Source organism: Enterobacter sp. 198 (genome assembly GCF_009025585.1).
In the GTDB taxonomy this organism is placed as follows: Bacteria; Pseudomonadota; Gammaproteobacteria; order Enterobacterales; family Enterobacteriaceae; genus Enterobacter; species Enterobacter ludwigii.
Window position 1 is genome coordinate 57,672 of record NZ_WCIM01000016.1, and the last position, 227,208, is coordinate 284,879.

Annotated in this window: 226 protein-coding genes, 3 tRNA genes and 1 other RNA gene (2 of these 230 running past the window's edge); 103 read left to right on the plus strand and 127 right to left on the minus strand. The window is 55.1% G+C overall.

Translation table 11 applies throughout. The features are described from left to right. Window positions 1-1,497 carry the 5' portion of a bifunctional [glutamate--ammonia ligase]-adenylyl-L-tyrosine phosphorylase/[glutamate--ammonia-ligase] adenylyltransferase gene (gene glnE / locus F8561_RS08055; protein WP_131494708.1) on the minus strand. 1,362 nt of this gene lie to the left of the window's left edge, so only the first 1,497 of its 2,859 coding nucleotides appear in the window; the start codon lies at window positions 1,495-1,497; the stop codon falls past the left edge of the window. A gap of 17 nt (window positions 1,498-1,514) precedes the next feature. Then, window positions 1,515-2,816 (minus strand): inorganic triphosphatase, encoded by a 1,302-nt coding sequence (locus F8561_RS08060; RefSeq protein ID WP_151887321.1) that lies wholly within the window; start codon window positions 2,814-2,816, stop codon window positions 1,515-1,517. A 229-nt stretch (window positions 2,817-3,045) separates the two neighbouring features. On the opposite strand from F8561_RS08060, the gene F8561_RS08065 reads away from it, so the two are divergent. Next, the gene (locus F8561_RS08065; protein WP_025203004.1) at window positions 3,046-3,666 is read left to right on the plus strand and encodes a TIGR04211 family SH3 domain-containing protein; all 621 of its coding nucleotides are present in this window, start codon (window positions 3,046-3,048) and stop codon (window positions 3,664-3,666) included. Between the two features lie 61 nt (window positions 3,667-3,727). Continuing rightward, window positions 3,728-4,969 (plus strand): multifunctional CCA addition/repair protein, encoded by a 1,242-nt coding sequence (locus F8561_RS08070; protein ID WP_049023325.1) that lies wholly within the window; start codon window positions 3,728-3,730, stop codon window positions 4,967-4,969. 10 nt (window positions 4,970-4,979) lie between these two features. Here the strand turns inward: F8561_RS08070 and bacA are convergent, their stop codons facing one another. Both bacA and folB read right to left on the minus strand, forming a co-directional pair. Then, the gene (gene bacA / locus F8561_RS08075) at window positions 4,980-5,801 is read right to left on the minus strand and encodes an undecaprenyl-diphosphate phosphatase (RefSeq protein WP_014171656.1); all 822 of its coding nucleotides are present in this window, start codon (window positions 5,799-5,801) and stop codon (window positions 4,980-4,982) included. 106 nt (window positions 5,802-5,907) lie between these two features. After that, complete coding sequence (folB, locus tag F8561_RS08080; RefSeq protein WP_020883629.1) at window positions 5,908-6,276, minus strand: bifunctional dihydroneopterin aldolase/7,8-dihydroneopterin epimerase; 369 nt, start codon at window positions 6,274-6,276, stop codon at window positions 5,908-5,910. 107 nt (window positions 6,277-6,383) lie between these two features. Between folB and plsY the strand changes: the two genes are divergently transcribed. The 10 genes from plsY to ureG all read left to right on the plus strand — a co-directional run bounded on the left by plsY (window position 6,384) and on the right by ureG (window position 14,159). Continuing rightward, a complete protein-coding gene (gene plsY, locus F8561_RS08085) occupies window positions 6,384-6,998 on the plus strand; it encodes a glycerol-3-phosphate 1-O-acyltransferase PlsY (protein WP_020883628.1) in 615 nt (204 codons plus the stop codon). A gap of 92 nt (window positions 6,999-7,090) precedes the next feature. Beyond that, entirely contained in the window at window positions 7,091-8,557 is a 1,467-nt protein-coding gene (locus F8561_RS08090; protein WP_020883627.1) for an MFS transporter, read from the plus strand. 116 nt (window positions 8,558-8,673) lie between these two features. Then, a complete protein-coding gene (locus F8561_RS08095; protein WP_151887322.1) occupies window positions 8,674-9,501 on the plus strand; it encodes an urease accessory protein UreD in 828 nt (275 codons plus the stop codon). A 10-nt stretch (window positions 9,502-9,511) separates the two neighbouring features. Beyond that, window positions 9,512-9,814, plus strand: coding sequence for an urease subunit gamma (locus F8561_RS08100; RefSeq protein WP_003862556.1), 303 nt, complete (start codon window positions 9,512-9,514; stop codon window positions 9,812-9,814). A 10-nt stretch (window positions 9,815-9,824) separates the two neighbouring features. Beyond that, window positions 9,825-10,139, plus strand: coding sequence for an urease subunit beta (locus F8561_RS08105; RefSeq protein WP_063214087.1), 315 nt, complete (start codon window positions 9,825-9,827; stop codon window positions 10,137-10,139). Then, on the plus strand, window positions 10,132-11,835 hold the full coding sequence (ureC, locus tag F8561_RS08110) for an urease subunit alpha (protein ID WP_151887323.1): 1,704 nt from the start codon (window positions 10,132-10,134) through the stop codon (window positions 11,833-11,835). The genes F8561_RS08105 and ureC overlap by 8 nt, the downstream gene beginning before the upstream one ends. 9 nt (window positions 11,836-11,844) lie before the next feature. Then, window positions 11,845-12,309 carry an urease accessory protein UreE gene (gene ureE / locus F8561_RS08115; protein ID WP_020883622.1) on the plus strand — a complete coding sequence of 155 codons (465 nt, stop codon included), beginning with the start codon at window positions 11,845-11,847 and terminating at the stop codon, window positions 12,307-12,309. Window positions 12,310-12,318: 9 nt separating this feature from the next. Then, window positions 12,319-12,858, plus strand: coding sequence for a HupE/UreJ family protein (locus F8561_RS08120; protein WP_020883621.1), 540 nt, complete (start codon window positions 12,319-12,321; stop codon window positions 12,856-12,858). Continuing rightward, window positions 12,858-13,532: an urease accessory protein UreF gene (locus F8561_RS08125; RefSeq protein ID WP_025202997.1), complete on the plus strand. Its 675-nt coding sequence runs from the start codon at window positions 12,858-12,860 to the stop codon at window positions 13,530-13,532. Before F8561_RS08120 ends, F8561_RS08125 begins: the two co-directional genes overlap by 1 nt. A 9-nt stretch (window positions 13,533-13,541) precedes the next feature. Continuing rightward, the gene (ureG, locus tag F8561_RS08130; protein ID WP_020883619.1) at window positions 13,542-14,159 is read left to right on the plus strand and encodes an urease accessory protein UreG; all 618 of its coding nucleotides are present in this window, start codon (window positions 13,542-13,544) and stop codon (window positions 14,157-14,159) included. A 40-nt stretch (window positions 14,160-14,199) separates the two neighbouring features. Here the strand turns inward: ureG and tsaD are convergent, their stop codons facing one another. Then, on the minus strand, window positions 14,200-15,213 hold the full coding sequence (gene tsaD, locus F8561_RS08135) for a tRNA (adenosine(37)-N6)-threonylcarbamoyltransferase complex transferase subunit TsaD (RefSeq protein WP_151887324.1): 1,014 nt from the start codon (window positions 15,211-15,213) through the stop codon (window positions 14,200-14,202). Between the two features lie 236 nt (window positions 15,214-15,449). Between tsaD and rpsU the strand changes: the two genes are divergently transcribed. The 3 genes from rpsU (at window position 15,450) to rpoD (ending at window position 19,523) form a co-directional block, all read left to right on the plus strand. Next, window positions 15,450-15,665: a 30S ribosomal protein S21 gene (gene rpsU / locus F8561_RS08140; RefSeq protein ID WP_001144069.1), complete on the plus strand. Its 216-nt coding sequence runs from the start codon at window positions 15,450-15,452 to the stop codon at window positions 15,663-15,665. 114 nt (window positions 15,666-15,779) lie between these two features. Then, window positions 15,780-17,525, plus strand: a complete 1,746-nt coding sequence (dnaG, locus tag F8561_RS08145) for a DNA primase (protein ID WP_025202985.1) — start codon at window positions 15,780-15,782, stop codon at window positions 17,523-17,525. A gap of 150 nt (window positions 17,526-17,675) precedes the next feature. Beyond that, complete coding sequence (gene rpoD / locus F8561_RS08150) at window positions 17,676-19,523, plus strand: RNA polymerase sigma factor RpoD (RefSeq protein WP_020883616.1); 1,848 nt, start codon at window positions 17,676-17,678, stop codon at window positions 19,521-19,523. 48 nt (window positions 19,524-19,571) lie between these two features. On the opposite strand, the gene F8561_RS08155 is transcribed toward rpoD, so the two are convergent. From F8561_RS08155 to mug, 4 genes are all read right to left on the minus strand, one after another. Beyond that, window positions 19,572-20,039 (minus strand): hypothetical protein, encoded by a 468-nt coding sequence (locus F8561_RS08155; protein WP_226778015.1) that lies wholly within the window; start codon window positions 20,037-20,039, stop codon window positions 19,572-19,574. Between the two features lie 14 nt (window positions 20,040-20,053). After that, window positions 20,054-20,659, minus strand: coding sequence for a hypothetical protein (locus F8561_RS08160; RefSeq protein WP_014171673.1), 606 nt, complete (start codon window positions 20,657-20,659; stop codon window positions 20,054-20,056). A 52-nt stretch (window positions 20,660-20,711) separates the two neighbouring features. Then, a complete protein-coding gene (locus F8561_RS08165) occupies window positions 20,712-21,212 on the minus strand; it encodes a hypothetical protein (RefSeq protein WP_151887325.1) in 501 nt (166 codons plus the stop codon). A gap of 202 nt (window positions 21,213-21,414) precedes the next feature. Further along, on the minus strand, window positions 21,415-21,921 hold the full coding sequence (mug, locus tag F8561_RS08170; protein ID WP_151887361.1) for a G/U mismatch-specific DNA glycosylase: 507 nt from the start codon (window positions 21,919-21,921) through the stop codon (window positions 21,415-21,417). A 124-nt stretch (window positions 21,922-22,045) separates the two neighbouring features. Here mug and F8561_RS08175 point away from each other — a divergent pair. Next, window positions 22,046-22,121, plus strand: a tRNA-Ile gene (locus F8561_RS08175). Window positions 22,122-22,202: 81 nt separating this feature from the next. Here F8561_RS08175 and F8561_RS08180 read toward each other — a convergent pair. From F8561_RS08180 to F8561_RS08300, 25 genes are all read right to left on the minus strand, one after another. Further along, a complete protein-coding gene (locus F8561_RS08180; protein ID WP_025202983.1) occupies window positions 22,203-22,403 on the minus strand; it encodes an ogr/Delta-like zinc finger family protein in 201 nt (66 codons plus the stop codon). Between the two features lie 67 nt (window positions 22,404-22,470). Then, window positions 22,471-23,625 carry a phage late control D family protein gene (locus F8561_RS08185; protein WP_151887326.1) on the minus strand — a complete coding sequence of 385 codons (1,155 nt, stop codon included), beginning with the start codon at window positions 23,623-23,625 and terminating at the stop codon, window positions 22,471-22,473. Further along, window positions 23,622-24,086, minus strand: coding sequence for a phage tail protein (locus F8561_RS08190; RefSeq protein ID WP_014171677.1), 465 nt, complete (start codon window positions 24,084-24,086; stop codon window positions 23,622-23,624). Before F8561_RS08190 ends, F8561_RS08185 begins: the two co-directional genes overlap by 4 nt. Before the next feature lie 11 nt (window positions 24,087-24,097). Then, window positions 24,098-26,545, minus strand: coding sequence for a phage tail tape measure protein (locus F8561_RS08195; protein ID WP_151887327.1), 2,448 nt, complete (start codon window positions 26,543-26,545; stop codon window positions 24,098-24,100). Continuing rightward, window positions 26,538-26,657 carry a GpE family phage tail protein gene (locus F8561_RS08200; protein WP_014171679.1) on the minus strand — a complete coding sequence of 40 codons (120 nt, stop codon included), beginning with the start codon at window positions 26,655-26,657 and terminating at the stop codon, window positions 26,538-26,540. Before F8561_RS08200 ends, F8561_RS08195 begins: the two co-directional genes overlap by 8 nt. Window positions 26,658-26,689: 32 nt before the next feature. Then, the gene (locus F8561_RS08205; protein ID WP_014171680.1) at window positions 26,690-26,998 is read right to left on the minus strand and encodes a phage tail assembly protein; all 309 of its coding nucleotides are present in this window, start codon (window positions 26,996-26,998) and stop codon (window positions 26,690-26,692) included. 56 nt (window positions 26,999-27,054) lie between these two features. Beyond that, on the minus strand, window positions 27,055-27,573 hold the full coding sequence (locus F8561_RS08210; protein WP_014171681.1) for a phage major tail tube protein: 519 nt from the start codon (window positions 27,571-27,573) through the stop codon (window positions 27,055-27,057). An 11-nt stretch (window positions 27,574-27,584) separates the two neighbouring features. After that, on the minus strand, window positions 27,585-28,772 hold the full coding sequence (locus F8561_RS08215) for a phage tail sheath protein (protein WP_025202978.1): 1,188 nt from the start codon (window positions 28,770-28,772) through the stop codon (window positions 27,585-27,587). A 124-nt stretch (window positions 28,773-28,896) separates the two neighbouring features. After that, window positions 28,897-29,418 carry a tail fiber assembly protein gene (locus F8561_RS08220; protein WP_192938252.1) on the minus strand — a complete coding sequence of 174 codons (522 nt, stop codon included), beginning with the start codon at window positions 29,416-29,418 and terminating at the stop codon, window positions 28,897-28,899. Continuing rightward, window positions 29,415-31,196, minus strand: coding sequence for a phage tail protein (locus F8561_RS24340; protein WP_226778016.1), 1,782 nt, complete (start codon window positions 31,194-31,196; stop codon window positions 29,415-29,417). The genes F8561_RS08220 and F8561_RS24340 overlap by 4 nt, the downstream gene beginning before the upstream one ends. An 11-nt stretch (window positions 31,197-31,207) precedes the next feature. Then, window positions 31,208-31,738 carry a phage tail protein I gene (locus F8561_RS08230; RefSeq protein ID WP_032678995.1) on the minus strand — a complete coding sequence of 177 codons (531 nt, stop codon included), beginning with the start codon at window positions 31,736-31,738 and terminating at the stop codon, window positions 31,208-31,210. Then, entirely contained in the window at window positions 31,731-32,639 is a 909-nt protein-coding gene (locus F8561_RS08235; RefSeq protein ID WP_151887329.1) for a baseplate assembly protein, read from the minus strand. The genes F8561_RS08230 and F8561_RS08235 overlap by 8 nt, the downstream gene beginning before the upstream one ends. A 5-nt stretch (window positions 32,640-32,644) precedes the next feature. Continuing rightward, the gene (locus F8561_RS08240; RefSeq protein ID WP_047956125.1) at window positions 32,645-32,995 is read right to left on the minus strand and encodes a GPW/gp25 family protein; all 351 of its coding nucleotides are present in this window, start codon (window positions 32,993-32,995) and stop codon (window positions 32,645-32,647) included. Then, window positions 32,992-33,633, minus strand: a complete 642-nt coding sequence (locus F8561_RS08245) for a phage baseplate assembly protein V (RefSeq protein WP_151887330.1) — start codon at window positions 33,631-33,633, stop codon at window positions 32,992-32,994. Before F8561_RS08245 ends, F8561_RS08240 begins: the two co-directional genes overlap by 4 nt. Window positions 33,634-33,742: 109 nt before the next feature. Then, window positions 33,743-34,210, minus strand: a complete 468-nt coding sequence (locus F8561_RS08250; RefSeq protein ID WP_151887331.1) for a phage tail protein — start codon at window positions 34,208-34,210, stop codon at window positions 33,743-33,745. After that, window positions 34,173-34,418: an Rz1-like lysis system protein LysC gene (lysC, locus tag F8561_RS24345; protein WP_072126476.1), complete on the minus strand. Its 246-nt coding sequence runs from the start codon at window positions 34,416-34,418 to the stop codon at window positions 34,173-34,175. Before lysC ends, F8561_RS08250 begins: the two co-directional genes overlap by 38 nt. Continuing rightward, window positions 34,318-34,731, minus strand: coding sequence for an Rz-like lysis system protein LysB (gene lysB, locus F8561_RS08260; protein WP_192938253.1), 414 nt, complete (start codon window positions 34,729-34,731; stop codon window positions 34,318-34,320). The genes lysC and lysB overlap by 101 nt, the downstream gene beginning before the upstream one ends. Continuing rightward, window positions 34,728-35,237 (minus strand): lysozyme, encoded by a 510-nt coding sequence (locus F8561_RS08265; protein WP_047956126.1) that lies wholly within the window; start codon window positions 35,235-35,237, stop codon window positions 34,728-34,730. The genes lysB and F8561_RS08265 overlap by 4 nt, the downstream gene beginning before the upstream one ends. Then, window positions 35,221-35,442 (minus strand): HP1 family phage holin, encoded by a 222-nt coding sequence (locus F8561_RS08270; RefSeq protein ID WP_014171693.1) that lies wholly within the window; start codon window positions 35,440-35,442, stop codon window positions 35,221-35,223. The genes F8561_RS08265 and F8561_RS08270 overlap by 17 nt, the downstream gene beginning before the upstream one ends. Continuing rightward, complete coding sequence (locus F8561_RS08275; protein WP_020883600.1) at window positions 35,433-35,636, minus strand: tail protein X; 204 nt, start codon at window positions 35,634-35,636, stop codon at window positions 35,433-35,435. Before F8561_RS08275 ends, F8561_RS08270 begins: the two co-directional genes overlap by 10 nt. A gap of 123 nt (window positions 35,637-35,759) precedes the next feature. Next, window positions 35,760-36,200, minus strand: a complete 441-nt coding sequence (locus F8561_RS08280; RefSeq protein WP_053058888.1) for a DinI-like family protein — start codon at window positions 36,198-36,200, stop codon at window positions 35,760-35,762. A 109-nt stretch (window positions 36,201-36,309) separates the two neighbouring features. Then, window positions 36,310-38,505 (minus strand): replication endonuclease, encoded by a 2,196-nt coding sequence (locus tag F8561_RS08285; RefSeq protein WP_151887362.1) that lies wholly within the window; start codon window positions 38,503-38,505, stop codon window positions 36,310-36,312. A 7-nt stretch (window positions 38,506-38,512) separates the two neighbouring features. Beyond that, the gene (locus F8561_RS08290) at window positions 38,513-38,734 is read right to left on the minus strand and encodes a TraR/DksA family transcriptional regulator (protein WP_044857473.1); all 222 of its coding nucleotides are present in this window, start codon (window positions 38,732-38,734) and stop codon (window positions 38,513-38,515) included. Continuing rightward, entirely contained in the window at window positions 38,734-38,961 is a 228-nt protein-coding gene (locus tag F8561_RS08295) for a DUF2732 family protein (protein WP_040018794.1), read from the minus strand. Before F8561_RS08295 ends, F8561_RS08290 begins: the two co-directional genes overlap by 1 nt. Before the next feature lie 67 nt (window positions 38,962-39,028). Next, window positions 39,029-39,367, minus strand: coding sequence for a DUF5347 domain-containing protein (locus tag F8561_RS08300; protein WP_014171697.1), 339 nt, complete (start codon window positions 39,365-39,367; stop codon window positions 39,029-39,031). A 287-nt stretch (window positions 39,368-39,654) separates the two neighbouring features. Here F8561_RS08300 and F8561_RS08305 point away from each other — a divergent pair, with 287 nt between their 5' ends. Both F8561_RS08305 and F8561_RS08310 read left to right on the plus strand, forming a co-directional pair. Continuing rightward, window positions 39,655-40,230: a phage repressor protein CI gene (locus tag F8561_RS08305; protein WP_025202968.1), complete on the plus strand. Its 576-nt coding sequence runs from the start codon at window positions 39,655-39,657 to the stop codon at window positions 40,228-40,230. A gap of 271 nt (window positions 40,231-40,501) precedes the next feature. Continuing rightward, entirely contained in the window at window positions 40,502-41,671 is a 1,170-nt protein-coding gene (locus F8561_RS08310; RefSeq protein WP_047956131.1) for a DNA repair protein, read from the plus strand. Here F8561_RS08310 and F8561_RS08315 read toward each other — a convergent pair whose 3' ends face one another. Next, on the minus strand, window positions 41,672-42,436 hold the full coding sequence (locus tag F8561_RS08315) for a siderophore-interacting protein (protein WP_032680231.1): 765 nt from the start codon (window positions 42,434-42,436) through the stop codon (window positions 41,672-41,674). Window positions 42,437-42,582: 146 nt separating this feature from the next. Between F8561_RS08315 and F8561_RS08320 the strand changes: the two genes are divergently transcribed. Continuing rightward, window positions 42,583-43,077, plus strand: coding sequence for a PadR family transcriptional regulator (locus F8561_RS08320; protein WP_047956132.1), 495 nt, complete (start codon window positions 42,583-42,585; stop codon window positions 43,075-43,077). Here F8561_RS08320 and F8561_RS08325 read toward each other — a convergent pair. Together F8561_RS08325 and F8561_RS08330 are read right to left on the minus strand one after the other, a co-directional pair. Continuing rightward, the gene (locus tag F8561_RS08325; protein WP_014171702.1) at window positions 43,074-44,633 is read right to left on the minus strand and encodes a methyl-accepting chemotaxis protein; all 1,560 of its coding nucleotides are present in this window, start codon (window positions 44,631-44,633) and stop codon (window positions 43,074-43,076) included. The two genes, F8561_RS08320 and F8561_RS08325, sit on opposite strands and share 4 nt — an antisense overlap. 336 nt (window positions 44,634-44,969) lie before the next feature. Then, a complete protein-coding gene (locus F8561_RS08330) occupies window positions 44,970-46,490 on the minus strand; it encodes a PAS domain-containing methyl-accepting chemotaxis protein (protein ID WP_150343646.1) in 1,521 nt (506 codons plus the stop codon). 436 nt (window positions 46,491-46,926) lie between these two features. Here F8561_RS08330 and ygjG point away from each other — a divergent pair, with 436 nt between their 5' ends. Beyond that, window positions 46,927-48,306: a putrescine aminotransferase gene (gene ygjG / locus F8561_RS08335; RefSeq protein ID WP_020883590.1), complete on the plus strand. Its 1,380-nt coding sequence runs from the start codon at window positions 46,927-46,929 to the stop codon at window positions 48,304-48,306. Window positions 48,307-48,339: 33 nt separating this feature from the next. Here ygjG and F8561_RS08340 read toward each other — a convergent pair whose 3' ends face one another. After that, window positions 48,340-48,942: a helix-turn-helix domain-containing protein gene (locus F8561_RS08340; RefSeq protein WP_020883589.1), complete on the minus strand. Its 603-nt coding sequence runs from the start codon at window positions 48,940-48,942 to the stop codon at window positions 48,340-48,342. A gap of 42 nt (window positions 48,943-48,984) precedes the next feature. Between F8561_RS08340 and F8561_RS08345 the strand changes: the two genes are divergently transcribed. Next, window positions 48,985-49,671, plus strand: a complete 687-nt coding sequence (locus F8561_RS08345; protein ID WP_134179652.1) for a B3/4 domain-containing protein — start codon at window positions 48,985-48,987, stop codon at window positions 49,669-49,671. 12 nt (window positions 49,672-49,683) lie between these two features. After that, complete coding sequence (locus tag F8561_RS08350) at window positions 49,684-50,532, plus strand: dihydrodipicolinate synthase family protein (RefSeq protein ID WP_040018788.1); 849 nt, start codon at window positions 49,684-49,686, stop codon at window positions 50,530-50,532. A gap of 38 nt (window positions 50,533-50,570) precedes the next feature. Here F8561_RS08350 and lsrG read toward each other — a convergent pair whose 3' ends face one another. Genes lsrG through lsrA form a run of 6 tightly spaced genes read right to left on the minus strand, consistent with a single transcriptional unit; the run spans window position 50,571 to window position 56,257 of the window. Then, entirely contained in the window at window positions 50,571-50,864 is a 294-nt protein-coding gene (lsrG, locus tag F8561_RS08355; RefSeq protein ID WP_063214104.1) for a (4S)-4-hydroxy-5-phosphonooxypentane-2,3-dione isomerase, read from the minus strand. Next, window positions 50,861-51,748: a 3-hydroxy-5-phosphonooxypentane-2,4-dione thiolase gene (gene lsrF, locus F8561_RS08360; protein WP_014171710.1), complete on the minus strand. Its 888-nt coding sequence runs from the start codon at window positions 51,746-51,748 to the stop codon at window positions 50,861-50,863. The genes lsrG and lsrF overlap by 4 nt, the downstream gene beginning before the upstream one ends. An 11-nt stretch (window positions 51,749-51,759) precedes the next feature. Then, the gene (lsrB, locus tag F8561_RS08365; RefSeq protein ID WP_032679011.1) at window positions 51,760-52,761 is read right to left on the minus strand and encodes an autoinducer 2 ABC transporter substrate-binding protein LsrB; all 1,002 of its coding nucleotides are present in this window, start codon (window positions 52,759-52,761) and stop codon (window positions 51,760-51,762) included. After that, complete coding sequence (gene lsrD, locus F8561_RS08370) at window positions 52,758-53,741, minus strand: autoinducer 2 ABC transporter permease LsrD (protein WP_020883584.1); 984 nt, start codon at window positions 53,739-53,741, stop codon at window positions 52,758-52,760. The genes lsrB and lsrD overlap by 4 nt, the downstream gene beginning before the upstream one ends. Then, window positions 53,742-54,773, minus strand: coding sequence for an autoinducer 2 ABC transporter permease LsrC (gene lsrC / locus F8561_RS08375; RefSeq protein WP_151887333.1), 1,032 nt, complete (start codon window positions 54,771-54,773; stop codon window positions 53,742-53,744). Beyond that, window positions 54,770-56,257: an autoinducer 2 ABC transporter ATP-binding protein LsrA gene (lsrA, locus tag F8561_RS08380; RefSeq protein WP_134179648.1), complete on the minus strand. Its 1,488-nt coding sequence runs from the start codon at window positions 56,255-56,257 to the stop codon at window positions 54,770-54,772. Before lsrA ends, lsrC begins: the two co-directional genes overlap by 4 nt. A 215-nt stretch (window positions 56,258-56,472) precedes the next feature. On the opposite strand from lsrA, the gene lsrR reads away from it, so the two are divergent. From lsrR to F8561_RS08395, 3 genes are all read left to right on the plus strand, one after another. After that, complete coding sequence (gene lsrR, locus F8561_RS08385) at window positions 56,473-57,444, plus strand: transcriptional regulator LsrR (protein ID WP_020883581.1); 972 nt, start codon at window positions 56,473-56,475, stop codon at window positions 57,442-57,444. 33 nt (window positions 57,445-57,477) lie between these two features. After that, a complete protein-coding gene (gene lsrK, locus F8561_RS08390) occupies window positions 57,478-59,058 on the plus strand; it encodes an autoinducer-2 kinase (protein WP_020883580.1) in 1,581 nt (526 codons plus the stop codon). Between the two features lie 160 nt (window positions 59,059-59,218). Continuing rightward, window positions 59,219-61,240 carry an NADPH-dependent 2,4-dienoyl-CoA reductase gene (locus tag F8561_RS08395; protein WP_151887334.1) on the plus strand — a complete coding sequence of 674 codons (2,022 nt, stop codon included), beginning with the start codon at window positions 59,219-59,221 and terminating at the stop codon, window positions 61,238-61,240. Between the two features lie 61 nt (window positions 61,241-61,301). Here F8561_RS08395 and rlmG read toward each other — a convergent pair whose 3' ends face one another. Beyond that, a complete protein-coding gene (gene rlmG, locus F8561_RS08400) occupies window positions 61,302-62,438 on the minus strand; it encodes a 23S rRNA (guanine(1835)-N(2))-methyltransferase RlmG (protein ID WP_020883578.1) in 1,137 nt (378 codons plus the stop codon). Window positions 62,439-62,523: 85 nt separating this feature from the next. On the opposite strand from rlmG, the gene F8561_RS08405 reads away from it, so the two are divergent. The 4 genes from F8561_RS08405 (at window position 62,524) to sstT (ending at window position 66,805) form a co-directional block, all read left to right on the plus strand. Beyond that, window positions 62,524-63,027: a YgjP-like metallopeptidase domain-containing protein gene (locus F8561_RS08405; RefSeq protein WP_025202954.1), complete on the plus strand. Its 504-nt coding sequence runs from the start codon at window positions 62,524-62,526 to the stop codon at window positions 63,025-63,027. A gap of 70 nt (window positions 63,028-63,097) precedes the next feature. Beyond that, window positions 63,098-64,096, plus strand: coding sequence for a Gfo/Idh/MocA family protein (locus F8561_RS08410; protein ID WP_014171720.1), 999 nt, complete (start codon window positions 63,098-63,100; stop codon window positions 64,094-64,096). A gap of 263 nt (window positions 64,097-64,359) precedes the next feature. Then, the gene (locus F8561_RS08415) at window positions 64,360-65,328 is read left to right on the plus strand and encodes a TerC family protein (protein WP_025202952.1); all 969 of its coding nucleotides are present in this window, start codon (window positions 64,360-64,362) and stop codon (window positions 65,326-65,328) included. 235 nt (window positions 65,329-65,563) lie between these two features. Beyond that, complete coding sequence (gene sstT, locus F8561_RS08420) at window positions 65,564-66,805, plus strand: serine/threonine transporter SstT (protein WP_014171722.1); 1,242 nt, start codon at window positions 65,564-65,566, stop codon at window positions 66,803-66,805. 101 nt (window positions 66,806-66,906) lie between these two features. On the opposite strand, the gene F8561_RS08425 is transcribed toward sstT, so the two are convergent. Then, complete coding sequence (locus F8561_RS08425) at window positions 66,907-68,394, minus strand: UxaA family hydrolase (RefSeq protein WP_121339858.1); 1,488 nt, start codon at window positions 68,392-68,394, stop codon at window positions 66,907-66,909. A gap of 17 nt (window positions 68,395-68,411) precedes the next feature. Further along, window positions 68,412-69,824 carry a glucuronate isomerase gene (gene uxaC, locus F8561_RS08430; protein WP_040018780.1) on the minus strand — a complete coding sequence of 471 codons (1,413 nt, stop codon included), beginning with the start codon at window positions 69,822-69,824 and terminating at the stop codon, window positions 68,412-68,414. A 473-nt stretch (window positions 69,825-70,297) separates the two neighbouring features. Between uxaC and F8561_RS08435 the strand changes: the two genes are divergently transcribed. The 11 genes from F8561_RS08435 (at window position 70,298) to F8561_RS08485 (ending at window position 77,556) form a co-directional block, all read left to right on the plus strand. Further along, entirely contained in the window at window positions 70,298-71,596 is a 1,299-nt protein-coding gene (locus tag F8561_RS08435; RefSeq protein WP_014171725.1) for an MFS transporter, read from the plus strand. Window positions 71,597-71,713: 117 nt separating this feature from the next. After that, complete coding sequence (gene exuR, locus F8561_RS08440) at window positions 71,714-72,490, plus strand: transcriptional regulator ExuR (protein ID WP_014171726.1); 777 nt, start codon at window positions 71,714-71,716, stop codon at window positions 72,488-72,490. 344 nt (window positions 72,491-72,834) lie between these two features. Next, window positions 72,835-73,497, plus strand: coding sequence for a DedA family general envelope maintenance protein YqjA (gene yqjA, locus F8561_RS08445; RefSeq protein ID WP_014171727.1), 663 nt, complete (start codon window positions 72,835-72,837; stop codon window positions 73,495-73,497). A gap of 2 nt (window positions 73,498-73,499) precedes the next feature. After that, on the plus strand, window positions 73,500-73,883 hold the full coding sequence (gene mzrA / locus F8561_RS08450; RefSeq protein ID WP_020883575.1) for an EnvZ/OmpR regulon moderator MzrA: 384 nt from the start codon (window positions 73,500-73,502) through the stop codon (window positions 73,881-73,883). Between the two features lie 143 nt (window positions 73,884-74,026). Then, window positions 74,027-74,395, plus strand: a complete 369-nt coding sequence (locus F8561_RS08455) for a DUF1090 domain-containing protein (protein ID WP_014171729.1) — start codon at window positions 74,027-74,029, stop codon at window positions 74,393-74,395. A gap of 29 nt (window positions 74,396-74,424) precedes the next feature. Next, window positions 74,425-74,730, plus strand: a complete 306-nt coding sequence (locus tag F8561_RS08460; RefSeq protein WP_151887335.1) for a DUF883 family protein — start codon at window positions 74,425-74,427, stop codon at window positions 74,728-74,730. 1 nt (window position 74,731) lies between these two features. Beyond that, on the plus strand, window positions 74,732-75,130 hold the full coding sequence (locus tag F8561_RS08465) for a phage holin family protein (RefSeq protein WP_013098867.1): 399 nt from the start codon (window positions 74,732-74,734) through the stop codon (window positions 75,128-75,130). After that, window positions 75,127-75,423, plus strand: coding sequence for a YqjK-like family protein (locus F8561_RS08470; RefSeq protein WP_020883574.1), 297 nt, complete (start codon window positions 75,127-75,129; stop codon window positions 75,421-75,423). The genes F8561_RS08465 and F8561_RS08470 overlap by 4 nt, the downstream gene beginning before the upstream one ends. A 209-nt stretch (window positions 75,424-75,632) precedes the next feature. Beyond that, on the plus strand, window positions 75,633-76,025 hold the full coding sequence (locus tag F8561_RS08475; RefSeq protein WP_006178691.1) for a DoxX family protein: 393 nt from the start codon (window positions 75,633-75,635) through the stop codon (window positions 76,023-76,025). A gap of 72 nt (window positions 76,026-76,097) precedes the next feature. Continuing rightward, window positions 76,098-77,084 carry a glutathione S-transferase family protein gene (locus F8561_RS08480; RefSeq protein WP_020883573.1) on the plus strand — a complete coding sequence of 329 codons (987 nt, stop codon included), beginning with the start codon at window positions 76,098-76,100 and terminating at the stop codon, window positions 77,082-77,084. 106 nt (window positions 77,085-77,190) lie between these two features. Continuing rightward, window positions 77,191-77,556: a DUF805 domain-containing protein gene (locus F8561_RS08485; protein ID WP_014171733.1), complete on the plus strand. Its 366-nt coding sequence runs from the start codon at window positions 77,191-77,193 to the stop codon at window positions 77,554-77,556. Between the two features lie 40 nt (window positions 77,557-77,596). Here the strand turns inward: F8561_RS08485 and F8561_RS08490 are convergent, their stop codons facing one another. Further along, window positions 77,597-78,499, minus strand: coding sequence for a LysR family transcriptional regulator (locus F8561_RS08490; protein ID WP_014171734.1), 903 nt, complete (start codon window positions 78,497-78,499; stop codon window positions 77,597-77,599). Between the two features lie 103 nt (window positions 78,500-78,602). Between F8561_RS08490 and F8561_RS08495 the strand changes: the two genes are divergently transcribed. Continuing rightward, window positions 78,603-79,304, plus strand: a complete 702-nt coding sequence (locus F8561_RS08495; RefSeq protein WP_014171735.1) for a pirin family protein — start codon at window positions 78,603-78,605, stop codon at window positions 79,302-79,304. 42 nt (window positions 79,305-79,346) lie between these two features. On the opposite strand, the gene F8561_RS08500 is transcribed toward F8561_RS08495, so the two are convergent. From F8561_RS08500 to garL, 12 genes are all read right to left on the minus strand, one after another. Then, window positions 79,347-80,648, minus strand: coding sequence for a serine dehydratase subunit alpha family protein (locus F8561_RS08500; RefSeq protein ID WP_020883571.1), 1,302 nt, complete (start codon window positions 80,646-80,648; stop codon window positions 79,347-79,349). 20 nt (window positions 80,649-80,668) lie between these two features. Further along, on the minus strand, window positions 80,669-82,000 hold the full coding sequence (locus tag F8561_RS08505) for an amino acid permease (RefSeq protein WP_025202948.1): 1,332 nt from the start codon (window positions 81,998-82,000) through the stop codon (window positions 80,669-80,671). Between the two features lie 262 nt (window positions 82,001-82,262). Further along, window positions 82,263-82,673, minus strand: coding sequence for a Spy/CpxP family protein refolding chaperone (locus F8561_RS08510; protein WP_014171738.1), 411 nt, complete (start codon window positions 82,671-82,673; stop codon window positions 82,263-82,265). A gap of 151 nt (window positions 82,674-82,824) precedes the next feature. Beyond that, window positions 82,825-85,119 (minus strand): formate C-acetyltransferase, encoded by a 2,295-nt coding sequence (pflB, locus tag F8561_RS08515; RefSeq protein WP_138278321.1) that lies wholly within the window; start codon window positions 85,117-85,119, stop codon window positions 82,825-82,827. Window positions 85,120-85,134: 15 nt separating this feature from the next. Beyond that, window positions 85,135-86,343 carry a propionate kinase gene (gene tdcD, locus F8561_RS08520; RefSeq protein WP_151887336.1) on the minus strand — a complete coding sequence of 403 codons (1,209 nt, stop codon included), beginning with the start codon at window positions 86,341-86,343 and terminating at the stop codon, window positions 85,135-85,137. A 30-nt stretch (window positions 86,344-86,373) separates the two neighbouring features. After that, on the minus strand, window positions 86,374-87,705 hold the full coding sequence (tdcC, locus tag F8561_RS08525) for a threonine/serine transporter TdcC (RefSeq protein ID WP_014171741.1): 1,332 nt from the start codon (window positions 87,703-87,705) through the stop codon (window positions 86,374-86,376). Between the two features lie 10 nt (window positions 87,706-87,715). After that, window positions 87,716-88,705: a bifunctional threonine ammonia-lyase/L-serine ammonia-lyase TdcB gene (gene tdcB, locus F8561_RS08530; RefSeq protein ID WP_032679736.1), complete on the minus strand. Its 990-nt coding sequence runs from the start codon at window positions 88,703-88,705 to the stop codon at window positions 87,716-87,718. Between the two features lie 116 nt (window positions 88,706-88,821). Continuing rightward, window positions 88,822-89,742 (minus strand): transcriptional regulator TdcA, encoded by a 921-nt coding sequence (tdcA, locus tag F8561_RS08535; RefSeq protein ID WP_063156883.1) that lies wholly within the window; start codon window positions 89,740-89,742, stop codon window positions 88,822-88,824. Window positions 89,743-90,648: 906 nt separating this feature from the next. Next, window positions 90,649-91,027: RNase P RNA component class A (rnpB, locus tag F8561_RS08540), an RNA gene on the minus strand. Window positions 91,028-91,059: 32 nt separating this feature from the next. Further along, the gene (gene garK, locus F8561_RS08545) at window positions 91,060-92,205 is read right to left on the minus strand and encodes a glycerate 2-kinase (protein WP_151711697.1); all 1,146 of its coding nucleotides are present in this window, start codon (window positions 92,203-92,205) and stop codon (window positions 91,060-91,062) included. A gap of 60 nt (window positions 92,206-92,265) precedes the next feature. Continuing rightward, window positions 92,266-93,156: a 2-hydroxy-3-oxopropionate reductase gene (garR, locus tag F8561_RS08550; RefSeq protein WP_020883565.1), complete on the minus strand. Its 891-nt coding sequence runs from the start codon at window positions 93,154-93,156 to the stop codon at window positions 92,266-92,268. 21 nt (window positions 93,157-93,177) lie between these two features. After that, window positions 93,178-93,948, minus strand: a complete 771-nt coding sequence (gene garL, locus F8561_RS08555; RefSeq protein WP_151887337.1) for a 2-dehydro-3-deoxyglucarate aldolase — start codon at window positions 93,946-93,948, stop codon at window positions 93,178-93,180. Window positions 93,949-94,355: 407 nt separating this feature from the next. On the opposite strand from garL, the gene garD reads away from it, so the two are divergent. Continuing rightward, window positions 94,356-95,927: a galactarate dehydratase gene (gene garD / locus F8561_RS08560; RefSeq protein WP_104440394.1), complete on the plus strand. Its 1,572-nt coding sequence runs from the start codon at window positions 94,356-94,358 to the stop codon at window positions 95,925-95,927. Window positions 95,928-95,962: 35 nt separating this feature from the next. Here garD and F8561_RS08565 read toward each other — a convergent pair whose 3' ends face one another. After that, window positions 95,963-96,772, minus strand: coding sequence for a DeoR family transcriptional regulator (locus F8561_RS08565; RefSeq protein WP_020883561.1), 810 nt, complete (start codon window positions 96,770-96,772; stop codon window positions 95,963-95,965). Window positions 96,773-97,023: 251 nt separating this feature from the next. Here F8561_RS08565 and kbaZ point away from each other — a divergent pair, with 251 nt between their 5' ends. From kbaZ to F8561_RS08620, 11 genes are all read left to right on the plus strand, one after another. Beyond that, entirely contained in the window at window positions 97,024-98,319 is a 1,296-nt protein-coding gene (gene kbaZ, locus F8561_RS08570) for a tagatose-bisphosphate aldolase subunit KbaZ (RefSeq protein ID WP_226778019.1), read from the plus strand. 19 nt (window positions 98,320-98,338) lie between these two features. Next, window positions 98,339-98,812: a PTS N-acetylgalactosamine transporter subunit IIB gene (agaV, locus tag F8561_RS08575; RefSeq protein WP_014171751.1), complete on the plus strand. Its 474-nt coding sequence runs from the start codon at window positions 98,339-98,341 to the stop codon at window positions 98,810-98,812. A 10-nt stretch (window positions 98,813-98,822) separates the two neighbouring features. Beyond that, on the plus strand, window positions 98,823-99,602 hold the full coding sequence (gene agaW, locus F8561_RS08580; RefSeq protein ID WP_020883559.1) for a PTS N-acetylgalactosamine transporter subunit IIC: 780 nt from the start codon (window positions 98,823-98,825) through the stop codon (window positions 99,600-99,602). Next, a complete protein-coding gene (agaE, locus tag F8561_RS08585; protein WP_025202940.1) occupies window positions 99,592-100,470 on the plus strand; it encodes a PTS N-acetylgalactosamine transporter subunit IID in 879 nt (292 codons plus the stop codon). Before agaW ends, agaE begins: the two co-directional genes overlap by 11 nt. Before the next feature lie 15 nt (window positions 100,471-100,485). After that, window positions 100,486-100,920, plus strand: a complete 435-nt coding sequence (gene agaF, locus F8561_RS08590) for a PTS galactosamine/N-acetylgalactosamine transporter subunit IIA (protein WP_020883557.1) — start codon at window positions 100,486-100,488, stop codon at window positions 100,918-100,920. Continuing rightward, window positions 100,917-102,050, plus strand: coding sequence for an N-acetylglucosamine-6-phosphate deacetylase (gene nagA, locus F8561_RS08595; protein ID WP_151887339.1), 1,134 nt, complete (start codon window positions 100,917-100,919; stop codon window positions 102,048-102,050). Before agaF ends, nagA begins: the two co-directional genes overlap by 4 nt. A gap of 246 nt (window positions 102,051-102,296) precedes the next feature. Continuing rightward, window positions 102,297-103,445, plus strand: coding sequence for an SIS domain-containing protein (locus F8561_RS08600; protein ID WP_151887340.1), 1,149 nt, complete (start codon window positions 102,297-102,299; stop codon window positions 103,443-103,445). Window positions 103,446-103,457: 12 nt separating this feature from the next. Beyond that, window positions 103,458-104,330, plus strand: a complete 873-nt coding sequence (kbaY, locus tag F8561_RS08605) for a tagatose-bisphosphate aldolase subunit KbaY (RefSeq protein ID WP_059306053.1) — start codon at window positions 103,458-103,460, stop codon at window positions 104,328-104,330. A 118-nt stretch (window positions 104,331-104,448) separates the two neighbouring features. Further along, on the plus strand, window positions 104,449-106,020 hold the full coding sequence (gene malX, locus F8561_RS08610; protein ID WP_151887341.1) for a maltose/glucose-specific PTS transporter subunit IIBC: 1,572 nt from the start codon (window positions 104,449-104,451) through the stop codon (window positions 106,018-106,020). A gap of 12 nt (window positions 106,021-106,032) precedes the next feature. Beyond that, a complete protein-coding gene (locus tag F8561_RS08615) occupies window positions 106,033-107,205 on the plus strand; it encodes a MalY/PatB family protein (RefSeq protein ID WP_151887342.1) in 1,173 nt (390 codons plus the stop codon). Window positions 107,206-107,221: 16 nt separating this feature from the next. Beyond that, on the plus strand, window positions 107,222-109,111 hold the full coding sequence (locus F8561_RS08620) for an enterotoxin (protein ID WP_151887343.1): 1,890 nt from the start codon (window positions 107,222-107,224) through the stop codon (window positions 109,109-109,111). Between the two features lie 36 nt (window positions 109,112-109,147). On the opposite strand, the gene rsmI is transcribed toward F8561_RS08620, so the two are convergent. Then, window positions 109,148-110,008 (minus strand): 16S rRNA (cytidine(1402)-2'-O)-methyltransferase, encoded by an 861-nt coding sequence (gene rsmI / locus F8561_RS08625; protein ID WP_014171761.1) that lies wholly within the window; start codon window positions 110,006-110,008, stop codon window positions 109,148-109,150. Between the two features lie 62 nt (window positions 110,009-110,070). Here rsmI and F8561_RS08630 point away from each other — a divergent pair, with 62 nt between their 5' ends. Genes F8561_RS08630 through dolP form a run of 4 tightly spaced genes read left to right on the plus strand, consistent with a single transcriptional unit; the run spans window position 110,071 to window position 113,858 of the window. Beyond that, entirely contained in the window at window positions 110,071-112,308 is a 2,238-nt protein-coding gene (locus F8561_RS08630) for a penicillin-binding protein activator (protein ID WP_151887344.1), read from the plus strand. Further along, the gene (locus F8561_RS08635) at window positions 112,266-112,661 is read left to right on the plus strand and encodes a YraN family protein (protein ID WP_040018755.1); all 396 of its coding nucleotides are present in this window, start codon (window positions 112,266-112,268) and stop codon (window positions 112,659-112,661) included. The genes F8561_RS08630 and F8561_RS08635 overlap by 43 nt, the downstream gene beginning before the upstream one ends. A 21-nt stretch (window positions 112,662-112,682) precedes the next feature. Then, complete coding sequence (gene diaA, locus F8561_RS08640) at window positions 112,683-113,273, plus strand: DnaA initiator-associating protein DiaA (protein WP_003861754.1); 591 nt, start codon at window positions 112,683-112,685, stop codon at window positions 113,271-113,273. Between the two features lie 9 nt (window positions 113,274-113,282). Beyond that, a complete protein-coding gene (dolP, locus tag F8561_RS08645) occupies window positions 113,283-113,858 on the plus strand; it encodes a division/outer membrane stress-associated lipid-binding lipoprotein (protein WP_014171764.1) in 576 nt (191 codons plus the stop codon). Between the two features lie 51 nt (window positions 113,859-113,909). Here dolP and F8561_RS08650 read toward each other — a convergent pair whose 3' ends face one another. Next, a complete protein-coding gene (locus F8561_RS08650) occupies window positions 113,910-114,947 on the minus strand; it encodes a permease (protein WP_151887345.1) in 1,038 nt (345 codons plus the stop codon). Window positions 114,948-114,987: 40 nt separating this feature from the next. Next, complete coding sequence (locus tag F8561_RS08655; protein WP_020883547.1) at window positions 114,988-115,632, minus strand: NAD(P)H-binding protein; 645 nt, start codon at window positions 115,630-115,632, stop codon at window positions 114,988-114,990. A gap of 130 nt (window positions 115,633-115,762) precedes the next feature. Between F8561_RS08655 and F8561_RS08660 the strand changes: the two genes are divergently transcribed. Next, the gene (locus F8561_RS08660; RefSeq protein ID WP_014171767.1) at window positions 115,763-116,281 is read left to right on the plus strand and encodes a type 1 glutamine amidotransferase domain-containing protein; all 519 of its coding nucleotides are present in this window, start codon (window positions 115,763-115,765) and stop codon (window positions 116,279-116,281) included. On the opposite strand, the gene F8561_RS08665 is transcribed toward F8561_RS08660, so the two are convergent. After that, window positions 116,261-116,695, minus strand: a complete 435-nt coding sequence (locus tag F8561_RS08665) for a YhbP family protein (RefSeq protein WP_020883546.1) — start codon at window positions 116,693-116,695, stop codon at window positions 116,261-116,263. The genes F8561_RS08660 and F8561_RS08665 overlap by 21 nt on opposite strands. 14 nt (window positions 116,696-116,709) lie before the next feature. On the opposite strand from F8561_RS08665, the gene F8561_RS08670 reads away from it, so the two are divergent. Next, window positions 116,710-117,039 carry a GIY-YIG nuclease family protein gene (locus F8561_RS08670; protein WP_014171769.1) on the plus strand — a complete coding sequence of 110 codons (330 nt, stop codon included), beginning with the start codon at window positions 116,710-116,712 and terminating at the stop codon, window positions 117,037-117,039. Here the strand turns inward: F8561_RS08670 and F8561_RS08675 are convergent. After that, window positions 117,026-117,529 (minus strand): GNAT family N-acetyltransferase, encoded by a 504-nt coding sequence (locus tag F8561_RS08675; RefSeq protein WP_020883545.1) that lies wholly within the window; start codon window positions 117,527-117,529, stop codon window positions 117,026-117,028. The genes F8561_RS08670 and F8561_RS08675 overlap by 14 nt on opposite strands. Continuing rightward, window positions 117,523-118,047 carry a ubiquinone anaerobic biosynthesis accessory factor UbiT gene (gene ubiT, locus F8561_RS08680; RefSeq protein WP_020883544.1) on the minus strand — a complete coding sequence of 175 codons (525 nt, stop codon included), beginning with the start codon at window positions 118,045-118,047 and terminating at the stop codon, window positions 117,523-117,525. The genes F8561_RS08675 and ubiT overlap by 7 nt, the downstream gene beginning before the upstream one ends. A 211-nt stretch (window positions 118,048-118,258) precedes the next feature. Between ubiT and ubiU the strand changes: the two genes are divergently transcribed. From ubiU to F8561_RS08695, 3 genes are all read left to right on the plus strand, one after another. Next, entirely contained in the window at window positions 118,259-119,254 is a 996-nt protein-coding gene (gene ubiU / locus F8561_RS08685) for a ubiquinone anaerobic biosynthesis protein UbiU (RefSeq protein ID WP_020883543.1), read from the plus strand. Window positions 119,255-119,261: 7 nt separating this feature from the next. After that, a complete protein-coding gene (locus F8561_RS08690; protein WP_020883542.1) occupies window positions 119,262-120,140 on the plus strand; it encodes a U32 family peptidase in 879 nt (292 codons plus the stop codon). An 89-nt stretch (window positions 120,141-120,229) separates the two neighbouring features. Next, window positions 120,230-121,237 (plus strand): luciferase-like monooxygenase, encoded by a 1,008-nt coding sequence (locus F8561_RS08695; RefSeq protein ID WP_151887346.1) that lies wholly within the window; start codon window positions 120,230-120,232, stop codon window positions 121,235-121,237. Between the two features lie 45 nt (window positions 121,238-121,282). On the opposite strand, the gene mtr is transcribed toward F8561_RS08695, so the two are convergent. The 12 genes from mtr to F8561_RS08755 all read right to left on the minus strand — a co-directional run bounded on the left by mtr (window position 121,283) and on the right by F8561_RS08755 (window position 134,976). After that, window positions 121,283-122,527 (minus strand): tryptophan permease, encoded by a 1,245-nt coding sequence (gene mtr / locus F8561_RS08700; RefSeq protein WP_025202927.1) that lies wholly within the window; start codon window positions 122,525-122,527, stop codon window positions 121,283-121,285. Between the two features lie 142 nt (window positions 122,528-122,669). After that, entirely contained in the window at window positions 122,670-124,574 is a 1,905-nt protein-coding gene (locus F8561_RS08705) for a DEAD/DEAH family ATP-dependent RNA helicase (RefSeq protein ID WP_020883539.1), read from the minus strand. Further along, a complete protein-coding gene (gene yrbN, locus F8561_RS24610; RefSeq protein ID WP_100122156.1) occupies window positions 124,567-124,647 on the minus strand; it encodes a protein YrbN in 81 nt (26 codons plus the stop codon). Before yrbN ends, F8561_RS08705 begins: the two co-directional genes overlap by 8 nt. A 107-nt stretch (window positions 124,648-124,754) precedes the next feature. Beyond that, a complete protein-coding gene (gene nlpI / locus F8561_RS08715) occupies window positions 124,755-125,639 on the minus strand; it encodes a lipoprotein NlpI (RefSeq protein WP_013098912.1) in 885 nt (294 codons plus the stop codon). Between the two features lie 108 nt (window positions 125,640-125,747). Beyond that, entirely contained in the window at window positions 125,748-127,886 is a 2,139-nt protein-coding gene (pnp, locus tag F8561_RS08720; RefSeq protein ID WP_014171780.1) for a polyribonucleotide nucleotidyltransferase, read from the minus strand. A gap of 242 nt (window positions 127,887-128,128) precedes the next feature. After that, window positions 128,129-128,398: a 30S ribosomal protein S15 gene (rpsO, locus tag F8561_RS08725; protein WP_013098914.1), complete on the minus strand. Its 270-nt coding sequence runs from the start codon at window positions 128,396-128,398 to the stop codon at window positions 128,129-128,131. A gap of 155 nt (window positions 128,399-128,553) precedes the next feature. Further along, window positions 128,554-129,504 carry a tRNA pseudouridine(55) synthase TruB gene (truB, locus tag F8561_RS08730; protein WP_014171782.1) on the minus strand — a complete coding sequence of 317 codons (951 nt, stop codon included), beginning with the start codon at window positions 129,502-129,504 and terminating at the stop codon, window positions 128,554-128,556. Next, window positions 129,504-129,908 carry a 30S ribosome-binding factor RbfA gene (gene rbfA / locus F8561_RS08735; protein WP_014171783.1) on the minus strand — a complete coding sequence of 135 codons (405 nt, stop codon included), beginning with the start codon at window positions 129,906-129,908 and terminating at the stop codon, window positions 129,504-129,506. Before rbfA ends, truB begins: the two co-directional genes overlap by 1 nt. Before the next feature lie 88 nt (window positions 129,909-129,996). Then, window positions 129,997-132,684, minus strand: coding sequence for a translation initiation factor IF-2 (infB, locus tag F8561_RS08740; RefSeq protein WP_014171784.1), 2,688 nt, complete (start codon window positions 132,682-132,684; stop codon window positions 129,997-129,999). A 24-nt stretch (window positions 132,685-132,708) separates the two neighbouring features. After that, window positions 132,709-134,211: a transcription termination factor NusA gene (gene nusA / locus F8561_RS08745; RefSeq protein ID WP_014171785.1), complete on the minus strand. Its 1,503-nt coding sequence runs from the start codon at window positions 134,209-134,211 to the stop codon at window positions 132,709-132,711. 28 nt (window positions 134,212-134,239) lie between these two features. Next, complete coding sequence (gene rimP / locus F8561_RS08750) at window positions 134,240-134,692, minus strand: ribosome maturation factor RimP (protein ID WP_014833432.1); 453 nt, start codon at window positions 134,690-134,692, stop codon at window positions 134,240-134,242. Between the two features lie 207 nt (window positions 134,693-134,899). Further along, window positions 134,900-134,976, minus strand: a tRNA-Met gene (locus F8561_RS08755). Window positions 134,977-135,263: 287 nt separating this feature from the next. On the opposite strand from F8561_RS08755, the gene argG reads away from it, so the two are divergent. After that, a complete protein-coding gene (gene argG / locus F8561_RS08760) occupies window positions 135,264-136,610 on the plus strand; it encodes an argininosuccinate synthase (RefSeq protein ID WP_020883538.1) in 1,347 nt (448 codons plus the stop codon). A 165-nt stretch (window positions 136,611-136,775) separates the two neighbouring features. On the opposite strand, the gene F8561_RS08765 is transcribed toward argG, so the two are convergent. The 6 genes from F8561_RS08765 to rlmE all read right to left on the minus strand — a co-directional run bounded on the left by F8561_RS08765 (window position 136,776) and on the right by rlmE (window position 142,368). Beyond that, window positions 136,776-136,862: transfer RNA gene (locus F8561_RS08765), tRNA-Leu, on the minus strand. Between the two features lie 9 nt (window positions 136,863-136,871). Beyond that, the gene (gene secG, locus F8561_RS08770) at window positions 136,872-137,204 is read right to left on the minus strand and encodes a preprotein translocase subunit SecG (RefSeq protein ID WP_020883537.1); all 333 of its coding nucleotides are present in this window, start codon (window positions 137,202-137,204) and stop codon (window positions 136,872-136,874) included. Between the two features lie 223 nt (window positions 137,205-137,427). Next, on the minus strand, window positions 137,428-138,765 hold the full coding sequence (gene glmM, locus F8561_RS08775; RefSeq protein ID WP_014171789.1) for a phosphoglucosamine mutase: 1,338 nt from the start codon (window positions 138,763-138,765) through the stop codon (window positions 137,428-137,430). Next, window positions 138,758-139,606: a dihydropteroate synthase gene (folP, locus tag F8561_RS08780; protein ID WP_020883535.1), complete on the minus strand. Its 849-nt coding sequence runs from the start codon at window positions 139,604-139,606 to the stop codon at window positions 138,758-138,760. The genes glmM and folP overlap by 8 nt, the downstream gene beginning before the upstream one ends. Before the next feature lie 98 nt (window positions 139,607-139,704). Continuing rightward, the gene (ftsH, locus tag F8561_RS08785; protein ID WP_025202925.1) at window positions 139,705-141,639 is read right to left on the minus strand and encodes an ATP-dependent zinc metalloprotease FtsH; all 1,935 of its coding nucleotides are present in this window, start codon (window positions 141,637-141,639) and stop codon (window positions 139,705-139,707) included. A 102-nt stretch (window positions 141,640-141,741) separates the two neighbouring features. Continuing rightward, window positions 141,742-142,368 (minus strand): 23S rRNA (uridine(2552)-2'-O)-methyltransferase RlmE, encoded by a 627-nt coding sequence (rlmE, locus tag F8561_RS08790; RefSeq protein ID WP_014171792.1) that lies wholly within the window; start codon window positions 142,366-142,368, stop codon window positions 141,742-141,744. 127 nt (window positions 142,369-142,495) lie between these two features. Here rlmE and yhbY point away from each other — a divergent pair, with 127 nt between their 5' ends. Next, window positions 142,496-142,789, plus strand: a complete 294-nt coding sequence (gene yhbY / locus F8561_RS08795) for a ribosome assembly RNA-binding protein YhbY (RefSeq protein ID WP_003861814.1) — start codon at window positions 142,496-142,498, stop codon at window positions 142,787-142,789. Window positions 142,790-142,940: 151 nt separating this feature from the next. Here yhbY and greA read toward each other — a convergent pair whose 3' ends face one another. Next, window positions 142,941-143,417: a transcription elongation factor GreA gene (gene greA, locus F8561_RS08800; protein WP_014171793.1), complete on the minus strand. Its 477-nt coding sequence runs from the start codon at window positions 143,415-143,417 to the stop codon at window positions 142,941-142,943. A gap of 227 nt (window positions 143,418-143,644) precedes the next feature. Between greA and dacB the strand changes: the two genes are divergently transcribed. From dacB to pmrB, 3 genes are read left to right on the plus strand one after another with little or no spacing between them, the layout of a single operon-like run. Next, window positions 143,645-145,078 (plus strand): serine-type D-Ala-D-Ala carboxypeptidase, encoded by a 1,434-nt coding sequence (dacB, locus tag F8561_RS08805; RefSeq protein ID WP_063214126.1) that lies wholly within the window; start codon window positions 143,645-143,647, stop codon window positions 145,076-145,078. A 2-nt stretch (window positions 145,079-145,080) separates the two neighbouring features. Then, window positions 145,081-145,743, plus strand: a complete 663-nt coding sequence (gene pmrA / locus F8561_RS08810) for a two-component system response regulator PmrA (protein WP_014171795.1) — start codon at window positions 145,081-145,083, stop codon at window positions 145,741-145,743. Then, window positions 145,740-146,783 carry a two-component system sensor histidine kinase PmrB gene (pmrB, locus tag F8561_RS08815; RefSeq protein WP_020883533.1) on the plus strand — a complete coding sequence of 348 codons (1,044 nt, stop codon included), beginning with the start codon at window positions 145,740-145,742 and terminating at the stop codon, window positions 146,781-146,783. The genes pmrA and pmrB overlap by 4 nt, the downstream gene beginning before the upstream one ends. A 32-nt stretch (window positions 146,784-146,815) precedes the next feature. Here the strand turns inward: pmrB and cgtA are convergent, their stop codons facing one another. From cgtA to rplU, 4 genes are all read right to left on the minus strand, one after another. Next, window positions 146,816-147,988 carry an Obg family GTPase CgtA gene (gene cgtA, locus F8561_RS08820; protein ID WP_014171797.1) on the minus strand — a complete coding sequence of 391 codons (1,173 nt, stop codon included), beginning with the start codon at window positions 147,986-147,988 and terminating at the stop codon, window positions 146,816-146,818. A gap of 15 nt (window positions 147,989-148,003) precedes the next feature. After that, a complete protein-coding gene (locus tag F8561_RS08825) occupies window positions 148,004-148,969 on the minus strand; it encodes a DMT family transporter (RefSeq protein ID WP_014171799.1) in 966 nt (321 codons plus the stop codon). A 96-nt stretch (window positions 148,970-149,065) separates the two neighbouring features. Further along, window positions 149,066-149,323, minus strand: a complete 258-nt coding sequence (gene rpmA / locus F8561_RS08830; RefSeq protein WP_004385076.1) for a 50S ribosomal protein L27 — start codon at window positions 149,321-149,323, stop codon at window positions 149,066-149,068. Between the two features lie 19 nt (window positions 149,324-149,342). Continuing rightward, on the minus strand, window positions 149,343-149,654 hold the full coding sequence (gene rplU / locus F8561_RS08835) for a 50S ribosomal protein L21 (RefSeq protein WP_003025032.1): 312 nt from the start codon (window positions 149,652-149,654) through the stop codon (window positions 149,343-149,345). A 256-nt stretch (window positions 149,655-149,910) separates the two neighbouring features. On the opposite strand from rplU, the gene ispB reads away from it, so the two are divergent. Then, window positions 149,911-150,882, plus strand: coding sequence for an octaprenyl diphosphate synthase (ispB, locus tag F8561_RS08840; protein WP_020883532.1), 972 nt, complete (start codon window positions 149,911-149,913; stop codon window positions 150,880-150,882). A gap of 231 nt (window positions 150,883-151,113) precedes the next feature. Then, window positions 151,114-151,401: a DNA-binding transcriptional regulator SfsB gene (sfsB, locus tag F8561_RS08845; RefSeq protein ID WP_014171802.1), complete on the plus strand. Its 288-nt coding sequence runs from the start codon at window positions 151,114-151,116 to the stop codon at window positions 151,399-151,401. 61 nt (window positions 151,402-151,462) lie between these two features. Here the strand turns inward: sfsB and murA are convergent, their stop codons facing one another. The 7 genes from murA to mlaF all read right to left on the minus strand — a co-directional run bounded on the left by murA (window position 151,463) and on the right by mlaF (window position 156,256). Continuing rightward, the gene (gene murA / locus F8561_RS08850) at window positions 151,463-152,722 is read right to left on the minus strand and encodes a UDP-N-acetylglucosamine 1-carboxyvinyltransferase (RefSeq protein ID WP_020883531.1); all 1,260 of its coding nucleotides are present in this window, start codon (window positions 152,720-152,722) and stop codon (window positions 151,463-151,465) included. Window positions 152,723-152,772: 50 nt separating this feature from the next. Beyond that, the gene (gene ibaG / locus F8561_RS08855) at window positions 152,773-153,027 is read right to left on the minus strand and encodes a BolA family iron metabolism protein IbaG (RefSeq protein ID WP_008501458.1); all 255 of its coding nucleotides are present in this window, start codon (window positions 153,025-153,027) and stop codon (window positions 152,773-152,775) included. Between the two features lie 126 nt (window positions 153,028-153,153). Beyond that, window positions 153,154-153,447 carry a lipid asymmetry maintenance protein MlaB gene (mlaB, locus tag F8561_RS08860; RefSeq protein ID WP_014171806.1) on the minus strand — a complete coding sequence of 98 codons (294 nt, stop codon included), beginning with the start codon at window positions 153,445-153,447 and terminating at the stop codon, window positions 153,154-153,156. Further along, entirely contained in the window at window positions 153,447-154,082 is a 636-nt protein-coding gene (mlaC, locus tag F8561_RS08865) for a phospholipid-binding protein MlaC (RefSeq protein ID WP_014171807.1), read from the minus strand. The genes mlaB and mlaC overlap by 1 nt, the downstream gene beginning before the upstream one ends. Before the next feature lie 18 nt (window positions 154,083-154,100). Further along, window positions 154,101-154,649, minus strand: coding sequence for an outer membrane lipid asymmetry maintenance protein MlaD (gene mlaD, locus F8561_RS08870; RefSeq protein WP_025202923.1), 549 nt, complete (start codon window positions 154,647-154,649; stop codon window positions 154,101-154,103). Between the two features lie 4 nt (window positions 154,650-154,653). Then, on the minus strand, window positions 154,654-155,436 hold the full coding sequence (gene mlaE / locus F8561_RS08875) for a lipid asymmetry maintenance ABC transporter permease subunit MlaE (protein WP_010436044.1): 783 nt from the start codon (window positions 155,434-155,436) through the stop codon (window positions 154,654-154,656). Between the two features lie 7 nt (window positions 155,437-155,443). After that, complete coding sequence (gene mlaF, locus F8561_RS08880; protein ID WP_020883529.1) at window positions 155,444-156,256, minus strand: phospholipid ABC transporter ATP-binding protein MlaF; 813 nt, start codon at window positions 156,254-156,256, stop codon at window positions 155,444-155,446. A gap of 231 nt (window positions 156,257-156,487) precedes the next feature. Between mlaF and F8561_RS08885 the strand changes: the two genes are divergently transcribed. From F8561_RS08885 to npr, 11 genes are all read left to right on the plus strand, one after another. Next, window positions 156,488-157,465: a calcium/sodium antiporter gene (locus tag F8561_RS08885; RefSeq protein WP_020883528.1), complete on the plus strand. Its 978-nt coding sequence runs from the start codon at window positions 156,488-156,490 to the stop codon at window positions 157,463-157,465. Between the two features lie 13 nt (window positions 157,466-157,478). Further along, complete coding sequence (gene kdsD, locus F8561_RS08890) at window positions 157,479-158,465, plus strand: arabinose-5-phosphate isomerase KdsD (RefSeq protein WP_020883527.1); 987 nt, start codon at window positions 157,479-157,481, stop codon at window positions 158,463-158,465. 14 nt (window positions 158,466-158,479) lie between these two features. Further along, complete coding sequence (gene kdsC, locus F8561_RS08895) at window positions 158,480-159,046, plus strand: 3-deoxy-manno-octulosonate-8-phosphatase KdsC (protein ID WP_151887363.1); 567 nt, start codon at window positions 158,480-158,482, stop codon at window positions 159,044-159,046. Beyond that, window positions 159,043-159,618 (plus strand): LPS export ABC transporter periplasmic protein LptC, encoded by a 576-nt coding sequence (lptC, locus tag F8561_RS08900; RefSeq protein ID WP_014171814.1) that lies wholly within the window; start codon window positions 159,043-159,045, stop codon window positions 159,616-159,618. Before kdsC ends, lptC begins: the two co-directional genes overlap by 4 nt. Further along, window positions 159,587-160,141, plus strand: coding sequence for a lipopolysaccharide ABC transporter substrate-binding protein LptA (lptA, locus tag F8561_RS08905; protein ID WP_020883526.1), 555 nt, complete (start codon window positions 159,587-159,589; stop codon window positions 160,139-160,141). Before lptC ends, lptA begins: the two co-directional genes overlap by 32 nt. 6 nt (window positions 160,142-160,147) lie before the next feature. Beyond that, window positions 160,148-160,873, plus strand: a complete 726-nt coding sequence (lptB, locus tag F8561_RS08910; RefSeq protein ID WP_014171816.1) for an LPS export ABC transporter ATP-binding protein — start codon at window positions 160,148-160,150, stop codon at window positions 160,871-160,873. A gap of 47 nt (window positions 160,874-160,920) precedes the next feature. Further along, window positions 160,921-162,354, plus strand: coding sequence for an RNA polymerase factor sigma-54 (gene rpoN / locus F8561_RS08915; protein WP_014171817.1), 1,434 nt, complete (start codon window positions 160,921-160,923; stop codon window positions 162,352-162,354). 22 nt (window positions 162,355-162,376) lie between these two features. After that, a complete protein-coding gene (hpf, locus tag F8561_RS08920) occupies window positions 162,377-162,664 on the plus strand; it encodes a ribosome hibernation promoting factor (protein ID WP_014171818.1) in 288 nt (95 codons plus the stop codon). 82 nt (window positions 162,665-162,746) lie between these two features. Then, complete coding sequence (gene ptsN / locus F8561_RS08925) at window positions 162,747-163,238, plus strand: PTS IIA-like nitrogen regulatory protein PtsN (protein ID WP_014171819.1); 492 nt, start codon at window positions 162,747-162,749, stop codon at window positions 163,236-163,238. A 45-nt stretch (window positions 163,239-163,283) separates the two neighbouring features. Next, window positions 163,284-164,138 carry an RNase adapter RapZ gene (gene rapZ / locus F8561_RS08930; RefSeq protein ID WP_014171820.1) on the plus strand — a complete coding sequence of 285 codons (855 nt, stop codon included), beginning with the start codon at window positions 163,284-163,286 and terminating at the stop codon, window positions 164,136-164,138. Continuing rightward, window positions 164,135-164,407 (plus strand): PTS phosphocarrier protein NPr, encoded by a 273-nt coding sequence (gene npr / locus F8561_RS08935; RefSeq protein ID WP_003861872.1) that lies wholly within the window; start codon window positions 164,135-164,137, stop codon window positions 164,405-164,407. The genes rapZ and npr overlap by 4 nt, the downstream gene beginning before the upstream one ends. A 38-nt stretch (window positions 164,408-164,445) precedes the next feature. Here npr and mtgA read toward each other — a convergent pair whose 3' ends face one another. From mtgA to lptF, 5 genes are all read right to left on the minus strand, one after another. Next, complete coding sequence (gene mtgA, locus F8561_RS08940) at window positions 164,446-165,171, minus strand: monofunctional biosynthetic peptidoglycan transglycosylase (protein WP_032679051.1); 726 nt, start codon at window positions 165,169-165,171, stop codon at window positions 164,446-164,448. Next, a complete protein-coding gene (elbB, locus tag F8561_RS08945; RefSeq protein ID WP_032670144.1) occupies window positions 165,168-165,821 on the minus strand; it encodes an isoprenoid biosynthesis glyoxalase ElbB in 654 nt (217 codons plus the stop codon). Before elbB ends, mtgA begins: the two co-directional genes overlap by 4 nt. A 231-nt stretch (window positions 165,822-166,052) precedes the next feature. Beyond that, window positions 166,053-168,386, minus strand: a complete 2,334-nt coding sequence (gene arcB, locus F8561_RS08950; RefSeq protein WP_032679053.1) for an aerobic respiration two-component sensor histidine kinase ArcB — start codon at window positions 168,384-168,386, stop codon at window positions 166,053-166,055. Between the two features lie 135 nt (window positions 168,387-168,521). Beyond that, window positions 168,522-169,604, minus strand: coding sequence for an LPS export ABC transporter permease LptG (gene lptG, locus F8561_RS08955; protein ID WP_020883523.1), 1,083 nt, complete (start codon window positions 169,602-169,604; stop codon window positions 168,522-168,524). Then, window positions 169,604-170,704 carry an LPS export ABC transporter permease LptF gene (gene lptF / locus F8561_RS08960; protein WP_014171825.1) on the minus strand — a complete coding sequence of 367 codons (1,101 nt, stop codon included), beginning with the start codon at window positions 170,702-170,704 and terminating at the stop codon, window positions 169,604-169,606. Before lptF ends, lptG begins: the two co-directional genes overlap by 1 nt. 266 nt (window positions 170,705-170,970) lie before the next feature. On the opposite strand from lptF, the gene pepA reads away from it, so the two are divergent. The 5 genes from pepA to ahr all read left to right on the plus strand — a co-directional run bounded on the left by pepA (window position 170,971) and on the right by ahr (window position 177,622). Then, window positions 170,971-172,482, plus strand: coding sequence for a leucyl aminopeptidase (pepA, locus tag F8561_RS08965; RefSeq protein ID WP_014171826.1), 1,512 nt, complete (start codon window positions 170,971-170,973; stop codon window positions 172,480-172,482). A gap of 111 nt (window positions 172,483-172,593) precedes the next feature. After that, window positions 172,594-173,037, plus strand: a complete 444-nt coding sequence (gene holC, locus F8561_RS08970; RefSeq protein ID WP_008502815.1) for a DNA polymerase III subunit chi — start codon at window positions 172,594-172,596, stop codon at window positions 173,035-173,037. Next, on the plus strand, window positions 173,037-175,892 hold the full coding sequence (locus F8561_RS08975) for a valine--tRNA ligase (protein WP_151887347.1): 2,856 nt from the start codon (window positions 173,037-173,039) through the stop codon (window positions 175,890-175,892). Before holC ends, F8561_RS08975 begins: the two co-directional genes overlap by 1 nt. A 123-nt stretch (window positions 175,893-176,015) precedes the next feature. Then, window positions 176,016-176,519 (plus strand): GNAT family N-acetyltransferase, encoded by a 504-nt coding sequence (locus tag F8561_RS08980; RefSeq protein WP_020883521.1) that lies wholly within the window; start codon window positions 176,016-176,018, stop codon window positions 176,517-176,519. 83 nt (window positions 176,520-176,602) lie between these two features. After that, window positions 176,603-177,622, plus strand: coding sequence for an NADPH-dependent aldehyde reductase Ahr (gene ahr / locus F8561_RS08985; RefSeq protein WP_020883520.1), 1,020 nt, complete (start codon window positions 176,603-176,605; stop codon window positions 177,620-177,622). An 81-nt stretch (window positions 177,623-177,703) separates the two neighbouring features. Here ahr and F8561_RS08990 read toward each other — a convergent pair whose 3' ends face one another. Next, window positions 177,704-179,350: a dihydroxyacetone kinase subunit DhaK gene (locus F8561_RS08990; RefSeq protein ID WP_151887348.1), complete on the minus strand. Its 1,647-nt coding sequence runs from the start codon at window positions 179,348-179,350 to the stop codon at window positions 177,704-177,706. A gap of 137 nt (window positions 179,351-179,487) precedes the next feature. On the opposite strand from F8561_RS08990, the gene F8561_RS08995 reads away from it, so the two are divergent. Then, window positions 179,488-180,990 carry a helicase HerA-like C-terminal domain-containing protein gene (locus F8561_RS08995; RefSeq protein WP_151887349.1) on the plus strand — a complete coding sequence of 501 codons (1,503 nt, stop codon included), beginning with the start codon at window positions 179,488-179,490 and terminating at the stop codon, window positions 180,988-180,990. Here the strand turns inward: F8561_RS08995 and F8561_RS09000 are convergent. Continuing rightward, complete coding sequence (locus F8561_RS09000; RefSeq protein WP_106504349.1) at window positions 180,970-181,911, minus strand: TIGR01212 family radical SAM protein; 942 nt, start codon at window positions 181,909-181,911, stop codon at window positions 180,970-180,972. The two genes, F8561_RS08995 and F8561_RS09000, sit on opposite strands and share 21 nt — an antisense overlap. Window positions 181,912-182,593: 682 nt before the next feature. On the opposite strand from F8561_RS09000, the gene gltB reads away from it, so the two are divergent. Both gltB and F8561_RS09010 read left to right on the plus strand, forming a co-directional pair. Beyond that, window positions 182,594-187,054 carry a glutamate synthase large subunit gene (gene gltB / locus F8561_RS09005; protein ID WP_032679060.1) on the plus strand — a complete coding sequence of 1,487 codons (4,461 nt, stop codon included), beginning with the start codon at window positions 182,594-182,596 and terminating at the stop codon, window positions 187,052-187,054. A gap of 9 nt (window positions 187,055-187,063) precedes the next feature. Then, entirely contained in the window at window positions 187,064-188,482 is a 1,419-nt protein-coding gene (locus tag F8561_RS09010) for a glutamate synthase small subunit (protein ID WP_014171835.1), read from the plus strand. A 104-nt stretch (window positions 188,483-188,586) separates the two neighbouring features. On the opposite strand, the gene F8561_RS09015 is transcribed toward F8561_RS09010, so the two are convergent. The 6 genes from F8561_RS09015 to sspA all read right to left on the minus strand — a co-directional run bounded on the left by F8561_RS09015 (window position 188,587) and on the right by sspA (window position 194,597). Beyond that, a complete protein-coding gene (locus F8561_RS09015; RefSeq protein WP_032680188.1) occupies window positions 188,587-189,147 on the minus strand; it encodes a hypothetical protein in 561 nt (186 codons plus the stop codon). Then, window positions 189,144-191,564: a fimbrial biogenesis usher protein gene (locus F8561_RS09020; protein WP_151887350.1), complete on the minus strand. Its 2,421-nt coding sequence runs from the start codon at window positions 191,562-191,564 to the stop codon at window positions 189,144-189,146. The genes F8561_RS09015 and F8561_RS09020 overlap by 4 nt, the downstream gene beginning before the upstream one ends. Before the next feature lie 9 nt (window positions 191,565-191,573). Next, window positions 191,574-192,278 (minus strand): fimbria/pilus chaperone family protein, encoded by a 705-nt coding sequence (locus tag F8561_RS09025; protein ID WP_079231636.1) that lies wholly within the window; start codon window positions 192,276-192,278, stop codon window positions 191,574-191,576. A 120-nt stretch (window positions 192,279-192,398) separates the two neighbouring features. Further along, complete coding sequence (locus tag F8561_RS09030) at window positions 192,399-193,082, minus strand: DUF1120 domain-containing protein (protein WP_032679063.1); 684 nt, start codon at window positions 193,080-193,082, stop codon at window positions 192,399-192,401. 379 nt (window positions 193,083-193,461) lie between these two features. Further along, window positions 193,462-193,953, minus strand: coding sequence for a ClpXP protease specificity-enhancing factor (gene sspB, locus F8561_RS09035; protein ID WP_025202910.1), 492 nt, complete (start codon window positions 193,951-193,953; stop codon window positions 193,462-193,464). Between the two features lie 5 nt (window positions 193,954-193,958). Further along, window positions 193,959-194,597: a stringent starvation protein SspA gene (sspA, locus tag F8561_RS09040; RefSeq protein ID WP_014071978.1), complete on the minus strand. Its 639-nt coding sequence runs from the start codon at window positions 194,595-194,597 to the stop codon at window positions 193,959-193,961. On the opposite strand from sspA, the gene F8561_RS09045 reads away from it, so the two are divergent. Then, window positions 194,596-194,898, plus strand: coding sequence for a hypothetical protein (locus F8561_RS09045; RefSeq protein ID WP_136342246.1), 303 nt, complete (start codon window positions 194,596-194,598; stop codon window positions 194,896-194,898). The genes sspA and F8561_RS09045 overlap by 2 nt on opposite strands. A gap of 11 nt (window positions 194,899-194,909) precedes the next feature. Here the strand turns inward: F8561_RS09045 and rpsI are convergent, their stop codons facing one another. From rpsI to zapE, 3 genes are all read right to left on the minus strand, one after another. After that, the gene (rpsI, locus tag F8561_RS09050) at window positions 194,910-195,302 is read right to left on the minus strand and encodes a 30S ribosomal protein S9 (RefSeq protein WP_003860436.1); all 393 of its coding nucleotides are present in this window, start codon (window positions 195,300-195,302) and stop codon (window positions 194,910-194,912) included. A 15-nt stretch (window positions 195,303-195,317) separates the two neighbouring features. Then, window positions 195,318-195,746 (minus strand): 50S ribosomal protein L13, encoded by a 429-nt coding sequence (gene rplM / locus F8561_RS09055; protein WP_003860434.1) that lies wholly within the window; start codon window positions 195,744-195,746, stop codon window positions 195,318-195,320. A gap of 289 nt (window positions 195,747-196,035) precedes the next feature. Next, on the minus strand, window positions 196,036-197,160 hold the full coding sequence (gene zapE, locus F8561_RS09060; RefSeq protein WP_151887351.1) for a cell division protein ZapE: 1,125 nt from the start codon (window positions 197,158-197,160) through the stop codon (window positions 196,036-196,038). Window positions 197,161-197,349: 189 nt separating this feature from the next. Here zapE and zapG point away from each other — a divergent pair, with 189 nt between their 5' ends. The 3 genes from zapG to degS all read left to right on the plus strand — a co-directional run bounded on the left by zapG (window position 197,350) and on the right by degS (window position 200,445). Further along, window positions 197,350-197,748 carry a Z-ring associated protein ZapG gene (gene zapG / locus F8561_RS09065; protein WP_014171843.1) on the plus strand — a complete coding sequence of 133 codons (399 nt, stop codon included), beginning with the start codon at window positions 197,350-197,352 and terminating at the stop codon, window positions 197,746-197,748. A 169-nt stretch (window positions 197,749-197,917) separates the two neighbouring features. After that, entirely contained in the window at window positions 197,918-199,285 is a 1,368-nt protein-coding gene (gene degQ, locus F8561_RS09070; RefSeq protein WP_014171844.1) for a serine endoprotease DegQ, read from the plus strand. Between the two features lie 92 nt (window positions 199,286-199,377). Next, a complete protein-coding gene (degS, locus tag F8561_RS09075; protein WP_020883511.1) occupies window positions 199,378-200,445 on the plus strand; it encodes an outer membrane-stress sensor serine endopeptidase DegS in 1,068 nt (355 codons plus the stop codon). 84 nt (window positions 200,446-200,529) lie between these two features. On the opposite strand, the gene mdh is transcribed toward degS, so the two are convergent. After that, a complete protein-coding gene (gene mdh, locus F8561_RS09080; RefSeq protein WP_014171846.1) occupies window positions 200,530-201,468 on the minus strand; it encodes a malate dehydrogenase in 939 nt (312 codons plus the stop codon). A 397-nt stretch (window positions 201,469-201,865) separates the two neighbouring features. On the opposite strand from mdh, the gene argR reads away from it, so the two are divergent. The 3 genes from argR to yhcN (F8561_RS09095) all read left to right on the plus strand — a co-directional run bounded on the left by argR (window position 201,866) and on the right by yhcN (F8561_RS09095) (window position 203,354). Continuing rightward, window positions 201,866-202,336: a transcriptional regulator ArgR gene (gene argR / locus F8561_RS09085; protein ID WP_014171847.1), complete on the plus strand. Its 471-nt coding sequence runs from the start codon at window positions 201,866-201,868 to the stop codon at window positions 202,334-202,336. Between the two features lie 377 nt (window positions 202,337-202,713). Next, window positions 202,714-202,977 carry a peroxide/acid stress response protein YhcN gene (yhcN, locus tag F8561_RS09090; RefSeq protein ID WP_014171848.1) on the plus strand — a complete coding sequence of 88 codons (264 nt, stop codon included), beginning with the start codon at window positions 202,714-202,716 and terminating at the stop codon, window positions 202,975-202,977. Between the two features lie 110 nt (window positions 202,978-203,087). After that, the gene (yhcN, locus tag F8561_RS09095) at window positions 203,088-203,354 is read left to right on the plus strand and encodes a peroxide/acid stress response protein YhcN (RefSeq protein WP_014171849.1); all 267 of its coding nucleotides are present in this window, start codon (window positions 203,088-203,090) and stop codon (window positions 203,352-203,354) included. 67 nt (window positions 203,355-203,421) lie between these two features. Here yhcN (F8561_RS09095) and F8561_RS09100 read toward each other — a convergent pair whose 3' ends face one another. The 5 genes from F8561_RS09100 to aaeX all read right to left on the minus strand — a co-directional run bounded on the left by F8561_RS09100 (window position 203,422) and on the right by aaeX (window position 208,400). Further along, window positions 203,422-203,694, minus strand: a complete 273-nt coding sequence (locus F8561_RS09100; RefSeq protein ID WP_014171850.1) for a barstar family protein — start codon at window positions 203,692-203,694, stop codon at window positions 203,422-203,424. Between the two features lie 45 nt (window positions 203,695-203,739). Further along, window positions 203,740-205,194 carry an NAD-dependent succinate-semialdehyde dehydrogenase gene (locus F8561_RS09105; protein WP_086532057.1) on the minus strand — a complete coding sequence of 485 codons (1,455 nt, stop codon included), beginning with the start codon at window positions 205,192-205,194 and terminating at the stop codon, window positions 203,740-203,742. Window positions 205,195-205,283: 89 nt separating this feature from the next. Beyond that, a complete protein-coding gene (gene aaeB, locus F8561_RS09110; protein WP_014171852.1) occupies window positions 205,284-207,251 on the minus strand; it encodes a p-hydroxybenzoic acid efflux pump subunit AaeB in 1,968 nt (655 codons plus the stop codon). A gap of 5 nt (window positions 207,252-207,256) precedes the next feature. Then, the gene (gene aaeA, locus F8561_RS09115; RefSeq protein ID WP_151887352.1) at window positions 207,257-208,189 is read right to left on the minus strand and encodes a p-hydroxybenzoic acid efflux pump subunit AaeA; all 933 of its coding nucleotides are present in this window, start codon (window positions 208,187-208,189) and stop codon (window positions 207,257-207,259) included. Window positions 208,190-208,196: 7 nt separating this feature from the next. Further along, the gene (gene aaeX / locus F8561_RS09120; protein WP_003860416.1) at window positions 208,197-208,400 is read right to left on the minus strand and encodes a p-hydroxybenzoic acid efflux pump operon protein AaeX; all 204 of its coding nucleotides are present in this window, start codon (window positions 208,398-208,400) and stop codon (window positions 208,197-208,199) included. 179 nt (window positions 208,401-208,579) lie between these two features. Between aaeX and aaeR the strand changes: the two genes are divergently transcribed. Further along, a complete protein-coding gene (gene aaeR, locus F8561_RS09125; protein WP_014171854.1) occupies window positions 208,580-209,506 on the plus strand; it encodes an HTH-type transcriptional activator AaeR in 927 nt (308 codons plus the stop codon). Window positions 209,507-209,724: 218 nt separating this feature from the next. Beyond that, the gene (locus F8561_RS09130; protein WP_134179618.1) at window positions 209,725-210,339 is read left to right on the plus strand and encodes a YagU family protein; all 615 of its coding nucleotides are present in this window, start codon (window positions 209,725-209,727) and stop codon (window positions 210,337-210,339) included. A 51-nt stretch (window positions 210,340-210,390) separates the two neighbouring features. On the opposite strand, the gene tldD is transcribed toward F8561_RS09130, so the two are convergent. The 8 genes from tldD to csrD all read right to left on the minus strand — a co-directional run bounded on the left by tldD (window position 210,391) and on the right by csrD (window position 222,657). Continuing rightward, window positions 210,391-211,836, minus strand: coding sequence for a metalloprotease TldD (gene tldD / locus F8561_RS09135; RefSeq protein WP_014171856.1), 1,446 nt, complete (start codon window positions 211,834-211,836; stop codon window positions 210,391-210,393). A gap of 84 nt (window positions 211,837-211,920) precedes the next feature. After that, window positions 211,921-215,721: an AsmA2 domain-containing protein YhdP gene (yhdP, locus tag F8561_RS09140; RefSeq protein WP_151887353.1), complete on the minus strand. Its 3,801-nt coding sequence runs from the start codon at window positions 215,719-215,721 to the stop codon at window positions 211,921-211,923. Window positions 215,722-215,763: 42 nt separating this feature from the next. Then, window positions 215,764-217,233 carry a ribonuclease G gene (rng, locus tag F8561_RS09145; protein ID WP_014885432.1) on the minus strand — a complete coding sequence of 490 codons (1,470 nt, stop codon included), beginning with the start codon at window positions 217,231-217,233 and terminating at the stop codon, window positions 215,764-215,766. Next, window positions 217,223-217,816 (minus strand): Maf family protein, encoded by a 594-nt coding sequence (locus F8561_RS09150; protein ID WP_014171859.1) that lies wholly within the window; start codon window positions 217,814-217,816, stop codon window positions 217,223-217,225. Before F8561_RS09150 ends, rng begins: the two co-directional genes overlap by 11 nt. A gap of 9 nt (window positions 217,817-217,825) precedes the next feature. Beyond that, window positions 217,826-218,314: a rod shape-determining protein MreD gene (mreD, locus tag F8561_RS09155; protein WP_014071997.1), complete on the minus strand. Its 489-nt coding sequence runs from the start codon at window positions 218,312-218,314 to the stop codon at window positions 217,826-217,828. Next, window positions 218,314-219,330: a rod shape-determining protein MreC gene (gene mreC, locus F8561_RS09160; RefSeq protein ID WP_014171860.1), complete on the minus strand. Its 1,017-nt coding sequence runs from the start codon at window positions 219,328-219,330 to the stop codon at window positions 218,314-218,316. The genes mreD and mreC overlap by 1 nt, the downstream gene beginning before the upstream one ends. Before the next feature lie 61 nt (window positions 219,331-219,391). Next, window positions 219,392-220,435, minus strand: coding sequence for a rod shape-determining protein MreB (gene mreB / locus F8561_RS09165; RefSeq protein ID WP_000913396.1), 1,044 nt, complete (start codon window positions 220,433-220,435; stop codon window positions 219,392-219,394). A 281-nt stretch (window positions 220,436-220,716) separates the two neighbouring features. Further along, entirely contained in the window at window positions 220,717-222,657 is a 1,941-nt protein-coding gene (csrD, locus tag F8561_RS09170; RefSeq protein ID WP_014171861.1) for an RNase E specificity factor CsrD, read from the minus strand. Between the two features lie 182 nt (window positions 222,658-222,839). On the opposite strand from csrD, the gene F8561_RS09175 reads away from it, so the two are divergent. The 6 genes from F8561_RS09175 to accC form a co-directional block, all read left to right on the plus strand. After that, the gene (locus tag F8561_RS09175; protein ID WP_020883505.1) at window positions 222,840-223,814 is read left to right on the plus strand and encodes an MDR family oxidoreductase; all 975 of its coding nucleotides are present in this window, start codon (window positions 222,840-222,842) and stop codon (window positions 223,812-223,814) included. A 77-nt stretch (window positions 223,815-223,891) separates the two neighbouring features. Continuing rightward, the gene (gene msrP / locus F8561_RS09180) at window positions 223,892-224,893 is read left to right on the plus strand and encodes a protein-methionine-sulfoxide reductase catalytic subunit MsrP (RefSeq protein ID WP_086532055.1); all 1,002 of its coding nucleotides are present in this window, start codon (window positions 223,892-223,894) and stop codon (window positions 224,891-224,893) included. After that, the gene (msrQ, locus tag F8561_RS09185; protein WP_151887354.1) at window positions 224,894-225,493 is read left to right on the plus strand and encodes a protein-methionine-sulfoxide reductase heme-binding subunit MsrQ; all 600 of its coding nucleotides are present in this window, start codon (window positions 224,894-224,896) and stop codon (window positions 225,491-225,493) included. A gap of 234 nt (window positions 225,494-225,727) precedes the next feature. Next, entirely contained in the window at window positions 225,728-226,180 is a 453-nt protein-coding gene (gene aroQ, locus F8561_RS09190) for a type II 3-dehydroquinate dehydratase (protein WP_047956178.1), read from the plus strand. A gap of 21 nt (window positions 226,181-226,201) precedes the next feature. Beyond that, on the plus strand, window positions 226,202-226,663 hold the full coding sequence (gene accB / locus F8561_RS09195; RefSeq protein WP_014171866.1) for an acetyl-CoA carboxylase biotin carboxyl carrier protein: 462 nt from the start codon (window positions 226,202-226,204) through the stop codon (window positions 226,661-226,663). A 10-nt stretch (window positions 226,664-226,673) separates the two neighbouring features. After that, a protein-coding gene (gene accC / locus F8561_RS09200) for an acetyl-CoA carboxylase biotin carboxylase subunit (protein ID WP_020883502.1) crosses the window boundary here: on the plus strand, window positions 226,674-227,208 show its start. 815 nt of this gene lie beyond the right edge of the window; 535 of the gene's 1,350 nt are visible here — the first part of the coding sequence; its start codon is at window positions 226,674-226,676; its stop codon lies off the right edge, out of view.

Below are 227,208 nucleotides of genomic sequence, written 5' to 3' on the forward strand. Positions count from 1 at the left end.
GCGCGGACCAATGGCTCGTTTATTCAGTTCGAGACGGAAATCAGCAATTAACGCCACCACACGATGGCGATCGTCGTCGCTCAGGTGCGCCAGCACCGGCGTGGTGTCATCTTCCTGCAGCGCGTCCTGCCACAATTCGCGCCAGTGTTCAGAGAGCGTATCGTCCTGCGATTCACTTTCATCGTCACCAATCAGCGCGTTAAAGACACGGCGCACGCCGGCCATATGCGCGTCCAGTTGCCCGGTCAACGTTGACCAGTCGTCGACGTGCATCCCCCAGGCCAGCCGCGCCCGGTTCAGGTCATCGCCTGGCAAAGTCTGGGTCTGCTCGTCATTGATGCTTTGCAGCAGGTTTTCCAGGCGTCGCAGGAACAGATAGGCCTCACGCAGGATCTGCGCGTCGCCTTCCGGCAGCAGATGCAGTTGCTCTATGGCTGACAGCGTCGGCAGCAGCGAACGGGATTGCAGTGAGGGCTCACGTCCGCCGCGGATCAGCTGGAAGACCTGAACGATAAATTCGATTTCGCGAATGCCGCCCGCGCCGAGCTTGATGTTGTCCTTCAGACCCCGGCGACGCACTTCACGGGCGATCATTCCTTTCATGTTGCGCAGCGACTGAATAACGCTGAAGTCGATATAGCGACGGAACACGAACGGGCGCAGCATGGCGCGCAGCTCGTTGGCGTAGGCATCGTCGCTGTCTCCCATGATCCGCGCTTTGACCATCGCGTAACGCTCCCAGTCGCGCCCCTGCTCCTGGTAATAATCTTCCAGCGCCGCAAAGCTCAGCACCAGCGGACCGCTGTCGCCAAACGGGCGCAGGCGCATATCCACGCGATAGACAAAACCATCCTGGGTAGGTTGATCCAGCGCTTTAATCAGACGTTGCCCGAGACGGGTAAAGAACTGCGCATTGTCCAGTTCACGGCGGCCCCCGCGTGTGGAGCCGTTCTCCGGCCAGGCAAAAATCAGGTCGATATCCGAGGAGAAATTCAGTTCGCAGCCCCCGAGCTTGCCCATGCCCAGAATCAAGAGTGGCTGAGGAACCCCATCCTCATTGCACGGCGTGCCCCACTCTTTACAGCAGGCGGCATAGAGCCAGTCCCGTGCGGCAACAATCAGCGTCTGTGCCAGCTCGCTCAGCTGCTGCAGGGTACTTTCTTCGCTGACCAGTTCCAGCGCCTGAGCCCAGGCAATACGCACCATCACCCGGCGGCGGAACTGGCGCAGGACGCGCATCAGTGTCGCTTCATCCGCGACCTCTTCAAGTGCGGTTTGCAACCAGCCCGCATAATGCCGCCACTCGTCTGCCTGCGGGGGGGTGCTCTCAAGCGCCTCCAGCCAGTCCGGGTAAGCGGTGATACTTTCCTGCACAAAATCACTGAAGGTGAGCACGCTCCTGGCCTGCTCGCTTAACGATGACGCCGGTAATGACTCAGGCAGACGTTCGCAAACGGTCTGCCACTGCTGCTGTAACTGCGAAGAAAGCGGCATTATAGGGTTCCTTGCCAGAGTTAACGTTTTCCGCTGTGCAGCCAGAACGGCTCCTGCGAAATGGCTTCATTACGGAAATGCTCAATCTCAATGTGCTGACGGGTTTCGATAGCATGTTTCAGCCCCTGCCAGTTCTCCAGCCAGGCCTGCGCTTTAGGGCCGTCATAGGCACCCGACAACAGCAGCATGCTGTTGATATTGCGCGACAGGCGGATCAGCTGATCGCCATACTGGTCTCCCAGCGGATACGCAAAGGTGGTTTTAAGCTCCGCCGCGTGGCGTGAAAGATGGATATCCGCGAAACGTTTGAAGTTATCTTCAATTTTGGCCTGCACTTTTGCATCCAGGAAGGCACGCCAGCTACGCGTCACCAGAAACTCGGTCAGCGCCAGCCTGGCGGCGGCGTTTTGCGGGCTGTAGAGCGCCGTTTGTGCGGATACATCAGAGAGCAGCAGCGCTTCGGTCTGGGTCAGCAGGTCACGTAAGTGAGCGCTCGCTTTACGAGGTACGATGCCGCCGAACAGCGCCAGGGTATGACGCACAAGGCTCATCGCCGCTAACACGTGCGCTTTTGCGTTTTTCACATTACGCACCCACAGCTCTTCATGATAAAGCCACTGTGAGAGCGCCAGCTCCAGTGCCGCCTCCATGCCCTGCTCAACGCTGGCTTTCGGTGGCACGTGCAAAATAGTCGTCTCTTTCAGCAGGCGCGGCGCATTCCCGGCGGCCAGATGATACCCCCGCGCCGCTTTGCTCAGGCTACCCTGACGCAGGCCCGGCTGGCTTACCAGCTTACGCGCCAGCTTCAGTACGTCCTGGACTTCACCCTCCAGCAGTTCGAGCTCCAGCTCGCAAATCGGCTCCTGAAGCTCACCCGCTTTTACCTCACCCTGATCGAGGGCGATTTCAATGCGGCTTTTCCCTTCCGTTACCAGCCATTTTTCACGCCAGAAATCGGTACTAAACAGCGGTTTCACCTCGGCGGATAAGGTTTCTGGCAGCACGCCGTCCGGCCAGACTTCTGCCGGGAAACGATCCAGCTCAAGTTCTGGCTGATTGATGTCGATATTGTATTCCGGGCGCTGATGCAAACCGCCGACCACGCGGCCAGCGATTTTCATCGTCATCTCGTAACGCCCGTTCGCGCCACGGATGCGCAGTCCCATATCATGGCGGCGCAGCCAGTTGTCTGGTGTTTCGTAATAGATATTAAGCAGTTGTACCGGTTCATGGTGTTCGCCGGAAAGGGTCTGCAGATGCTGACGGAGTGCGTCAACGCTGTCTTTTTCGACGATAAATTTTAATTCGATTTCTTGAGCCATAGCCTTGTACTTTTGCAGGCGTCACAGACGCGTCAATGAGGGCGAACTTCCTCGCCATTTGTTTGTCAGTACATAGTATTTTGCGCCAAATTGCCACGCAATGAGCAATTTGACGGGCGTAAATGTTTAGGGTCGTGACACAGATGATTCTGATTGCTGACGAATGCTTTGCGTAGAGACACTGTTGCCACTACTATCGTTCCACTATTTATGAAAATAACGACTAATGATGCTTAAATTACGCCTGATTGGACTTACTTTCCTCGCTTTTAGCGCCGCAACCGCCGTGCACGCTGAAGAGAAGCGTTACGTTTCTGACGAACTGAACACCTGGGTACGCAGTGGCCCTGGAGATAATTATCGCCTCGTGGGTACGGTCAATGCCGGCGAGGAAGTGACGCTGTTACAGACCAACGCGGAGACCAATTATGGTCAGGTTCGCGACAGTACCGGCCGCACGTCCTGGATCCCACTGAAAGAGCTGAGCGCGGTGCCAAGCCTGCGCACCCGCGTGCCGGATCTGGAAAATCAGGTGAAAACGCTGACCGACAAGCTGAACAATATCGACGGTACCTGGAACCAGCGCACCGCGGAAATGCAGCAGAAAGTGGCCCAGAGCGACAGCGTGATTAACGGTCTGAAAGACGAGAATCAGAAACTGAAAAACGAGCTGATTGTCGCGCAGAAGAAGGTGAACGCCGCCAATCTGCAACTTGATGACAAACAACGTACCATCATCATGCAGTGGTTTATGTACGGTGGCGGTGTGCTGGGCGTTGGCCTGGTGCTGGGTCTGGTGCTTCCTCACCTGATCCCAAGCCGTAAGCGTAAAGACCGCTGGATGAACTAATTCGTCTTCTCTGCCAGACTTACGTATTATCTTGCGAAAAGAGAAAACGGGAGTACAGGGCGTGAAGAGTTATCTGGTCGGTGGTGCGGTACGTGATGCGTTGTTAGGTCTGCCGGTCAAAGATAAAGACTGGGTGGTGGTGGGAGCCACACCTGAAGAGATGCTTAACGCGGGCTACCAGCAGGTAGGCCGCGATTTTCCCGTGTTTCTGCACCCGCAAAGCCGTGAGGAGTACGCCCTGGCGCGTACCGAACGGAAATCCGGTTCGGGTTATACCGGCTTCACCTGCTATGCCGCACCGGACGTCACGCTGGAGCAAGATCTCCTGCGTCGCGATCTCACCATCAACGCGCTGGCGCAGGACGAAGACGGTCAGATCATTGACGCGTATGGCGGTCAGGACGATCTGCGTAATCGACTGCTGCGTCACGTCTCCCCGGCGTTTTCTGAAGATCCGCTCCGCGTGCTGCGCGTGGCGCGCTTTGCGGCGCGTTACGCGCATCTGAGCTTCCGCATTGCCGATGAGACCCTGGCACTGATGACCGCCATGACCGAGGCGGGCGAACTGGCCCACCTCACGCCAGAGCGCGTCTGGAAAGAGACGGAAAACGCCCTTACTACCCGCAACCCGCAGGTCTTTTTCCAGGTGCTGCGTGACTGTGGCGCACTGAAAGTGCTGTTCCCGGAAATTGACGCGCTGTTCGGCGTACCCGCCCCGGCGAAATGGCACCCGGAAATCGATACCGGCGTGCATACCCTGATGACCCTGAGTATGGCTGCCATGCTCAGCCCCGAGGTGGATGTGCGTTTTTCAACGCTGTGCCACGATCTCGGCAAAGGATTAACGCCAAAAGCCATGTGGCCGCGCCACCATGGCCACGGTCCTGCCGGGGTGAAGCTGGTCGAGGGGCTTTGCCAGCGCCTGCGGGTACCCAACGAGATCCGCGATCTCGCCAGACTAGTGGCGGAATTTCACGACCTGATCCACACCTTCCCGATCCTCAAACCGGCCACCATCGTTAAGCTGTTTGATAACATCGACGCATGGCGCAAACCCCAGCGCGTCGAGCAGATCGCGTTGACCAGCGAAGCCGACGTACGTGGCCGCACCGGTTTTGAAGCCTGCGATTATCCGCAGGGACGGCTGTTACGCGCAGCGTGGGAAGTGGCAAAAGCGGTACCGACTAAAGCGGTTGTCGAGGCGGGCTTCAAGGGACCGGAAATCCGGGAAGAACTGACGAAACGTCGAATTCAGGCGGTGTCGGACTGGAAGGAAAAGCATTGCCCTCAGCCTAAAGACTGAGGGCCGTCGGTCAGAAGAAGACCACGTAAACCGCAGCCGCCACGATAAAGCGATAGATCGCGAACGGAATAAACGAGATACGCTTAATCAACTGCAGGAAGGTTTTGATGGCGATCAGCGCCACAATAAAGGCGGTGACAAAGCCCACGGCGAACATCGGAATGTCACCCGTGGTGAGGAAGCCAATGCTTTTATAGACGTCGAGTGCGGTCGCGCCCATCATCATCGGCACCGCCAGCAGGAACGAGAACTCCGACGCAGCATAGCGGCTAACGCCCATCAGCATCCCGCCAGAGATGGTCGCGCCTGAGCGTGAAAAGCCCGGCCACAGCGCCAGACACTGGAAACAACCAATGATAAACGCCTGACGGTAGGTCATGTCATCCAGACCTTCCGCGCGTGGCGTTTTCGGCTTCAGCAGTTCTGCCGCGATCAGCAGGAAACCGCCGACGACCAGCGCATACATGACGTTAATCGGGTTAAACAGCGATTTAATGGTGTCGTGGAAAACCAGGCCCAGAACCACTGCCGGAACCATGCCAAGCAGAATATGGATAAGCGTCAGGCGACCTTTGCTTTCACCCTCGCGCTGAGGAAGACGGCCAAAGTGGATACCGATAAGCCCGAACAGACGACGCCAGAACATCACAACGACCGCCAGAATAGACCCCAACTGAATGACAACTTCAAACGTCTTTGCGGTATCGCCTTCAAAGCCCAGCAGATGGCCAACGATAATCATATGGCCCGTACTGGAAACCGGCAAAAACTCCGTCAATCCTTCGACCACACCCAGTATTGCCGCCACCAGCAGCGAGTGCATATCGCTCATCTATAAACCCCTAAAAAGATATAAAAAAACGGTGTCCCACGCGGACAACCGTGAAAGATACAGCTTTAAGACCGGTATAACCTAAAATGGTTTAGCTATTATGACGTTAAATCTTCCCTTTCAGATTTGTGCCACGCTCAATGATCACGCCGACGTTAGCGGCACGCGCCACGGCACCCGGTTTGCTCAACTTGATGCGTACCCACGGTGCGTTGAACTTGCTCAGCAGCAGCTCAGCCACCTCTTCTGCCACACGCTCCACCAGCGCAAAACGTTGCCCTTCGACGTGGCCCACGACCGTTTCACTGATATCGGCGTAGCTCAGACAGTCATTCACGTCATCGCTTTTTGCTGACTTGCGGTTATCCCAGCCCATTTCGATATCGAACACGAGTTTCTGCTCAATGGTCTGTTCCCAGTCATAAACACCAATAGTGGTGATTACCGAAAGTTGCTCTATAAATACAATATCCATCACGACCTGCCTGCTTTTTGGCTAAACCGGATACCACTTCCGGCGAATTATGCGTATTATCCACAGATGCTGAGAATACAGATACATTTTCAAAACGGAACAGCGTTATGAGTGCAATCGCGCCTGGAATGATCCTCCTCGCCTACCTTTGCGGCTCAATCTCCAGCGCCATTCTGGTCTGCCGCATTGCCGGGTTACCTGACCCGCGCGAAAGTGGTTCCGGGAATCCGGGGGCGACCAATGTACTACGAATTGGCGGCAAGGGAGCAGCCGTAGCGGTATTGATTTTTGATGTTCTGAAAGGAATGTTACCCGTCTGGGGAGCGTATGCGCTGGGCGTAACGCCGTTCTGGCTGGGGCTCATTGCTATCGCCGCCTGTGTCGGCCATATATGGCCTGTATTCTTTGGTTTTAAAGGCGGTAAAGGCGTCGCCACCGCCTTTGGTGCTATTGCCCCAATCGGCTGGGACTTAACCGGCGTAATGGCCGGCACCTGGCTACTGACCATTCTTCTGAGCGGTTACTCGTCACTGGGCGCCATCGTCAGCGCGCTGATCGCGCCATTCTATGTCTGGTGGTTCAAACCGCAGTTCACCTTCCCGGTGTCGATGCTCTCCTGCCTCATCCTGCTGCGTCATCACGATAATATTCAGCGCCTGTGGCGTCGCCAGGAGACCAAAATCTGGTCGAAGCTCAAGAGAAAGAAAAAAGACGCCCCGTAAGGGGTTAGTTATGCCTTATAACCAAATGTGATTTTGGTCACCCTCTGCCTGTGGTAACTGTTAATGACACAACACAACCACACAAAAAGAAAATGGCAGACATTACAGACACAACTCCCCTTTCAACGGCAGGACATTCGCCTGATGGCGACATCAAGTGGGTACGTAACGCCTCTGACGTTTCACGTCTGGTCAACGACGGTTCTCAGGGTCGGGCCAACGCCCGCATCGTAGTCGGTATCGCGCTGGGCGGTATTTTCCTCGATGCGTACGACCTTGGTGCGCTGGCGTTCGGCATCAAAGACATCACCCGCGAATTTAATCTCACCCCCGCCGGTACCGGCATGGTGGCCTCGGCCATTACCTTTGGTGCGATTGTCGGGGCGCTGCTGGGTGGCTATCTCACGGACAAGATCGGACGCTACCGCGTCTTTATGGCCGACATGCTGTTCTTCGTGGTAGCGGCCATCGCCTGTGCACTGGCACCCAACGAATATGCGCTGGCGGGCGCACGCTTTGTGATGGGCCTCGGCGTGGGGATCGATCTGCCGGTAGCGATGGCGTTTCTTAGCGAGTTCGCCAGGCTCAAAGGCCCCGGAAACAAGGCCTCCAGCGTCGCAATGTGGTGCCCAACCTGGTATGCCGCAATCAGCATCTCTTACCTGCTGGTGTTATTCTTCTACGCCGTACTGCCAGAAAGTCACAGCGACTGGCTGTGGCGCTTAATCCTGGGATTTGGCGCGGTGCCTGCGCTGGTGATTATCGCCATTCGTAGCCGCTACATGAGCGAGTCCCCGGTCTGGGCGGCGAATCAGGGCAACCTGAAAGAGGCGGCCGCTATCTTGCGGCAATCGTATAACATCAACGCCCACGTGCCGCAGGATGCGCTTAACCAACCGGCACCGGTGGTCAACAAGGCGAAGTGGGCAAACTATCTGAACCTGTTCCGTGGCGTCTATCTGCGACGTACCACGCTCGCCACCCTGCTCTCAGTGGTGTCGTCTTTCGCCTATAACGCCGTCGCATTTGGTCTGCCGGTCATTATCTCCAGCTTCTTTGTGCAGTCGATGCTGACCACTATTCTGATCTCGCTGGTGCTAAACCTGCTGTTTGCCTTCGTCGGCGGATTGTTGGCAGTGCGCTATGTTCCGCGCTTCGGCGCGTGGCGGATGTCACTGGCGGGCTACGCCTGTCAGCTTGTTGCTCTGCTGGGACTGGCGCTGATTGGTCGTCCGGAAGGCGTATCGGAAGGCGTTATCGCCGTCGCGATGCTGGCGCTGTTCCTGTTCGGTCAGGGATTTGGGCCCGGCGCCCATACCATGACGTTTGCGTCCCTGAGCTATCCCACCTCTCTGCGCGGCGTGGGCGTGGGCCTTAACCAGACGCTGATGCGCAGCAGTTCTACGCTCTCGCTGTTTCTGTTCCCGCTGCTGGTGGCCTCTCTTGATACCGCCGTGTTCTGGGTGATCGCTCTGGCACCGTTTATCGGGCTGGCTTCGCTGCTGGCGATCCGCTGGGAGCCGTCCGGCTATGATGTGGATGCAGAGGATTATCGATAACCTTCTCAACCGGCTCCTTGAGCCGGTTTTTTTATCCATAAGCGACTCATATGACAGCCTTCATTTCTGCCAGGGCATACTGAAACGTCTCCCGATGATGAGCAGATGGATGCAGCATGTTAGCAGCTCAGGTCACTGATAATTCTTACAAAGGCTGGCAGGCATCGCTTGCCCTGCAGTTTTGTTACACCCCTGAGAAAACCCTCCTGCACGCTGCTCATCACTTCGGGCCCCTCACCGTACAGCGGCCTTTTTATCCCGAAGGCGACACCTGCCACCTGTATTTACTGCACCCGCCAGGCGGGATAGTCGGCGGCGATACGCTGGATATTTCGGTGCATCTGGACGCGAAAAGCCATGCGCTGATCACCATGCCCGGCGCGAGCAAGTTCTATCGCAGCAGCGGCCCGCAGGCCTGTCTCAATCAGCACTTCTGGCTCGACGATGAGGCTACGCTGGAGTGGCTGCCGCAGGACACCATTGTCTTTCCCGGTGCGAATGCCGCCCTGCGTTCCGTTTTTCATCTGAAGGCTTCCAGTACGCTGCTGGCGTGGGAATTGTACTGTCTGGGTCGCCCGGTGATCGGCGAAACCTTCAGCCACGGCACGCTGGAAAGCCGCCTTGAGATCTGGGTCGACGATGAGCCACGGCTGATTGAACGTCAGCACCTCAGCAATGGCGATCTCACGCCCGTTGCAGGTCTCCCGTGGGTCGGCACGCTGCTGTTCTTTCCGGCCAGGGAAGCGCACCTCGAAACGGTGCGCGAGCTGCTGACGCCACTGAGCCACTTTGCCGGGGCAACGCTCACAGACGATCTGCTGTCGGTGCGTTTTCTCTCCCACGACAACCTGATGTGCCAGCGGGTGATGCGCGATATCTGGCAGTCGCTTCGCCCGCTTTTAACCCCCAAAACCGCCTGTTCGCCGCGTATCTGGCAGACATAAGAGAAACGTTATGGAACTGACCCCCAGAGAAAAAGACAAGCTGTTGCTGTTTACCGCTGCGCTGGTTGCCGAACGCCGCCTTGCGCGCGGGGTAAAACTGAATTACCCGGAATCAGTCGCGCTGATCAGCGCGTTTATTATGGAAGGCGCCCGCGATGGCGAAACCGTCGCCTCACTGATGGAAGCGGGCCGTCACGTCCTGACGCGCGACCAGGTGATGGAAGGCGTACCGGAGATGATCCCCGACATTCAGGTGGAAGCGACGTTCCCGGACGGATCAAAGCTCGTCACCGTCCATAACCCGATCGTATAAGGAGCGCGTGATGATCCCAGGCGAATACCAGATCCAATCCGGAAACATTGCGATCAACGTTGGGCGAGACACGCAAAACGTGATCGTCGAAAACCATGGCGACAGGCCGATCCAGGTGGGATCGCACTACCACTTTTATGAGATTAACCCGGCGCTGAAATTCGACCGGGAAGCCACCAGAGGCTATCGGCTGAATATTCCGGCAGGCACCGCCGTGCGTTTCGAACCCGGACAGAAGCGCGAGGTGACGCTGGTTCAGGTCAGCGGCGCGCAGCGTATTTTCGGCTTTCGCGGCGAGGTGATGGGAGAGGTGAAAAATGGCTGAAATTTCACGCCAGGCCTACGCCGATATGTTCGGCCCCACCACTGGCGATAAAGTGCGTCTGGCCGACAGCGAGCTGTGGATAGAAGTGGAAAACGATCTCACCGTCTACGGCGAAGAGGTCAAATTCGGCGGCGGAAAGGTGATCCGCGACGGTATGGGCCAGGGGCAGATGACATCCGACGGCTGCGTGGATCTGGTGCTGACCAACGCGCTGATTATCGATCACTGGGGGATCGTTAAAGCCGATATTGGCGTAAAAAACGGGCGGATCTTTGCCGTGGGTAAAGCCGGCAACCCGGATATACAGCCCGGGGTCACGATCCCGATTGGCGCAGCGACAGAAGTGATCGCCGCCGAAGGGAAAATTGTCACCGCCGGCGGGATCGACACGCACATCCACTGGATCTGCCCGCAGCAGGCGGAAGAGGCGCTGGTCTCTGGCGTCACCACCATGATTGGCGGGGGCACGGGCCCTGCGGCAGGCACCAACGCCACGACCTGTACGCCGGGGCCCTGGTATATCGCACGGATGTTGCAGGCGGCCGATACACTACCGGTGAATATCGGCCTGCTTGGCAAAGGTAACGGTTCCAACCCTGATGCCCTGCGCGAGCAGATCGCAGCGGGTGCCATCGGGCTGAAGATCCACGAAGACTGGGGCGCGACGCCGGCCGCCATCAACTGCTCACTGGCGGTGGCGGAGGAGATGGATATTCAGGCGGCGCTGCACAGCGACACGCTGAACGAATCCGGGTTTGTTGAGGACACGCTGGCGGCTATCGGCGGGCGGACCATTCACACCTTCCATACGGAAGGGGCAGGCGGCGGACATGCACCGGATATTATTACCGCCTGCGCGCACCCGAATATTCTGCCCTCCTCCACTAACCCGACGCTGCCCTACACGGTGAATACCATCGACGAGCATCTCGACATGCTGATGGTGTGTCACCACCTCGACCCGGATATCGCCGAGGATGTGGCCTTTGCTGAATCACGCATTCGCCGGGAGACCATCGCCGCGGAAGATGTCCTTCACGATATCGGCGCCTTCTCGCTGACCTCGTCCGATTCCCAGGCAATGGGTCGCGTCGGCGAAGTGATTATTCGTACCTGGCAGGTGGCGCACCGTATGAAGGTTCAGCGCGGCGCACTGCCGGAAGAGACCGGGAACAACGATAACTACCGCGTGAAACGCTATATCGCCAAATACACCATTAACCCGGCGCTGACCCACGGGATTGCTCATGAAGTGGGCTCGATTGAGGCCGGGAAACTGGCGGATTTAGTGGTCTGGTCCCCCGCGTTCTTTGGCGTCAAACCCGCCACCATTGTGAAAGGCGGGATGATCGCCTGCGCGCCGATGGGGGATATCAACGCCTCTATCCCAACGCCGCAACCGGTCCATTACCGTCCGATGTTTGGCTCGCTGGGCGCCGCACGCCATGCGACACGGCTGACGTTTGTCTCCCAGGCTGCCGATGCGAAGGGCATTTCGCACCAGCTCAGCCTGCAGAGCGGCATAGCCGTCGTAAAAGGCTGCCGCACGGTGAAAAAGGCCGACATGATCCACAACAGTCTGCAGCCCAACATCACCGTTGATGCACAAACTTACGAGGTTCGCGTTGATGGCGAGCTCATTACCAGCGAGCCGGCAGACGTTCTGCCGATGGCCCAACGCTATTTCCTGTTTTAAGGAGTGACGATGATCTACCTGACCCAACGCCTTGACCATGCCCATCCGATAACCGCCAGCGTCACGCTGCCGATTGATGTCCGGGTAAAAAGCCGTGCCCGCGTGGCGCTGAATGACGGCCGCGAAGCCGGGCTGATGCTGCCGCGCGGCCTGCTGCTGCGCGGGGGAGATCTGCTGACCACTGACGACGGCAGCGAGGTGATCGAGGTGATCGCCGCGCCGGAATCGGTCTCCGTGGTGCGCTGCGACGATCCGTTCCTGCTCGCCCGCGCCTGCTACCACCTCGGCAACCGCCACGTGCCGCTGCAGATCATGCCCGGCGAGCTGCGCTACCACCACGATCATGTGCTCGATGACATGCTGCGCCAGTTCGGGCTCGAGGTGACATTTGCCACCCTCCCGTTTGAACCGGAAGCGGGGGCGTATACCAGCGATGCCCACAGCCATAGTCACTCTCACGCTCATTCACATTAAGGATTCATCATGCGTACGTTTTTACCTCTGTTACTGCTGGCCTTTTCTCTTCCTGCCCTGGCGCATCCCGGACACGGCACAGACAGCTTTCAGGCCGGTTTTTTCCATCCGCTGACGGGTCTTGATCATCTGCTGATGCTAACCGGTGCGGGCGTACTTTCGGCCCTGAGCGGGCGCAAGCTGCTGCTGCCTCTTGCCACTCTCGGCATGATGCTGGCCGGGGCCGTTGCAGGCAGCCTGCTTGGCGGCTTTAGCGGCATGGAAATGCTGATTATCGCCTCGCTGGCGGTCTGCGGCGCGATGATGTTTAAAACCGAAAATCGCCTGCTGTTGGCCGTGCCGGCGCTGGCAATGTTCCACGGCTGGGCGCACGGGGTAGAGATGTCTGGCCACAACTTCTGGCTCTTCACCAGCGGCTTTATGTTTGCCAGTGCCACGGTGCTGTGCGCCAGCTTCGCCGCCGGGTTACTGCTGCGCCGTCACGACGGGTTGCGTAAAACCTTTGGTGGCGGGCTGATTGTCTCTGCGCTGCTGGCGCTGATGAGCTGATGGAGCACGTCCGCCAGCGGCTGCGCCTGATGCAGCTCTCCAGCAGCAGCCTTCCGGTCGGTTCATTCACCTGGTCGCAGGGGCTGGAGTGGGCCGTAGAAGCAGGCTGGGTCCCCGATGCTGAGGCGTTCAAAAACTGGCAGATCCTGCAGATGGAGCAGAGCTTGTTCTGTGTCGATCTGCCGCTGTTTTCCCGACTTTATCAGGCGTGCGAGCAAAACGATTTGGCGACGGCAACACGCTGGACGGCCTACCTTCTCGCCTGCCGGGAAACGCGTGAACTGCGTGAAGAGGAACGCAACCGCGGGGCGGCCTTTACGCGCCTGCTCAAAAGCTGGGAGCCGGACTGTCCGGCAGAGTGGCGGACGCTGTTTATGCAAAGCCAGCTCAGCGGCATGGCGTGGCTCGGAGTACGCTGGGGCATTAGCGCCCATGAGCTGGCCCTGAGCCTGGGCTACAGCTGGATTGAGAGCGCGGTCATGGCGGGCGTCAAGCTGGTGCCGTTCGGGCAACAGGCGGCGCAGCAGCTGATTATCGACCTGAGCGACCACTTTGCCGCCGGGCTTGAACCGGCATTTTCGCGTGGCGACGACGCGCTGGGTGCGGCAACGCCGCTGTCGGCCATCGCCTCTGCGCGCCACGAAACACAATATTCACGATTATTCCGTTCCTGAGGAGACAACATGGCTGATTACAAACATCCCCTGCGCGTGGGCGTGGGCGGCCCGGTGGGGTCGGGCAAAACCGCGTTACTGGAAGCACTCTGCAAAGCAATGCGCGACACCTATCACCTGGCAGTGGTGACCAACGATATCTACACCAAAGAGGATCAGCGCATTCTCACCGAAGCGGGCGCCCTTGAGCCAGAGCGCATCGTGGGCGTGGAGACGGGCGGCTGCCCGCATACCGCAATCCGCGAAGATGCCTCAATGAACCTGGCGGCAGTAGAAGCGTTAAGCGAAAAGTTCGGCAATCTGGACCTGATCTTCGTTGAAAGCGGCGGTGACAACCTGAGCGCCACCTTCAGCCCGGAGCTGGCTGACCTGACGATCTACGTGATTGACGTCGCTGAAGGGGAGAAGATCCCGCGTAAGGGCGGCCCAGGGATAACCAAATCCGATTTTCTGGTGATCAACAAAACCGACCTGGCGCCCTATGTGGGGGCCTCACTGGAAGTGATGGAGCGTGACACCCACCGCATGCGCGGCGAGCGCCCGTGGACCTTCACCAATCTGAAGGCGGGCGACGGACTGGCGACGATCGTGACATTTCTGGAAGAGAAAGGGATGTTGCGGGTGTAACCGTATAAATCCCCTCTCCCTGGCGGGAGAGGGTCAGAAATTACGCCTCCGGCAACTCCGCCAGCGGCCAGCGTGGACGTACAGAGACGCTCAGATCGGCAGTCGCGCCAGCGTTCAGACGCACCATGCCCGCGTAGGCGATCATCGCCCCGTTATCGGTACAGAATTCCGGACGGGCATAAAATACTTCCCCACCACGCTTTTGCATCATCTGCGCGAGTTTTGCACGCAGCGTGCGGTTGGCGCTGACGCCCCCGGCCATCACCAGACGCTTAAAGCCGGTCTTTTCCAGTGCGCGTTTGCATTTGATCATCAGGGTATCGACCACCGCGTCTTCGAACGCACGGGCGATATCAGCACGGGTCTGCTCGCTATCGTCATTATTGCGAATGGTATTGGCCGCGAAGGTTTTCAGACCGGAAAAGCTGAAATCCAGCCCTGGACGGTCAGTCATCGGACACGGGAAGACGAAACGCCCTTCCGTGCCCTGCGATGCCATTTTCGAAAGCATCGGACCGCCAGGATAATCCAGACCCAGCAGTTTGGCCGTTTTGTCGAAGGCCTCACCGGCTGCGTCGTCAATGGACTCGCCGAGCAGCTCATACTTGCCAATCCCCGTTACGCTAATCAGCTGGGTATGGCCACCTGAAACCAGCAGCGCCACAAAAGGAAACGCAGGCGGATTATCTTCCAGCATCGGCGCCAGAAGATGCCCTTCCATATGGTGAACCGGAATGGCCGGCACATCCCACGCGAATGCCAGCGAACGGCCCACCGTTGCGCCGACCAGCAGCGCACCCACCAGGCCCGGGCCTGCGGTATACGCTACAGCATCAATATCAGTAGAGCTCAACCCGGCTTCTTTCAGCGCCGCCTGAATCAGGGGAACCGTTTTACGCACGTGGTCACGAGAAGCCAGTTCAGGCACGACGCCGCCGTAGTCAGCGTGTAATTTCACCTGACTATACAGTTGGTTGGCAAGAAGCCCTTTTTCGTCGTCGTAAATGGCGATGCCGGTCTCATCGCAGGATGTTTCAATACCCAGTACACGCATGACTTGTTTTACCTCGTTTCAATACCGCGCAGTGTAGGGCCAATGCGGATTGATGTAAAACTTTGTTCGCCCCAGGAAGAAGCCTCGTGTATACTCCTCACCCTTATTAAAGTCCCTTTCAAAAACGCGTCGGTGCTTTACAAAGCAGCAGCATTTGCAGTAAAATTCCGCACCATTTTGAAATAAGCTGGCGTTGATGCCAGCGGCAAACCGAATTTATCAAAGGTGAGAGTTACATGCCGGTAATTAAAGTACGTGAAAACGAGCCGTTCGACGTTGCACTGCGTCGCTTCAAACGTTCATGCGAGAAAGCAGGTGTTCTGGCTGAAGTTCGTCGTCGTGAGTTCTATGAAAAACCAACGACCGAACGTAAGCGCGCTAAAGCTTCTGCTGTGAAACGTCACGCGAAGAAACTGGCTCGCGAAAACGCACGCCGTACTCGTCTGTACTAATCAATTGAGGGCCTCAGCCCTCAATGACAGACAGAGTTGTAGTCGTAAGGCCGTGCTTCCGGAAGGAATGCGCGGCTTGTTTTCGTTTATGAGTTACTAAAAATTTTGGGGCATATGGCCGGACGAATCCCACGCGTATTCATCAATGACCTGCTAGCCAGAACCGACATCGTCGATCTCATCGACGCGCGGGTAAAGCTGAAAAAGCAGGGCAAGAACTACCATGCGTGCTGTCCTTTCCATAACGAAAAAACCCCCTCCTTCACCGTAAACGGTGAAAAGCAGTTTTACCATTGCTTCGGCTGTGGTGCTCACGGTAATGCTGTCGATTTTTTAATGAACTACGACAAGCTCGAGTTCGTTGAAACCGTCGAAGAACTGGCGGCGATGCACAACCTTGAAGTGCCGTATGAAGCAGGCAGTGGACCAAGCCAGATCGAGCGCCATCAACGGCAGACGCTGTACCAACTGATGGATGGTCTGAACTCGTTTTATCAACAGTCTCTTAAGCACGCTGCTGCTGAGCCTGCGCGTCAGTACCTGACAGCGCGCGGACTGAGTGACGATGTGATTGCGCGTTTCGCTATTGGTTACGCCCCGCCCGGCTGGGACAACGTGTTAAAGCGTTTTGGCGGCAATAGCGAAGATCGTAAGTCTCTTATCGATGCCGGCATGCTGGTCACCAATGACCAGGGACGAAGCTACGACCGCTTCCGCGAACGGGTGATGTTCCCGATCCGCGACAAGCGTGGCCGGGTGATTGGTTTTGGTGGTCGCGTGCTGGGTGATGCCCTGCCGAAGTACCTCAACTCCCCGGAGACCGATATTTTTCATAAAGGCCGCCAGCTTTACGGTCTTTATGAGGCGCTGAAGGATAACGCGGAACCTCCGCGCCTTCTGGTCGTCGAAGGCTATATGGATGTCGTCGCGCTGGCGCAGTACGACATCAACTATGCGGTTGCATCTCTGGGCACCTCGACCACAGCCGATCACATTCAGCTGCTGTACAGGGTGACTAACAATGTCATCTGCTGTTACGACGGTGACCGTGCAGGGCGCGACGCCGCCTGGCGTGCGCTGGAAACCGCACTGCCTTATATGACCGACGGGCGTCAGTTACGTTTTATGTTCCTGCCCGACGGTGAAGACCCGGATACGCTGGTGCGTAAAGAGGGCAAAGCGGCGTTTGAAGCGCGGATGGAGCAGGCTCAGCCGCTCTCCACGTTTTTGTTTAACAGCCTGATGCCGCAGGTCGATTTGAGTACCCCTGACGGGCGCGCGCAGCTCAGCACGCTGGCGCTGCCGTTAATCAGTCAGGTGCCCGGCGAAACGCTGCGCATCTATCTGCGTCAGGAGCTAGGCAACAAGCTCGGCATTCTGGATGACAGCCAGCTTGAACGTTTAATGCCTAAACAGTCTGAAAACGGTGCGGTTCGTCCCGCGCCTCAGCTAAAACGCACAACCATGCGTATACTGATAGGGTTACTGGTTCAAAACCCCGAACTTGCTCCGCAAGTGCCATCGCTGGCGGGTTTGAACCACGAAAAATTGCCCGGGCTTGGCTTATTTTCAGAATTGGTCAACACTTGTTTGTCTCAGCCAGGTCTGACCACCGGACAACTTTTAGAACATTATCGCGGCACAAAAGAGGCTGCTACCCTTGAAAAACTGTCGATGTGGGACGATATAGCAGATAAGGACATTGCAGAAAAAACGTTCACCGACTCACTCAACCATATGTTTGATTCGATGCTTGAGCTGCGCCAGGAAGAGTTGATAGCTCGCGAGCGCACACACGGCTTAAGCAGCGAAGAACGCCGGGAACTCTGGATGCTGAACCAGGAGCTGGCAAAAAAATGAATTCAACGGCTTAAGTGCCGAATATCGATCGGGAAGCCCCCGGCAGCCGCACTGAGAGGCAGCGGCACAAATATAAGTACGCCCTCGCTTTAAAGGTTGGCAGCCCCATCGCCGACACCAATCAAACGAATTAAGTGTGGATACCGTCTTATGGAGCAAAACCCGCAGTCACAGCTGAAACTTCTTGTCCAACGCGGTAAGGAGCAAGGCTATCTGACCTATGCCGAGGTCAATGACCATCTGCCGGAAGATATCGTCGATTCAGATCAAATCGAAGACATCATCCAAATGATCAATGACATGGGTATTCAGGTGATGGAAGAAGCACCTGATGCCGATGATCTGTTGCTGGCTGAAACCTCCAACAACACTGACGAAGATGCGGAAGAAGCTGCTGCACAGGTCCTGTCCAGCGTGGAATCTGAAATCGGGCGTACCACTGACCCGGTCCGCATGTACATGCGCGAAATGGGTACCGTTGAACTGTTGACCCGCGAAGGCGAAATTGACATCGCGAAACGCATCGAAGACGGGATCAACCAGGTTCAGTGCTCTGTTGCCGAATACCCGGAAGCGATCACCTATCTGCTGGAGCAGTACGATCGTGTTGAAGCGGAAGAAGCGCGCCTGTCTGACCTGATCACCGGTTTTGTCGACCCGAACGCTGAAGAAGATATGGCACCGACCGCCACTCACGTGGGTTCTGAACTGTCTCAGGAAGAGATGGATGATGACGAAGACGAAGATGAGGAAGATGCCGACGACGACACCGCCGATGATGACAACAGCATCGACCCGGAACTGGCGCGCGAGAAGTTTGCCGAGTTGCGTACCCAGTACGAAGTCACGCGTGACACCATCAAAGCAAAAGGTCGCAGCCACGCAGCCGCACAGGAAGAGATCCTGAAACTGTCTGAAGTCTTCAAACAGTTCCGTCTGGTGCCTAAACAGTTCGACTACCTGGTTAACAGCATGCGCGTGATGATGGATCGCGTACGTACCCAGGAACGCATCATCATGAAACTGTGCGTTGAGCAGTGCAAAATGCCGAAGAAGAACTTCATCACCCTCTTCACCGGCAACGAAACCAGCGAAACCTGGTTCAACGCGGCTATCGCGATGAACAAGCCGTGGTCTGAAAAACTGCATGACGTGAAAGAAGACGTGTTCCGCGGCCTGCAGAAACTGCATCAGATTGAAGAAGAGACCGGCCTGACCATTGAGCAGGTTAAAGACATCAACCGTCGTATGTCCATCGGCGAAGCGAAAGCCCGCCGTGCGAAGAAAGAGATGGTTGAAGCGAACCTGCGTCTGGTTATCTCTATCGCCAAGAAGTACACCAACCGTGGCCTGCAGTTCCTGGATCTGATTCAGGAAGGCAACATCGGTCTGATGAAAGCGGTTGATAAGTTTGAATACCGTCGTGGTTATAAGTTCTCCACCTATGCTACCTGGTGGATCCGTCAGGCTATCACCCGCTCTATCGCGGATCAGGCGCGCACCATCCGTATTCCGGTGCATATGATTGAGACCATCAACAAGCTCAACCGTATTTCCCGCCAGATGCTGCAGGAGATGGGCCGCGAGCCAACGCCGGAAGAGCTGGCTGAGCGCATGCTGATGCCGGAAGACAAGATCCGTAAAGTGCTGAAGATCGCCAAAGAGCCAATCTCCATGGAAACACCAATCGGTGATGATGAAGATTCGCATCTGGGTGATTTCATCGAGGATACCACCCTCGAGCTGCCGCTGGACTCTGCAACGACCGAGAGCCTGCGTGCTGCAACGCACGACGTTCTGGCTGGCCTGACCGCCCGTGAAGCAAAAGTGCTGCGTATGCGTTTCGGTATCGATATGAACACCGACCATACGCTGGAAGAAGTGGGTAAACAGTTCGACGTTACCCGCGAACGTATCCGTCAGATCGAAGCGAAGGCGCTGCGTAAACTGCGCCATCCAAGCCGCTCTGAAGTACTGCGTAGCTTCCTGGACGATTAATCTCCAGCCATGCAATATAAAGCCCCGACTTATCATCGGGGCTTTTTTTTAAAGTTTCGCCAGACGCCATTTTGAATCGTCGGGAAGTGGAATCAATCCCGAGCTGTCGCCATTAATCCCATAGACCAGTGTATTGAGAGAATTTAGCAAGAACTGTTTCTGCAACGTGGTAATGAAGCTGTCAATTTTTCGCGAGTCGGTTGCCGACTGACATGCGTCGACAAAAACGCGTCCTTTATATCCGGGTGGGATCAAAGAACGAATATTGATAAAACACTGCTCGCCATTGAGATAAAAGTCACGGGCACCATCCCGATCGCCGATCACTGGCCTCCCTTCATCACCCTGGAACGCACCGTGAGCAATAATAAACAGATCTTCTTCAATTTCCAGGGGCGGAATAGCACTATGGAAAATTTTATAGTAGCTGAGAAGTACTTCCGGCTCGTTAAGGACAGACTCGGCCGCAATATCCACCAGTTCGGGATCGTCAGTACATACGACAATAATCATCATCACTCTCCTCTGAATTATTTCACAGTCCAGGTGTTGTCGAGATTAAGCACGACATCCACGTTATAGACATTAGGGTTAAAGCTGATTTGCTGGGCATTGGTGATGCTCACCGTATCCAGCACTTCACCTGTTTCATAATCGCCGAAAGTCACCCAATAAACGGGATGCGGCGTATAGGAGAACTGCAAATTCGGCTGCGCCTCTTTGGCAAAGGTTCCCGCTCCTGACATAGCGATACCCACGGAGACCTGATCAAAAGGCACCGTATTATCGTTATGAACGTAAAGCGTGCCCGGACGTCCACCAGTGACTTGATCCCGGAAGGTTAACGCGTTGCGGGAAGCGGTCAGCGTAACGTTGTTATTTTTAGTGAGATCGGCAGACCATGTTTGCGAAGCATCAAATTTCACACCCGGCACCAGCGGACCAGTTTCATCCCAGATAAACGCGTAATCAATGGTCCATGTAAACTGAACGCGGGTGGTTGGGTGCGCGGGTTCAGTAAACCATGCCAGAGACATCAATTGCGGGTCGGCAATATCCGGTGCCGTCTGGTAGACGCAAATTTTTCCGTAGTTACGCGTGTTGTTTTGAAAAGTAAGTGTGTATTGTTGTGACATTTTTTGTTCCTCTTAAGATTGTGATATTGTGTTTATTTCAAATTAATACTGACTAAAGTACTTCACCTCCTTTTTGTTTATCGGTGGTAGAACGAATCATTCTTATATTTCGCATACTTACTCCAAACGTACGTGTTAATTCTGTCGAGGAGACATTATCCCGCATGGCCATTTGCATCGCCGCACGACGAATGGCGATAAAGACACCCCAGGCTGAAGGCAATTCAATATTCCCGGCCGAATCCACACGCTTTAACAATCGGTTATACTGTTCGACTGAAATATCAATGTCGTAGAGTTTTTTAAAGCGTTCCTGTTTTTTTGGAAGATATATTTTCCTACCGCCAAAGTCGTAAATCATATGAAACAGTGTAGGAAACCCACAGACACCTGCGATCTCCGCTGCAGCCCAGGGCATTGCGGATAAAACGTAATGTGGATAGCTTTCACAAAACTGAATCAGTTCCTTTTCATTTTCTGAGCTCATTGCTGGTAAGCCGGAAAAAATGACTGGGTAAGCCTGCAAAAAATGGTGGTTAATTTTATTATTCATACTTACCTCATGGGTCGTTTTTATTCACTGCAACAGGCAATCTGAATAAGACAGGTAAAGTATTAATCGCATAAAAGAATATAGACACGGAGGAAGTGTTCCCCCGCGTTAGAAGTGAGTGTGTTTAATGAAGCCGAGATTAATGATGTTTAAGAAGCACTACATAATAATGAGATGCAACGCAGGGTAAAACAAGAATATATTATAATCCCCTGCTCACCAATGCCTCATCCAGTTCCCGATACGCCTCCACCAGCTTATCCAGCGTTGCCCTGTTAAGCCCGCTCGGGTTCGGCAGTACCCACACCTGCGTGACGCCAATGGTGATGGCCTGTTTGCCCCACTGCGCACCGCGCTGACTGAACGCCTGTTCGTAAGCCTGCTTGCCCAGGATGGCCAGCGCTGCCGGCTGATAATCTTCAATCTTCTTAATCAGCTCCCGCCCACCGCTGCGCAGTTCATGCAGGTTCACCTCACTCGCCTGTACCGTGGGCCGCTCGACCAGCATGGTAATCCCACAGCGCGTGTCCATCAGGTGCTGCTCCTCTTCAGGCTTCAGTAGCCTGTCGGTAAACCCGGCCTGATAGATAACCTTCCAGAAGCGATTCCCCGGATGGGCAAAGTGAAAACCGGTGTGCGCCGAGGACTTCCCAGGGTTAATCCCGCAAAACACCACCCGCAAGCCCGGGGCCAGAATATCGTTGATCATCTCTACTCCCATTGATACATCCTTATGGAAGTATAAAGGATTGATTATGCATTGTTTATAAAAACAGCAGGCAGGTGTGAATGGCTGGATTGCTGAAGGGAGTTCCTCTATAATTCACCGCCACGGCCCCTTAGCTCAGTGGTTAGAGCAGGCGACTCATAATCGCTTGGTCGCTGGTTCAAGTCCAGCAGGGGCCACCAAATTTAGCTGTAGAATCAAATGATTAAGCCACTCTATTGAGTGGCTTTTTTATTGGTTTTTTTGAGCCGGTGGCGCAGTCGCTAACCGTGGGTCTGCGAAGCCGTTCGGACACGCTCAGCGGCGCCAGGTGTCGCAATCAGACGCTCCACGGACTCCATCGTCACAAACGTACAGCTGCAGTCCACATTGGTGCACTGGTGATAGCGCTCTTTGGTATTTTCACTTAAATAGCGACTGGTACGCGCATGCGCGGAATGCTTGCACTTAGGACAATGAAACATGTACCCCTCCACATAATTCACAATTTGTGAATTAATAATACCCAAAAAGAAACCAATAGCAAATACATTACTCATTTGCGATAGAAAATTTTTCATCCGCGACGTTCAGCTCAAGCTTAAGTTGCGTGGTAAACCCACTCTCGCTGAGAGTATGAACCACCTCGTTGATAATCCACGCCTGCTCGTCAATGACCCGTTTAAAGCCGTTGACCAGCACCGGCGTTTCGGGATACAGATCGGCGCGTCCCAGCGCCAGCTGGATGGAAAAATTCACGGCACCCCGCTGAAGCGCGCGCCACTTCGCCTCCGCAGCCCTGAGCGCCTGCTCTTCAGAGGCATAAACCGTGGTGAGCTCAAAAACGTTTTCCGCCGACCCCACCAGCCTCTCTTGCGGCTTCTCTGCCTTGCCTCCTGCTCCCGCTACCGGTGCAGCGGCAGCCGGGTGCTGTAGTCCTTCTGTCGGCTGCCCCCCGGGCTGACGAGCAATACTCAATTGAGTATTTTGTTGTTTTGGGTCACGCGTTTGCAGCCATTTGGCCGTCACGCCGGAATAATTTTCACGGTCAGCGACGGAAAAAAGGTGCCGATCGCCATCCCCACGCTCAATCATCATTAAGGGAAGCGGTGTGCCACTGGCCGTCACGGCATGGCCCGCTTTCATAAAAATAACCTTCCCGGCTTTGATTGAAACAAATGCACCATTACGTTCGGCCAGGCGGGAGAGAAACGCCGCGTCAGTCTCCTGTGACTGATCGATATGAGAAATGGCGATGGATGCAAGTCCCGCCCCGACGCTGGCGGTAAACTGGTTACGCTGAGCAATGGTGTTGACTATCGCGCCGATCGTCGTGTCATGCCACGACTGTTCGCGCCGCACGTTGAGCTTCCCACGAAAATCTGCGCTGCATCCCCGGATGGTCAGCGTGTCCGGCGTGCCCCGGAATTCAATCGCATCTATCGTAAACTCCCCTTTCGGCTGGAGCGGTGTTCCCTCCCATCCCAGCCATAAGGACAGTCTTGCCCCCCGGGCAGGCAGGTCTAACAACCCGTCGGAATCATCCAGTAGAATATCCAGCTGATCGGCTTCCAGCCCACGTTTGTCGGTCATGGTCAAACTGATAAGACGATGGCTGAAATTTTGCGTGATATCGCGCTCGTCAAGCTTAAGCATAAAATCAGGGGCGATTTTCCCACCCGCCCGGATATTCATTTCGGTGATCATCCCACCAGCCCTCCAATGCTATTACGTGCGCTTTCCACCAGCTCTGAGGCCTGCGTTCTCAGGTCGCCAAACGTCGTCATCAGCGATTCGTCCACGCGTTTCAGTACCAGGGTAAAATCAATTTTCCGGGCAGTGCCATCGCTGTAAAAATCCGAATGCGTATGCGTGACTTTCTCAATGATAAACATGCCGTGAATGATGCCGGTACCGTCTATCAACGGCCATGCCCGCCCTTCATTCGCCATCAGCTCAACCGCCTTGAGAGAAAGCCGCCCTCCCGTGAGCTCCGGATAAAGTAATCCGGAAAGGTTAAAGGATGTCTCACCTTCGCCAAGGTACTGCCAGGCTTTGGGTTTCCCGATGCGTTCGTTGGATGCCCAGCGGTAGTCTTTTGTAAATACCATTGACTGATACGGTAAGGTTCGTCGTTCAAAGACAAACAGACCCAGCACCATTAACATTTTCTCTCTCCTTAACCATACATAAAGCTGGATTGCTGCCGTCTCGCTTTTACCTGCTCACTGCTCTCTATAGCCTCCCGGATTTGACGTGTCAGATCCGTTCCGGAGACTGCGCTCCCCTGCAGCGTGAAGTTGTATTCACTTTTACTCTGATCGATGTAAGAACGCCCTCCCGCTGCTGCCATCGGCTGGTATCCTATGAAGCCGCTGTAAACAGGTGACGCCGGGTCCCAGGCACTGCCGGCGTCAGCAGAGGATGTGCCTTCTTTCGGTACAGCCGAGTCGATATTGCCCGACTCTTTTTTTATGACGCCGAGTTTCTCCAGCAGCCAGCTGGCCTTGCCGCGCAGGCTGTTAAAGAGATTTAGCGGCGCCATTAGCGCATCTCCCAGCGCCTGACCGAATGCCACGCCGACATTTTTGCAGCTGTCGAGCGTTTCCTGCGTCGCCTTAATCGGCGCAATCAGATCGATGAACCACTGCCAGATCCCGCCCAGTTTTTCTGAAATGAAACCAAAGGCCTGTAACAGCGGAGAGAACAGCTCGCCCAGCGGCGCGAAGGCCGCAGAAAGCCCCTCAATCACCCCACCAAAGAAGGCGCTAATGGGCTCCCAGTATTTAAGAATCAGTAAAGCGCCGGCGGCAATTGCCGCTCCGAGAGCAATAACGGGCCAGCTCAGGGCGCCCAGCACCGTCATGATGCTCCCCCCCACTACGCTGAATACCGTGCCCAGCATCCCGGCAGCGGTTATCACCAGATTCAGGCCTGACACAATGGGGGCGACCACCATACCTAGCGTGCCCAGGACACCGGCAAAGGCTTGTGCGCCCATAACCACGCTGACCAGGGCTTGCGTCAGTGCAGGGTTAGCGTTGATCCAGAGAGAGAGCGTACTAAGCCATCCGGTCGCGGTTGAGATCAGCGTGCGCAGGGCACCATCGGCCTTATCAAAGACATCAATCTTCAGGCCGTTTAATGCAGCCTGGAACTTGCTGATATCACCCTCGAGGTTATCGCCCTGAACCGAGGCTGTCAGCGCGGTGCTCCCCCTCGCGCCCTGGAGTGTCTGGCGCTTGTTATCCAGTGTTCCATTCCCAGCCGCTGAAACCAGTACACCTGCGCCTTGCATCGCATCCGCACCGAAAATGGCCTTCAGGTATTCCGTTTGTTGAGCCGCACCGATTTTGCTGTTTTCGAATGAGGCAGAGATCGCCTTGAGGATATTCTCTGTCGGCAGTGGATTACCCTCACCATCCCGGGTTTGCACCTTCAGTTCATTCAGCGCTGCAGAACGCTGCCCATCCGGCGTCTGCAGGCGGCTCAACATGGCGCTAACCTCTGCGCCGGCATCTGCCCCTTTCATCCCCTTTTCCATCAGAATACCAAGCAGCGCGGTGGTCTCCTCAAGGCTGGCGCCGGCTTCTCCGGCGGCAGGTGCGGCGGATGCAACGGCGGTACTCAGTTCGGTGAGACTGGTATTTGACGCAGTGAAACCGCGGGTAAGGACATCTGCAACGCGTTCAACATCCGTATTCGCCAGGTTGAACGAGGCCTGCGTGCTGCGGATGATGTCGACCGCTTTGGCGGCATCAATATTCCCAGCGAGGCTGAGGTTGACCGTCGGCACAGTGGCGGCCACCACCCCGTCGGCGTCATAGCCTGACCGGGCCAGCTCGCCCTGCGCCCGGGTGACCACATCTGTAGAGGTTCCTGTACTGACGCTGACATCCCGTGCCTGCTGGCGAATGGCCTCCAGCCTGGTATCCCCCTTCTGCAGACCCAGGCTTGCCTGTATGGCAGACATCTGCTTTTCAAAACGGATGCCTGGGGCAATAAAGCGGGACGTCTGATTAAAGCCCGCCTTTGCCATTCCTGCGCTCGCATTAGCAAACTGCTGCACACCCGCGGCAACACGTTTGCCAGACTCGTAGCGGTTCTGAACGGTATTAAGCCGCTCCTGTTGCTGATTGACCCTGGCAAGCGCCTCTTTATGTCGATTTAGTTGTAGCGTTTTTTCGCTGATACCCTGTCTTAAACGACGCTCATCTGACGACAGCGTGCGCGTATTAATCCCTGCCTGCGCCAGCTCACCGCGCTGGCGCTGCACTGACTGGCGTAAACTGTTGTACTCAAGCTTAAGCGCGGCGGCAGATTGGCGGGCTGCCGCCAGCGCATCCGCCTGGTCACGGGTTGGGGTCTGGGTGTTTTTGAGCTGGAGCGCCAGCTCCGCGGTCTGCTGTTTCGCCCGGGCAAGAGACTGCCCCGTCACGGCGAGCTGTTCGTTGGCTTTTCTGAAGCCGTTAATGCGGCCCGCCTGTTCATCAAGCGCGCGCAACGCCGCCTCAGAATCGCGGATACTGGCCGCGAGAGAGAGACTGGCGTTCTGGATAGCGTTAAGCGGTCGGCTTGCCCGGTCGACTGCCTTAAGCAACTCCTGAAGTCTGACATTATTACTCATGGTAGTTTCCGCTTCGCTGCAGCGCCTTTTCGCGCCATATAAGGAGTTCGGTCATGCTCAGCGAGTACAGCTCTGACGGCGGCCAGTGAAAGATCACCGCGATATCCGCCATCAGATCATCGACCGACAGGTTTTCGGGAAATGTTAGCGAGCCGAAGCCGGTGACAAAAAACCGATCACCTTGCCCGCAAAAGAGAGCAGATCGGAAGCATCCAGACGCGCAATCTCATGCTCGGTCAGGGCCGGCGAGGTCATTCGCGGCAGCACTTTAATCAGCGCATCGACGTCAGATTGTGCCAGCGACGCCAGCGATACCCCACGCAGGGTCCCCGCGTTGGGTTTTGCGACGGTCACCTTTTCGATTTTTTGCTCGCCGCGCAGGACGGGGGTGTCGAGCGTAATGGTGTTCGGGTTTTCGCTTTCGTTAATGACGGTCTCGTTGATATTTTCCATTTGGTTACTCTTCAGAAAGTTAACTTACCGGCCGGCAGTCCCGGCCGGTTAAAGGTTTACAGGCCAATCGCCTTACGGTGTTCCGCCAGACGATCGACGCCGTCGACTTTCAGCACCATGTTGATGATGTCAATTTCGATGATCTCTTTGCCATCGATGGTCAGCTGGTAGTAAGCGCACTCGGTGGACATCTTGGTGGTGCCGCTCTCGCCCTGCTTGTTTTCACCACCATCAAACTCTTTATGACGGCCTCGCATGACGATTTCGACGGCGGAGATTTCGCCCGTGTCGTCACGCTGGAAGGAGCCGGTAAAGCGCAGAGGCACGCTGTCCGCGCCCGGAGAGGCATACTGTGCCCACAGCGCGACGTCCGGCAGACCGCCAATGGTCCACTCAAGCGCCAGGGCATCATCGTCCAGGCCGAGGTCGACAGAGACCGAGCCCGGCATACCGCCGCCGCGATACTTCTCCAGTTTGCGGGTGAGCTTCGGTAAGGTGACAGACTCAACAACGCCCATATAACTCAGGCCATCGTTGAACATGTTCAGATATTTAAGTTTGCGTGGTAACGCCATGCTTCAGCTCCTTAGCTGTTAACCGAATCGGACAGGTCTGCCAGATAGGTATCGGTGATGCGCTGGCGCAGGGTCAGGTTCTCCAGCGGCGGGACAGGGGTGTAGTCGTAATCGATGTACAATTTCCCCGCTTTCAGGGTCGATGCATCATTTGATTCCGGGTCATACCAGCAAGTGCCATCAACGATATAGCCGTTGGTTTTCAGCTCACGGAATTTGGCATTGATACCGGAAACGATGTCGCGGATGAGCGTTGGCGTAATGGGTTTATCCATTGCCCATGCGTGTGCTTCGGCCATGGTATCGGCCAACACCTGCGCGGTACGGGTGTAGTTTTCAAAGACGAAGAGCGGATCGTCTGAACAGGTACGGTTGCCCCAGAATTTGAAGCCGTCGTTACGAATAAGCGTGGTGACGCCGGCCTGGTTAAGCAGGTTCGCATCGGTCGCTTGTTCCTGCAGATCCCAGGACACGGAGGCGCTTACACCTGTGACACCGTTAACGCCGATGTTGGACAGGGTTTTGTGCCAGCCAATCGTCTGGTCGATTTTGGCGCGCAGGCCGAGAGCACGTGCAGTGGCCCAGGCGTGGGTCGTCGTGTTGGTGGTGGTATCCCACGCCAGAAAATCAGGGTGAATCACCATCAACTCGCGCTGACTGAAGTTTTTGCGGTAATCGATAGCGGCTGAAATGGTTTTACAACCCCATGCACTGACATAGCCAAACGCGCGCAGGCTCTGGCACATGGCGGCCAGCGCGGTCGCCACTTCCTGAGAATCCAGCCCCGGAACACCGAGAATACGTGGCTTAACGCCAGTGACCGTTTTCGCGGTAAGGAGCGCTTTCAGACCGGTATATTTACCGTTTTCATCGGTTGTACCGATGATATTAGAGATAGTCTCTTTCTGTGCTTCCTCAGCGGTATCAGCGGTGCCTTCAGCGACACGCACGACAACAACAACCGGTTTACACTGATCGGCAATCGCCTGCAGGGAAGCGGACAACGTCCCCATTTTCCCGGCTTTCGCAATCGCGGTTTGCACGTTGGTAATGAGCACAGGCTCGTTTAAAGGAAATGTCTTGTCGTCCGCATCGCTGGCCGTACAGACCATGCCGATGATTGCCGTCGAGACGGTGGAAATGGTGCGGGTGCCATCGTTGATTTCGATGACTTCCACGCCGTGATGATAGTCGCCCATCCGTTTAACTCCTTCGTTTAGTGGTGAGGCTATTGTCTGTGGCGCGCACGATTGATGCGACGTATTGGGGTTGGAGAAAGGATTACACAACAAACGAAAAACCCTCCGGATGGAGGGTTTGGGGTCAGGCAGGGCGTTCTGGCCATTCAATTTCTGGTGAAGTGCTGAGATCCAGCCGGTTTAGCATCACCCGATAGTGCTTCCAGAGCAACAGCGTGGCAGCTTCCTCGTCTGTTACAATGCCGAGTTCTGAAGCGTCCTGAAGGGGGGCGATAGTATCCGAAGCTTCGGCAAGCAATTCACTTCTTCTGGTTTCCGCCTGTTGAATTAATTCCTCCCTTGTCAACTGACGTGGAATAATTTTAGTGCCATTCCACACCCAGTCACCGTGTATATTCAGCCCTTCTGGCACTTCTGTTGGTTCGACTTCCGAAACAGACATCCCCAGAGGAAAGAGGCGATCAACCTGATGACTGAAAGAGCGAATAATATTATTTTTGTCAAAGCAAATCTTCAGTGTATCAGGCTGAAAACGTGACATATGGTAATACCAGTCCAGCCCCTCCTCTGATTGAATAAATATAGCATTAAACAAAAATTCTTTATATTCTGGTTCATATTGAACGAAATTTTTAAGTGTAATCATGCTGTATGACCTACCGTAATCCATCCAATATTAGACATGTACTTTTGAATCGGACGATAAAAAATAGTATCCCCGCCGGGGTTTTGACCTTCTGCATTCCATCCAGTCATTGCGCATCCAGCCGGAACCCGTTGCCAACCGTTTTGCATAATTATGAATGACCCTTCTGCCCCCATTGCTACATCTCGAACAAAGTATTGCAACGTCCAGTCTTGCCTTGCATAAGGACTTAAATCCTGTTGTGGAGGTGGGTTATTTGACGAGTAAACTCGTACCGCTCCGCCTGATTCAAATAAACCCTGCCCGGCAACAATATTACCACCGCTAGTAACTTGCCCAGGGGCATCAAAATTACCGTTAATATCAAACAGAAAATTAACACTATTCCTGGCATCGCCAGTTAAATTGATAATCGCCGCTCCAAAAGCGTTGGTGCCAGTGCGATAAACGCCAAAACTTATCGCTGTTCCATAACCATGACCGACAGTTTCCGAAAAGCCCTTAATTATCGGTAGATAAATAGAAGTACCGTTAGGAGATTGATATCCTTTTGGCATCAAAAATGGTGCAGCATTGTTTTGATACTGATCAGCAAAAGCGCCAGAGCCGTACCAACCTGTGGGATTCGTCTGGTAATAAGTTGCATCTGACAAGTACGAAACACTTCCGCCATGATTAGTGATGACCTTTGTCCAGCCCCCCCAGACATTGTTATCGCCATTAAGGGAGCGGAATTTAAGCTGTTTACCACCATCACCATAAGATGCAGCATACTGCACCCGATAACCGCTAAGCCCACCAATATCGAGGATAGTTGCCTCATAACCTGGTGAATTTATTGCATTCGAATAACAAAAGCTAACTGAATTGGATGGCAGAGCATCGGCATTTGAAAGTCCCGTGCTGGCTCTCGCAGACACTCCTCTGATAGCAACTGCACCACCATTTACCAGCACCCGACCTGGAGTAATATCGTCTGGAGCTTCCTGTATGTTTTTGGTTGCTGCCGTACCCAGGCTGCTTTTTAGTTTTGAGAGGTCATCGCCAACTATTTTCACAGCCTTAGGTGTTGCTGCAAGAGACTCGGATACACTATCAATTGTGCTACTGAGTTGAACAATACCCTTTTGTCCTGTAGTGGCGTCCTGAGCCGTGTATTTCCCGGCTGCAAGATCATAGGCGGCCTTGACCGCTTTCGGTGTTGCGGCGAGTGCCTCAGACGTACTGTCGGTCGAACTGCTGAGTTGTGTAAAGCCTTTATCCTTGGTCGAGGCATCCGGATGACGGCGGGATTGTTCATGCTCTTCAAGCTTCTCGTCTACATACTCCTGCGTCGCCATGACCATAGAAGTATCTATTGAGAGCTCGACCGAGGCGATATCGCTGACCATGATCACCATCCTCACAGTCTGCGCGCGACCTGAGCCTTCATCCAACAATGGCTTGTAACTTTCAGCCATGTTCCCGACAGCAATTAGCGTCCCGGTGTCATCATAAAGCCCCATTTCTCGCATCCAGAAACCGCCTGTTTCGGGAGGAATGAGGAGTTCTGCGATCACATAGTTCCGCTTTTTGTTGTCCTGACTGATTTTATTCAAGGCATGACGCCAGACTTCATTCACAAGCCTGGTCTGACTGGCATCCGGCATCGGCAACGTGCCGCCGCCATCACCCACCGCCATCGCCGTAAAATTCACTTTCTTCCCGTTCGGGACGGTTGCGGCAGCCAGTTTTTCGGCGCCGGCTTTGGTGATAACCGTTTTATACTTCACTGTCATTGTGCTCTCACTTATCCGGGGTAAACCGTGATGATGTCGCCGTCATAGCTCAGGGCACCGGTATAGAGATAGCCCGGAACGTCCTGAATGATATTGAGGCCGATAAGATGTCGGCTGGCAGGCTTTGCATCAGCAATAAGCCGCTCCATTTCGTAATACATTTCTTCGGTGATGCCGGTTTCCAGCACGCCAATGTCCAGGCGAAACGTGCCTGCCGGGTCGTTGGTTTGCCACCACTCCGTCACGTTGATCAGATAGCCAAGTGGCTCCACCACGCGGCGTACTGCGCCGATCGTTCCTTTGTGTGCATGGATAAACCATGCATTGCGGATAACATCGCGCTTGGTGGCCTCCGGCCAGTTTTCATCCCAGCGATCAACCGAAAACGCCCACGCCAGCCAGGGCAACAGATTTGCCGGACAGGTGTCGGCATTCCAGAGGTGACGAAGCGGGACGGGGGTATTCTCAATGTCGGCACAGGCGCGCGCCGCCGCGACCTCAAGCGGCGACGACCCCACCGGTAACAATCGGGTATTACTCATCGTTTCCCCTGACGGTTACGCTGTACTGGCTGCACCATGAGGCCTGGGTTTCATCAAGCACAATATCGGCCGCAGGCGCGGTCAGTTCGACGCGTTGTACACCCTCAACATGCAGTGCAGCGTAAATGGCGGACTTACGAATATCCCGCCCGAGCCGGTGCTGTGCCGTTATATAGGCCTGCAGCCGGCCCCTTGCCGCGTTGAGCACTGGCTCGCTTTCGGGACCTGGGAAGAGGAAAAGAGAAGCCGCAATGCGATAGTCGACAATGCTGGCGGACTGAACGGTCACACGATCGGCAACGGGCCTGACGTCCTCGTCGTTCAGCGCGTTGCGAACAATGGCCAGCAGCTCTTCAGACGCCACGCCGTTATTCTCCCGGGACAGCACGGAGACGGTAACGTTCGCAGGCTGAGGACTGATGACAGAGATGTCCGCCACCCGGCCATCCGCGCTGCGGCCATGGAACTGATAAGCCCCCGTCGATCCCGCCACGCTCAGCCCTTCCGGGGCTTGCTGGATACGCAAACGAAAGTCGGTGTCAGACTCCATCACAGCCGGTGTGGGCGGAAACGTCGTGTCGTCGGCAGGTGTTATCACCAGACGCGCAAGGTTAGCATTAGCCCCAAGCTGGTCGAGATCGTTACCGGTGGCGTAGGCCAGCATGACCGCACGCGCGGCCTCGTTAACGCGCTGGCGCCAGATAACTTCCCGATACGCATTCTCCTGCAGCAGTTTCACAATCGGCTCTGACTCAAGCGTCAGCGTTCGTGCAATTGCCTCCTGCTCTTCTTCGGGATAGAGCGAGACAAAAGTGGCCTTTCGTTCTGCCAGCAGCGTTTCGTAATCCACCTCCTCCACGACATCCGGCGCGGCGAGCTGGCTCAGATCAACAATAGCCATAGCGTTTAACTCAATGAAATAGTGATAGAAAAGGAATGTCCGGAGGTCTGGCGGGTGCCGGTGAGATCGACATACAGCGTCCCGTCATTCTCCGAACGTTCGAAAGTGATGGCCGTCAGGCTGATCCGCGGCTCCCATTTCTGGATAGCGGAGTAACATGCGGCCATGATTTGCAGGCGCAGCGCCGGACTCTGCGGCCTGTCGATCATTGCCGCCAGCAGTGAACCGTACTCGCGGCGCATCACCCGCGAGCCAATCGGCGTGACCAGAATGTCCCGCACGCTTTGTCTGATATGTTCAGCCTCTGAAATGCTGAGCCCGGTCTGACTGTTCATTCCCCTGTAGCGCTCCGTCATTGCGTCCCCTTAGTCCAGCTTCCGCCGCTTTGCACACTGCCGTGAGCATGGTTGTCCACCTGCACCCCATTGGAGGTGAATTTACCGCCGGAATGCTCAATATTGCCGGCCATTACCCCGCCCTTCTGCACTTCAAGAGAGGCGGTAATTAGCTTGTTGGTACACACCACCTCAGGTGTATCCAGGGTGATGCGCGTCTCAGACTTCACCAGGACCACCGGTACGGTGGCGGTGAGTGATTCAGAGGCTGTGATGTCAGCCGTTTTAATGCCTGTGGCCGTGAGTGCTCCGCTCCCGGGCTCGTACTCGATAACCGCCCCATCAGGGAACGAGACGTGGAGTGCGTCAGGGGAACCTGACGGCGCCGGGTGGTCATCGGAAAAGATACCTAGCAGCACGAAGGCGGTATCAAGCTCACCGCCGATGGCCAGCAGCAGCACTTGTTCTCCCTCGGACGGTGCCCACCACACGCGCGAACGGCCGGCGCGACAGGTCAGCCAGTTCAGCCAGGTGGTTTTCATCCCTCCGGACTGGACGCGGCAGAGCCCTCTGTTGAGGTCAACATCGGTGACAACACCGATACGAATCAGGTTACGGATCGCGCGAGCGATACCGTGCATGGAAGTGAGTGTATTCATGAGAAGAGAATGCCCTTCAGGGGGATCGGCAGCAACGAGACGGGGTTTTATGCGGGATGAAACAACAATCGTTCACGCTGATGGCTGGACAGCCATCAGCGCGGTGAACTTACGCTTTCCACTGGCTGACCAGTTCACCGTTGATGTACAGCTCCAGCGGACGTGTGACGGGCTCTGGTAACGGCGGCTCCGGGGAATAGGTGGCATGCAACGTTCCCTGCTCCTGCGAAACAAGAATGCGCTCGGTGAGCTGCAGGCTAAAGCTGATATTCGCCGTACCATCGTCGTTGATGGTGACGCCAAAGAGAAACCCGTTTTTTCGCCCGTCATCGAGGGTAAAAATATCTGGCTGGTTATCACGCAGCCAGGCCAGTACCGGAACGAAGACCCCCTCGCTGTCGCCGGCGAAGCTACTGATATTCGCTTGCAGTTCATACTTTTTTTCAAAGGAGAGCGAGGACGCGAGGCGGGCGTCAATATTTCCGCTCCCCACCGACATCTGCAGATGATCAGGGTGATCGTTCAGTTGGGGAACGGCGTCAATTAATGCCTGACGCAGGCTGTTGAGTTTGTGCATCGAGTTTATCCTGACAGTCTTTTATGGTTTCGACCTGCAGCGCGCAGGCGATAAGGGCATGCTCTAGCCGACGAATATCAGCACTGAGATCGCCGTTGGTGATGGGCTCACTTCCCGGCATTGGACAGGCGCTCACCTTCGGGCAGGCGTTGTAAACAATGTGCTGCGGAGGCGCAGGCGGCGCGGGTGTGCAACCTGCGCACAGCATCAGGCAGCTGAGCGTTATACCAGCGGCGTAACTCTTCATTTTCATTTACCCATTTCCCGATAGCCGCTTCGCGTCGTGCCATCTCCTCGCCGACGGCAGCAAGATCCTCGCGGAGCCTGACCTGCGCATCTTCGTTCGACTTGGCAATCCGCTGTGCTTCGGATAACTGCTGAAGCAGCGTGTTGATAGTGTTTTTTTGATCGCGGGCGATCTGGTTGGCTTTAGCAAGAGAGCGGGACAGGTTCACGTTGTCATGACGAAACCACAGCGTGATGGCCAGCAGAACGGCCAGTACCAGCAGAAGAGGTTTCATGGCATCCCCTTCAGGCACCAGGCCTTCTCACGAGCTCGACGGTTTTCCAGTCCGGCATTTTTGACCCCATTGACGTACACCCAGCGGGTAAGCTGATTGCACGCCTGCGGCCACTGTTTACGCTTAATGAATGACACCAGCGTGGAACGACAGGCAGCCCCTGTTCCAACGTTAAAGGCAAAACTCACCAGCGCATCATAGACATGGGGCGGCATCTCCACCGGTGCGCATACCGCCAGCCGTCTTTCAACGTTCATCACGTCGGCAACAAGGTTCGCTGCCGCCTCACGCTCTGTAATTTCCCGTCCCGGCACGACGCCTGACGTATGGCCAATGCCTGATGTCCATACGCCCGCACTGCAACGATAAGGCGACAGGCGACACCCTTCGAGATCAGCAATGAGCGCCAACCCCTCCGGTGAGGTGTTCAGTAACCGGAAGTCAGGCATCAGCACCGCCAGGGCCAGTACGCCCGCGGCGCTGCAACGCTTAATGATTGAGTTCACGAATACTCTTCTTATCGAGTCCAAGAGAGGTCAGATAGCGATAGGTTTTCCGCTTAAACCAGTAATTCGTCAGCGCGGTAAAAATGGCGCAGAGGCTTCCCACGTATAGCGCGACTTTTTCAGGAGACATCGCCCCGAACCAGGCCAGCGCTACGGCCAGCCAGTAGGCGATAAACGTGGTGATTTTCTCAAGACTCAGTCCCATAGGTTCACTGATTCTTTAGTCGGTGCGCTATCAACCTCTGGCATGTCTATCGGCGTGCCATGAGGTAAGATGACCCCCAACTCCGCGAGGCCAGAATTGGCGTTCAGAACGGTTTCAACCACCCCTGCCGTGCGCCCATAATAACGGGCACAGATGGCATCAAGCGTGTCCCCCTGCATTGCATAGATTTTCATCAGACGCTCCCAACATCCGGATTTCCAGGTACCGTTGAGTTTCCAGCGCTGGCGCCCTTTTTGCTATCGCTACAGGATGGACAATCGCGGACACAACAGACTGCCCGCGAGATGGCAGAGGGCCTAGCGCCAGCTCTCGTCTTCCCAGACTTCCCGGAGGATATTGTCCAGCGCTTCGCGATCGGCCTCTCTTTCAATCCCCTGCAACTCCACGCCGGTCATGGATCCTTTTTTGACGGTAACCAGCGTTGACGGAAACACGGATCTTATCCTGCGGGTTAATTCGTCCTGAAACGCCTCCACGACGGACTGACCAATAAGCTGATCCTTATCCAGGGTAATGTTCACCCGTACGCTGGCCTCTTTTTTGATTCTGTCCGGAACGGGTGATGCCGAGAAAACCACGGTAAACGCGTTGTTCCTGATTAAATTTCCTCTCGCAATCTCAGCGATCAAATTCAGGGCAATTTCACGATCTCTTTCCTGACACGTTCCTTCTGTCGTCAGCCGCGCAATCATCTCGACGCGTTCAATCATGACTTGCTCGTTCAACTCTCTGTCCACACAACCTCCACCACGAGATACTGTATAAACATACAGTAGCATGTATTCATAAAAAGAGTGAAGCAAAAAATCAGAACCATGCGAGGTATGTACATGATATCGATGAAGATTAGCGAATCCCTTTGCTTATCAGATGCGTTAAATACCTTATACGTTCAAGGATTTTCCGGGCCTTTTGCTGATAAGACGGTGCCGCAGGAAATAGCGATCCGTCTGCAGATCCCCGGCACCATTTGTCGTTAAAACGGCTAATGCCCCCCGCCATAAGATGCAGGGCTTCCCCCCGGCTGATCGTTATTCCGGTGGCGAGCCGTATCTCATCAATCACTCTCTCTGCCACTCCGTTCTGCGGATCCTTGTCATAGACAAAGGGAGTCTTTGCAACCGGTCTGGGGAGGGTTATGCGTGCGGCTAACGCGCGTCTCGCACGCCGGCTGAGGGGTTGAGAGACGTCGCTCACCGTACAGTTATTGACAGAACTCCAAGAACGCGCAGCGGTGCCGTTAAGGTCAACGGCCAAATCAACGGCACGCTTCGGCACAATTTTCCACTGCGTGAGCCGGGTCAAAATCGGCGAGCCCGGGCCGAGTGCGGTGTCGTAAACGCCGCGAATACAGACTCGTTCTTCGCCGTACTGATTGTATTCGGCACGGGGCTCATACAGCGTGCGCACCTGCAACGCATCCCGACGAACAAACGGTCCTCCCTGTGCATTGACGTATCCTGCCCAGTCTCCGGCGTCCGCGGCGTCATGCGCTGCCGCAAATTCTACGCTCAGACCGTGTGCGGCCTGCGTATCAGTCAAACGGCGCAGCTCACGGTAGACGGTCACCGGTGCACCGCCGATAAACTGAAACTGACGGATATGCCAGCGCGCCGCCCAGGCCGAAACAGCAGATGCAGTCACTTTAAGCAATTCGCCGCTTTCGTTATCAGTCTCGCCATCAAGGGCATAGCCGTCGATATTCTTGGAGATGTATTTAGCGATATAACCGGTGGCGCTGCCCTTTTGCGGGTCTATAGCTTCAGCGTGAAAGCGAGCTTTTCTGGCGTTATCGCTTTGCAGTTCAAAAGCGTCTTCCTCCTGTGTGTATTCCTCCATAATGCGGCGAACGCGCTCAACGTTTTCGGGCAGCATGAACATCAGCATGTGCCAGTGAGGCGTACCGTCATGGTGGGGTTCAGCAACGCGGATGCCAAACAGACGAATCGCCTGCCGGTGGAGTTTTGCCCGGATCCGCGCCCACAGTTTTGTCAGGTAGCTTTGTGTATCCGCAGGGCTCGCCCCGTTCCATTTACCGTTACGATAGCCGGTGTTCAGGGTGGCGTGATATTTCGACGGCGCGGTTAAAGTATAGAACTCGCCCACATAGCCAAGCTCATGGCAGATATTTTCAAACCCGCGAATGCGGGTCATCAGTTCGCAGCGACGTATCGCGGGATTGGCCACCGAGCCATCGTGCCTGGCAATCAGGCTTATACGGTTGCCCTCTTCATCCTCCAGTTCCAGACCTTTAAGAAATTCACGCGTGCGCCGCTTCTGTTCACGCCAGTCAGTGATGCAGCGTTTACTCGCATAGGCAGACTTCTTTTTGCTGACGTTTCCGAGTGCAATCTGCACATGCTCACGCCAGGCGGCCGCCATGCGACGCAGTCGTCCACGCCACCAGTCTTCGGAAAACATGCGGATCACCGCTGGCGCAATGTCCTCTTTGTTAAAGAGTATCTTCGACACGCGCTCCCAGTGCGGAGGCAGTACATTGAACTGGCGGGTGATTAATCCAGCGCGCTGATACCAGACATGAAGGGTTTGAAATTCGCCGAGGCCAGCGTCATTGATATTCGCCAGCTCGGAACGAATAAAGCCAGCGATGTCAGCGGCCAGCAAATCAATATCGGCGCGGGACATATCCGGGAGACGGTTGAAGCGGGCAATCAGCGTAACCATCCGCGATGCAAGATATTGCGAAAGAGGCGTGTCGAAGTGTCCACCAAAAACGGCGGTGGAGACGTTACGGTCAACACCTGAACAGGCATACCGTGCCGAGACCTGCTGCAGACGTGGTAATACCCTGTTGCAGAACCGAATCAAAAAGGCATTGGCTCGCAGGCTGCCCTGATGGAGTTCAAGAGCATCAACCATGCGCCAGACGCCAAAACGCACGCAGTCAGGCTGCAGAGCGAGCGCTTTTCTGGCTTGCTGCAGCGCCGCGAACAGACGGTCGCGACGCTGTAATTGGGGGTGAGTCAGGTAGGGGCTGGCAATAGCCGATCGGGGTTCATTCCACGGATAAGCAAATGACATCACCAACTTATCCTCTCCGGAAATGTTTGTTTTTCAGCTCCGTTATCTCCTGGCAGGTGACGCATAAGGCCACTCCAGGTAACGCCTTTCGCCGCGCCTCGGGGATGGGGATGTCGCACTCCTCGCAGGTAAAACGCGAGGGCGATGCGCATCGCTGGCGGGCGCTATTAATATGACGTTCGCGATCTTCAAGCTCACGCTCCTGCGCCAGATCGATAAAATCGGCCATCAGTGCAGCTCCTGGGATTCGCGTTCGTAACGGGCAGCCTCGTGACACAGCAGTTCCGCTGCGTCTTCGCCACACATTCCGGTCTTATAGATGTGACTGGCTAAAGCCTCCAGCCGCAGGGAGACGGCGAGTGCGAGTGCCCTGCGCTCCTCCATCTTCGCCTGCACCAGCAGGTGCTGGAGTTCCTCGCGCCCGTTCAGAAAAGTGCGGTTTTCGCTATTTCGCATCACTCATTCTCCTTAATTCAGGCAATAAAATGCCCGGCGGGTTTACGCCATTACGTTTTGGGGTGGATTAAAGCGGCATGGTCAGCCGTTCAGGAAATAAACTCACGACTGCACGGAAATGATTCATGGCTCCGATAAGCGCTCTTTTCTCCTCAGTCGTCAGCTCATTGATACCGCATTCGTGACGGGCGGCGGGTAATTTAGCCAGGAAAAAGATGGCCGCCAGCGCCCTGTTATTCTCTTCAAAACAGGGATCGCGCTTATCGCGCATCTCGGCCAAAAAACGCGCCAGCGCTTTCTCGTTATCGCCCCAGTACCTGGCACGCAGTTCGGCCACGTGATTAAGCCCGGAAAGACGTGCCCCCACCTTGAGTGGGACCGTTGCACGTGTCGCTTCTATTGCCATAACGTCCCTCGCGTTGATTCACACTGAGTGAATTACTCACCCGTAACGGGTTGAAAACGGGATTGGCCTACGCGTTACGCCGCTTTCCAGCGCAGCGAACTGCGCCAGCCTAACGACAGGGCTGGCACTTTGATGATTGCGATTTCAGAAGCCATGTTGCATGATTCCCATTTTGATAATGTCTGCAATCATTAGCCTCTGTTTGCCAACGTCTGCCGCTGATTGCCCGAATTCGCATTGATACTAATACCCAATTGAGTATTAGTTAACACCCAAAGGAATATATTTTGATTTTAGATTCTCAAGTGAATAATGAAGAGTTACTCGATAGAATCTGTCAGGTATATGGTTTTACCCAAAAAATCCAGCTGGCCCGGCACTTCAATATTGCCGCCAGTTCCCTTCAGAACCGCTACGCGCGCGGCACCATCTCCTACGACTTCGCGGTACAATGTGCACTGGACACAGGGGCCAGCCTGCGCTGGTTGATGACCGGACAGGGTGCCCAGTTTGAAGGTAACCCTGCACCTGGCGATCCCGTTGCTGTTGTTACATTCACTCTCAGTGATGGTCAGCTGGAAGAAAATTCCACTTTGAGTATCGATTCACATCTCTTTAGCAAACCGCTCACTCGCGGTATCGCAGTCCGGTCTGAGGCAAAGCTCCACTTTGTTGAAAAAGGGGCGTCATTAACCGACGGGCTATGGCTGGTTGAGATTGAAGGCACTATCAGTCTTCGTGATTTAACCCTGCTGCCGGGGAAAAAACTCCACGTCGCGGGCGGCAAAGTCCCCTTTGAATGCGGTATCGATGAGATAAAAACACTGGGCCGTGTGGTGGGCATCTACAGCGAGGTGAACTGATGGCGGGTCGTATGGTACGTATGGCATCATTCGATTTCGCTATGCAGGGCATTCAGCCTTAGGTATTCCTTCAGGACTGGCAGAACAAGAACCGGGGCCAACGCTCCCCCGCCAGCCTTTCGGCTTCCTGTTCGTGCCACTCTTCTTCACAAACCCTAAAAACTAAAGAAATCCCCCATCGCGCCGATCATCATCCGTGTGTATTATTTCCTGTAGCGTTTACAACAATTAACCTTAACTCAAATACTTAAGCGCCAAAGCGAAAGGCATCATGAGCACACCGATCAAACGGCTAGAAATCATAAAAAATGCGATTGAACTGGAAGACGACGACATCATCCAGAGCCAGCTGACACGGCTGAAAAATGAAGCGTTTGACGATGAGCTACAGGCAATCGTCGCGGCGCTTGAGCAGAAAAACTATACCGTTGCCATGGCGGCGATCGCTGCCTGGCTACAGGGCCAGCGCGCCATGACGCAATGGCGTGACCCGCAGGTGGCGGCCAGCAAGATGGAGCTAAAAGCGCTGGAAGAGCGCCTCAGGGATTTGATTGACCGTCGCAATGCCCGCGTGCAACAGCTCGATGAATTCAACGATCTCTATTTCTCCCGCCTCGGACCGCTGATGCAGCAGATCCTCGCCCTGCGTAAAACGCTGGCGGAGCTGAACCTGCGACGTCAACAGGCGGAGGCGCGTCGACGTGAGGAAGACTACCGTCGCTGCCAGCGCTATATGGCGCAGGCGGTGGAGGTGCTGGCGATGCTGACCCAGCGCTGGCGCGATCTGCCTGCGGATTCCGTACAGGCCGCCGAGGCGCGTAAGCAACTGCAGCAGCAAAGCAATCTGATTGCTAACCTGCTGGCCGAAGCGCTGGAGCTGGAGAGTGGCTTAACGCGCGAAGAAGAGCCTGCACGTCAGGCGCGCGACGAGGCCAATGAAGAGTACGAGAAATACCGCGAGCAGCATCACGATGCCGAAATGCGTCTGCGTAAAGGCAAGAACCTCTCCGAGGAAGATCAGAACGAACTGAAGCGTCTCTGGCGTCAGGCGAGCAAGCTCTGCCATCCGGACCTGGTCGCTGACGATCTGAAAGAAGAAGCCAACGCGATGATGGTGCAACTCAACCAGGCCAAACAGCGTGGTGACGTTAAAGCCATTCGTTCGCTGGTGGCACGTCTGCAGCAGGGCTTTGAGCCGCTGATGGCCAGCGACAGGCTGAACGATCTGGAACGTATCCGCAAAAAAATGGCGCAGGTTCGCGAGCAGATTGACACGTTAGTGAACGAGTTGGCGGAGCTGGAGAAAGAGGAGTCCTGGCTGCTGGTCTCGTCGCTGAGCAATATGGAAGCCTACTTTGCCCAGCAGGAGAAGGCGCTGCACGACGTTCGCGCCTCGCTCGAACATCAGGTGAGCGAAGCGCAGCTGGAGTCCGCAGCCTGATTATTTAGCGTGCCAGTATGCACTGGCACGCACCAGCTGCTGGTCGATTGCGTCGGTTTCAAACTGACGGCTCAGGTTTTTCACTACCTTCCCTTCCCCGGTCAGCCAGATAAAATAATCTTCCGCAGGCACCGTCAACGCCGCCAGACGCTCAGCCACCGCCTGTTCGCTATGGCCGACAACCCAGGTGATGTTGAACGCGCTCAGATGGGCCAGATAGTCCTGATACGACGCATCACCGACCGTCACCACCGCATGAATGTCCGGGCGAACCGGCAGTGTTGCGATGCTTTCCAGGCGACGGCGCAGCGCGGGCATGCCGGATTCATCGCACACGTACAGTTGCCAGGCATAATCTTCCGGCACAACCAGCGAACCGCGCGGGCCGCCAATCGTGAGCGTGTCACCCACTTTTGCCTCTGTCGCCCAGTGGCTGGCAACGCCGCCATCATGTATGAAGAAATCGAGCACCAGCTCATGCCGTTCGGCATCGTACAGAGGTGTATAGTCTCGCGCCTGCGGACGCACACCGTCGCCCCAGTCGATACCTTCATCGGTAACAACCGGTGGTACAAAGGTCGCTCCCGGGGCCGGGAAAAACACTTTTGTGTGGTCGTCGAAACCGCGAGAGCTAAAGCCCTCCAGCGCCTCGCCGCCTAAAACAATGCGCTGGAAACCTGCGCTGACACGCTCAACGCGAAGCACGTCCAGCTTGCGAAAACGGAGATCATTACGAACACGTTGTGGGTAACGGGTGGATGTCATGGTGAGACCCTTCTCAGGTGAATACGATATATCTAAATTAATTTTAAATGATAATGATTGCTAATCAGCAAGAATGCAAGATCTTTTAGATTGCATCTGAATATATCTAAGATATAGTTTAGATATATCAAGTTGAAGGGATGAGTATGCGAAACGAACACGACGGCGGCGGACGCCGACCACGCTTTTTTGGTCACGGCGATCTGCGTCTGGTGATACTGGATATCCTGACCCACAACGCGAGCCATGGCTACGAGTTGATCAAGGCGATCGAGAACATGACGCAGGGGAATTACACCCCAAGCCCTGGCGTTATCTACCCGACCCTCGATTACCTTCAGGATCAGACCTATATCACCATCACCGAAGAAGAGAATGGCCGCAAGAGAATTGCGATTACCGCGGCCGGCCAGCAGTGGCTGGATGAAAATCAGGAGCAGCTGGCGCAAATTCAGGCGCGTATTAAAGCGCGCTCCGTCGGCTTCCAGCTGAGAAAAAACCCGCAAATGAAGCGGGCTCTGGATAACTTCAAAGCGGTGCTAGACCTGAAGGTGAACCAGGGCGAACTCAGCGATGCGCAGCTTAAGCAGATCATCGGCGTGATCGACCGCGCAGCGCTGGAGATCTCCCAGCTGGATTAAGCCAGTACGCGATCGCTCACGCGGAAGACGCGGACAAGGTCTTTCAGGTGCATCGCCTGTTCGTTCAGGGACGCTGCTGCCGCGACAGACTCCTCCACCAGGGCGGAGTTCTGCTGCGTGGTGGCATCAATCAGGCCAATCGCGCTGTTAATCTGCGAGATCCCTTCCGTCTGCTCATGGCTGGCCTGGCGGATCTCACGCAGAATAACGTCCATCTCTTCCACGTTGCCGACCATACCGTTAATCAACTCGCTCGCTTTCTCGACCAGGTTCATCCCGTCCTGCGTCTGGCTGGTAGAACTTTCGATCAGCTGACGAATTTCACTGGCGGATGACGCACTCTTCTGCGCAAGCTGACGCACTTCGCCTGCCACCACCGCAAAACCACGACCGTGCTCGCCTGCACGTGCTGCTTCCACCGCCGCGTTCAGCGCCAGAATGTTGGTCTGGAAAGCGATGGCGTCGATCAGGTCGATGATGTCGGACATCCGGTTAGAGGTCTCGTTAATCAGGCGCATTTTGCTGGTGACCTGCTTCATCATCTCGCCGTTGTTTTTGACCACCATGGCGGCGTCCGCCGAGAGGTGAGTTGCTTCTCCGGTGTGTGAGGCGGTGTTTTTTACCGTCGCCGTGATCTGCTCCATCGAGGCAGCGGTCTGTTCAACAGAGCTGGCCTGCTCTTCGGTGCGCGCGGCAAGATCCTGGTTCCCAGCGACAATCTGCGCGGCGGCACTCGAGATATTCTCCGAACCGGTCTGGACCTGCTGCACAATGTCCAGCAGACGCGTTTTCATCTCCATCAGCGCATGCAGCAGCAGGCCGGTTTCGTCTTTACCGTGCGGCGTGATGCTGCCGGTCAGATCGCCTTCGGCAATGGCTTTTGCAAAATCCACCGCCTCGCCCAGCGGACGCGTGATTGAGCGCACGATAAACCAGCCAATCAGGCTGCCGGTCGCGACGCTAAAGAGCGTGATCAGGATCAGCAGCAGGCGGTTCGATTTGAAATCGCCCTCGACCTGCACTCCTGCGCTTTGCATTTCCTGGTTCTGAATCGCGATCAACGCCTGCACGTTGGCTTTATAGGCCTGCTGTAGCTTCAGGGTGTTGGTCATCATCTCCTGAATAGCGCCCGCCCGATCGTTATTCTGCACCGCCTGCAAAATGCGATAACGCGAGTCCAGATACTGCTGACGCACGCCGCGTATCTCAGCAAGAACCCGCTGTGATTCAGGATCCTGCAGCGCAGTATTCAGCTCGCCGAGGATCACCGTAATCTGTTCGCTGATCGCTTTAAGACGCTGCTGTGACTGCGCTGTATACGTTCCCTGTTCATCCAGTAACATCAGCTGCTGAGTGCCAATAAATTCCTGGAAGTTGTCGATTAACTGGTTCGCTTTTACCGTGGTCGGATAATCACGGGTAATGATGGATTGCATTCCGTTGTTCGCCCGGTTCAGGCTTAGCAAGGATAAACTCGCACTGACCACCATCAGGACAATAAAGAATCCAAACGCCAGAAATAATTTCGTGCCGATCTTTACGTCATGTAAGAACATATTTTCTCCATCGATGTGATTATTTCTCAGACGATCACCGTTATCGGTAACGAAACCGCTAACTTTATGACTTTGATCGTTTTTTTATTTCATAATCACGGCAATGGATAGGTGTAGACTATTAATATCCGTAAATCGATCGTTACCTCACCCTCTGATGAGGCATTTCCAAAATAGCATCGGGGAAAACGGACTTAGGCTGGGGTAAATATCTGATGTGCTTTCTTTAGTTACTTAATATAAAGTTAACAATAAAAGACATTAATAATTACATTCAGAAAAAAATAAAGCCGCTTATTCCTGATGAAATAAACGGCTTTCTGGAACCTTACTGGCTCAATGGAGCACGGTTACCGCATCCTTAAGACGCCCGGCGCGATGCTTCACCATTGCGGATATGTGGGCACTTTCCTCAACCAGATCGGCATTTTTCTGCGTGATGCTGTCCAGCTCGGCCACCGCACGGGTGAGCTCTGACAAGCCGGTAGCCTGTTCAGAGGTGGAGTGGCTGATCTGCGCGATAAGCTGCGTCACGTTTTTCACCTGCTCGACGATATCATCCATTGTACGACCGGCGGCATGAACCTGATCAGAGCCGGACTGCACCTTGCTGGCGCTGGCATCAATCAGCTTGCGAATATCGTTGGCTGCACTGGCGCTACGGCTGGCGAGATGGCGCACTTCGCCGGCGACAACCGCAAAGCCTTTTCCCTGCTCACCGGCTCTTGCCGCCTCCACCGCCGCATTCAGCGCCAGAATATTGGTCTGAAACGCGATGTCGTTAATAAGGGAGGTAATCGAGCCAATCCGCTGCGTGCTATCCGCGATGTCATCCATGGTTTTCACCACCGTCTGCATCGCGTTTCCGCCTTTGGTCGCCGCGCTGCTGGCGGCCACTGACAGCTTGTCCACTTCGGCGGCGGTTTCTGAATTACTCTGCACGGAGGCGGCCATCTGGTTCATTGTCGCCACGGTCTGCTGCACATTGGCCACGGTCTGACGCGTCCGATCGTTCAGATCTTCATTCCCCTTTGCCAGCCTGTCGCTGCCATCACGCACGCTCACCACCTGGCTTGACACATCGTTAATCAACCAGCGGCACATCAGCCCCAGTTGTCCTACCGCACGCAGGGTCAACCCCAGCTCGTCACTGCGGTTCAGGTGCTGCACGCTGTTGCGCTCGCCGGTGGCGACTTTCAGCGCCTGACGCGCCACGTTTTCGATCGGACGAACAATCTGCTGCTCGAACAGCAGCGTGCCCAGCAGCATGACTACCGCGGCGGCAGCCAGCGGGTACGCACCCGCTGAGGTGGCCACCAGCGTGGTAGCCAGCACCGCAAACAGCCCCGCCATCACGCTGCGCACGCGCCAGCGCAGCGGCATTGCCGGAAGTTTCCCCAGCCAGCCTTTCCTTACCACCAGTCCTTTATGAATACGTTTCTTGCAGCGCCCGTCATTCAGAGCCCGATAGAGCGGCTCCACGCCAGCAATCTCTTCTGCCGTGGCTTTGGTGCGAATCGACATATAGCCCGTCACCTGCCCGTGACGCACCATCGGCACCGCGTTGGCGCGCACCCAGTAGTGGTCGCCATTTTTACGTCGGTTTTTGACAATGCCGCTCCACGGCTCGCCCTTTTGCAGGGTGTACCACATATCGGCAAACGCCGCTTTTGGCATATCGGGGTGGCGTACCAGATTGTGCGGCTGGCCCATCAGCTCATCAAGCTGATAGCCACTCACCTGCACAAAGGTGTCGTTGGCGTGGGTCAGGTAACTGTGGATATCGGTGGTCGACATTAAGGTGGTGTCATCGTCCAGAGGATATTCATTCTGGGTGACAAAGGTTGGAGCGGACATCGTGAGCATCCCTTGCAGGTTATTTGAATGTTAATTTTGTGGATTAATGTTTTTTCGGCGGTAAAGAATTTATCTTTAGTTGTTAAAGTTGATAGAGATCGCAGATTTCACTTAAACCGCACTTTTTGTGAGATTTTATAATTCATTGATTTCAAATACTTTCGTAGAGAAATTACCTGCAGAGTATGACGCGTTAACGCCCACTTAAGTCGCAGCGTCTGCACTCTATAAGTGCAATGGCCTCTTGTTCGCACCTCCCCAGGCCTTTTCCGCCGTACCGCTAAATCCCGTATCGGTTATATCGGCATGATTAAATTTTGCGCAACATAATGTTAACCTGGTGTTTATCCTGATTTTCGTTAAGGCATCTGAAGTGGCGTAATCCCTGCAATACTTAATCCAGTATCATGTGATACGCGATCCCCGGGAGCACATTTTGAACAGGTTACCTTCCAGCGCCTCGGCTCTTGCCTGTACCGCGCACGCACTGAATCTCATTGAGAAGCGAACGCTTGATCATGAGGAGATGAAACAACTTAACCGAGAGGTCATCGATTACTTTAAAGAGCATGTCAATCCAGGGTTTTTGGAGTATCGCAAATCTGTTACCGCCGGCGGGGATTACGGAGCCGTAGAGTGGCAAGCGGGAAGTCTTAATACGCTTGTCGACACCCAGGGACAGGAGTTTATAGATTGCCTGGGTGGTTTTGGAATTTTCAACGTGGGGCACCGTAATCCAGTTGTGGTTTCCGCCGTACAGAATCAACTTGCGAAACAACCTCTCCATAGCCAGGAACTGCTCGATCCACTTCGCGCTATGCTCGCGAAAACGCTCGCGGCCTTAACGCCCGGCAAACTGAAGTACAGCTTCTTTAGCAACAGCGGCACGGAATCGGTCGAAGCGGCGATTAAACTCGCCAAAGCGTACCAGTCGCCGCGCGGCAAATTCACGTTTATCGCCACCAGCGGCGCGTTCCACGGAAAATCCCTGGGCGCACTGTCGGCTACCGCCAAATCCACCTTCCGCAAACCGTTTATGCCGCTGCTGCCGGGCTTCCGCCACGTGCCGTTTGGTGACATTAGCGCTATGCGCACCATGCTGAGCGAATGCCGTAAAACCGGCGACGACGTGGCTGCGGTGATCCTGGAGCCTATTCAGGGTGAGGGCGGCGTGATCCTGCCCCCGCAGGGCTATCTGCCTGCCGTGCGTCAGTTGTGCGATGAGTTTGGCGCACTGCTGATCCTCGACGAAGTCCAAACCGGGATGGGGCGTACGGGCAAGATGTTTGCCTGCGAGCATGAGAACGTCCAGCCGGACATTCTCTGTCTGGCAAAAGCGCTGGGTGGCGGCGTGATGCCGATTGGCGCGACGGTGGCGACCGAAGAGGTCTTCTCGGTGCTGTTCGACAACCCGTTCCTGCACACCACTACGTTTGGCGGTAACCCGCTGGCCTGCGCGGCCGCGCTGGCGACCATCAACGTGCTGCTGGATCAAAACCTGCCTGCACAGGCGGAACAGAAAGGCGATATGCTGCTGGACGGTTTCCGCCAGCTGGGCCGGGAATATCCGGATCTGGTGCAGGATGCGCGGGGTAAAGGGTTGCTGATGGCCATTGAGTTTGTCGACAACGAAATCGGCTACAGCTTCGCGAGCGAGATGTTCCGCCAGCGGGTCCTGGTTGCCGGAACGCTCAACAACTCGAAGACCATTCGCATTGAACCGCCGCTGACGCTGACGGTTGAACAGTGTGAGCAGGTGCTGAAAGCGGCGCGTAAAGCGCTGGCAGCCCTGCGGGTAAGCGTGGAAGAAGCGTGATATCCACACCCCCTCCTGACGGAGGGGGCGTTTTTAGCGGTGAAACTCCGCCACCGTCATGGTAAACCGCAACACATTTTCGCCCTCATTCGCGTAGCCGTGTGCCGCTTCCGTTTTCGCCACCGCCGAAGCGCCTGCCGCCACCTGCGTCACCGTCTCTTCCACCGTCAGGGTCAATCCTCCCTCAGTGACATGCAGCAGCTCAAACGTTCCCGCCGGATGCCCCGGTGAGGTAAAACGCTCCCCCGGATGCATCACCCACTGCCAGAGTTCAATCATATCCGGGCCAGACGTGCCCGCGAGCAGCCGGGCATATCCGCCCTGTGGGCCCTGCCACAGAACCGGGATCGCCGCTTCTTCTATGACGTGCACCCGCGGCTCGCTGGAGACGTTAACGATATCCGCCACCGAAACGCCCAGCGCGGCAGCCAGCTTACAGAGAATGGCAATGCTGGGATTCGCCGCCCCTTTTTCAATCTCCACCAGCATGCCTTTGCTGACGCTGGCGCGGCGTGAAAGCTCATCCAGCGACAATTTTTTCTCTTTGCGCCAGTTGCGAATGCGGGTGGCGACGGCCAGGCTTACCTGGGCGATATCGGCACCCGAATCGGTCATTATATTGACTTTATCAGTCATTGGTCACTACCATAGTATAAAACAGTCAATACAGGATTATTTATGTCTCTCGTTATGCCGTCAATAGACCCGCGTCTTACCGGGATTGCCCCCGGCTTTCGGGCGCTGAGCATTCTGGTTGAAGCCGCCCCGATAACCCAGCCGGACGTGGCCTCTGCCGCGCTGGCACAGGCCTGCCAGCAGGTCCTCACTGATGATGTCGCCTGGGCGGAAGCGCACCTCAGCGCCTGGGATGACGTGTTCAGAGCGTTTGGTACGAAACCGAAACGCACGCCCTGCTCGGCATCGGCCCTGCGTAAGCGAGTGCTGAAAGAGGGCGCGCTGCCCCCGCTCGATCCAGTGGTCGATATTTACAATGCCATCAGCATTCGTTACGCCATTCCCGTCGGGGGTGAGAACCTTGCCGCTTATGCAGGCGCACCGCGTCTGACGCTTGCCGAAGGTAATGAACCGTTTGATACCCTGAAAGAGGGCCAGCCGGTTATCGAATACCCGGATGCGGGCGAAGTTATCTGGCGCGATGATATCGGCGTCACCTGCCGTCGCTGGAACTGGCGCCAGGGCGTGCGTACACGTCTCGATAGCCAGGCGCAACACATGTGGTTTATTCTCGAAAGTCTGCCGTCGATGCCGTTATCGGCGTTGCAGGAGGCTGGCGATGAGTTAGTCAGCAACCTGCAGCGGCTGATGCCGGGCTCCACTGCTCACCTTCAACTGATTGAACTCTAAAAGGATAAGCGGATGTTTCACGGGTTAAGCGCATTCCCTCTGACGCCATTGCGAGAGGGGAAATTTGATGAGCAGGCGTTTGTGCAGTTGCTGCGCCCGCTGGTGGATGCCGGTGTCGATTCGCTGGGGATCCTCGGTTCGACGGGCAGTTACGCGTATCTGACGCCTGAAGAGCGCACGCATATCACCCGCTGTGCCGTGGCGCATGCCGACAACATCCCGGTGAGCGTAAGTATTGGCGCGCTTCGCCTCGACGATATTCTCCGTCTGGCGGATGAGGCGCAAAGCGCTGGCGCCCGCGGGGTGTTACTGGCCCCCGTGTCGTACCAGCGCCTGACGGCAGAGGAAGTGTTTACCCTGTATGAGACGGTGACCCACCGGATCTCTGTTCCGCTGTGCATTTACGACAACCCGGCCACCACCGGGTTCGAGTTTAACGACGATTTGCTGTATGCCGTGGCGGCGCTACCGAACGTCAAATCCGTCAAGCTCGGGCGCATACCGGACGATATCGCCCACATGCGCGCCCGTCTTCCTGAAAACGTCACCCTGGGCATCAGCGGCGACTGGCGGGCGGCGTCAGCCCTGCAGGCCGGGTTTGATGTCTGGTATTCGGTTATCGCAGGGCTGTATCCGCAGACGGCACTGGCGATTGCACGAGCCAAAGACACCGCAGCCTCTGACCGGCTGGCACCGCTGTGGGCGCTGTTCCGCCAGTACGGCAGTTTGCGGGTGATGGCCGCAGCAGCAGAAATGTCAGGGAAAGTGGCCGCGCCTGCACTGCCGTTCCCGCTTGCGTCGCTGAGCGGGAAACCGCGCGAAACGCTGGCGGCGATCCTGGCGGAACTGGCCCTCGCCTGAGCATCGCCGGGCTAGCGTAAGCGCTACCCGGCGGTCTGTTACTCCGGCAACAACCCGACAAAACTGCGTTTTTTGCGCGGCTCTGACATCAGGTCCTCAAGCTTATCCACGCAGGCCAGATAGTGCGGGGTTTTCTTGTGCGCCAGCACCGCCTCTTCATCCTTGTAGGCCTCGTAGATAAAGAACCGGGTTTTCACGCGCGGATCCTGTAAAACATCAAAGCGCAGATTGCCCGGCTCCTGAATCGCCCCTTCGTGGTTAGCGCGAAACACTTCCAGAAACTCATCGACCCGCTCGGGTTTGATGTTGATTTCCACTAATGTCACGTTCATTTTGCTTCTCCCTGTTTCTCTTCCTGCCAGAACTGGAACGCGTCCCGCGCGCTCATGTTCTCATGTACCACTTTTTTCACCGCTTTCAGCATGGCCAGCGGGGCGCTGGACTGGAAGATATTGCGGCCCATGTCCACCCCGGACGCCCCCTGGTCAATCGCCCGCCAGCACATCTCCAGCGCGTCGTGCTCCGGCAGCTTTTTGCCTCCGGCAATCACGATCGGCACCGGGCAGCTGGCGGTTACTTTTTCAAACCCTTCGTCGACATAATAGGTTTTGACGAACTGCGCCCCCATCTCGGCCGCGATACGGCTGGCAAGCGAAAAATACCGCGCGTCGCGCGCCATCTCTTTGCCAACGCCCGTTACCGCCAGGGTCGGCATGCCATAGCGCGCACCGGCATCCACCAGTTTGATGATGTTGTTGATCGACTGATGTTCAAACTCACTGCCGATGTACACCTGCGCCGCCACCGCGCAGACGTTCAGGCGCAGCGCATCTTCCATCGCCACCGCCACGCACTCGTTGGAAAGTTCCCCTAAAATCGAATTGCCGCCGGAGGCGCGCAACACGACGGGTTTATTGGTGGCGACAGGCACCTGGCTGCGCAAAATACCGCGGGTGCACATCAGCACGTCGGTTTCCCCGAACAGCGGGGCGATAGAGAGATCGATACGCTCAAGGCCGGTCGTCGGTCCCTGGAAATAGCCGTGGTCAAAGGCCAGCATCACCGTGCGGTTGCTTTTTGGGTTGAAGATGCGCGCCAGCCTGGACTGCATTCCCCAGTCCAGCGAGCCGCATCCCTTCAGGGTAAACGGCACGTTCTGCTGTGGTGTGCCGATGCCAAAATCTTTGCCGTCTTTGATGTCGTCTAAATCAGCCATTTGCTCCCCCGTCAGAAATCGTATTTGTTGATGTTCTCTTTGGTAAACACCACCCGCTCCGGCAGCAGCACAATGCCGTTGCCCTTCGCTTCATACTGGTAGCCCTGCACGCTGTTCGGCTCGACCTTCAGCGTACCGATATCTTTCACCTCCACGCTGTCGCCAACGTTAAGATCGCCTTTTTTCAACAACCGATCGGCGACATTGACCGCAATTTTGCCCTGTTGCACCACATCCCACAGGCCGAAGGCTTTCACCGTGCCGCGCTCTACGTACGGACGCATCACGTTAGGCGTGCTGAAGCCGACAATCGCCACCCCTTCTCGCTTCAGGTTTTCCGCCGCCTGCGCCGCCGCCGGCAGGGCGTTGGCATCCGGGGCGATGATCGCATCCAGATCCGGATACGCTTTTAAGATCCCCTCGGCGGTTTGTAGCGATTTGGTGGCATCGTTATAGCCAAACTGCGTGGTCACGACCTGCCACTGCGGATGATCTTTCTCGATTTTGGCCTTCGCCTCTTTCACCCACTGGTTCTGGTCGGTAACGGTCGGGCTGGAGTAAAAGAACGCCACTTTGGCATTCGGTTTGGTGACCTGTTTACCGGCCATGTCGACCAGCAGGCCGCCGAGCTGCGCCGGGGTGCCCTGGTTGATGTAGATGCTGCGGCATTCCGGTTTGGTGTCGGAGTCCCAGGTCAGTACTTTGACGCCACGCTGCATCGCGCGCTTCAGCGCCGGGCAGAGGCCATCCGGCGACACCGCCGAAACGATAATGGCGTTATAGCCCTGGTTAACGAAGTTATTGATGAGCTGCACCTGGCCTGAGACGCTGGGCTCGGTCGGGCCGTCGTAGGTGACGTCCACGCCGAGATCTTTACCCGCCTCTTTCGCGCCATTGCCGCCGCTGGTAAAGAAGCCAACGCCCACCAGCTTGGGGATAAAGGCGATGCGGTCCGCGGCCTGTGCCGACGCGAAGCTGAGTGCCATCGCCAGGACTATCAGTTTTGTTTTCATCTTACGCTCCGGGTATGTTTTGTGAGGAGAGAGCGCACCCATTCACGGTGCAAACTCAGTGAACGTCCCATCACCACCACAACCAACAGCGCCCCTGACAGCGCGCTCGACACCTGGTTGGGGATGCCGACCATCTGTAAACCCTGCTGCAGATACCCCACCAGCAACGCCGCCAGGGCCGTACCGATTACCGACCCCGAACCGCCATAGATATTGGCGCCGCCGAGGACCGCTGCGGTCAGTGCAGGCATCAGTAAATCGCGTCCCAAATCCGAACGCGCCGAACCGAAATAGGAGACCATCACCAGCGCAGCAATGGCCGAAGCGACGCCCACCAGGCCATACAGGGCGTAGGGCATCCCGTTGACCGAGAGCGCCGCATAGCGCGCCGCGCGCGGGTTCTGCCCAATCAAAAACAGATGGCGGCCAAAGCGTCCGCGATGGGTAATCAGCCAGAAGAAGACGGTAATCACGGCGAACAGCACCAGCGGGATTGGCAACCCCAGGAACGTGAGGTTAGCGAACGCGGTAAAGCTGTCCGGGAAGCCACCGATGCCTTCGTAACCGGTCGCCCCCGCCATGCCGGAGAGCAGCAGTGCGCCACCGCCGTAGAGATAGAGCGTGCCGAGGGTGATAACCAGCGGGCTGATGCCGGTGTAGTGGATCAGCGCAGCGTTGACCAGACCGCACAGCAGGCCGAGCAGCAGCGTCAACGGTATCGCCAGCGTCATCGGCCAGCCCGCCTGCATCATCACCCCCAGCGCGATGGCACACAGGCCGATGGTCGAACCGAGAGAAATATCAATGCCGCCGCTGATGATCACCAGGGTGAGCGGCAGCGCCACAATGCCAATGCAGATAAAATCACTGGTGCTGAACAGCAGCATGTTGATATCGAGCATGCGCGGATTGATGGCCCCAAAGAGCAGGATTTCCAGCACCAGTAATATCAGCAGCGCGCTTTCCCAGTTAAGCTTCATTTACGCCACCTCTTTTTTGTGTTTCGTAAACGGGGTGACATGCTTCCCCCCTTTGTTACCGGGCTGGAAGCGGCTGTACTTAAGTGCCCGTTGATGCCGGGCCAGCGCCTGGCGCAAGCGCCCGTCGAGCACCAGCACACCGAGCAACACCAGCCCGGCGATAAAATCATTCCACCACGCGGGCAGCCTGAACAGCACCAGCACGGTGTCGATTTGAGTCAGGAAAAAAGCCCCCAGTAAGGCGCCAATAAGCGTCCCGGTACCGCCCAGCAGAGAGATCCCCCCGAGTACGCAGGCGGCAATGGCTTTCATCTCCAGCCCGCTGCCGGTCTGGTTTGGTACAAAGCCAATCTGCGAAGCGAAGACAATCCCCGCACACGCGGCCAGCATGCCGTTCAGCGTAAAAGCGATCATTCGCGTCCGGTTCACCGCCACGCCCAGCTGGCGTGCGGCGGTAAGGTTGTCGCCCACGGCGTAGAAATCGCGTCCGAAGGCGGTGCGCGACAATGTCCATGCGCCGACCGCGGCTAAAAACACCACGCCCATTCCGAGCGGTGAAATACCCATAGCGGCAGGTTCAGAGAGCGATTTCAGTCTCGGCGGTAGCCCTTCAATCCACTTTCCTCCCGTCCACAGCAGCATCGCCCCGCGATAGAGGCCCAGCGTGCCGAGGGTGGCCACGATTGCCGGAATACGCAGCCCCACCACCAGAAAACCGTTAAATGCTCCCGCCAGTGCGCCAATCGACAGCGCAAAGAGGATCGATACCGGCAGGGTGTAGCCGCTGTTCAGAGCCACCCCCACGGCAATGGCAGACAGCCCGACGGTAGAGCCGACGGAAACATCAATATTGCGGGTCAACATCACCAGCGCGGCGCCGAGCGCCAGCAGGATCAGGATTTGCGAACTGGCGAAGATCATCCCCAGCGTTTGCAGGCTGAAATAGGCCGGATTGAGCCCCACCAGCACCGCGAACAACGCCAGAATGGCGATGAACGCGCTCAGTTCGCGATTTTTCAGTAAGGTCTTCATGACTGCCCTCCGAATGCCAGCGCCATCATTCTGTCGAGACTGACCGCGTGCCGGGACAGCTCGCCGCTCAGCACGCCCTGGTGCATCACCAGCACGCGATCGGCAAGCCCGGGGAACTCATCCAGATCGCTTGAGATCATCAGCACCGCCACGTTCTGCGCCGCCACGCTTTTGATGAGCTGATAGATATCGGCCCGCGCCGACACATCCACTCCGCGTGTCGGTTCATCGACGATCAACAGCAGCGGGTTCGCCTCCAGACAGCGCGCCAGCAACACCTTCTGCTGGTTGCCGCCGGAGAGCGTGCGCACGGTTTGATCCGCATGGTTAAGCTTGATCCCCAGCGCCCGGTGATAGCGCTCCACCACCGCCGACTCCCGTTTGCGCTGCTGCCAGACCGAGGGCTCATTCAGTGCCACGGTGTTCCAGCGAATCGGCGCATCCAGGAACAAGCCGGAAACCTGTCGGTCCTCTGGCAGGTAGACCAGCCCTTTCTCCAGCCGTGCCGCCACGGGTTCGCCGGTTATTTCCTGATTTTCCAGCCAGACTCGCCCACCGCGCACCGGGCGCAGCCCATACAGCGTTTCCGCAAACTCGGTGCGCCCGGAGCCGACCAGCCCGGCGAGGCCAACTATTTCCCCGGCATAGATTTCCATGCTGAGATCGATAAACCCCTCACCGGTAAGCTCTTCCACCCGCAACACCGGGAAATCCTGCGGCTGCGTGCGGCGATTGCCCGGCAGCGCCAGCCACAGTTTTTGCGCATCACTTAATCCTTTTTCGCGGCTCACCGGCGTCATGGCGGCAATCAGGGCGTTATCGTCAAACTGTGCAGTTTCACCGCTGAGCACGATCGCGCCGTCGCGCATTACCGAGACGTGGCTCGCCAGCTGGCGGATCTCCGGTAATTTGTGCGAGATAAAAACAATGCCGACGCCCAGCGCCTGCAACGCGCGGATCTGGCGGAACAGCCGTTCGGTTTCCCCCGGGGTGAGCGACGCCGTGGGTTCATCAAGGATCAGGATCTTCGCGTTACGCATCAGGCCGCGCAGGATCTCCACCATCTGTTGATCCGCCACTTCCAGGGTGCTGGCGGTGGCATCAAGAGTGAGCTGACACTGCAGCTGCTGGAGTTTCTCCGCCAGCCGTTCCCCCATACCGGCCTCACGCGGCAGGCGGAAAAGGATGTTTTCCCGCACCGTCAGGTTGGGGAAAAGCAGGGGTTCCTGCGGCACCAGATAAATCCCCAGCCTGTGGGCCTGCGCGGGCGAAAGCCGCGCAAACGCGTGGCCGTCAATCGAAAGTTCACCGCTGTCCGGCGTTTCCACCCCGGCGATGATTTTCATCAGCGTTGATTTTCCCGCGCCGTTACCGCCCATCAGCGCATGCACCTGACCCGCAAGCAGCGTGAAATGAATACCTTTCAGGACCGGTACGCCGGAGAACTGCTTGCTGATATCACGTGCTTCGATAAGTGGCGTCATTATCGCTCCGCTATTGAACAAATGATTTTTAGATTTAATAATGTTCAAAAGCGTAGACGGTGAACTATATTTAGAACCGTGCAGGGATCACAAATTTATCGATTAAGATCCACACAGACACAAATCAATCTAAAAGATCTGTTTTGTCGCGTGGTTCACACTTTCTTTCTGCGCGATCACGAACATATGATCTAAATTTTTATAAGAGTTCAATTATGAGCGATAAACGCACTGCGGAAGAAGGTCGTTTTGCCGGGCTGGCGCTGGCGGAAGAAGAGCTGGTTGCCCGCGTCGCCTGGTGCTACTACCACGACGGATTAACCCAGAATGACATCGGCGAGCGGCTCGGACTGCCGCGCCTGAAGATCTCGCGTCTGCTGGAGAAAGGACGCCAGTCCGGGGTGATCCGCGTGCAGATCAACTCCCGCTATGAGGGGTGTCTGGCGCTGGAAACCGAGCTGCAGCAACGCTTCGGGCTCAAGCTGGTTCGCGTGTTGCCGGCGCTGAATACCCCGCCCATGAATGTCCGGCTGGGCATTGGCGCGGCGCAATCGCTGATGGGCGTGCTGGAACCCGGCCAGCTGCTGGCGGTGGGATTTGGTGAAACCACCATGAGCAGCCTGCAGCACTTAAGCGGTTTTATCAGCTCGCAGCAGATCCGCCTGGTGACGCTCTCCGGCGGTGTTGGGCCGTATATGACGGGCATCGGTCAGCTTGATGCCGCCTGCAGCGTCAGCATGATCCCCGCCCCGCTTCGCGTTTCCTCCGCCGAAGTGGCCGGGATCCTAAAACGTGAATCCAGCGTGCGGGACGTGATCCTCGCCGCCGCCGCGGCCGATGTGGCGGTGGTAGGCATTGGTTCAGTAAACCAGCGCCGGGACGCCACCATATTGCGCTCCGGCTATATCAGCGAAGGTGAACAGCTGATGTACGCCCGCAAAGGGGCGGTGGGCGATATCCTTGGCTATTTCCTGAACGCCGAAGGGGAATGCGTGCACGAGCTGGAGATCCACCGGGAATTACTGGGCGTCACACTCGATGAACTGGCGCAGTTGCCCACCATCGTTGGCGTGGCCGGAGGTGAAGAGAAAGCCGATGCGATTTATGCCGCACTCAAAGGCCGCCGTATTAATGGCCTGGTGACGGAGGAGACGACAGCCCGCGCGGTGCTGGCTCTGGCGAGCTAAGAGCCTGTCCTGCGCCTGACACGAGGCATGCTCATGAGTTACCTTTTAGCGTTAGATGCAGGGACAGGCAGCGTTCGCGCCGTAATTTTCGATTTGCAGGGCAACCAGGTTGCCGTTGGCCAGGCCGAGTGGAAACACCTGAGCGTGGAGAATGTGCCGGGCTCGATGGAGTTTGATCTCGACATTAACTGGCGGCTCACCTGCCAGTGTATTCATCAGGCGCTGGAGCGCGCCCGCCTGAGCGCAGCGGATATCCAGTCCGTGGCCTGCTGCTCAATGCGCGAGGGGATCGTGCTGTATGACCGCAACGGCGACGCCATCTGGGCGTGCGCCAACGTCGATGCCCGCGCCAGCCGCGAGGTAGCCGAACTCAAAGAGATCCACGACTACCGTTTTGAATCCGAAGTGTATGACGTCTCTGGCCAGACCCTGGCCCTGAGCGCCATGCCGCGCCTGCTGTGGCTGGCGCACCATCGTCCGGACATCTATCGCAAAGCCGCCACGATCACCATGATAAGCGACTGGCTGGCGGCAAAACTGTCCGGCGAGCTGGCCGTTGATCCGTCCAATGCCGGGACTACCGGTATGCTGGATCTCTTCTCCCGTGACTGGCGTCCGGCGCTGCTCGACATGGCCGGGCTGCGTGCCGATATCCTCTCTCCGGTGAAGGAGACCGGTACCGTGCTCGGTGCGATCACCAAAGATGCCGCACAGCAGAGCGGCCTGCGCGAAGGCACGCCGGTGGTGATGGGCGGTGGCGACGTGCAGCTTGGCTGTCTTGGGTTAGGCGTCGTGCGGGCCGGGCAAACGGCCGTGCTGGGCGGTACCTTCTGGCAGCAGGTGGTCAACCTGCCGCAGGTACGCACCGACCCGGAGATGAACATCCGCGTGAATCCGCATGTGATCCCCGGCATGGCGCAGGCGGAGTCGATCAGCTTCTTTACCGGCCTGACCATGCGCTGGTTCCGTGACGCCTTCTGTGCGGAAGAGAAACTCATCGCGGAGCGGATGGGAATGGACACTTACTCCCTGCTTGAGGAGATGGCCAGCCGCGTGCCTGCCGGTTCACACGGTGTTATGCCGATCTTCTCAGATGCTATGCACTTCAAGCAGTGGTATCACGCCGCGCCGTCGTTTATTAACCTCTCCATCGACCCGGAAAAATGCAACAAAGCCACGCTGTTCCGTGCGCTGGAAGAGAACGCGGCGATTGTCTCGGCGTGTAACCTGACGCAGATTTCACGGTTCTCAGGGGTAACGTTCGACGGTCTGGTGTTTGCAGGCGGTGGCTCGAAAGGCGCGTTGTGGAGCCAGATTTTAAGCGACGTGACCGGTCTGCCGGTGCGCGTCCCGCAAGTGAAAGAGGCGACAGCGCTGGGCTGCGCGATTGCTGCCGGAACGGGAGCCGGGCTGTTTTCGGATATGGCGGCGACAGGCGAACGGCTGGTGAAATGGAGCCGCGAGTTCACGCCGAACCCGGCGCACCGGGAGCTGTATGACGGTATGATGCAGAAGTGGCAGGCCGTTTATGCCGACCAGCTTGGGCTGGTGGACAGCGGACTGACGACATCGATGTGGCAGGCACCGGGCTTAGTGCGTGCCCCCTCTCCCTGAGAGCTATTACGCCCCCTCTCCCTCCGGGAGAGGGCGTCAGGCCACACCAATATTTGAATCCCATCACAATCGCCGCATTCCCCTTTTCCCTTTTACTCATCGCTGGCTAAATTAGTAACTCATCCGACCACATAACAATAATTTTACACTGGAAGAGACTATGAGCCACTACCCGTCGTTATTTGCCCCCCTCGATCTGGGGTTCACCACCCTTAAAAACCGCGTGCTGATGGGCTCAATGCATACCGGGCTTGAAGAACATCCGGACGGGGCCGAACGTCTGGCGGCCTTCTATGCCGAGCGCGCGCGTCACGGGGTGGCGCTGATTGTTACCGGCGGGGTGGCCCCTGCGCCTTCTGGCGTGGGGATGGAAGGCGGTGCGGTGCTGAACGACGCCAGCCAGCTGCCGCATCATCGCGTGGTCACTGACGCCGTTCACCGGGAGGGCGGGAAAATTGCCCTGCAGATCCTGCACACCGGGCGTTACAGCTATCAACCGAATCTGGTCGCACCGTCGGCCATTCAGGCCCCGATTAACCGCTTTACGCCCCATGCCCTCAGCCACGATGAGATCCTGACGCTGATTGACGACTTCGCCCGCTGTGCGGCACTGGCGCGTGAAGCGGGCTATGACGGTGTTGAGGTGATGGGCTCGGAAGGCTACCTGATCAACGAATTCCTCGCGGCCCGCACAAACCAGCGCGACGATGAGTGGGGTGGCGATTACGCGCGCCGCATGCGCTTTGCAGTGGAAGTGGTGCGCGCCGTGCGTGAACGTGCCGGGGCGGATTTTATTATTATCTACCGCCTGTCAATGCTCGACCTGGTGGAAGGCGGCGGGACGTTCGACGAAACCGTGCAGCTGGCGCAGGCGATTGAAGCCGCCGGCGCGACCATCATCAATACCGGCATCGGCTGGCACGAGGCGCGTATTCCGACCATCGCCACGCCGGTGCCACGCGCGGCGTTCAGCTGGGTCACGCGCAAGCTGAAAGGGAAAGTGTCTGTCCCGCTGGTGACCACTAACCGCATTAACGACCCGCAGGTGGCGGAAAATGTGATCGCCGCCGGGGATGCCGACATGGTCTCCATGGCACGTCCGTTCCTTGCGGATGCCGAGCTGCTTTCCAAAGCGCAGAGCGGGCGTGCAGATGAGATTAACACCTGTATCGGCTGTAATCAGGCCTGTCTGGATCAGATTTTTGTTGGCAAGGTCACTTCGTGTCTGGTCAACCCCCGCGCCTGCCACGAAACCAAAATGCCGATTTTCCCGGCGGTGAATAAAAAACGCCTGGCCGTGGTCGGTGCCGGCCCGGCGGGTCTGGCGTTTGCGGTGAATGCCGCCTCGCGCGGCCACAGCGTGACGTTGTTCGATGCCGCCGCTGAGATAGGCGGGCAGTTCAATATCGCCAAACAGATCCCGGGCAAAGAAGAATTTTACGAAACCCTGCGCTATTACCGCCGAATGATCGACATGACGGGCGTGGATCTTCGCCTCAACCAGTTTGTAAACCCGGCGGATGTAATGGAGTACGATGAGGTGATCCTGGCAAGCGGGATCGCACCACGCAGGCCTGCGATCGAGGGCATCGATCATCCGAAAGTCCTGAGCTATCTGGACGTTTTGCGTGACAAAGCGCCGGTGGGGGCAAAAGTGGCGATCATCGGCTGCGGCGGGATCGGGTTCGATACCGCGATGTACTTAAGTCAGCCCGGCGAACCCACCAGCCAGAACATTGCCGACTTCTGCGTGGAATGGGGTATCGACACCAGCCTTAACCAGTCCGGCGGCTTGCGGCCGGAAGGACCCCAGCTGCCGAAAAGCCCGCGTCAGATCGTCATGCTGCAGCGTAAAGCCAGCAAACCCGGTGAAGGCCTGGGCAAAACCACGGGCTGGATCCATCGCGCAACCCTGTTCTCTCGCGGGGTGAAGATGATACCGTCGGTGAGCTATCAGAAGATCGATGACGCGGGGCTGCACGTGCTGATCGGCGGTGAGCCGCAGCTGCTGCAGGTGGATCATGTGATTTTATGTGCGGGTCAGGAGCCGAAGCGCGATCTGGTGGATCCGCTGCGTGAGGCGGGAAAAACAGTGCACCTGATCGGGGGATGCGACGTGGCGATGGAGCTGGATGCGCGACGCGCCATTGCGCAGGGCACAACGCTGGCATTGAGTCTCTGAGTGACGCAACGCTCACCGGGCCTGCACGCGAGGCAGGCCGGTGTAAACTCAGCGCCCCGCGTTAGCGGCGGCGACCCAGCTTGACGGATTTCAGCACCACGAACTTGTTGTTGGTGGCAACCGTGGTGCAGTTACCGAAGATCTTCTTCAGCTTGTGGAAGTAGTCCAGGTGACGGTTCGCCACGATATACAGCTCGCCGTTAATTTTCAGGCAGCGGCGTGCATGGTGGAACATCTCCCAGGCGACGTTATCCGTCAGGGCGTGTTTCTGGTGGAACGGGGGATTACAGAACACGGCATTAAAGCGGAACGGCTCAACGCCCGACAGCGCGTTATTAATCATAAACTCGCAGCGATCCAGCGCGTCCGGCATGTTGGTTTCAACGTTCAGACGACTGGAGGCCACCGCCATCGGCGACTCATCACTAAATACAACGCTCGCTTCAGGGTTCTTCGCCAGCAGCGTCAGGCCAATCACACCGTTACCACAGCCCAGATCGACGATTTCGCCTTCCAGGTTATCCGGCAGATTTTCAATAAAGAAACGCGCCCCGATATCAAGGCCGGTGCGGGAGAAGACGTTCGCGTGGTTGTGGATTGTCCAGTCAGTGCCTTCCAGCGTCCAGCTCAGGGTTTCTGGCGCGTCGGCCAGTTCCGGGGCACTGAAAGTACAGTTAATGAGACGCGCTTTTTTCCAGGCCAGCGTCGTGGTGGTTGGGCCGAGCACTTTCTCGAACAGTTCCAGCGTTGAGGTATGGATATCACGCGCCTTGGCCCCCGCGATAATACGCGTTTGTGGGGTTACGACGTTGCGCAGTGCGCGCAATTGTTGTTCCAGCAGCGCCATTGTTTTTGGCACTTTGATCAGCACCACGCCCGGCGCCTGCGGGTAGTCCGCGGTGCTGTCGAGGAACTTAACGCTGGATTCGTCGATGTCGTTGTGGCGCAGGTTTTCCCGCGTCGCCAGCTCGCTCAAGTAGGAATCACCGATGCTGTAAGGCGTGTGTTCTGCCAGAGCACAGCCCAGCGCGCCAAACGCGTCATTCAGGATCAAAACCGGGCCGCTGATTTCAGTGTCATCCAACTGTTGCAGCAGATATTCATCCGCCGCTTCCCACGCCTGAAGCGGGTTAACGTCGTCCGTTTCCGGGAAACGTTTAAGGTTGAGTGAACGGAAACCGTTGTCTAAGTGGCTCATCGGCCCTCCTGAATGGTAAAATTTCGGCGTTATCCCTGAAAAGGGTGCGTGAGTATACCCGTTTTATTGTCAAATTGGGGCGTTGATGAACCAACTAACTTATCTCCAGGGCTACCCGGAGAACTTACTTTCTCAGGTTCGCAGCTTAATTGCCGAGCAAAAGCTGGGCGCGGTGCTGGAAAAACGCTATCCGGGTACGCATGACTTCGCGACCGATAAGGCGCTCTGGCAGTATACCCAGGATCTGAAAAACACCTATCTGAAGAGCGCGCCACCCATCAATAAGGTGATGTACGACAACAAGATCCATGTGCTGAAAAACGCGCTCGGCCTGCACACTGCCGTTTCCCGTGTTCAGGGCGGCAAGCTCAAAGCGAAAGCGGAGATCCGCGTTGCCACCGTGTTTCGTCACGCGCCGGAAGCGTTCTTGCGGATGATCGTGGTGCATGAGCTGGCACACCTGAAGGAAAAAGAGCACGACAAGGCCTTCTATTCTCTGTGCTGCCATATGGAGCCTCAGTACCACCAGCTGGAGTTCGATACCCGTTTATGGCTTACGCATTTATCGTTAAAGAGTAATGCGCAGTAGCGCACTGGTTTTGCAATAATCACGTGCTACAGTGGCTAAAGGTTCCCTGCTACGGAGTACGTAAACGTTTATGATACGTTTCGCAGTTATTGGCACGAACTGGATCACCCGCCAGTTCGTCGACGCCGCCCATGAAACCGGCAAATTTAAGCTCACCGCAGTCTATTCCCGCAGCCTGGAGCAGGCGCAGAGTTTCGCGAACGACTATCTGGTTGAACATCTGTTCACGTCGCTCGATGAGATGGCGCAAAGTGACGCCATTGACGCGGTCTACATCGCCAGCCCAAACTCCCTGCACTTTCCGCAAACGTCGCTGTTTCTTAGCCATAAAAAACATGTGATTTGCGAGAAGCCGCTGGCCTCGAACATTCAGGAAGTGGAAGCCGCGATTCAGCTTGCCCGCGACAATCAGGTGGTGCTGTTCGAAGCGTTCAAAACCGCCAGCCTGCCAAACTTCCTGCTGTTACAGCAGTCTCTACCGAAGATTGGCAAAGTGCGTAAAGCGTTTATTAATTACTGCCAGTACTCGTCGCGCTATCAGCGTTATCTGGACGGTGAAAACCCGAACACCTTTAACCCGGCCTTCTCTAACGGCTCGATTATGGACATCGGTTTTTACTGTCTGGCCTCTGCCGTGGCGCTGTGGGGCGAGCCGCACGGCGTCACCGCCACGGCCAGCCTGCTGGAAAGCGGTGTGGATGCGCACGGTATTGTGGTGCTGGATTACGGTGATTTCAGCGTTACGCTGCAGCACTCCAAGGTGAGCGATTCCGTTCTGCCCAGCGAAATTCAGGGCGAAGCGGGCTCACTGGTTATCGAGAAGATTTCCGAGTGTCAGAAGCTGAGCATTGTCCCACGCGGCGGCAAAGCGCAGGAGCTGACGCAGCCTCAGCATATTAACACTATGCTCTATGAGGCAGAGGTCTTCGCCCGTCTGGTGGAAGACAACGAAGTGAATCACCCTGGGCTGGCGGTCAGCCGCACCACGGCGAAACTGCAAACCGAGATCCGCCGTCAAACCGGCGTGGTCTTCCCTGCAGATGGCGTGGGCGCAGAAGCTATCGCGTAAAGCTGTGTAATGAAACGGTGCAGACCATTGACGAAATCACTGGTCTGACATATTTTGTTACCTGCAAAGGGGAGTAACTTCCTTGCCGGTGGATCGTCATTACGATGCGTGCAAAACCGCATCCGGTCGCCGGGCAATCAAAAAGCCCGTCTTTTTGGTTGTAAGTGAGACCTTGCCGGAAGGCGAGGTCTATGCATAAAAAGCTAACGGCTATCGTCTTCTGACCATGGCCGTTTTTGTTTTTTATGTGTAAGGAAAATAGTATGCATTCTGTCGGCACTCCCATGTTGTGGGGCGGATTCGCGGTTGTCGTGCTCATCATGCTGGCGATCGACCTCTTTTTGCAGGGGCGTCGCGGCGCACATGGCATGACCATGAAACAGGCTGCGGCCTGGTCACTGGTGTGGGTCACCCTCTCCCTGCTCTTCTGTGCTGCCTTCTGGTGGTACCTGGCCTCAACGGAAGGCCGCGCGGTTGCCGATCCTCAGGCGCTCGCGTTCCTCACCGGCTATCTGATTGAAAAAGCCCTGGCGGTCGATAACGTCTTCGTCTGGCTGATGCTGTTTAGCTACTTTGCCGTGCCTGCGGCCCTGCAGCGTCGCGTGCTGGTGTACGGCGTGCTGGGTGCGATTATCCTGCGTACGATTATGATCTTCGCCGGAAGCTGGCTGATTACGCAGTTCGAATGGCTGCTGTATGTCTTCGGCGCATTCCTGCTGTTCACCGGGATCAAAATGGCGCTGGCAAAAGAAGATGGCTCCGCCATTGGCGACCGTCCGCTGGTGAAGTGGATCCGTGGTCATCTGCGCATGACCGACAAGATCGAGAGCGAGCACTTCTTCGTGCGTAAGAACGGCCTGCTTTTTGCCACGCCGCTGCTGCTGGTGCTGATTCTGGTTGAGCTGAGCGATGTGATTTTCGCGGTAGACAGCATTCCGGCTATCTTCGCGGTCACCACTGACCCGTTCATTGTGCTGACATCTAACCTGTTCGCCATCCTCGGTCTGCGTGCCATGTACTTCCTGCTGGCAGGCGCGGCTGAGCGCTTCTCAATGCTGAAATATGGTCTGTCGGTGATCCTGGTGTTTATCGGTATCAAGATGCTGATTGTCGATTTCTACCACATCCCTATCGCTATCTCGCTCGGTGTGGTGTTTGGCATTCTGATCGTGACGTTGCTTATCAATACCTGGGTTAATCGTCAGCACGATAAGAAGCAACAGGTGGAGTAATTACGGTCCTTCCTGCTGCCTTTACGCTGGCCCTCTTCCCCCCAGGGAGAGGGCCAGCACACTTTTGTAAATGAATAGTTAAAAACTATGACGCAACACGTAAAATGCAGCATTTTACGCTTCCCTCCGCATCCGGTTTCCCTATACTCAACCAGGCAAACATTTTCTTACATCCGGACATAAATGTGACTTAGAGCACATAAAGGATGGAACGCAATTTCACTTAGGAATTTTTATGAGCACACAATCAACTGGTCTCTTTGCGCGCCTGGCGCAAGGCAGTCTCGTTAAACAAATTCTGGTAGGGCTGGTACTGGGGATTCTGCTGGCAATGGTGTCAAAACCGGCTGCGGAAGCGACGGGGCTGCTTGGCACCATTTTCGTTGGCGCACTGAAAGCCGTCGCACCGGTGCTGGTGCTGATGCTGGTCATGGCGTCAATTGCCAATCATCAACACGGACAAAAAACCAACATTCGCCCTATCTTGTTCCTGTATCTGCTGGGCACCTTCTCTGCAGCCTTAACAGCCGTCGTTTTCAGCTTCCTGTTCCCGTCCTCGCTGCACCTGACCAGCGCTGCGGGTGATATCACCCCGCCATCCGGTATTGTGGAAGTGCTGCGCGGCCTGCTGATGAGCATGGTCTCTAACCCGATTACGGCACTGATGAACGCTAACTACATCGGCATCCTGGTCTGGGCGATCGGTCTTGGTTTTGCCCTGCGTCACGGCAACGAAACAACGAAAAACCTGGTCAACGACGTGTCGAACGCCGTGACCTTTATGGTCAAAATTGTGATTCGCTTTGCGCCAATCGGCATCTTCGGTCTGGTCTCTTCCACACTGGCGACCACCGGCTTTGGCGCACTGCTGGGCTATGCGCAGTTGCTGGTGGTACTGATTGGTTGCATGCTGCTGGTTGCGCTGGTGATTAACCCGCTGCTGGTGTTCTGGCAGATCCGCCGTAACCCGTATCCGCTGGTGTTAACCTGCCTGCGCGAGAGCGGTGTGTATGCATTCTTCACCCGCAGCTCTGCGGCAAACATTCCGGTTAACATGGCGCTGGCGGAGAAGCTGAATCTGGATCGCGACACCTACTCGGTTTCCATCCCGCTGGGTGCGACCGTGAATATGGCGGGTGCGGCAATTACCATTACCGTGCTGACGCTGGCGGCTGTGCATACGCTGGGCATTCCGGTCGATCTGCCCACGGCGCTGTTGTTGAGCGTGGTGGCGTCGCTGTGTGCGTGTGGTGCATCGGGTGTGGCGGGTGGTTCGCTGCTGCTGATCCCACTGGCGTGCAATATGTTCGGTATCCCGAATGAGATTGCCATGCAGGTAGTGGCCGTCGGCTTTATCATCGGTGTATTGCAGGACTCCTGCGAAACCGCACTGAACTCCTCAACGGACGTGCTGTTCACCGCAGCGGCATGCCAGGCGGAAGACGCGCGTTTAGCGAAGAACGCGTTACGCGGGTAAACAAAAGCCCGGTGACAAACGTAAAGCAAAACGGCAACCGAAGGTTGCCGTTTTAGTGTTTGACCCTCTCCACAGGGTTGAGGGCATCACCCGCACCACACTTACAGCGTCACGCCACTCTTGAAGATCGCCAGTTCGCGGAAGTCATTCTTCTCGTTACAGGTCTGTCTACCGTTGGCAAACTCCACAATGGTATCCACGAATTCCGTCAGCAACTGCGGCATCCCTTTACCGTGGATCAACTGGCCTGCATCAAAGTCGATCCAGTGTTTTTTCTTCGCTGCCAGCTCGCTGTTGGTCGCGATTTTGACCGTCGGCACAAAGCCACCGTACGGTGTCCCGCGCCCGGTGCTGAACAGCACCATGTGGCAGCCGGCGCCGGCCAGCGCGCTGGTCGCAACCGCATCGTTACCCGGTGCGCTGAGCAAATTCAGACCGTGCGTTTTCAGACGTTCACCGTAGCGCAGGACATCAACCACCGGGCTGGCACCCGCTTTTTGCGTGCAACCGAGAGACTTCTCTTCAAGCGTGGTGATCCCGCCCGCTTTGTTACCCGGAGACGGGTTTTCATAAATCGGCTGGTTGTGGGCGATAAAGTACTGTTTGAAGTCGTTCACCATGGTGACGGTCTTCTCAAACGTCTCTTCGTCGCGACAGTGGCTCATCAGAATACGTTCAGCGCCGAACATTTCCGGCACTTCTGTCAGCACCGTCGTACCGCCGTTGGCGATCACATAATCTGAGAAGCGGCCCAGCATCGGGTTCGCGGTGATCCCGGACAGGCCATCAGACCCGCCGCACTCCAGGCCGAACTTCAGCTCACTCAGCTTGCCCGGCTCACGCCTGTCGTGACGCATCACCTCATACAGCTGGTGAAGGTGCTCAATGCCCGCTTCCACTTCATCATCCTGGTGCTGACACACCATAAAGTGCACGCGCTCGGGGTCAAACTCACCCAGCGTGTCGCGAAACGCATCCACCTGATTGTTCTCGCAGCCCAGGCCAATCACCAGCACCGCGCCCGCGTTCGGGTGGCGGACCATGTTTTGCAGCATGGTGCGGGTGTTGATGTGGTCGTCGCCAAGCTGAGAACAGCCGTAGGTGTGGCTGAACAGGTGCACACCGTCCGTACCTTCGGCGTCGTGGGTCTCTTTCAGGAAACGCGTCTGGATTTGACGCGCGATCCCATTCACGCAGCCGACGGTGGGAAGGATCCACAGCTCGTTGCGGATCCCCACCTCACCGTTCGCCCGGCGGTAGATCTGTACCTCGCGATCCGCCGCCTGCGCTTCTTCCGCCGCTAAATCAGGTTGATAGCTGTACTCGTCCAGATCGCTCAGATTGGTGCGGGTGTTGTGGGAATGAATATGCTCACCCGGCGCAATATCCGCCAGCGCATGACCAATCGGGAGACCGTATTTAACAACGTTGTCTCCTTGGGCGATCGGCTTCACGGCAAACTTATGCCCGCGAGTCACCGCCTGACGCAGGGTTACCGCCTGGTTATCAACGGTGACAACTTCACCTTCGGCCAGATCCGCCAGCGCGACGGCAACGTTATCCAGCGAATGGATTTTGATGTATTGCATATCAACCTCAAACGGCCTTAGTTCAGTTCAATGGCGAAGTAGTCGCGCGCATTGTTAAAGCAGATGTTTCTCACCATTTCGCCCAGCAGCTGAATATCGGCAGGGGCCTCACCCGCGGTCACCCAGCGGCCAATCATCTGGCACAGAATGCGGCGGAAATATTCGTGGCGCGTGTAAGAAAGGAAGCTACGGCTGTCGGTCAACATGCCCACAAAGCGGCTTAACAGACCCAGCTGTGCCAGCTGCGTCATTTGACGCTCCATCCCGTCTTTCTGGTCATTGAACCACCAGCCGGAACCGAACTGCATCTTGCCTGGCATACCTTCACCCTGGAAGTTACCGATCATGGTACCCAGCACTTCGTTATCGCGCGGGTTCAGGCAGTAGAGGATGGTTTTTGGCAGCAGATTTTGCTCGTTCTGTTTGCTCAGCAGCTTAGAGAGTTCTTCAGCAAGCGGGCGATCGTTGATGGAGTCGAAGCCCACGTCCGCGCCCAGCAGTTTAAACTGACGCTGGTTGTTATTGCGCAGGGCACCAATGTGGTATTGCTGCACCCAACCGCGGCGAGCATATTCCGCACCGAGGAAGACCAGCACCGCCGTTTTGAACTGTGCCACTTCGTGCTCGCTCAGGGATTCACCGGACAGGCGACGTGCCAGAATGCTATCAAGCTCAGCTTCATTTGATTCCGCAAACATCACCACATCCAGCGCGTGGTCAGAGACTTTACAGCCGTGTGCCGCGAAGTGGTCCAGACGTTTGGTCAGCGCGCTCTGCAGGTCTGCAAAACGACGAATGTCGGTGTCAGACACTTCCGCCAGCTTCGCCATGTAATCATTGAACGTCGCCTGTTCGATATTAAAGGCTTTATCCGGACGCCAGCTTGGTAGCACTTTAATATCAAACGAGGTATCGCGGGCGACCACAGCGTGATGTTCCAGGGAGTCAATCGGATCGTCAGTGGTCCCCACCATCTTCACGTTCATCTGCTTCATGATGCCGCGGGCGGAGAAGGTATCCTGCGCCAGTAATTCATTGCACCGATCCCAGATTTCATCGGCGGTAGCCGGGGAGAGCAGCTTTCCGGTGATGCCGAACGGACGGCGCAGCTCAAGGTGCGTCCAGTGATATAACGGGTTGCCGATGGTGTGCGGAACGGTCGCCGCCCAGGCGTCAAACTTCTCGCGGTCGCTTGCATCACCGGTACACAGGCGCTCAGCCACGCCGTTGGTACGCATCGCACGCCATTTGTAGTGGTCACCTTTCAGCCAGATGTCATACAGGTTTTTGAAACGGTAATTTTCGGCAACCTGCTGCGGCGGTAAATGGCAATGGTAGTCGAAAATTGGCTGGTCTTTGGCGTAGTCGTGGTACAGGCGGCGAGCAAATTCGGTATCTAACAGAAAATCTTCGGTCATAAACGGTGTCATTATCGTCTTCCTCGTAACGAGAGCGTCAGAAAGCTTATGCTCAGATGCTGCAAAGTTATCACACCAATTTCCAGAGACAGAACATTTTTTCGTGAGTTAGATCAATAAACGCAGACAAATTAATTACCTCAAATGAGGTAAACCCTTCGCCAGGCCGCGCCAGAACTGGCTTTATCCGTAACACATAATGTCCCTACAAATAATCATGCATTTGTGATGTCACTCACCTTTTAAAGTTGTATGACAAGTTATCTTTTCGCCGTCGCAAACACTAAGCCGACGGAATGCATTCCCGGTGTGAAACCATCGGTTTTAACGGTACGGATACCGACTTATGCACGCTTACTTATGGCAAGGTTCGGGCCGTTCCGGGACATCTCCCGGTTAAGCCCCTCCCGTTACACAACCGCTCCCGGACACGGTCGAGAGGTTGCCGTGCAAGGCACGGAATTAACATAACGATGAGGTTTTAGATGCGTAAAATTAAAGGGTTACGTTGGTATATGATCGCACTGGTGACGTTAGGCACCGTGCTGGGCTACCTGACACGTAACACCGTGGCAGCCGCAGCCCCGACGTTGATGGAAGAGCTGCATATCTCCACTCAGCAATATTCCTACATCATTGCTGCTTATTCCGCGGCTTACACCATCATGCAGCCTGTCGCAGGCTATGTTCTGGATATTCTCGGGACCAAAATCGGCTACGCCTTCTTCGCCATCGCCTGGGCTATTTTCTGCGGCGCCACGGCGCTGGCAGGCAGCTGGGGCGGTCTGGCGCTGGCACGTGGTGCGGTAGGTGCAGCGGAAGCGGCAATGATCCCGGCCGGGCTGAAAGCCAGCTCTGAGTGGTTCCCGGCGAAAGAGCGTTCTATTGCCGTCGGCTATTTCAACGTCGGTTCTTCCATCGGTGCGATGATTGCACCACCGCTGGTGGTGTGGGCTATCGTGATGCACAGCTGGCAGATGGCGTTCATTATCTCTGGTGTACTGAGCTTTGCGTGGGCCATGGCGTGGCTGATTTTCTATAAACACCCGCGCGATCAGAAAAAACTGTCTGAAGACGAACGCGAATACATCATTGGGGGTCAGGAAGCTCAGCATCAGACCAACAACGGCAAAAAAATGACGGTCTGGCAGATTCTGGGTACCCGTCAGTTCTGGGGTATCGCCCTGCCGCGCTTCCTCGCCGAACCCGCCTGGGGGACCTTCAACGCCTGGATCCCGCTGTTCATGTTTAAAGTCTATGGCTTTAACCTGAAAGAGATTGCGATGTTCGCGTGGATGCCAATGCTGTTTGCCGATCTGGGCTGTATCGTGGGCGGTTACCTGCCTCCGCTGTTCCAGCGCTGGTTTGGCGTGAACCTGATCGTTTCCCGTAAAATGGTCGTGACGATGGGCGCAGTGCTGATGATTGGCCCGGGCATGATCGGCCTCTTCACCAGCCCGTATGTGGCAATCGCCCTGCTGTGCGTCGGTGGTTTTGCTCACCAGTCACTGTCCGGCGCGCTGATTACGCTCTCTTCTGACGTCTTCGGGCGTAACGAAGTGGCTACCGCTAACGGCCTGACCGGTATGGCTGCCTGGACGGCGAGCACCCTGTTTGCTCTGGTGGTGGGTGCGCTGGCGGACACCATCGGCTTCAGCCCGCTGTTTGCCGTACTGGCTATCTTCGACCTGATGGGTGCAGTGGTTATCTGGACGGTGCTGAAAAGTAAGTCGGCAGAAGAGGTGCTAAAAGAGTCCCTGGGGGGACCGGCAACGCAAAGTTAGCGCCCCTCCTGATGTCACAGAAGCCGCCTCCGGGCGGCTTTTTTCATGGCAAAATCTGGAGACTGGCACGCAAAAGTGGTATAACAAATAATCCGCCGTACCCTGCCTGGAGCGCATATGGAAATCACCGAACCACGTCGTTTATATCAACAACTTGCTGCCGAGCTGAAAGATCGCATCGAGCAAGGTGTCTACCTTGTCGGTGATAAACTCCCCGCTGAGCGCTTTATCGCTGATGAAAAAAGCGTAAGCCGCACCGTGGTGCGTGAAGCGATTATCATGCTGGAAGTGGAAGGCTACGTTGAAGTTCGCAAAGGCTCCGGCATTCACGTGATTTCTAATCAGCCGAAACACTCCCCGGTCGCCGACGAAAGTCTCGAATTCGCCAGCTACGGTCCGTTTGAACTGCTCCAGGCGCGCCAGCTTATCGAAAGCAATATTGCGGAATTTGCAGCGACTCAGGTGACCAAGCAGGACATCATGAAGCTGATGGAAATCCAGGAAAACGCGCGCAAGGAAAAATGTTTCCGTGATTCAGAGTGGGACCTGCAGTTCCACGTTCAGGTCGCGCTGGCAACGCAAAACACGGCGCTGGCGGCAATCGTGGAAAAAATGTGGACTCAGCGCGTTCACAACCCGTACTGGAAAAAACTGCACGATCACATCGATTCCCGCACCGTGGATAACTGGTGCGACGATCACGATCAGATCCTTAAAGCGCTGATTCGCAAAGATCCACATGCGGCAAAACTGGCCATGTGGCAGCACCTGGAAAACACCAAGCAGATGCTGTTCAATGAAACCAGCGATGACTTCGAATTTAACGCTGACCGCTATCTTTTTGCCGATAATCCTGTCGTTCATCTCGATACGGCAGCCAGTGCGGCAAAATAGTTTACCTTTTCGCTGGCAGGCGCTTCGCTGCGCCTTCTGGCAGAGGTGGGTAAGCAAAACATATATAGTGTCAGCCTTTGTAAATCCCCTCGCTCCCCTCCATGGCTTACGCCAAAATCATCACACCCCTGCAAATTCTGTGACGCAGAACCTTGGGCTTTGTTACAATTGGATTCAATTCGTTATTTTGTAAGTTAGTGCTTGCTAACCAGCCAATTAACAGGGAACAGTGTTGGCCACACCTCAATGTGTCCGCGAGCGACCATAATGAAATCACAACAATGTCGCCGTGCTGTTTGTCCCGGATAACAGGCGTGACGTTAACCGATTTCCAGGAACACTGAATGGAACTTTTGACCCAACTACTGCATGCCCTCTGGGCGCAGGATTTTGAAACGCTGGCCAACCCTTCCATGATTGGCATGCTCTACTTCGTCTTATTTATGATTCTGTTCCTTGAGAACGGTTTACTGCCTGCCGCCTTTTTACCTGGCGACAGCTTACTGGTGCTCGTCGGCGTGCTGTGTGCCAAAGGGGCAATGGCCTTTCCGCAAACCATTTTATTACTGACCATCGCCGCCAGCCTTGGCTGCTGGGTGAGCTATATCCAGGGACGATGGCTGGGCAATACGCGTCTGGTGCAGAACTGGCTCTCCCACCTTCCTGCGCATTATCACCAGCGGGCGCACCATCTTTTCCATAAGCACGGGCTTTCCGCGCTCCTGATCGGCCGCTTCATCGCCTTTGTACGCACCCTGCTGCCTACCATTGCGGGTCTTTCCGGATTAAGCAGCACCCGCTTCCAGTTCTTCAACTGGATGAGCGGCCTGCTGTGGGTTCTGATCCTGACCACGCTGGGCTATGCGCTGGGCAAAACGCCGGTCTTCATGAAATATGAAGATCAGCTCATGTCCTGCCTGATGCTGTTACCGGTGGTTCTGCTGGTCTTTGGTCTGGTCGGTTCGCTGGTGGTGCTGTGGAAGAAGAAATACGGGGCCAGAGGTTAACGATGGTTATCTCACCGCTTGCCGTGCGCCGTTTTGCCGTGGCCATGATTGCCCTGGGCTTGCTCAGCCTCATGTTCCTGGCCTGGACGACGCTTTCGCATCAGGAATCGACGCTGGCCATTCGCCCGGTGAGTCAGGGTGTCAGCGTGCCTGACGGTTTTTCGGTGTGGCATCATCTTGATGCCAACGGCATCCGCTTTAAGAGCATCACCCCGCAGGACGATGTTTTACTGATTAAGTTTGATTCCCGCGCGCAGAGTGCCGCCGCGAAAGTGGTGCTCGACCGTACGCTGCCGCACGGTTATATCATTGCCCAGCAGGAAGATGACAACCAGCCTGCAGCCTGGCTGTCACTGATTCGCGATTCGTCGCATAGATTTGGATAATTACCAGGATTCCGAATCTTTTCACTCACTTTGGTGAATCCCCCGTTTACTTACTATGCTTAAGTACGCGGAGCACCCCATGTATGTACTCCGCTTGACTCTGGATAGCGGCTCACGCCGCAACACAATGGAAGGTTTCGATAATGAAATTCCGCATTACTCTGGCTCTGGCCCTTTTTTCTTTAAGCACAGCGTCCTTCGCCAACTCTCTCTGTCAGGAGAAAGAACAGGATATTCAGCGTGAGATCAGTTATGCCGAAAAGCATAACAATCAGCATCGTGTTGAGGGTCTCAAAAAAGCGCTGAGCGAAGTGAAAGCGAACTGTTCTGACAGCAAGCTACGTGCCGATCACCAGAAAAAAATCGCTGAACAGAAGGACGAGATAGCCGAGCGCCGTCACGACCTGCAGGAAGCGAAAGAGAAAGGGGATGCGGAAAAAATTGCTAAGCGCGAGAAGAAGTTGAAAGAAGCGCAGGACGACCTGAAAGCGCTGGAAGCTCGCGATTATTGAGTTAACGGAAATCTCAACAGGAGAGAATCATGTCAAAAGATACGACGTCTGAAAATCTGCGCGCTGAACTGAAATCCCTGGCCGATACCCTGGAAGAGGTGCTGAACTCCTCTGCAGATAAGTCAAAAGAAGAGGTCAGCAAACTGCGCAGCAAAGCTGAGCAGGCGCTGAAAGAGAGCCGTTATCACCTGGGTGAAACCGGTGATGCACTGGCGAAACAGACCCGCGAAGCGGCAGCTCGCGCGGACGAATATGTTCGCGATAATCCGTGGACGGGTGTAGGGATTGGTGCCGCGGTAGGTGTGGTACTGGGTGTCCTCCTGACGCGTCGTTAATATGGAAGATCCTCGTCACGCACAAGGGCCTGCTAATAACGTCCTCGGCATCGGCCAGCGTATTCTGACGACGCTGGTCGGGATTGCCGAAACGCGCGTCCGACTGGCAGTGGTTGAACTGGAAGAGGAGAAAGCGAACCTTTTCCAGATGCTGCTGATGCTCGGGCTTACCATGCTCTTCGCCGCGTTTGGTCTGATGAGCCTGATGGTGTTAATCATCTGGGCCATTGACCCGCAATATCGACTCAACGCGATGATTGCCACCACCGTTGTTCTGCTGGTTGCGGCATTGATTGGCGGCATATGGACGATGCGTAAAGCACGCAAATCCACTTTCCTGCGCCATACGCGCCAGGAACTGGCCAACGATCGCGCCCTGCTGGAGGATGACAAGCCGTGAGCGATAAAGCCGAACGTCAGAAGCGAAAAGCATTCCTGCTCAGTCAGATCCAGCAGCAACGGCTGGATTTGTCTGCCAGTCGTCGCGACTGGGTTGACGCGACGCGTCGTTTTGACCGGGGCTGGAATACCTTCCTGAGCCTGCGCTCATGGGCGCTGGTCGGAAGCAGCGTGATGGCTATCTGGACGGTTCGTCATCCAAATATGCTGATCCGCTGGGCCCGCCGCGGCTTTGGTGCCTGGAGCGCCTGGCGTCTGGTGAAAGCGACGATTCGTCAACAACAGCTGCGTTAGTTCTTATGCCGGGTAGCGTTTCGCTTACCCGGCACACTTTCCCCCTTCCCCGTTACTCAATATCTTTGAAGAAGATTGACAGTTTTCCTTGCTAACAATTCCCATCTGCCCCGTTTACACTCCTCTCCATCGACAGCAAATACGCGGTATCTACCCGAATTTGCACACAAATAAAGTTCAGCCGCTGATGTGGTTTCCTGGAGAGTAAAATGAAAAAATTAGAAGATGTTGGTGTTCTGGTAGCGCGTATTCTGATGCCGGTTCTGTTTATCACCGCAGGCTGGGGCAAAATCACCGGTTATGCGGGCACGCAGCAATACATGGAAGCCATGGGTGTTCCAGGGTTCCTGCTGCCACTGACTATTCTCCTTGAGTTCGGCGGCGGCCTGGCGGTACTGTTCGGCTTCCTGACCCGCACCACGGCACTGTTTACCGCAGGCTTCACCCTGCTGACGGCGTTCATCTTCCACAGCAACTTTGCGGAAGGCGTGAACTCCCTGATGTTCATGAAAAACCTGACCATCGCGGGTGGCTTCCTGCTGCTGGCCATCACTGGCCCAGGGGCATACAGCATCGACCGCGTTCTGAATAAGAAGTGGTAAGCACGCTATACTGAATGAACACAAAGCGAGGAGATATCTCCTCGCTTTTGCTTATTGACGGAGGAGAAAAAAATGGGACAACTCGTAGACGGCGTCTGGCAGGATGTCTGGTATGACACCAAATCCACCGGGGGACGCTTCAAGCGCTCTGTTTCGGCCTTCCGTAACTGGCTAACCGCCGATGGCGCACCGGGCCCAAGCGGCGAAGGCGGCTTTGCGGCTGAGAAAGACCGTTATCATCTCTATGTTTCTCTGGCCTGCCCGTGGGCGCACCGCACGCTGATTGTGCGCAAGCTGAAAGGACTCGAATCCTTAATTCCGGTTTCGGTGGTCAACCCCCTGATGCTGGAAAACGGCTGGACGTTTGACAGTGATTTCCCGGCCGCCACCGGTGATGACCTCTACCACCACGATTTTCTCTATCAGCTCTATCTGCGCGCCGATCCGCACTACACCGGACGCGTGACCGTACCCGTGCTGTGGGACAAGAAAAACCAGACCATTGTCAGCAATGAGTCCGCAGAGATCATCCGCATGTTCAACACCGCGTTTGATGCCCACGGGGCCCGCGCCGGGGATTACTATCCGGTTGAGCTGCGCGATAAGATTGATGAGTTGAACAGCTGGATTTACGACAACGTGAATAACGGGGTCTACAAGGCCGGCTTTGCCACCAGCCAGGAAGCGTATGACGACGCGGTGGGAAAAGTGTTTGAATCGCTGGAGCGTCTTGAGCAGATCCTCGGCCAGCATCGCTACCTGACGGGCGACCGCCTGACGGAAGCAGACATTCGTCTGTGGACAACGCTGGTTCGCTTTGATCCTGTTTATGTCACCCACTTCAAGTGTGATAAACACCGCATCAGCGATTACCTGAACCTGTACGGTTTCCTGCGCGATATTTATCAGATGCCGGGCATTGCTGAAACGGTCGATTTCAACCATATCCGCACCCACTATTTCCGCAGCCATAAGACCATCAACCCGACGGGTATTATCTCTGTGGGTCCGTGGCAGGACCTGGATGAACCGCATGGTCGCGACGTGCGTTTCGGATAAATATCAAGGGCATCAATTGATGCCCTTTTTTAATTCACAATCTCCATCTATCCTTACCTCGATCGCTTAAAAAACAAGTGATTGACTGACTAATGAGGCAAGGAAAATGGACTGGTATTTAAAAGTACTGCGCAACTACATTGGATTTGGTGGCCGCGCTCGCCGTAAAGAGTACTGGATGTTCGTTCTGGTGAACTTCATCCTCATCATGGTGCTGGGTATTATCGATAAAATTCTCGGCTGGGAACGAGCCGGCGGTGAAGGTGTTCTCACCACGATTTACGGCCTGCTGGTCCTGCTTCCCTCATGGGCCGTACTGTTCCGACGGCTTCACGATACCGATCGTTCAGCCTGGTGGTTACTGCTGCTGCTGATCCCGATTGTGGGCTGGCTGGTCATTCTGGTCTTCAACTGCCAGGCCGGCACGCCGGGCGAAAACCGCTTCGGGCCCGATCCAAAACTCAACGCATAAAACAAAGCCCGGAGGCATTTCGCGTACCGGGCTCGATTTTTTATTTGTTGTGATGGGCAAAGAGCTTGGGTATTTCGCGCAGGCACCACGATTTGGCCTCACCCATGCTGTCGCGCCGCCACGCCATAATGATGTCCACTTCGCTGGTGTACTCCGGGCTGACCACGCGTAGCCGCCCTTCTGCAATATCTTTTTCGACAAACGGATACGGCATCGTTGCCACGCCCAGGCCTGCCAGCAACGCCTGACGTTTGTCTTCAAGCGATGTGACGGTCAGACGCGGTTGTTTATCCAGCAACTGCACCGTTAACACCGGACGCTCGCGGGCTGTGTCTGCGACCGCGACCCCGCGGTATTTCACCCGCGTCACTTCCGAGAGCGGCTCCGGCTCCTGGTGAATCGGATGATCCGGTGCGGCGACATAGACGTTCATCACGCTGTAGAGCTTGCGGGAGTTGATTTCAGATGAGGAACGGAAGTGCATATCCGGGGCAATGACGATATCCGCCCTGCCCGTCTCCAGTCGCTCCCAGGCCCCGGCCAGCACCTCGGTGATGATCGATAACTGGGTGTTTGCTTTGTCGGCCAGCCGGTTCACCAGCGGGAACAGCGCCTCGGTGGGCACCAGCGCTTCCGTCACCAGCGTCAGATGGGTTTCCCAGCCGCGCGCCAGCGCTTCGGCGTCCGTCGTCAGCTTGTCCGCTGCTTCCAGCAGGACGCGACCACGCTCCAGCAGCATCCGTCCGACGTTAGTGAATTTTGTTCGATGACCGGAGCGGTCAAAGAGCACCACGTCCAGCTCTTCCTCCAGCTTCTGCATGGTATAGCTGAGCGCAGACGGAACGCGCCCCAGTTCATCTGCCGCCGCGGCAAAACTGCCACGCCGATCAATTGCGTCCATGACGCGAAGCGCCTCAAGCGTCAATGCTCTCTCTTTAGCCATCTCGTTCTCATTCAGGAAATTTGAACATACCGGGCAGAATATCTGGCTAACAATGAAGCGTCCATACCTTTACCATTGTTTAGTGTAAAGAGAGGTCAAGTTTATGATTACGACAAGAACAGCTAAACAGTGCGGACAAGCCGATTTCGGTTGGCTGCAGGCCCGCTACACCTTTTCCTTTGGACACTACTTTGACCCTAAACTGCTCGGTTACGCTTCATTGCGCGTATTGAATCAGGAAGTGCTCGCCCCAGGCGCGTCCTTCCAGCCGCGTACGTACCCGAAAGTCGATATCCTGAACCTGATCCTGGAAGGCGAAGCAGAATACCGCGACAGCGAGGGCAATCATGTCCAGGCGAAGGCCGGCGAAGCATTATTAATCTCCACGCAGCCGGGCATCAGTTACAGCGAGCATAACCTCAGCAAAGATAAAACGCTGACCCGTATGCAGCTGTGGCTGGATGCCTGCCCTGAGCGGGAAAACCCGCTGGTACAGAAGTTAGATTTGACGGGCGACAGGCAGCAGCTGATAGCCTCCCCGGACGGCAGTCAAGGCAGCCTGCAGTTGCGCCAGCAGGTGTGGTTGCACCATATCGAACTGAAGAAAGGGGAACAGGCGAGCTTCCAGCTTCATGGTCCGCGCGCCTATCTGCAATCGATTCACGGTACGGTGCATGCGGTGACGCATACGGAAGAGAAAGAAGCGCTCACCTGCGGTGACGGGGCGTTTATTCGCGACGAAGCGAATATCACGCTGGTTGCTGATTCGCCGCTGCGCGCGCTGTTAATTGATTTACCGGTTTAACACCCGATAATCCTCTCTCCCCGGCGGGGAGAGAGGAAACCGTTACACTTTACGTGCCATAATCTCAATAATCTGCCGGTCCGTCGCCTGCATGGCGCGGCACGCCAGCGAACACAGGTTCGCGATCGACTGCTCCACATCGTGCGCCACAATCCCTTCATTGCCCGTTACAGCCGAATCATCCAGCGCCATCATCACCGCTTTCCAGGCACTGCCGACGCTGGTTGAGACCTTCATGGCGCAGCTGTTGGACGCGCCATCGCAGATCATCCCGCTGACATCGCCAATCATGCTGCTGATTGCCATTGAGAGCGTCTGATAGCTTCCGCCCATCAGCCAGGCCATGCCTGCCGCCGCCCCCATCGCCGCCGTGGTAGCCGCACACAGCGCCGACAGGCGCGGAAGCTGGGCGTGGATATAAATAGCCGAAAGGTGTGAAAGCATCAGCGCCCGGGCAAGGCGTTCATCATCCGCCTGGACATGTTCCGCCACCACCACAACCGGCATGGTGGCCGTGATCCCCTGGTTGCCCGATCCGGAATTGCTCATTGCCGGCAGCGTCGCCCCGCCCATTCGGGCGTCCGAGGCCGCGCTGGTGCGAATGACAATATCCGAGCCCAGGTCCTGCGCTATCCATCCGCGAGCGCGCTGCTTATTGAGCGTCGCGCCAATGTGCAGCCCCCATTTTCCGCTTAAACCTTCACGGGAGAGCGCATCATTTAATTGTCCGGCAGCCAGGATAAAGCGGATCGCGTCAAACGGCACCTGCTCCACAAACTCAAGGATCTGCGATAGCGTGGCGTTTGAAAGTACCGCCAGCGGGTCGTCATTCCTCTCGTCGGGTTGAGAATCAAGCGTAAAGCGGGTTTCGCCCTGACAGACAATCTCCACCACCCGCGTATGCCCACCGGCGATGGTCACCATCGCCGAGGCCTGTCCGGCGTGAACGCAGGCGCGGGAGTAGAGGATGTCATCGCACGGCTCCTGCAGCTTGACCTGCACCTGGCCGGCGTCCAGCAGCGCTTTGGCACGCACCAGCGCATCGGCAGTGGCATCTTTCAGTACCTCCAGTCCGGCGTGCGCGTTGCCGCCAATGGCCCCCAGTGCCGCCGCAATCGGCAACCCGACCATCCCGGTGCCAGGTACCGTCACGCCAAGGCCATTTTTCATCAGATTCGGTGAAACCCACGCCTCAATCTGTGTGACGTCACCCGGCAGAAGCTCCGCGGCCATCGCACAAGCCAGCGCCAGAGAGATCGGCTCGGTACACCCCAGTGCAGGTTTAACTTCCTCCTGCACCGCCCGAATAAATTGATTCCATAAAGATTGAGTTTGCTCTGACATCGTTACGACCTTGTTTGCCCTTAAGAAAACGCGAGGAAAGGAGAAACACACAGCAGCAGACCGGTGATGATAATGATCACCAGCGACACGCCTTTATATTTGTGCAGCGCCGGCACTTTGTAGACCAGCCACGCCGGAATCAAACACCCCACCATGCCGAAGATGGGGCTGCAAATAGAGGTGAAACTCAGTACCGGCGCGTTTAACACAATCGCGCTCCATGCCAGCAGAATGGCAAACAGCATGATGCCGCGCTGTACGGTGTTTTCGTTGATTTTCTCTGCCGGCATTTTGCGGCGCAGAATGTTCATCACAATGCCCTGCGTCGCTTCACGAAAGCCCAGGTACACGCCGAAGAACGCGGTCATGACGGCAAAAATATTCAGGATAACGCTGACAATTTTGACCCAGCCGGCACCGTCGCCACTGATAAACTGCGCGGCAATTGCCAGTGCGGAAATATTCTGTTCGTAGGCTTTGACCGCCTCATCATGCCCCATTGCCAGGGTGAACGAGACCGCGTAGAAAAAGACCGTCACGAAGAGGATCGCGAAGGCGATGTTCATCGCCCGCAGCGCTTTATGGCGCGCCACTTCAACCGATTTTTCGCGTGAACGATAGGAGATCACCATCGGGCTTAATGTCTGAATAAACAGAATCGACGTTAAGGTAAACGGCAACGTGATAATCGCGTTTTTAATGAGTAGCCCCACGGGTGGCAGCATGCCCACGTTGGCTAAATGCCAGAGGCCAATCATCGACAACCCGAGCGCCGCCACCACAAATAACTTGGTCAGCACCATCAGGCTGGAGACTTTAAACAGCAGTTTCTCGCCACGGGAGGAGATCGCCACCAGGATGCAGATCAGGAACAGACCGTAGAACGGATTTTCAGAGAGCAGCCCCTCCGTCACGCCGAAGGTGTGTAAATAGGAAGCGCTGTCGTTGGTGATGGCGGTGGAGTAGACGAACATCCAGATAACCAGCATCACGAAATAGAGCGCACCTAATAAGATGCCCCAGTTCTTACCGAGGTAGCCGCTGATGACGCTTGGATAATCTTTGCACTCCGGCGATTCTGCCAGCGTGTTAATAAACAGCCGCTGAAACAGGTACATGGCCGGATAGCCAATCACTGACGAAAGCAGAAACACCCACAGTCCCATCAGCCCCACCTGTACCGGGAGAAAAACAATCCCCGCGCCGATGGCCATTCCGATACTCATGATGACCCAGCCCGTATCGGTGCTGTCGAATTTAATGGCCTCCTGCCACTCGCTTTCACTCATCCCTGCCCGCTTTGCCGCGGGTGAATCGTTCACAATCACACTGCTGTTTGTTGCCGTATCCATAAGGCACTCGCTTATTTTGTAGGGTAACCAGTTGTTTTTATGGGATTCTGACCACCAGCGATAATGAGCCAGACTGCTGCAGGTGTGTGTTATTGGAATGGACAAATCATACGTGGAGAGCGGGAGAAAAAAGTCACAATATTTATAAGGCTTTTCGCAAGCGAGAGAAATAAATACTCTGATATGATGAATAATCGATGTGTTTTTCTAAAAGTGATGCCGATCAAGAAATAAAAAACCCGCGACATGCGCGGGTGTGTCATCAGTTAGCCAGCGCGTTCGCCATATCGGTTTTCACCTGTTTACGCTGCTCCGCTGTCAGAACCTGGCTGACATCAAAGTAGTATTTGACGCGGTAATAGCGGGTCTGCTCTTCAATTTTACTGAACGCGGCAAGCTGGTTTTTCACCGTGCTTTCATCCCATTTCCCGGTCTGGAACATCTCGATCAGCGCACCGTCTTTCACGCCGGTCATCGGGATCTTGCTGACATTTTGTTCCAGCGTCTGATGCAGCGCGTCGATCTTCTTAATCTGATCGTTGCTCAGCTTGAGGTGTTGCACCAGCGGATCCTGCGCCGGAGAGGGGGCAGCTTCAACGTCAGCGGCCTGTGCGGCAAAACTGCACGCCACCAGCGAGGCAGCAACCAGGGTGATACGGGTCATTTTCATCATCTTACTGTCCTTACATACTGTTTCAGGGAAAAAGCAGGCGCATTGTTTTTCAGAAGCGGATGAAGATGTGTGAGTAATTATATAAACATTTTTGTATGTTCCGCGGACAAAAAAGCCCCCTTAACCAAAGGGGGCCTGTTTCAGACGACGATCACAGTGCCTGGGTAAACGTCCTTGAGATCACGTCCTGCTGCTGCTCGCGCGTCAGCGCATTAAAGCGCACCGCATACCCTGAGACGCGAATGGTCAGGTTGGGATAGTTCTCCGGGTGCTCAATCGCCTCCATCAGCATCTCCCGGTTCATGACGTTAACGTTGAGGTGCTGTCCCCCCTCGATGGCCGCTTCGTGGTGGAAATACCCGTCCAGCAGCCCGACAAGGTTGGTTTTGCGCACTCTCTCATCCTTGCCCAGCGCCTGAGGCACGATGGAGAAGGTGTAAGAGATCCCGTCTTTCGCATAGGTAAACGGCAGCTTAGCGACGGAGGTTAACGAGGCCACCGCCCCTTTCCTGTCTCGTCCGTGCATCGGGTTCGCGCCCGGTGCGAATGGCGTACCGCCGCGGCGTCCGTCCGGCGTATTGCCGGTTTTCTGGCCGTAGACCACATTCGACGTAATGGTCAGGATCGACTGGGTCGGCACCGCGTTGCGGTAGGTCGGCAGCGCCTGAATTTTCTTCATAAAGCGTTCCACCAGGTCACAGGCAATGCTGTCCACGCGGTCATCATTGTTACCGTACTGCGGGTAGTCCCCTTCAATCACAAAATCGACCGCCAGGCCGGTATGGTCGCGTACGGGTTTTACCGTAGCGTATTTGATGGCGGACAGCGAGTCCGCCGCCACCGACAGCCCGGCGATACCGCAGGCCATGGTGCGGTAAACGTCCCGGTCGTGCAGCGCCATCAGCGAGGCTTCGTAGCTGTACTTATCGTGCATGTAATGAATGAGATTCAGCGCGCTAATGTACTGCACCGCCAGCCAGTCCATAAAGTGATCCAGGCTCGCCATCACGGTGTCGTAATCCAGCACCTCATCCAGCAGCGGCGCGGTTTTCGGCCCGACCTGGATCTTCAGCTTCTCATCCACCCCGCCGTTGATCGCATACAGCAGCGTTTTCGCCAGGTTAGCACGGGCGCCAAAGAACTGCATTTGCTTGCCGATCACCATCGGGCTGACGCAGCAGGCAATGGCGTAGTCGTCGCTGTTGAAATCCACGCGCATCAGGTCGTCGTTCTCATACTGCAGCGACGAGGTGTCGATCGACATCTGTGCAGCGTACTTCTTGAATGCGACGGGCAGTTGTTCGGACCACAGGATCGTCAGGTTTGGCTCCGGTGCAGGTCCCATCGTGTGCAGGGTATGCAGGTAACGGAAGCTGTTTTTGGTGACCAGCGTGCGGCCATCCAGCCCCATTCCGCCAATCACTTCGGTGGCCCAGACAGGATCGCCGGAGAAGAGCGTGTCGAACTCCGGAGTACGCAGGAAGCGCACCATGCGGATCTTCATGATGAAATGATCGATCAGTTCCTGCGCCTGGATCTCACTCAGGCGACCCGCCTGCATATCGCGCTCGAGATAAATATCCAGGAACGAGGCCGTGCGTCCCAGCGACATCGCCCCGCCGTTCTGGGATTTCACCGCGGCCAGATAGGCAAAGTAAACCCACTGTACCGCTTCCTGCGCATTCATCGCCGGGCGAGAAATATCGAAGCCATAGTTCGCTGCCATCTGCTGGATCTGCAGCAGTGCGCGTTTGTGTTCCGCCAGCTCTTCACGCAGGCGGATCGTCGCCTCCAGATCTTCACCCCGTTCGAGTTTGCCCTGCAGATCCGCGAACTGGCGCTCACGCTCGTGCACCAGATAGCGGATGCCGTACAGCGCCACGCGGCGGTAATCGCCGATGATGCGCCCGCGTCCGTAGCCGTCCGGTAGCCCGGTCAGCACGCCTGATTTACGACAGCGCATCATCTCGGGGGAGTAAACGTCAAAGACCCCCTGATTATGGGTTTTGCGGAGTTCGGTAAAGAGATATTCGAACTGCGGATCCATCTCGCGGCCATAGGCTTCGAATGAACTGCGGATCATATTGATCCCGCCGTACGGATGCAGCGCGCGTTTGAGCGGCTTATCGGTTTGCAGGCCGACGATCGTCTCCAGCTGCTGGTTAATATAGCCCGGTCCGTGGGCCGTGATGGTGGTGGCAATGTTGGTGTCAAAATCCACCGGCGCATGGGTGGCATTCTCCTGCCGAATGCCCACCATTACCTTCTCCCAGAGCGCCGTCGTTGCTGGCGTCGCCTGCGCGAGGAAAGTTTCGTCGCCTTCATAAGGGGTATAGTTATGCTGAATAAAATCGCGCACGTTGACGGTGTCTTTCCATTCTTCACCGCGAAACCCGGCCCATGCGTCGCTGTAAGGGGCAACGCGCGTATCGATTGCTACTTTCATGAATTTCTCGCTCTGTTAGGCATAAGCCGCAGCCGGAGTGACCTTCCCAAGACGGAGGGCATCCAGCGCGATCATTTTTTCTTCGTTGGTTGGGATCACCGCGCAGGCCACGCGGGACGAATCGGTGGTGATCACACGCTCACCTGTGCTGCCCGGCAGGGCATTTTTGGCTTCATCGAGGGTGATGCCAAAGACGGCCAGGTGTTCCGCCACCAGCGTGCGGATCAGTCTGGAGTTCTCACCAATCCCGCCGGTGAACACCACACCGTCCAGGCGGTGTAACGACGCCGCGTGCCCGGCAATATGCCGTGCGATACGGTGAACAAAGGTCTGGATCGCCAGCTGTGCCCGCTGATGTCCCTCATGCCAGGCCTTTTCGAGAGTTCGCAGATCGGAGGATATTCCCGAGATCCCCAGCAGGCCGGACTCTTTATTGACGACGCGTTCCAGATCCTCAAATGACTGTCCGGTCCGTTGGGCTATCCAGGCCATGGCGCCGAAATCAACGTCGCCACAGCGGGTCCCCATGATCAGCCCTTCCAGCGGCGTCATGCCCATGGAGGTATCCACGCTCTCACCATTGCGTACCGCGCAGATGGATGCCCCGTTGCCGAGATGGGCAATCACCAGCCCGCTGTCCTCAGGCGAAATCCCGAGCAGGGCATGCGCCTGCCCGGCAACGTAGCGGTGGGACGTCCCGTGGAAGCCATAGCGCCGTACGCCAAGTTCTTCAAAATAGCGGTACGGCAGCCCGTACAGATAGGCCTGCGGGGCCAGCGTCTGGTGGAAGCTGGTGTCAAACACCGCCACCTGCTGTATGCCCGGAAACAGGCGTTCGGCTGCCTCGACGCCGCTTAAGTTGGCGTAGTTATGCAGCGGCGCCAGCGAGGAAACCTGACGGATCTGCTCAATAACCTGTTCCGTGATAAGGGTCGACTCGCTGAAGAGGTCGCCGCCGTGCGCAATACGATGGCCAATCAGGGCCACGCTGCTCATCAGGTCACGCTTCTCCAGCTCCAGGGCGATGGCTGCCAGCGCCCCTTCGTAGTCATGGTGAGCCAGTCTGGCTGGCTCACCCCCATTCACGGAAATAAAGGCTTTTTCAGTGTTAATCCCGTCTGCAATGCCCGTCATCAGGGCATCACAACTGCTGGCATCGAGTACTGAAAACTTAACAGAGGACGATCCGCAGTTAATAACCAATACAACCGGAAACTCAATCATGGTGTTACTCCGCTCTTCCTGAGCCAGGGTTTAGAACAGTTTGTAGACGATGTTCAGGATGGTCAGCAGGCCCACAACCGTGACGAAGATGTTCTCGGGTCTGCCCTTATATTTCGCCATTGCCGGCGCTTTACGAATGGCATACATCGGCAACAGGCACAGCAGAGAGGCAATGATTGGCGCCCCCATGGCTTCGATAAGGTCGAGAATGTTCGGGTTAGCATAGGCAACGACCCAGGTCGACCCCATGATGAACACCATGCTGATGGTGTTCAGTTTGCCTACGGAGACTTTCTTCTTATCGCCCTTATAACCGAACTTCAGGATCAGGCCGTTCAGCCCTTCCAGCGTGCCCAGATAGTGGCCGAAGAAGGATTTGAAGATAGCGACCAGCGCAATGATGGAGGCACCGTATTCCAGCACCGTGGCAAACGTTGATTTAGTGCCTGACATGGTCGCAAAGTGGTTCGCCAGGTAAGAGAGCACGGGAATATTCTGCGCTTTGGCATCGGCCATGTTCTGCGGCGAGAGCGTGAACAGGCAGCTAAAGGCGAAGAACATCACCACTGCAACCATCAGCAAGCTGGCGCGACCGATGATTTTGGAACATTTCTGCTCGGTAAACGCTTTACCGAACTCGGGTTCGTACTCTTCACGTTTCGAGACCACAAACGAGGAGACGATGGGCGAGAAGTTGAAGGAGAAGACCATGATGGAGATCCCCAGCCAAACCGTCACCAGAATGCCGTCATGCCCGGTAAACGCGATATCACTCAGATTGACCTGGTCAATCACCGACGAGTTCCAGTAAGGGATCAGCGACAGGGAAATCAGCACCAGGCTGGCGATAAACGGGAACACCAGGAAGCTCATCACCTTCACCATCAGGTCTTTACCAAACCAGATAACAAAGGCCATCAGCAGCAGCAGGAACAGCGCCACTACGCCGCGGTTAAGCGCGGGCAACTGGAGCTGGTTTTCCCAGAAGGTCATAAAGGTGTTCGTAATGGTGACGCCGTAAATCCACAGCAGCGGGCAAATGGCGAAGAAGTAGAGGAACGTGATCACCACCCCACCGGTCTTACCAAAATGCTCTTCCACCGTTTCGGTGATGTTGCCAGACACGTTACTGCCGGACAGACACAGGCGCGCCAGCGCCCGGTGGCAATAAAACGCAATCGGGAAAGCGAGAACCAGCATCAGCAGGATAGGAATCAAGCCGCCGAAGCCTGCGCGAATCGGGAAGAACAGCACACCTGCGCCAATGGCGGTTCCAAACAGGCCAAGCGTCCAGGTGGTATCAGACTTACGCCAGGAGGACGTTTTTGTCTGGCCAACGATAATGCTTTCTGTGTTGCTCATAGGTCATCCTTTATGCGTCAACGAAGCCGGTAATTTGGGATACGCGGGAGAGATCGATATTGCCGCCGGAAATAATGCAAACGGTTTTACGCCCCTGAATATAGTGATCAAGCTTGCCGCTTAATAACGCCGCACAGGCCAGTGCGCCAGCACCTTCTGTAACCACTTTATTTCGCTGAATGAGGGCAATCATGCTGTTACGAATATCGTCTTCGCTGACCAGCACAATGTCATCGACTAATTCACGAACAATCTCGAAGGTTAATTTACCCGGGCGAGACACATCACATCCGTCGGCTAATGTACCGGTAACGCGGTGGTTAATGATTTCTCCTGCCTGATACGATGCGGCCATTCCATGTACGTTTTCAGACTGCACGCCGATAATATTAATGGTCGGGTTGATGGATTTAATGGCCGTTGCAATTCCGGCAATTAAACCGCCACCGCCGATGGGTACAATCACGTTATCCACATCATACAAATCTTCGAGAATTTCCAGGCCAATGGTGCCCTGGCCGGCAATCACTTTCGGATCGTCATACGGCGGGATAAAAATGCGCCCTTCCAGCTCCACGATTTCGCTGACTTTGGCGATGGTGTCGTTGAAGTTTTCGCCGTGCAGCACCACTTCAGCCGAGTAGTCACGGGTGGCGGCGACTTTAGATTTCGGCGCGCCCATCGGCATGACCACTTTGCCGTCGATACCGAGCATTGCACAGGAGAGCGACACGCCCTGCGCGTGGTTGCCTGCAGAACAGGCGACCACGCCTTTACGTTTTTCAGCTTCGGTCAGCGAACTTAATTTATTAAACGCACCGCGGATCTTGAAGGAGCCAGTACGCTGCATATTTTCAAACTTCAGGAATATCTCACCTTTACAGCGTTCGCTGAGATAATTTGAGCGCGGCATGCCGGTTTTATATATTTTGCCTGCCAGTCTTTTTCTGGCGTCCTGAATATCTTCAATGGTCACCGGGAGATCGTAGGTAATATGCATAATATCCTCGTTATAATAATTCATTTTCTTCAGGCAAAGTCAGGGTATCAGAGCACGGATAAAATAAGCTCTGGGTGTTTTTAAACAGGTTAACGCGTTATCAGAGGGTTATTTAATCATCGTCGTCTTTCACTGGTCAGTGACGCGTATTGTTTTGCCAGTTCGACTAATACTGACGCCGATTTCTTAATTCTGTAATTTTTTGACCACACGGCGGCATAACGCGCTATGGGTAATTCATCTTCCACCGGCAGTACAATAAACTGGTCGGAACCGAATGGCGCAATCATGTCGCAGGGAATAACCGTCAGGTAATCGGCATTCAGGACAAGGTTATAAATGGTCACGACGGAATCGGTCTGGACGATGTTTTCAATGCTGATGTGATTGTCTTGCAGAGTGGTCAGAAGTTCTTTGTAGTAGCCCATATCGGTTTGCGGCATCACCCACTGTTCATCCGTGAGTGATGCCAGTGTAGTCGAGCCGGTGCACGTTCGTGATTTGTTGGCTACCAGGACAAACTCAGACTCAAACAGCGGCTCGACATGAAGATCCTGCAGCAGCATTTCATCACTTAAGGTGCCGATGGCAAAATCCAGCCGACCGTCGCGAATGGCCGGCAGGAAAGAGGACAGCTGAGCTTCGTACATCGAGACGCGCGCTTTCGGGAACACTTCCTTGAATTTTTTGATCATTTCGGACAGGAAGGTGAAGCCAATGAGCGACGGGTAACCAAAGGAGACATCCATGACGGTACTGAAACTGAGGCTGTTAATCTCGCTCACCATGTTTTTCATCTCACGGGTGATCGACTCAGAGTACGAGAGTAATACCTGGCCTGCCGCAGTCAGTTTAACGCCGGTGTTTTTGCGCACCATGACTTCAACGCCAAAGTAAGATTCGATATCGCTGATAATTTTGCTGACGGCAGGTTGCGTCAGGCCCAGTTGTCTTGCAGCAGAACCAATGGAGCCACTTTTAATGACTTCCTGAAATACCACGAGGTGCTGTGTTTTCGGTAGAATAATAGTGTTCATAATATTCTGCGCTTATTTCCCTATGACGGGGTGGATTCTACTCAATATGGCTAACGGGGGTATGTGCTGTTACTCACAATTTGCTTTTTCACACCCTTAATCAGCATAACGATAATCCTTTAAAACACCTTATTATCAATGGGTTACATTAATATAAATACGCCATAATGCTGATATTGATCAACAAAAAGAGCAGTAATAAATTTATTTTATGGCGATAACACAGGTAAATTTTTCGGCGTTAAAAAAATCGATAAAGACTATCTTTCAGGCAATTAAAGATTAATAAATAACCGTAATTCGTTTAAAACATTCTTTCAATTTATCAAATTTGTCTGCGGTGATTTTGCTGACTTTCGGGAAACAGTGGAATGCATCACACATTCATGAGCTAAATGTTTTTGAATTCAATATACATATATCAAATAAGAAAACATTCACGATCATAAAAGCAACATTCATAACAAATTAACAATACTGCAGAATCAGGATTCTTTAGCGCGAAATTTTGTGATTACGATCGCCAGCAGATGCGAAAAAGAGGATTAAGGGGTGAAAGCAGTGAAATGTGCTTAATGTCGCAAATATGATAATTGATGTCGTTTGAGCGATGCATCGGGTGGCCCTTGCTTGCAATTTCTAAGGCCGATAAAAGAAAAACCCCGCCGAAGCGGGGTTGTGTAAAAAGTTGAAGCTGACCGATAAGCCGCGTTCTTTCATAGAAAGCGGAGTGGACAGTCATTCATCTCATTTAGTGCAGATAGCAAAAACCCCGCCGTAGCGGGGTTTTGTAAGAAGTTGAAGCTGACCGATAAGCCGGGTTCTTTCTTAGAAAGCGGAGTGGACAGTCATTCATCTCATTTAGCGCAGATAGCAAAAACCCCGCCGAAGCGGGGTTTTGTAAAAAGTTGAAGCTGACCGATAAGCCGGGTTCTGTCGTGGACAGTCATTCATCTAGGCCAGCAATCGCTCACTGGCTCAAGCAGCCTACCCGGGTTCAGTACGGGCCGTACCATGTGAACCCCTATTTGGCCTTGCTCCGGGTGGAGTTTACCGTGCCACGGACTGTTGCCAGCCGCGCGGTGCGCTCTTACCGCACCCTTTCACCCTTACCTGATCCCGCTTGCGCGGGCCATCGGCGGTTTGCTCTCTGTTGCACTGGTCGTGGGTTTCCCCCCCAGGCGTTACCTGGCACCCTGCCCTATGGAGCCCGGACTTTCCTCCCCTCCGCCCGTCTCCCCCCGAAAGGGGACGACGACGAAGCGGCGACTGTCTGGTCAGCTTCGGCGCGCAGTATAGAGGGTTTGTGCCCCGCTGTCACCCTTGGGCGTGCATCCCTATCTGCAAAGTGGCGGCGATATTGCGCGAGGCGCGGTAAATATTGTCAAACGCCCCACGGTAAGCCTCTTCCAGCGACTCGACGCGGCTCAACACGCTGAACACCGCGTCGATGCCATACTGATGCACGACCCCCACATCCCGGGTCAGACTGCCGGCAATGCCGATCACCGGCTTATGGTATTTTTTGGCGATACGGGCGATACCGACGGGCACTTTGCCCTGAATGCTCTGGCTGTCAATGCGCCCTTCGCCCGTCAGTACCAGCGTGCAGTCGTGAATATGTTCTTCGAGGTTAAGTGCCTGGGTGACAATCTCAATACCGCTCTTCAGTTCCGCGCCGAGGAAGGCCATCAGGGCCGCCCCCATGCCTCCCGCGGCACCCGCACCGGGAACCTGCTTCACGTCAATTCGCAGAGATTTTTTTATCACATCGGCATAGTGGCTGAGATTAGCGTCGAGAGTGAGGATCATCTCCTCTGTCGCCCCTTTTTGCGGGCCAAAGATACGGGAAGCGCCTCTCTCGCCAACCAGCGGATTCGTGACGTCGCACGCGACGTGGATTGTGCAATCTTTTAGCCTGGCGTCGAGGCCGGAGAGATCGACGCTGTTGAGCGTCATCAGGCTGCCGCCGCCATAACCCATTTCAGTGCCGTTGGCGTCGCAGAGCGTGGCCCCCAGCGCCTGCATCATTCCGGCGCCGCCGTCGTTGGTGGCACTGCCGCCAATGCCGATAATGATATGTCGGGCACCTTTATCCAGCGCGCTGAGAATAAGCTCCCCGGTCCCCCGGGACGTGGTGACGAGCGGGTTACGTTGGGTGGCCGGGACCAGTGCCAGACCGCTGGCGGCGGCCATCTCAATAAATGCCGTGCGGCCATCGCCGGACATACCCCAGCGGGCGTTTACCTGTTCACCCAACGGGCCCGTGACCCGAGCATGCTGTTCTGTGCCCTGGGTGGCGGCGATCATCGCGTCAACCGTACCTTCCCCGCCGTCAGCAACCGGCACCGAAACATAAAGTGCATCGGGGAAAATTTCCCGAAATCCTTTTTCAATCGCCTGAGCAACCCCGGAGGCAGAAAGGCTTTCTTTCCAGGAATCTGGCGCGATTACGATTTTCATAGTTGTCGCCTGTTACCGCACTCGGCAAAAATAGCGGACGCGTTCCCGCGTCCGTTTTTATTAGCGAGAGACTTCCACCTTCGCCAGTTTTTCGTAGTAGCACGCAATCGCGCTGTGGTCGGCAGTGCCCAGACCATCCGCGCGCAGGGCCTGCATCATTTCCATAACGGCGGCGGTCAGCGGCAGCTGCGCGCCCACGCCGTGGGAGGTATCCAGGGCATTCGCCAGATCTTTAATGTGCAGGTCGATTCTAAAACCGGGCTTGAAGTTACGATCCATCACCATGGGCGCTTTGGCATCCAGCACGGTGCTGCCCGCCAGGCCGCCACGGATCGCCTGATACACCAGATCAGGGTTAACGCCCGCTTTGGTGGCCAGCGTCAGCGCTTCCGACATTGCGGCAATGTTCAGCGCCACAATCACCTGGTTTGCCAGCTTGGTGACGTTACCCGCCCCGATATCGCCGGTATGCACCACGGATCCCGCCATGGCTTTCATCAGGTCGTAGTATTTGTCGAAAACAGCTTTGTCGCCGCCAACCATCACCGACAGGGTGCCGTCGATGGCTTTGGGCTCTCCGCCGCTGACCGGGGCATCCAGCATATCGACGCCCTTCGCGTTTAGCGCCTCACTGATTTCACGGCTTGCCAGCGGCGCGATAGAACTCATGTCAATCACCACCAGGCCGGGTTTGGCACCGTCAATGATGCCGTTCTCCCCCAGGGCCACCTCTTTCACATGCGGGGAGTTTGGCAGCATGGTGATAATGACATCGCACTGCTCAGCAATCGCTTTGGCGTTTGCTGCGGTTTCTGCGCCTGCGGCAATCACCTCGGCCACGGCTTGCGGATTATGGTCTGCAACCACCAGGGAGTAACCTGCTTTGATGAGGTTTTTACTCATGGGTTTACCCATGATCCCAAGGCCAATAAAACCCACTTTCAGCGTCATAATTCGTTTCCTCAATGATGGTTATTTTTTAAAGGCGTCCGCTAACTTCTGCGTGGCCGAGCGGAATACGCCGAGGTCGCTACCGACGGCAACGAAGGTCGCGCCCCACTCCAGATAGCGACGGGCATCAGCCTCAACCGGCGCCAGAATGCCGCACGGTTTGCCGTGCGCGTTGGCACGGGCAAAGATGTGCTGAATAGCGCGCTGCACCTCCGGATGACCCGCATTGCCCAGATGGCCGAATGCCGCAGCAAGATCGCTTGGGCCAACGAAGATGCCATCCACACCGTCGGTGGCAGCGATAGCGTCGACGTTATCGACCCCCTGCTGGCTCTCAATCTGTACCAGGATGGTGATGTTGCTGTTGGACTGTGTGAAGTAGTCCGGGACGGTGCCAAACATATTGGCACGATGTGAAACGGAGACCCCGCGGATCCCTTCCGGCGGATAACGCGTTGACGCCACGGCCTGCACCGCCTCCTCTTCCGTTTCCACAAACGGGATCAGGAAGTTGTAGAACCCAATATCCAGCAGACGTTTGATGATTACCGGCTCGTTGGTCGGGACGCGAACCACTGGCGCGCTATGGCTCCCTTTGAGCGCCATTAACTGCGGAATAAAGGTGCTGATATCGTTCGGCGCATGTTCGCCGTCCAGCACCAGCCAGTCGAAACCGGCCAGGCCCAGTACTTCGGTGCTGATGGGGCTTGCCAGCGCGGACCAGCAACCAATCTGGACCTGGTGCGCCGCGAGGGCCGCTTTAAACTTATTCGGGAAGATATCATTATTCATCACGTTTACCTTTTTAATTCCGCAGTCTTATTCAGGTTCATATTTATATTTTCAGACGCAGCGTCAGCGTTATATTTATTTCCTGACATAATTTAGGCGTTATAAAATCGTCATTCAGTATAATCCTCACGTCATGACAGCACATTGTTTTAATGCTCAAGCATTGCGGCGTGTTTTGATAATATTTTGAGCATATGCACAACGTGATGGGCGCTGATGCACAGAATCAGGCATTGCTGGCCGGGTGGCATCTGCGCCGGGTTTAAGGAGCGATCGGGATCACATTTTGATATCTCGTCTCCTGACATTCTTTATTGACTCAAGCCGCGTCTTTATTTCTGCGATAAGAAAATAAACATCCCCTGGCTGCATTTACTATCAGACATTTTGCTGGAGAATATTGAACAATGGCCGACATTGAAATTCGACAAGCGTCGCCGACGGCGTTCTATATCAAAGTTCACGACACGGATAATGTGGCGATAATTGTTAACGACAACGGTCTAAAAGCGGGCACCCGTTTCCCGGATGGGCTGGAGCTCACTGAACATATTCCGCAGGGGCATAAAGTCGCTCTGGTGGATATCCCGGCCCACGGTGAAATCGTGCGGTATGGCGAAGTTATCGGGTATGCGGTTCGCGCCATTCCTCAGGGGAGCTGGATTGAGGAGTCGCTGGTTGAGCTACCCGAAGCGCCGCCGCTGAACACGCTACCCCTGGCCACTCGGGTTCCTGAGCCACTGCCCCCGCTGGAAGGGTACACATTCGAAGGGTACAGGAATGCGGACGGCAGCGTAGGCACCAAGAATCTGCTCGGTATCACCACCAGCGTGCACTGTGTGGCAGGCGTGGTGGATTACGTGGTGAAAATCATTGAGCGCGACCTGCTGCCGAAATACCCGAATGTCGACGGCGTGGTAGGTCTGAACCATCTGTACGGCTGCGGCGTGGCCATCAATGCTCCGGCGGCCGTGGTACCGATTCGTACCATCCATAACATCGCGCTGAACCCGAATTTCGGTGGCGAAGTGATGGTCATTGGTCTGGGTTGCGAAAAGCTGCAGCCAGAGCGTCTGCTGCAGGGCACCGAAGATGTGAATGCCATTCCGGTCGACGAGGCCAGCATTGTTCGTTTACAGGATGCGCATCACGTCGGATTCCGTTCAATGGTTAACGATATCCTTCAGGTGGCGGAGCGCCATCTGGAAAAACTGAACCAGCGCCAGCGCGAGACCTGCCCGGCGTCAGAGCTGGTGATAGGCACCCAGTGCGGCGGCAGCGATGCGTTTTCAGGCGTCACGGCGAACCCGGCGGTGGGCTATGCCTCGGATCTGTTTGTCCGCTGTGGCGCCACGGTGATGTTCTCCGAAGTGACCGAAGTGCGTGATGCCATCCATTTGCTCACCCCACGCGCCATCAATGAAGAGGTGGGCAAACGCCTGCTTGAGGAGATGGCCTGGTACGATAACTATCTCGACATGGGACAAACCGATCGCAGCGCCAACCCCTCTCCGGGCAATAAAAAAGGCGGTCTGGCGAACGTGGTGGAAAAAGCCCTCGGCTCGATTGCCAAATCCGGCCAGAGCGCCATTGTTGAAGTGCTCTCCCCGGGCCAGCGCCCCACCAGACGCGGCCTGATTTACGCCGCGACCCCGGCCAGCGACTTTGTCTGTGGCACACAGCAGGTGGCGTCCGGCATTACGGTACAGGTCTTTACCACCGGGCGCGGCACGCCGTACGGGCTGATGGCAGTACCAGTGATTAAAATGGCCACCCGTACCGAGCTGGCAAACCGCTGGTATGACCTAATGGACATCAACGCGGGCACCATTGCCACTGGCGAAGAGAGTATTGAGGATGTCGGCTGGAAGCTGTTCCACTTCATTCTGGACGTGGCAAGCGGCCGTAAGAAGACATTCTCCGATCAATGGGGATTACATAACCAGCTGGCGGTGTTTAACCCGGCACCGGTGACGTGACCGCTTTCCCCCTCTCCCAAAGAGAGGGGGGCAACTTAGCCCTTCACCAACACCACATCTATTCCGCTCTTACGCAACCCTTCCAGGCTCTCAGGCGGAATCCCTTCATCGACGATAATCATATCGATTCTCTGGGTATCGATGATTTTATGCAGGCTCGAACGGTTAAATTTGCTGGAGTCAGTGACCACGATAATACGCTCTGCCACCTCGCACATCCGCCGGTTCAGTCGGGCTTCATCTTCATTGTGGGTACTGACGCCGCGATCGAGGTCGATGGCATCGACCCCCAGAAAAAGCAGATCAAAGTGGTAATTCTGTAAGGACTGCTCTGCCTGGTCGCCGTAAAAGGATTGCGACTGGCGGCGCAAGTGCCCACCGGTCATCAGCAGCTCCACCCCTTCCGCTTCCAGTAATGCATTCGCCACGTTCATTCCGTTGGTCATGGCAATCACATCCGTGTGCTGACGCAGCATACGGGCGATTTCAAACGTCGTGGTTCCGGAATCCAGAATGATGCGATGACCCGGCTTCACCAGCGCGGCGGCCGCCTGCGCGATACTGCGCTTAACTGCAGTATTGAGCGAACTTTTGTCCTCCACGGAGGGTTCAGTGCCAGGCGCATTGCCTTCACAAATCAGCGCTCCACCATAAGCACGAACGGCAATGCCCTGCTTCTCAAGAAACGCCAGGTCGTTACGGATCGTCACCGTGGAAACGCCATATAAATGAGAAAGATCGTTAACCTGCACGCTTCCCTGTGCCCGCAACCGCTGAATGATCTGCTCTCGCCTTTCACTGGTGCCGGTGACGCGCTTCTCCGCGGATGAATCGGTGCTGCTCATGCGAGCTCCTTAATAAATGGTCTTTCGTTTCATTTCGTTTTGTCTATTAACGCCTTTCTTTTATGGGAATGCAAGCCCTGCCTGCTTCCAGTCAGCGCACTCTCTCGTCGCTGAAACCTTTCATTATGTTTCTTTTGTGAAACAGATCGGAAAACTATTATCTTTCGTTTTATTTTTATACCACCATGATGCAGGATTAAATGAAACAAAACGAAAGATGAAAACCATCACCATCCGAAATGGAGAGGAAAGTGAAACATCTGACAGAAATGGTGGAACAACATAAACGGGGGAATGCGAACGGGATTTATGCCGTTTGTTCCGCACATCCACTGGTACTTGAAGCCGCAATTCGTTACGCCCAACTGCATCACACGCCGCTGCTGATTGAAGCCACCTCTAATCAGGTGGATCAATTTGGCGGTTACACCGGTATGACGCCCGCCGATTTTCACGGGTCCGTCTGTAAGCTGGCGGAATCCCTTGGTTTCCCGACATCGCAACTGATCCTCGGCGGCGATCATTTAGGGCCAAACCGCTGGCAAAACCTGCCTGCCCGGCAGGCGATGGCGAATGCCGAAGATCTGATCAGAAGCTATGTCGCTGCCGGGTTTAAAAAGATCCACCTCGACTGCAGCATGTCCTGCGAAGACGATCCAGTACCGTTAACCGACGCCATCGTTGCCGAGCGCGCGGCGCGCCTGGCGAAAATTGCGGAGAAAACCAGCCTGGCGCACGCTGATGTCGCTGACCTGGTCTATGTCATCGGTACGGAAGTGCCGGTTCCGGGCGGCGCGCATGAAACGCTCACCGAGCTTTCCGTCACGACCCCAGAAGCCGCGCGTGCCACCCTTGAAGCTCACCGCCACGCGTTCGAGAAAGAAGGGTTAAGCGACATCTGGCCACGCATTATTGGCCTGGTGGTTCAGCCTGGCGTTGAGTTTGACCACGCACATGTGTGTGACTATCAACCGCAAAACGCCGTCGCCCTGAGCCATATGGTTGAAGCTTACGACACGCTGATATTTGAAGCGCACTCTACCGACTACCAGACACCGCAGGCGCTGCGCCAGCTGGTGAAAGATCACTTCGCCATCCTCAAAGTTGGCCCGGCACTGACCTTTGCCCTGCGTGAAGCGTTGTTCTCGCTGGCCGCCATTGAAGAAGAGTTGCTGCCTGCAAAAGCCTGTTCGGGCCTGCGTCATGTCCTGGAAAACGTGATGCTCGATCGCCCCGAATACTGGCAAAGCCATTATCACGGTGATGGCAATGCGCGACGCCTGGCACGCGGGTATAGCTACTCCGATCGGGTGCGCTATTACTGGCCGGACAGCCAGATCGACGAAGCCTTTGCGCGACTGGTACGCAACCTGGCAGACGAACCGATCCCGCTGCCGCTGATCAGCCAGTACCTGCCGTTGCAGTACAGCAAAGTTCGCGAGGGTGCTCTCAAGTCGACACCACGGGACCTCATCCTCGACCACATTCAGGACATACTCCAGCAGTACCATGCCGCCTGCGAAGGCATAACGACTCAAAACGCATAATTAAAAAGAGGAAAGCGCTATGCCAAACATTGTCTTATGCCGCATCGATGAACGCCTGATCCACGGTCAGGTAGGTGTGCAATGGGTTGGGTTTGCGGGGGCCAACCTGGTGCTGGTCGCTAATGATGAAGTCGCTGAGGATCCGGTTCAACAAAACCTGATGGAGATGGTGCTCGCAGAAGGGATCGCCGTGCGTTTCTGGTCGCTGCAAAAAGTGATCGACAACATTCATCGCGCTGCCGAGCGCCAGAAAATTCTGCTGGTCTGCAAATCACCCGCGGATTTTCTGACGCTGGTCGAAGGCGGCGTGCCCATCACCCGTATCAACGTAGGAAACCTGCATTACGCCAGTGGCAAAAAACAAATTGCCAAAACGGTCTCTGTCGATGCGAACGATATCGCCGCATTTAACGGCCTGAAAGCCGCCGGAGTGGAATGCTTCGTTCAGGGTGTTCCGACTGAGACTGCTTTGGATCTCTTTAAACTGCTCTGAGGGATTCACAATGGAAATTAGTCTCTTGCAGGCATTCGCGCTGGGCATTCTCGCCTTTATCGCGGGCCTGGATATGTTTAACGGGTTAACACACATGCACCGCCCGGTGGTGCTCGGGCCGCTGGTTGGCCTCATTCTGGGCGATCTGCACACCGGTATTTTAACGGGCGGTACGCTGGAGCTGGTCTGGATGGGGCTGGCTCCGCTGGCCGGCGCGCAACCGCCAAACGTCATTATCGGCACGATTGTCGGCACCACGTTTGCGATCAGCACCGGTGTGAAGCCGGATGTCGCCGTTGGGGTTGCAGTCCCGTTTGCGGTTGCGGTACAGATGGGGATCACTTTCCTGTTCTCCGTCATGTCCGGGGTGATGTCCCGCTGTGACCGCATGGCAGCCAATGCGGACACGAACGGCATCGAAAGGGTCAACTATCTGGCACTGCTGGCGCTCGGTATCTTCTATTTTCTGTGTGCCTTCCTGCCGATCTACTTTGGCGCTGAACACGCGAAAACCGCCATTGATGTGCTGCCGGAACGTCTGATTGACGGCCTCGGCGTCGCCGGCGGCATCATGCCCGCAATTGGCTTCGCCGTATTGCTGAAAATCATGATGAAAAACGTCTATATCCCTTACTTTATCATCGGCTTTGTTGCCGCAGCCTGGTTGAAACTGCCGGTGCTGGCGATTGCCGCGGCTGCGCTGGCAATGGCGCTGATTGACCTGATGCGTAAATCGCCTGAACCGGCGACACCTGCAGCCCAGAAAGAGGAATTCGAAGATGGCATCTAATCAAACTACGCTGCCTGGCGTTTCTGACCACGAAGAGACGCTGCTCACGGGCGTGAATGAAAACGTCTATGAAGATCAACATATTGGTGCCGAGCTGACGAAAAAGGATATTAACCGTGTCGCCTGGCGTTCGATGCTGCTGCAGGCCTCGTTTAACTATGAACGTATGCAGGCTTCCGGCTGGCTGTATGGCCTCCTGCCCGCGCTGAAAAAGATCCATACCAACAAGCGGGATCTGGCCCGCGCCATGAAAGGCCATATGGGCTTCTTCAATACGCATCCATTTCTGGTGACATTTGTCATTGGCATCATCCTGGCGATGGAGCGCTCCAAGCAGGATGTCAACAGTATCCAGAGCACCAAGATTGCCGTGGGGGCACCGCTTGGCGGCATTGGCGATGCCATGTTCTGGCTTACGCTATTGCCAATTTGCGGCGGGATCGGCGCAAGCCTTGCCCTGCAAGGCTCCATACTGGGTGCGGTGGTCTTTATTGTGCTGTTTAACGTAGTGCATCTTGGCCTGCGTTTTGGCCTGGCACATTACGCCTACCGGATGGGTGTGGCAGCCATCCCGCTGATTAAAGCCAATACCAAAAAGGTCGGTCACGCGGCTTCCATCGTGGGGATGACGGTCATTGGCGCGCTGGTGGCAACCTACGTACGTCTCAACACCACGCTTGAAATCAAGGCCGGGGATGCGGTGGTCAAGCTGCAAGCCGACGTTATCGACAAACTGATGCCCGCTTTCCTGCCGCTGGTCTATACCCTGACCATGTTCTGGCTGGTTCGTCGCGGCTGGACCCCACTGCGCCTGATCGGTATCACCGTGGTGCTGGGGGTTGTCGGTAAGTTCTGTCACTTCCTGTAAAGCAAAGAGGTCGCAATGTTAGGCATTATTTTGACGGGTCACGGCGGGTTTGCCAGCGGGCTTGAACAGGCGATGAAACAAATCCTCGGCGAGCAGCCGCAGTTTATCGCCATCGATTTTCCTGAAAGCTCCACCACCGCGCGGCTGACCGCGCAGCTTGAACAGGCAGTCAGTGAACTGGACGGGCAGCACGATATTGTGTTTCTCACCGATCTGCTCGGGGGGACGCCGTTTCGAGTGGCATCAACGCTCGCCATGAAAAGACCCGGCAGCGAGGTGATTACCGGTACAAACCTGCAGCTGTTGCTTGAGATGGTGCTGGAGCGCGACGGGTTAAGCAGCGAAGCCTTTCGTCTGCAGGCCCTGGAATGCGGGCATCGCGGCCTGACCAGCCTGGTGGATGAGCTGGGGCGCTGTCGTGAGGAAGCCCCCGCTGAGGAAGGGATATGAGTCAGGTGCTGCGCGCGCGTCGTCTGCTGACCGAGCAGGGCTGGCTGGAGGATCACCAGCTACGCATGGAGAGCGGAATTATCACCGCCATCGAGCCGATCCCAGCTGGCGTGCATGCCCGGGATGCCGACCAGCTTTGCCCGGCGTATATCGATACCCACGTTCACGGTGGCGCGGGTGTGGACGTGATGGATGATGCCCCAGAGGTGCTGGACACGCTGGCGATGCATAAAGCGCGTGAAGGCACAGGGGCTTTTTTACCGACGACCGTCACCGCACCGCTGGAGACTGTCCACCGGGCGCTCGCACGCATCGCCCGGCGCTGTATGTCCGGGGGGCCCGGCGCGCAGATACTGGGCAGCTATCTTGAAGGTCCCTATTTTACGCCACAGAACAAAGGGGCACATCCGCCTGCGCTGTTTCGTGAGCTGGATGTCAGCGAACTGGACTCGCTGATTGAAGTATCGCAACACACCCTCAGGGTTGTCGCTCTGGCACCGGAGAAACCCGGTGCGTTGCAGGCCATTCGCCACCTTACGCAGCGTGGGATACGGGTCATGCTGGGTCACAGCGCCGCGACGTACGATCAAACGCTTGCCGCTTTTGAGGCGGGCGCTGATGGGCTGGTGCACTGTTATAACGGCATGACCGGGCTCCATCATCGTGAACCCGGTATGGTCGGTGCAGGCTTGACGGACCCGCGGGCATGGCTGGAACTGATTGCCGACGGGCATCACGTTCACCCGGGCGCTTTGCGGCTGTGCGCCTGCTGCGCCAAAGAGCGAATCGTTCTGATTACCGATGCCATGCAGGCCGCAGGGATGCCCGACGGACGTTACAGGCTGTGTGGCGACGAGGTCAACATGCACGGTGGGGTGGTACGCACCGCTTCCGGTGGGCTTGCAGGCAGTACGCTGTCTCTCGATGCCGCCGTGCGCAATATGGTGGCGCAGGCGGGAATAACGCCAGCGGATGCGATCCATATGGCCTCGCTGCACCCTGCCCGATTGCTGGGTATTGATCGCCAGCTCGGTTCATTAAAACCGGGCAAGCGTGCCAATATGATTGCGCTGGATGAAGGTTTCCACCTTCAGCAGATCTGGATCCAGGGTTTGGCTCTCCCCCTTTAGACCTTTCATTATCTCGTTATTGGGCCTTGCGGCAAGCGATCGCAAGGTCTTTCTTTTCCTTTCCTTAATCATTGCCTTTTCTTTGCCGATCACACTTTTCGTTTTATTTCTTTTCTTTCATTGAACTTTCGATTTCTTTTCTATAGATTTTATTTAACTGCTTAAGTGAACAAGTGAAACGAAACGAAAGATAGCGACACGTTTGCCAGCGTCTGATGTGGAATTCACACGACTAAGGACTGAGTTATGTCAGAAACCAACACTACCGCCACCACCGGCACATGGACCGAAGAAGAGATCCGCCAGCAACCTGCCAGCTGGATCCGCTCACTCAACAATATCGATAACCTGCGCGCGTCGATCGATAACTTCCTGACGCCGCTGCTGCGCAAGCGCGAGCTGCGGATCGTGTTGACGGGGGCAGGCACCTCGGCCTTTATCGGCGACATCATTTCGCCCTGGCTCGCCAGCCACACCGGGAAAAACATTACCGCCGTACCGACGACCGATCTGGTCACGAATCCGATGGACTACCTGAGCGCCGCACACCCGCTGCTGCTGGTGTCGTTTGCCCGTTCCGGCAATAGTCCGGAAAGCGTAGCCGCCGTTGAACTGGCAAACCAGTGTGTGCCGGAGTGCTACCACCTGTCGATCACCTGTAATGAGGCGGGAAGCCTTTATCAGACCGCGGTAAACAGCGATAACGCGTATGCGCTGCTGATGCCTGCCGAAACACACGATCGCGGGTTCGCGATGACCAGCAGCATTACCACCATGATGGCAAGCTGCCTGGCAGTCTTCGCCCCGGAGACGATCAACAGCCATACCTTCCGCGATGTGGCCGAACGCTGCCAGACGATCCTCACGTCACTGGGCGATTTCAGCCAGAGCGTCTTTGGCAACGATCCGTGGAAAAGGATCGTCTATCTGGGAAGCGGGGGTCTGCAGGGGGCCGCTCGTGAATCGGCGCTGAAGGTGCTGGAGCTGACGGCAGGCAAGCTGGCGGCGTTCTACGATTCCCCAACCGGTTTCCGCCATGGCCCTAAATCGCTGGTGGATCGCGAAACGCTGGTGGTGGTGTTTGTCTCCAGCCATCCGTATACGCGGCTGTACGATCTGGATCTGCTTGCTGAGCTGCGCCGCGATCGTCAGGCCATGCGCGTGGTGGCCATTGCCGCCGAAACCGATCCGGTCGTTGAGGCTGGCCCGCATATCCTGCTGCCCCCTGCTCGCACGTTTATCGATATGGAGCAGGCTTTCTGCTTCCTGATGTACGCCCAGGTCTTTGCTCTGTCCCAGTCACTTCGTGTGGGCAATACCCCGGATACACCGTCCGCCAGCGGCACGGTTAACCGTGTCGTGCAGGGCGTCGTTATTCATCCGTGGCAGGCTTAAGAGGATCCGATCATGAGTATTATTTCGACAAAATATCTTCTGCTGGACGCCCAGGCGAAAGGCTATGCCGTACCGGCGTTCAACATCCATAACGCGGAGACGATCCAGGCGATCCTCGAAGTGTGTAGTGAAATGCGATCGCCGGTGATCCTCGCGGGCACGCCGGGCACCTTTAAGCACATTGCACTGGAAGAGATCTACGCCCTGTGCAGCGCGTACTCCACCACTTACGAGATGCCGCTGGCGCTGCACCTCGATCATCACGAATCGCTCGACGACATTCGTCGCAAAGTTAACGCGGGTGTGCGCAGCGCGATGATCGACGGCAGCCACTATCCGTTTGAGCAAAACGTAAAGCTGGTGAAATCAGTGGTCGACTTCTGCCACCTCAACGATTGCAGCGTTGAAGCCGAACTGGGCCGCCTGGGCGGCGTGGAAGATGACATGAGCGTGGACGCTGAAAGCGCGTTTCTGACCGACCCGCAGGAAGCGAAACGCTTCGTTGCGCTGACCGGCGTCGACAGCCTGGCCGTGGCCATCGGAACCGCTCACGGTCTTTATACCAAACGTCCAAAAATCGACTTCCGGCGGCTGGCTGAAATCCGCGACGTGGTGAGCGTACCGCTGGTGCTGCACGGGGCGAGTGATGTGCCGGATGACGATGTTCGCCGCACCATAGAGCTGGGCGTTTGCAAAGTGAACGTGGCAACCGAGCTAAAAATTGCGTTCTCTGGCGCCGTTAAGGCCTGGTTTGCTGAGAACCCGCAGGGCAACGATCCGCGTTTCTACATGCGGGTTGGCATGGATGCCATGAAAGACGTGGTCAGAAGCAAAATCACCGTGTGCGGCTCGGCGAACCGATTGCTGCTTCCGGCGGAAGCCTGATCTCATCGCATAGAACATCAGTAACTCAAAAATAACTATAAGCCTCGCAAATATGAAGGCGCGTCCTTAAGCCAGAAAGCGCCTTCCATTACGATAAATAATTCCGAGGAGTCCCTACATGACACAGGAAAAGTCGTTTAAATCGAAAGCGTGGGAGTTTTTTCAGAGCCTGGGAAAGACCTTTATGTTCCCGGTCTCCCTTCTGGCCTTTATGGGGTTATTGCTGGGTATCGGTAGTTCTGTTACCAGCCCCTCCACCCTCAAAAGTTTCCCCTTTCTGGGCGGCGAATTAACTCAGCTCACCTTTGGCTTTATTGCCATGGTCGGCGGCTTCGCCTTTACCTATCTTCCCCTCATGTTTGCCATGGCGATCCCAATGGGACTGGCCAGACGCAACAAAGCAGTGGGCGCATTTGCCGGGTTTGTTGGCTATATGCTGATGAACATGAGCATCAATTATTACCTGATTGCGACCCACCAGCTTGCCGATGCCGCCTCCATGAGACAAGTCGGGCAATCGATGGTACTGGGCATTCAAACCCTGGAGATGGGTGTGCTGGGTGGTATCGTGGTTGGGGTCATTACCTTTTTCCTGCACGAGCGTTTTCAGGATACCGTTTTACACGACGCGTTCGCCTTCTTTAGCGGCATTCGTTTTGTGCCAATTATCACCGCCCTCACCCTCTCACTGGTGGGGCTGTTTATTCCCCTGCTGTGGGAGTACGTTGCGCTGGGCATTACCGGGATTGGCCATATTATCCAGAGCACCAGCGTGTTCGGCCCGTTCCTCTACGGCGTGGGGGTACTACTGCTCAAACCCTTTGGCCTGCACCATATTTTGCTGGCGATGGTGCGCTTTACGCCCGCGGGCGGTATTGAAATGGTCAATGGTCATGAAGTCGCCGGGGCGCTGAACATTTTCTACGCCGAACTGAAAGCGGGTCTGCCGTTCAGCCCGCACGTTACCGCGTTCCTGTCGCAGGGCTTTATGCCGACCTTTATCTTCGGCTTACCGGCGGTGGCATACGCCATCTATCGCACGGCCCGCCCGGAAAACCGCCCGGTGATTAAAGGCCTGCTGCTCTCCGGCGCGCTGGTCTCCGTCGTCACCGGGATCTCCGAGCCAATTGAATTCCTGTTCTTGTTTATCGCCCCTGCCCTTTACGCCTTCCATATTGTGATGTCGGGCCTGGCCCTGATGGTCATGGCTCTGCTGGGGGTGACCATCGGCAACACCGACGGCGGCATTCTGGATCTGCTTATCTTCGGGGTCATGCAAGGGATGTCGACCAAATGGTATCTGGTATTCCCGGTAGGCATTGCCTGGTTTGCCCTCTACTTCTTCGTCTTCCGCTGGTACATCCTCAAACACGATATTAAAACGCCGGGCCGTGAAGTGGACACCCAGGGTGCACAGCAGGCCGTCGAGGCCAATACCCGGGCACGCGGAAAATCGAAATACGATCATGGGCTTATCCTGCGTGCGCTCGGCGGTAAAGAGAACATCGAGTCGCTTGATAATTGCATTACCCGGCTGCGTCTGGTGGTGAAAGACATGAGTCTCATCGACCAGCAGGCGTTAAAAGAGGCCGGTGCATTGTCCGTCGTGGTGCTGGATGCGCACAGCGTCCAGGTGATCATCGGCCCGCAGGTGCAAAGCGTAAAAACCGGCATTGAAGCCTTAATTTAACAGGGGGTTGTGGTGTTTAATTTTGACGAAATCATTGAGCGTAAAAGCGACCGGTGTCGAAAATGGGATCACGCCTTTGTCCGCTCGCGCTTTGGTGATGTGCCTGAAGGTTTTATCCCGCTGTGGATTGCCGATATGGATTTCACCTCCCCACCTGCCGTGACAGAAGGTTTCCAGCGCATCGTGGAGCATGGCACCTTCGGCTACACTTGGTGCTTTGACGAATTTTACGATGCGGTTATCGCCTTTCAGCGCGAACGACATCAGGTTGACGTCGATAAATCGTGGATCACGCTGACGTACGGTACCGTCTCCACGCTGCATTATACGGTTCAGGCGTTTTGTAAACCTGGCGACACGGTGATGATGAACACACCGGTGTACGATCCGTTTGCCATGGCCGCCCAGCGTCAGGGGGTAGCGATACTGGCAAACCCACTGTGCGTGAAAGAAAATCGCTACCAGCTTGATTTTAATTTGGTGGAAGAACAGCTCAGAACATACCGTCCAAAACTGTGGTTCTTCTGCTCGCCGCATAACCCTTCCGGCAGGATCTGGCACGCCGATGAGATACGCCAGGTTTCAGACTTCTGTCAACGCTACGGCACCCTTCTGGTGGTTGATGAGGTCCACGCCGAACATATTCTGGACGGTCATTTCGTCAGCTGTCTGGCATCCGGCTGCGCGGCGCAGGACAATCTGATCCTGCTGACCTCCCCGAATAAAGCGTTCAACCTTGGCGGGCTGAAAACCTCCTACGCCATCATTCCGGATGCCACCCTGCGCCAGCGCTTTCGCCACCAGCTTGAGAAGAACGCCATCACCTCACCCAATATATTCGGGATATGGGGAATTATTCTTGCCTACCAGCATGGTCTGCCATGGCTCGACGCGTTGAATGGTTATCTGCGCCGTAACGCTGGCTATCTGGCAGAGGCCATCCAGACCCACTTTCCGGCCTGGAAAATGATGAACCCGGAATCATCGTATCTGGCCTGGGTTGACGTCAGCGCAGATGAACGTAGCGCCACTGAATTGACCCGACATTTCGCCCATCAGGCTGGCGTCGTCCTCGAAGATGGCAGCCACTATGTCCAAAACGGCGAACACTACCTGCGCATTAATTTCGGCACCCAGCGCTACTGGCTGGAGCAGTCCATCACCCGAATGCTGAAGCATTACTAATAAGGATCTTACCCTGATGAAAAAAGTGCTCACACTCTCGATGCTTGCCTTGTGTGTTTCTCATGGCGCGGCGGCAGCGCAATACGCACTCGATAACGACTCCATTACCCTCTCGTTTGATGACGCCAGTTCAACGGTGGTAGTGAAAGACAAAACGGCTAACCATCCGCTTACGCCGCAGGAGCTGTTCTTTCTGACCCTGCCGGATGAGACCAAAATTCATACTGCAGACTTTACAATTAAGCATGTAGAAAAGCAGGACAACGCGATTGTCATTGATTTCACCCGTCCGGATTTTAACGTGACGGTGAAGCTGAATCTGGTGAAGGGAAAATACGCCAGTATTGATTACACCATTGCGGCCGTCGGCCAGCCGCGAGAGGTGGCGAAAATCACCTTCTTCCCGACGAAAAAACAGTCTCAGGCGCCGTACGTTGATGGTGCCATCAACAGCTCGCCCATTATTGCTGATTCGTTCTTTATCCTGCCGGATAAGCCCATCGTTAATACGTATGCCTATGAAGCGACGACCAATCTGAACGTGGAGCTGAAAACGCCGGTTCAGCCCGACGCGCCGATCAGCTTTACTACCTACTTTGGCACGTTCCCGGAAACCAGCCAGCTGCGCCGTAGCGTAAACCAGTTTATCGACGCCGTGCGCCCACGGGCGTACAAACCCTATCTGCACTACAACAGCTGGATGGATATCGGCTTCTTTAACCCCTACACCGAACAGGATGTGCTGGGGCGGATGGATGAGTGGAATAAAGAATTTATCACCGGACGCGGCGTGGCGCTGGATGCGTTCCTGCTGGACGATGGCTGGGACGATCGTACCGGACGCTGGCTGTTTGGCCCGGCCTTCAGCCACGGCTTTGGTAAGGTCAGGGAAAAAGCGGACAGTCTGCACAGCTCCGTCGGGCTGTGGCTCTCACCGTGGGGAGGTTATAATAAGCCGCGCGATATTCGCGTCTCCCACGCCAAAGAGTACGGCTTCGAAACGGTAGACGGGAAGCTGGCTCTCTCGGGCCCGCGCTACTTCAAAAACTTCAACGAGCAGATCATCAAGCTGATTAAAAACGAACATATCACCTCGTTTAAGCTCGACGGGATGGGCAACGCCAACTCGCATATTACTGGCAGCCAGTTCGCGTCCGATTTTGATGCGTCTATCGCCCTGCTGCATAACATGCGCAGCGCAAACCCCAATCTGTTTATCAACCTGACAACGGGTACCGACGCCAGCCCGTCCTGGCTGTTCTATGCCGACTCCATCTGGCGTCAGGGGGATGACATCAACCTTTACGGCCCCGGCACGCCGGTACAGCAATGGATGACCTACCGCGATGCTGAAACATACCGCTCTATTGTGCGTAAAGGTCCACTGTTCCCGCTGAACTCGCTGATGTACCACGGGATAGTCAGCGCGGAAAATGCCTATTACGGACTGGAGAAGGTGCAAACGGACAGCGATTTTGCCGATCAGGTCTGGAGCTACTTCGCCACAGGGACGCAACTGCAGGAGTTATATATCACGCCATCAATGCTGAATAAGACGAAATGGGACACCCTGGCGCAGGCAGCAAAATGGGCGCGAAATAACGCCAGCGTGCTGGTGGATACGCATTGGATCGGTGGCGACCCGACGGCGCTTGAGGTTTACGGCTGGGCCTCGTGGAGCAAAGACAAAGCCATTCTGGGCTTGCGAAACCCGTCAGATAAGCCGCAAACCTATTATCTGGATTTGGCAAAAGACTTTGAAATCCCGACAGGGGGCATGGCGCAGTTCAGTCTGAACGCCGTGTACGGCAGTAACACAAGCGTACCAGGAGAGTATCAAAAGGCCGTGGTGATTACGCTGCAGCCGCTGGAAACGCTGGTGTACGAGGTCATTCCCGCGAAGTAAAATTAACTGGCCCGGCGTGATTGCCGGGCCGATATATTACCCCTGCTGCTCCAGCGCATATTTATACAGTGCGTTTTTCTTCACGCCGTGGATCTCTGCCGCCAGCGCAGCCGCTTTCTTGAGCGGCAGTTCAGCCTGCAGCAGCGCAAGTGTACGAAGCGCATCGGCAGGCAATGCGTCCTCCTGCGCCTTATGTCCTTCGACAATCAGCACCATCTCGCCCTTGCGGCGGTTTTCGTCTTCCTTCACCCACGCCAGCAGTTCTCCTACCGGTGCGCCGTGAATGGTTTCCCAGGTTTTGGTCAGCTCGCGTGCCAGCACCACGTAGCGGGCTTCCCCCCAGACGGTCACCATATCTTCCAGGCTTTCCAGCAGGCGATGCGTAGATTCGTAGAAAATCAGGGTGCGCGGTTCAGCTTCCAGCGCTTTTAACACGTCGCGGCGGCCTTTGGATTTGGCAGGCAGGAAACCTTCATAGCAGAAGCGGTCGGAAGGCAGGCCCGCAGCGCTCAGCGCCGCGATAGCCGCACATGGGCCAGGCAGTGGTACCACGCGGATCCCGGCTTCACGGCAGGTACGCACCAGATGGTAGCCGGGGTCGTTAATCAGCGGCGTACCCGCATCGGAGACCAGGGCAATGTTCTGCCCCTCTTTCAGCTTCGCCACCAGCGTTTCGGCTTTTTGTTGCTCATTGTGATCGTGTAACGCGAACAAACGCGCGCTAATGGCGAAGTGCTGGAGCAGTAAGCCTGTGTGTCGGGTATCTTCAGCGGCAATTAAATCAACAGCCTGCAATACGGTAAGCGCACGTTGGGTAATATCAGATAAATTCCCGATAGGAGTAGGTACAATATAGAGCTGGCCTTGAGAATTATCTGCCGTTTCGTGTTGTTTCATTGTTTCGTCCGTATTGCCGATTTAATATTGAGCATTGCGTAAAAAAAATCACTGGATACAGTATGGTACCGTTAACGTTTCTTCGAAAAAAAGCCACGCGCAGCGTGCCGCTCCTGCTGGCAGCCCTGATCTTTGCAGGCTGTGGCACCCAGGCACCCGACCAGAGCACCGCCCATTTGCAGGGTTCTGCTCAGGCTGACTCTGGCTTTTATCTGCAACAAATGTCGCAGAGCTCAAATGATACCAAGACCAACTGGCAATTACTCGCCATTCGTGCACTGCTGAAAGAGGGTAAAACCCAGCAGGCTGCCGAATTGTTCAACCAGTTGCCAAAAGATCTGAATGATGTTCAGCGTCGTGAGCAGAGCCTGCTCTCTGCCGAGCTGAAAGTCGCGCTGAAAGATTACGATGCCGCGAAAAAGATCCTCGGGGATATCGACGTGAGCGCGCTGGACAAAAATCAGCAGGCTCGCTTCTGGCAGGCGGGCATTACCGCTGAACAGGGCCGCCCTTCCCTGACGCTGCTCCGTGCGCTGATCGCCCAGGAGCCTCTGCTCGGCGGTGCTGATAAGCAGAAAAATATCGATGCCACGTGGCAGGCGCTGGCCTCTATGACGCAGGAACAGGCGCGTGCACTGGTGATCAATGCAGATGAAAACGTCCTGCAGGGCTGGCTGGATCTGCAGCAGATGTGGTTTAACAACCGCAACGATCCGAAGATGCTGAAAGCCGGTATCACTGACTGGCAGACCCGCTACCCGCAGAATCCGGGCGCGAAAATGCTGCCGACACAGCTGGTAAACGTGCAGAACTTTAAGCCGGCCTCGACCAGCAAGATTGCACTCCTTCTGCCCTTAAACGGTCAGGCGGCGGTATTCGGTCGCACTATTCAACAGGGTTTTGAAGCCGCGAAAAACGGCACGACGCCAGTGACGGGCAGCGCAGTACCGACCCAGGCGGCACAGGCGGCAAACGTGAACGACGTGGTCAGCCCTTCCGCCGCTGAAACCAGTGACCTGACCACCGCGCAGACGCCGGCACAGGGGACGATGCAGAACCCGGTAACGGCCCCTACGACGCCTGCGACGACAACGCCAGCGCCGGCTGAAACGCAAGCAGCTCCGGCGACTGACGCCGCGTCTGAACAACCTCAACCGCAGAACGTTCAGCCTGCCACGCCGGCGCCGGCTGAGACTCAAGCAGCCCCGGCGGCTGACACCGCGTCTGAACAACCTCAACCGCAGAACGTTCAGCCTGCCCAGCCCGCAGAACAAACGGCACAACCTGTCGCGCAAACACCGTCGGTGGCCACCACCAGCGCGAACCCGGGTGCTGAGCTGAAAATCTACGACACCAGTTCGAAGCCGCTTGACCAGGTACTGGCGCAGGTTCAACAGGATGGTGCGAGCATCGTTGTCGGCCCGCTGCTGAAAAACAATGTCGAAGAGTTGATGAAGAGCAATACCACGCTGAACGTGCTGGCACTCAACCAGCCAGAGCAGGTTCAGAACCGTGCCAATATTTGCTACTTCGCGCTGTCGCCGGAAGATGAAGCCCGCGATGCGGCGCGTCATATTCACGAGCAGGGTAAACAGGCTCCGCTGTTGCTCATCCCACGCAGTACGCTGGGGGATCGCGTTGCTAATGCTTTTGCCGATGAGTGGCAGAAGTTGGGCGGCGGTATTGTGCTGCAGCAGAAATTCGGCTCCGCGTCTGAACTGCGCGCGGGCGTCAATGGCGGAGCGGGCATTGCCCTCAACGGCAGCCCGGTCAGCGCAAGCCTGCCGCAGCAGCAGAGTGTGACCATTGGCGGTCTGTCGATCCCTGCGCCACCCACTGACGCGCAGATCAGCGGTGGCGGTAAAGTGGATGCAGCGTATATCGTTGCCACCCCGCAGGAAATCGCCTTCATCAAACCGATGATTGCAATGCGTAACGGCAGCCAGAGCGGCGCAACGCTGTACGCCAGTTCACGCAGCGCGCAAGGTACCGCCGGCCCGGATTTCCGTCTGGAGATGGACGGCCTGCAGTACAGCGAAATACCCATGCTCGCAGGCAGCAACCCGGCACTGATGCAGCAGGCGCTGAGCACCGTCCGCAATGACTACTCTCTGGCACGTCTGTATGCCATGGGTGTCGATGCCTGGGCGCTGGCGAACCACTTTACCCAGATGCGTCAGGTGCCGGGCTTTGAGCTTAACGGCAATACCGGCGATCTGACGGCCACTCAGGATTGTGTGATTAACAGGAAGTTATCATGGCTCAAATACCAGCAGGGGCAAATCGTCCCGGCCAGTTAAGCCGTAAAGAGACCGGTGACGCGTGGGAATTAAAAGCGCGTCGCTGGCTTGAAGGCAAAGGACTGCACTTTATCGCCGCTAACGTTCGCGGACGTGGCGGCGAAATCGACCTCATCATGAAAGACGGTGAGGTCATCGTGTTTGTAGAAGTTCGCTACCGACAGTCTTCCCGTTTTGGCGGCGCTGCCGCCAGCGTGACGCTCGCCAAACAACATAAATTATTACAGACTGCCCACTTGTGGCTTGCCCGCCATAATGGGAGTTTTGATACTGTGGATTGCCGGTTCGATGTGGTAGCCTTCACCGGCAATGCGATCGAATGGCTGAAAAACGCTTTTGGCGAAGACGCATAATTAAGATTTAAAAGGGATAACGTGCTCGAAAGAATTAAAGTGTGCTTCACTGAAAGCATCCAGACTCAGATTGCAGCGGCGGAAGCCCTTCCGGACGCTATCTCTCGTGCCGCCATGACGCTGGTGCAATCCCTGCTCAACGGCAACAAAATCCTCTGTTGTGGCAATGGCACTTCAGCCGCCAACGCACAGCATTTTGCTGCCAGCATGATCAATCGTTTTGAAACAGAACGACCGAGTTTACCCGCCATTGCACTTAATACCGATAATGTGGTCTTAACAGCGATTGCTAACGATCGTCTGCATGATGAGATTTACGCAAAGCAGGTGCGAGCCCTGGGTCATGCCGGAGATGTTCTGCTGGCAATCTCCACGCGCGGCAACAGCCGGGACATTGTCAAAGCCGTTGAAGCCGCCGTCACCCGCGACATGACTATCGTTGCCTTAACAGGTTATGACGGTGGTGAGCTGGCGGGTTTGCTTGGGCCGCAGGATGTTGAAATCCGCATTCCCTCTCACCGTAGCGCGCGCATTCAGGAGATGCATATGCTCACGGTGAACTGCTTATGCGATTTGATCGATAACACGCTTTTCCCTCACCAGGATGATTAAGGAGTTCTTATGAAGGCTTTATCGACCCTCGCAGTCCTTATGTCTGCATTACTGCTTCAGGGATGTATCGCTGCGGCTGTCGTGGGTACCGCCGCGGTTGGTACTAAAGCGGCAACCGACCCGCGTTCCGTAGGGACACAGGTCGATGACGGTACGCTGGAGCTGCGCGTCAACAGTGCGCTGTCGAAAGACGAACAAATCAAGAAAGAAGCACGTATCAACGTCACGGCCTATCAGGGCAAAGTGTTGCTGACGGGCCAGTCGCCGAATACCGAACTCTCCAGCCGCGCAAAACAGATCGCAATGGGCGTTGAGGGCACCACGGAAGTCTTCAATGAAATCCGTCAGGGGCAGCCAATCAGCCTGGGTACCGCGTCGTCTGATACCTGGATAACCACCAAAGTACGCTCCCAGCTGCTGGGCTCGGACCAGGTGAAATCCTCAAACGTGAAAGTGACAACGGAAAACGGCGAAGTGTTCCTGCTGGGTCTGGTCACCGACCGTGAAGGGAAAGCGGCGGCCGATATCGCCAGCCGGGTGAGCGGCGTGAAACACGTCACCACCGCCTTCACCTACATCAAGTAACCAGAACGTCTGACAGAAAGCCCGGTAAGCGGTAACGCTACCGGGCTTTTTTTATACCAGTGCAATACTTCCTACTATCACCCCGCTCAGCGCCACCAGCCCCGCGGTCAGCCACAGCGCTTTCGCCGGGAATGACTTACGCAACATGACAAGCGACGGCAGGCTGATTGCAGGCAAGGTAATCAGCAGCGCCAGTGCAGGCACGGTGCCCATCCCGGCCAGCATCATGGTCTGAACAATGGGAATTTCAGCGGCCGTTGGGATCACGAACAGGCAACCGGCAACCGCCATTGCAACGACCCACAGCAGCGTGTTGTCGATAGCCCCGTCCGCATGCGGGAACAGCCAGACGCGCGCCGCGCCCAGCACCAGAACCGCCAGGATATAGACCGGGATGGTGCTCCAGAAAAGTTGCCACAGCGCCCTGCCCCAGCGCGCGAAGAAGCCGCCCTGCGGTTCGCTGATATCCACGTCAACTGGCGCAGGCGCTACGGTTTTGTCTTTCACCAGATATTGCACCAGGGTCGCCACGACCAGCACCGTCAGCAGCCCGGCCACCAGACGAATAAAGGCGAAATGCCAGCCCAGCACAAAGCCCATAAACACCAGCGTCGCCGGGTTTAACAACGGGTTCCCCATCCAGAAAGCAAGCGCACCGCCCATTGAGACGCGCTGACGACGCATCCCGGCGGCCACAGGCGCTGCACAGCACGAGCACATCATGCCCGGCAGGGAGAAAATCGTCCCCAGCAGCGTACCCTGAAAGCGGGGCTGACCGAGGGTTTTCACCAGCCAGTGACGCGGGATAAGCACCTGAATCAGCGAGCCCAGCAGAACGCCCAGTACCGCGGCTTTCCAGACGGCAAGGAAATAGACCATGGCGTAATCCAACGCCGCCTGAAGCGGGCTGGAATCAGCTTGAGCGAGAATAGATTTTCCGATACTGTGCGTTTCGGCGGCCGTGAAGGCTTTACCGTAGTACGGCTGCCATTTCACATACCAGAGGCCGATGATGACCACGAGAAAGAAGAGCGCGGGCTTCCACCATTGAACAGGTGAAGCCGCCTGAGATGAAGACTGACCAGTCATAGCATTCCCCGGAGAGTATTAGATTGTTAGCCGGGGGAGTTTACGCCTCGCCCTGTGCGATTTCACGCAGTTTTGCCGACGGGATGATATTCACGCCCTCCTGCGATGGCGAGAGCCCTTCTTTTAGCATTGCACGCGCCACGTCCGCTGCCTCAATGGATTTCCAGTTACCCGGCAGGATGCGGAACAGAGGCGCGAAAAACGATTCGTTAAAACGGCGTTCATCCCGGTGCCCGAGCAGCATGGAGGGGCGAACAATGGTCAGTTGCTCCCACTTCTGGGCAATCAGCGCCTCTTCCATTTTGCCCTTCACCTTGTTGTAGAAAAAAGGTGACCCGGCATTGGCACCGAGCGAACTGATCACCACAAAATGTGTTGCCCCCAGCTTTTTAGCCGTCAGCGCCGTATCGACCACCAGCGTGTAGTCCGCATGCACAAAGGCCTCTTTACTGCCCGCTTCACGCAGCGTTGTACCGAGGCAGCAAAAGGCGATATCCACAGGATCCTGTACCTGCGCCAGTGCGTCGGTAAGCTGCGGGTCGTGGGGGTTAAAGACGCCGGAGATATCCGCGAGAGGCCGACGCGTCGGGGCGGCAATATAGTTAACCCGGTGCTCCTGAAGCAGCAGCCGCAGCAGATGTCCGCCCACCAGCCCGGTCGCGCCGGTAATCAGTACCTGACTCATCTCATCTCCCCTTTACAGAATTGTCCGTTTGCGAACTCAGCGTCGTCGACCACACTTAGAAGTCTGTTACAGGTAAGTATTTACCACAAGCGGAGAAAAATCTGTCTGAAGCCAAAACAACGGAGGAAGCATGGGCAAGAAAATCGCAGTCTTGATCACCGACGAGTTTGAAGATTCAGAATTCACCTCGCCAGCCGAGGCATTTCGCAAGGCAGGACATGAGGTCATCACCATTGAGAAAGAGGCGGGTAAAACGGTGAAAGGCCATAAGGGCGAAGCCAGCGTGACCATCGATGAAACCATCGATAACGTCAGCCCGTCAGATTTCGATGCCCTGCTGTTACCCGGTGGTCATTCACCGGATTCCCTGCGCGGGGATGAACGGTTCGTGACCTTCACGCGAGACTTTGTCTCGACGGGCAAACCGGTCTTTGCCATCTGCCACGGTCCGCAGCTGCTCATCAGCGCAGATGTCGTGCGCGGGCGTAAACTCACGGCCGTAAAGCCGATCGTTATCGATTTGAAAAATGCGGGGGCTGAGTTTTACGATCAGGAGGTTGTGAACGACAAAGACCAGCTGATCACCAGCAGGACCCCGGACGATCTGCCCGCGTTTAACCGTGAAGCGCTACGCCTGCTCGGCGCGTAGCCAGTGAAGCTTTGTGCCAAAGCCCAGGGTGTTGTCGGTAAATTTCAGCTCATCAAGGCGGATTTCCCACACCGGAGCTTTTAGCGCAATGGCAACCGGAAAGCGGCGCGTGTAGCGTTTTCGCTGCGCGTCGCTCTCTTCTCCGTCCAGGCGGCGGATCTCCCCTTTAAACTGTAGGCCACGAATCAGCGCGACCGTTTTAGGCTGGCCGTTCACCGTGCCCGCCACCTTCGCCTGCGGACCCGACATTTGCGCATGACGGGTTTTATCCTCGCTCAGGACATAAAAGGCGACACGCTCGGGATCGTAGTAATAAAACGCGTTTGCACACCACATTTCACCTTCGTCATACACGCACCAGGTGACGACATGCTGTTTTGCCAGCCAGCGGTTAATGGTGGTCAGAGTTTCCATTTTCGCTCTCTCTCATGCTAAGGTGCGTTCACCTTAACATACTGAATCTGTTTACCGTGTGCTGGTTTCTCTATCTTGTTCGTACCGCCGATAACGCCCTGTACACCGGGATCACTACCGATGTGGCGCGGCGTTTTCTGCAACATCAAACGGGGAAAGGTGCCAAAGCGCTGCGGGGGAAAGGGGAATTACAGCTCGCCTTTTCAGCGCCCGTTGGCGACAGATCGCTGGCGCTCAGAATGGAATACCGCATTAAGCAGTTGACGAAGCGTCAGAAAGAGCGCCTCGTCACCGGAGACGGCTCCTTTGAGGCGCTTCGCGAGAGCCTGATTAAAAGCGATTGAAATGGTCGTGGTACTCAACCAGACCGTTCACGCCGTTAAGCGCGTCATCCGCCAGACGGTGCACCTGGAAGGCGGATTCCGTTCCCGGCCAGCGGCAGCGGAGATCGTAATGCGCTGCCGGTTCGAAGCCTAAACGGCCATAGAACGTAGCATCTCCCAGCGTCACCACGGCGGCATAGCCAAATTCGTTGAGCGAGTCCAGCCCTTCGTAAACCAGCTGGCGCGCCAGCCCCTGGCCGCGGTAGTGCTCATCAACCGCCAGCGGTGCCATTCCTACCCACTGTAGCTCTTCGCCCTGAACGGTAACCGGGCTGAAGGCAACGTAGCCCACCACCTGACCTTCGTCATCGGTGGCAACCAGCCCCAGCGTAATCAGGCCGTCTTCGCGGAGATCGTGGACCAGTTGCGCTTCGTCATCCCGCGCAAAAGAGCGGCGTAACAACGCATCGATTCCCGGTGCATCAATCCCAATTTCGACTCGAATCAGCATGGCTCACCTACTGAAGTGTGTTTACTTTCCGGCGGGGTTTTCAGCCCCGCCTCAACGAAATCTGCCATTTGCATCAACATCACACGCAGCGCTTTCGGCATCTGCTCCAGTTCAATGGCATCCATTAAATTCTTTACGTACAGACCAAGTTCCGTATCGCCTTCGATAACCAGGCGGCGCTGGAAGAAGAGTGTGTCCGGATCCTGCTTACGCGCGGCGATCATCAGCAGATCGCTGGCGCTGGCGCTAAAGCTCACATCCGCGTCGGCGGACTCACGGACGATCAGTTGGTCATTCTCAACAGAGGTAAACCAGCGCAGCCCGATATCGTGGACGTCAATGCTTAACCAGCGCCCTTCCAGGAACGCCAGCTCACCGTCCTGCAGTGCCTGGCGGAATTGCCAGCTCAGCACCTGCTCCAGCACCTGGCGTTTAAGCGCGAACGGGGCCAGTTTTACCGGCACGCTCAGCATTGATGGACCAAATTGTACGAGACGTGAACGCAGTTTATCCAGCACGAGCTTTACTCCCTGATAGCTATAGTCCTGCTATTTTGCCATATCCGAAGCACAATATAGCGGCGTAAATCAACAAACTGTCGTCAGGTGTACCTCATTATTGGTGCCATCAATACGCCATTAGCTGCCTTAAATCAAAAATTGTCGCGTATGGGTTAATTAAAATCCCAGCTCGTTAACAAATTTGCGATCGACTACTTCAGGATAAATTATGGAGCTGCTCTGCCCAGCCGGAAATCTTCCGGCGCTTAAGGCGGCCATCGAAAATGGGGCCGATGCGGTCTATATCGGGCTGAAAGATGATACCAACGCCCGCCATTTTGCTGGCCTCAACTTTACGGAGAAAAAGCTTCAGGAAGCCGTTACCTTCGTCCACCAGCACCGCCGCAAACTGCATATCGCCATCAATACCTTCGCCCATCCTGATGGCTACGCCCGCTGGCAACGCGCGGTGGATATGGCAGCACAGCTGGGCGCCGATGCGCTGATCCTCGCCGACCTCGCTATGCTTGAGTATGCGGCAGAACGCTATCCCCATATTGAGCGTCACGTCTCCGTTCAGGCATCTGCCACTAACGAAGAGGCGGTGCGTTTTTATCATCGTCACTTTGATGTTGCCCGCGTGGTGCTGCCACGCGTGCTCTCTATTCATCAGGTTAAGCAACTCGCGCGCGTCACGCCAGTACCACTGGAAGTTTTTGCCTTTGGCAGCCTGTGTATCATGGCCGAAGGCCGTTGCTATCTCTCCTCCTATTTAACCGGCGAGTCCCCCAATACCGTTGGGGCCTGCTCACCCGCCCGCTTTGTTCGCTGGCAACAGACGCCGCAGGGGCTGGAATCGCGCCTGAACGACGTGCTGATTGACCGCTATCAGGACGGCGAAAATGCCGGTTACCCGACGCTGTGCAAAGGCCGCTATCTGGTAGACGGCGAGCGTTACCACGCGCTGGAAGAGCCAACCAGCCTTAATACGCTGGAACTGCTGCCAGAACTGCTGGCCGCCAATATCGCCTCGGTGAAAATTGAGGGCCGCCAGCGCAGCCCGGCGTACGTAAGCCAGGTGGCGAAAGTCTGGCGCCAGGCTATCGATCGCTGCATGGCAGACCCGCAGAACTACGCACCGCAACCGGCGTGGATGGAGACACTCGGTGCGATGTCCGAGGGTACACAAACCACGCTTGGCGCGTATCACCGTAAATGGCAGTGAGATAATCATGAAATATTCATTAGGGCCGGTGCTCTACTACTGGCCAAAAGAGACGCTGGAAGATTTTTACCACCAGGCCGCGACCAGCAGCGCAGATGTGATTTACCTCGGTGAAGCGGTATGCAGCAAACGCCGCGCCACCAAAGTGGGCGACTGGCTGGATATGGCGAAAAGCCTCGCCGGAAGCGGTAAACAGGTGGTGCTCTCAACGCTCGCCCTCGTCCAGGCCTCCTCCGAACTGGGTGAACTCAAACGCTACGTAGAGAACGGTGAATTCCTGCTGGAAGCCAGCGATCTGGGCGTAGTGAACATGTGCGCCGAACGCAGACTGCCGTTTGTCGCAGGCCATGCGCTGAACTGCTATAACGCCGTGACGCTGCGCCTGCTGCTTAAACAGGGGATGACGCGCTGGTGCATGCCGGTCGAACTCTCGCGCGACTGGCTGGCTAACCTGCTCAACCAGTGCGAAACGCTGGGCATTCGCAATCAGTTCGAGGTGGAAGTGCTGAGTTATGGTCATCTCCCGCTGGCCTATTCTGCCCGCTGTTTCACCGCCCGCTCTGAAGACCGTCCGAAAGACGAGTGTGAAACCTGCTGCATCAAGTACCCGAACGGGCGCAGCATGCTGTCGCAGGAAAATCAGCAGGTGTTCGTCCTGAACGGTATCCAGACCATGAGCGGCTATGTGTATAACCTCGGCAATGAACTGGCGTCGATGAACGGTCTGGTCGACATGGTGCGCCTGTCACCGGTGGATACGGGCGTATTCGCCATGCTGGATGCCTTCCGCGCCAATGAAAACGGTGATGCTCCGCTGCCGTTAACCGCTAACAGCGACTGTAACGGCTACTGGAAACGCCTCCCCGGGCTGGTGTTACAGGGCTGAAGAAGAAATGTAAAAGCTCACTTTGTTAACAACGGTTATTAAATTTTAATGCACTATTAAAAGATTCACCGTCGACAAAGTGAGCTGTTATGACTGATAAAACCATTCCGTTTTCGGTGCTGGATCTGGCACCGATCCCTCAAGGGTCCTCAGCACGAGAAGCCTTTACCCACTCTCTCGATCTCGCTCGCCTGGCAGAAAAACGCGGTTATCACCGTTACTGGCTGGCTGAGCACCACAATATGGTTGGTATCGCCAGTGCCGCGACCTCCGTGCTGATTGGTTACCTGGCGGCGAATACCACCACGCTGCACCTTGGCTCCGGTGGCGTGATGCTGCCGAACCACGCCCCGCTGGTGATTGCCGAGCAGTTTGGTACGCTGAATACCCTCTATCCTGGTCGTATCGACCTGGGTCTTGGCCGTGCGCCGGGCAGCGACCAGCCGACCATGCGCGCCCTGCGTCGCCATATGAGCGGCGACATCGATAACTTCCCGCGCGCTGTGGCTGAACTGGTGGACTGGTTTGACGCGCGTGACCCTAACCCGCACGTGCGCCCGGTGCCAGGCTACGGTGAGAAGATCCCGGTGTGGCTGCTGGGCTCAAGCCTGTACAGCGCGCAGCTTGCCGCGCAGCTGGGGCTGCCGTTCGCCTTTGCCTCGCACTTCGCGCCAGATATGCTCCATCAGGCGCTTCACCTCTATCGCACAAACTTCAAACCTTCAGAGCGTCTGGAAAAACCGTATGCGATGGTGTGCATCAACATCGTTGCCGCCGACAGCAATCGCGATGCGGAATTCCTGTTCACCTCCATGCAACAGGCTTTTGTGAAGCTGCGTCGCGGTGAGACCGGCCAGCTGCCGCCGCCGGTGGAGAATATGCATCAGCTGTGGTCGGCATCCGAACAGTATGGCGTTCAGCAGGCGCTGAGCATGTCGCTGGTGGGGGATAAGGCAAAAGTGCGTCACGGGCTGGAGGCGGTGCTGCGTGAGACGCAGGCGGATGAAATTATGGTTAACGGCCAGATTTTCGATCATCAGGCACGCTTGCATTCGTTTGACCTGGCGATGCAGGTGAAAGAGGAAGTGTCAGGTTAGCGCGGTTTGTTCCCCTCTCCCGTCGGGAGAGGGGAACAGGTGGTGTTACTGATACACCGGCAGCAGGTTAAAACTCGACAGGACATGCACCAGCGCGTTGCCAATACCGAACACCAGAATCAGCGCAATCATCGGCTTTCCGCCCCAGACGCGGAATTTCGGGCTGCCGAAGCGTTTACGTGATTTGCGTGCCAGCAGCGCAGGCACAATCGCCGCCCAGATGGTCGCCGCCAGCCCGGCATAGCCGATGGCATAGAGGAAACCATTCGGCCACAGCAGACCGCCAACAATCGGTGGCAGGAAAGTCAGCAGCGCGGTTTTAAAGCGCCCCATAGCGGAATCATCAAAACCAAACAGATCGGCCAGGTAGTCAAACAGGCCCAGCGTCACGCCGAGGAAAGAGCTCGCGACGGCAAAGTTAGAGAATACCACCAGCAACAGATCCAGACTGCGGCTGTTCAGTACGCCGCTCAGCGCCTGTACCAGTACATCAATGTTACCGCCCTTCTGCGCAATGCCGATAAATTCAGGACGCGGGATATTGCCCATCGTCCCCAGCAGCCAAATCACGTACAGCGCCAGCGCCAGCAGCGTGCCGTAGATCAGGCACTTCACAATCGTGCGTGGATCTTTACCGTAATACTTCATCAGGCTCGGCACATTACCGTGGTAACCAAATGATGCGAGACAGAACGGCAGGGTCATCAGCAGGTACGGCGTGTAAGCGGTATTCGTCTCCGCCACGTTGAACAGCGTGGCCGGCGTAACGTGCCCAAGCAGGCTGCCGAAGGTCAGGAAGAAGGTGATCACCTTCGCGCCCAACACAATCGCCGTCATGCGGCTCACCGCTTTGGTGCTCATCCAGACGATAAACGCGACGCCAAGCGCGAAGCACAAGCCCGCCACTCTTGCCGGCACGTTCAGCGACAACTCCGAGAATGTGTGATGCAGAATGGAGCCGCTTGCTGAGATGTACGCGTAAGTCAGGATGTAAAGCACAAAGGCAATGGAGAGGCCGTTTATCAGGTTCCAGCCTTTGCCTAACAGGTCTTTAGTGATGGTGTCGAAGCTGGAGCCAATGCGGTAGTTCAGGTTGGCTTCGAGGATCATCAGCCCGGAATGAAGCATACAGAACCAGGTAAACACCAGTGCCGCCAGCGACCAGAAGAACCACGCACCGGACATAACCACAGGCAGGGAGAACATCCCGGCACCAATGATGGTTCCGCCGATGATCACCACGCCGCCAAGCAGCGAAGGTGACGTTTGGGTGGTGGTAAGTGTCGCCATACAGCCTTTTCTCCAGTCAATAATGCGGTTATGCATGTTAATGTGCAGCACTGTACCAGTACAAGAGTACAAAAGGAATAAAAAAAGCCCCGACAGTGTTTATCGGGGCTGTATAGATTACTTTACGTCAGAAACGAAAGACTTACGCGTCACCGAAACGACGACGAGCGGTACCTTCTTCACGACGTGGGCCACGGCTTTCGCGACGCTCGCCAGAGAAACGACGACCTTCGCCTGCGCCAGCGCGGTTGCCTTCGCTACGACCGCCTTCACGACGTTCGCCACCGAAACCACGACCACCGCCACGACGTTCGCCACCACGGTCAGTACGTGGCTGGGCATCGCCCATCAGCTGCATGTTCATCGGCTTGTTCAGGATGCGGGTGCGAGTAAAGTGCTGCAGTACTTCGCCCGGCATGCCTTTTGGCAGCTCGATGGTAGAGTGAGATGCGAACAGCTTGATGTTACCGATGTAACGGCTGCTGATGTCGCCTTCGTTAGCGATCGCGCCAACGATATGACGAACTTCAACACCATCATCACGGCCCACTTCAATGCGGTACAGTTCCATTTCGCCAGCGTCACGACGCTCACGACGTGGACGCTCTTCGCCACTGCGCTCTGGACGGTCAGCACGTGGACCACGATCGTTACGGTCGCCACGACGTTCGAAACGCTCGTCACGGTCACGGAACTCACGCTTAGGACGCATCGGTGCATCTGGTGGCACGATCAGGGTACGTTCGCCCTGAGCCATTTTCAGCAGTGCTGCGGCCAGCGTTTCCATATCCAGCTCTTCGCCTTCAGCGGTAGGCTGAATCTGTGCCAGCAGTGCACGATACTGGTCCAGGTCGCTGCTTTCCAGCTGCTGCTGTACTTTCGCGGCGAATTTTTCCAGACGGCGTTTGCCCAGCAGTTCTGCATTTGGCAGTTCCGCTTCTGGAATGGTCAGCTTCATGGTGCGTTCAATGTTACGCAGCAGACGACGCTCGCGGTTCTCAACGAACAGCAGCGCACGACCTGCACGACCCGCACGACCGGTACGACCGATACGGTGAACGTAGGACTCGGAGTCCATTGGAATATCGTAGTTAACAACCAGGCTGATACGCTCAACGTCCAGACCACGTGCTGCCACGTCGGTTGCAATCAGGATATCCAGACGACCGTCTTTCAGGCGCTCCAGCGTCTGCTCACGCAGAGCCTGGTTCATGTCACCGTTCAGCGCTGCGCTGTTGTAGCCGCTACGCTCCAGCGCTTCAGCCACTTCCAGGGTCGCGTTTTTGGTACGAACGAAGATAATCGCCGCATCAAAATCTTCCGCTTCCAGGAAACGAACCAGCGCTTCGTTTTTACGCATACCGTATACAGACCAGTAGCTCTGGCTGATGTCCGGGCGAGTGGTCACGCTGGACTGAATGCGCACTTCCTGCGGCTCTTTCATGAAGCGGCGGGTAATGCGACGAATCGCTTCTGGCATGGTTGCAGAGAACAGAGCGGTCTGATGACCTTCCGGGATCTGCGCCATAATCGTTTCTACGTCTTCGATGAAGCCCATACGCAGCATTTCATCTGCTTCATCCAGTACCAGACCGCTCAGTTTAGAGAGGTCAAGGGTACCGCGCTTCAGGTGATCCAGCAGACGGCCCGGCGTACCGACAACAATCTGTGGACCCTGGCGCAGGGCACGTAACTGCACGTCATAACGCTGGCCACCGTACAGGGCCACCACGTTTACGCCGCGCATATGTTTAGAGAAATCAGTCATAGCTTCTGCAACCTGAACAGCCAGTTCACGGGTTGGAGCCAGGACGAGGATCTGCGGTGCACGCAGTTCCGGATCGATGTTGTGCAGCAGCGGCAGCGAGAACGCTGCGGTTTTGCCGCTACCAGTCTGGGCCATGCCCAGCACGTCACGACCAGACAACAGATGTGGGATACATTCTGCCTGGATCGGAGATGGTTTTTCGTAACCCAGATCGGTAAGGGCTTCAAGGATAGGAGCCTTCAGGCCCAGATCTGCAAAAGTGGTTTCGAATTCAGCCATGTAGTACGAGTGCCTCAATGTCAATGGCGGCCAGTCTACTTAGCTCATCGTGAAAATGATTAGCAATTTTCATTGAAAAGTGTGAACCGGCTCAAAGTAGATGTATTGACGAACAACAACGCCCTCACCAGTTAAGGTGATGGCAATCAAAAGATTACGGGCTGATGTTTATGTCGTCAGCTATTGCTGGTCCGATTCTGCCAGGTCGTCTTGCTCCTGGCCCAAGAGCGATAATTCCAACAATGCATAACGGTGCTCAACGAAGTTGTGTACGTTGTTAGCAACCGCTAATTTGAACAGTGCCGTAGCGCTGTCCTTATCCCCCAGACTTAGGTAGTACTTACCTAAATAGAAGTTGGTTTCACTGAGATGCTCAGCGAGCGAGGTGTTATCCGTTGCGTCCGCCTTGAGGCGTTCCATCAGCGTTGCTTCGCTAATGTTGCCCAGGTAGAACTCGACAATGTTCCATCCCCACTGTTCCTTGTCCGATTTATCGAAGCGCTGTTTCAGTGCTTCTTTTGCCTGCTTCTCATCGAGCTTCTGCTCAACGATGTATAACCACAGACTGCGGAAAGGATCATTAGGATCGTCTTGATAAAACGCCAGCAGATCATCTTGCGCTAACTTATCACGACCGCCGTAATACAGGGCGATACCGCGATTCAAGTGCGCGTAGTTGTAAGTTGGATCAAGCTCAAGTACAGAATCAAACGCTTCATAGGCAGCATCAAAATTGCCTGCCTGCGTTAAATAAATGCCTAAGTAATTGAATACTTCAGGCATATCAGGTCGGATTGCCAGCGCTTGTGAGAAATCATTCCGCGCTAATGCCCTCAGACCGAGACTATCATACAACACTCCGCGCTCATATAAAAGCTGTGCGCGTTCGTCATCGGTTAAAGCCCGACTGGCAAGAATTTGTTCCATGCGTGCCAGAATCACTTCCTGCTGCAAAGTCGGTTGCAATGGCACTGCGAGGACTTCGCTCTTACGCCAGGCAGAGTTGCTGCATCCTGCCAGCGTTAAAGCTGTCGCAACGAAACACCAGCGCAAAAAAGGCTTCATTTCCCACTCCCGAAGACAACTATTGGATGAACGTCCTGTCCCCCGGCGGCTTAACAAGGCGTCCTGCCTGATAATAGGCCCTCCGCCGAAGCGGAGGGCAAATGCAACTTACTCGCCTTGCTGTTCTGCTGCCGATGCTTCTGGCGCAGCAGCCGGCTGAGACTGCTCGGTTGCTTCTTTAATGCTCAGACGGATACGGCCCTGGCGGTCAACTTCCAGAACTTTAACCGGGACTTCCTGACCCATCTGCAGGTAATCGGTCACTTTCTCAACGCGCTTGTCAGCGATTTGAGAGATGTGAACCAGACCTTCTTTACCGCCACCGATGGCAACAAACGCGCCAAAGTCAACGATACGGGTCACTTTACCATTGTAGATACGGCCCACTTCGATTTCTGCAGTAATTTCTTCGATGCGACGAATAGCGAATTTCGCTTTCTCGCCGTCGGTCGCTGCAATTTTCACCGTACCGTCATCTTCGATTTCGATAGTGGTGCCAGTCTCTTCGGTCAGAGCACGGATAACGGAACCGCCCTTACCGATAACATCTTTGATCTTGTCTGGATTGATCTTGATGGTGTGGATACGCGGAGCGAACTGAGAAATGTCGCCGCGTGGCGCGTTGATCGCCTGTTCCATCACACCCAGGATGTGCAGACGAGCACCTTTAGCCTGGTTCAGCGCAACCTGCATGATCTCTTTGGTGATACCTTCAATTTTGATATCCATCTGCAGCGCAGAGATACCGTCGCGGGAACCCGCAACTTTGAAGTCCATATCGCCCAGGTGGTCTTCGTCGCCCAGAATGTCAGACAGAACAACAAAGTTCTCGCCTTCTTTCACCAGGCCCATTGCGATACCCGCAACGGCGGCTTTGATTGGCACGCCTGCATCCATCAGCGCCAGAGATGCGCCACACACGGAAGCCATGGAAGAAGAACCGTTAGATTCGGTGATTTCAGAAACCACACGAACGGTGTACGGGAATTTGTCAGCATCCGGCATCACTGCCAGCACACCACGCTTCGCCAGACGACCGTGACCAATTTCACGACGCTTAGGCGAACCCACCATACCGGTTTCACCTACGGAGTATGGAGGGAAATTGTAGTGGAACAGGAAGCTGTCAGTACGCTCGCCCATCAGTTCGTCGATGTTCTGCGCGTCACGTGCTGTCCCCAGGGTCGCGGTAACCAGCGCCTGCGTTTCGCCACGGGTGAACAGTGCAGAACCGTGAGTACGTGGCAGAACGCCAGTACGCACGTCCAGACCACGGATCATGTCTTTTTCGCGGCCATCGATACGCGGCTCACCCGCCAGGACGCGGCTACGAACCACGTTTTTCTCGATAGCGTGCAGAATTTCGCTCAGCTCGTTAGCATCCAGCGTTTCGTCTTCAGCAATCAGCGTTGCGATAGTTTCGTCTTTGATCACGTCAACCTGAGCATAACGCTCCTGTTTGTCGGTGATGCGATAAGCATCGCTCAGACGAGATTCAGCCAGCGCAGCAACGCGTGCATTCAGCGCGTCGTTGACGGCTTCAGGCTGCCAGTCCCAACGTGGTTTGCCCGCTTCTTTAACCAGATCGTTGATGTTCTGAATAACGATCTGCTGCTGATCGTGGCCAAAGACCACCGCGCCCAGCATCTGGTCTTCGCTCAGCAGTTCCGCTTCGGATTCAACCATCAGCACAGCCGCTTCAGTACCAGCGACAACCAGGTCCAGCTTACTTTCTTTCAGCTCTTCCTGCGTTGGGTTCAGCACGTACTGGTCGTTGATGTAACCAACGCGTGCAGCACCGATTGGGCCATTGAATGGAATACCAGACAGTGACAGGGCCGCGGAAGCACCGATCATCGCAACGATATCCGGGTTAACCTGTGGGTTAACGGAAACAACGGTCGCGATAACCTGCACTTCGTTCACGAAGCCTTCCGGGAACAGCGGACGAACCGGGCGGTCAATCAGACGCGCAATCAGGGTTTCGCCTTCGCTTGGACGGCCTTCACGACGGAAGAAGCCACCCGGGATTTTACCGGCAGCGTAGGTACGCTCCTGGTAGTTAACGGTCAGTGGGAAGAAGTCCTGACCTGGTTTTGCTTTTTTCTGGCCAACTACGGTTACGAATACCGCAGTGTCATCCATGCTTACCATAACGGCAGCAGTAGCCTGACGTGCCATCATGCCGGTTTCCAGCGTGACGGTGTGTTGACCATACTGGAATTTACGAACGATCGGATTCAGCAAAGTTCTGTCCTTTCTTAAATGTATGACAGCACACCACCGGTGTGCTGACGATTTAACCCGACCTTCTTCGCATCCTCGCGACTAATGACAACCAACACCCCCATGGGTGAAGCCTCTCATTAGCCGCGCGAACCTCTGCAATGAAGATCATTTATAGCAACAATACAATAGTTTCCAGTGAATTGCTGCCGTCTGGTTGAAAAAAGGGGCCATCAGGCCCCCTTTTCTGAAACTCGCAAGACTTAGCGACGCAGACCCAGACGCTCGATCAGCGCGGAGTAACGTGCAACATCTTTACGTTTCAGGTAGTCGAGCAGTTTACGACGCTGAGAAACCATACGCAGCAGACCACGACGGCTGTGGTGATCTTTTTTGTGCTCTGCAAAGTGACCCTGCAGGTGGTTAATCTGTGCAGTCAGCAGTGCAACCTGAACTTCGGTAGAACCGCTGTCGTTAGTACCACGACCAAACTCAGAAACGATTTTAGCTTTAGCTTCAACGCTTAGAGACATTTTCAAACTCCAGAATATAAAGAATGTAAGGATGCCGATCTCTAATTCAGCAATCCCAGTATACGTCCCGCAATATGTTAAACAATTTGCCGAACGTTAAGCCGCGATATTCTACTCGTCTCCCCTGCTTATCGCAAGGCGAGCCGTTATCGCTATCAGGCTTCAACCGGATACTCAACGACCAGGCGACGCGGCGCGACGCGGCCTTCGCCATCCATTTCACCCATGCCGATAAACTTACCTTCATCCCCCTCGGTCACGCGCACCAGACCTTCAGAAGGAGCACTGGTGGTACGAACCGGGTTTCCGTTCTTAAAGTAAACGGAGGATGTTAAAGGAAGATTAACAACCGGGAAATCGGCCGCCGGGCTGTCCATTGGCATCAGCAGCGGATCGAGCAAATCGGCCGGCGCAATCTCCTGCGCTTCCGCCTGCTCAACCAACTCGCGCAGATGTTCAAGGGTCACCATTCGCTCAACCGGGTACGTGCTGACAGCCAGGCGACGCAGGTAAATCACGTGCGCACCGCAACCCAGCTTTTCACCCAGGTCGTCAATGATGGTACGAATATAGGTGCCTTTCGAACAGTGAACTTCCAGCTCCAGCTCATCGCCTTCGTGACGAATAAAGAGCAGTTCGTACACGGTAATCGGACGGGGTTCACGAGGAACGTCAATGCCCTGGCGTGCATATTCGTACAGTTTTTTACCCTGGTACTTCAGCGCCGAATACATTGACGGTACCTGCAGCGTGTCGCCACGGAAACTTTCCAGCGCGGCATCAAGTTGCTCTGCGCTGAAGGTCACCGGACGCTCTTCTACCACCTGACCATCGGCATCGGAGGTGTCCGTGCGCTGGCCTAATCGGGCGATGACCCGATAGCGCTTATCGGAGTCCAGTAGGTACTGGGAAAACTTTGTCGCTTCCCCCAGGCAGATCGGCAACATGCCGGTCGCCAGCGGATCGAGCGCGCCCGTGTGGCCCGCACGGTTGGCGTTAAAAATACGCTTAACTTTTTGCAGCACGTCGTTGCTGGAAGCGCCCTGGGGTTTATCCAGCAGCAGCACACCATGCACGTCGCGACCGCGACGACGAGGACGACTCATTAGTCCTCCTTGCTGTCGTCCGTTGGGTTAACACGACGTTCGTCGTCATGTTTCACCACGCTGGTCACCAGGTTGGACATGCGCATACCTTCGACCAGAGAGTTGTCGTAGAAGAAGGTCAGCTCAGGTACGATACGAAGACGCATCGCTTTGCCGAGCAGAGAGCGGATGTAGCCAGAGGCTTCCTGCAGCGCTTTAATGCCGTTTTTTACCGCGGCTTCGTCCTGATCGTTCAGGAAGGTCACGAACACTTTGGCATACGCCAGGTCGCGGGACATTTCCACGCCGGACACGGTGGTCATCACACCCACGCGTGGATCTTTAATTTCACGTTGCAGGATGAGGGCGATCTCTTTCTGCATTTCTTGCGCTACGCGCTGCGGGCGACCAAATTCTTTCGCCATAATAAATTCTCCAGACAAAAAAGGGGCAAAAAGCCCCTTTTAAAATTATTACCGGGTGGCGCTTTGCTTACCCGGCCTGCATCGATGATTAAGCAATCGTACGCTGAATTTCGATGATCTCGAACACTTCGATCATGTCGCCAACGCGAACGTCGTTGTAGTTCTTCACGCCGATACCACATTCCATGCCGTTACGGACTTCGTTAACGTCATCTTTGAAGCGGCGCAGGGATTCCAGCTCGCCTTCGTAGATAACCACGTTGTCACGCAGTACGCGGATTGGGTTGTGACGTTTGATGATACCTTCGGTAACCATACAGCCCGCGATCGCACCAAATTTCGGTGATTTGAACACGTCACGCACTTCAGCCAGACCGATGATCTGCTGTTTCAGCTCTGGAGACAGCATGCCGCTCATCGCTGCTTTCACTTCGTCGATCAGGTTATAGATGACGGAGTAGTAACGCAGATCCAGGCTTTCAGCATCAATCACTTTACGTGCAGACGCGTCAGCACGTACGTTGAAGCCGACCAGGATTGCATTGGATGCAGCAGCCAGGGTGGCGTCGGTTTCGGTGATACCCCCTACGCCAGAACCGATGATCTTCACTTTAACTTCGTCAGTAGACAGTTTCAGCAAGGAGTCGGAGATCGCTTCCACAGAACCCTGAACGTCGGCTTTCAGAACGATGTTCACTTCGTGAACTTCGCCTTCGGTCATGTTCGCAAACATGTTCTCGAGTTTAGATTTCTGCTGACGAGCCAGTTTAACTTCACGGAATTTGCCCTGACGATACAGTGCAACTTCACGCGCTTTCTTCTCGTCACGTACGACGGTCACTTCATCGCCCGCAGCCGGCACACCGGACAGGCCCAGGATTTCCACTGGAATGGACGGACCTGCTTCCAGAACTTCCTGACCCAGTTCGTTACGCATCGCACGAACACGACCGTATTCGAAACCACACAGAACGATATCGCCTTTATGCAGCGTACCTTCACGAACCAGAACGGTTGCAACCGGACCACGACCTTTATCCAGGAAGGATTCGATAACCGCGCCGCTCGCCATACCTTTACGAACCGCTTTCAGCTCCAGAACTTCAGCCTGCAGCAGGATAGCGTTCAGCAGGTCGTCGATACCGGTACCGGCTTTCGCAGATACTGGGATGAACTGCGCTTCACCGCCCCACTCTTCCGGCATAACACCGTACTGGGAGAGTTCGTTTTTAACGCGATCCATGTCAGCTTCTGGCTTATCGATCTTGTTCACTGCAACCACCAGAGGCACCTGTGCCGCTTTCGCGTGCTGGATAGCTTCAATGGTCTGTGGCATCACGCCGTCGTCTGCAGCAACAACCAGTACAACGATATCCGTTGCCTGAGCACCACGAGCACGCATAGAGGTAAACGCTGCGTGGCCCGGGGTATCCAGGAAGGTGATCATGCCGTTGTCGGTTTCTACGTGGTACGCACCGATGTGCTGGGTAATACCACCCGCTTCACCGGAGGCCACTTTCGTCGAACGAATGTAGTCGAGCAGAGAGGTTTTACCGTGGTCAACGTGACCCATGATGGTCACTACAGGCGCGCGCGGTTCTGCCGCTGCGCCGGTGTCACGGTCGCTCATTACTGCTTCTTCCAGCTCGTTTTCACGACGCAGGATAACTTTGTGGCCCATCTCTTCGGCTACCAGTTGCGCAGTTTCCTGGTCGATAACCTGGTTGATGGTGGCCATTGCGCCCAGTTTCATCATCGCTTTGATGACCTGAGAGCCTTTAACCGCCATTTTGTTGGCCAGATCGCCAACGGTGATGGTTTCACCAATCACTACGTCACGGTTAACAGCCTGAGCTGGCTTCTGGAAGCCCTGCTGCAGTGCGGAACCTTTACGCTTGCCGCCTTTACCACCGCGGATCGCTGCACGTGCTTCTTCACGGTCAGCTTTAGATTCAGCGTGCTTGTTGCCTTTTTTGGCTGGGCGAGCAGCTTTGGTGCTGCGAGTACGGCCACGACCACCTTCAACTTCACGGTCGTTATCGTCTTCTGCCTGGCGCGCATGCTGAGAAGTGGTGACGTGATAATCGCTGGTGTCTTCAGACGCTTCAGCAGGGTTCACACCGTTCTTCTCGTTTTCTTCAGCCATACGGCGCGCTTCTTCAGCTACACGGCGAGCTTCTTCTTCAAGCTTGCGGCGGGCTTCTTCTTCCGCTTTACGCTTCAGCTCGGCAGCTTCATTTTCACGGCGGGCTTTTTCAGCCTGGGCGGTTTTTGTCATTTCGTCGGTCTGTTGATTGCTCACTTTGTCTTTTTCCGCAGCTTCACGCTTCACTTTATCACTTGCGTCGCGTTTCGCTTTTTCTGCGGCCTCACGTTCAGCTTTTAATTCTGCTTCACGCTTGGCAGTCGCTTCTGCCTCACGCTGAGCTTGTTCTTCCGCTTCACGCTGTGCCTGCTCTTCCGCAGCAAGGCGTTCTGCCTCTTGCGGATCACGTTTTACAAAGGTGCGTGTCTTGCGGACTTCAATTTGTACCGATTTGCTTTTACCACCGGTACCAGGGATATTCAACGTGCTACGCGTTTTGCGCTGCAGCGTCAGCTTGTCAGGCGTCGAACCGTGTTCACGGTTCAGGTGCGCTAACAAGGTTTGTTTTTCTTGCGCGTTCACCGAGTCATCAGCGGACTTCGGGATCCCTGCATCAGCAAATTGCTGTACCAGGCGGTCCACGGAGGTCTGAATCTCGGCAGCCAGCGATTTTACAGTTACATCAGTCATGCTGTTCCTTCCTGCTACAGTTTATTACGCTTCGTCGCCGAACCAGCAAATATTACGTGCGGCCATGATGAGTTCGCCGGCTTTCTCGTCGGTTAAACCTTCGATATCAGCCAGGTCATCAACGCCTTGCTCAGCGAGATCTTCCAGCGTACAAACACCACGGGCAGCCAGCTTGAACGCAATCGCACGATCAAGACCTTCCAGATTCAGCAGGTCATCAGCCGGCTTCTTATCGCCAAGGCTTTCTTCCTGAGCCAGTGCCAGGGTGGTCAGTGCGTTTTTAGCGCGTTCACGCAGGGCTTCAACGGTGGCTTCATCAAGACCGTCGATTTCCAGCAGCTCTTTCATTGGCACATAGGCCAGTTCTTCAAGGGTAGAGAAACCTTCTTCAACCAGAACAGTGGCGAAATCTTCGTCAATATCCAGGTATTTCGTGAAGGTATCGATCGCCGCATGGGCTTCAGCCTGATGCTTAGCCTGCAGGTCATCAACGGTCATTACGTTGAGTTCCCAGCCGCTCAGCTGTGACGCCAGGCGTACGTTCTGACCGTTACGGCCGATTGCCTGCGCCAGGTTGCCCGCTTCAACAGCGATATCCATGGTGTGTTTGTCTTCGTCAACAACGATAGACGCCACATCCGCCGGAGCCATTGCGTTAATCACGAATTGCGCCGGGTTGTCGTCCCACAGGACGATATCGATACGCTCGCCGCCCAGTTCGGTAGAAACCGCCTGAACACGCGCACCGCGCATACCTACGCAAGCACCGACCGGGTCGATACGCTTGTCGTTGGTTTTCACCGCGATTTTCGCGCGTGAACCCGGATCGCGGGCAGCCGCTTTAATCTCGATAACTTCTTCGCCGATTTCAGGTACTTCGATACGGAACAGTTCAATCAGCATCTCTGGCTTGGAACGGGTCACAAACAGCTGTGCACCACGCGCTTCAGGGCGTACGGCATACAGAACGCCACGAATACGGTCACCCGGGCGGAAGTTTTCACGCGGCAGCATGTCTTCACGCAAGATAACGGCTTCAGCGTTACCTGGCAGCCCTTCAGATTTGATTTCCAGAGAGATGTTGTCGCGGTTTACTTTCTTCACCACGCCGGTAATGATCTCACCTTCCTGATCGCGGAACTGATCGACAACCAGCGCACGCTCAGCTTCACGGACTTTCTGGACGATAACCTGTTTTGCGGTTTGCGTGGTGATACGGTCGAAGGTGACAGATTCAATCTGATCTTCAACATAGTCACCCACGTTCAGGCTTTCGTCTTCAAAACGCGCCGCTTCCAGGGTGATCTCTTTCGTCGGCTGGGTCACCTCTTCAACGATTACCCAACGACGGAATGTATCGAAGTCACCGCTTTTACGATCGATTTCTACGCGAACATCGATCTCTTGTTCGTATTTTTTCTTGGTTGCTGTAGCCAGTGCACTTTCCAGCGCTTCGAAAATCTTCTCACGCGGCAGTGATTTCTCGTTGGAGACGGCTTCAACAACAGCCAAAATTTCTTTGTTCATCGCGGGCTTTTCACCTCAATCCAGACTGTTAAAAGTGGGGAACCAGGTTCGCCTTCTGGATATTACTCAGCGCGAACACTTCATCTTTGCCTTCGACTGTAACCGTGATCATTTCACCATCAACGGCTTTGATAATTCCCTGCCATTTACGGCGGTTCTGTACGGCCATACGCAGAACGAGAGCCACTTCTTCACCGGTAAAGCGCACATAGTGCTCGGCCGTGAACATCGGGCGATCGAGGCCGGGTGAGGAAACTTCCAGGTTGTACGCAACGGTAATCGGGTCTTCAACATCAAGAACCGCACTCACCTGGTGGCTAACATCAGCACAATCATCAACATTGATGCCATCTTCACTATCAATATAGATGCGCAGCGTCGATGTACGGCCGCGAACGAATTCGATGCCGACCAGTTCGTAGCCCAGTGCTTCGACCGGTGCAGTAATCATCTCTGTTAATTTTTGCTCTAATGTGGACAAGCCCACCCCCAAGACATAAAAAAAGGGCGTAAAGCCCAGTTATTCTGTAGTCAGATAACAAAAAACCCCGATAAATCGGGGCTTTAGATAACTGAACCCTATAGCCGCAACTGCGGCCTGGAGCACTCTCCGAAAGAATTTTTTCAAATCCAGCTACGAAGGCTCTAAGTCTTCACAGTATATTTGAAAAAGAACTTTATGGGAAAGTGGTTGCGGGGGCCGGATTTGAACCGACGACCTTCGGGTTATGAGCCCGACGAGCTACCAGGCTGCTCCACCCCGCGCCTGAAACGTGGCAAATTCTACGCGTTTTGGAGAGAATTTGCAAATAATGCTGGGATTTGGTACCGAAGACGGGACGTAAAATCGGCGTTTAGTATATTGATAGTGAACCCCACCTGTCAAGCCAGTTTCCGCCAGGTCAAACAAAGGGAAAATTTTACAAAAAACGCACGAGTCTCTTCCGGTCATCGACAAAAGATGATTAAATGAATACTCACTTATTTTGCATAAACATGCATCGAGAGCGAAAGCGGTCTCTTAATCAGTCAATCAAGCAGGGTTTTATTTTATGACGACGATTCTCAAGCATCTTCCGGTAGGACAACGTATTGGCATCGCTTTTTCAGGCGGCCTGGATACCAGCGCTGCACTGCTGTGGATGCGCCAGAAGGGAGCGGTTCCGTATGCATATACTGCGAACCTGGGTCAGCCGGATGAGGACGATTATGATGCAATCCCTCGTCGCGCTAAAGAGTATGGCGCAGAGAACGCGCGCCTGATTGACTGCCGTAAGCAACTGGTCGCTGAAGGTATTGCTGCTATTCAGTGTGGTGCTTTCCATAATACTACCGGCGGCCTGACCTATTTCAATACCACCCCGCTGGGCCGTGCAGTGACCGGTACCATGCTGGTTGCCGCCATGAAAGAAGATGGCGTAAACATCTGGGGTGATGGCAGTACGTATAAAGGAAACGATATCGAACGTTTCTATCGTTATGGCCTGCTGACCAACGCCGAGCTGCAGATTTATAAACCGTGGCTCGATACCGACTTTATCGACGAGCTGGGCGGCCGTCATGAAATGTCCGAGTTTATGATCGCCTGTGGCTTCGACTATAAGATGTCCGTTGAGAAAGCCTACTCTACCGATTCCAATATGCTGGGTGCGACGCACGAAGCGAAGGACCTGGAATTCCTGAACTCCAGCGTGAAGATCGTTAACCCGATCATGGGTGTGAAGTTCTGGGACGAAAACGTCAAAATCCAGGCGGAAGAAGTTACCGTGCGTTTCGAGCGCGGCCATCCGGTTGCCCTGAACGGCAAGACCTTCTCTGACGATGTGGAACTGATGCTGGAAGCTAACCGTATCGGTGGCCGTCACGGTCTGGGCATGAGCGACCAAATTGAAAACCGTATTATTGAAGCAAAAAGCCGTGGCATCTATGAAGCCCCTGGGATGGCACTGCTGCACATCGCTTATGAGCGTCTGCTGACCGGTATTCACAACGAAGACACCATCGAGCAGTATCACTCCCATGGTCGTCAGCTGGGTAAACTGCTGTACCAGGGCCGTTGGTTCGACCCACAGGCCCTGATGCTGCGTGATGCACTGCAACGTTGGGTGGCAAGCGCGATCACCGGCGAAGTGACGCTGGAGCTGCGTCGCGGGAATGACTACTCGATTCTGAACACCGTGTCCGACAACCTGACTTATAAAGCAGAGCGTCTGACCATGGAGAAAGGTGAATCCGTGTTCTCTCCGGACGATCGTATTGGCCAGCTGACCATGCGTAACCTGGACATCACCGATACCCGTGAGAAGCTGTTCAACTACGTTGAGAATGGCCTGCTCTCCGCAAGCGCCGGTAATGGCCTGCCGCAGGTTGAAAACCTGGAGCACAGCGTTAAGAAGTAAGGCTTACGCAGAAATGCAAAAGGCGCCCACTGGGCGCCTTTTTTACGACCGCTGCAGAACCGGTCCCGCTGGCACGAACGTACCCGCCGACGAAAACGCCCCTTCTACAGACGAAATCTACAGACGAAAAAAAAGACGTCTTTCGACGTCTTTCTTCTGGAATATTGGTACCGAGGATGGGACTCGAACCCACAAGCCCGTTAGGGCACTACCACCTCAAGGTAGCGTGTCTACCAATTCCACCACCTCGGTACTGAATACTTAGTGCGGGATATCGCTGGTCGGCTTAGCCGGTGCAGCTGGCTGAGTCTGCTCAGTTTTCGCTGGCGCGCTCAGATTTTCCCACTCGCTTCCTTTGCTGGTCTTGTTGCTGTTGATATTGCCAAGCGCCAGACTGATGATGAAGAACAGCGTAGCCAGAATCGCCGTTGTGCGGGTCATGAAGTTCGCAGAACCACTTGAACCAAACAGCGTACCGGAAGCGCCTGCTCCGAAGGAGGCTCCCATATCAGCGCCTTTACCTTGCTGCAGCATGATCAGCGCTACGAGAGCGATGGCTACAATAAGGAAAATAACTAAAAGAGCTTCGTACATAATCAACCTGTTCCTTGCGGATTTGCCGCATACCAATGCTTCGACCAATTAGCAGGATTTTTGTTTCCCACTGAAGCGGGTGTGAATACTAACCAAAGCGAATGTGCTTCGCAAGGGCAATTTTGACGCATTGTATCAACTGCGGAAAAAAACAGCAAAATGCCATCAATTGCTCAAAACAAAGGCGGCAAGCGCCGCCTTTTTAATCACTTAACGTGAAAAACTATGCAGCTTTTACGGCATCCGCAATACGGTGTGCAAATTCATTCACCTGCGCCTCGTCTTCGCCTTCCACCATTACGCGGATCAGCGGTTCGGTTCCAGATTTACGCAGCAGAACACGTCCACGGTTGCCCAGGGCTGCTTCAACGTCAGCCATCACCGCTTTCACATTTTCATTTTCCAGCGGATCGCCTTTACCGGCGGTGAAACGCACATTCACCAGGATCTGCGGGAACATTTTCATGCCGCTGCAGAGATCGTGCAGGCTCATATGGTTGCGCGCCATGGCGGCAACAACCTGCAGCGCAGCGACGATACCGTCTCCGGTGGTGGTTTTATCCAGCAGGATCACGTGGCCTGAGTTTTCAGCCCCGATACGCCAGCCTTTTTCCTGCAGTTTTTCCAGCACATAGCGGTCGCCCACTTTTGCACGGACAAATGGAATACCCAGCTGTTTCAGCGCCAGCTCCAGACCCATGTTGCTCATCAGCGTGCCTACTGCACCGCCGCGCAGCTGGCCCTGACGCAGACCTTCACGCGCAATGATATAGAGGATCTGGTCGCCGTCGACCTTATTACCTTCGTGATCGACCATGATCACGCGATCGCCGTCGCCATCCAGTGCGATGCCCAGATCGGCTTTTTCCGCCAGAACGCGCGCCTGCAGAGCACGAACGTCAGTCGCCCCCACCTGTTCGTTAATATTCAGGCCATCAGGCTCACAGCCGATGGTAATCACGTTCGCACCCAGTTCGCGGAAAACATTCGGCGCAATGTGATAGGTCGCACCGTTGGCGCAGTCCACCACAATTTTAAGATGGGCCAGGCTCAGTTCGTTCGGGAAAGTACCTTTACAGAATTCGATGTAACGACCCGCGGCATCGACAATGCGGTTCGCTTTACCCAGCTCGGCGGAGTCGACACAGGTGATCTCTTTTTCCATCTCCGCTTCGATTGCCTCTTCCACTTCATCCGGCAGCTTAGTGCCGTCGATGGAGAAGAATTTAATGCCGTTGTCATAAAACGGGTTATGCGAGGCCGAAATCACAATCCCTGCTTCAGCACGGAAAGTACGCGTCAGATATGCCACAGCAGGCGTTGGCATTGGGCCAGTGAAGGAAGCGGAAAGCCCCGCGGCAGCCAGACCGGCCTCCAGCGCTGACTCCAGCATATACCCGGAGATACGGGTATCTTTACCAATGATGATTTTACGGGAGCCATGACGTGCAAGCACTTTACCCGCCGCCCAGCCCAGTTTCAGTACAAAATCAGGGGTGATTGGCGCATCACCCACGCGCCCACGAATACCATCGGTACCAAAATATTTACGATTACTCATAGCGTTTGTTTTCCTTCGCTGCCAGTGTAGCTTCCACTACACGCATGGCTTCTACTGTTTCTTTAACGTCATGGACACGAATAATGTGCGCGCCCTGCATCGCCGCAATTACAGCGCAGGCCAGGCTTCCGCTCAGACGTTCGCTCGGCCCTACATTCAGTAACTGACCAATCATCGACTTTCTCGACATACCAACCAGCAATGGCAGGTCGAAATGATGGAATTCCGATAAGCGCGCAAGCAGCTCATAATTGTGAGAGAGATTTTTACCGAAACCGAACCCCGGGTCGAGCAGCAATTTCTCTTTTGCGATACCCGCACGTTCACAACGTGCAATATGCTCAATAAAGAAGCGATTTACGTCGGCATAAACATCGTCATACTTTGGCGCTTCCTGCATGGTTTTCGGCTGTCCTTGCATGTGCATCAGGCAAACCGGTAGCCCGGTCTCCGCGGCCGCCTCCAGTGCGCCAGGCTCCGTCAGCGAGCGAATATCATTGATGATGTGAGCACCCACTCTCGCGACTTCACGGATCACTTCAGGTTTAGACGTATCGACGGAGATCCACACTTCGAACCGCTGTGCGATAGCTTCAACCACAGGCACCACGCGCGCCAGTTCTTCTTCCACCGAAACGTCTGCCGCCCCAGGGCGCGTCGATTCCCCGCCTACGTCAATGATGGTGGCGCCCGCGTTAATCATCAAATTTGCGTGCTTCACAGCCTCGATAAGCGTGTTATGCGTGCCGCCGTCAGAGAAGGAGTCAGGCGTGACATTCAGGATACCCATCACATGCGGATGTGAGAGATCGAGATGCGAGTCCTGGGCGAATAGTTTCATGGTCAAATCCCTGGTATCAATATGGTTTTACAGAAAAGAAAAACCCCGGAGCAAGCTCCAGGGTTTGAGGTGCAAACATAGACTTCAACAGCAGTGACTTACTTGTCGCCCAACTGTTCTGACATGGTGTTGCCCGGGTTCGGCGTACGCGGTTCATCGACCGGACGCGGCGCACGCGGTGTGCCATTGTTGTCAGAATTGTTGGAAGCGCCTGGGTCTTCCCAACCCGCTGGCGGACGCACTTCGCGGCGAGCCATCAAGTCGTCAATCTGCGGAGCATCGATGGTTTCATATTTCATGAGCGCATCTTTCATCGAATGCAGAATGTCCAGGTTATCGTTCAGGATCTGACGGGCGCGATTGTAGTTACGCTCGATCAGCAGCTTCACTTCCTGGTCAATGATACGTGCGGTTTCATCGGACATGTGTTTCGCTTTCGCCACGGAGCGGCCCAGGAACACTTCGCCTTCTTCTTCCGCATACAGCAGGGGACCCAGCTTCTCGGAGAAGCCCCATTGGGTCACCATGTTACGCGCCAGGTTGGTCGCGACTTTAATGTCGTTGGACGCACCGGTCGAAACATGTTCCGCGCCGTAAATAATCTCTTCTGCCAGACGACCGCCGTAAAGAGTTGAAATCTGACTTTCCAGCTTCTGACGACTGGCGCTGATGGCATCGCCTTCCGGCAGGAAGAACGTCACACCCAACGCACGACCGCGCGGAATAATCGTCACTTTATGCACCGGATCGTGTTCCGGCACCAGGCGACCGATAATCGCGTGACCGGCTTCGTGGTAAGCCGTGGACTCTTTCTGCGCTTCCGTCATCACCATGGAGCGACGTTCCGCACCCATCATGATTTTGTCTTTCGCTTTCTCGAACTCCACCATCGACACAACGCGTTTGTTACCGCGAGCAGCAAACAGTGCAGCTTCGTTGACCAGGTTTGCCAGGTCAGCACCGGAGAAGCCCGGCGTACCACGCGCGATGATTGCCGCGTCGACATCAGGTGCCAGCGGTACGCGACGCATGTGAACTTTCAGAATCTGTTCACGACCGCGTACATCCGGCAGACCAACCACAACCTGACGGTCGAAACGGCCTGGACGCAGCAGCGCAGGGTCAAGAACGTCCGGACGGTTAGTCGCCGCGATAACGATAATACCTTCGTTACCTTCGAAGCCATCCATCTCAACCAGCATCTGGTTCAGCGTCTGTTCACGTTCATCGTGACCACCACCCAGGCCTGCGCCACGCTGGCGGCCTACGGCGTCGATTTCATCGATGAAGATAATGCACGGTGCTGCCTTCTTGGCCTGCTCGAACATGTCACGCACACGAGATGCACCAACACCCACAAACATTTCAACGAAGTCAGAACCTGAAATAGTAAAGAACGGCACCTTCGCTTCACCCGCGATGGCTTTCGCCAGCAGGGTTTTACCGGTACCCGGAGGCCCCACCATCAGAACGCCTTTCGGGATCTTACCGCCCAGTTTCTGGAAACGGCTCGGCTCGCGCAGGTATTCAACCAGTTCGCCCACTTCTTCTTTTGCTTCGTCGCAACCTGCAACGTCGGCAAATGTGGTCTTGATCTGATCTTCCGTTAGCATACGCGCCTTGCTCTTACCGAACGACATGGCACCTTTGCCACCGCCGCCCTGCATCTGGCGCATAAAGAAGATCCAGACGCCAATAAGAAGCAGCATCGGGAACCAGGAGATGAAGATAGAAGCCAGCAGGCTTGGTTCTTCTGGCGGCTCGCCTACCACCTTGACGTTTTTGGTCAGAAGGTTATCAAGCAGCTTAGGATCGTTCACCGGGATGTAAGTCGTGTAACGGTTACTATCTTTCTTGGTAACGTTGATCTCACGTCCGTTGATACGCGCTTCGCGAACCTGGTCCTGATTGACCTCCTGCAGGAAGGTAGAATAATCCACCTTGCGGCCATTCGACTCGCTGGGCCCAAAGCTCTGGAATACTGACATCAGCACAACGGCAATGACCAGCCAGAGTATTAGGTTTTTCGCCATGTCACTCAAGGGATTAACCTCATATTACAACTGTGTTAAAAACAGCGTCAGGATACTCTATATCCCGTGTCATTCAAACTTTCGTCTGAAAGACGCGGGTTATCATTTTCGCCCGGTCGCTACAATATACACTTCTCGGGAACGGGCCCGGGAAGAGTCCGGCTTACGAACTTTAACCTTCGCAAACAGGGAGCGAATTTCCTTAAGATACTCCTCGAAACCTTCGCCCTGAAACACCTTCACAACAAAACTACCACCAGGCGCTAGTACATCACGACACATTTCTAACGCTAGCTCCACCAAATACATGGCGCGGGGGATATCCACCGCCGGTGTTCCACACATATTTGGTGCCATATCTGACATGACAACCTGGACCTTACTATCACCTACACGCTCAAGTAGCGCTTTCAGCACTAATTCATCACGAAAGTCGCCCTGAAGGAAGTCGACACCGACGATGGGATCCATTGGTAAAAGGTCGCATGCGATGATTCGGCCCGTTCCGCCGATCTGCGTAACCGCATACTGGGACCATCCGCCAGGTGCTGCACCGAGATCGACAACCGTCATTCCCGGCTTAAAAAGTTTGTCACTTTGCTGTATTTCATCAAGTTTAAACCAGGCACGGGAACGCAACCCCTTTTTCTGTGCCTGTTGAACATATTTATCGCTAAAGTGTTCCTGAAGCCAGCGGCTGGAGCTGGCAGAACGCTTTTTACCTGTCATTTAACATTTCCGTCCTGGTTCATCGTTACTTGCCTGTGACGTAAATTTCTACGCAGCTATTTGGCGATATAAGGGAGATGGCGGTAGAATGAACCGTTTTCAATCCCAACGTAAGCAAAAATATACGATGAATCTGAGTACTAAACAAAAACAGCACCTTAAAGGTCTGGCACATCCGCTCAAGCCTGTAGTCATGCTTGGCAACAATGGTTTGACCGAAGGGGTGCTTGCCGAGATTGAACAAGCGCTGGAACACCACGAGCTGATCAAGGTGAAAATCGCCTCTGAAGACCGAGACACTAAAAACCTGATCGTGGAAGCCATCGTGCGTGAAACGGGTGCCTGTAATGTACAGGTCATCGGTAAAACGCTGGTGCTCTATCGCCCATCTAAAGAGCGTAAAATCTCGCTGCCACGCTAAGGATATCCTGAATCGAACACATTTTCTGTGTAAAACGAGGGATTTCTGTCAGCAGGTGAGCAAAATGCCACGCTCCTTGAGTTGATAAAAGGCCGCTATGCGGCCTTTTTCTTTTCTTTACAATGTATCAACATCTTAGTCGAGATGCGAATTACAGGTATTCAACCTTAATAATTTCGTATTCCACTTCGCCACCCGGGGTGCGGATAGTGACAACATCATCCTGCTCTTTGCCAATCAGGCCGCGAGCAATCGGGGAGTTCACCGAAATCAGATTCTGTTTAAAGTCCGCTTCATCATCACCCACGATGCGATAAGTCTGCTCTTCGTCATTATCCAGGTTCAGCACGGTAACGGTTGAACCAAAAATGACGCGGCCATTGTTAGGCATTTTGGTGATATCGATAACCTGCGCATTGGACAGTTTTGCTTCGATATCTTTAATACGCCCTTCACAGAAGCCCTGCTGCTCACGCGCCGCGTGGTATTCAGCATTCTCTTTCAGGTCGCCATGCTCACGCGCATCCGCGATAGCGGCGATGATTTCAGGGCGACGAACGGATTTCAGAAAATCCAGCTCTTCGCGCAGTTTTTCGGCACCACGTAAGGTCATCGGAATAGCTTGCATTTGTTATACCTCTTAAACATTCCTGTTGGGAGCAGTGTTCCCTGCCCCGGCCCCCATGAGCGGGCCAGAAGCAAAAAGAAAACCGACCCGGGAGCGAAGCCCCAGGTCAGCAACAATTTTCAATTTGATACGCATTTTACCGCGAAGTTCACTATGGGTCATCGTTTACTTTGCAGTGCTATGCACCGTAGTATGACGGTTTGTTTTCGGGTTGTTAGCGCGAGATTATGCGATTTTCCAGATTTATCATCGGATTGACTACCAGTATAGCGTTCAGCGTTCAGGCCGCGAATGTTGATGAGTACATTAATCAGCTCCCCGCAGGTGCCAACCTTGCCTTGATGGTGCAGAAGGTCGGGTCGCAGTCGCCAGAGATTGACTATCACAGTCAACAGATGGCGCTGCCTGCCAGTACCCAGAAGGTGATCACCGCACTCGCCGCCCTGCTTCAGCTTGGACCTGACTTCCGTTTTACCACCACGCTCGAGACCAAAGGCAACATCGAGGGTGGCGAACTGAAAGGCGATCTTATCGCTCGTTTCGGGGGAGATCCTACGTTTAAACGCCAGGATATCCGCAACATGGTCGCGTCGCTGAAAAAATCTGGCGTGCAGAAGATTGATGGCAACGTGTTAATCGACACCTCTATTTTTGCCAGCCACGATAAAGCGCCAGGATGGCCGTGGAATGACATGACGCAGTGCTTTAGCGCTCCGCCAGCCGCCGCGATTGTGGATCGTAACTGCTTCTCCATTTCACTTTACAGCGCGCCAAAACCGGATGACTTAGCGTTTATTCGCGTGGCGTCTTACTACCCGGTGACGATGTTCAGCCAGGTTCGTACCCTCGCAAAAGGCTCCCCGGATGCGCAGTATTGCGAGCTGGACGTGGTACCAGGCGATCTTAACCGCTTCACGCTGACCGGGTGCCTGACACAGCGCGCCGACCCATTGCCGCTGGCCTTTGCGATACAGGATGGCGCAAGCTATGCGGGTGCCATTCTCAAGGATGAACTGAAGCAGGCGGGAATAACCTATTCCGGTACCCTGCTGCGCCAGACGCAGGTCAATCAACCCGGTACGGTCATCGCCAGCAAACAATCTGCGCCGCTGCACGATTTACTACGGATTATGCTGAAAAAGTCTGACAACATGATTGCTGACACGGTATTCCGCATGATTGGTCACGCGCGTTTCGGCGTGCCAGGAACCTGGCGTGCGGGTTCCGACGCCGTGCGTCAGATCCTGCGCCAACAGGCGGGGATCGATCTTGGCAACACCATTGCCGTCGATGGATCCGGGTTATCGCGGCATAATTTGATCTCCCCGGCAACGATGATGCAAGTACTTCAGTACATTGCACAACATGACACTGAGCTAAACTTTATTTCGATGCTGCCACTTGCCGGGCATGACGGTTCGCTTCAGTACCGTGCCGGCCTTCATGCGGCCGGGGTGGACGGAAAAGTTTCAGCCAAGACAGGTTCACTGCAGGGGGTTTATAACCTTGCAGGCTTCATCACTACCGCCAGCGGGCAACGCATGGCATTCGTGCAGTATCTTTCCGGCTATGCCGTCGAACCGACCGACCAGCGTAATCGTCGTATTCCACTGGTTCGCTTCGAAAGCAGGCTTTATAAGGACATCTACCAGAATAACTAGCGATGAAACTACTCATAGTTGAAGACGATCTGTTATTGCAGGAAGGGCTGGCTCTGGCGCTGGCCAATGAAGGATATGCCCTCGACTGCGCCGCCACGGCGGCTGAGGCGGATGCACTGATCCAGAGCGGCGAATACAGTCTGGTGATCCTCGATTTAGGCTTACCGGATAAAGACGGCGCTACACAGCTAAGCCAGTGGCGCCGCCGGGGTATCGCCAATCCAGTATTGATCCTGACGGCACGGGATGCCATTGAAGATCGTATCAACGGCCTCGATTCTGGCGCTGATGATTACCTGGTGAAACCGTTTGCCCTTGCGGAGCTTCAGGCGCGGGTACGGGCGTTGATTCGTCGTTATCAGGGACATAGCGATAACTTACTGACCGACGGCGATATTACGCTGAATCTGCAAACCCAGCAGGTGCTGTGCCAGTCCCTGCCGGTTGAAGTAACCCCTAAAGAGTTCGCGCTGCTGACGCGCCTGATTATGCGCAGCGGACAAACGGTACACCGCGAAACCCTGCAGCAGGATATTTATTCCTGGCAGGACGATCCCGGCTCAAATACCCTCGAAGTGCATATTCACAATCTGCGTCGCAAACTGGGTAAAGACCGGATTAAAACTGTCCGTGGCGTAGGCTACCGTCTGGAGAGCCAGAAATGAACAGCATGCGTCGGCGATTAATGGTTCTGCTGGCGGTCATTCTGTTATTTTTCCAGCTGATAAGCGTGATCTGGCTCTGGCATGAAAGCCGTGAACAGATTGGTTTTCTGGTCAACGAAACGCTCTCGGCGAAATCGCGCAATAATCATGTCGAGAAAGAGATCCGTGAAGCGATTGCCTCGCTGCTGGTCCCCTCTCTGGTGATGGTCGGTTTTACGCTGTGCTTCTCATTCTGGGCGGTCACCTGGATAACCCGGCCGCTGAATCAACTGCGCGTCAGCCTGGCGAACCGCTCGGCGGATAACTTAACCCCGCTCCCTGTCTATTCCGACATGGAAGAAATTGGTGCCGTCACAACCTCGCTCAACCAGCTCCTCGCCCGTTTGGATCACACCATTCAACAGGAACGTCTCTTCACCGCGGACGCCGCTCACGAGCTGCGAACGCCGCTTGCGGGGATCAGACTGCATCTGGAACTGATGGCACAGTCTGGCTCTCCACAGGCCACGACGTTAATTACCCGTATCGATCAGCTGATGCACACGGTTGAGCAACTGCTGATGTTGTCCCGTGCCGGACAGGCGATGGCGAGCGGTCACTATGAAACCGTCAACTGGACAGACGATATCATCATGCCGCTCGGTCTTGGACATGAAGCCAAAGAGCATACGGTGATATGGCCGGACAAAAGTCCGCTCACGGTGCAGGGTGATGCGGTACTTCTGCGCTTGATGCTGCGCAATCTGCTTGAGAACGCCGGGCGTTATAGTCCGTCAGGCACAACGATTCGCGTGACTCTGGCCGACGTTGACGGGGGGACACAGGTCAGCGTTATCGATCAGGGGCCGGGGATAGATGAAGCGCACCGCCAGTTGATTACTGAACCGTTCCGTCGTCTTGACCAGCGCTACGGTGGCAGCGGCCTGGGGCTGAGCATTGTGCAACGTATCGTGCAGCTCCACCACGGCAAGCTGACGCTGGAGAATGGTGCTGAGGGCGGCTTAATCGCCAGCTGCTGGCTGCCGTCCAGCCTGCAATAAAAAAGCCCCCTTCCGGGGGCTTTAAACTGCGATTAGTGCTTGTAGATGAACTCGACACCTTCTTCGTCGTCTTCATCCCAGTCGTCGTCCCAGTCTTCTTCCTCTTCCACTTCCAGCTCTTCGAGCTGTTGGCGGTGGTAGTCATCCCACATGAATTCGACTTTTTCTGGCTGTTTCGCTTCTTCAGCCTGAACAACCGGGTTCTCGATGATAAAGGTCATCACATCCCAGCACAGATCTTTCACGCCAACCTGGCTTGCCGCGGAGATCAGGTAGTATTTATCTTCCCAGCCCATCGCTTCAGCAATGGCTTTCGCTTTCGCTTCCGCTTCGGCTTTATCCATCAGATCGATCTTGTTAAAGACCAGCCAGCGTGGCTTGTTCGCCAGTTTTTCGCTGTATTTTTCCAGCTCGCCGATAATGATGCGGGCATTTTCTACCGGATCGGAACCGTCGATTGGATCGATATCGATGAGATGCAGCAGTACGCGGCAGCGCTCAAGGTGTTTCAGGAAGCGGATACCCAGACCGGCACCTTCTGCAGCACCTTCAATCAGACCCGGGATATCAGCAACCACAAAGCTCTTCTCGTTATCCATACGGACAACGCCCAGGCTTGGTACCAGCGTGGTAAACGGATAATCCGCCACTTTTGGCTTAGCTGCAGAGACCGCGCGAATAAACGTCGATTTACCGGCGTTTGGCATACCCAGCATCCCGACATCGGCCAGAAGCATCAGCTCCAGCTGCAGATCGCGCTTGTCGCCCGGCGTACCCATCGTTTTCTGACGCGGGGTACGGTTTACGGACGATTTGAAACGGCTGTTACCCAGACCGTGCCAGCCGCCTTTCGCCACCATCAGACGCTGACCGTGTTTGGTCATATCGCCCATGGTTTCGCCCGTCCCCTGGTCAATCACACGCGTACCGACCGGAACCTTAATGGTCACGTCTTTACCGCGTTTGCCCGTACAGTCACGGCTTTGACCGTTCTGACCACGCTCAGCGCGGAAGGATTTTTCGAAACGGTAGTCGATCAGCGTGTTGAGGTTCTCATCCGCCTCCAGCCACACGTCACCGCCGTCCCCGCCGTCACCGCCGTCAGGACCGCCACGTGGAATATATTTCTCACGGCGGAAGCTCACGCAACCATTGCCGCCATCACCTGCCACGACCAGGATTGTCGCTTCATCAACAAACTTCATTTTACTCTCCGTAACTCATTCGCCTGAGCGGGGGACTACTACGACCGCTTCATTTTTGCGCCAACGCCCCCAAAGACGATGACCAATGGCGGAATACATCGCGCCCGCAACCACGACAAACGCACCGAGATAGCCCAACATGTTGAGCATCGGTCTGACGAAGACATCGGGCCAGGCCATTGATAACAAATCTGAAAATAACAGCGTAAACAGCGGGGTAAGCGTAATGAGTGCGCTCACCTGTGCTGCCTGCCAGCGCGCCATCGCTTCGGCCAGCGCGCCATAACCGACCAGCGTGTTCAGCCCACAAAAAATGAGGCACGCCAGTTGCCAGTCGCTAAGCTGGGTAATCACACCCGGTTTTGCTAACGGCAATAATGCTATTGTACACAAAGTGTACAGCAAAAAGAGGATCTGCTGTGAGGCCAAACGACGCAATAACACCTTTTGCGCGACGCCATAACTCACCCAAACCGTTGCTGCTCCCACTCCGAAGATCACACCCCAGGTGTAATCCGTCAGTCGGGTAAAAATCTCTATCAGACTGGTGTTGAAGAACATCACCAGACCACAGAGCAACATGCTCGCCCCGATAATTTGCGTGCCACGCATCTTCTCCTTGAGGATAAAGACGCTGGCGACCATCATGCCGACCGGTGAAAGCTGACCAATCACCTGCGACGCCGTGGGGCTAAGATACTGCAGGGAAGAACTGAACAGTATGAAGTTACCGAACAGGCCACCCGTCGCGATAGCCAGCAACACCAGCCAGCGCGGTTTACGGAAGATACGCAACGGCGGAAGCTTACCTTTGATCGCGAGGATGGCCCCAAGGCCGATACTTGCCATCAGAAAGCGATAAAATACCACCGTTGGCGGCTCCATCACTTCCAGTACCTGCTTCATTGCAATTGGCAGCGCACCCCAGCACATTGCGGTCGTGAGCGCCAAAAGAATACCAATGCCGGCCTGCTGCTTCATGCCCGTTTTCCCTACAGAAAAAATTACCGGGTTTCCAATGTAAAAAGCCCCGCAACAGGTTGCGGGGCTTTAATCCGTTACCGGACCGAGAAAACCTTACTCAGCAACGATGCTGATGTATTTACGGTTGTTCGGGCCTTTAACTTCAAATTTCACTTTACCGTCTGCTTTAGCAAACAGAGTGTGGTCACGACCGCAACCTACGTTGTTGCCAGCGTGGAATTTGGTGCCACGTTGACGAACAATGATGCTACCCGCCAGAACGGATTCGCCACCGAAACGCTTAACGCCCAGGCGTTTAGCTTCTGAATCGCGACCGTTACGTGTGGAGCCGCCAGCCTTTTTATGTGCCATTTAAATCTCTCCTCAGGTCTTAGGCGCTGATGCCAGTAATTTTCACATCAGTGAACCACTGACGGTGGCCCTGCTGCTTACGGTAGTGTTTACGACGACGAAACTTAACAATTTTAACTTTCTCGCCACGACCGTGAGCAACAACTTCAGCTTTGATAACGCCGCCATCAACGAAAGGAACGCCGATTTTGACTTCTTCACCGTTTGCGATCATCAGAACTTCTGCGAACTCAACAGATTCGCCAGTTGCGATGTCCAGCTTTTCCAGGCGAACGGTCTGACCTTCGCTTACTCGGTGTTGTTTACCACCACTTTGGAAAACCGCGTACATATAAACTCCGCTTCCGCGCACATCCTCGTATGAATCAGAGTGCGCTATAAATATTCACAATAGGGCGCGAATATTACGCAAAACGCGAGCCTTTGACAAGTGCTACCATCAATACATGAAGAAAAAAAACACAACGCGTAAGGTAACGTTTATCTGAGCCGTTTTTTCAGTACAATCAGCACTACTATTGATAAACCTAACCCTTCGTTACCCCATTGAAGATGGGATAAACAGGATAAAAAGCCCGGCTTTTGCGATGAATTTAGAAAAAATCAACGAGTTAACCGCGCAAGATATGGCGGGTGTGAATGCAGCAATCCTGGAGCAACTCAATTCTGACGTTCAGCTGATCAATCAGTTGGGCTATTACATCGTCAGCGGCGGCGGTAAACGCATTCGCCCGATGATTGCCATCCTGGCTGCCCGAGCCGTCGGCTATCAGGGAAATGCTCACGTCACGATCGCGGCACTGATCGAATTTATTCACACTGCGACGCTTCTTCATGATGATGTTGTGGATGAATCAGACATGCGCCGGGGTAAAGCCACCGCCAACGCCGCCTTTGGCAATGCTGCCAGCGTCCTGGTGGGGGATTTTATCTATACCCGTGCCTTCCAGATGATGACCAGCCTGGGTTCGCTGAAGGTGCTGGAGGTCATGTCTGAAGCCGTTAACGTGATTGCTGAGGGCGAAGTGCTTCAGCTGATGAACGTCAACGACCCTGACATCACCGAAGAAAACTACATGCGCGTGATTTACAGCAAAACCGCGCGCCTGTTTGAAGCGGCTGCACAGTGTTCCGGCATTCTGGCTGGCTGTAGCGAAGCCCAGGAAAAAGGGCTGCAGGACTATGGCCGTTATCTGGGCACCGCATTCCAGCTGATTGATGATTTGCTGGATTACAGTGCAGACGGTGAAACGCTCGGCAAAAACGTGGGTGATGACCTGAACGAAGGCAAACCGACGCTGCCGCTACTCCACGCGATGCGCAACGGGTCAGCCGACCAGGCGAAAATGATCCGTGAAGCGATCGAGCAGGGAAATGGTCGTCATCTTCTGGAACCCGTGCTGGAAACAATGGCCATTTGCGGATCGCTGGACTGGACGCGTCAGCGTGCCGAAGAAGAGGCGGATAAAGCCATCGCCGCACTTCAGGTCATCCCGGACAGCCCATGGCGCGATGCGCTCATTGGTCTTGCCCATATCGCCGTTCAGCGCGACCGTTAATCCTGCTCTCCCCTCCCCGCGGCCCTCGCGGGGAGATTCCAGTACACACCTGTATATTCCTCTTTCACGTAAACGCACCGGTTTACAGACCGCATGAATAAAGCCATGCCTTATTCTGAATATCCCTACCAGTAACGCGAACTTTTTAGAACAAGAAATTGAAATGGGTATAGTAAGGCCAGTCGTTTCAGACGAAATGGCGTAAGTGAATCCGAACTTAAGGACAGCGTTATGGACACGAAATTTATCGACTGGCACACAGCAGATATCATTGCGGCACTGCGCAAAAAAGGCACATCACTGGCTGCGGAATCTCGCCGCCATGGCCTGAGTTCTTCAACCCTGGCAAATGCCCTGACGCGCCCCTGGCCGAAGGGAGAATTGATCATTGCGACGGCGCTGGATACGCATCCGTGGGTGATCTGGCCTTCGCGTTACCACGATCCCATTACCCATGAATTTATCGACAGATCGCGCATGATCCGCCAGAGGAAAGTGAAGAAAGACCCGCAGGAATAGCGGTTTTTTTGACAGGAACAGCAACCCCCCGGTCATTTCTGGCAGGGGGCTGCCGGAACGATTACTCGCCCTTCACACGCTCGATATTCGCACCCAGCGCGCGCAGTTTATCTTCGATACGTTCATAGCCACGATCGATGTGATAAATGCGATCAACGACCGTCGTCCCTTCCGCAATACAACCCGCCAGCACCAGGCTTGCAGATGCACGCAGATCGGTTGCCATCACCTGAGCACCAGACAGTTTCTCAACGCCGTGACAAATCACGGTATTACTCTCGATCTCAGCATGTGCGCCCATACGGATCAGTTCCGGTACGTGCATAAAGCGGTTTTCAAAGATGGTCTCGGTAATGAACCCCGTCCCTTCCGCCACCAGGTTTAACAGGGTGAACTGCGCCTGCATATCGGTCGGGAAAGCAGGATGCGGAGCTGTACGCACGTTTACCGCTTTTGGACGGTTGCCGTGCATGTCCAGGCTGATCCAGTCTTCACCGATTTCGATATCAGCGCCTGCGTCACGCAGTTTCGCCAGCACCGCATCCAGGGTATCTGGCTGCGCGTTGCGGCAGGTAATTTTCCCGCCTGAAATCGCGGCAGCAACCAGGAATGTCCCGGTTTCGATACGGTCTGGCAGGACGCGGTACACGCCGCCGCCCAGACGCTCAACGCCTTCGATGGTGATACGGTCGGTGCCCTGGCCGGTGATCTTCGCACCCAGCGCCACGAGGAAGTTCGCGGTATCCACAATCTCCGGTTCACGCGCGGCGTTTTCGATGATGGTAGTACCTTCTGCCAGCGTTGCCGCAGACATGATGGTGACGGTGGCACCAACGCTCACTTTGTCCATGACAATGTGCGCGCCTTTCAGGCGGCCATTCACAGACGCTTTTACATAACCTTCTTCGAGTTTGATCTCCGCGCCCAGTTTCTCCAGGCCAAAGATGTGCAGATCAACCGGACGTGCACCGATTGCGCAGCCACCCGGCAGGGAAACCTGACCCTGACCAAAACGTGCCACCAGCGGGCCAAGCGCCCAGATGGATGCACGCATGGTTTTCACCAGATCGTAAGGTGCAGAAAAGTTGTTTACGTTGCTGGCGTCGATCCAGACGGAACCGTTACGCTCAACTTTGGTGCCCAGCTGGCTGAGCAACTTCATGGTGGTGTCGATATCTTTCAGCTTCGGTACGTTCTGAATTTCTACCGGCTCTTCCGCGAGCAGCGCAGCAAAGAGGATGGGCAGCGCGGCATTTTTTGCGCCAGAAATTGTGACTTCGCCCTGGAGACGCGTTGGCCCCTGTACACGAAATTTATCCATTGTGTGCTCTCTTATAAATTCAACCGTGCTGCGGGCGTGTCGCCCACAACTCAAAAACCGTTTAGTTTGCGATCGCGTGCCCACTCTTGAGGGGTGAACGCTTTAATCGACAGGGCGTGGATGCGGTTATCCGCAATGTATTCCATCAGCGGCGCGTATACAGCCTGCTGTTTCTTCACACGGCTCATACCGTCGAACATCTCACCCACAGCAATAACCTGGAAGTGACTGCCATCGCCAGTGACGTGGGCTTCCTGAAGGGAGAGTGCATTCATCAGCACTGTCTGGATTTCATGATTTTCCATGGGTTCTTAATCATCTGATAGTGAAAACAAGCCCAACATCTTAGAGCAAAGTGGCGTCGTCTTAAACAAGCAAAAAGCCCCGACGATGAATCTGTCAGGGCTTTCAGAAGTAACGCACTGAAAATATTAACGAGGCAGTACGTCCTGAGGGAGATTATAGAGCTGGGCCAGGGTGACCACATTATCGCTCGCCGCGTGCAGCGTAACGCTTGTCCCCTGCTTTTTCCCCACAGCAACAAGATGGGCAAGCAGCGCGACGCCTGCCGTGTCCACCCGTGAAATGCCGCTCAGATCGATAACCGTCACGCCCTGCATCGCTTCAAAACGTTTGTCCCAGAGCGGGTTCAGCAGATCCTGGTCGAGTTCACCCGTCAGCTTCAACGTCTCACCCTCACGCGACCAGCTCAGTTGATCCGACATTACTTCTTCTCGTCCAGAGAGATTTTCTGACGCGAGATAGACTGCAGCTGTGCGGTCAGGCCATCAATGCCTTTGGTGCGCAGCAGGTCACTCCACTCGTTCTGTTTAGTGGTGATCATGCTCACCCCTTCCGCAATCATGTCATAGGCCTGCCAGTGACCGGTCTGGCTGTTTTTACGCCACTGGAAGTCCAGGCGTACTGGCGGACGGCCGTTAGGATCGATAATCGTGACGCGGATAGGAATGATAGTCGCGTCGCCCAGCGGCTGCTCTGGCGCAATCTGATAGGTCTGACCGTGATACATCGCCAGTGCCTGACCGTAAGCCTGTTTCAGGTATTCACGGAACGCCGCAAAATAGGCGTCGCGCTGCGCCGGGGTCGCGTCTTTGTAATAACGGCCCAGCACCAGCGCACCCGCATATTTGATCTGCACGTACGGCAGCAGCTCTTGATCAACCACGTCGCGCAGATAATCAGGATTGGAACGAATTTTCGGCTGTTCGTTTTTAAGCCGGTCGAAGGTCTTCTTCGCAGCCTCATCCATCAGTTTGTACGGGTTACTCTGATCCGCAGCATGCGCCGCGGTGAGAGGGGCAATGACCAGCATGGCAACCATTAACAGTCGTTTAAACATGAATGACTTCTCCTGAAATTAATTCGTCGTGCCTGGTGTCGGTGCGACACTGGCAGGATCTTCGCTCTGCGCAGGGGCAGCGTCGGACTTCTTATCATCTCCTTTACTGTTATAAAGGAACTGACCAATCATATCCTCCAGCACCATCGCGGACTTCGTATCCTGGATTACGCTACCGTCTTTAAGGATAGTCGTTCCCAGCTCCGGGTCTTCAAAACCGACGTTAAGCGCCAGATATTGCTCACCCAGGAGGCCGGACGTGCGGATAGAAAGCGAGCTGGTGTCCGGGATATGGTTATAACGCTCTTCAATATCCATCGACACGCGCGGCAGATAGGTTTTCTCATCAAGCGTAATGTCAGAGACGCGCCCGATGACCACCCCGCCTATACGTACCGGCGAGCGCGCCTTCAGCCCGCCGATGTTATCAAAGGTCGCATAAATGCGATAAGTCGGCTCGGTGCGCACAGACGTGATATCCGCCGCTCTCAGGCAGATAAACAGCGCGGCCAGCAACGCCAGTAACAGGAACACGCCGACCCAAATTTCATTTTTTCTCGTTTGCATGAACTCAATTCCCAAACATCAGTGCGGTGAGCACAAAATCCAGACCCAGTACGGCCAGCGACGAATGTACGACAGTACGTGTAGTTGCACGGCTGATGCCCGCCGAGGTCGGGATCGCATCATAGCCATTGAACAAGGCGATCCAGGTGACCGTAATGGCAAATACCACGCTTTTAATCAGACAGTTAACCAGATCCATTCGCAGATCGATGGCGTCCTGCATGGCCGACCAGAAGAAGCCAGCATCGATGCCCTTCCAGTGAACGCCAACCAGCGAGCCGCCCCAGATACCCACGGCGACAAAGAGAATTGTCAGGAGCGGTAAGGAAATCACCCCCGCCCAGAAGCGTGGCGAGATCACGCGACGCAGCGGGTCGACCGCCATCATCTCCATGCTGGAAAGCTGCTCGGTCGCACGCATCAGGCCAATTTCAGCGGTCAATGCTGACCCTGCACGCCCGGCGAACAACAGCGCCGCCACCACCGGCCCCAGTTCACGCAGCAGCGACAGCGCCACCAGCATGCCGAGGCTGGTTTCGGCGCTGTAGGTCGTCAGAACGAGGTAGCCCTGCAGCCCCAACACCATGCCGATAAACAGACCGGAGACAATGATGATGAGCATCGACAGCACGCCGACATTATAGAGCTGCCGCACCAGTAGCGGTGCATGCTTACGAAATTCCGGCTTGCCGACCAGCGCGTTGAACAACATCAATCCGGCACGCCCGAACGTCCTGATGGTTTTTATGCCACGGTGTCCAAGAGCGGCCAATGCATTTAACAGCATCAGTGGCTTAACTCCCTATTCCCAGTAAATCGTCACGATAGTCGCCCGCCGGGTAGCGGAACGGCACAGGCCCATCCGCAATGCCGTCGAGGAACTGCCGTACACGCGGATCGCAGTTTTCCTGCAACGCCTGAGCGCTGCCATGCGCGACGATCCTTTTGTCTGCCACAATGTAGGCATAGTCGGCGATGCTCAACACTTCCGGTACATCGTGAGAAACCACTATGCAGGTTACGCCGAGCGCGCTGTTCAGTTCAGAGATGAGCTTCACCAGCACGCCCATCGTGATAGGGTCCTGCCCAACGAACGGTTCGTCGAACATGATTAAATCGGGTTCTAAGGCGATGGCGCGTGCCAGCGCGGCGCGGCGTGCCATACCGCCGGACAGCTCTGAGGGCATCAGTTTTGCAGCCCCTCGCAGCCCCACGGCTTCAAGCTTCATCATCACCGTACTTTTCAGCAGCTCTGGCGGCAGACTGGTGTGTTCGCGCAGCGGATAAGCCACGTTATCAAAGACGTTCATGTCAGTGAACAACGCTCCCGACTGGAAAAGCATACTCATGCGTTTACGAACAGTATATAGGCGCGATCGTGACATCTCGGGGATGTTTTCGCCGTCAAAGAGGATTTCACCGCTATCGGGTGGGATCTGGCCACCAATAAGGCGCAGCAGGGTCGTTTTACCGATCCCGGACGGCCCCATGATGGCAGTGATCTTGCCACGCGGTACGGTCAACGAAATATCATCGAATATCAATCTGTTGGCGCGAGAAAAACTCACACCCCGGACATCAACTAAATTCGCCATAGTTTGGCTCATTTATGGTTCCTTTCTTACCCTGCTCACGTTAAGCATGCAGACTGAATCAGCCCTAAACTCAGCATTTTTACAGAATATTAGCCGTTGAGGTTAGCGAAAGCTGGCATTTGTTTTACTTTTCCGGCGCATAAAGTCAAAATTAGGAATTCGTTACGCCTCAGACTGTATGCAGTCCTGCCATTCCATTCCTGCGCGATGGACCGACGAGTATACCTGAAGAAAGGACTTTTGATGCTTTTAGCAACAGCACTGTTAATAATTGGTTTACTTTTGGTGGTCTACAGTGCTGACCGTTTGGTATTTGCTGCATCTATCCTGTGCCGCCTGACTGGCGTACCGCCTGTCGTCATCGGGATGACCGTGGTCAGCGTCGGAACCTCGCTTCCTGAAATCATCGTCTCTGTCACGGCATCACTGCATGGTCAGTTAGACCTTGCCGTCGGCACCGCGATTGGTTCCAACATCGTCAATATCTTGCTGATCCTTGGCCTGGCGGCCCTGCTCCATCCATTTCGCGTACATTCTGATGTTCTGCGCCGTGAATTGCCGCTAATGTTAATCGTAAGCCTGCTGGCAGGGTGCGTATTTTATGATGGCGTACTGAGCTACGGTGACGGCATTTTCTTGCTGGCGCTGGCCGTTATCTGGCTATTGTATAGTGTTAAAATCGCCCGTCTGGCAGAAAAACAGGGCCAGGACAGCCTGACGCGAGAACAGGTCGCCGAACTCCCGCGTGAAGGCACGCTGCCTGTGGCGCTGCTGTGGCTCGGCGTCGCGCTGATCATCATGCCGATGGCCACGCGCATGGTCGTCGATAACGCCACGGTGCTGGCGAACTATTTCGCCATGAGTGAGCTCACCATTGGCCTGACGGTCATTGCCATTGGCACCAGTCTGCCAGAACTGGCCACCGCTATCGCAGGGGCACGTAAAGGTGAAGATGACATTGCCATAGGCAATATTATCGGTTCAAACATTTTTAATATCGCCATCGTGATGGGCCTGCCAGCCCTGATAACGCCCGGGCCTTTTAACCCCCTGGCATTCTCACGCGATTACGGGGTGATGTTGCTGGTCAGCGTCATTTTTGCCCTGCTCTGCTGGCGGCGGCAACGACAGATCGGCAAAGGCGCAGGGGCGCTGCTGACGGGTGGATTTATCGTATGGATGGCGATGCTGTACTGGCTTTCGCCTCTTCTCTCTGGGTAAACGGAAACGCATTATGTCGCAAATAGAATTGCAGCCGGGTTTTGACTTTCAGAAAGCAGGCAAAGAGGTTCTGGAGATTGAACGTGAAGGTCTGGCGCAGTTAGATCAGTACATTAATCAGGATTTTAGTCTGGCATGTGAGAAGATGTTCTACTGTGCCGGTAAAGTCGTGGTGATGGGCATGGGCAAGTCCGGTCACATTGGGCGCAAAATGGCGGCAACGTTTGCCAGCACCGGAACCTCTTCCTTCTTTGTACACCCGGGGGAAGCCGCGCACGGCGATCTGGGCATGGTAACGCCGCAGGATATCGTCATCGCGCTGTCGAACTCCGGTGAGTCTAATGAGATCCTGGCGCTGATCCCCGTGCTGAAGCGGCTGCGGGTTCCGCTTATTTGCATGACCAGCCGCCCGGAAAGTAGCATGGCGCGCGCGGCGGATATTCACCTGTGCGTGAAAGTGCCTAAAGAAGCCTGCCCGCTGGGTCTTGCTCCAACGTCCAGTACGACCGCTGCGCTGGTCATGGGCGATGCGCTTGCCGTTGCGTTGCTGGAAGCCCGCGGTTTTACGCCGGAAGATTTCGCGCTTTCCCACCCAGGCGGCGCGCTCGGGCGTAAGCTTCTGCTTCGGGTTAACGATATTATGCACACTGGCGATGAGATCCCTCACGTCAGTAAAGAGGCCTCCCTGCGCGATGCGCTGCTGGAGATCACCCGCAAGAATCTGGGTATGACGGTTGTGTGCGACGACCTGATGAAGATCCAGGGGATCTTCACCGATGGCGACCTGCGCCGCGTGTTCGACATGGGTGTTGATGTTCGCACGCTGGGCATCGCTGATGTGATGACGTCCGGCGGTATCCGTGTTCGTCCGGGTACGCTGGCGGTGGATGTGCTGAACCTGATGCAGTCCCGTCATATCACCTCAGTGATGGTTGCCGATGGCGACCAGTTGCTGGGTGTGGTACATATGCATGATCTGCTGCGCGCAGGCGTAGTGTAATGAAGGATAAGACAATGAGTAATGCGGGTGCATCCCTTGCAACCTGTTATGGTCCGGTCAGTACCCATATGATGGCAAAGGCGGAAAATATTCGCCTGCTCATCCTGGATGTGGATGGGGTACTCTCTGATGGCCTGATTTACATGGGCAATAATGGTGAAGAGCTGAAAGCGTTTAACGTTCGCGATGGCTACGGTATTCGTTGTGCGCTCACATCAGGCATCGACGTTGCCATTATCACCGGTCGGAAAGCTAAACTGGTTGAAGACCGTTGTGAAACGTTAGGCATTACCCATCTGTATCAGGGTCAGTCCGATAAGATGGCGGCGTTCAACGATTTACTGGGTAAACTGGCTGTCGCGCCGGAAAACGTGGCCTATGTCGGGGACGATCTGATTGACTGGCCGGTGATGGCTGAAGTCGGTCTGAGTATCGCCGTGGCCGATGCGCATCCGCTGCTGATCCCGCGCGCTGACTATGTCACCCATATCAACGGTGGCCATGGTGCCGTACGTGAAGTCTGCGATCTGCTTTTGCTGGCGCAGGGCAAGCTTGATGAGGCCAAAGGGCAATCGATATGAGTAAAACCAGACGTTGGGTTATCATTCTGCTTTCGCTTGTCGCACTGGTATTGATTGGCGTGAACCTTGCCGATCGCGACGATACGCAGACGGAAGTGGTCAATACGAGCGAGCCAACCTATAAAAGCGATCACAGTGACACCGTGGTCTACAGCCCGGAAGGTGCGCTGAACTATCGCCTGATTGCCCAGCATGTTGAATATTTTTCAGATGACGGTATTTCATGGTTTACCCAGCCTGTCATGACCACGTTTGATAAAGACAAAGTGCCGACGTGGTCGATTAAATCTGACCGGGCAAAACTGACGAATGACCGTATGCTTTATCTGTATGGCCACGTTGAAGTCAACGCCCTGACCGCTGACTCACAACTGCGCAAAATCACGACGGATAATGCACAGATCAACCTCGTGACCCAGGACGTGACGTCGCAGGATCTGGTCACACTGTATGGCACAACATTTAATTCCAGCGGTTTAAGAATGCGCGGGAACTTACGCAGCAAAAACGCCGAGCTGATTGAAAAGGTTAGAACCTCCTATGAAATTCAAAACAAACAAACTCAGCCTTAAAGTAATTATCGCCAGTGCGATGCTGGCGACCAGTCTTCCCGCGCTTGCTGTAACGGGCGATACTGACCAGCCTATCCATATCGAGTCCGACACGCAGTCGCTTGATATGCAAGGCAATGTCGTTACCTTTACCGGTAACGTCGTCATGACCCAGGGCACCATCAAAATCAACGCCGACAAAGTGGTCGTTACCCGTCCCGGTGGCGAGCAAGGCAAAGAGATCATTGATGGCTATGGCAATCCGGCAACCTTCTACCAGATGCAGGATAACGGCAAACCCGTGAAAGGCCGCGCCACGCATATGCACTATGAGCTGGCGAAGGACCTGGTCATCCTGACCGGTAACGCTTATCTGGAACAGCTGGACAGCAACATCACCGGCGACCAGATCACCTATCTGGTGAAAGAGCAAAAAATGCAGGCCTCCAGCGAGAAAGGCAAACGCGTAACCACCGTGCTGGTTCCGTCGCAGCTGCAGGACAAAGGTAAGGGTCAGGCCCCGGCACAGAAGAAGAGTAACTAATTCGTTATGGCAACATTAACTGCAAAAAATCTCGCGAAGGCCTATAAGGGCCGCCGTGTCGTAGAAGATGTCAGTCTGACCGTCAACTCCGGCGAAATTGTAGGCCTGCTTGGCCCTAACGGTGCGGGCAAAACCACAACTTTCTACATGGTCGTTGGCATTGTGTCGCGCGATGCGGGCAACATCGTCATTGATGATGAAGATATCAGTCTTCTGCCACTGCATGCGCGTGCGCGTCGCGGTATCGGCTATCTGCCGCAGGAAGCCTCCATTTTCCGCCGCCTGAGCGTCTTTGATAACCTGATGGCCGTCCTGCAAATTCGTGACGATCTGACCAGCGAACAGCGTCAGGACCGGGCTAACGAGCTGATGGAAGAGTTCCATATCGAACATCTGCGCGACAGCCTCGGTCAGGCGCTGTCCGGTGGTGAACGCCGTCGCGTTGAGATTGCACGTGCGCTGGCTGCAAACCCGAAATTTATCCTTCTGGATGAACCGTTTGCAGGCGTTGACCCCATCTCCGTTATCGACATTAAACGCATCATTGAGCATCTGCGCGACAGCGGGCTTGGCGTACTGATCACTGACCATAACGTCCGTGAAACGCTGGCCGTGTGCGAACGCGCATACATCGTGAGCCAGGGCAATCTGATCGCCCACGGTACGCCGCAGCAGATCCTCGAAGATGATCATGTTAAGCGTGTCTACCTTGGGGAAGACTTCAGACTCTGATAGGGTAGAGGTAATGTAACGCCGAACCGGAGAAAAATGCTCTGAACATGAAGCAAGGTTTGCAATTACGGCTCAGCCAACAACTGGCGATGACGCCGCAGCTACAGCAGGCGATTCGCCTGTTGCAACTGTCCACCTTAGAACTCCAGCAGGAGCTCCAGCAAGCGCTGGATAGCAATCCGTTGCTGGAGCAAGCCGATCTTCATGAAGAGGTAGATACCCAGCAGTCGCAGGATACTGAAGCACTCGACACCGCCGATGCGCTCGAACAAAAAGAGATGCCGGACGAGCTTCCGCTGGATGCCAGCTGGGATGAAATCTACACCGCCGGAACCCCTTCCGGTACGCGTGCAGACTACCAGGACGATGAGCTACCGGTTTATCAGGGTGAAACTACCCAGTCACTGCAGGATTACCTGATGTGGCAGGTGGAACTTACCCCCTTCTCCGATACCGACCGCGCGATTGCGACATCCATTGTCGATGCCGTGGATGACACCGGTTATCTGACCGTCACGCTGGACGAAATTCTGGAAAGCATGGGTGACGAAGAGATTGAACTCGAGGAGATAGAAGCCGTTCTGAAGCGCATTCAGCGTTTCGATCCGGTTGGGGTGGCCGCAAAAGATCTGCGCGACTGCCTGCTTATCCAACTTTCTCAGTTCAGCAAAGAGACGCCATGGCTTGATGAAGCCCGCTTGATCATCAGCGACCATCTGGATCTTCTGGCCAATCACGATTTCCGCAGCCTGATGCGCGTCACGCGCCTGAAAGAAGAGGTGCTGAAAGAGGCGGTCAATCTGATTCAGTCCCTCGATCCGCGCCCCGGTCAGTCCATTCAGACCAGCGAACCCGAGTACGTCATCCCGGATGTGCTGGTCAGAAAACACAATGACCGCTGGGTCGTTGAACTGAACTCGGACAGCATCCCTCGCCTGCAAATCAACCAGCAGTATGCCTCCATGTGCACCAGCGTGCGTAACGACTCCGATAATCAATACATTCGTAGCAATTTGCAGGAAGCGCGATGGTTGATCAAAAGTCTGGAGAGCCGAAATGATACGCTGCTCCGCGTAAGCCGCTGTATTGTCGAACAGCAGCAGGCGTTCTTTGAGCAGGGCGAAGAGTATATGAAACCGATGGTGCTGGCGGATATCGCCCAGGCCGTCGAGATGCATGAATCAACCATTTCCCGCGTGACCACGCAGAAGTATCTGCACAGTCCACGCGGTATTTTTGAGCTTAAGTATTTCTTCTCCAGCCATGTGAATACCGAGGGCGGCGGTGAAGCGTCGTCAACGGCCATTCGCGCCCTGGTGAAGAAGTTGATCGCCGCGGAGAACCCCGCGAAGCCACTGAGCGACAGTAAGTTAACCACCATACTGTCCGACCAGGGTATTATGGTGGCACGCCGAACTGTTGCGAAGTATCGAGAGTCTTTATCCATTCCGCCGTCTAACCAGCGTAAACAGCTGGTCTGACACAACCGATAAGGAAGACACTATGCAGCTCAATATCACAGGACATAACGTCGAGATTACTGAGGCTTTACGTGATTTTGTGAATGCTAAATTCGCGAAACTCGAGCAGTATTTCGAAAGGATCAACCAGGTCTATGTTGTATTGAAAGTGGAGAAAGTGACTCATATCTCGGATGCGACCCTGCATGTCAACGGGGGTGAGCTCCATGCCAGTGCGGAAGGGCAAGACATGTACGCTGCTATCGACGGCTTGATTGATAAGCTTGCACGACAGCTCAATAAACATAAAGACAAACTGAAACAACACTAATTGTCCGGGCAGTTAACGGGTGCAGGAAGGCCTGTTGTGAAACACAACAGGCCGTTTGTACAGTTAGCGCTTAGGTGAAATTATGATGAACAACGATTCCGCTCTTCAACTGAGCAATGTCCTTAACCAGGAATGTACGCGCAGTGCTGTTCACTGCCAGAGCAAAAAACGTGCGCTGGAGATCATCAGTGAACTGGCCGCAAAACAGCTGGGCCTGCCGCCGCAGGTCGTGTTCGAGGCGATCCTGACCCGTGAAAAAATGGGCAGTACCGGCATCGGCAACGGCATCGCGATCCCGCATGGCAAACTGGAAGAGGACACCCTGCGTGCCGTCGGTGTGTTTGTGCAGCTGGAGACGCCTATCGCCTTCGATGCCATCGATAATCAGCCCGTCGATCTCCTCTTCGCGCTGCTGGTGCCTGCCGACCAGACGAAAACCCATTTGCATACGCTTTCGCTGGTCGCAAAACGCCTGGCCGATAAAACTATTTGCCGTCGACTGCGCGCAGCCCAAAGTGATGAAGAGCTATATCAAATTATCACTGAAGCAGAAGGCAATCAGGATGATGCATAACCAGGAGATGGCCTTCACATCTGTTGTCCTGAGGAGAAACGGAACATGGTGCTGATGATTGTCAGTGGCCGTTCAGGGTCCGGGAAATCCGTGGCCCTGCGCGCGCTGGAAGACATGGGGTTTTACTGCGTAGATAACCTGCCGGTCGTGCTGTTGCCCGACCTGGCACGCACGCTTGCGGAGAGGCAAATCTCTGCCGCCGTCAGTATCGACGTTCGTAACATGCCTGAATCGCCAGAAATCTTTGAACAGGCAATGAGTAACCTGCCTGATTCATTCTCGCCTCAGCTGCTGTTCCTCGATGCAGACCGCAATACTCTGATCCGTCGCTACAGCGATACCCGTCGTTTGCACCCGCTTTCCAGCAAGAACCTCTCACTGGAAAGTGCTATCGACGAAGAGAGCGATCTGCTGGAACCGCTGCGTTCCCGTGCTGACCTGATTGTCGATACGTCCGAAATGTCCGTGCATGAGCTGGCGGAAATGCTGCGTACCCGTTTACTGGGCAAACGCGAGCGTGAACTGACGATGGTGTTCGAGTCATTCGGCTTTAAGCACGGTATTCCTATCGATGCGGATTATGTTTTCGACGTGCGCTTCCTGCCGAACCCGCACTGGGATCCGAAGCTGCGTCCAATGACCGGTCTCGATAAGCCCGTCGCGGCCTTCCTCGACAGACACACAGAAGTTCACAATTTTATCTACCAGACGCGAAGCTACCTTGAGCTATGGTTACCTATGCTGGAGACAAACAATCGTAGCTACCTGACCGTAGCGATTGGCTGTACCGGCGGTAAACATCGTTCGGTCTATATCGCCGAACAGCTGGCCGACTATTTCCGCTCACGCGGGAAGAACGTTCAGTCCCGTCATCGCACGCTGGAAAAACGTAAAACATGACCGTAAAACAAACCGTTGAGATCACCAATAAGCTGGGCATGCATGCACGTCCGGCGATGAAACTGTTTGAGCTGATGCAGGGTTTCGATGCAGAAGTTCTGCTGCGTAACGATGAAGGTACCGAGGCGGAAGCGAACAGCGTGATTGCGCTGCTGATGCTGGACTCCGCCAAAGGCCGCCAGATTGAAGTAGAAGCTACCGGTCCACAGGAAGAGGAAGCGCTGGCGGCGGTGATTGCGCTGTTTAACGCCGGGTTTGACGAAGACTAACACCTCTTTCATGGCGGGTAGCGCTACGCTTACCCGCCTTACATCAATTTATTTCTCGCCATAAACCCTTCCCCTCCCAGCTGCCGCATCTGGCGCATGATCCACGCCTGTCGGTTTCGCACATAGCCTGAGGGTGCATCGGCTTTAAAGCGAATTGGGTTAGGCAAGACCGCGGCCAACAGCGCAGCTTCAGAGAGGCTCAGCCGGCTGGCAGGTTTATTGAAATATCGCTGCGACGCGGCTTCGACACCAAACACGCCATCACCAAACTCGGCAATGTTCAGATAGACCGTCAGAATACGTTTCTTGCTCCAGACCGTTTCCATCCCCAGGGTCAATCCGGCTTCCAGCCCTTTTCGCACCCAGCTACGGCCATCCCACAAAAACAAGTTTTTGGCCGTCTGTTGTGACAGCGTCGATGCGCCGCGCACGCGGTTTTCATGGCGTTCGTTATGGGCAAGCGCTTTCTCGATTGCCGCCACGTCAAACCCCCAGTGCTCCGGGAATTTCTGATCCTCCGCCGCTATCACCGCCAGCCCCATCCACGGGGAGATTTCATCTGTGCTCACCCAGTCAGAGTGGGCAACATAGCTGAAGTCACCGGTGAACCACGCGCTCAGCTGACGCTCAACCATCACGGCAGAAAACGGAACCGGCAGAATGCTGAATAATGCCAGTCCGCCGCCCCAGAACACCGCCAGCACCAGCACGGTACGCCAAAGAATACGTTTTACCCAGGCGCCTGCGGCGAATTGACGCCTCATTCAGTCAGCACCAGCACTCTGGCCACCAGCTTTTCAATGCCTGAAGCGGCTTCCGCGATAGTCTGCGCCAGCATATACGCAGGTGTGGTGACGATTTTATTGTCTTCATCCACCACAATGTCATCCACCGGACAAGGGATATGCTCGCCCCCCATCTCCTCGATGATTTCCGCTGTATCAATATCGGTCCCGATGGTCAGGCGCAGCGGGAAATCAAAAATTGTCGGAAGCATGGCCGGAGCGATGCAGATAAAGCCCTGCGGTTTACCCGCCGCATGCATGGCCTGTGATAACGCTTTTAAATGCGGATCAACCTGACACCCGGCGCCTTGCGTGGCAAACGTGCTGAGGTTTTTAGCCGCCCCAAACCCGCCCGGCACAATTAACGCATCAAGCTCTGCGGCGTCCGCCTGAATCAGAGGATGAATTTCGCCACGCGCAATACGCGCGGCTTCAATCAGGACGTTACGGGTTTCTGCCATCGGCTCCCCGGTCAGATGATTAATGACATCAGCCTGATTTTTGTCTGGCGCGAAGCAAATGACTTCAGCCCCCTCTCTTGCCAGGGCCAGCAATGTGATGACGGCTTCGTGTATCTCAGAACCATCGTAAACGCCACATCCGCTCAGTACGACACCAATCTTTTTCATCATGACGATCCTTCTCTGCAACTCGCTGAAGCACATAATTAATTTTGATTAAAACGCTATGCTTCACACATTTCACTGATTCCTGTAACAAACCATTTAAGATTTGCTATCTTATTTGCGTGCGGCCTAAATTTTCAGGCGGCGTCCATACGAAAACAACACAAAAAAACAGGCGCAGCCACAATTTCCCTGGTGTTGGCGCAGTATTCGCGCACCCCGGTTAAGCCGGGGTCATTTTTTTCTGGCGTCCACCCAGGCTTTAAGCACCGCCACATCGTTCTGCCACTCTTGTTTCATCTCTTCAACCCAATCACCTACGTTATCTTCCCAGGCAGGTAAATCAGGTGACTGAATCTGTTGTCCCAGCTGCTGCAGGTGACGTAAGCCGACCGAGCCGGCCGCACCTTTGATTTTATGCCCTTCTTCCACAATGCCTTTCTGATCCCGCGCTGTCAGATTTGACTCCAGCACGCTCAGATAGCCCGGCATCATTTTTTCAAATACCGCCAGACCGTCGGTAATCAGTTTTGGACCAACCAGATCGATGTACTGCTCCAGCATCGCGGTATCGAGTATCGTTTGGGCTTTCGCGCTATCCACAGACGTCATGGTGTTCTCCTCTTCATCATGGGTATCCCAGAACTTCTTGATCATGGCGGTCAGGGCAGGCACCGCCAGCGGCTTGCTAAGTACATCATCCATACCGGCATCGAGGTACTCTTTTTTATCTTTCAGCACGTTCGCCGTCAACGCCACCAGCGGCGGCAGTTCGTCGGCAGCGTACTGGCTCGTCAGTTCACGGGAAATATCCAGCCCGGTCATGTCCGGCAACTGAATATCCAGCAGAACGAGATCATATTCACCCGGCTTAAACATCTCCAGCGCGGCTTTACCGGTCATCGCCACATCCACACTGTTGCCCAGTTTTTCCAGGACAGAGCGTGCGACAATCACGTTAAGCTCAATATCTTCCACCAGCAGGACATGCAGCGCGGGCAGCGGCATATCGTCGTTTTCGAAGGTATCTTCCACCTCTTCCGCCACCGCCGGCGCGTGCACCGTCAGCGTGAAGGTTGAGCCTTTGCCCGGATGGCTGGCGACGGTAATATCACCGCCCATGCTCTTCGCAAGACGTTTAGACACCGCCAGACCAATTCCCGTGCCGGTAGCGGGCTTGCCGCCGTTGCTGTCCTTCACCTGATAGTACATCGCAAAGATTTTGTCCTGCTCTTCCTGCGGAATCCCAATGCCGGAGTCTTCCACCTCAAAGTGCAGCATGTCGCCCTGGTCATAGCGAATACGTACCGAGACCTGCCCTTTCTGGGTAAATTTGACCGCATTGCTGATAAGGTTCCACAGGATCTGGCGCAGACGCGTGCCGTCGGTAACCACCTTGTGCGGCAGCGGCAGCGTGGGATCCATGACAAAGCTCAGCCCTTTCTGCTGCGCCTGCAAACCCGACAGGTTTTCCAGATCGGCAAGGAAACCGGTGAAATCAACCGGCTGGTTATCAAGCTGCACTTTGCGGCGTTCCATCTTATCCATATCGATAATATCGTTGAAGATATTCCCCAGCGTGACCGCTGAGACATGGATGGTTTTAAGGTATTTTTCCTGTTCTGCGGTGAGATCGGTGTCCAGCAGAATGCGGCTCAGGCCGACAATTCCGTTAAGCGGCGTACGCAGTTCATGGCTGATGGTGGAGATGAAGGTGGTTTTATCGCGGCTGGCACGTTCAAGGGCATCCTGATAGCGCTTACGCTCGGTGATATCGCGGCCAAACCCCATCAGACCGTGGCGTTTCCCCACGCGGTCGTAGTACGGCACCTTACGGATCTCAAAGCAGGCTTTGCGCCCGTCGGGGTAATCCAGCCACTGTTCATAGGTCAGTGAGACGTTATGACGGAACACTTTTTCGTCCGTCTCCATCACTTTTGCGGCCGCCTCTTCGGAGTATACGTCCTGCGGCTTCAGGTGAATCAGCTGCTTCTCGCTCTTCCCGGTCAGCAGTTCCATCGCCCGGTTACAGCCGGAAAACTCTTTATCTTCATTACGGTAGAAAACCAGATCCGGTGATGCATCAAGGAACGAGCGCAAGAAAGAGGATTGCTGCTCAAGCTGGATCTGCGTCACCTCGCGCTCTTTCATTTCGATTTTCAGCTGTTCCAGCGTCGCCTGGCGCTCAGCCTCCGCCTTCTCACGATCCGAAATCTCCTGGTTCAGTTGGGCGATATTATCCTTTAGCTGAACGTTGAGCTTCAGATCGCGATCGCGCATCTCTTCCAGTTTATCGACCAGTTTTGACAGGCGCTGACGGGACTCCTCCAGTTGTTCAACCACCACGGAGAGGAAATAGACCGCCCAGGGTGTAATCAGCAAGCCAAAGAAGATGGAGCGGATCACGTCGATACTCTCGACCTGACCGTGCAGAACCATGGTTACGGCCATCTGCACGACAATGGCCAGAACGACCAGCGCCAGTGCCAGCAGCATGGAGAAACGCACCAGCCCAAGCTTCATCATCAGATCGACGTAGTACTGGGCCAGCATTCGAATTTGCTTCATAGAGGATCCCTTCACGACTTTATCGCTCAATAATACTCAAATTCGCGACGGGGCGTTGAAGGTTGTGAGAAAAAGTGCGGGGTGAAACAGGAGATTAGCCTCGCTTCCGGTTCTCCGGAAGCGAGAAGAGGTCTGTCAGGAGCGTTTCAGCATCAGCCAGAGGCTGATCAGGAAGAAGCTGGCACTCGGCAGCAGCGCGCCGATAACAGGCGGAATACCATAAACCAGCGTCAGCGGGCCGAAGATCTGATCGAGAACGTAGAACACAAAGCCGAAGCTGATCCCGGTCACCACGCGCACGCCCATCGGCACGCTACGCAACGGGCCAAAGATAAACGACAGTGCCATCAGCATCATCACCGCCACGGACAACGGCTGGAAGATTTTGCTCCACATGTTGAGCTGATAACGTCCGGCGTCCTGTCCGCTCGACTTCAGGTATTTCACGTAGTTGTGCAAACCACTGATGGAGAGAGCGTCAGGATCCAGCGCCACCACGCCGAGTTTGTCCGGCGTGAGTTTGGTTTTCCACATGCCCGACACCGTCTGAGAGCCGGAGATCTGTTTTGGATCGGTCAGGTCTGACTCATCCACCTGCGACAACCGCCACTGCTTATGCTCGGCGTCAAACTTGGCCGAAGAGGCGTGACGCACGGAGAGCAAACGACGATCGTCATTGAAGGTGTAAATACTCACGCCTCCCAGTTCGTCATCGCCCTTCACACGTTCGATATAGACGAAGCTGTCACCATCTTTTGCCCACAACCCTTGCTGCGTTGAGAGCAATGAGCCACCGTACATCGCCTGCGCACGATAGTTACGCGCCATCTGCTCACCCTGCGGTGCCACCCACTCGCCAATTGCCATGGTCAACAGCACCAGCGGGATCGCGGTTTTCATCACCGACAGTGCAACCTGCATACGGGTGAAGCCCGAAGCCTGCATAACAACCAGTTCACTGCGCTGTGCCAGCATCCCTAAGCCCAACAGCGCACCCAGCAGGGCTGCCATCGGGAAGAAGATCTGCACATCTTTTGGCACGCTGAGCAGGGTATACATGCCCGCACCCAGCGCGTCATAGCTCCCCTGCCCGGCTTTTTTCAACTGATCGACAAATTTGATAATGCCGGAGAGCGACACCAGCATGAACAACGTCATCATGATGGTGGAAAAAATAGTTTTACCGATATAGCGGTCAAGAACGCCAAACGCCTGCATTAGAGGGCTCCTTTACGCGAGAAGCGGGCACGAATGCGGCGCACAGGCACCGTATCCCACAGGTTGAGTCCCACCGCCAGCAGCAGATACAGACCATTGACCACCCAGGTCCAGACGAACGGGTCAATTTTACCCTTACCACCGTTAGACTTAATTGAGGTCTGCAACAGGAAGAACACCAGGTACAGCAGCATGGCTGGCAACATTGACAGCACGCGTCCCTGACGTGGGTTAACCACACTCAGCGGAACGACCATCAGAGCCATCATAAATACGGCGAATACTAGCGTGATACGCCAGTGCAGTTCGGCACGCGCACGGTTGTTGTCCGTATTGAACAGGGTACGCATATCCATTTGCTCGGTATCACTTGGATCGAGCGCCACGGTCTGGTGACCAATAATGGCCTGGTAGTTCTGGAAATCGGTGATGCGGAAATCGCGCAGCATCGCAGTGCCTTCGAAGCGCGTGCCTTTATTCAGCGTCACTACCTGAGAGCCATCTTTACGCTGTGACAGTTGACCCGAATCGGCCACCACGACGGAAGGACGGGCATTCCCTTTGGTGCGGAGCTGCGCAAGGAACACATCGTTAAAGCGGCTGCCATCCACGCTTTCGATAAAGAGAACAGAATTCCCGTCAGTCGCCTGCTGGAACTGGCCCTGCGCCAGTGCGGCCATACCCGGGTTTGCTTTTGCTTCTGCCAGCACTTCATCCTGGTGACGGGAAGACGTTGGGCCCGCCCACATCACATTCACCGCCGCAACAATACCTGTGAAAAGCGCCAGAACCATAGCGGCTTTCACCAGTACGGCTTTACTCAAGCCGCAGGCGTGCATCACGGTGATTTCACTCTCGGTATAAAGCTTGCCGAGCGTCATGAGCAGACCGAGGAAAAGACTTAGCGGCAGGATAAGCTGCGCCATTTCCGGGATCCCTAAACCAAGCAGGGAAAGCACCAGATTCGTAGGAATTTCGCCGTCAACGGCCGCACCGAGGATCCTGACCAGCTTCTGACAGAAAAAAATCAGCAGCAGGATGAAGAGGATCGCCAGCTGGCTTTTGAGCGTCTCCCGCACCAGATATCTTATGATTATCACTTTAAATACGCCCGTAAAAACCCGTCTCTTTGCTGGAAAATCGCTTGTTTCATGGCTTAAACGTCATTTATTCTCTTGAGTCGTCGAAATCATCGCTAAGATTAAAACATCCGGCGGATTCACGCTTCAGGACTTTTTCTGACGTGTCGAAACCGTAGTAACGTAAGATTAACACGAAGTCACCACAACAGCGGACATGAGTTACGAAAGGTTTCAATTCTATCTGTAGCAGCCGCTGTTGTCTTTAAGATTCAGGAGCGTAGTGCATGGAGTTCAGTGTAAAAAGCGGTAGCCCGGAGAAACAGCGGAGTGCCTGCATCGTTGTGGGCGTCTTTGAACCACGCCGACTCTCCCCGATCGCCGAGCAACTCGATAAGATCAGTGATGGCTACATCAGCGCCCTGCTGCGCCGTGGCGAACTGGAAGGCAAACCTGGGCAGACGCTGTTACTGCACCATGTTCCAAACGTACTGTCCGAACGTATTCTGCTGATTGGCTGCGGTAAAGAGCGCGAGCTGGATGAACGTCAGTATAAGCAGGTTATTCAGAAAACGATTAATACGCTGAATGATACCGGCTCAATGGAAGCCGTTTGCTTCCTGACCGAGCTGCACGTCAAAGGCCGTAACACCTACTGGAAAGTGCGTCAGGCGGTCGAAACGGCAAAAGAGAGCCTGTACAGCTTCGACCAGCTGAAAACCAACAAAAGCGAGCCACGTCGTCCGCTGCGTAAGATGGTCTTTAACGTACCGACCCGTCGCGAGCTGACCAGCGGTGAACGCGCTATCCAGCACGGCCTAGCGATTGCTGCCGGGATTAAAGCCGCAAAAGATCTGGGCAATATGCCGCCTAACATCTGTAACGCAGCGTATCTGGCCTCTCAGGCACGTCAGTTGGCTGACGCCTACAGTAAGAATGTCATCACCCGCGTCATCGGCGAACAGCAGATGAAAGAGCTGGGAATGCACTCCTATCTGGCAGTCGGCAACGGCTCCCAGAATGAGTCGCTGATGTCGGTTATCGAGTACAAAGGTAACCCGTCTGAAGATGCGCGTCCGATTGTGCTGGTTGGTAAGGGTCTGACCTTCGATTCCGGCGGTATCTCCATCAAGCCTGCCGAAGGCATGGACGAGATGAAGTACGACATGTGTGGTGCAGCAGCAGTGTATGGCGTGATGCGTATGGTGGCGGAACTTCAGCTGCCGATTAACGTCATTGGCGTGCTGGCGGGCTGTGAAAACATGCCTGGCGGTCGTGCGTACCGTCCGGGTGACGTTCTGACGACCATGTCCGGCCAGACCGTTGAAGTGCTGAACACCGACGCCGAAGGCCGTCTGGTGCTGTGCGACGTGCTGACCTACGTTGAGCGCTTCGAGCCTGAAGCGGTCATTGACGTGGCCACGCTGACCGGTGCCTGTGTGATTGCGCTGGGCCATCACATCACCGGGCTGATGTCGAACCACAATCCTCTGGCGCACGAGCTGATTGGCGCGTCCGAACAGGCCGGCGACCGCGCATGGCGTCTGCCGCTGGGTGACGAGTACCAGGAACAGCTGGAGTCTAATTTCGCCGATATGGCGAACATCGGCGGTCGTCCTGGCGGGGCAATCACTGCGGGCTGCTTCCTGGCGCGCTTTACCCGTAAGTACAACTGGGCGCATCTGGATATCGCAGGTACCGCCTGGCGTTCCGGTAAGGCCAAAGGCGCAACCGGTCGTCCGGTCGCGTTACTGTCGCAGTTCCTGCTCAATCGTGCGGGTTTTAACGGCGAAGAGTAATTGCCGTCAGATGCCCGGTAGCGCTACGCTTACCGGGCCTACGGAAAGATGCCGTTTGTAGGCCGGGTCAGCCCGGCCTTGCATTTAAATCCATAACAAGAAGCCCCATATATGAAGAATGCAACGTTCTACCTTCTGGACAACGACACCCATCAGGACGGCCTCAGCGCAGTTGAACAGCTGGTGTGTGAAATTGCCGCAGAACGTTGGCGCGCAGGTAAACGCGTTCTGATTGCCTGCGAAGATGAGCAGCAGGCCATCCGCCTTGACGAAGCACTCTGGGCACGCCCGCCGGAGAGTTTTGTTCCGCATAATCTGTCTGGCGAAGGCCCTCGTGGCGGCGCACCGGTAGAGATTGCCTGGCCGCAAAAGCGCAACAGCAGCGCGCGCGATATTCTGATTAGCCTGCGGATAGATTTTGCAGATTTTGCCACCGCTTTCACAGAAGTGGTAGACTTTGTCCCTTACGAAGAATCTTTGAAACAACTGGCGCGCGAACGCTATAAAGCGTACCGCCTGGCTGGTTTTAACCTGAATACGGCAACCTGGAAATAATGGAAAAGACATATAACCCACGCGATATCGAACAGCCGCTTTACGAGCACTGGGAACAGCAGGGCTATTTCAAGCCTAACGGCGATGAAAGCAAAGAGTCCTTCTGCATCATGATCCCACCGCCGAACGTCACCGGCAGTTTGCATATGGGTCATGCCTTCCAGCAGACCATCATGGATACCATGATCCGCTACCAGCGCATGCAGGGCAAAAACACCCTGTGGCAGGCGGGGACTGACCACGCGGGTATCGCGACCCAGATGGTGGTTGAGCGTAAAATTGCCGCTGAAGAAGGTAAAACCCGCCACGACTACGGTCGCGACGCGTTCATCGATAAAATCTGGCAGTGGAAAGCAGAATCCGGCGGTACCATCACCCGTCAGATGCGCCGTCTTGGCAACTCCGTGGACTGGGAGCGCGAGCGCTTCACCATGGACGAAGGTCTTTCCAACGCCGTTAAAGAAGTATTTGTCCGTCTGTACAAAGAAGACCTGATTTACCGTGGCAAGCGCCTGGTAAACTGGGACCCTAAACTGCGCACCGCTATCTCCGACCTGGAAGTGGAAAACCGTGAGTCTAAAGGCTCCATGTGGCATATCCGCTATCCGCTGGCCGACGGCGCTAAAACGGCAGACGGTAAAAATTACCTGGTGGTAGCGACCACCCGTCCGGAAACCCTGCTGGGCGATACCGGCGTGGCCGTTAACCCGGAAGATCCGCGTTATAAAGATCTGATTGGCAAATTCGTGGTGCTGCCGCTGGTTAACCGCCGCATTCCCGTTGTGGGCGATGAACACGCCGACATGGAAAAAGGCACCGGCTGTGTGAAAATCACCCCGGCACACGACTTCAACGACTACGAAGTGGGCCGTCGTCACGCCCTGCCAATGATCAACATTCTGACGTTCGACGGTGATATCCGTGAAAGCGCGGAAGTGTATGACACCAAAGGTAACGAATCCGACGTTTACTCCAGCGACATTCCGGCTGAATTCCAGAAAATGGAACGTTTTGCCGCGCGTAAAGCGATTGTCGCTGCAGTGGATGCACTCGGCCTGCTGGAAGAGATCAAACCTCACGATCTGACCGTGCCGTACGGTGACCGTGGTGGTGTTGTTATCGAGCCAATGCTGACCGACCAGTGGTACGTGCGCGCCGACGTGCTGGCGAAACCGGCTGTTGAAGCGGTTGAGAACGGCGACATCCAGTTCGTGCCGAAGCAGTATGAAAACATGTACTTCTCCTGGATGCGTGATATTCAGGACTGGTGTATCTCCCGTCAGCTGTGGTGGGGCCACCGTATCCCGGCCTGGTACGACAGTGAAGGCAACGTCTATGTTGGCCGCAGCGAAGATGAAGTTCGTCAGGAAAACAACCTGAGTGCCGATGTCGCCCTGCGTCAGGACGAAGACGTACTGGACACCTGGTTCTCCTCCGCACTGTGGACCTTCTCCACGCTGGGCTGGCCGGAGAACACCGACGCGCTGCGTCAGTTCCACCCAACCAGCGTGATGGTGTCCGGCTTCGACATCATCTTCTTCTGGATCGCCCGCATGATCATGATGACCATGCACTTCATCAAAGATGAAAACGGCAAGCCACAGGTTCCGTTCCATACCGTCTACATGACCGGTCTGATTCGTGATGACGAAGGCCAGAAGATGTCCAAGTCCAAGGGTAACGTTATCGACCCGCTGGACATGGTTGACGGTATCTCCCTCGAAGAGCTGCTGGAAAAACGTACCGGCAACATGATGCAACCGCAGCTGGCAGAGAAGATCCGCAAGCGTACTGAGAAACAGTTCCCGAATGGGATCGAACCACACGGTACTGATGCCCTGCGTTTCACTCTGGCGGCACTGGCTTCAACCGGTCGTGACATCAACTGGGACATGAAGCGCCTGGAAGGTTACCGTAACTTCTGTAACAAGCTGTGGAACGCCAGCCGCTTCGTGCTGATGAACACCGAAGATCAGGATTGCGGCTTCAACGGCGGCGAGATGACCCTGTCTCTGGCCGATCGCTGGATCCTGGCAGAGTTCAACCAGACGGTAAAAGCCTTCCGCGAAGCGCTGGACAGCTACCGCTTCGATATCGCGGCGGGCATTCTGTATGAATTCACCTGGAACCAGTTCTGTGACTGGTACCTGGAGCTGGCAAAACCGGTAATGAACGGCGGTTCTGAAGCGGAACTGCGCGGTACGCGCAACACGCTGATTACCGTTCTGGAAGGTCTGCTGCGTCTGGCGCACCCGATTATTCCATTCATCACCGAAACCATCTGGCAGCGTGTGAAAGTGATTGCCGGCATCAACGCCGACACCATCATGCTGCAGCCGTTCCCGGAATTCGATGCGGCGAAAGTCGATGAAGCGGCGTCAGCCGATACCGAATGGTTGAAACAGGCGATCGTGGCGGTACGTAATATTCGTGCCGAAATGAACATCGCCCCGGGTAAACCTCTGGAGCTGCTGCTGCGCGGTTGCAGTGAGGCTGCTGTTCGCCGTGTCACCGAGAACAACACCTTCCTGAAAACCATGGCGCGTCTGGAAAGCATCACCGTGCTGCCTGCGGATGACAAAGGTCCGGTATCCGTGACCAAAATCATCGACGGCGCCGAGCTGCTGATCCCGATGGCAGGTCTTATCGACAAAGACGCTGAGCTGGCTCGTCTGGCAAAAGAAGTGGCTAAGGTCGATGTGGAAATTGGCAAAATCGAAAGCAAACTGGCGAATGAAGGCTTTGTTGCCCGCGCGCCGGAAGCGGTTATCGCGAAAGAGCGTGAGCGTCTGGTTGCCTTCGCCGATGCTAAGACCAAACTGATCGAGCAGCAGGCGGTTATTGCAGCCCTGTAATGCTTTTACCCCTTACGCTTCAGGGCGTAAGGGGTATCCTTCCTGAAAACTCCTCGCTTGCGCTCCCTTTACTGCGGTGCTATTAACAGCAGTTGTGTGTCAATTTTTGTAATGAGTAAGACTATGAGCGTGATTACCCCCGTCGCGACGACGATGCGTCGGATCACTGAGCAGGACAACCCGGCTATTGCCGCCGTTATCCGAACGGTTTCCGCAGAGTATGGCCTGACCGCCGACAAAGGTTATACCGTTGCCGACCCGAATCTGGATGAGCTGTTTCAGCTGTACAGCCAGCCGGGCTACGCCTATTGGGTTATTGAGCAGAACGGTCAGGTGGTGGGCGGCGGTGGCGTGGCGCCTTTAAGCTGCAGCGAGCCGGATATCTGCGAACTGCAAAAAATGTATTTTCTGCCGTCGGTACGCGGGCAAGGGCTGGCGAAAAAGCTGGCGCTTATCGCCCTTGAACATGCGCGTACTCAGGGTTTTAAACGCTGTTACCTGGAAACAACCGCCTTCCTCAAAGAGGCCATTGGCCTGTATGAACATCTGGGCTTTACGCATATTGATGCGCCGCTGGGCTGTACCGGCCACGTCGATTGCGAAGTCAGGATGCTGAAAACTCTATAAAGGGCATTCCTGCCCTCTTCTGTTAAGCGACTGTAAACTGAATGCTCTACACTCTCAGTTCACACCATAACGGGGGAAACACGATGTCGAAGATAAAAAGCTACGCCGCACCGCAGGCGGGTGCAGAACTTGAGCTGTACGAATACGATGCGGGCGACCTAAAAGCAGAAGACGTCGAAGTACAGGTTGATTACTGCGGGATCTGCCACTCCGATCTCTCCATGATCGACAATGAATGGGGCTTCTCACAGTATCCACTGATTGCCGGCCACGAAGTCATTGGCCGCGTTGTGGCGCTCGGTAGCGCCGCACAGGACAAAGGGCTGAAGGTCGGCCAGCGCGTGGGTATTGGCTGGACGGCGCGCAGCTGTGGTCACTGCGATGCCTGTATCAGCGGTAACCAAATCAACTGCCTCGAAGGCGCAGTCCCTACCATTCTGAACAAAGGCGGTTTCGCCGATAAACTGCGTGCCGACTGGCAATGGGTTATTCCCCTGCCGGACAGCATTGATATCGAATCTGCCGGTCCGCTGCTGTGCGGCGGTATCACCGTATTCAAACCGCTGCTGATGCATCATGTCACCGCCACCAGCCGTGTGGGTGTCATCGGGATTGGTGGTCTGGGCCATATCGCAATCAAACTGCTGCACGCGATGGGCTGTGAAGTCACGGCGTTTAGCTCGAACCCGGCCAAAGAGAAAGAAGTGCTGGCGATGGGGGCGGATAAGGTAGTCAACAGCCGCGATCCGCAAGCGCTTAAATCTCTGGCAGGTCAGTTTGATCTGATCATCAATACCGTTAACGTCGATCTCGACTGGCAACCGTACTTTGAAGCGCTGGCCCACGGCGGTAACTTCCACACCGTCGGTGCAGTGATGAAACCGCTGCCGGTGCCTGCGTTTACGCTGATCGGGGGGGATCGCAGCGTCTCCGGTTCAGCAACCGGTACGCCGTTCGAATTGCGCAAACTGATGAAGTTTGCCGGACGCACTAAAGTGGCGCCCACCACCGAACTGTATCCGATGTCTAAGATCAACGAAGCTATCCAGCATGTGCGTGACGGTAAAGCCCGTTATCGCGTGGTGTTGAAAGCGGATTTTTGATGTGAACGCGCGGGGTGCGTGCGGCCTGATTGCACGCATCTCTACCCTCTCCCGTCGGGAGAGGGTGTGATACTCAAAACGCTACCGTTTTGCTGCGGTCATTGCCTTGAACACCTCTGCCACCGCCACGGCCCCCGGGTCGGTCTCACCCTCCAGGTTCTCTTTGTTGACATACGACGAACGACCGGCACCCGCTTTCACCATATTCGCTGTCGCCTCAGCGCCCGCGTTCGCAGCCTGCGCAGCAGCCTGAAGGTCGCCTTTCTGCAATGCCTCCAGCGCCGGTTGCAGGGCATCGATCAAGGTGCGATCGCCAAGATCTGCCCCACCATACTGCTTCATCTGCGCCAGCCCGCTTAAGAGCGCTTCCGGCAACGGCTGACCGTCGTGCAACGTCTGCCCGGCAGCGGTAAAGAAGATCGACATCAGCACACCGCTTGAGCCCCCCATAACTGTTGCCAGCCGCTCGCCAACCAGCAGCAACAGCGTCGACACATCATTTAGCGGAAGCTGTTTCTTCTCCAGACGTTGCGCAATATCCCGCGCCCCTTGCGCAAAGGTAGAGCCCGTATCGCCATCACCCACTTTGGCATCCAGCGCATTGAGGCGGTTTTCCAGCTGGATCAGCGTCTGCGTGACCGTGGAGACGATCCCTGCGACCCGTGGATTGTCCGAGGCGGTATATTCCACGCGGTCATGGATCGCACTATGTTCCTGCACGCGCAGCGGCGCAAACGCCACCGGCTTCTGCCAGCCCAACGTCTCCACCTCTTCATGGAGAGCTTTTTCGAACAGATCGTTAAGCTTCAGCAACGTCAGCGAAAAGCCTTTCATATCCAGGGCACTCACCAGCGGTGCCGGACCAATCAGATAAGCGATATTCTCTTTCAGCGCCGAGTGGGCCAGCTCTTTGGTGAGCAATGCCATCTCCAGCGCCGACACGCCGCCGAGGTTATTGATAAGCACCGCAAAACGCCCGTTACCGGCCTGCGCTTTGAGCGGCTCGACCAGCGTGTCGATAATGGCTTTGCTGTTTTGCGTATCGACAACCGAGGCACCAGGCTCCCCGTGGATCCCAAGCCCCAGCTCCACGTGCCCCTGCTTGATCCGCCCCTCTTCATCATCACTGCCCGGCAGGTTACAGGTTTGCATTGCCACGCCCAGGCTCCAGAGATTATCGCAAGCCTGCTGCGCGATATCGCGCACCTCGGTCAGTGATTTGCCGTGCTCTGCCGCATAGCCCGCGATTTTATGAACCAGTGCCGTACCGGCGATACCGCGCGGCTGCTTGTTATCCGGCAGGGCAATATCATCGGCGACAATGACCATCTCGACCTTCAGGCCATAGCGCTTGGCTTTTTCTGCTGCCAGGCCGAAATTAAGCCGGTCGCCGGTGTAATTTTTCACGATCAGCAGACAACCCCGATCGCCTGTTACCGCCACAATGGCGTTCAGCACCGCATCAACGCTCGGCGAAGCAAAAAGATCACCGCACACCGCTGCCGTGAGCATCCCTTTGCCGACAAACCCGGCGTGTGCAGGTTCGTGACCAGAGCCACCGCCTGAAATAACCGCCACCCGGCTTTTATCCCAGTCGCTGCGCGCCACCACCCGAATGGCCGGATCGATATCAAGTTTGACGAGATTAGCGTGTGGTGCCGAAATCAGTATGCCTTCGATGGCGTCGTTGACCAGCTGTTTGCGATCGTTAAAGAAGAATCTGGACATAGTTTTCCAAAATTTTGTGAACCGTATGCAAAAGCATAGTCCGCGCTGGATAATGCGCCGCAAAGTCAGCAATTTACTCAGCCATTTTGCCGTCAGGTTGCCTATACTCGACCGAGGACTAAGAGAGGAAGCGCATTATGAGTACACCATTGTTAATTGCCCGCACGCTGGACAAAGAGCTGTTTTTACTGCCCGCGATGGCCAACCGCCACGGTCTCATCACCGGGGCCACCGGGACGGGGAAAACCGTGACCCTGCAGAAGCTGGCAGAGTCGCTTTCAGAGATCGGCGTACCGGTCTTTATGGCCGATGTAAAAGGCGATTTAACCGGTGTGGCTCAGGAAGGCACTCCCTCCGAAAAACTGCTCGACCGACTCAAAAATATCGGCATCACGGACTGGACACCGCACAACAATCCGGTCGTGTTATGGGATATCTTTGGTGAGAAAGGTCACCCGGTACGTGCAACCGTCTCCGATCTCGGTCCGCTGCTGCTGGCTCGTCTGCTCAACCTCAACGACGTGCAGTCCGGTGTGCTGAACATCATCTTCCGTATTGCCGACGACCAGGGTCTGCTGCTGCTTGATTTCAAAGATCTGCGGGCCATTACCCAGTACATCGGTGATAACGCCAAATCGTTCCAGAACCAGTACGGTAATATCAGCAGCGCCTCAGTCGGTGCCATCCAGCGCGGGTTACTGATCCTGGAGCAACAGGGTGCCGAACATTTCTTTGGCGAGCCGATGCTGGATATCAAGGACTGGATGCGCACCGACAGCAACGGGAAAGGCATCATCAATATTCTGAGCTCAGAGAAGCTTTACCAGATGCCGAAGCTCTACGCCGCCAGCCTGCTGTGGATGCTCTCTGAACTGTACGAGCAGTTACCTGAAGCCGGCGATCTCGACAAACCCAAGCTGGTCTTCTTCTTCGACGAAGCGCACCTGCTGTTTAACGATGCGCCACAGGTTCTGCTGGATAAGATTGAACAGGTGATCCGCCTGATCCGCTCAAAAGGCGTCGGCGTCTGGTTTGTTTCGCAAAACCCGTCCGATATTCCTGACAACGTGCTGGGACAGCTTGGCAACCGCGTACAGCATGCCCTGCGCGCCTTTACACCGAAAGATCAGAAGGCCGTCAAAGCCGCCGCACAAACCATGCGAGCGAACCCGGCATTTGATACCGAAGCGGCCATCCAGGCGTTGGGCACCGGTGAAGCGCTTATCTCTTTCCTGGATGCAAAAGGCAGCCCGTCAGTTGTGGAGCGCGCAATGGTGATTGCCCCTTGCTCCCGGATGGGACCCGTGACGGACGATGAACGCAACGGCCTGATTAACCGCTCCCCGCTGTATGGTAAGTATGAGGACGACGTGGATCGCGAGTCGGCATTCGAGATGCTGCAAAAAGGGGTACAGGCCACCACCGAATCCCAGGACGCGCCTGCCGCCAAAGGCCAGTCTGTTGCCGTGGACGACGGCATCTTGGGCGGGCTTAAGGATATCCTGTTTGGTACAACCGGACCACGCGGCGGCAAACGCGATGGCGTCGTGCAGACCATGGCGAAAAGTGCAGCGCGTCAGGTCACGAATCAGATTGTACGCGGCATGCTGGGGAGCCTGTTAGGCGGTCGCCGCAGGTAAGCGGGGAACCCAGGGGCGACCAAGCGCCGATCCCTGTACGCCGTGCTCTTGCAGATAACGGTCGATTTCCACCATCCCCGTCCAGCGGTTCTCACACCAGAGCGGTGCAAGAAGCGTTGGACGGCGGGCGCTGGCGGAGATGCGGTGGTAGACAATCTCCGGCGGGGTGTGCCGAATCATCTCCCCCGCCGTCATCGTATACGCATCAAGCTCAATACCGGTTAAGCGCCCGGCTTCCCAGGCTTTGGCCATGATACTGCCCTTCACGATGTGCAGTGGATGCAGCTTAATTCCGTCCACACCGGTCTCGACCACCTTTTCCAGTGTCTCAAGACCGTGCTGCTGCCCTTCGCCTGGCAGGCCGACAATCAGGTGTGAGCACACCTTCAGCCCACGCTCACGCGCGAGACGTGTGGTGCGCTGGTAACAGGCGAAATCATGTCCACGGTTGATGCGGTGCAGAGTTTTGTCGTGCGCACTTTGCAGGCCCAGCTCCAGCCAGATCTCATACCCTTGTTCCTTGTACTCGCTGAGCAGGTCCAGTACCGCTTCCGGCACGCAGTCCGGGCGGGTGCCCACACACAGCCCTACGATACTGGCCTGACTTACCGCCTGCTGATACATGGAACGCAAGACCTGTACTTCCGCCCATGTGCTGGTGTAGGCCTGGAAATAGGCCAGATACTGTTTCGCACGGTTGACCAGACTCGCCTGATGGGACAGCTGTTCGACGATGGAACGATGCTGCTGCGCTTCGTCAGCAAAAGACGCCACATTACAGAAAGTACAGCCCCCGCGCCCGATCGTCCCGTCACGGTTCGGGCAGCTAAAACCGCCATGCAGCGTCAGCTTGTGAACCTTTTGCCCGTAACGCTGCAAAAGATCCCCACCAAACATATTGACTAATTTCTGTAACTGCATAATCTGATAGACCGTCCCAAAGAAAGGGGACAAGCCTGCCATTTTTAGCCTCTGTCGGCGATGACCTGGATCAATCGCCCTGGACGGCCTTTATCCCTATGAATAAATACTCAGGATTACTGCAATTTCATTCATGCCAGTTGTGATTACTTTTCCTTATGTTCTGATTGTTTTTTTCACTTATAGCGCCAGCACTGAAAAACAGTGACTTTATGCGGGTTTGCATTTCATCGTAGAGAATTATTCTGCTAAAAAACGGCTATTCAGCACGCTACATCGATAATACCGCTTTCATATAGTGAGTCAGATCACACTCCGCTGCGTCTCACCACAGCTTACAAACGTTGTAAATAGAGTTGAATTTCTTTTATATACAAATAGTTAATAGCTCTTTAGCACATTTTTGTATAAATAAGATTGCCATTTGACCTGTGTACCAATTCCCGATAAGTTGGAAATCCGCTGGAAGCTTTCTGGATGAGCAGCCTGCTCATCATATTTATGCAGTAATTGAGATTCCCTCTGAAGCAAGTCCTCAAACTTGTTTACCTGCGCGAAAGGATGAAAAAGAGGGCGAATGCGAGGTACGCGTATGAAACGCAAACCCCGTCGCCATGCTCTTTCTGTGCCTGTGCGCCACGGTTCAGTGGGAAGCCCGACGAGCCTGGGGAGGTTCACTGATATGTTGTACGATAAATCCCTTGAGAAGGATAACTGTGGTTTCGGCCTGATCGCCCACATAGAAGGCGAACCTAGCCACAAGGTAGTGCGTACTGCTATTCACGCACTGGCCCGCATGCAGCACCGTGGTGCCATCCTTGCTGATGGTAAAACCGGCGACGGTTGCGGTCTGCTGCTGCAAAAACCGGATCGTTTCTTCCGTATCGTTGCGGAAGAGCGCGGCTGGCGTTTAGCCAAAAACTACGCTGTCGGTATGCTGTTCCTGAATCAGGATCCTGAAAAAGCTGCCGCCTCACGCCGCATCGTCGAAGAAGAACTTCAACGTGAAACCCTGTCTATTGTTGGCTGGCGCGATGTGCCAACCAACGAAGGGGTACTCGGCGAAATCGCCCTCTCCTCGCTGCCTCGAATTGAACAGATTTTTGTTAATGCCCCTGCGGGCTGGCGTCCGCGTGATATGGAACGCCGTCTGTTTATCGCCCGTCGTCGCATTGAAAAACGTCTCCAGGACGACAAGGAGTTCTACGTCTGTAGCCTCTCTAACCTGGTGAACATCTATAAAGGTCTGTGTATGCCGGCTGACCTGCCGCGCTTCTACCTGGACCTGGCGGACCTGCGTCTGGAATCGGCCATCTGCCTCTTCCACCAGCGCTTCTCCACCAACACCGTCCCTCGCTGGCCGCTGGCACAGCCGTTCCGCTACCTGGCGCACAACGGCGAGATCAATACCATTACCGGTAACCGCCAGTGGGCGCGTGCTCGTACCTATAAGTTCCAGACGCCACTGATCCCTGACCTGCACGATGCCGCGCCGTTCGTTAACGAAACCGGCTCTGACTCCAGCTCCATGGATAACATGCTGGAGCTGCTGCTGGCAGGCGGTATGGATATCGTGCGCGCCATGCGTCTGCTCGTGCCACCGGCATGGCAGAACAACCCGGATATGGATCCAGAGCTGCGCGCGTTCTTCGACTTTAACTCCATGCACATGGAGCCGTGGGATGGCCCGGCGGGCATCGTTATGTCCGACGGTCGCTTTGCTGCCTGTAACCTGGACCGTAACGGTCTGCGTCCGGCACGCTACGTCATCACCAAAGATAAGCTCATCACCTGCGCCTCTGAAGTCGGTATCTGGGATTACCAGCCTGACGAAGTGGTTGAGAAAGGCCGCGTTGGCCCGGGCGAGCTGATGGTTATCGACACCCGCGGTGGGCGCATTCTGCACTCTGCTGAAACCGATAACGATCTGAAGAGCCGCCATCCGTACAAAGAGTGGATGGAGAAAAACGTTCGTCGCCTGGTGCCATTCGAAGATCTGCCGGATGAAGAAGTGGGCAGTCGTGAGCTGGACGACGATACGCTCGCCAGCTTCCAGAAACAGTTTAACTACAGCGCCGAAGAGCTGGATTCCGTGATCCGCGTACTCGGTGAAAATGGCCAGGAAGCGGTCGGCTCCATGGGTGACGATACCCCGTTTGCCGTGCTCTCCAGCCAGCCACGCATCATTTATGACTACTTCCGTCAGCAGTTTGCGCAGGTGACCAACCCGCCAATCGATCCGCTGCGTGAAGCGCACGTGATGTCACTGGCCACCAGCATCGGTCGCGAGATGAACGTCTTCTGCGAAGCTGAAGGCCAGGCGCACCGCCTGACCTTTAAATCGCCGATCCTGCTGTACTCTGATTTCAAACAGCTCACCACCCTGAAAGAGGATCACTACCGCGCCGACACGCTCGATATCACTTTCGACGTAACCGAAGCGACCCTCGAAGAGACGGTGAATGCGCTGTGTGACAAAGCGGAACAGATGGTGCGTAACGGTACCGTTCTGCTGGTGCTCTCTGACCGCAATATTGCGAAAAACCGTCTGCCGGTACCGGCCCCAATGGCGGTAGGTGCTATCCAGACGCGTCTGGTCGATAAGAGCCTGCGCTGCGACGCCAACATCATTGTTGAAACCGCCAGCGCCCGCGATCCGCACCACTTTGCCGTGCTGTTAGGCTTTGGTGCGACGGCTATTTACCCGTACCTGGCCTACGAAACGCTGGCGCGTCTCGTGGATACCCGTGCTATCGACAAAGATTACCGCACGGTGATGCTGAACTACCGTAACGGCATCAACAAAGGCCTGTACAAAATCATGTCCAAAATGGGCATCTCGACCATCGCCTCCTACCGCTGCTCGAAGCTGTTTGAAGCGGTCGGTCTGCATGACGACGTGGCGACACTTTGCTTCCAGGGTGTTATCAGCCGTATCGGCGGTGCCGGATTCGCTGACTTCCAGCAGGATCTGATGAACCTGTCGAAACGCGCCTGGCTGGCACGTAAGCCGCTGGATCAAGGTGGTCTGCTGAAGTATGTCCACGGCGGTGAATATCACGCTTATAACCCGGACGTGGTGCGTACGCTGCAACAGGCCGTTCAGAGCGGCGAGTACAGCGATTACCAGCAGTATGCTGAACTGGTGAACAGCCGTCCGGCGGCGACGCTGCGCGACCTGCTGGCGCTGAACCCGGGTGATGAAGCCGTCAGCATTGACGACGTTGAGCCTGCCACTGAACTGTTTAAACGCTTTGACACCGCGGCAATGTCCATCGGTGCGCTCAGCCCGGAAGCTCACGAAGCGCTGGCTGAAGCGATGAACAGCATCGGCGGCAATTCAAACTCCGGTGAAGGTGGTGAAGACCCTGCCCGTTATGGCACCAACAAAGTCTCACGTATCAAGCAGGTTGCATCCGGTCGCTTTGGCGTCACGCCAGCGTATCTGGTTAACGCCGACGTGATTCAGATTAAAGTCGCTCAGGGTGCAAAACCGGGCGAAGGCGGCCAGTTACCGGGTGATAAAGTCACGCCGTATATCGCCAAATTACGCTACTCCGTACCGGGTGTGACGCTGATTTCTCCGCCACCGCATCACGATATTTACTCTATCGAGGATCTGGCGCAGCTGATTTTCGACCTGAAACAGGTCAACCCGAAAGCGATGATCTCCGTGAAGCTGGTTTCCGAACCGGGCGTTGGCACCATCGCGACCGGTGTGGCAAAAGCCTATGCGGACCTGATCACCATCGCCGGTTATGACGGTGGTACCGGGGCAAGCCCACTCTCCTCCGTGAAATACGCGGGCTGTCCGTGGGAGCTTGGCCTGGTGGAAACCCAGCAGGCGCTGGTGGCTAACGGTCTGCGTCATAAGATCCGTCTGCAGGTGGATGGCGGCCTGAAAACCGGCCTCGACATCATCAAGGCGGCGATTCTGGGTGCGGAAAGCTTTGGTTTCGGCACGGGCCCTATGGTCGCGCTCGGCTGTAAATACCTGCGTATTTGCCACCTGAACAACTGTGCTACCGGTGTTGCAACCCAGGACGAGAAGCTGCGTAAGAACCATTACCACGGCCTGCCGTTCAAAGTGACGAACTACTTTGATTTCATCGCCCGCGAAACCCGTGAGCTGATGGCACAGCTGGGCGTGAAACGCCTGGTGGATCTGATTGGCCGTACCGACCTGCTCAAAGAGCTGGAAGGTTTCACCGCCAAACAGCAGAAGCTGGAGCTGTCTAAGTTGCTGGAAACTGCCGAGCCACATCCTGGCAAAGCGGTCTACTGCACCGAGAATAACCCGCCGTTCGACAATGGCGTGCTGAACGCGCAGCTGCTGCAGCAAGCGAAGCCGTACGTGGATGACAAGCAGAGCAAAACGTTCTGGTTTGATATTCGCAACACTGATCGTTCTGTCGGTGCATCGCTTTCCGGTTACATCGCGCAAACGCACGGTGACCAGGGCCTGGCGGCCGACCCGATTACCGCACACTTCAGCGGTACCGCGGGTCAGAGCTTCGGCGTGTGGAACGCCGGCGGCGTTGAACTGTATCTGACCGGTGATGCCAACGACTATGTCGGTAAAGGCATGGCGGGTGGTCTGCTGGCGGTACGTCCGCCGGTCGGTTCAGCCTTCCGTAGCTGCGATGCCAGCATCATCGGTAACACCTGTCTGTACGGCGCGACCGGTGGTCGTCTGTTTGCAGCGGGTCGTGCAGGTGAACGTTTTGCCGTACGTAACTCCGGTGCCATCACCGTGGTTGAAGGTATCGGTGATAACGGTTGTGAATACATGACGGGCGGGATTGTGTGCGTCCTGGGTAAAACCGGCGTGAACTTTGGCGCAGGCATGACGGGCGGTTTTGCTTACGTCCTGGATGAAGACGGTGAGTTCCGCAAACGCGTGAACCCTGAACTGGTGGAAGTGCTGGACGTTGAAACGCTGGCTATCCACGAAGAACACCTGCGCGGTTTGATTACCGAACACGTGCAGCATACCGGTTCTTCGCGCGGCGAAGAGATCCTGGCCAACTGGCCGGCGTTTTCTGCGAAATTCGCGCTGGTTAAACCGAAGTCCAGCGATGTTAAAGCCCTGTTGGGTCACCGTAGTCGTAGCGCAGCAGAGCTGCGTGTGCAGGCGCAGTAAGGAATTCAGATGAGCCAGAACGTATACCAGTTTATCGACCTGCAGCGTGTTGATCCGCCAAAGAAACCGCTGAAGATCCGTAAAATTGAATTTGTAGAAATCTATGAGCCGTTTTCAGAAGGCCAGGCCAAAGCACAGGCAGACCGCTGCCTGTCCTGCGGTAACCCTTACTGCGAATGGAAATGTCCGGTCCATAACTACATCCCGAACTGGCTGAAACTGGCCAACGAAGGACGTATTTTTGAAGCTGCCGAGCTATCTCACCAGACAAACACCCTGCCGGAAGTGTGCGGCCGCGTGTGTCCTCAGGACCGTCTGTGTGAAGGTTCCTGTACGCTGAACGACGAATTTGGCGCGGTGACCATCGGTAATATCGAACGCTATATCAACGATAAAGCCTTCGAAATGGGCTGGCGTCCGGATATGACCGGCGTGAAGCAAACCGACAAGCGTGTGGCGATCATCGGTGCGGGCCCGGCGGGCCTGGCCTGTGCGGACGTTCTGACCCGTAACGGCGTGAAGGCGGTGGTCTTTGACCGCCATCCGGAAATCGGCGGTCTGCTGACCTTCGGTATTCCGGCCTTCAAGCTGGAAAAAGAGGTCATGACCCGCCGCCGTGAAATCTTCACCGGTATGGGCATTGAGTTCAAACTGAACGTGGAAGTGGGTCGCGACGTGCAGCTCGACGACCTGCTGAAGGATTACGACGCCGTCTTCCTGGGCGTGGGAACCTATCAGTCCATGCGCGGTGGTCTGGAAAACGAAGATGCGCCGGGCGTATTCGACGCACTGCCGTTCCTGATTGCCAATACCAAACAGATCATGGGCTATGGCGAAACCGCCGATGAGCCGTATGTCAGCATGGAAGGCAAACGCGTGGTGGTGCTGGGCGGGGGTGATACCGCGATGGACTGCGTGCGTACCTCCATTCGCCAGAATGCGGCACACGTGATCTGCGCCTATCGTCGTGACGAAGAGAACATGCCGGGCTCTAAACGCGAAGTGAAAAACGCGCGTGAAGAGGGCGTGGAATTCCAGTTCAACATCCAGCCTCTGGGTATTGAAGTGAATGCCAACGGCAAAGTGAGCGGCGTGAAAATGGCGCGCACTGAGATGGGTGCGCCGGATGCGAAAGGTCGTCGTCGCGCAGAGATCGTGGCAGGTTCCGAGCATGTGATCCCGGCCGATGCCGTAGTAATGGCGTTCGGTTTCCGTCCTCACAGCATGGAGTGGCTGGCGAAGCACAGCGTAGAGCTGGACTCTCAGGGTCGTGTTATTGCGCCGGAAGGCAACGAAAACGCGTTCCAGACCAGCAACCCGAAAATCTTTGCTGGCGGTGATATCGTTCGCGGTTCCGACCTGGTCGTTACCGCGATTGCCGAAGGCCGTAAAGCCGCTGACGGTATTCTGAACTACCTGGAAGTGTAAGAAATAAGCCGGATGGCAAATACCATCCGGCTTTTTTATGCGGTTAACCGCCTTTGATTTTCCCCCTGCAGCTCCGCTTTTCTGTGGTGCCGCAAAAAGAAGGGTTACTTCGTCAATAAGCTCCAGGTCAAATCACTTTCCAGCGTAGTTTGATCTGTCAGATGGCTGAACGCGCTTTCGTTGAGAACCGGTGAGAGCGTTACGTTGAAACTCATCTGCTGGCCGGAAGGGACCTGGTTATTCTCAAGTGCAATCACCGCCTCGTTATTACGCAGATAGAACGGCGTCGGCGTACCGTTTTCCGGCGTAAAATTCAGCTGATCGACCGTTTTACCCACGGTGTAACTTTTGCCATCGACGGTCATGTTGTCAATTTTGACTGCGACACCGCCGGACTGCCCAAAAAGAAACCGCCCCTTATCTCCCGCTGTACCGCGCAGTATCACCGCCATCTGCTGAGACTGAGGGCAAAAAACATTTACCGTGATGTCGCGATCGGCCATTTTATGCCAGTCCTGCTGCGTCGTTTCGATCGTATCCCGGCGCATCTCATGATAATCCACCACCGGCTGTGAGAGACTGAGCTGGCACTCTTCAGCATGGGTTATTCCTGTCACACCGAGCATCAGCAAGGCCACTAAGCCCGATAAGTGTCGACTGTTCATCGGCAGACTCCGTTCACTTCTTCATAGAAGGCATTTTCGTCACGCTTATCAGCCAGGGTGTAATCAATCTTACACAGTCGGTTATTATCACCGTCTAGCGCGTAGAGCGCGCTCAGCTGATCGGCATCGTTAATAAAGACGTGGCCATCATCAACCGTGGTCACGATATAGTTACCTTTCTCATCAACAATCGAGATCCCTTTACTCAGGGGCTGACCGTCAGCCTGCTTAACGCTTAGCATGACGCGGCGGCTGTTGAGTACTTTGAAATCAATCTCGCTGACCGAGGCATGGCCTGCGGCAATATATTTCGTGCCGTTAGCCAGCGTCATACTCTGCGGCAGCTTATTAGCATCAATTTCTATGCGGGAGTTATGCCATTCGTTGAGTGAAGGTACCACGGCCTGGCCCCATGGATCGGTCCAGACGGTACCTTGCGGAGTGGAGATTTCAACGCCACTCTTCTTCTCGCTCAGTCTGGCAATCGCGAAGGTGTCCTGAATCGTATACGGCGAGAAAGTCACACCCTCTTTATGCATGGCCACGCCACCCGACAATGTCGCATTGTAGTTCCGCTGATTATCCCCACTGGTTCCGCCCCCCACGCTCAGTTGCGTATAGCGCAGGTTAGTGTTGATGTTGCCGTTGAAGCTGTTGTCTTTCGAATCCTGATCGCGATCGGCTGAGATGTAATAGTTCGTATTGTCTCCCAGCGAGCCGCTGTTAGACGCGCCATAGGTGGTGCTATCACCCTGTTTACGCATATAGGTACTGATGGACTGACTGCCGCCGAGCGGGATGCTCACGTTGACGTAGAACATCTCATTGTCCTGATCGTCATCGACATTACCGACCGCACTTTGCCAGTTCATGGATACTGACGCGTACGTAAAGGTCTTGCCCCATGACAGCAAGAGGTAACGTGAATCTTCACCGTCACCGCTGGTCTGGTTGTAGTTGAACCCTGCGCTAAACACCCCCGCCAGAGGGGAGGAGAAACGAACGTTGCCGGAATAGGTGTTGTCATATCCCTGATAATCGTCGTCCATCGCATCAGCCAGTTCGCGATACTCTCCGCTGTAATGCGTCGCACTGCCTGAAAGACCGACGTACTCGTTCAGAATGTAATCACTTTGCAGCTCGGTTTTTACCCCGCTGCTGCTGTCACCAAAGCTCGCATTGCTGACTGCCGCGCCCGTTGAAAGGGTCCAGTCATCGCTTACCAGGAACTCTGTCCTGCCGCCTGCCGCCTGATAGTTTTCCGCAGCGGCACCTGAAGCCAGGAGATTCATCCACGGAGAGACACGCCAGCCGTCAGAGATGTTCATCACCAGCGGATCGTTATAGTCGCTGTCGATGCTGCGCACCTGACCTACAGAAAGGGTTAGACCCTGCGGGCGTGAAAGGTTGCGCGCCCTTACCTGAGACGCCGGGACGATGAAACGGTTAGTTGCGCCGTCGGATTCCACCACCGAGACGTCCAGATCCACATTGTTGCGAACCACGGGCACGTCATCCAGCGTGAAGGGGCCGGCTGGCACAAGGGTACTGAAGACCAGTTGACCGTTCTGGCGGATTTCGACACGTGCCTGGGAAGACTGGGCAATACCGGAAACGCTCACGCCAGAGCTTGCTCTCGCCAGACCGCTGGTCGGCATAAACTGAACGCCGGTAATCGGCACCCCGCTCAACACGTTGGACATGGCGTTGATTTCACCCACCTGCATCGTCATTTTTTGCGCGGTAAAGACATGCTCTGCATAGGTGTAAATGCTTTCGGCATTTCGGCTACCGTCGTCATCCGTCAGGATATAACGGCTGCGCAGCGCCCAGTCCATCGTGTTGAATCCGGCTTCCAGGCTGGCCTGAGAGTAGCGGCTGCTGTCATTGTCACCATAGTCGTTATGGGTGCTGAACAATGAATAGTTCAGCAGTGCCGCCATTCCGCCATGCTGGAAGTTTTTGATATCCGACGACAGACTGTTCACCGCTTCAGCTGGTAGATAGAGTTCAACGGCCTCCTGGTTAGGCAAGGCGTTGATGACGGCTTTAGGATAGTTATCCCGAATATCATGACACTCCTCACCGGACTTTATTGACACAGGCATCAGCCCAGCAAACTCCATGAGATCGTTATCAAAGCAAAGCATGCCATCTTTGTTGAAACGAACTGCAGCCATTCCCCGCTCTTTCCCGTTGACCTTCACCGAAACGGAGTGGGTTCCGGGTAAAAAGCGCGGTGCTTCTGCGAAGTAATGGTTGAGATCTTTATTCAACCCCAGCGTTTGCATTATCCCCGTGTCGAAGGTGACCTCCCTCGCCAGTACGGATGTTGAATCAAGTAATACCAGAGGTAATGTGCCGCAAAGAATGGCGCGGACACAAAGTGCAAGGCGGCTTTGTTTACTCACCGTCATATCCCTATTTTATTTATTTAATTCCGACGTAAAGCTCGGGACCTCAACGCCATAGCGGCTGGCCGGGAAAAACTTAACGCTGCTGTCACCACTGACTTTCTTACTCATATCAGCCGTTAGCGTTTCGCCAGGAAGAATGTAGGTTTTGGACAGAGAGGCACTCACCCCTGAAGGCAGCAGCATCACGTTCTGCCCAAGACGGACCACATATTTGCTGGGATTGTTTACGGTGACGGATGTGCCGTTTGAGGACCACTTCAGGAACTTCCAGGCATCAGTGACCACACCCAGGGATGCCGGACGAATAAGCACGGGGATATCCTGGCGAATGTTAATGCCAATCTTTATTTTTTTATCATCGTTTTTAGGCGGAATACCGTCGAATGTGACGCGTTTATAATGCTCTACATCCAATGGCTGTTTGTTCTGAAGAATAAAGCGCAGCTGCTGCGTCTGACCTGGCTCAAGACGTACCACCGGCTGCGTTGCAATAAGCTTAAGACCGATATCGTCCGGCAGGTCAACGACATTTGTATATAAAAGTGAAGGATGCGAATCGGTATTCTTGACGTTAATCGTTCCACTGTGCGTCGCTTCATCAATGATTAACAGACTGGTTTCAGGCACCATGCCTTCTGCATGTACAGCAACACTGGCAGATAATAACGCGGCAGTAATCAGCGTGTTAAATAAAGTAGATTTTAAACAATGCATAATAATATCTCCTTGAAAGCAACAACAGAACAGTCCATGTTTATCGCGCCGTTAAAAAGAGAGTAAATGCAGCGCATTTACTCTCCGGTTAATTAAATTACGTTTACTCGATTAAAAGTCTTACAGATAACGCAGGCTGATAGTCACCTGACCATCAAGCTGGGTGTCATCAGTGATCGCCAGCGTGGTGGTATCCTGGATCGCCAGAGAGGTCACCAGTGGGAAGGTTGCGGTCTGGAACGCCAGTGGAGCCAGGGTGCCAACAGTTGCAACGGTGAAATCACGATAGTTATCGCCCTGAGTTGTACCGTTGGTGCTCTTCGACCAGTTACCCGTAGCATTCTGCTGGTAAATTGGGTCAACTTTAGCGCCGTCAGCCATTACGCTGTCAGTTTTAACGAACAGCGAGTAAGTTCCGATGTTCACTGGTGTGGCACCTGTTGTTTTACCTACACCGTAAGTCTGGCTTTCAGACGAATTAGAACCACCACCAAACATGCCATTCTCAACGGTGAGTTTCGCGTTAGAATCAGCGCGATCGTCAATCATATTCCAGGACACTTTTGTTGCTGCGGTGCAGGTAATAGTCAGATCGATGTCTTTCTGGCCCAGCTGGTTAACTGCCGTTGAGCTTAAACCACCCAAACTAACTGTGCCGTAGTCAACCGTTCCGCCGTTGCTTAACTGAGGCGTACAGGCTGAATTAGTCAGCGTACCTTTAACTTTCAGAACGGCAGTCGGGTTAGCCGCAAAAGCGGATGTCACACAGAGAGAGAGCGCAGTAGCGAGTAAAACCTTTTTCACTTGTTATTCCTTAACATATGAGTAATTGCAATATTAAATACAGCAGGGATAAATAAATTTACCCCATACTGTTTATCGTCATGCTTGAGAGCATGCGTAGATAATATAATCTTTATAAATACAAGCAATTTAGAAAAATTAATTTATGGATTTAGAATAACGTTATCAATAAGTGATATTTATTTATAAGAGTGCATATAGCTTTAAAACGACATATTATATTCAGCGGAGATATAGCTTGAAATTATCCGAACGGTGGGGGCAGTCAAAAAAGAAGGGATGTATATAATTTACTTTATTAAACGTTTTGACATAAAAAGACATAAAAAAATCCAGCTAGTCTGAATAACTAACTGGATAGTCGATAAAAATGCTTTTACTACTTCACAACGCGCAGTGCCGGACGGCCTCCGCGCGGCGGCGGATCGTCATCAGGATCGTCATTGTGATCGGGCTTGTCACCCTCAATGACCGACATCAGCGTTTCGCTTTCGTTTTCCGAAGCGCCGTTTTCGTCATTCAGGCCGACAACATCCTCGTCATAAGCCGCTTCCGGCTCAAACATGGTGCCTGCACCGTTTTCACGCGCATAAATCGCCAGCACCGCAGCCAGCGGTACAGAAACCTGACGCGGCACACCGCCGAAACGCGCGTTAAAGCGCACTTCGTCGTTGGCCAGTTCAAGGTTACCCACCGCGCGCGGCGCGATGTTCAGTACGATCTGCCCGTCACGTGCATATTCCATAGGAACCTGCACGCCCGGCAACGTCACATCCACAACCAGGTGCGGCGTGAGCTGGTTATCCAGCAGCCATTCATAGAAGGCGCGCAGCAGATACGGACGGCGTGGGGTAAGTTGTGACATTTCCACAGTCATTAGCCTCGGCCGAGACGCATTTCACGTTCCGGTTCAGTTAAAGATGCCAGGAAAGAATCGCGTTCAAATACGCGAGTCATGTAGCCCTTCAGCTCTTTCGCGCCCGGACCGCTGAACTCTACGCCCAGGGTTGGCAGACGCCACAGCAATGGCGCCAGGTAGCAATCTACCAGGCTGAACTCATCGCTCAGGAAGAATGGTTTCTGACCAAACACAGGGGCAATCGCCAGCAGCTCTTCACGCAGTTGCTTACGTGCAGCGTCTGCTTCAGAAGAGGAGCCGTTGACGATAACGTTCATCAGCGTGTACCAGTCTTTTTCGATACGCTGCATGTACAGGCGGCTTTCACCACGTGCAACAGGGTAAACAGGCATCAGTGGTGGATGCGGGAAACGCTCATCCAGATATTCCATAATGATACGGGATTCCCACAGGGTCAGCTCGCGATCCACCAGCGTCGGTACGCTTTGGCTCGGGTTGAGATCGATCAGATCCTGAGGCGGGTTATCCTTTTCCACATGCTCGATCTCAAAACTGACACCTTTCTCGGCCAGCACGATACGAACCTGATGGCTATAAATGTCAGTAGGACCAGAAAACAGCGTCATTACCGAACGTTTGTTGGCAGCGACAGCCATGAAAACCTCCAGGTATATTCAGAATTTTTACTGCTACCAGCCCAAACAGGGCCAGCCAGATGTTGTATCGCCCATCCCAGAGAAAACACATTGTTCAAGAATCGAACAAAAAACGAGTATTCACCGATATTTGGGCAGAAAATTGGATGATAGTTTACCAGATTTTGATGGCTTTGTGGTGAGGGGATTCTGGAAATGTGGAAAAAGAGAAGATATATGCAGTGATGCTGTGGATAACCTGCACATTATCCATAAAAAAAAACCCGCCGAAGCGGGTTTTTCGCCAATCGTTTCTGCGTAAGCAGAAAAGGATTAACGTTTGGAGAACTGTGGACGACGACGTGCTTTACGCAGACCCACTTTCTTACGTTCAACCTGACGAGCGTCACGAGTAACGAAGCCAGCTTTACGCAGTTCAGAACGCAGGGATTCGTCGTACTCCATCAGAGCGCGGGTGATACCGTGACGGATCGCACCTGCCTGACCGGAGATACCACCACCTTTAACGGTGATGTACAGATCCAGTTTTTCTACCATATCAACCAGTTCCAGCGGCTGGCGAACTACCATGCGGGCAGTTTCACGACCGAAGTACTGTTCCAGAGAACGTTGGTTGATTACGATTTTACCACTGCCCGGTTTGATGAACACGCGAGCTGCGGAACTTTTGCGGCGACCAGTGCCGTAGTATTGATTTTCAGCCATTGCCTATAATCCCGATTAGATGTCAAGAACTTGCGGTTGCTGTGCCGCGTGGTTGTGCTCGTTACCTGCGTAAACTTTCAGTTTACGGAACATAGCACGACCCAGCGGGCCTTTTGGCAGCATGCCTTTAACCGCGATTTCAATCACACGCTCAGGACGGCGAGCAATCATCTCTTCAAAGGTCGCTTCTTTGATACCACCGATGTGGCCAGTGTGATGGTAGTACATTTTGTCTGTACGCTTGTTGCCGGTTACAGCAACTTTATCTGCGTTCAGAACGATGATGTAATCACCCGTATCAACGTGCGGAGTGTATTCCGCTTTATGCTTACCGCGCAGGCGACGAGCCAGTTCAGTAGCCAGACGGCCCAGAGTTTTACCGGTCGCGTCAACAACATACCAGTCGCGCTGTACGGTTTCTGGTTTAGCTGTAAAAGTTTTCATTAAAAGCTTACCCAAATAATAAGTTACACGTTGGTGAACACCCAAACGTTTAGTCAGTTGAGGTTCACACGACAAAGTCCGGCAAACCTACCCCTTCGAATAGCTAATGCCGACACATAGAAAGTTTCGGGAAAAAAACCTTCTCGTAACGTGGGGTCGCAAGATTATAGAGAAGTTGAGGTCAAAGATCGACCCTTAAATGTGATTCGAGGCGGGTTTTTCGGGGGTAAGGTTTTTGCGGTCTGCCGCCCTCACCCCCAGCCCCTCTCCCACAGGGAGAAGGTCGCATTTATGGCATATGCTGAAGCTTAAGATACTCCTCGCTTTGCATCTCCTGCAGGCGCGACAGACAGCGCTGGAACTCAAACTTCAGCCGCTCGCCTTTATACACCTCATATAAAGGTACCTCGGCGCTGACCACAAGCTTCACGTGACGCTCATAGAACTCATCGACCAGCGCAATGAAGCGGCGCGCTTCGCTTTCCATCAGCGGCGTCATGACCGGCACGTTGAGCAGCATCACGGTATGGAACAGGCGCGAGAGCGCGATGTAGTCATGCTGACTGCGGGCATCCACACAGAGCGTTGCAAAGGAGACGGCCAGGGTTTGATTTTCGACACCCAGGGTCTGCAGCGGGCGATGGTTAATCTCGAGCTCAGGGGCATGAGTCCGTTTTGCCCCCGCCAGCGCCAGCCAGAGTTTATCCATCTGTTGCGTGGTCTCATCGTTTAAGGGAGAGAGCCACAGATGCGCCTGAGTTAAGGTACGCAGACGGTAATCCACCCCGGCATCAACATTCATGATGTCGCAGTGCTGTTTGATGGCATCAATAGCGGGCAGGAAACGCGCGCGCTGCAGGCCATTGAGGTAAAGCTCATCCGGCGGGATATTCGAGGTCGCCACCAGCGTTATCCCGCGTGCGAACAGCGCTTTCATCAGGCCACCCAGCAGCATGGCGTCGGTAATATCGGAGACAAAAAACTCGTCAAAACAGAGTACGTCCGTTTCCGCCTTGAACCTGTCGGCCACAATCTCCAGCGGATCGCTTTTGCCCTGCAGTGCCGTCAGCTCTTCGTGAACCCGCAGCATAAAGCGGTGGAAATGCAGACGCTGCTTACGGGTCCCCGGCAGGCTCAGATAAAAGAGGTCCATCAGCCAGGTTTTCCCGCGCCCGACGCCGCCCCACATATACAAACCGCGCACCGGCGCATGAGTCTGTGGCTCTTTTTTTCCGAGCAACCGCCCCAGAGCCGCCTTTAACCCACTGCTCTGTTCACCCTCTGCAGGTTTTGCCGTGAGCTCCTGATAAATCGTATCCAGACGATTCACCGCTTCACGCTGAACGTCATCCGGCTGATGTGTACCCTCATTAAGGGCAAGTTGGTATCGCGATGCAGGGGACAGGTTTTGCATAAACGTATTGTTATTCCTTCAAATAATACTCACCAGCAGACGTGACTGATGAAAAAAAGGCCGTTCTACACTACGCGATGATACGTCAGGATTCCACTTCTGCGGAAATAGCGGTTATAGTGGCAATATCAGGCACAGGCAGGAGCCGAGCCAACACCCTACGGAACAACAAGACAACGGGAGAAGTTCATGACCTGGGAATATGCGCTAATCGGTTTAGTCGTCGGCATCGTCATTGGTGCTGTGGCCATGCGTTTCGGTAATCGCAAATTGCGTCAGCAGCAGTCACTGCAGTACGAACTGGAAAAGAACAAAGCCGAACTGGAAGAGTATCGTGAAGAGCTGGTCAGCCACTTTGCCCGTAGCGCCGAGCTGCTGGACAACATGGCGACCGACTATCGTCAGCTCTATCAACATATGGCAAAAAGCTCCAGCAGCCTGCTGCCAGAAATGACCGCGGAATCCAATCCATTCCGTAACCGTCTGGCCGACTCTGAAGCCGGTAACGATCAGGCCCCTGTTCAGATGCCACGCGACTATTCAGATGGCGCGTCTGGCCTGCTGCGCGGCGGTGCAAAACGCGATTAATCGCACAACCTGAATTTATTTTACGGGCGCTGCTATTGCGCCCGTCCTTTCTTCATGACCCCAGCTATTATTGAGTAAGCACTTCATTGTTCAGCGGTTTAAAATTCAATAACATCAACGTGTTTTAGGGCCGTTTTTCCTTTATTCCAGGTTACGAGAGTCAGCATCGATGAAGAAAAAAAACCAGCTGTTGAGCGCTATAGCGTTAAGTGTCGGGTTATCTCTCTCGGCGTCCTTCCCTGCATCTGCCGCCCTGCCTTCACAGGTACCCGGCCAGGCGGCAATTCCAAGTCTTGCGCCAATGCTGGAAAAAGTTCTGCCTGCGGTAGTGAGCGTGCAGGTAGAAGGCACGGCATTACAAAATCAACGCGTACCTGAAGAACTGAAAAAATATTTTGGCGATGAGTCGCCCGACCAGCAGGCGCAGCCTTTTGAAGGTCTGGGTTCTGGCGTCATTATTGATGCGGCCAAAGGTTATATTCTGACCAACAATCATGTTATCAGTCAGGCCGATAAAATCAGCGTACAGCTCAACGATGGGCGTGAGTTTGAGGCCAAACTGATTGGCGGCGATGACCAGAGTGACATCGCGCTGCTGCAGGTGCAAAACCCGAGCAATCTGACTCAGATTGCCATTGCGGACTCCGATAAACTGCGTGTTGGTGATTTTGCTGTCGCCGTGGGAAATCCGTTTGGTTTAGGGCAAACCGCCACCTCCGGGATAATCTCGGCGCTGGGTCGCAGCGGTCTGAATCTGGAAGGCCTGGAAAACTTTATCCAGACCGATGCCTCAATCAACCGCGGGAACTCCGGCGGGGCCTTACTCAACCTCAACGGCGAGCTGATTGGGATTAACACCGCTATCCTGGCGCCGGGCGGCGGCAGTATCGGCATCGGTTTTGCTATCCCCAGCAATATGGCCAAAACGCTGGCGCAGCAGCTCATTCAGTTCGGTGAGGTCAAACGCGGGCTGTTGGGCATCAAAGGGATGGAGATGAGCGCTGACATCGCGAAAGCGTTCAACATCAATGTGCAGCGCGGTGCGTTTGTCAGTGAAGTGCTGCCAAACTCCGGCTCGGCAAAAGCTGGCGTGAAGTCGGGCGATGTGATTGTCAGCCTGAACGATAAACCGCTGAGCAGCTTTGCGGAACTGCGCTCGCGTATTGCCACCACCGAACCGGGTGCCAAAGTGAAGTTAGGCCTGATTCGTGATGGTAAGCCGCTGGATGTCGAAGTGACGCTTGATAAGAGCACCTCATCCTCTGCCAGCGCGGAGCTTATCGCCCCGGCGCTGCAAGGGGCAACGCTGAGCGATGGGCAGCTGAAAGACGGGACGAAAGGGATTAGCGTCGATACCGTCGAGAAGAGCAGCCCTGCCGCGCAGGCCGGATTGCATCAGGATGATGTGATCATCGGCGTGAACCGCAATCGCGTGCAATCCATCGCAGAACTGCGCAAGGTGCTGGAAAGCAAACCGGCGGTCATTGCCCTGCAGGTTATGCGCGGCAACGAGTCTATCTATATTCTGTTGCGCTAAGCATTTGCGATTCCGGACATCACCGCTGCGTGTGATGTCCGGATAACTCATGTTATGCTGCAAATCGTTCCTTTATTAACGACACGCGCATCATGCTTTTAAAGCTCTTTCGTTCAATTGTCATCGGTTTGATTGTTGCCGGCCTGCTGCTGGTCGTCATGCCGTCTTTACGCCAGTTCAATAAGCTGTCGGCGCCTCAGTTCGACAGTGCGGATGAAACGCCTGCGACCTACAACCAGGCCGTTCGCCGTGCCGCGCCTGCCGTGGTTAACGTTTATAACCGTGGCCTCAATAGCTCAGCCCATAACCAGCTGGAGATCCGCACTCTCGGCTCCGGGGTAATTATGGACGAGCGCGGCTACATCATTACCAACAAACACGTGATTAACGATGCCGACCAGATCATCGTTGCCCTGCAGGATGGCCGCGTATTTGAGGCCCTGCTGGTGGGCTCGGATAGCCTGACTGACCTGGCTGTTTTGAAGATCAACGCCACGGGCGGTTTACCGGTTATTCCTATCAACCGTAAACGAACCCCTCATATTGGCGACGTCGTGCTGGCTATTGGTAACCCTTATAACCTGGGTCAGACGATCACGCAGGGGATTATCAGCGCCACCGGTCGCATTGGCCTCAACCCGTCGGGCCGGCAGAACTTCCTGCAAACCGATGCGTCCATTAACCACGGTAACTCCGGCGGTGCGCTGGTCAACTCGCTGGGTGAACTGATGGGTATCAATACCCTCTCGTTCGATAAGAGCAATGACGGTGAGACGCCGGAAGGGATTGGGTTCGCCATTCCCTTCCAGCTGGCGACCAAGATCATGGATAAGCTGATCCGCGATGGCCGTGTGATCCGCGGTTATATTGGTATTGGCGGTCGTGAAATTGCGCCTATGCATTCGCAGGGCGGCGGTATCGATCAGATTCAGGGCATCGTGGTCAACGAAGTGTCGCCTGGCGGCCCGGCGGCTAACGCGGGAATTCAGGTTAATGATGTCATCGTGTCGGTCAACGGCACACCAGCGGTATCGGCGCTGGAGACCATGGATCAGGTTGCGGAGATCCGTCCTGGCTCTATCATCCCGGTTGAAGTCATGCGTAACGATAAGAAGCTGACGCTGCAGGTGACGATTCAGGAATACCCGGCCACCAACTGACAGGCATAAAAAAACGGAGCGCATTGCTCCGTTTTTTTTTGCCGGGCGGCATGACGGCTTACCCGGCCTGTGGGGACATCCGTTTTACTTGTTAACGAACTCTTCGCCCAGAGTGATATCTTTCTTCAGCGTATCCAGCATGCCTTCCATCGCGTTCTGTTCAAACGCGCTCAGCTTGCCAATCGGCTGATGTTCTTCGATACCGTTTTTACCCAGCAGCAGCGGCTGAGAGAAGAAACGAGCGTGTTCGCCATCGCCTTCAACATACGCGCATTCAACAACGCCTTTCTCGCCCTGCAGTGCACGAACCAGTGACAGACCGAAACGTGCCGCCGCCTGGCCCATAGACAGGGTTGCAGAACCGCCACCCGCCTTCGCTTCCACCACTTCGGTGCCCGCGTTCTGAATGCGTTTGGTCAGGTCAGCCACTTCCTGCTCGGTGAAGCTAACACCAGGGATCTGCGACAGCAGAGGCAGAATGGTGACACCAGAGTGACCGCCGATAACCGGCACTTCAACTTCTGAAGGCTGTTTGCCTTTCAGTTCAGCCACAAAGGTGTTGGAACGGATGATGTCCAGCGTGGTTACGCCGAACAGTTTGTTCTTATCGTAAACACCGGCTTTTTTCAGCACTTCTGCCGCGATAGCAACCGTGGTGTTCACCGGGTTAGTGATGATACCAATGCACGCTTTCGGGCAGGTTTCAGCAATCTGCTGCACCAGGTTTTTCACAATACCCGCGTTGACGTTGAACAGGTCTGAACGATCCATGCCTGGCTTACGCGCCACGCCAGCGGAGATCAGCACTACGTCCGCGCCCTGCAGGGCAGGACGAGCATCTTCACCGGAGAAGCCTTTGATTTTCACAGCTGTCGGGATGTGGCTCAGGTCAACCGCCACACCTGGGGTTACCGGAGCAATATCGTACAGGGAGAGTTCTGAGCCTGAAGGCAGTTGGGTTTTCAGTAGTAGGGCAAGCGCCTGGCCGATACCACCAGCAGCGCCGAGGACTGCGACTTTCATCCTAAACTCCTTATTATGGTTAACTTAAGTATCTGTAACTCCGTTGCGGCGACCATAATTCAGCAGGTAATTAATTACAATTTTCGTCACTAAATAATTTGAGGTCGCGCGACTTTATCTCTCACCAGAAGGCTTTCTGACGACAGACGACAACGAATTAAGAGGGGGTTACAATACACCCTGCCACGCCACCAAAACAACATCATTTTGATAACATTTAATTTACTTTTAAGCTTATTTGCTTGCCGTGACCCAGGCATGTTTTCTGATAACGAAATCTGATAAAATCATTCCCTTTCATAACATTATTTCAGCCTAACCGCTGGCAGATAATTTGCATAAAAATTCATCCACATGCATAATAATGTTGTTTCTTTCGTCATATTCCGGGTGACTTATGCGAAGCTCGTCTAAGCAAGAAGATTTAGTGAAGGCGTTTAAAGCGCTACTCAAAGAAGAGATATTCAGTTCTCAGGGAGAAATTGTTCAGGCTTTACAGGAACAAGGCTTCGATAACATCAACCAGTCGAAAGTCTCCCGCATGTTAACCAAATTTGGTGCGGTACGTACGCGTAACGCCAAAATGGAGATGGTCTACTGCCTGCCTGCAGAACTTGGCGTGCCAACCACCTCCAGCCCGTTAAAGAATCTGGTTCTCGATATCGATTACAACGATGCCGTTGTCGTGATCCATACCAGCCCGGGTGCTGCACAGTTGATTGCACGTATGCTGGACTCGCTGGGTAAGCCCAAAGGCATCCTTGGGACGATTGCGGGTGACGATACCATCTTCACTACCCCCGCCAATGGCTTCTCAGTGAAAGATCTCTACGAAGCGATTCTGGACCTGTTCGAGCAGGAACTCTGATTACCCTCCCCGTGGCGTCCTGCTGCGGGGATCATTCTGCTTCTGCCGCGTTTACCCCTGTTTTATCCCGCCCTTTACTTTAACAAATAGTGCTTTTTACCGCCCATTAACATTCATTTGGTGAATGATAAATCAAAAAATCGCACAAAAAATCAAAAGCTGATATCCATATGATTTTCTTAGATATACAGCCACACCCTGAACAATAAACGTACAATTTTATGCCATTAGGTTATAAAAAACAGGTTAGTTAATACTTAATAACAACAGAAACAATTAGTCTGGTATTAATTTTTAGCGTTATTAGTGTATACTTGATTTTGTGATGAGGGTCACGAAACAAAGACCCCACTAAAAATTCGACGAGGTAAAGAATCATGAAAATCAAAACTACTGTAGCGGCGCTCAGCGTCCTGTCTGTCCTGTCATTCGGTGCTTTCGCCGCTGACGCTATCAATGCCGAGCAGGCACAATCCCGCCAGGCAATCGGTACGGTTTCCGTCGGCGCAATCGGCACGTCTCCAATGGACATGCATGAGATGCTGAACAAAAAAGCGGAAGAACAAGGTGCGTCATCTTATCGCATCATTGAAGCGCGTTCAGGTGACCACTGGCACGCCACCGCTGAGCTGTACAAATAAGTTTTAGTAATAACTGAAGACCAAAATCTCTACTCAACGGCACCAGGCATAAAAATAGCAGTTCAACCCTTCTCGCCGTTGAGCAAAAACCCTATTCAGGAGCAAAAACTATGAAAACCAAATTCATCATCGCAACCCTCGGTCTGGCATCCGTTCTCTCTTTCGGCGCAAGTGCCGCCGTACAGCAAGTGAACGCTGACCAGGCGCAGAATCTGCAGTCTATGGGGAGTGTGTCTGTGACGTCCGTTACCGGCTCTCCAATGGATATCCGTCAGGCACTGGCCGCTAAAGCTGAAAAAGCAGGCGCCAGCAGCTATCGCGTCACCGAGCTGAACCAGGGTGACCACTGGCATGCAACGGCTCAGCTGTATAAATAAACCCTCGTCGTATCTCATCATACGACTTGCCCCTGGCCTTCTGGTCAGGGGCTTTTTTATGGCTTGATCAATGGCGCGCGTTGAAACGTAGCTGCCCTTCCAGCTCTTCTTCCGCTTCATCAAACAGCAAAATGAGTGCGCCAAACCGTCTGCGCAACTTTTCAGGCAGATGGATAAACTCAATTTCCAGCGGTAACGGCAGCAGGCTGCCGGTCACCACGTCCCACAGCGTGTCCAGATTGGTGACGCTTTCCCGTTCAAGATCAAACACCCGGATAAATTCACGATAGAAGTCATCCTGACTGTCGATCTCGTCAAAATCAAAGGTATAGGTTTTCATTGCCAGTCACCCAGTCCAGGCGAGCGGCCTGCGCCGCCCTGATTATTATAATCCCCCAATATGCAGGGTTTTGACTTCCAGATACTCTTCCAGCCCCAGCACGGACCCTTCACGCCCAAGGCCAGACTCTTTTACCCCACCAAACGGCCCCAGCTCTGTGGAGACGGCACATTCGTTAATTCCTATCATCCCGCTTTCGATGGCCTGCGACACGCGGAAGACACGTGCCAGATTTTGGGTATAGAAGTAAGCCGCCAGGCCATATGGCGTGTTGTTGGCACGCTGAATAACTTCATCTTCCGAGGTAAAACGGAAGCAGGCCGCAACCGGGCCAAACGTCTCTTCTTCAGCCAGTTTCATGCCTTCATGGCAATCGCCCAGGACAGTTGGCATCCAGAAATTGCCGCCAAGCGAATGGGGTTTACCGCCCGCCAGAACGGTCGCACCCCGGGCCACGGCATCTTCAACGTGTTCACGTACCTTATCGACGGCGGAGGATTCGATCAGCGGCCCCACGATGACGCCCTCTTCCAGACCATTCCCGACCTTCAGGGCCTTCACCGCATCGGCAAGCTTATTCACAAATTTGTCGTAGACGGTTTCCTGAATATAGAAACGGTTAACGCTGACGCAGACCTGGCCGGCATTGCGGAATTTATTGGCGATAGCCCCTTTAACGGCAGCCTCGATATCCGCATCTTCAAAGACGATATACGGCGCATTGCCCCCCAGCTCCATCGACACTTTCTTCATGGTTTCTGCGGCGTTACGCACCAGCGTTTTGCCGACGGAAGTCGAGCCGGTAAAGGAGATTTTCCGCACCTCATGGCTCGCCATAATCGCGTCACTGATTTCATGCGTATTCCCGGCTACGGCGTTGAGTACCCCATCCGGTACACCGGCCTGTTTTGCCAGCGTAAGCAGCGCGAAGGCGCTGAGAGGTGTGTTATTTGCCGGTTTGATTACCCCGGTACACCCTGCCGCCAGCGCCGGACCTAATTTACGGGTGAGCATGGCCATCGGGAAGTTCCACGGCGTAATCGCCGCGACCACGCCGATGGGCTCGCGGGTCGCCAGGATGCGGGAGCCCGGTTTGATCGGTGGAATAATTTCGCCGTTCGCGCGCTTGGCCTCTTCGGCGAACCACTGGATAAAACTCGCGGCGTATTCCACCTCGCCTTCCGCTTCTTTCAGGGGCTTGCCCTGTTCGGTGGTCATTAAACGCCCGAGCCAGCTTTTGTTCTCAATGATCAGTTCGTACCAGCGGTAGAGAATTGCCGAACGCTCTTTCGCGGTTTTGGCGCGCCATGCCGGGAAAGCTTTGGCCGCCGCGGCAATGGCGTCTTCGGTTTCTGCTTTGCCGGCTTTGGCTACTCTGGCGATGACCTCACCGGTAGCCGGGTTCAGCACATCAAACGTCGTGTCCAGCGTTTTCCATATGCCGTTGACCAGATAACCGGTCTGAAAAAGGTGATTGTCCTGAAGCGCCTGGGTTGTCATGTGTCCTCCCTTCCTGAATGTAAGAGCATGCTGGAATAAGTATAGCCACAAAAAAACCGACGCTTTTGGCGTCGGCTTTTTTACTTCAGTCAGTTATCCGTAAGGGCGTTCTGATAGCGATGCAGCATAAACACCAGCCGTCCTACCGGCTCTGTCACCTGAGGCGGTGCTTCCCAGACTTTCAGCTTCTCCTGGTAGATATCCAGCTCTTCAAGCAGTTGCTTAAAGTAACGACGTCGTTTGTCATCGCTGGAGGCGGAAAGCACGTGGTCGGCCGTCCGACGCAGCTGGCGGTGGAAAGCCGACAGATCGTCATTGATGGGCACGGGGGCATTACGCAAACGCTGGTGCGCGATAATCATGGTCAACGCCAGACGGAACTTGGCGATGTCACCCGGGAACTTGTTCAGCAGTAAAAACAGCTGCTGATAGAGCGCCGGCAGGTGGTTCTCTTTGCGACGCGCAGTATTGGTGGTCATGGACGACACGGCAGCCGAGACAAACTGATTCAACAGCACGCGGCCCGTCCGTGCCTGAGAGTTATCCCGCACCAGCAGAATGACCATCATCGCCAAGAAACAACCCACCAGCTGACCTAAGGCGCTGTCTAAGAACTGGCTGAAATGGAAGGTCATTGGGTTATCCAGCACAATGATGTTAATCGTACTGGCCAGGGCACCCAATGAACCCAGCCGACGTTTTTGCACTTCGATTCCGATAAAGAACGCCATCACCGCGAGGCTAATACAGAGCAGTAACATGCTCTGCTGGGTTGAGGGAATGATCACCAGAAAATAGAACGCGCCAATCGGCAGTGCAGCAATTGTGCCGAACAGGAAATCAATGGCCACCATGCGCGGATTCGGAAGACGCATCGCCAGCGCGGTAACGACGGCGATCATCACCATCGCGCCGCTGCCGGAGGTCCAGCCGGTCCACAGCCAGAACAGCGTGCCGAGCATACAGGCAAGCGTTGTACGCCAGAAGTTAACCATCGCGTGATGGCGTTCGGCGGATTCTGCCTTGATCACCACTTCACCCTGCAGCACCTCTTCCTCCACCGCGCTGATTTTGGTGTTACTGATCACACCGCGTTTCAGCAACAGGTAGCGCGTCGCGGCCCCGACCCAGGTATAGATCGTCACTGGCGTATCACGATCCCCGGTCCAGGCAATGACCCGGCGCATGCGTTTAAGCTGTTTGTGTACGTCCTGCACGGTTTCCACCGGCTCAGCAAACAGCTCGCGGAAGGTATCGGTTACCGCGTCCGGGCGGGTGTTTTGAATCAGATAGGTTTCACACGCCTGGGTAATCAGCGTTAAGGAGACGGTGTTGATGGCTTTAAGGCGGCGGTTGGCACGGGCCCAGCGCGAAGACTCCATGTTCAGATTGCTGCGCATCCCTTCCAGCGCCGTGGTGCGGCGCACCAGAGCGCTCCAGGCTTTATCCACCTCTTCGCTGTCACCATGCTTAATACAGAGCTGCATCAACTGATACTGGGCAACAATCAGCGCATCCAGTTCACGATCCACTTCCTGCTTAATGGAGCGAGGAGAGAAAAGCAGGTCAGCGACAATCGCACTGACAATACCGATGACAATCTCACTGCAGCGTTCCACGGCAAACTGTGGGGCAAGCAGCGGTTCGCTTTGAATGGTGATGATAATAATCAGCGCGGTATAGCCGGCCAGCCCCCAGGCGTAGGAGTTCTCCACTTTCACCAGCGACGAGAGCCAGGTGCAGAAGCCCGCCCAGATACAGCACACCATCAGCATCAGCAGCGGCGTGCGGATCATCAATATGATGATGGTCAGTGCGGCGAAACAGCCAATAAATGTCCCGATGATGCGCAGCATCCCACGGTAGCGGATCGCCCCGGAGTAAGGTTCCCCGCCCGCAGCAAAGGCAGGCCCTGCCGCGACAATCGCCGCCGTCAGTACGGCCCAGCGGGGGGTTTCCAGCTGAAAGTGGAAGCCGACAAACAGCGCCAGCACAATGGCACACGCCAGTTTAACGGCGAAGCGAATGTGCTGGCTGGCGATGGAAAAGATACCCATAACGATTAACCAAACTCGCGCAGGCGATGGGCAATTTTACGGAAGATGGAGTCCTGGCTGGCATCACGGTCTTTTTCACCGGTGATCACCACCGTCGCTGTGGTCCCGGCAGGCCACAGATTGCCCTGCTGTTCATCCAGATGGATACGCACCGGCACACGCTGGGCCAGACGTACCCATTCCAGGTTGGAATCCACCGTCGCCATCCCTTTAGTATCGTTAGAGCTGCTGGAGTTAGTGACCCCCGCGGCTACGCTGTCGACGGTACCTTTCAGCACACGGTTGCTGCCAAGCGGCGTAATTTCAGCCCGGAACCCCGGACGCACGCCTTCCAGTTTGGTCTCTTCCATATAGGCGAGCACGTAGAAGGAGTTCTGTTTAACCAGCGCCACGGCGGTTGAGCCGCGGGTGATAAACTCCCCGGCATAAACATTCAGGTTGGTGATCCAACCATCGGCTGGTGCGCGGATCACGGTGCGCTCAAGATCGAGCCGGGCAAGATCGCGCGTCGCTTGCGCTTTGGCCAGCTGATGCAGCACGGTTTGCAGGACGTTATTGGACTGGTCAATCTCTTCGCGGGACATCGCCTGAACACCCAGTTGGTTACGGCGACCTGCCTCACGACGTTTCTCGGAAGCCAGCGCCTGATAATAGGCCACATCCGCTTCGGCTTCTTCTAACGCTTTCTGATAACGCAGCTGGTCGATGGTGAACAGTACCTGATCTTTTTTCACCAGCTGGTTATCGTGGACATTGACCGCAGTGATGAGACCCGCCACGTCGGGGGCGATTGCCACGACATCGGCGCTAAAGCGTGCATCACGCGTCCACGGTGATTCGGTGTAGTAGACCCAGGCGCGGAAAATAGCGATGAACGCGAGGATAACGAGCGCCATGGTGATGGCAGTGCGGGAGATTTTTCTTGTTAGCGTTTTCACATCAACCTCAGACAAACATGCGCGATATCAGGTAAAACAGGCAGCAATACAGCGCGGTATTGAACAATGCAGGATGCCAGACAAAATCGTAGATCCCGGTGGGGACCAGCACCTTGCGCACCAGCCAGAAAATCGCCAGTGATAAAAGAAGCTCGAAAAATATCGGTGGGAACGACAAACCGAACACCACGATAACGGGAAACAGACTCATGTTGACCTTGATTAGAGAGAGTGCAGGCTTCAGACTTTTTTAGCGCACGCCACCGCAGGAGAGCAAGAAACGCCGGGCGAGAATGGCGCAGCCGTTATGTAATTAATAATATATTAACGTAACTGTTATGCTGTTATCTATAATATGTGATCTAAATCACTTTTAAGTCAGAGTTAACAATGGAACGTCTAAAACGGATGTCGGTCTTTGCCAAAGTGGTTGAACTTGGCTCTTTTACCGCCGCTGCACGTCAGCTTCAGATGAGCGTCTCTTCCATCAGCCAGACCGTGTCCAAACTGGAAGATGAGCTGCAGGTCAAGCTACTCAACCGCAGCACCCGCAGCATTGGGCTGACGGAAGCGGGTAAGATTTACTATCAGGGTTGTCGCCGCATGCTGCTTGAAGTGCAGGATGTGCACGAACAACTTTACGCCTTCAACAACACGCCTATCGGTACGCTGCGCATCGGTTGTTCTTCAACTATGGCACAAAATGTTCTCGCCGCCATGACCGCTGACATGCTGAAAGAGTACCCGGGATTAACCGTCAATCTGGTCACGGGCATTCCCGCCCCGGACCTGATTGCCGACGGGCTGGACGTGGTGATCCGCGTGGGGGCATTGCAGGACTCTAGCCTCTTCTCCCGGCGGCTGGGCAGTATGCCAATGGTGGTCTGCGCCTCAAAAAGCTATCTGGCTCAGTACGGGGTACCGGAGAAACCCGCCGATCTCACCAACCACTCCTGGCTGGAGTACAGCGTTCGCCCCGACAATGAATTTGAGCTGATTGCCCCGGAAGGGATTTCCACCAGACTGCTGCCGGAAGGACGGTTCGTCACCAACGATCCGATGACCATCTCGCGCTGGCTGGTGGCCGGCGCCGGGATCGCGTATGTGCCGTTAATGTGGGTGATCAACGAGATCAACAGCGGTGTACTGGAGATCCTCTTCCCGCGCTATCAGTCCGATCCGCGTCCGGTGTACGCGTTGTACACCGAGAAAGACAAACTGCCGCTCAAGGTTCAGGTGTGCATAAACTATCTGACCGAGTATTTTGTGGACGTGGCGGAGTTGTTTCAGGGAATGCGCGAAAGACGAAAGGAATAACCTTTAATTTCCCAAAAGTATATTTGCAATGAATATTCCAGGATGATACAGACCGTCATTCAGGAATATTCCTTCACCCCTGCCAGGAATAGCGAATTGACACTGCCGCCATCTGCGCCTTACCTTATAAACAGCCTGACAGTCAGGCTGTTATTAATTTGTTACCGATATGAATAATAAAATGTATTTCTCAGGATGACATTAAGCAAGGAAAAGAAATGAATATATTTGAACAAACACCGCCTTCACGCAGGCGCTATGGACTCGCCGCGTTCATTGGTTTGATTGCAGGGATTGTCTCCGCCTTCGTAAAATGGGGAGCAGAGGTGCCGCTTCCGCCGCGAAGCCCTACCGATTTATTCACCAGCGCATGCGGACCGGAGCAATTAATAAGAGCCGCAGGTCAGATTGATTGTTCCCGCAATTTTTTAAATCCTCCTTATGTATTTTTACGCGACTGGCTGGGCATTGCTGACCCTAACGCCGCGGTTTATACCTTTGCCGGACATATATTTAACGCGGTCGGCGTAACACATATTATTTTCTCTATCATCTTTGCTGTAGGGTATTGTGTAGTTGCTGAAGTCTTCCCGAAAATTAAACTCTGGCAAGGTTTACTGGCGGGTGCGTTAGCACAGCTTTTTGTTCACATGATCTCCTTCCCGCTGATGGGGCTGACACCCCCGCTGTTCGAACTGCCCTGGTACGAACACGTCTCAGAGATCGTGGGGCATTTGATCTGGTTCTGGTCGATTGAAATCATTCGTCGTGACCTACGTAACCGCATCACGCACGAGCCCGACCCGGAAATCCCGCTGGGTAACGCACGTTAAAAAAAATGGCGCGACTTTTACAGTCGCGCCATTTTTTCAGATTGGTTCAGGTCAGGCGGTGCCGCCCACCGTCAGGTTATCCACTTTCAGCGTTGGCTGACCGACGCCAACCGGCAGGCTCTGGCCCTCTTTACCGCAAACACCAACGCCGTTATCCAGTTTCAGATCGTTACCGACCATGGAGATCTGCTGCATGGCTTCAATACCGGAGCCAATCAGGGTCGCCCCTTTCACCGCTTTGGTCACTTTGCCTTTCTCAATCAGATACGCTTCTGAGGTAGAGAAAACGAACTTACCGGAGGTGATATCCACCTGACCGCCACCAAAGTTTGGCGCGAAGATGCCGTAATCAACGGACTCAATGATCTCCTGCGGTGTGGATTTACCCGGCAACATGTAGGTGTTCGTCATACGCGGCATCGGCAGATGCGCGTAGGATTCACGACGGCCGTTGCCCGTTGGCGCAACGCCCATCAGACGCGCGTTGAGTTTGTCCTGCATGTAGCCTTTCAGTACGCCATTTTCGATCAGCACGTTGTACTGCCCGGGCGTACCTTCATCGTCGATTGAAATCGAGCCACGGCGATCCTGCATCGTGCCGTCATCAACCACGGTACAGAGTTCAGATGAGACGCGTTGTCCCATCTGGCCGCTGAATACGGAGGTGCCGCGACGGTTAAAATCGCCTTCCAGACCGTGGCCCACCGCTTCGTGCAGCAGCACGCCAGGCCAGCCTGCGCCGAGTACCACCGGCAATGTACCGGCGGGTGCCGCCACGGCAGACAGGTTCACCAGCGCCATGCGCACGGCCTCTTTTGCCCACGCGTCAGCGCGTGCTTCACCGTCAACATCGCCCAGGAACCAGTCATAACCAAAACGACCGCCGCCACCGCTTGAACCGCGCTCACGCTTACCGTCGTCTTCAACCTGCACGCTGACAGAAAGACGTACCAGCGGACGCACATCCGCTGCCAGCGTGCCGTCTGTCGCCGCGACCAGGATCAGTTCGTAGACACCGCTCAGGCTGGCAGAGACTTCCTGCACGCGTTTATCCGCAGCGCGCGCGACTTTATCCACGCGGCGCAGGATATCCAGTTTCTCTTCACGGCTCATGCTCTGCAGGGGATCGATACTGGTATAGAGCGCAGAGTGCTGCACTTCACCCAGCGTCTTCACGCGACCGTCACCGGTTTCGCGCACGATAGTCCGCGCGGCCAGCGCGCTCTGCTCCAGTGCGGCCAGGCTAATCTGGTCGGCATAAGCAAAACCGGTTTTCTCGCCGCTGACGGCACGTACACCGACACCCTGGTCAATGTTATAAGAGCCATCTTTAATGATGCTGTCTTCTAAAACCCAGGATTCGTGATAGCTCGACTGGAAATAGAGATCGCCGTAGTCGAGACGGCGTTCGGTCAGTTGACCAAGAATGGAGAACAGGTCCTGATGGCTCAGGCCGTTCGCTGCGAGCAAATGTTCACTTACCAGGTTCAGACTCATCGTATTGCTACTCGTTCGTTGCCGCCCGTGGCGGTATATAAATCGTATTTATTGAGAGTGAGGCAATTACCTGCCCACGTCAAATCATTGCTGTGCATCTTTGCGCGGCTGGCGCAGCACTTCATTAATCTGCGGTTTATCCACCGGCCCGGTGATGCGATAGCGCAGAATAGAAACTTTGCTCCACAGCGGCCCCAGCACTTTACTGGCGGCAAACACCGCCGCACCGACAATCGGGTTCACCACAAAAGCCGCCGCCACGCCGACGGTGGCAGAAATTTCAGGTGCCACCACCGCTTCCATATCCAGTTCACGGCGCACGAGGTTGACCGAGCCTTTCATCGCAATATCCGCTTCCAGGCCGTCCACCAGCGTATCGTCGGTATGCAGCACCCCGTCTTTGATCCATGCCGTACTGCGGATTGAGTCGTAATAGAAACCTTCGCTGAAGGTATCGCTAAAGTCGAAACGCAGCTTACGCAGCAGGGCATCAAAGCTCAACAGACGCAGTATCTGGCCCGCATGCCCGGTACTCACATCGGCAATTTCACCCTTGCCAAAGCGGGTTTTCAGAATGCCGTTCAGCGAGGCTTCATCCGGCGTCCACGGTGCCGCACGCCAGTGGAGATCGTAATTCACGTCAAATGATGAACCCCGCAGCGGCGTGCTGATGCCAAAGAAGTTAGCCACGGAATCCAGTTTATTGCCCTTGATGTCGCCCTTCAAAGAAGTTCGCTGCTCGCCCGGGTTATTAACCCACTCCCCGGCGGCCCTCAGACGGCCAAAACCGGTGTCGATAAGCCCGCCCGCAAGGCTCAGCGTATTCCCCTTAATGGCGAAATCGCCGTCAATACGGCCATATTTTTGCCCCCAAAGCCAGCACTCAGCACAGCGTAGCTGGAGATCGGGCCAGCCGCTGAAGTCGATACGGGTTGGGTTATTCAACGGCGCCGTATTTGACGGATGATCTTTTCCGCTCGCGGTGGCTGGGTTGTAGTAGAGATAGCGAATCGCCGCCTGCCACGGCGCATTGTCGCGCATGGTCAGCGTGCCATTGATCTCGCGGCCCTGGGCTTCGACTTTTGACCCGTTCGCCATTGGCTGCGAAACAATGCTCAGGTTATTCCACTGCTGTCCACCCAGCATCAGCGACGGCGTACGAACAGTAATGCTCTGCGGGAACTGGGCAGCCTCATCAACGTTTTGGCCCACGCCCTTCTGGAACAGGGCCAGCCACTCGGCCCCGTCCATTGGCGGCAGATTAAGCTCAATGCCGGTGTGATCGGGCAGCGGCGGCGTGGTGCGGCTGTCCGTCGTCCAGATGGCTCTGTCGAGCGTGAGCTTACGGTTAAGCAGCCAGCGGCTGTTGAAATGGTTTTTCTCACCCGCACTGCCGGTCAGCGCGAAGCTGTTAAGATTGCCATCGACGTTAACCTTTATTGGCAGCGGTTGACCGGACGATTTATCCAGCGGTGCAGGCAACTGGCTCTGAATGTTTTTCAGATCGCCGGTGATATCAACTTTATAGCGCGCACCGGCGTGATAAGGCAGTTCAATTGCCACCTTGCCATTCCAGGAGACTGCACCGTTAACGGACTCCTCGATCGGCTTCGGCAGAACATCCATGCGCGATGGCTGCCAGTTGCCGTCCAGGTTGACGGCTACCTGATAAGCTTTCTCGCCCTCGGTGGTCGAGAAATCAATATTCACAGGCTGATTAAACCAGCTGGCCGTGAGCGGCTCGCTCTTCAGGTTACCGTTCTCAAAGCTAAACTGCCCGCTGAGGTTCTTCAGGGTGCTTTCAAGCGGCTTAATATACAGGCTGTTGTTATTGAGACGGACGTCGCCTTTGGCGGTGGTCATTTCACCGTCGAGCGGGATATCAAGATGTAAGCGAGCACTCACATCGCCATCCAACTGCAGCTGCTGAAGGGTGGCTGCCAGTGACTCTTTCAGCGGCGTGTCTTCAAAATAGGGGCCGACCGCTTTCCCGGGGCCGTTAATGTCGGCATCAATCAAAAGCTTCTCTTTTGAGTAATCCGGAATGTTTGCCGTCAGGTTACTGGCCGTTACGCCGCCCAGCGCCACGTTGTCTGCCTTCATCCATAATCCGTCATTGATAAAATTAAGTTCAATGTCGAGATTTTTCAGCGCAGGCCAGCCCGGCTGGAAGGCGAAGGTGGCGTTATGCAGCGGCACCAGCACCTGGAATTGACCTTCATTGTGCTTGTACGGGAAAAGATGCGGATTACCGCCGTAGACCAGGGTGGCATTATCCGCCTGACCGCCCTGGATCGCGCCGCTCAGATAGTCCACCAGCGCTTTGCCCATCAGGTTCTCGGGGAAGTAGCGCCAGGCCTGAGAACCGTCGTTAGTGCTGATCCCGGCCAGAATACCCAGCCACGGCTCTTCACCTTCAGGCTGCAGATAGCGGAAATCGCCACGCGCATGCACCGCTTTGGCTTTCACATCGATATGGCTCCCATCCAGCTGGAAACCTTTATCGTTACGCAGCCAGTTGAGCACCGCATTGCCTTGTTCAATTTCCAGCGGCGCACGGAAGACCGTTTCGTAAGGCATTCTGGCGTCATGCATATCGACCGTTAGCCTGCCGTTCTCAACGCTCCCTTCCAGCTTACCGCTGAAGTTTTCCGCCCCCGGTAACATCTTCCACTGCTTCCAGGCCAGACCTTTCCATGCGGCCTGAAAACGGGTCTTTTCCGTGGCCTGAAGCGGGATATCCAGCGCCAGCGAATCTATCTTTCCGCTTGGCTGCGTTGCCAGCCAGATCTCACCCAGGTCCGGAGAGAGCTTGGCGGCCATCGAGCGAAGACCTTCTATTGCGGCCAGATCGAGGTTGCTGGCGCGAATACGCAGCTCGTCACTGCGTTTGCTGGTCGCCCCACCGACATCCTGTTCCGGCATCCAGGCCAGCGTCAGAGCACCGCGCGGCCAGGGTTTGTTATCCATGGTGATGCGTGTGTCCGGAATGGCAAACTGCCAGCCCTCTCTCTCTTTCGTCACGTGCGCGGTGAGGTTATCGACCGAAAGTTGATGCTGCTGTTTTTCGCCCTTCCAGCTTGCGCCCCCCTGCTTAAGCCAGATATCGCCGCTGGCAAATTCCCCTTTCGTCAGGGTCATCCAGCCTTCAAGGCTAAAACGGGCGGTTTCCAGCTGCATATTTTGCTGTAACCAGTCGCCGAGCCACGGCTTAACATCCACGTCGTCTGCCTGCAGCCATACCTTGCCGTTATTTAACAAACCGTCGTCGTCGCGCAGATCCATACGAACCTGCATCACGCCGTGCTGGCCGTTCAGGCTGGAGAGATTCACCTGTCCTTCCGCGCGATGGCGTTCTTTGCCGTTGAGCCAGGTCAGCTGTGGGATCGCCAGTTCAGCGCGCTGCCCGGAGAGGGTAATAAAGCTCACTTCACTGTCGCGCAGATCGAAATGATCAAACTGACGCAGGAAGAGATCGCTGAAGCGGTTGGTTTCAAGGCTCTGATTGCTATCGCCGCCGGACAGCGGGGTATTGGTCAGAAACTGAAGCTGATAAAAGGTGAGATCGCGGAACTGCCAGCGAAAATGGAGCAGGCTTTGCCAGACATCCAGCGCCAGGGTGACGCGTTTGATTTTCAGATAGCCGCCATCTTTCAGGCTGGCATTGATATCCCGGACATCAAGCGTCGGGCCAAAATTCTGCCAGCTGGCGCTTATCTGGCTCACGTCCACCGGGACACCGGTGGTGGATTCGATTTTTGCCAGCAGCTGCGGACGCCAGCTGTCCAGATGCGGTAAAACGAGGCGCAGCCCGCTCACGAGCAACGCGACAATCACGACCAGCGTTGCCCCTGTAAGCAATAAAATCCCCGGCAATCGCCTCACTCATCTCTCCTTGTCAGCTTTGGTCACGCGGCGTACCGCGTCTTACATCATCACGACGTCAAACTGCTCCTGGTTATAGAGCGGTTCGATTTGAACTTTTACCTGTTTACCGACAAAGATTTCCACTTCCGCCAGCGCGTGCGACTCTTCGCCTTTCAGCGCTTCAGCCACCGCAGGGGAAGCATAGACCAGAAAACGATCGGAGTCGTAGGCATGATGAACGCGAACGATTTCACGCATGATCTCGTAGCAGACGGTCTCAACCGTCTTTACTGTGCCACGTCCGTGGCAGGTTGGGCATTCATTGCACAGCACGTGCTCCACGCTTTCGCGGGTACGCTTACGCGTCATTTCCACCAGCCCCAGCTGTGAGAAGCCGTTGATGCTGGTTTTCACGCGATCTTTACTCAGCGCCTGCTCCAGCGAGTGCAGCACACGACGGCGATGGTCTTCATTACTCATATCGATAAAGTCGATGATGATAATGCCACCCAGATTGCGCAGGCGAAGCTGGCGGGCGATGGCCTGCGTGGCTTCGATGTTGGTATTAAAGATTGTGTCATCCAGGTTGCGATGGCCGACAAACGCGCCGGTGTTGATATCCACCGTCGTCATCGCTTCGGTCTGATCGATGATCAGATAGCCGCCGGACTTCAGTTCAACCTTGCGTTCCAGCGCTCGCTGGATCTCATTTTCGACGTCATAGAGATCGAAGATAGGCTGACGCCCCGTGTAATGCTCCAGCAGGCCAGGCATTTCGGGAATGTATTCGGCGGTAAATTCCAGCAGTGCTTCATAGGTCAGGCGGGAATCCACGCGAATTCTGTCGAGCTGTGCATCAGCAAAATCACGCAGGACACGCTGAGCAAGCGCCAGTTCGCCGTAAAGCTGGTAGCGGGTCTGGTTGCGTTTTTTACGCTCCATGACTTTGGTCCAGACGCGCTTGAGGTAGGCCGCATCAGATGCCAGATCGTCTTCACTGATCCCTTCTGCGGCGGTACGGATGATAAACCCGCCCTGTTCATCGCAGTAAGCGCTGACCACTTTTTTAAGACGCTCGCGCTCGCTTTCGCTCTCAATGCGCTGCGAAACGCCCACGTGTGACGCGCCAGGCATAAAGACCAGATAACGGGAAGGCAAGGTAATGTCGGTCGTCAGACGGGCGCCTTTCGTGCCCAGCGGATCTTTGACGACCTGCACCATCAGATCCTGGCCCTGACGCACCAGTTCGGAGATATCGCGCACGGCAAACTGCTTTTGCTCTTCGCCCGCGACGCATTCGGTATGCGGCATAATGTCGGAGGCATGTAAAAATGCCGCCTTATCCAGTCCAATATCTACAAAAGCCGCCTGCATACCCGGTAGTACACGACTGACACGACCTTTGTAGATATTGCCTACTATTCCGCGCCGCGCTTCACGCTCAATATGAATTTCCTGAAGAATGCCACCATCAATATAGGCCACACGGGTTTCCGATGGCGTTACGTTTACCAACAATTCAGCCGTCATAATTATCCCTTCCCTCACGCAGTGAGTTAAAATTGCTCAGCAACTCATACGTTTCCACCAGCGGTAAGCCGACTACGGCGTGATAGCTGCCATTAATCTTCCTGACAAAACAGCCACCCAGCCCCTGAATACCGTATGCACCTGCCTTATCCATCGGTTCACCGCTGGTGATATAAGCGGCGATCTCGTCGTCGGTAAGCACTCTGAATGTCACGTCCGTCACCACCAGGCAATCCAGCACGTGCTGGCTGTCCGCCAGCGCGACGGCGGTCATTACCTGATGTGTTTGTCCGGACATTTTGCGCAGCATGCGCGCCGCATGTTCAGCGTCGTGCGGTTTCTCAAGCACTTCACCGTTAAGAATAACGATGGTATCTGCCCCCAGCACCGGCAAGTCACGCGGCGTTTGCGCCACGCCTGCCTGCGCTTTCTCACGCGCCAGTCGAGAAACGTACTGCTGGGCACTTTCGCCTTCAGCGCGTTTCTCTTCGATGCCCGTAACAATGCGTTCAAAGGAGACGCCCAGCTGAGTGAGCAACTCCTGACGACGCGGAGAACCAGAAGCAAGATATAGAGACGTCATAGAAACCTTTTATTGCACAGCAAACTGCTGGCGAACCTTACGCATCAGCAGGAACAGCCACGGCCAGAGCACACCGTTTACTACACTACTCCAGAACACTTCCGGTCGGAAAGAGACGTTGATCACTAAAAACTCTGCCCAGAAAACAACGATATCCGCAGCAAGCGACAACAACATCACCACCAGCGCCTGTTGCCAGAGCGCGAGGTTACGAAAGAGCTGGAATTTAAGTGCGACGAGGTACGCAATAATACTCATGGACAAGGCGCGCACGCCAAGCGTAGAGCCACTAATGAGATCCAGTATGGCACCCATCACAAAACCTGTGCCGACATTTACGCGGTGCGGCAGGGCAAGGATCCAGTAGAGCAAAATGAGCAATACCCAGTTTGGCCGGAAAACGAGAATGTCGTCCGGCCAGGGCATGATTTGCAGTAACAGCGCAATGAGAAATGAGAGCCAGATAACCCAGCGTCCCTGGCTACGGTAACTTGCCACTACTGCCCTCCCGAGGAGAGTTTAGGCGGTGGCGGTGCATCCGGCAGCGGTTGCGTTAGCCCCGTAGCAGGGGCCGGTACTGGCGCAGGGGGTCCCATGGCATCCGGTGCCGGCAGAACCTGCGGCATCATTTGCATCAGTCGTTCATTCGCGACGCGATGAACATCTTCAGGCGTCATGGGGTTAGCACCATTGCGGTCGGCGCCCCACAGCAGCAGCAGGTAGCGAAGACGCTGTAAACCTGCGGTTGGACGCGCCTGAATCACGGTATAGGCACGCTGCGTATCAAGCTTCACCGAAGAGACAACCGCAACCGGATACCCTTCAGGGAAACGTCCACCCAGACCCGACGTCACCAGAACGTCGCCCACACGAATGTCCGTGTTAGCCGGCAGATGTTCCAGCTGGAGATCGTCGGTACACCCGTTACCGGCCGCGATGACGCGGATGTCATTACGCAGTACCTGAATCGGCAACGCATGCGTGGCATCGCAGATCAGCAGAACGCGGCTGGTCAGTTTGGCCACAGCAACAACCTGGCCTACAACGCCTTTATCACTGATAACAGGCTGACCTTCATACACACCGTTCACGCTTCCTTTGTCGATCACCACCTGATCGCTGTAAGGATCGTTGACGGTGGAGATCACCTGCGTCACCATCTTCTGCTCATCCTGACGCAGCGGCGAGCCGAGCAGCTCGCGCAGACGCGCGTTTTCCTGCTTATATTGTCCCAGCATCAGCAGCTCGCTGTTTTTCAACAGCAGTTCCTGACGTAATGCCCGGTTTTCGAGTTCGAGTTGGTCACGTGAAGACAACGTTTGAGAAACGGAGTCGAGCAACTCACGGGGACCATTTGAAATAAAGTAGAAAGGACTGACGGCGGTATCCATGTACGTTCTGATCTGACTGAACGTACCGAGGCGGCTATCGGCAATAATGACCCCAAGCGCAACCAGGACCGCCAGAATGAGGCGAAACTGTAGCGATGGGCCACGGCTAAAAATTGGCTTCATAGGCTATGCGTATTCTCGTGTCAGAGAGAAAGGGTAGCGATACGCTACCCTTTCACAATGACTACTCTTCGCTGAACAAGTCGCCGCCGTGCATGTCGATCATTTCCAGCGCCTTGCCACCACCACGGGCGACGCAAGTCAGTGGATCTTCTGCAACTACGACAGGAATACCTGTCTCTTCCATTAACAGGCGGTCGAGGTTACGCAGCAGCGCACCACCACCGGTCAGAACCATACCGCGCTCGGAGATGTCAGACGCCAGTTCTGGTGGGCACTGTTCCAGAGCAACCATTACTGCGCTCACGATACCGGTCAGAGGTTCCTGCAGCGCTTCCAGAATTTCGTTGGAGTTCAGGGTAAAGCCGCGTGGAACACCTTCAGCCAGGTTACGGCCGCGAACTTCGATTTCACGCACTTCATCGCCCGGGTAAGCAGAACCGATTTCATGCTTGATACGCTCAGCGGTCGCTTCGCCGATCAGGGAACCGTAGTTACGACGCACATAATTAATGATGGCTTCGTCGAAACGATCGCCACCGATACGCACGGAAGAGGAGTACACCACGCCGTTCAGGGAGATAACGGCCACTTCAGTGGTACCACCACCGATATCCACCACCATAGAACCGGTCGCTTCAGAAACAGGCAGACCCGCACCGATTGCCGCCGCCATTGGCTCTTCAATCAGGAACACTTCACGCGCGCCTGCACCCTGGGCTGATTCACGGATTGCGCGACGTTCAACCTGGGTGGCGCCAACCGGCACACACACCAGAACACGCGGGCTTGGGCGCATGAAGCTGTTGCTGTGAACCTGCTTGATGAAGTGCTGAAGCATTTTTTCAGTCACGAAGAAGTCAGCGATAACGCCGTCTTTCATTGGGCGGATTGCGGCGATGTTGCCAGGGGTACGTCCCAGCATCTGCTTCGCGTCATGACCCACAGCGGCTACGCTTTTCGGCGAGCCGGCACGATCCTGACGAATGGCCACAACGGAAGGCTCATTCAATACGATGCCTTGTCCTTTAACGTAAATAAGGGTATTCGCGGTACCCAGGTCAATGGACAGGTCATTGGAAAACATGCCACGAAATTTTTTCAACATACTAAGGGATAATCCTGAAAGCTGGGGCGGAAAACAAAATCCGCTTACTTTACCAACCACACGCAGCAGCGACAAGGCGCAAAAATCATCTGCAGCGGTGAAAATTTGTGCAGTACGTATCCTGATGTTACAAATCTTTCCCTGATTCCCTCAGGGCTGAGTACACAGTAGCGTCCCTCACTGACATTTGTAACCCGCTAAAGGTCGTTCACTGGCTTTTTGCTCGTCATACTCAAAGCTACAGGCGCGATATTCTACGTGAAAACGGATTAAACGGCAGGTCAAACAGAGTATCTTTGCAAATATTTTTTCACATTGGTGTCAAGCGGCTGAGAGGAGGCAAAAAAATCCCCCTGACCGCCCGTCACACCGCGCTCTGTCAACATCTGCCATTCGCTTCTGGAGCGCACGCCCGTGGCAAAGACTTGTGTTCGCGTTCCCTTGCACGCTTCCACCAGACTCTGTACCAGCAGCTGGTTTTCCGTGCGCTTTTCAATGTTCCTTACCAGCCCCGGATGCAGCTTTAATAACTCCACATCCAGTTCCTTAATCCAGTTAGTACTGACCAGCGTTAAACCCGCCTGCGTGACCGCGACACGGGCACCTAGCGCATTAATCAACCGTACTACCGGACGTAACCGGCTGATGTGTTGACCCACATCCGCCTCAGCAAGTTCAAAAATAATGTGTTTGCGTTGCGATTTTTCGCATTGCATTAATGTATCACGCAACCAGCGCTGAAAACGCGGGCGAATTAACGACTCCACGGTAACCTGTAGCGCCAGGTTTTCTTCGGGCCAGAAGGATAAAAACGGCATGAGTCGGGTGATCTGCTGGCGGTCATACTCTTCAGAAAGCCCAAACTGCAGCACCATCGGTAAATATTCCGCGGAGATGACCTCTTCCGTACCGTCAAAAATACGGCACATCAGCTCACGGTGATGAACGTTCCCGTTTTTCATCACCGCCGGTTTTTGATAAATGCGCGGCCCGCCGCGGCTGAGCATTTGCTCTATCAACGTTCGCCAGCGCACATTGCCGCGCCCTTTTTCCGGTAACGAATCGTCATACACAGCCCAGCCGTTAGCGCCCTGCAACACGGCGTTGCGGGTTGCCGCTTCAGCATGTTCCATCACCTGTTCCGTCGACTGGCCGCCGCGCCAGGCACAGATGCCCATATGAACCATATCGTCCCTGTCGAGCATTTTGCTCTGCGGCAGCGCATCCACCGCTTTCAGCAGCTGGCTGGCGATGCTTTCTGACTCTTTCAGCGTACGGTGAGGCAGCAGCACGGCAAAGTCGCTGCGGTGATAACGGGCCAGCAGCGCACCCGGATAACGCATAATAAAGGTGGAGAGCAGGTTGATCAGCGTAAAGAGATTCTCTTCCGCCACGCGCTGTCCCCAGGTGTCGCGCAGCAGATCGAAATCGGGCAGGCGAATCATCATGACAACACCGTGCGTCCCGACTTTTTCCGGATCGTCCAGCAACGTGGCCAGTTGATTATCAAAGAAAAGACGGTTGTTCAGCCCGGTTTTATTATCCTGCGCAGCGTAAGAGCGGATCAGCGTGTCCATACGGCTGCGCTGGTCGCTGGCGAACTGAATTTCTGAGAGCAGCGTATCCAGCGCACTGCTGGCACGCGCAGGCCATTCATGGATCGAGCCACGCACCTGCGGGCCACGTTCACCGTTCAGTATTCGCACGGAACGCATCTCCAGCAGTTCCTGACCAGAGAGCTGACGGCGCAGCCAGCGAACCGCGAGAAAAATCAGCAGGACAATAAACGCGACGGCGACGGTGAGCGGCGCGGTGGTCATCATCGAGCGGAAGTAGCTGGCCATTGGATCGAGGTAGACCATGTTTATGGTCATGCCCGGGTTTTTAAGGGAGTGCACCGTCACTTCCCGGTACTGGCTTACCACGCCCGCAGGCCGATAGCTGTCCTGCCGGGCATGGCTTAAAACATTATGCTTTCCCTGCAGAATGTCGATTTGGACAATATCGACAGGCACCATCAACTCATCCAGCTCGCGGGACAGCGCCGGCAGCGGGGTGGTGAGGAGACGATTATCAATCACCGACGCGACAGACTGCACCCGATTAACCAGCTTGTCCTGAATGGCGTTATAAAAGCTCAGAGAACAGCCAAGGAGCGTGACAAAAATGGTCAGCCCCGTCAGTAAGGTGATAAAAGCCGAGAACTTCGTCGTTAATCGCATCCTTGAGATAACTCCGTGGGTTGTGGGGGTAGCGAGTAAGCGCTAACTTGCATTTCAAATGCGGCATACTATCAAACCTGGCGTATCTGGCAATTTATTGCGTTAAATCGGCATTGCTTTTCCCTGAGGGAGTATAGTCTTCAGGAGCTATTTTCCAATCATCTGAGTCGTGAGGACCCTGTATGCAGGCTTTGATTTTAGAACAGCAGGACGGCAAAACGCTTGCCTCGGTGCAGGCCGTTGAAGAGAGCCGACTGCCGGCAGGCGAAGTGACCGTCGACATCGACTGGTCCAGTTTAAATTATAAAGATGCGCTGGCTATTACCGGGAAGGGTAAAATCATCCGAAATTTCCCTATGGTGCCAGGTATCGATTTTGCGGGCCGGGTTCATGCGAGCGAAGATCCGCGCTTCCATGCCGGCCAGCAGGTGCTGCTCACGGGCTGGGGCGTGGGCGAAAATCACTGGGGCGGGCTGGCGACACAGGCGCGCGTGAAAGGCGACTGGCTGGTGCCGATGCCACAAGGCCTGGATGGTCGTAAAGCGATGATCATCGGTACCGCAGGCTTTACCGCCATGCTGTGCGTGATGGCGCTGGAAGATGCCGGTATTCGCCCTGAATCGGGTGAGATCGTCGTGACCGGTGCCAGCGGTGGTGTGGGCAGCACGGCGGTAACATTGCTGCACAAACTGGGTTACCAGGTTGCGGCAGTTTCCGGGCGCGAGAGCACCCACGCGTACCTGCGTCAGCTCGGCGCTAATCGCATCCTGAGCCGCGACGAGTTTGCCGAAACCCGTCCACTGGAAAAACAGCTCTGGGCAGGTGCGGTAGATACCGTCGGTGACAAAGTGCTGGCAAAAGTGCTGGCGCAGATGAACTACGGCGGCTGCGTGGCAGCCTGTGGTCTGGCGGGCGGTTTTGCCCTGCCCACCACCGTGATGCCCTTTATTCTGCGTAACGTTCGCCTGCAGGGTGTTGATTCCGTGATGACCCCGGCGGCGCGCCGCATTGCGGCCTGGGAACGTCTGCAGCGCGATTTGCCGGACACGTTCTTTACTCAGAGCGCAACCGAAATCACGCTTAGCCAGGCGCCTGAATATGCCAGCAAGATCATGGACAACCAGTTCCACGGCCGCGCGCTGGTGAAAATTGCCTAATCTTCAAATTTTCGTGACATATTCGCGCTAATCCCTCTCCTCCGTCATGCTTAGAAAAACGCATGACGGAGGATGCCATGAAAACCCGAAAACTGACGGAAGCCGACGTAACGTCGGAATCTGTCTTTATGTTACAGCGCCGCCAGATCCTGAAAATGCTTGGCATCAGCGCCACCGCACTGACGCTTTCCCCTGTGGCTCATGCCGACTTGCTCGACTGGTTTAAAGGTAACGATCGCCCGAAAGCCCCTTCTGGCGCCCCACTCACCTTTACGAAACCCGCTCAGTGGCAAAACACACTGACGCTGACGCCGGAAGACAAAGTGACCGGCTATAACAATTTCTACGAATTTGGTCTCGATAAGGCCGATCCTGCGGCCAACGCGGGGAGTATGAAAACCGATCCGTGGACGCTGAAAATCGACGGTGAAGTGGCAAAACCGCTGACGCTGGACCATCACGATCTCACCACCCGTTTTCCACTGGAAGAGCGTATCTACCGCATGCGCTGCGTGGAAGCCTGGTCGATGGTCGTGCCCTGGGTAGGCTTCCCGCTGCATAAACTGCTGGCGATGGTTGAACCCACCAGCAACGCAAAATATGTCTCTTTCCAGACGCGCTACGCCCCGGACGAGATGCCGGGCCAGAAAGATCGGTTTATCGGCGGTGGGCTTGCGTATCCGTATGTCGAAGGGTTACGGCTCGACGAAGCGATGCATCCTCTTACGCTGCTGACCGTCGGTGTTTACGGCAAAGCACTCCCGCCGCAGAACGGCGCGCCTGTTCGCTTAACGGTGCCGTGGAAGTACGGTTTTAAAGGGATTAAATCTATCGTCAGCATTAAGCTCACCCGCGAACGTCCCCCCACGACCTGGAACCTGGCGGCGCCCGACGAATATGGCTTTTTTGCCAATGTGAACCCGCACGTCGATCATCCCCGCTGGTCGCAGGCCACCGAGCGATTTATCGGTTCCGGCGGCGCGCTGGATGTGAAGCGTCAGCCAACACTGCTGTTTAACGGCTACGCTGATGAAGTGGCGTCGCTTTACCGTGGCCTTAATTTACGGGAGAACTTCTGAGTGCGTTTAACGGCAAAACAGATAACCTGGCTGAAAGTGCTGTTGCACTTAGCCGGGTTGCTTCCTTTTATCTGGTTATTCTGGGCCGCCAGCCAGGGGCTTTTTAGCGCTGATCCGGCAAAGGATATCCAGCACTTTACCGGTCGGATGGCTCTGAAATTTTTACTGGCGACCTTGCTGGTGTCACCATTAGCGCGCTACGCTAAACAGCCATTATTGATACGCACCCGCCGGCTTTTGGGACTATGGTGTTTTGCCTGGGCGACGCTCCATTTGACCAGCTACACATTGCTGGAACTGGGCATTAACAACCTGGCACTGCTGGGCCGCGAACTGGTCACCCGTCCGTATCTGACGTTAGGTATCGTGAGCTGGCTGGTGTTACTGGCATTAGCACTGACATCAACGCAATATGCACAACGTACATTGGGCAGGCGCTGGCAACTGCTGCACAACTTCGTCTATCTTGTCGCGATCCTCGCACCCATCCATTATCTGTGGTCGGTGAAGATCCTCTCCCCGCAGCCCATACTCTACGCGCTGCTGGCTGTGGCGCTTTTAGCATGGCGTTACAAGAAGTTCCGTCAGTGGTTGCGATAATTCGCGAAACTGTGCGTTTTCCCGCAGAATCCCTGTCAACCGCGAATCTTTTTCGGATAGCGGTTGATAATCTTCCCTGATAAGACCAGTATTTAGCTGCCAAATGCTACGAAATCGTTATAATGTGCGACTTTGGTTTACCCGACAGCGGTTTTAGGCCTCTGAAAAGGTGACAATCGTGCTTCGAAGGTATATTTTGTTTTTTACCGGAGAATCGCAGGAGATAGCGGCACAATGGCTGATAAGTTCCATATCTTAGTTTTAAACGGACCGAACCTGAACATGCTCGGCACCCGCGAGCCAGAGAAGTACGGCTCGCTAACATTGAGTGAAATTGTTAACCGTCTGAGCACGGAAGCAACGTCGCTGAATGTGGATTTGGATCATTTTCAGTCGAACGCGGAGTACGCAATCATCGACCGTATTCATCAGGCTAAAGACATTGTGGACTATATCCTGATCAATCCGGCCGCGTTTACGCACACCAGTGTTGCTATTCGCGACGCACTGCTCGCAGTGAGTATCCCGTTTATCGAGATCCACCTGAGCAACGTGCACGCCCGAGAGCCGTTCCGCCACCATTCCTATCTATCAGATATCGCCGCTGGCGTTATTTGCGGACTGGGCGCTGACGGCTATTCATACGCTTTACAGACAGCGGTAAAACGCTTGTCACAATCACACTAAACAAGAGTACGGAACCCACTCATGGATATTCGTAAGATTAAAAAACTGATCGAGCTGGTTGAAGAATCAGGCATCTCCGAACTGGAAATTTCTGAAGGCGAAGAGTCTGTACGCATCAGCCGTGCAGCCCCAGCCGCTAGCTTCCCGGTAATGCAGCAGGCTTATGCTGCGCCAGTGCAGCAGCCTGCGCTTTCCGCAGCCGTTGCACCAGCAGCTGAAGCCGCACCTGCCGCTGCAGCAGAAATCAGTGGTCACATCGTACGTTCCCCAATGGTTGGTACTTTCTACCGCACCCCGAGCCCGGATGCGAAAGCGTTCATCGAAGTGGGTCAGAAAGTCAACGCAGGCGATACCCTGTGCATCGTTGAAGCGATGAAAATGATGAACCAGATCGAAGCAGACAAATCAGGCACTGTGAAAGCGATTCTGGTCGAAAGTGGTCAGCCGGTTGAATTTGACGAGCCGCTGGTCGTCATCGAGTAACGAGGCGAACATGCTGGATAAAATTGTTATCGCCAACCGCGGCGAGATTGCACTGCGTATTCTTCGTGCCTGTAAAGAACTGGGCATCAAGACCGTCGCTGTGCACTCAAGCGCGGATCGCGATTTAAAACACGTATTGCTGGCGGATGAGACGGTCTGTATTGGCCCGGCTCCGTCCGTAAAAAGCTATCTGAACATCCCGGCTATCATCAGCGCCGCTGAAATCACCGGCGCGGTGGCAATTCATCCGGGTTATGGCTTCCTCTCTGAGAACGCCAACTTTGCTGAGCAGGTTGAGCGCTCTGGCTTTATCTTCATCGGCCCGAAAGCTGACACTATCCGCCTGATGGGCGATAAAGTGTCCGCAATCACCGCGATGAAAAAAGCCGGTGTTCCAACCGTACCGGGCTCTGACGGTCCTCTGACCGACGACATGGATGCTAACCGTGCTCATGCGAAACGCATTGGCTATCCGGTCATCATCAAGGCGTCCGGCGGCGGCGGCGGTCGCGGTATGCGCGTTGTGCGTAGCGATGCTGAACTGG

What these genes read in the sequence shown, in the direction of transcription:
- F8561_RS08060 (WP_151887321.1), bottom strand. Translation starts at nt 2,816, where the DNA reads ATGGCTCAAGAAATCGAATTAAAATTTATCGTCGAAAAAGACAGCGTT.
- F8561_RS08065 (WP_025203004.1), top strand. Translation starts at nt 3,046, where the DNA reads ATGCTTAAATTACGCCTGATTGGACTTACTTTCCTCGCTTTTAGCGCC.
- bacA (WP_014171656.1), bottom strand. Translation starts at nt 5,801, where the DNA reads ATGAGCGATATGCACTCGCTGCTGGTGGCGGCAATACTGGGTGTGGTC.
- folB (WP_020883629.1), bottom strand. Translation starts at nt 6,276, where the DNA reads ATGGATATTGTATTTATAGAGCAACTTTCGGTAATCACCACTATTGGT.
- plsY (WP_020883628.1), top strand. Translation starts at nt 6,384, where the DNA reads ATGAGTGCAATCGCGCCTGGAATGATCCTCCTCGCCTACCTTTGCGGC.
- F8561_RS08090 (WP_020883627.1), top strand. Translation starts at nt 7,091, where the DNA reads ATGGCAGACATTACAGACACAACTCCCCTTTCAACGGCAGGACATTCG.
- F8561_RS08095 (WP_151887322.1), top strand. Translation starts at nt 8,674, where the DNA reads ATGTTAGCAGCTCAGGTCACTGATAATTCTTACAAAGGCTGGCAGGCA.
- F8561_RS08100 (WP_003862556.1), top strand. Translation starts at nt 9,512, where the DNA reads ATGGAACTGACCCCCAGAGAAAAAGACAAGCTGTTGCTGTTTACCGCT.
- F8561_RS08105 (WP_063214087.1), top strand. Translation starts at nt 9,825, where the DNA reads ATGATCCCAGGCGAATACCAGATCCAATCCGGAAACATTGCGATCAAC.
- ureC (WP_151887323.1), top strand. Translation starts at nt 10,132, where the DNA reads ATGGCTGAAATTTCACGCCAGGCCTACGCCGATATGTTCGGCCCCACC.
- ureE (WP_020883622.1), top strand. Translation starts at nt 11,845, where the DNA reads ATGATCTACCTGACCCAACGCCTTGACCATGCCCATCCGATAACCGCC.
- F8561_RS08120 (WP_020883621.1), top strand. Translation starts at nt 12,319, where the DNA reads ATGCGTACGTTTTTACCTCTGTTACTGCTGGCCTTTTCTCTTCCTGCC.
- F8561_RS08125 (WP_025202997.1), top strand. Translation starts at nt 12,858, where the DNA reads ATGGAGCACGTCCGCCAGCGGCTGCGCCTGATGCAGCTCTCCAGCAGC.
- ureG (WP_020883619.1), top strand. Translation starts at nt 13,542, where the DNA reads ATGGCTGATTACAAACATCCCCTGCGCGTGGGCGTGGGCGGCCCGGTG.
- tsaD (WP_151887324.1), bottom strand. Translation starts at nt 15,213, where the DNA reads ATGCGTGTACTGGGTATTGAAACATCCTGCGATGAGACCGGCATCGCC.
- rpsU (WP_001144069.1), top strand. Translation starts at nt 15,450, where the DNA reads ATGCCGGTAATTAAAGTACGTGAAAACGAGCCGTTCGACGTTGCACTG.
- dnaG (WP_025202985.1), top strand. Translation starts at nt 15,780, where the DNA reads ATGGCCGGACGAATCCCACGCGTATTCATCAATGACCTGCTAGCCAGA.
- rpoD (WP_020883616.1), top strand. Translation starts at nt 17,676, where the DNA reads ATGGAGCAAAACCCGCAGTCACAGCTGAAACTTCTTGTCCAACGCGGT.
- F8561_RS08155 (WP_226778015.1), bottom strand. Translation starts at nt 20,039, where the DNA reads ATGATGATTATTGTCGTATGTACTGACGATCCCGAACTGGTGGATATT.
- F8561_RS08160 (WP_014171673.1), bottom strand. Translation starts at nt 20,659, where the DNA reads ATGTCACAACAATACACACTTACTTTTCAAAACAACACGCGTAACTAC.
- F8561_RS08165 (WP_151887325.1), bottom strand. Translation starts at nt 21,212, where the DNA reads ATGAATAATAAAATTAACCACCATTTTTTGCAGGCTTACCCAGTCATT.
- mug (WP_151887361.1), bottom strand. Translation starts at nt 21,921, where the DNA reads ATGATCAACGATATTCTGGCCCCGGGCTTGCGGGTGGTGTTTTGCGGG.
- F8561_RS08180 (WP_025202983.1), bottom strand. Translation starts at nt 22,403, where the DNA reads ATGTTTCATTGTCCTAAGTGCAAGCATTCCGCGCATGCGCGTACCAGT.
- F8561_RS08185 (WP_151887326.1), bottom strand. Translation starts at nt 23,625, where the DNA reads ATGATCACCGAAATGAATATCCGGGCGGGTGGGAAAATCGCCCCTGAT.
- F8561_RS08190 (WP_014171677.1), bottom strand. Translation starts at nt 24,086, where the DNA reads ATGTTAATGGTGCTGGGTCTGTTTGTCTTTGAACGACGAACCTTACCG.
- F8561_RS08195 (WP_151887327.1), bottom strand. Translation starts at nt 26,545, where the DNA reads ATGAGTAATAATGTCAGACTTCAGGAGTTGCTTAAGGCAGTCGACCGG.
- F8561_RS08200 (WP_014171679.1), bottom strand. Translation starts at nt 26,657, where the DNA reads ATGGCGGATATCGCGGTGATCTTTCACTGGCCGCCGTCAGAGCTGTAC.
- F8561_RS08205 (WP_014171680.1), bottom strand. Translation starts at nt 26,998, where the DNA reads ATGGAAAATATCAACGAGACCGTCATTAACGAAAGCGAAAACCCGAAC.
- F8561_RS08210 (WP_014171681.1), bottom strand. Translation starts at nt 27,573, where the DNA reads ATGGCGTTACCACGCAAACTTAAATATCTGAACATGTTCAACGATGGC.
- F8561_RS08215 (WP_025202978.1), bottom strand. Translation starts at nt 28,772, where the DNA reads ATGGGCGACTATCATCACGGCGTGGAAGTCATCGAAATCAACGATGGC.
- F8561_RS08220 (WP_192938252.1), bottom strand. Translation starts at nt 29,418, where the DNA reads ATGATTACACTTAAAAATTTCGTTCAATATGAACCAGAATATAAAGAA.
- F8561_RS24340 (WP_226778016.1), bottom strand. Translation starts at nt 31,196, where the DNA reads ATGACAGTGAAGTATAAAACGGTTATCACCAAAGCCGGCGCCGAAAAA.
- F8561_RS08230 (WP_032678995.1), bottom strand. Translation starts at nt 31,738, where the DNA reads ATGAGTAATACCCGATTGTTACCGGTGGGGTCGTCGCCGCTTGAGGTC.
- F8561_RS08235 (WP_151887329.1), bottom strand. Translation starts at nt 32,639, where the DNA reads ATGGCTATTGTTGATCTGAGCCAGCTCGCCGCGCCGGATGTCGTGGAG.
- F8561_RS08240 (WP_047956125.1), bottom strand. Translation starts at nt 32,995, where the DNA reads ATGACGGAGCGCTACAGGGGAATGAACAGTCAGACCGGGCTCAGCATT.
- F8561_RS08245 (WP_151887330.1), bottom strand. Translation starts at nt 33,633, where the DNA reads ATGAATACACTCACTTCCATGCACGGTATCGCTCGCGCGATCCGTAAC.
- F8561_RS08250 (WP_151887331.1), bottom strand. Translation starts at nt 34,210, where the DNA reads ATGCACAAACTCAACAGCCTGCGTCAGGCATTAATTGACGCCGTTCCC.
- lysC (WP_072126476.1), bottom strand. Translation starts at nt 34,418, where the DNA reads ATGCTGTGCGCAGGTTGCACACCCGCGCCGCCTGCGCCTCCGCAGCAC.
- lysB (WP_192938253.1), bottom strand. Translation starts at nt 34,731, where the DNA reads ATGAAACCTCTTCTGCTGGTACTGGCCGTTCTGCTGGCCATCACGCTG.
- F8561_RS08270 (WP_014171693.1), bottom strand. Translation starts at nt 35,442, where the DNA reads ATGGGACTGAGTCTTGAGAAAATCACCACGTTTATCGCCTACTGGCTG.
- F8561_RS08275 (WP_020883600.1), bottom strand. Translation starts at nt 35,636, where the DNA reads ATGAAAATCTATGCAATGCAGGGGGACACGCTTGATGCCATCTGTGCC.
- F8561_RS08285 (WP_151887362.1), bottom strand. Translation starts at nt 38,505, where the DNA reads ATGTCATTTGCTTATCCGTGGAATGAACCCCGATCGGCTATTGCCAGC.
- F8561_RS08290 (WP_044857473.1), bottom strand. Translation starts at nt 38,734, where the DNA reads ATGGCCGATTTTATCGATCTGGCGCAGGAGCGTGAGCTTGAAGATCGC.
- F8561_RS08295 (WP_040018794.1), bottom strand. Translation starts at nt 38,961, where the DNA reads ATGCGAAATAGCGAAAACCGCACTTTTCTGAACGGGCGCGAGGAACTC.
- F8561_RS08300 (WP_014171697.1), bottom strand. Translation starts at nt 39,367, where the DNA reads ATGGCAATAGAAGCGACACGTGCAACGGTCCCACTCAAGGTGGGGGCA.
- F8561_RS08310 (WP_047956131.1), top strand. Translation starts at nt 40,502, where the DNA reads ATGAGCACACCGATCAAACGGCTAGAAATCATAAAAAATGCGATTGAA.
- F8561_RS08315 (WP_032680231.1), bottom strand. Translation starts at nt 42,436, where the DNA reads ATGACATCCACCCGTTACCCACAACGTGTTCGTAATGATCTCCGTTTT.
- F8561_RS08320 (WP_047956132.1), top strand. Translation starts at nt 42,583, where the DNA reads ATGCGAAACGAACACGACGGCGGCGGACGCCGACCACGCTTTTTTGGT.
- F8561_RS08325 (WP_014171702.1), bottom strand. Translation starts at nt 44,633, where the DNA reads ATGTTCTTACATGACGTAAAGATCGGCACGAAATTATTTCTGGCGTTT.
- F8561_RS08330 (WP_150343646.1), bottom strand. Translation starts at nt 46,490, where the DNA reads ATGTCCGCTCCAACCTTTGTCACCCAGAATGAATATCCTCTGGACGAT.
- F8561_RS08340 (WP_020883589.1), bottom strand. Translation starts at nt 48,942, where the DNA reads ATGACTGATAAAGTCAATATAATGACCGATTCGGGTGCCGATATCGCC.
- F8561_RS08345 (WP_134179652.1), top strand. Translation starts at nt 48,985, where the DNA reads ATGTCTCTCGTTATGCCGTCAATAGACCCGCGTCTTACCGGGATTGCC.
- F8561_RS08350 (WP_040018788.1), top strand. Translation starts at nt 49,684, where the DNA reads ATGTTTCACGGGTTAAGCGCATTCCCTCTGACGCCATTGCGAGAGGGG.
- lsrG (WP_063214104.1), bottom strand. Translation starts at nt 50,864, where the DNA reads ATGAACGTGACATTAGTGGAAATCAACATCAAACCCGAGCGGGTCGAT.
- lsrF (WP_014171710.1), bottom strand. Translation starts at nt 51,748, where the DNA reads ATGGCTGATTTAGACGACATCAAAGACGGCAAAGATTTTGGCATCGGC.
- lsrB (WP_032679011.1), bottom strand. Translation starts at nt 52,761, where the DNA reads ATGAAAACAAAACTGATAGTCCTGGCGATGGCACTCAGCTTCGCGTCG.
- lsrD (WP_020883584.1), bottom strand. Translation starts at nt 53,741, where the DNA reads ATGAAGCTTAACTGGGAAAGCGCGCTGCTGATATTACTGGTGCTGGAA.
- lsrC (WP_151887333.1), bottom strand. Translation starts at nt 54,773, where the DNA reads ATGAAGACCTTACTGAAAAATCGCGAACTGAGCGCGTTCATCGCCATT.
- lsrA (WP_134179648.1), bottom strand. Translation starts at nt 56,257, where the DNA reads ATGACGCCACTTATCGAAGCACGTGATATCAGCAAGCAGTTCTCCGGC.
- lsrR (WP_020883581.1), top strand. Translation starts at nt 56,473, where the DNA reads ATGAGCGATAAACGCACTGCGGAAGAAGGTCGTTTTGCCGGGCTGGCG.
- lsrK (WP_020883580.1), top strand. Translation starts at nt 57,478, where the DNA reads ATGAGTTACCTTTTAGCGTTAGATGCAGGGACAGGCAGCGTTCGCGCC.
- F8561_RS08395 (WP_151887334.1), top strand. Translation starts at nt 59,219, where the DNA reads ATGAGCCACTACCCGTCGTTATTTGCCCCCCTCGATCTGGGGTTCACC.
- rlmG (WP_020883578.1), bottom strand. Translation starts at nt 62,438, where the DNA reads ATGAGCCACTTAGACAACGGTTTCCGTTCACTCAACCTTAAACGTTTC.
- F8561_RS08405 (WP_025202954.1), top strand. Translation starts at nt 62,524, where the DNA reads ATGAACCAACTAACTTATCTCCAGGGCTACCCGGAGAACTTACTTTCT.
- F8561_RS08410 (WP_014171720.1), top strand. Translation starts at nt 63,098, where the DNA reads ATGATACGTTTCGCAGTTATTGGCACGAACTGGATCACCCGCCAGTTC.
- F8561_RS08415 (WP_025202952.1), top strand. Translation starts at nt 64,360, where the DNA reads ATGCATTCTGTCGGCACTCCCATGTTGTGGGGCGGATTCGCGGTTGTC.
- sstT (WP_014171722.1), top strand. Translation starts at nt 65,564, where the DNA reads ATGAGCACACAATCAACTGGTCTCTTTGCGCGCCTGGCGCAAGGCAGT.
- F8561_RS08425 (WP_121339858.1), bottom strand. Translation starts at nt 68,394, where the DNA reads ATGCAATACATCAAAATCCATTCGCTGGATAACGTTGCCGTCGCGCTG.
- uxaC (WP_040018780.1), bottom strand. Translation starts at nt 69,824, where the DNA reads ATGACACCGTTTATGACCGAAGATTTTCTGTTAGATACCGAATTTGCT.
- F8561_RS08435 (WP_014171725.1), top strand. Translation starts at nt 70,298, where the DNA reads ATGCGTAAAATTAAAGGGTTACGTTGGTATATGATCGCACTGGTGACG.
- exuR (WP_014171726.1), top strand. Translation starts at nt 71,714, where the DNA reads ATGGAAATCACCGAACCACGTCGTTTATATCAACAACTTGCTGCCGAG.
- yqjA (WP_014171727.1), top strand. Translation starts at nt 72,835, where the DNA reads ATGGAACTTTTGACCCAACTACTGCATGCCCTCTGGGCGCAGGATTTT.
- mzrA (WP_020883575.1), top strand. Translation starts at nt 73,500, where the DNA reads ATGGTTATCTCACCGCTTGCCGTGCGCCGTTTTGCCGTGGCCATGATT.
- F8561_RS08455 (WP_014171729.1), top strand. Translation starts at nt 74,027, where the DNA reads ATGAAATTCCGCATTACTCTGGCTCTGGCCCTTTTTTCTTTAAGCACA.
- F8561_RS08460 (WP_151887335.1), top strand. Translation starts at nt 74,425, where the DNA reads ATGTCAAAAGATACGACGTCTGAAAATCTGCGCGCTGAACTGAAATCC.
- F8561_RS08465 (WP_013098867.1), top strand. Translation starts at nt 74,732, where the DNA reads ATGGAAGATCCTCGTCACGCACAAGGGCCTGCTAATAACGTCCTCGGC.
- F8561_RS08475 (WP_006178691.1), top strand. Translation starts at nt 75,633, where the DNA reads ATGAAAAAATTAGAAGATGTTGGTGTTCTGGTAGCGCGTATTCTGATG.
- F8561_RS08480 (WP_020883573.1), top strand. Translation starts at nt 76,098, where the DNA reads ATGGGACAACTCGTAGACGGCGTCTGGCAGGATGTCTGGTATGACACC.
- F8561_RS08485 (WP_014171733.1), top strand. Translation starts at nt 77,191, where the DNA reads ATGGACTGGTATTTAAAAGTACTGCGCAACTACATTGGATTTGGTGGC.
- F8561_RS08490 (WP_014171734.1), bottom strand. Translation starts at nt 78,499, where the DNA reads ATGGCTAAAGAGAGAGCATTGACGCTTGAGGCGCTTCGCGTCATGGAC.
- F8561_RS08495 (WP_014171735.1), top strand. Translation starts at nt 78,603, where the DNA reads ATGATTACGACAAGAACAGCTAAACAGTGCGGACAAGCCGATTTCGGT.
- F8561_RS08500 (WP_020883571.1), bottom strand. Translation starts at nt 80,648, where the DNA reads ATGTCAGAGCAAACTCAATCTTTATGGAATCAATTTATTCGGGCGGTG.
- F8561_RS08505 (WP_025202948.1), bottom strand. Translation starts at nt 82,000, where the DNA reads ATGGATACGGCAACAAACAGCAGTGTGATTGTGAACGATTCACCCGCG.
- F8561_RS08510 (WP_014171738.1), bottom strand. Translation starts at nt 82,673, where the DNA reads ATGATGAAAATGACCCGTATCACCCTGGTTGCTGCCTCGCTGGTGGCG.
- pflB (WP_138278321.1), bottom strand. Translation starts at nt 85,119, where the DNA reads ATGAAAGTAGCAATCGATACGCGCGTTGCCCCTTACAGCGACGCATGG.
- tdcD (WP_151887336.1), bottom strand. Translation starts at nt 86,343, where the DNA reads ATGATTGAGTTTCCGGTTGTATTGGTTATTAACTGCGGATCGTCCTCT.
- tdcC (WP_014171741.1), bottom strand. Translation starts at nt 87,705, where the DNA reads ATGAGCAACACAGAAAGCATTATCGTTGGCCAGACAAAAACGTCCTCC.
- tdcB (WP_032679736.1), bottom strand. Translation starts at nt 88,705, where the DNA reads ATGCATATTACCTACGATCTCCCGGTGACCATTGAAGATATTCAGGAC.
- tdcA (WP_063156883.1), bottom strand. Translation starts at nt 89,742, where the DNA reads ATGAACACTATTATTCTACCGAAAACACAGCACCTCGTGGTATTTCAG.
- garK (WP_151711697.1), bottom strand. Translation starts at nt 92,205, where the DNA reads ATGAAAATCGTAATCGCGCCAGATTCCTGGAAAGAAAGCCTTTCTGCC.
- garR (WP_020883565.1), bottom strand. Translation starts at nt 93,156, where the DNA reads ATGACGCTGAAAGTGGGTTTTATTGGCCTTGGGATCATGGGTAAACCC.
- garL (WP_151887337.1), bottom strand. Translation starts at nt 93,948, where the DNA reads ATGAATAATGATATCTTCCCGAATAAGTTTAAAGCGGCCCTCGCGGCG.
- garD (WP_104440394.1), top strand. Translation starts at nt 94,356, where the DNA reads ATGGCCGACATTGAAATTCGACAAGCGTCGCCGACGGCGTTCTATATC.
- F8561_RS08565 (WP_020883561.1), bottom strand. Translation starts at nt 96,772, where the DNA reads ATGAGCAGCACCGATTCATCCGCGGAGAAGCGCGTCACCGGCACCAGT.
- agaV (WP_014171751.1), top strand. Translation starts at nt 98,339, where the DNA reads ATGCCAAACATTGTCTTATGCCGCATCGATGAACGCCTGATCCACGGT.
- agaW (WP_020883559.1), top strand. Translation starts at nt 98,823, where the DNA reads ATGGAAATTAGTCTCTTGCAGGCATTCGCGCTGGGCATTCTCGCCTTT.
- agaE (WP_025202940.1), top strand. Translation starts at nt 99,592, where the DNA reads ATGGCATCTAATCAAACTACGCTGCCTGGCGTTTCTGACCACGAAGAG.
- agaF (WP_020883557.1), top strand. Translation starts at nt 100,486, where the DNA reads ATGTTAGGCATTATTTTGACGGGTCACGGCGGGTTTGCCAGCGGGCTT.
- nagA (WP_151887339.1), top strand. Translation starts at nt 100,917, where the DNA reads ATGAGTCAGGTGCTGCGCGCGCGTCGTCTGCTGACCGAGCAGGGCTGG.
- F8561_RS08600 (WP_151887340.1), top strand. Translation starts at nt 102,297, where the DNA reads ATGTCAGAAACCAACACTACCGCCACCACCGGCACATGGACCGAAGAA.
- kbaY (WP_059306053.1), top strand. Translation starts at nt 103,458, where the DNA reads ATGAGTATTATTTCGACAAAATATCTTCTGCTGGACGCCCAGGCGAAA.
- malX (WP_151887341.1), top strand. Translation starts at nt 104,449, where the DNA reads ATGACACAGGAAAAGTCGTTTAAATCGAAAGCGTGGGAGTTTTTTCAG.
- F8561_RS08620 (WP_151887343.1), top strand. Translation starts at nt 107,222, where the DNA reads ATGAAAAAAGTGCTCACACTCTCGATGCTTGCCTTGTGTGTTTCTCAT.
- rsmI (WP_014171761.1), bottom strand. Translation starts at nt 110,008, where the DNA reads ATGAAACAACACGAAACGGCAGATAATTCTCAAGGCCAGCTCTATATT.
- F8561_RS08630 (WP_151887344.1), top strand. Translation starts at nt 110,071, where the DNA reads ATGGTACCGTTAACGTTTCTTCGAAAAAAAGCCACGCGCAGCGTGCCG.
- F8561_RS08635 (WP_040018755.1), top strand. Translation starts at nt 112,266, where the DNA reads ATGGCTCAAATACCAGCAGGGGCAAATCGTCCCGGCCAGTTAAGCCGT.
- dolP (WP_014171764.1), top strand. Translation starts at nt 113,283, where the DNA reads ATGAAGGCTTTATCGACCCTCGCAGTCCTTATGTCTGCATTACTGCTT.
- F8561_RS08650 (WP_151887345.1), bottom strand. Translation starts at nt 114,947, where the DNA reads ATGACTGGTCAGTCTTCATCTCAGGCGGCTTCACCTGTTCAATGGTGG.
- F8561_RS08655 (WP_020883547.1), bottom strand. Translation starts at nt 115,632, where the DNA reads ATGAGTCAGGTACTGATTACCGGCGCGACCGGGCTGGTGGGCGGACAT.
- F8561_RS08660 (WP_014171767.1), top strand. Translation starts at nt 115,763, where the DNA reads ATGGGCAAGAAAATCGCAGTCTTGATCACCGACGAGTTTGAAGATTCA.
- F8561_RS08665 (WP_020883546.1), bottom strand. Translation starts at nt 116,695, where the DNA reads ATGGAAACTCTGACCACCATTAACCGCTGGCTGGCAAAACAGCATGTC.
- F8561_RS08670 (WP_014171769.1), top strand. Translation starts at nt 116,710, where the DNA reads ATGCTAAGGTGCGTTCACCTTAACATACTGAATCTGTTTACCGTGTGC.
- F8561_RS08675 (WP_020883545.1), bottom strand. Translation starts at nt 117,529, where the DNA reads ATGCTGATTCGAGTCGAAATTGGGATTGATGCACCGGGAATCGATGCG.
- ubiU (WP_020883543.1), top strand. Translation starts at nt 118,259, where the DNA reads ATGGAGCTGCTCTGCCCAGCCGGAAATCTTCCGGCGCTTAAGGCGGCC.
- F8561_RS08690 (WP_020883542.1), top strand. Translation starts at nt 119,262, where the DNA reads ATGAAATATTCATTAGGGCCGGTGCTCTACTACTGGCCAAAAGAGACG.
- F8561_RS08695 (WP_151887346.1), top strand. Translation starts at nt 120,230, where the DNA reads ATGACTGATAAAACCATTCCGTTTTCGGTGCTGGATCTGGCACCGATC.
- mtr (WP_025202927.1), bottom strand. Translation starts at nt 122,527, where the DNA reads ATGGCGACACTTACCACCACCCAAACGTCACCTTCGCTGCTTGGCGGC.
- F8561_RS08705 (WP_020883539.1), bottom strand. Translation starts at nt 124,574, where the DNA reads ATGGCTGAATTCGAAACCACTTTTGCAGATCTGGGCCTGAAGGCTCCT.
- yrbN (WP_100122156.1), bottom strand. Translation starts at nt 124,647, where the DNA reads ATGAAAATTGCTAATCATTTTCACGATGAGCTAAGTAGACTGGCCGCC.
- nlpI (WP_013098912.1), bottom strand. Translation starts at nt 125,639, where the DNA reads ATGAAGCCTTTTTTGCGCTGGTGTTTCGTTGCGACAGCTTTAACGCTG.
- rpsO (WP_013098914.1), bottom strand. Translation starts at nt 128,398, where the DNA reads ATGTCTCTAAGCGTTGAAGCTAAAGCTAAAATCGTTTCTGAGTTTGGT.
- truB (WP_014171782.1), bottom strand. Translation starts at nt 129,504, where the DNA reads ATGAGTCGTCCTCGTCGTCGCGGTCGCGACGTGCATGGTGTGCTGCTG.
- rbfA (WP_014171783.1), bottom strand. Translation starts at nt 129,908, where the DNA reads ATGGCGAAAGAATTTGGTCGCCCGCAGCGCGTAGCGCAAGAAATGCAG.
- infB (WP_014171784.1), bottom strand. Translation starts at nt 132,684, where the DNA reads ATGACTGATGTAACTGTAAAATCGCTGGCTGCCGAGATTCAGACCTCC.
- nusA (WP_014171785.1), bottom strand. Translation starts at nt 134,211, where the DNA reads ATGAACAAAGAAATTTTGGCTGTTGTTGAAGCCGTCTCCAACGAGAAA.
- argG (WP_020883538.1), top strand. Translation starts at nt 135,264, where the DNA reads ATGACGACGATTCTCAAGCATCTTCCGGTAGGACAACGTATTGGCATC.
- secG (WP_020883537.1), bottom strand. Translation starts at nt 137,204, where the DNA reads ATGTACGAAGCTCTTTTAGTTATTTTCCTTATTGTAGCCATCGCTCTC.
- glmM (WP_014171789.1), bottom strand. Translation starts at nt 138,765, where the DNA reads ATGAGTAATCGTAAATATTTTGGTACCGATGGTATTCGTGGGCGCGTG.
- folP (WP_020883535.1), bottom strand. Translation starts at nt 139,606, where the DNA reads ATGAAACTATTCGCCCAGGACTCGCATCTCGATCTCTCACATCCGCAT.
- ftsH (WP_025202925.1), bottom strand. Translation starts at nt 141,639, where the DNA reads ATGGCGAAAAACCTAATACTCTGGCTGGTCATTGCCGTTGTGCTGATG.
- rlmE (WP_014171792.1), bottom strand. Translation starts at nt 142,368, where the DNA reads ATGACAGGTAAAAAGCGTTCTGCCAGCTCCAGCCGCTGGCTTCAGGAA.
- yhbY (WP_003861814.1), top strand. Translation starts at nt 142,496, where the DNA reads ATGAATCTGAGTACTAAACAAAAACAGCACCTTAAAGGTCTGGCACAT.
- greA (WP_014171793.1), bottom strand. Translation starts at nt 143,417, where the DNA reads ATGCAAGCTATTCCGATGACCTTACGTGGTGCCGAAAAACTGCGCGAA.
- dacB (WP_063214126.1), top strand. Translation starts at nt 143,645, where the DNA reads ATGCGATTTTCCAGATTTATCATCGGATTGACTACCAGTATAGCGTTC.
- pmrA (WP_014171795.1), top strand. Translation starts at nt 145,081, where the DNA reads ATGAAACTACTCATAGTTGAAGACGATCTGTTATTGCAGGAAGGGCTG.
- pmrB (WP_020883533.1), top strand. Translation starts at nt 145,740, where the DNA reads ATGAACAGCATGCGTCGGCGATTAATGGTTCTGCTGGCGGTCATTCTG.
- cgtA (WP_014171797.1), bottom strand. Translation starts at nt 147,988, where the DNA reads ATGAAGTTTGTTGATGAAGCGACAATCCTGGTCGTGGCAGGTGATGGC.
- F8561_RS08825 (WP_014171799.1), bottom strand. Translation starts at nt 148,969, where the DNA reads ATGAAGCAGCAGGCCGGCATTGGTATTCTTTTGGCGCTCACGACCGCA.
- rpmA (WP_004385076.1), bottom strand. Translation starts at nt 149,323, where the DNA reads ATGGCACATAAAAAGGCTGGCGGCTCCACACGTAACGGTCGCGATTCA.
- rplU (WP_003025032.1), bottom strand. Translation starts at nt 149,654, where the DNA reads ATGTACGCGGTTTTCCAAAGTGGTGGTAAACAACACCGAGTAAGCGAA.
- ispB (WP_020883532.1), top strand. Translation starts at nt 149,911, where the DNA reads ATGAATTTAGAAAAAATCAACGAGTTAACCGCGCAAGATATGGCGGGT.
- sfsB (WP_014171802.1), top strand. Translation starts at nt 151,114, where the DNA reads ATGGACACGAAATTTATCGACTGGCACACAGCAGATATCATTGCGGCA.
- murA (WP_020883531.1), bottom strand. Translation starts at nt 152,722, where the DNA reads ATGGATAAATTTCGTGTACAGGGGCCAACGCGTCTCCAGGGCGAAGTC.
- ibaG (WP_008501458.1), bottom strand. Translation starts at nt 153,027, where the DNA reads ATGGAAAATCATGAAATCCAGACAGTGCTGATGAATGCACTCTCCCTT.
- mlaB (WP_014171806.1), bottom strand. Translation starts at nt 153,447, where the DNA reads ATGTCGGATCAACTGAGCTGGTCGCGTGAGGGTGAGACGTTGAAGCTG.
- mlaC (WP_014171807.1), bottom strand. Translation starts at nt 154,082, where the DNA reads ATGTTTAAACGACTGTTAATGGTTGCCATGCTGGTCATTGCCCCTCTC.
- mlaD (WP_025202923.1), bottom strand. Translation starts at nt 154,649, where the DNA reads ATGCAAACGAGAAAAAATGAAATTTGGGTCGGCGTGTTCCTGTTACTG.
- mlaE (WP_010436044.1), bottom strand. Translation starts at nt 155,436, where the DNA reads ATGCTGTTAAATGCATTGGCCGCTCTTGGACACCGTGGCATAAAAACC.
- mlaF (WP_020883529.1), bottom strand. Translation starts at nt 156,256, where the DNA reads ATGAGCCAAACTATGGCGAATTTAGTTGATGTCCGGGGTGTGAGTTTT.
- F8561_RS08885 (WP_020883528.1), top strand. Translation starts at nt 156,488, where the DNA reads ATGCTTTTAGCAACAGCACTGTTAATAATTGGTTTACTTTTGGTGGTC.
- kdsD (WP_020883527.1), top strand. Translation starts at nt 157,479, where the DNA reads ATGTCGCAAATAGAATTGCAGCCGGGTTTTGACTTTCAGAAAGCAGGC.
- kdsC (WP_151887363.1), top strand. Translation starts at nt 158,480, where the DNA reads ATGAGTAATGCGGGTGCATCCCTTGCAACCTGTTATGGTCCGGTCAGT.
- lptC (WP_014171814.1), top strand. Translation starts at nt 159,043, where the DNA reads ATGAGTAAAACCAGACGTTGGGTTATCATTCTGCTTTCGCTTGTCGCA.
- lptA (WP_020883526.1), top strand. Translation starts at nt 159,587, where the DNA reads ATGAAATTCAAAACAAACAAACTCAGCCTTAAAGTAATTATCGCCAGT.
- lptB (WP_014171816.1), top strand. Translation starts at nt 160,148, where the DNA reads ATGGCAACATTAACTGCAAAAAATCTCGCGAAGGCCTATAAGGGCCGC.
- rpoN (WP_014171817.1), top strand. Translation starts at nt 160,921, where the DNA reads ATGAAGCAAGGTTTGCAATTACGGCTCAGCCAACAACTGGCGATGACG.
- hpf (WP_014171818.1), top strand. Translation starts at nt 162,377, where the DNA reads ATGCAGCTCAATATCACAGGACATAACGTCGAGATTACTGAGGCTTTA.
- ptsN (WP_014171819.1), top strand. Translation starts at nt 162,747, where the DNA reads ATGATGAACAACGATTCCGCTCTTCAACTGAGCAATGTCCTTAACCAG.
- rapZ (WP_014171820.1), top strand. Translation starts at nt 163,284, where the DNA reads ATGGTGCTGATGATTGTCAGTGGCCGTTCAGGGTCCGGGAAATCCGTG.
- npr (WP_003861872.1), top strand. Translation starts at nt 164,135, where the DNA reads ATGACCGTAAAACAAACCGTTGAGATCACCAATAAGCTGGGCATGCAT.
- mtgA (WP_032679051.1), bottom strand. Translation starts at nt 165,171, where the DNA reads ATGAGGCGTCAATTCGCCGCAGGCGCCTGGGTAAAACGTATTCTTTGG.
- elbB (WP_032670144.1), bottom strand. Translation starts at nt 165,821, where the DNA reads ATGAAAAAGATTGGTGTCGTACTGAGCGGATGTGGCGTTTACGATGGT.
- arcB (WP_032679053.1), bottom strand. Translation starts at nt 168,386, where the DNA reads ATGAAGCAAATTCGAATGCTGGCCCAGTACTACGTCGATCTGATGATG.
- lptG (WP_020883523.1), bottom strand. Translation starts at nt 169,604, where the DNA reads ATGCAGGCGTTTGGCGTTCTTGACCGCTATATCGGTAAAACTATTTTT.
- pepA (WP_014171826.1), top strand. Translation starts at nt 170,971, where the DNA reads ATGGAGTTCAGTGTAAAAAGCGGTAGCCCGGAGAAACAGCGGAGTGCC.
- holC (WP_008502815.1), top strand. Translation starts at nt 172,594, where the DNA reads ATGAAGAATGCAACGTTCTACCTTCTGGACAACGACACCCATCAGGAC.
- F8561_RS08975 (WP_151887347.1), top strand. Translation starts at nt 173,037, where the DNA reads ATGGAAAAGACATATAACCCACGCGATATCGAACAGCCGCTTTACGAG.
- F8561_RS08980 (WP_020883521.1), top strand. Translation starts at nt 176,016, where the DNA reads ATGAGCGTGATTACCCCCGTCGCGACGACGATGCGTCGGATCACTGAG.
- ahr (WP_020883520.1), top strand. Translation starts at nt 176,603, where the DNA reads ATGTCGAAGATAAAAAGCTACGCCGCACCGCAGGCGGGTGCAGAACTT.
- F8561_RS08990 (WP_151887348.1), bottom strand. Translation starts at nt 179,350, where the DNA reads ATGTCCAGATTCTTCTTTAACGATCGCAAACAGCTGGTCAACGACGCC.
- F8561_RS08995 (WP_151887349.1), top strand. Translation starts at nt 179,488, where the DNA reads ATGAGTACACCATTGTTAATTGCCCGCACGCTGGACAAAGAGCTGTTT.
- F8561_RS09000 (WP_106504349.1), bottom strand. Translation starts at nt 181,911, where the DNA reads ATGCAGTTACAGAAATTAGTCAATATGTTTGGTGGGGATCTTTTGCAG.
- gltB (WP_032679060.1), top strand. Translation starts at nt 182,594, where the DNA reads ATGTTGTACGATAAATCCCTTGAGAAGGATAACTGTGGTTTCGGCCTG.
- F8561_RS09010 (WP_014171835.1), top strand. Translation starts at nt 187,064, where the DNA reads ATGAGCCAGAACGTATACCAGTTTATCGACCTGCAGCGTGTTGATCCG.
- F8561_RS09015 (WP_032680188.1), bottom strand. Translation starts at nt 189,147, where the DNA reads ATGAACAGTCGACACTTATCGGGCTTAGTGGCCTTGCTGATGCTCGGT.
- F8561_RS09020 (WP_151887350.1), bottom strand. Translation starts at nt 191,564, where the DNA reads ATGACGGTGAGTAAACAAAGCCGCCTTGCACTTTGTGTCCGCGCCATT.
- F8561_RS09025 (WP_079231636.1), bottom strand. Translation starts at nt 192,278, where the DNA reads ATGCATTGTTTAAAATCTACTTTATTTAACACGCTGATTACTGCCGCG.
- F8561_RS09045 (WP_136342246.1), top strand. Translation starts at nt 194,596, where the DNA reads ATGAAAACCTCCAGGTATATTCAGAATTTTTACTGCTACCAGCCCAAA.
- sspA (WP_014071978.1), bottom strand. Translation starts at nt 194,597, where the DNA reads ATGGCTGTCGCTGCCAACAAACGTTCGGTAATGACGCTGTTTTCTGGT.
- rpsI (WP_003860436.1), bottom strand. Translation starts at nt 195,302, where the DNA reads ATGGCTGAAAATCAATACTACGGCACTGGTCGCCGCAAAAGTTCCGCA.
- rplM (WP_003860434.1), bottom strand. Translation starts at nt 195,746, where the DNA reads ATGAAAACTTTTACAGCTAAACCAGAAACCGTACAGCGCGACTGGTAT.
- zapE (WP_151887351.1), bottom strand. Translation starts at nt 197,160, where the DNA reads ATGCAAAACCTGTCCCCTGCATCGCGATACCAACTTGCCCTTAATGAG.
- zapG (WP_014171843.1), top strand. Translation starts at nt 197,350, where the DNA reads ATGACCTGGGAATATGCGCTAATCGGTTTAGTCGTCGGCATCGTCATT.
- degQ (WP_014171844.1), top strand. Translation starts at nt 197,918, where the DNA reads ATGAAGAAAAAAAACCAGCTGTTGAGCGCTATAGCGTTAAGTGTCGGG.
- degS (WP_020883511.1), top strand. Translation starts at nt 199,378, where the DNA reads ATGCTTTTAAAGCTCTTTCGTTCAATTGTCATCGGTTTGATTGTTGCC.
- mdh (WP_014171846.1), bottom strand. Translation starts at nt 201,468, where the DNA reads ATGAAAGTCGCAGTCCTCGGCGCTGCTGGTGGTATCGGCCAGGCGCTT.
- argR (WP_014171847.1), top strand. Translation starts at nt 201,866, where the DNA reads ATGCGAAGCTCGTCTAAGCAAGAAGATTTAGTGAAGGCGTTTAAAGCG.
- yhcN (WP_014171848.1), top strand. Translation starts at nt 202,714, where the DNA reads ATGAAAATCAAAACTACTGTAGCGGCGCTCAGCGTCCTGTCTGTCCTG.
- yhcN (WP_014171849.1), top strand. Translation starts at nt 203,088, where the DNA reads ATGAAAACCAAATTCATCATCGCAACCCTCGGTCTGGCATCCGTTCTC.
- F8561_RS09100 (WP_014171850.1), bottom strand. Translation starts at nt 203,694, where the DNA reads ATGAAAACCTATACCTTTGATTTTGACGAGATCGACAGTCAGGATGAC.
- F8561_RS09105 (WP_086532057.1), bottom strand. Translation starts at nt 205,194, where the DNA reads ATGACAACCCAGGCGCTTCAGGACAATCACCTTTTTCAGACCGGTTAT.
- aaeB (WP_014171852.1), bottom strand. Translation starts at nt 207,251, where the DNA reads ATGGGTATCTTTTCCATCGCCAGCCAGCACATTCGCTTCGCCGTTAAA.
- aaeX (WP_003860416.1), bottom strand. Translation starts at nt 208,400, where the DNA reads ATGAGTCTGTTTCCCGTTATCGTGGTGTTCGGTTTGTCGTTCCCACCG.
- aaeR (WP_014171854.1), top strand. Translation starts at nt 208,580, where the DNA reads ATGGAACGTCTAAAACGGATGTCGGTCTTTGCCAAAGTGGTTGAACTT.
- F8561_RS09130 (WP_134179618.1), top strand. Translation starts at nt 209,725, where the DNA reads ATGAATATATTTGAACAAACACCGCCTTCACGCAGGCGCTATGGACTC.
- tldD (WP_014171856.1), bottom strand. Translation starts at nt 211,836, where the DNA reads ATGAGTCTGAACCTGGTAAGTGAACATTTGCTCGCAGCGAACGGCCTG.
- rng (WP_014885432.1), bottom strand. Translation starts at nt 217,233, where the DNA reads ATGACGGCTGAATTGTTGGTAAACGTAACGCCATCGGAAACCCGTGTG.
- F8561_RS09150 (WP_014171859.1), bottom strand. Translation starts at nt 217,816, where the DNA reads ATGACGTCTCTATATCTTGCTTCTGGTTCTCCGCGTCGTCAGGAGTTG.
- mreC (WP_014171860.1), bottom strand. Translation starts at nt 219,330, where the DNA reads ATGAAGCCAATTTTTAGCCGTGGCCCATCGCTACAGTTTCGCCTCATT.
- mreB (WP_000913396.1), bottom strand. Translation starts at nt 220,435, where the DNA reads ATGTTGAAAAAATTTCGTGGCATGTTTTCCAATGACCTGTCCATTGAC.
- csrD (WP_014171861.1), bottom strand. Translation starts at nt 222,657, where the DNA reads ATGCGATTAACGACGAAGTTCTCGGCTTTTATCACCTTACTGACGGGG.
- F8561_RS09175 (WP_020883505.1), top strand. Translation starts at nt 222,840, where the DNA reads ATGCAGGCTTTGATTTTAGAACAGCAGGACGGCAAAACGCTTGCCTCG.
- msrP (WP_086532055.1), top strand. Translation starts at nt 223,892, where the DNA reads ATGAAAACCCGAAAACTGACGGAAGCCGACGTAACGTCGGAATCTGTC.
- aroQ (WP_047956178.1), top strand. Translation starts at nt 225,728, where the DNA reads ATGGCTGATAAGTTCCATATCTTAGTTTTAAACGGACCGAACCTGAAC.
- accB (WP_014171866.1), top strand. Translation starts at nt 226,202, where the DNA reads ATGGATATTCGTAAGATTAAAAAACTGATCGAGCTGGTTGAAGAATCA.